Here is a 182,056-nt window from a genome sequence, read left to right as displayed (position 1 = left end):
TGACCGGCGCGATCGAGCTGCCGAAGGACAAGGAAATGGTGATGCCTGGCGACAACGTGTCGATCACGGTCAAGCTGATCGCTCCGATCGCCATGGAAGAAGGCCTGCGCTTCGCCATCCGCGAAGGCGGCCGTACCGTCGGCGCCGGCGTCGTGGCCAAGATCATCGAGTAAGGATCGGGACCCATCATGGCTACCAACAAGCAGAAGATCCGCATCCGCCTCAAGGCCTTCGATTACAAGCTGATCGACCAATCGGCTGCCGAGATCGTCGACACCGCCAAGCGCACCGGCGCCATCGTCAAGGGCCCGGTGCCCCTGCCGACGCGCTTCAAGCGTTTCGACATCCTGCGTTCGCCGCACGTCAACAAGTCGAGCCGTGACCAGTTCGAGATCCGCACGCACCAGCGCCTGATGGACATCGTCGATCCCACGGACAAGACGGTGGACGCGCTGATGAAGCTCGACCTGCCGGCCGGCGTGGACGTCGAGATCAAGCTGCAGTAAGTTTTTCGGCAGCTTCGTGAAAAGAGCCCGCGTGCCTTCAGGCCGCGGGCTTTTGCGTTCTTTGGGTTGACGCCAGCGGCCTCTAAGCTTCTCGCCCTTTGCTGTCAGGGAGAGAAGTCAAATGACTCGTCGATGGTGGTCGGGCCCAGCGTTGCTGGCCTGTGCGGTATTGCTGGCCTCGTGCGGAGGTGGAGGCGGTGGCGGAGGGGGTGGCGCTGTGCTGCCCGTCACGGGTGGAGGCGGAGGGTCGTCAGGCACCGCGGCCCCGGCGACGGCAACCCTTTCCGGGCGCATTACCTTCGACTCGGTGCCCAGTTTCAATGGCGCGTTGAACTATGCAGCCACCGTGGCCAAGCCTGTTCGGGGTGCGCCGCTCGACGTCGTGGATGCCACGGGCACTGTCAAGGCGTCGACCGTGACCGATGCCGACGGGCGCTACTCGGTCGCGATTCCGGCCGCGACGTCGCTCGCGGTGCGCGTCATGGCCCGGCTGCAGCACAGTGGGACCGATGGCAGTTGGGATGTCGCGGTTCGGGACAATACCCAATCTGGCGGCCTTTACGGCATGCAAAGCGGATACTTCGCGGCCACCGGTAGCGCCCAGGCAAAAGACCTTCACGCCCCCTCGGGTTGGGCCGGCTCGTCGTATGGAAGCGAGCGGGTGGCGGCGCCCTTCGCGCTGCTCGATGCAATCTACACGGCGCAAGCCAAGATCCTCGGCGTTGCGCCGGGTGCATCGTTTCCCATCCTGAATGTCTATTGGAGCCCCAGCAACAGGCCTGCATCGGGCTCCGTGACCCTCGGGCAGATCGGCACCTCGCATTTCAGCGACTACACCGCCAGTGGCGGGACGCGCGCCATCTTCGTCCTGGGCAGCGAGAACGTGGACACGGACGAGTACGACAGCTCGGTGGTCGTCCATGAGTGGGGGCATTACTACCAATCGGCCTTCTCCAGGGACGACTCTCCTGGCGGTACGCACAGCTTTGGTGACCTTCTCGATCGGCGGCTCGCCTTTTCGGAAGGGTGGGGCAACGCCTGGTCCGGCATCGCGCTGGACCGCAGTACCTATTCGGATTCGGCGGGGCAGCGGCAAGCGCAGGGTTTTGCCTTTGCCCTGGATGCCGGGGCGGCCAGTTCGCCCGGCTGGTTCAACGAAATGTCCGTGCAGTCCATTCTTTGGAAGTTGCATGCCGCGGTCGGTCTTGCGCCGATTCACCAAGCCATGACGCAGGGATTGAAAAGCACGACGGCGGTGACGTCGGTCCATGCGTTCGCGACCGCGTTCTATGCGGGGGCCACGCCCGGTCAGACCGCGTCGCTGAACGGCCTGCTTGCCGCGCAGGGTGTGGTCCCGCCAGTGGATGCCTTTGGCGCCAACGAAACCAATGATGGTGGATTGGGCGCCTTTGCTTTGCCCCTGTACACCGCCGTCGGTTTGGCGACGCCTCAGCAGGCATGCGTCACCAACCGGGCCGACCCCGGGGCGGATGGCAACAAGCTCGGCAGCTATGCCTTCCTCGTTCTTCCAGTGGCACAGGCGCGCAGCTACACGATCAGCATCCAGGGGCCGGCGGCTTCGGACCCCGACTTCGTCGTCTACCAGCGCGGAAAAGTGGGAGAGGCCGTCAACGCGAATTCCGGTACGGAGTCGGGGACGGTCGGTCTGGCCGCCGGCCAGGCTGTGCTGGCCATCAATGATTACAACAACGCTTCCTCAAACACCTGTTTCACGGTGACGATCAACTGAAAGGGAAGAGCATGCACAACACATTCAAGGCCTGCGGCTGTGCGGCCACCCTTCTCGCTCTTGCGTTGGGCGTCCACGCCGGCGGGACCTCCGCGCCGACGGTATCTGGGAATCGGTTGGTCACGGCCCCCGTCAAGATGAACGGCTCTGGCGTGATCTTGCAGTACAGCGTGGCTGCGGCATCTCAAGTAGGCGAGACGGTTCCGCTTCTGCTCGTGTTCTCCGGTGTGGGCAGCCAAGGGGCGATCGTGAAGCTGCAGCCCGAGCCCGGGTTGACACTGGATTTGCCGTCTCCCGAGTGGTCACTGCCCGCCGGGCGTTCCTCTTGGACCGTTCACGTGACGCCTCAGGCCACTGGGACGGCCTATCTCAACGTATTCATCACCCAGGGTGGAGCCGCCACGGCAGCCTCGATTCCCATCCAGATTGGCACCCCGTCGAAGAGTCTGCCCCCGTCCAGTCTGCTCAAGGAGGCCCCGGGCGGCGAGAAGATGATCTTGATGCCGGTGAAGTAGCGCCCTGCTGTCCGTGGATGGACCGCATTGCGCGACATCTTGCTTCGTGCTACAGTGCGCAGTTCGCTCCGTGCCGGTTCCTAAGGGTGCCGGGCGGCGTGAACATTCATCAACCCTTCTCTCGTATCCGCCTGCATTTCGCGGGCGTTCAACGTTGTCGCCAATTGCAGTGGCAGCGGCGGGAGTTTTGGAGAAAAACCATGAGTCAAAGCAACTCCCTCGGGTTGCTGGGCCGCAAGGTGGGCATGATGCGCCTCTTCACGGACGACGGCGATGCAGTGCCCGTCACCGTGGTGGACGTGTCCAACAACCGCGTGACCCAGGTCAAGACCCAAGAGAACGACGGCTACGTCGCTCTGCAGGTGACGTTCGGTGCCCGTCGTGCCTCGCGCGTGACGAAGCCCCAAGCCGGCCATCTGGCCAAGGCTGGCGTCGAAGCCGGTGAAATCATCCGCGAATTCCGCGTGACGGCCGAAGCTGCTGCGCAGCACCAGGCCGGTGGCGTGATTGCCGCCAACGCCGTGTTCGCAGCAGGCCAGAAGGTCGATGTGCAAGGCACCTCGATCGGCAAGGGCTTCGCCGGCACCATCAAGCGCCACAACTTCGCGTCGCAGCGTGCGTCGCACGGTAACAGCCGCTCCCACAACGTCCCGGGCTCCATCTCGATGGCCCAGGATCCGGGTCGCGTGTTCCCGGGCAAGAAGATGACCGGCCACATGGGCGACGAGACCGTCACCACCCAGAACCTGGACATCGTGCGCATCGACGAAGCCCGTCAGCTGCTGCTGATCAAGGGTGCCATCCCCGGTGCCAAGGGCGGCTTCGTGACCGTGCGTCCCGCCGTCAAGGCCAAGCCCCAGGCAGAAGGAGCGAAGTAATGGAACTCGAACTCCTGAATGAGCAGGGCCAGGCTGCGTCGAAGTACGACGCGCCCGAGACCGTGTTCGGTCGTGCCTACAACGAAGATCTGATCCATCAGATCGTCGTCGCCTACCAGGCCAACGCGCGTCAGGGCACCCGCGCCCAGAAGGACCGCGAGCAGGTCAAGCACTCCACCAAGAAGCCGTTCAAGCAAAAGGGCACGGGCCGCGCCCGCGCCGGTATGACCTCGTCGCCGCTGTGGCGTGGGGGCGGCCGGATCTTCCCGAACCTGCCTGACGAAAACTTCTCGCAGAAGATCAACAAGAAGATGTACCGCGCCGGCATGGCGTCCATCTTCTCGCAGCTGGCCCGCGAAGGCCGCCTGGCCGTGGTCGAGTCCCTCAAGGTCGACTCGCCCAAGACCAAGCAGCTGGCTGCCAAGTTCAAGGCGATGAACCTCGAGTCCGTGCTCGTGATCGCCGAAGAAGTCGACGAGAACCTGTACCTCGCCTCGCGCAACCTGGCCAACGTGCTGGTGGTCGAGCCGCGCTACGCCGATCCCGTGTCGCTCGTGCACTACAAGAAGGTGCTGGTGACCAAGGCGGCCGTCGACAAGCTCAAGGAGATGTTCGCATGAGCCGCATGAATCCCACCCCCGCGGAGCGCGAGTTCGACGAAGGCCGCCTGATGGCTGTGCTGGTCGCACCGATCGTCTCCGAGAAGGCCACGATGGTCGGCGAGAAGTCGAACGCCATCACCTTCAAGGTTCTCCAGGACGCCACCAAGCCCGAGATCAAGGCCGCTGTCGAGCTGATGTTCAAGGTCGAGGTCAAGGGCGTGTCTGTCGCCAACATCAAGGGCAAGACCAAGCGCTTCGGCCGCTCGGTGGGCCGCCGCGACAACGTTCGCAAGGCCTACGTGACGCTCAAGCCCGGTCAGGAGCTCAACCTGGTTTCGGAGGCTGCGTAATCATGGCCGTCATCAAGCTCAAGCCGACTTCCCCGGGCCAACGCGGCGCGGTCAAGATCTCGCGCGACCACCTGCACAAGGGTGAAGGCTACGCCCCCCTGCTGGAGCCTCAGTTCCAGAAGGCCGGCCGCAACAACAACGGCCACATCACCACCCGTCACAAGGGCGGTGGCCATCGTCACCACTACCGTGTGGTCGACTTCAAGCGCAACAAGGACGGCATTCCGGCCAAGGTCGAACGCGTCGAGTACGACCCGAACCGCTCCGCCCACATCGCGCTGGTGTGCTACGCCGACGGCGAGCGCCGCTACATCATCGCCCCGCGCGGTGTGGAAGCCGGTGCAACCCTGGTGAGCGGCTCGGAAGCCCCGATCCGCGCCGGCAACACCCTGCCGATCCGCAACATCCCCGTCGGTTCGACGATCCACTGCATCGAGCTGCAGCCGGGCAAGGGTGCGCAGATCGCACGTTCCGCTGGTGCTTCGGCCACGCTGCTGGCCCGCGAAGGCATTTACGCCCAGGTGCGTATGCGTTCGGGCGAAGTGCGCCGGATCCACATCGAGTGCCGCGCCACCATCGGTGAAGTGGCCAACGAAGAACACAGCCTGCGCCAGTACGGCAAGGCTGGTGCGACCCGCCATCGTGGTATTCGCCCGACCGTCCGCGGTGTGGTGATGAACCCGGTCGACCACCCGCACGGTGGTGGTGAAGGCAAGACCGGCGAAGGCCGCCATCCGGTCGACCCGTGGGGCAACCTCACCAAGGGTTACCGTACCCGCAACAACAAGCGCACGCAGGTCTTCATCGTGTCGCGTCGCAAGAAGTAAGGGGCAGCCATGACTCGCTCTCTCAAAAAAGGTCCCTTCGTCGACCACCACCTGATCGCCAAGGTCGAGAAGGCCATCGCGACCAAGGACAAGAAGCCGATCAAGACCTGGTCGCGCCGCTCGATGGTGCTGCCCGAGTTCATCGGCCTGACCATTGCCGTGCACAACGGCAAGCAGCATGTGCCCGTCTACGTGACCGACCAGATGGTCGGCCACAAGCTGGGCGAGTTCGCACTGACCCGTACGTTCAAGGGTCACCCGGCGGACAAGAAAGCCAAGAAGTAAGGAGCAGAGAACATGTCTGAAACACGTGCAGTTCTCCGCGGCGTGCGCCTGTCTGTGGACAAGGGCCGTCTCGTTGCCGACCTGATCCGCGGCAAGAAGGTCGATCAAGCGCTGAACATTCTGGAATTCACCCAGAAGAAGGCCGCCGTGATCGTCAAGAAGGTGCTCGAGTCGGCCATCGCCAACGCCGAGCACAACGACGGAGCCGACATCGACGAGCTCCGCGTCAAGACGATCTACGTCGAGCAGGGCGCCACGCTCAAGCGCTTCACCGCGCGCGCCAAGGGCCGCGGCAACCGCATCAGCAAGCCCACGTGCCATGTGTACGTGACCGTCGGCAACTAAGGTCTGGAAGAAACATGGGACAGAAAATCCACCCGACCGGCTTCCGCCTTGCGGTCAGCCGCAACTGGGCCAGCCGCTGGTACGCCAACAACCGCGACTTCGCGGGCATGCTGGCCGAGGACATCAAGGTTCGCGAGTACCTGAAGAAGAAGCTCAAGAACGCGTCCGTTTCGCGCGTGCTGATCGAGCGCCCCGCCAAGAACGCCCGCATCACCATCTTCTCGGCACGTCCGGGCGTGGTGATCGGCAAGAAGGGCGAGGACATCGAGAACCTGAAGCGCGACCTGGGCAAGCAGCTGGGCGTGCCGGTGGCCGTGAACATCGAGGAAGTGCGCAAGCCTGAAGTCGATGCCCAGCTGATCGCCGACAGCATCACGCAGCAGCTCGAGAAGCGCATCATGTTCCGTCGCGCCATGAAGCGCGCGATGCAGAACGCCATGCGTCTGGGCGCCCAGGGCATCAAGATCATGTCCGCCGGCCGCCTGAACGGCATCGAAATCGCCCGTACCGAGTGGTACCGCGAAGGCCGTGTGCCGCTGCACACCCTGCGCGCCGACATCGACTACGGCACCTCCGAAGCCAAGACCACCTACGGTGTGATCGGCGTGAAGGTCTGGGTCTACAAGGGCGACACCCTGGGCCGCAACGACGCGCCTTCGCTGGACAGCACGCCGCGCCCCGAGGGCGAAGAGCGCCGCGGTCCGCGTGGTCCGCGTCGTGACGGCCGCCCGGGCGGCAACGACCGCCGCGGTGGCCCGCGTGCCGGTGCCCGTGGTCCGATCGGTGGCAACACCGCCCCGGCCGACGGCAGCGACAAGCCCGCCGAAGCCGTGGACCCCAACAAGCCCGCCGTTAAGCGCGTCCGCAAAGCCGCGCCCGCTGCAGCAGCGGACGGCGCCAAGGCCGAATAAACCCGGCCCTGAGAAAGACGGAGAAATCTAATGCTGCAACCTGCACGCAGAAAGTTCCGCAAGGAACAAAAGGGCCGCAACACCGGCGTCGCCACCCGGGGCAACTCGGTGGCTTTCGGTGACTTCGGCCTGAAGTCTGTCGATCGCGGCCGCCTGACGGCGCGCCAGATCGAAGCCGCTCGCCGTGCCATCTCGCGCCATGTGAAGCGCGGTGGCCGTATCTGGATCCGCGTGTTCCCCGACAAGCCGATCTCGACCAAGCCCGCTGAAGTCCGGATGGGTAACGGCAAGGGCAACCCCGAGTACTACGTGGCCGAGATCCAGCCGGGCAAGGTCATCTACGAGATCGTCGGCGTGCCCGAAGAACTCGCTCGTGAAGCGTTCCGCCTGGCTGCAGCCAAGCTGCCGCTGCGCACGACCTTCGTTGCTCGCCAGCTTGGCGCCTGATAGGAGAACTCTCATGGCAACCAAGAAGAATGCAGCCAAGGTGTCCAAGGCCGCTACCCTGCGCGAGAAGGACGTCGCCGGCCTCCAGGCCGAAGTCAAGGATCTGCAGAAGGCCCATTTCGGTCTGCGCATGCAGAAGGCCACGCAACAGCTCGCCAACGTGGCCAGCCTGCGCGTGACCCGCCGCGACATCGCCCGTGCCAAGACCATCCTGGCGCAGAAGCAGGCTGCCTCCAGCCTCAACTCCGCCAAGTAAGGACTGTGAACATGACGGAAGCCAAGCAATCCCTCAAGCGCACCCTGGTCGGCAAGGTCGTCAGCGACAAGCGCGAAAAGACCGTCACGGTGCTCGTCGAGCGCCGCGTCAAGCACCCGATCTACAACAAGATCATGATCAAGTCGAGCAAGTACCACGCGCACGACGAAGACGGCCAGTTCCATCTGGGCGACGTGATCGAGATCACCGAGTCGCGTCCGATCTCCAAGTCCAAGAACTGGATCGCCACGCGTCTGGTCGAGAAGGCCGCCGCGGTCTGATCCCCACCACCCTCGCGGTGCAAGCAAAACGGCCCACAATGTGGGCCGTTTTTGTTTTTCATCAATCCCCAGAGGAGCTTCCATGATCAAGGTTGGCGACACGATTCCTGCGGTCACGCTGTACGAGTATTCGGAGGTCGAGGGCGAGGGCTGCAGCATCGGCCCCAACCCCGTCGATGTGGCCAAGGCCAGCGCCGGCAAGACCATCGCGCTCTTCGCGCTGCCCGGGGCCTTCACGCCCACCTGCTCGGCCAAGCACGTGCCGGGCTATGTGGAAGGCGCCGATGCCTTCAAGGCGGCGGGCGTGGACGAGATCTGGTGCCTGAGCGTGAACGACGCCTTCGTGATGGGCGCCTGGGCGCGCGACCAGAAGACCAACGGCAAGGTGCGCATGCTGGCCGACGGCAGTGCCGACTTCGCCAAAGCCACGGGCCTGACGCTGGACCTCGCCGCACGCGGCATGGGCCTGCGCAGCAATCGTTATTCGATGCTGGTCAAGGACGGCAAGGTGGCGTCGCTCAACGTCGAGGGTCCCGGCAAGTTCGAGGTGAGCGACGCGGGTACGCTGCTGGCCCAGGCCAAGGGCTGATCGCCTCGCCGCCTCGCGCGGCATCAGAGGGCCGGACGACTCGTCCGGCCCTCTTTTTTTGGGAGCGGGCATCGCGGCCTCCAGGCCTTGAGGCGTCTGAACCAGACGGACGGTGCGGGCACAGACGGGCGCCGCTGTGCCGCGCCGTCGACCCTGGGTTCAGAGATCGGCCTTGAGGTAATGCGCCCCGGCGATGGGGTTGTGGTAGTAGGGCGGGATGTCCTGGAAGCCGAGGTCCATGTAGAGCGCCCGCGCCGATTCCATGTCATCCAGCGTGTCCAGCAGCACGCAGGAATAGCCCGCCTGGCGTGCCGCGTCCAGCGTGGCCTCCGCCAACTGCCGGCCCAGCCCCAGGCCACGATAGGCAGGACGCACGTACAGCCGCTTCATCTCCGCGGCGTTGGGATAGTCCGCCGTGTCCAGCGGACGCAAGGCGCAGCATCCCGCCAGCTGGGCGTCCTCGCCGGCGGCCTCAGGGTTCCCGCCGACCCATGCCAGGAGCAACGCGCCGCGTGGCGCGGCATAGTCGCCCGGCAGCGCGGCCAGCTCCTCGTCGAACCCTTGGAAGCACAGGTCGATCGTCAGCGACGCGGCGTATTCCCGAAGCAGTTCCGTGGCCGCGGCAAGCTGCACGTCGTCGCGAGGCTCGCTCAAGTGGATGGTGCGCATGCCGGCTTCGTCCATGCTGCATCAACCTTGCAGCGTTGACACCCAGGCGGCCACCGCTGCGCAAAGGGAGAACAACACGAGTCCCAGGGTGCGCCGTGGCAGGTCGTCGCGGCTTTGCGGCACGGCCGTCGCGGCCTGTATGGTCCGGTCGCCCGTCACCATCGCGGGCACCAGGCGTTCGCGCTTGACGACGGCATGGAACGCCACGGCCAGCACATGCAGCACGACCAAGGCGATGACCAGCCACTGCCCGGCGTCCTTGTGCCAATCGGTGGCCCAGCTGGACCAGGCTCCAGGCACAACCGCAGCGAGCGGGCCGGTGAAGCTGATGGCGTCATCGGCCATGAGGCCGGTGGCCACCTGCAGAAGCAGCACCGACAGCATGCCCAGCACCGACAGTGCACCGAGCGGGTTATGGCCCAGCTGCGAATGGCCGTCTGCCCTGCCTCGCAGGTAGGCCATCACCGTGCCCGGTCCCCGCAGGAAGCTGCCGAAGCGGGACCAGTAGCCACCGGCGAAGCCCCACACGAGCCGGAAGAGCAGCAGCGCCAGCGTCGTGTAGCCCAGCCGGAAGTGCCACTCCATCGCACCGGTCTTGGCCGTGACCACCAGCCCGATCACGCAGCCGGCCAGGGCCCAGTGAAACAGTCGCGTGGGCAGGTCCCAGACACGCACGCGCGCGGTCGGGACGGAGGATGCAGCGTTGGATGCCATGGGACGAGGGAAGCGGCGGCGGGGGCCGCACGAGCCAAAAATGCCCCGCAGATTAACAAAAGCAGTACGAATGCCCGATAGGCCGCCGGCTCGCCCGACCCTGCCCGGGCGTCGGAAGGGCCGGCCCTAAACTCGCGCGGGCGTCCCCGTCGGTGTGGCGGGTCCACTTTCTACAAGGAATCCCTCGATGTTCCGTTCCCTCGTTTCTGCCGCCGCGGTGGCGATCATTGCCACGAATGCCGTGGCCCAGCCGACCTTCGCGACGCCGCAGGACGCCATCAAGTACCGCCAGGCCACGCTGAAGGAAATGCAGCAGAACTTCAAACGCGTCGCCGACATGGCCAGCGGCCGGGCCGACTTCGATGCCAAGGTGGCCGAGGCCAGCGCGGCCCGCGCCGCCGAGCTGATCAAGCAGCCCTGGGCAGGCTTCGGTCCCGGCACCGAAGGCGGCAAGGCCAGCCCCGCCATCTGGAAGGAGCAGGACAAGTTCAAGGCCGCCGCCGGCAAGGCCGAAGGCGAAGTGGCCAAGCTGGCCGCCGCTGCCAAGACGGGCAATCTGGACGCGATCAAGGCCGCCATCGGCCCGGCAGGCGCCTCGTGCAAGGCCTGCCACGATTCCTTCCGCGAGTGAGCGCGGCGGCCCGGCCTGGGCCCGTCCCGCCGTCTGCCGCCCTCGTGTGACGCGACTTCGTGCAGGCAGCAAAAAGACGTCCCGCGGGACGCCTTTTTCTTTGAGTGCGGGCGCTGGTTCAGGCCTGCGCCAGCAGCTTCTCGATCAGCTGATGCAGCTCGGCGAAGTCGGGCTCGCCCACATAGCGCTTGACGATCTCGCCGCGCTTGTTGACCAGGTAGGTGGTGGGCGTGAGCTTGACGTCGCCCCAGGCCTGCGCGATGGCGCCGGTGTTGTCGATGGCGACCTTGAAGGGCAGGTTGCGCGTCTGCGCAAAGTTCACCACGTAGCTCGGCGGGTCGTAGTCCATGGCGACGGCGACGGTGTCGTAGCCCTGGCCCTTGTACTTCTCGTAGGTGGCGATCACGCGCGGCATCTCGGCCACGCAGGTGGTGCAGCTCGTGGCCCAGAAGTTGACCAGCGTCACCTTGCCCTTGAAATCGGCCGTCGACTTGGTGGAGCCGTCCAGCAGCACGAACTTGGAGCTGGGCGCCGGGCTGGTGCCGGCCTGGAGGTAGACCGTGGTGCCCACCGCCGCCACGGCCGCCAGCGCGAGCGCATACAGTGCTTTTTTCATGGTCAGGCTGCTCCTCGCATCGACAAGGCCCGGGAGCGGGTCACGGACCGCGCGCGGGAATGGACAGGGAGAGCGGTTTTCATGGAGGCATCCTTCGATGAGGCGTCGGAATTCTAGTTCCGTGTACATGGCTGTGCTGGCATTGCTGGCCGCCTGCAATCCGGTGTTCAACTGGCGTGACGTGCCGGTGGGCGACGGCCTGCTGGTGCTGCTGCCCTGCAAGCCCGACCGTGCCCAGCGCGAGGTCGACCTGGCGGGCCAGGCGGTGAGTCTGGACATGGCCGGTTGCACCGCGGGCGACGCCACCTTCGCCGTGGCGCGCATGGAGGGCGGCAACTCGCCCGCCGAGGCCCGGCGCCGCCTGGAGGCCTGGCGCATGGCTGCCCGCGCGCCGTGGCGCGCACGCGGCCAGGTGCAGGAGTCGCCGGCGCGCGTGCCACGCGCGGCCGAGATGCCGCCGGCCATCGACCTCGTCGCCGAGGGGGAGACCGGCGCTGCCGGCCCGCAGCAGGCCCGCATGCGCTGGTTCGCCCAGGTGGATGCCGTCGGCCGCTACACGCTCTATCAGGCCACCGTGCTCGGCCATCCTCCGGACGCGCAGGCGCTGGAGACCTTCTGGGAAGGCCTGCGCCTGCGCTGACGCTCCGTCCTTTCCGTGCCAGGGCCGCCGTGCAACCGCCATGCCAGTGCACCGGGCCCTCGGCCCATAATCGATGCCCTCGCCGCCTGCCGCCTGCATGAACAGCATCCTCATCGTCGCCCACGCGCCCCTGGCTCACGCCTTGCGCCAGTGCGCCCTGCATGTCTTCCCCGATTGCGAAGGCGCACTGGCCGCGCTCGACGTCCAACCCAATGTGTCGCCCGAGGAGTCGCTGGGCGCGGCACGCATCCTGCTGGAGCAGCAGTTCCATCGTGGGGGTTCGCGCTCGCAGGTGCTGGTGCTGGCCGACGTGTTCGGCGCCACGCCCTGCAACGTGGCGCAGCAGCTGGTGGATGGCGTGCGCTCGCGGCTGGTGGCGGGGGTGAACCTGCCCATGCTGCTGCGGGCCGTGACCTATCGCCACGAGCCGCTCGACGCGCAGGTGCAGCGGGCCATCGCTGGCGGCACGGCCGGCGTCATGCAGGTGGCCGTGGCCGCCCCCCTCAATCAGGTGAGACGTAAATACAGTGATCAAGACATCCGTGACCATCAGCAATAAGCTGGGCCTTCATGCGCGCGCCTCCGCCAAGCTCACCAAGCTGGCGGGCAGCTTTCCCTGCGAGGTGTGGATTGCGCGCGGCGAGCGCCGTGTCAATGCCAAGAGCATCATGGGCGTGATGATGCTGGCCGCGGGGCTGGGGGCCACGGTGGAGCTGGAGACGGAGGGGGCGCAGGAGCAGGAGGCGATGAACGCCATCGTCGCCCTGATGAACGACAAGTTCGGCGAGGGCGAATGAACGTGAGGCCCCCAGGCTTATCACGCCGCTGCGCGGCGTGTAACGCCACCCCCCGAGGGGGCTGGCCGCACTTGGGGCGGCCCGGCGTGCGGCCATGACGATCTCCATCCACGGTCTCAACGTCGCCCGGGGCATCGCCATCGGGCGGGCGGTGCTGGTGGTGTCGAGCCGGCTGGACGTGGCGCACTACTTCATCCAGCCGCAGGAGGTGGCGTCCGAGATCGACCGCGTGCGCGCCGCGCGCGACGCGGTGGCCGAAGAGCTGGAGCGCCTGCGCGCCAGCGTCTCGCAGATGAAGCGTGACGAGGCGCCGCACGAACTGGCGGGCCTGCTCGAAGTGCACCTCATGCTGCTGCAGGACGAAGCCCTCTCCGACGGCGTGCGCCACTGGATCGTCGACCGGCTCTACAACGCCGAATGGGCGCTGACCAGCCAGCTCGAGGTGGTGGCGCGCCAGTTCGACGAGATGGAGGACGAGTACCTGCGCGAGCGCAAGGCCGACCTCGAGCAGGTGGTCGAGCGCATCCTGCGCCAGATGAAGGGCACGGCCGCCGTGCTGGCGCCACCGCCCCCGCCGCCGCGCAAGACGCCGATCGCCGGCGACGACGAGGCCGACGGCTTCGACGCCCCCCTGGTGCTCATCGCGCACGACCTGTCGCCCGCCGACATGGTGCAGTTCAAGAAGAGCGTGTTCGCCGGCTTCGTCACCGACGTGGGCGGCCGCACCTCGCACACGGCCATCGTGGCGCGCAGCATGGACATCCCGGCCGTGGTGGGCGCGCGCGTGGCCAGCCAACTGGTGCGCCAGGACGACTGGGTCATCATCGACGGCGACGCCGGCGTGGTGATCGTCGACCCCTCGCCCATCATCCTGGCCGAGTACGGCTTCAAGCAGCGCCAGGGCGAGCTGGAGCGCGAGCGCCTGTGGCGCCTGCGTCACCGCCCGGCCGTCACGCTCGACGGCGAGCGTGTCGAACTGCTGGCCAACATCGAAATGCCCGAAGACGCCGCCGCCGCCGTCAAGGCCGGCGCGCAGGGCGTGGGCCTCTTCCGCAGCGAGTTCCTCTTCATGGGCCGCGAGGCGCGCCACCTCACCCGCCTGCCGGACGAGGAAGAGCAGTACGAGGCCTACCGCCGCGCGGTCGAGGGCATGCAGGGCATGCCGGTCACCATCCGCACCGTCGACATCGGCGCCGACAAGCCGCTGGACGGCAAGTCGGCGCGGCAGGAATACCTCAATCCGGCGCTGGGCCTGCGTGCCATCCGCTGGAGCCTGTCGGAGCCGGCGATGTTCCTGGCGCAGCTGCGCGCCATCCTGCGTGCCGCGGCCCACGGACCAGTGAACCTGCTGATTCCCATGCTGGCCCATGCCAGCGAGATCCGGCAGACGCTCGTCTTCATCGACAAGGCCCGCGCCGAGTTGAAGGCCCGCGGCGACGAGGCCGGCCCGGTGCGCCTGGGCGCCATGATCGAGGTGCCGGCCGCCGCGCTGTCGCTGTCGATCTTCCTCAAGCACTTCGACTTCCTGTCCATCGGCACCAACGACCTGATCCAGTACACGCTGGCCATCGACCGGGCCGACGAAAGCGTGGCGCATCTGTACGACGCGAGCCATCCGGCCGTGCTGCGGCTGGTGGCGCAGACCATTGCCGAGGCGCGCCGCCTGGGCAAGGGCGTGAGCGTGTGCGGCGAGATGGCGGGCGACGTGCAGTTCACCCGGCTGCTGCTGGGCCTGGGACTGCGCAGCTTCTCGATGCATCCCTCGCAGATCCTGACCGTCAAGCAGGAGGTGCTGCGCGCCGACGCCGGCAAGCTCGCCGACTGGGCACGCCAGGTGGTCGACAGCGACGATCCGGCCGAACTGCTGGGCCGCTGAAGAAAAGAAACGAAACACGGCGCGACGGCCGTGAAAAGACCGGGCGCGGACCGCCCGGCACCATGAAGGCTCTTTCAACAACTTCCTCGAAAGACCTCTCATGACCAACGTCCGCGCTGCCTTCCTCGCCGTCTCTGCCCTCGCCCTGCTGGGCACGGCGGCCCATGCCGAAACCTACGAGGGCGTGACCGCGCCCGTCTCCGCGATGAGCCGCGACGGCGTGCGCGCCGAAGCGCGCGCCGCGGCCGCCGCGCCCGACCAGAACGTGACCCGCGGCTCGCGCGGCCCCGAGACCGTGGCCGTGTCCCAACCGCGCGCCCGCGTGGTGGCCGAGGCCATCCGCACTGCGGCGGCGCCGGACCAGAACGTGAGCTCGGGCTCGCGCGTGAACAGCACCGTGATCTCCACGCTGCCCAACCCGGTCGACGTGCGCGCCCAGTCGGCCGCCGGCTCGCGCCTCTGAGCGCCCTGCCGCACCTGTCCGAGCCACTCCAGGAGCCCTCCTCATGAAGTTCCGTCCTCGCATCGCCCGTGGCCTTCTGGGCCTCTTCGGCGGCACGCTGCTGCTGGGTTCGCTCACCGCCTGCGCCGGCCGCCACGGCTGGCACGAGGCCGGGGCCGACAGCGGCGCCATGCGCGCCCACATGGTCGAGCGCATCGGCCGCAAGCTGGACCTGGACACCGACCAGCGCCAGCGTCTCGACACCCTCGCGGCCAAGCTGCAGAGCCAGCGCCAGGCCATGCGCGGCGACACCACCGATGCGCGTGCACCGTGGCGCGCCCTGTTCGCCGGTCCCACCTTCGACCAGGCCGCCGCGACGCGCCTGGTCGAGGAGAAGACCGCCGCCGTGCGCAGCGGCAGCCCGGAGGTGATCGCCGCGCTGGCCGACTTCTACGACCACCTGCGCCCCGCGCAGCAGCAGCAGGTGCGCGACTTCATCGAGCAGCGCGGTGGCCGCTGGTCGCGCCATGGCTGAGGTCCTGCTGGGCCGGCAGGCAGACTGGCCGGCAGCGGACGCCGGCCCTGGCCATACCTCGGGCGAACACCCGGGCCCGGCTCCGCGCGCCGAAGCCCGCGCTATGGGCGAGGCCGAATCGATGACGGGTCGCCGCGATCCTTCCCATCGGGCCGTCCCCACGGCGGATGCCGGCGCCGCCCAAGGCGGTGTGCGTCTGCTGCTTCGTGCCGAGGGCGCCGCGCTGCTGCTGTTCGCCGTGCTGGCCTATGCCCATTTGGCGCCCGGCCAGTGGGGCCGATTCGCCGCGCTTCTGCTGCTGCCCGACCTGGCGATGCTGGGCTACCTGGCCGGCCCGGCCATCGGTGCGCGCGCCTACAACGCGGCCCACAGCGTGGTCGGCCCGGTGCTGCTGGCAGCGGCCGGCTTCGCGCTGCCTGCGCAGGCGGCCATGCTCTGGCCGCTGTCGGCGATCTGGCTGGCGCACATCGGCCTCGACCGCCTGCTCGGCTACGGCCTCAAGTACACCCGCGGCTTCGGCCACACGCACCTGGGTCGCCTCGGCCCGCGCGATCCATGGTGATGGCCACCCGCACAGCGCACGCGACGGCGTTGCGCGCCACGCCCCTCGGCACAATCCCGTGATGTCCACCGACGCGCCCCGCATCCTGCTGATCGACGACGACGTGCACCTCGGGCCGCCGCTGGCGAGCTACTTCGCCCGCTTTGGCTGCACGCTCGACTGCGCGCTGCGGCCCAGCGAAGGGCTGGCCAAGCTGCGTGCCCACAGCTACGACGCCGCCATCCTCGACGTCATGCTGCCCGAGATGGACGGCTTCGCCCTGTGCCGGCAGATCCGCGCGGACAGCGACATCCCCATCGTCATGCTCACCGCCCGCGGCGACGTGATGGACCGTGTGGTCGGCCTGGAACTGGGCGCCGACGACTACCTGCCCAAGCCCTTCGAGCCGCGCGAGCTGGTGGCGCGTGTGCAGACCATCCTGCGCCGGCAGCGCGTGCGCCCCGCCGCAGCACCCGCGTCTGCGCAGCGCCATGATTTCGATGGCCTGGCCATCGACCTCGACCGCCGCGAGGTTCTGCGCCACGGCGAGCGGCTGGAGCTGACCGGCACAGAATTCGAGCTGCTGGCCCTTCTCGCCTCCGAGCCCGGCAAGGTCTTCAGCCGCGACGACATCCTCAACCGGCTGCGCGGCCACGAGGCCGACCTCTTCACCCGCGCGGTGGACATCGTCGTCAGCCGCCTGCGCCGCAAGCTGGAGCCGCTGGACTGCATCAAGACGCTGCGCAACGCTGGCTACACCCTGGCCGTCGGCCGTGTGGTCGAGGAGGCGGGTTCGACCCCGGCCCGCTACCCCGTCCGCCCTGAGCCTGGCGAAGGGCAGAACGGCGCGCAAGCCACCGCTGACCGGCCGCCCGGCGCTGGCTCATGATCGCCCACCGTCACGCGCCGGCCGATCCCGCCTGCGACGGCTTCGTGCCGCGCTTCCAGCGCCGCCGCCGCTGGCGCCAGCGCTGGAGCCATTCGCTGCGCCTGCGGCTGGTCACGCTCTTCGTGGTGCTGGCGCTGGCCATGACCGTCGTCTTCCTGGGCGGCTTCCGCGCGGCCTTCGGCAGCACGGGCTGGCGCGCCGTGGCCCAGCCGCTGCTCAGCGACTACATGGGGCGCGTGGTCGACGAGATCGGCAGCCCGCCCAGCATCGAGAAGGCGCGCGAGCTGGCCGCGCGGCTGCCCATCTCGCTGCGCATCAGCGGGCCGGTGGTCAACTGGGCGTCCGACCCCGACGACGAACGTCATCGCCGGCGCGACTGGCTCACCCCGCGCGTGCCCACCGCGCCCGGCGAAGACCCCTGGTACGTGCGCCGCACCGCCGACGGGCACCGCATCACCTTCGGCTGGAGCCCGCGGCTGATGCAGCAGGCCAACGACGGCTTCGACGGGGTGATGGTGGCGCTGGTCGTCGGCCTCATCCTGCTGGCCTATGGCTTGGTCCACAAGCTGCTGCGGCCGCTGGAGGACATCCGCGCCGGTGCCGAGCGCTTCGGTCGTGGCGACTTCTCGCGGCCCATTCCGCTGCGCCGCCGCGACGAGCTGGGCGAACTGGCGCAGCACATCAACACCGTGGCCGAGGACATCAAGCGCATGCTCGATGCCAAGCGCGCCCTGCTGCTGGCGGTGAGCCACGAGCTGCGCTCGCCGCTGACACGGGCCCGGCTCAATGCCGAACTGCTGCCCGAGACGCCCGACGGTGCGGCCGAACGCGCCGCGCTGCTGCGCGATCTCAACGAGATGCGCGACCTCATCAGCGACCTGCTCGAAGGCGAGCGCCTGTCCAGCCCGCATGCGGCCCTGCAGCGTGAGCCCGTCGACCTGCCGACCCTGGCCCGCGAGGTCATGCAGGAGCTGGTCGCGCGCGGCCTGCCCTTGGCCGAGGCCGTGCAGGTGGACGCCGCCTCCGACCTGCCGGCGCTGTCGCTGGACCGGGCGCGCGTCCGGCTGATGCTGCGCAACCTGCTGGCCAATGCGCTGCATCACGGCGCCGGGCCGCAGCCGCCGCGCCTGTCGCTTCACCGCGCGCCCACTGCGCCGGATGAGCCCGACGGTGTCTGCATCGAGGTGCGCGACTTCGGCCCCGGTGTGCCCGAGGACCAGCTCGAACGCCTGGCCGAGCCCTTCTACCGCCCCGACAGCGCGCGCGCGCGGGGCGCGGGCGGCGGGGGCGTGGGCCTGGGCATGTACCTGTGCCGGCTGGTGGCGCAGGCCCACGGTGGCCGGCTCGACCTGCGGCTGGCGAAGCCAGGACTGGCGGTGACGGCGCTGCTGCGCTGAGCCGCTGATGCGCTGACGGGAGCGCCAGCGCACCCGCCAGTGCGCCGCCTGCGTCCCGTCGTCGGCCGTGCGTGTTCCGCCGTGTGCCGCGTCGCGCATCGGCGCGTGGTGCGCAGGCCTGCCGGTGCTGTCGCCTGCGCAACCAGCCGCCGCACGGCCCCTGGCTAGCATGCCCGCGACCGCCCCCTCGGACCCGAAGACATCGCACCAGGAGACAACCGAATGACCGCCACCCCCGCTGCCACCGCCAACCGCCAGTTCCGCCTCGCCCGCCGCCCCCAGGGCGCCGCCACGCGCGAGGACTTCGACTTCGTCGCCGACGGCCCCATCCCCACGCTGGAGGAAGGCGGCGTGCTGGTGCGCACCGAACTGCTCTCGCTCGACCCCGCCATGCGCGGCTGGATGAACGAAGGCCGCAGCTACATCCCGCCCGTGGGCATCGGCGAGGTGATGCGCGCCGGCGGCATCGGCCGCGTCGTGGCCTCGCGCAACCCCGGCTTCGCCGAGGGGGACGCCGTGTCGGGCCTGCTCGGCATCCAGGACTTCGCCGCCTTCGGCCACGCGCAGATCCAGCGCGGCGACGTCCGCCGCATCGACCTCGCTGCCGGCACGCCCGGCCAGTGGCTCAACGTGCTGGGCATGCCCGGCATGACGGCCTACTTCGGCCTGCTGGACGTGGGCCTGGCCAAGGCCGGCGACACGGTCGTCGTCTCGGGTGCCGCCGGTGCCGTGGGCCAGACCGTCGGCCAGCTGGCGAAGATCAAGGGTTGCCGCACCGTCGGCATCGCCGGCGGCCCCGCCAAGTGCGACTGGGTGGTGAAGGAGTTGGGCTTCGACGCCTGCATCGACTACAAGGCCAGCCCGCAGGCGGTGCGCGAAGGCCTCAAGCAGCATGCGCCGCGCGGGGTGGACGTGTACTTCGACAACGTCGGCGGCGACATCCTCGACACCGTGCTCGCCAAGCTGGCACCCAAGGCTCGCATCGTCATCTGCGGCGCCATCAGCCAGTACAACAACGCCAACAGCGCGCCCACCGCCGGCCCGCGCAACTACCTCAGCCTGCTGGTCAACCGCGCCCGCATGGAAGGCATGGTGGTGTTCGACTATGCCGATCGCTACCCCCAGGCCATCGCCGAGCTGTCGGGCTACCTGAAGGACGGCCGCATGAAGAGCCGCGAGGACGTGGTCGACGGGCTGGAGCACTTCCCGGAAGCGCTGGCCAAGCTCTTCTCGGGCGGCAACTTCGGCAAGCTGGTGCTCAAGGTGGCCTGACACCGGCGGGCCGTGCGTCCGCGTTACGCTGCAGGCCCCTTCCGTCCTTGCCCCAGGAGCACCTTTTGCCCATGAAGCCTGCGTCGCCCATCGCCGCCGTCCTGCTTGCCGCCTGCGCCGCCACCGCCCATGCGGCTCTGCAGGAGGACTTCCGCTGCCTGAGCTCCTCCGGGCCCCGGCCGATCTCGCTGGAGTTCCGGCAGGTCGTCGACACCAACGTCGAGTGGAGCGGTGGCTACGTGCTCTACAAGGGCTCGAAGAAGGCCATCCCCATCGTCGTCGCCAGCAGCCGCACCACCGACCGGCCCGAAGGCCGGCCCTGGGCCTTCGAGGACCGCTGGGTCGAGGTGTTCGACGGCAGGATCAACGGCGTCTACACCGTGCGCCGCCAGGGCGCCAACATCACCGACTTCACCTACACCTCGGCCAAGGACGGGCGGGTGTTCTCCTTCTCGCAGGACATCGCGCACACCGGGACGCAGTCCTGCAACTGGTGAGCGCCCCCTTCCTGCATCGGGGCGACCTGGCACAAGGCGAAGGGGCCTTTGCCGTTGTACCGTGTTCGCGTCAGAGGGCGGCTGCGGCCGATGAGGGAATCATGAGGACCTACAACGTGTACACGCATCCGACGCACGGCCTGGAGGCCGTGAAGGTCGGCTTCTCCTGGCCGGCCTTCTTCTTCGGCCTCTTCTGGATGCTGTTCAAGAAGCTCTGGCGGCGCGCCGGCCTGTGGTTCGCGGTCTATCTCGTCCTGGCGCTGATCGAGAACGTCATCGACCGCGCCCCCGAGAGCGGTACCCAGGCACTGGTCTACCTGCTGCTCAGCGCGGGGTACTTCGTGCTGTGGCTGCTGCCCGCCTTCAAGGGCAATGCCTGGCGCGACGCCGACCTGGTGCGCCGTGGCTACGACAGGCTGGCGACGCTGGAGGCCGACACGGCGGATGCGGCCGTGGCGCATGCGGCCCGGCCGGTGTGAACGAAGTGCCTCGCCGCGGCGTCCCCGGATGAAGGGCCACCGGCCCGATCACGGCGGACCCCGTGATGGGCCGCGTCAGCTGCCGCGCAGTCGCGTGGCCGTCAGCTTGTCTGAAGAGAATCGACGGCGCACCGGACGAATGAGGGGTGGTCGCGCGGGCCATGCCAGACCGCCGGCCGTACTGAAATCACTTCGACATCCTGTCCGCGACCATGAACGCCCTCCAAGTCGCCCTCCTGGCCCTCATCCAGGGGGCCGCCGAATTGCTCCCGGTTTCCAGCTCCGCGCACGTGATCGCTGCGGAGAAATTGATGGGGCTGGACCCGACCACGCCCGAGATGACGATGCTGCTCGTCATGCTCCACACCGGCACGATGTTCGCCGTCATCGCCTACTTCTGGCGCAGCTGGAAGAAGGCCTACTTCGGTTCATGGGCCTCCTTCAGGCAGAACGCGACGGCCGTGGTGCTGGCCACGATCTGCACGGGCGTCGTCGGCCTCGGGCTGCAGTTCGCCATCAAGCACTGGGTGCTGGCCTCCGATCCGCAGTTCGAGATCGAACACCTGTTCGGCAATTCGCGCCTCATGGCCGCCGCGCTGGCCGCGGCGGGCGTGCTGATCATCGCGGCGTCCTTCATCCCCGAACGGGCCGGCCGGCGCGTCGGCGGCCCCTCGGCGATGCTGATCGGCGCCGTGCAGGGGCTGTGCCTGCCCTTCCGCGGCTTCTCCCGCTCGGGCGCCACCATCTCCACCGCCATGGCGGTCGGCATCGAGCGCCGCAAGGCCGAGGAATTCAGCTTCGCCCTGGCCGTCGTGCTGACGCCTGCCGTCATCGTCAAGGAGGCGCACCGGCTGCTCACGGCCTCGGGCACCGGCCATGCGATGGCCGTCCAGGACCTCGGGCGCGTGCTGGCGCCCAGCGCCTTCGGCATGGTGCTCAGCTTCCTCGCCGGCCTGGCGGCACTGCGCTGGCTGTCGTCCTGGCTGGAGTCGGGGCGCTGGTACCTCTTCGGTGCCTATTGCCTCGTGGCCTCGGCCTTCGTGCTGTGGTTGGGGTGAGCTGAAAGCACAGGGCGCGGCGGACGGGTCAGGGGCTCAGCCCTGACCCTGGCTCGTCGGCCGCCACGCCCGCTCGAAAGGGAGGCGCCACGCATGCGGCGCGATCAGCTGGTGCACCGGCTTCGGGCCCCATGAGCCGGGCTGGTAGAGCCGCACCGGCGGCGGCGCCTCCAGCAGCGGCTGCGACACCTCCCACAGCCGCTCGATGCCCTCGGCCGTGGTGAACAGCGTGCGGTCGCCCCGCATGGCGTCGAGGATCAGCCGCTCATACGCTTCGAGCACCTCGTGCACGTAGCCGGTGTCGTTCATGGCGAACTGCAGGCTCAGCTTGTCCAGCCGCATGCCCGGGCCGGGGCGCTTGCCGTAGAACGACAGCGACATCTTCGATGCGTCCGCCAGGTCGAAGGTCAGGTGGTCCGGCCCCTGCGAGCCCACGCCGCTGCCGGCCGGGAACATGCTCTTGGGCGGCTCGCGGAAGGCGATGGAGATCACCCGCTGCCCCTCGGCCAGCCGCTTGCCGGTGCGCAGGTAGAAGGGCACGCCGGCCCAGCGCCAGTTGTCGATGTGGCACTTGAGGGCGACGAAGGTCTCGGTGTCGGAGTCCGGGTCCACGCCTTCCTCCTGCCGGTAGCCGGCGTACTGGCCGCGCACCACGTCCTGGGGCGGGATCGGCAGCATGCTGCGGAAGACCTTGTTCTTCTCCTCGCTGATGGGTGCCGGCTCCAGCGAGGTGGGCGGCTCCATGGCGACGAAGCCCAGGATCTGGAACAGGTGCGTGACCACCATGTCCTTGTAGGCGCCGGTCTGCTCGTAGAAGGCGCTGCGCTTGCCCAGGCCCAGCGTCTCGGGCACGTCGATCTGCACGTGGTTGATGAAGGTGCGGTTCCAGATCGGCTCGAACAGGCCGTTGGCGAAGCGGAAGGCCAGGATGTTCTGCGCCGCTTCCTTGCCCAGGAAGTGGTCGATGCGGAAGATCTGCTCTTCCTCGAACACCTCGTGCAGCCTGGCATTCAGGTCGCGCGCGCTGGCCAGGTCGGTGCCGAAGGGCTTTTCCATGACGATGCGTGCGCGCTCGACCAGGCCGGCCTCGCCCAGCGTGCGCACCACCGGCAGTGCGGCCTTGGGCGGCACGCTGAGGTAATGCAGGCGGCGGGATTCGGTGCCCAGTTCGGCCTCGGCCCGGGCCACGGCCTCGGCCAGCGCCGGCGCACCGGCGGACAGCGGCACGTAGTCCAGCGTGGCGGCGAAGGCCTCCCAGGCGGCCTGGTCCACCTTGCGGCTGCCGAACTCGTCCAGCGCGGCGCGGGCGAAGCGGCGGAAGCCCTCGGCGTCCTTGTCGTCCAGCGAGCAACCGACGATCCGCCAGGCGGGAATGAATCCGGCACTGCACAGGTGGAACAGGCCGGGCAGCAGCTTGCGCCGCGCCAGGTCGCCGGTGGCGCCCACCAGCACCACCACCTGGGGAAAGCGTGGGCCCACGCCGGGTTGGATCTTGGCCATGAACGATGTCCTCTCTTCTGGAATGTGCGGGTGTGACAGCGGGTGTGGGGGATGGATTGTTCTCGCCCAGGCATGTCGGGAGCCCGTGCCTGGCGTCGAATGCCCATAGCGAATTCGGTGCCAGCGGAGCCTCTCGCGCGGGCCCGGCGCACATCCGCCCCGAGATGTCCACGTCTGGCGCGACATTCTTCACGGATTGCGCCTGCGCGGCGCGCCCGGGTTCAGCGTGCGCGCGCGCCCATCACCGCGGCCGACACGATCATCGCCGCCGCCAGCGCGATGCCGCCTGTCAGCGGCCGGCCGGTGACCAGCAGCAACAGCGTGGTCGAGAGCAGCGGCGTCAGGTAGCTCAGGATGCCGATCTGCCGGGCGTCACCCGTCTTGAGCGCCCGGTCCCAGAAGAAGAAGGCTGCGCCCAGCGGACCCAGCCCGCACAGCGCCACCAGCGCCCAGTCGCGCGCCGACAGGCTGGTTGCCGGCTCCAGCAACGCATGGCAGGCCAGGGCCAGCAGCCCCGAGACCAGCCCGAAGGCGCCGATGGCCGAGGTGGGAAAGGCCGGCACTCGCTTCGTCCACAGCGAGTAGCTGGCCCAGATGAAGGCCGAGCCCAGCGCCGGTACGAAGCCCCAGGCGAAGCCGCTGGCGCCGCCCGGGCCGCGCGCACCCAGGATCGCCACCGCCGCGCCGGTAAAGCCCAGCAGCGCCGCCACCACATGCAAGGGCCTGAGCGCCGTGCCGGGCAGCAGCACCGGCGCCAGCACCACCATGCCCAGCGGCCAGAGGTAGTTGACCAGGTTGGCCTCCACCGGCGGCGCATGGCGCAGCGCGATGAACAGCAGGAAGTGGAAGCCGAAGAGCCCGTAGACGCCCAGCGCCAGCGTGCGCGGCGGCACCGCCCAGGCCCGCCGGTCGCGCAGCACCAGCGGCCAGCTCGGCAGGCTGCCGATGATCAAGGCGGCGCCGGTGAGCAGGAAGGGCGGCACATGCGCGAGTGCGGTGCCCAGCGAGGCCAGTGAGGCCCACAGCGCGATGGCGGACAGGGCATGCAGGGTGGAGGCGGAGAAAAGGCGCATCCGCCGAGCTTAGGCGGGCGCATCGTCGCGCGCCGCCGGTCTCTCGTCGCGCGACTGCGATCTGGCAAGGAGGGGGGGCCGCCTCGGGCGGTGGGCCGCTCGGGGACGAAGGCGGCGCCAGCGATCACACCTTGTCAGGCACGCTCGGGCAGCATGCGGCGAAGGGTGTTGTCGCGCAGCACATGGTGGTGCACCAGGGCCGCGGCCGTGTGGGCGCCCACCAGTGCATAGCCCACGCTGGCGCCGGCCTCGTGCACTTCCTTGATCAGGTGGGCCAGGTTGGGCGCCGGCGGCAGCGGAGAAGGCAGCGGCAGGCCGAAGAAGGCCACCGGCGTGCCCTTGGCCGCCAACGAGAGCCAGCCCAGCAGCGGCATCGCCAGCATCAGCCCGTAGAGCGCGAACTTCATCCATCGCGCCAGCTGCTCCTGCCAGGCGGCCGGTGCCGGCACGATGGCGGGGCGGGGTTGCCGGGCCACCAGCGCGAGGCGCAGGCAGGCCAGCGGCAGCACCAGCAGGCCCAGGCTGTAGTGCAGCCCGCGCAGCAGGAGGTAGGTGTCGCTGCCGCGCGGGAAGTTGTCCGAGCCCAGCATGCAGCCGTAGACGGCGACGATGAGCAGCGCCATGCCCCAGTGCAGGGCGATGGCGGAGGGTGTGTAGCGTGACTGGGAGCGTGTGGCGGTGGTCATGGCGGGCGCATCGTGGAATGAGGCCCTGATGGGCCGGGCAGCCGGTGCGACCCGCGGAGGGCGAGGCGCATCGGCCGGAACGGGCGCGATGGTCTCGCCGGGGCATTTAGGCAGTCTTAAGACGGCGCGCGGCGCTTGGTGTGCGTCAAAGGCAGGCCGCCGCAGGCGCCAGCGCGTCCGACCGGGAGGACGGTGCCCTTCAGGTACGCCAGCCGCCTTCGCGCCGCAGCGCCGCCGTGAGCGCCGACGGCGAGCGGTAGCCCGTGCGGCGCGCCGTCTCGGCCACCGCCAGGCCCTGGGCGCGCAGGTGGCGCGCCTGCGCCAGGCGCAGGGCGCGCAGCCAGGCCAGCGGGCTCAGCCCCTGCTCATCGCGGCAGCGCTGGGCGAACTGGCTCGGGCTGAGGCAGGCGCGCGCGGCCAGGTCCTCCACGCCCAGGGGCCCCTGCCAGTGGGCCGCGGCCCAGGCCGACAGCGCCGCCCAGTCGATGGGCCGGCCGCGCGGCGGCTGACGGCCGGTGGCTCTCAGCGATAGGCCGTTGCCTGGGGCCGGAGACATCCGGCCTGCTGCCCCTGCCTCGCCCGCGGCCTCCGCCGTCACCCACGCCGAGCTGGCCCGCGGGGGCTGGCCGGCCCAGGCCTCGCACAGCAGCAAGGGGGCCTGGGCCAGCGCCAGCCGGGGCGGCTGCGGCTGGGCCAGGCACAGGCCCAGGTAGTGGGCCAGCGCCGCCGCCTGCGGCCCCTGCGCGGCGCAGCCCGCATGCGGCGTCCAGCTTGCATCGCGCGTGTCCAGCACCAGGCAGCGGCTGGCGCCCGCCTCGGCCTCGAAGTCATGCCGGTCGCCGGGCGCCACGACGAAGCCCTGGCCGGCGGCCAGGCGCCGTCCCCGGCCTTCCACCTCCAGCGCCAGCACGCCCTGCAGCGCCACCAGCACCTGGAAGTGGTCATGCGCATGGCTGCCGCGCGACGGCCCGTAGTCGCGCAGCGAGAGGGCGGCGGGCGCCGGCCCGTGGCCGATCGCGGGGCGCCGGGTCATGCTGGATCAGGGAGCGACGCTGCGCAGCACCTGCGGTGCCACGCGGGCCACGCGAATGAGCGTCTGCGCGGCACCCGAGGGCTGGGAGCGGCCCTGCTCCCAGTTCTGCAGCGTGCGCACCGACACGCCCAGCAACTGCGCGAACTGCGTCTGCGACAGGCCGACGCGGGCGCGCGCATCGGCGGCGTCGGGCACCTCCACGCGCGTGACGCGTGCGGCGCGGCCGGCCTTCATGTCCTGCACGGCCTCCAACAGGTCGTTCTGGAAGGCCTGCATCTCGGCGTCAACTTTCCGTTGCGGCATCGTCGATTTCCTTTCGCAGCCGCACCAGGAATTCGGTGGGCAGGTTGTCGAAGCGGGCCTTGGTGTAGCCGACCAGCAGCCACACCTGCCCTTCGTCCAGCAGGGTGTAGGTGATGACGCGGGTGCCGCCGCGCCGCCCTGTCCCGGGCCGTGACCAGCGCACCTTGCGCAGCCCGCCCGAGCCCACGATCAGATCGCCCGCCAGCGGATTGCGGGCGATCCAGTCAATGAACGCTTCACGCTCGCCGCCGCGCCAGACCGCTTCCATCGTGCGGACGAAGGCCCGCGTTTCGCTGACCGTGAACATCGGTCGATCATACGCGAATAGCGTATAGAGGCTCTTCGCTGCTCAGCCGCGCTCGGCGGCCCAGCGCTCCCGCAGCTCCCGCTTGAGCACCTTGCCGATGGCGCTGCGCGGCAGCTCGTCGATGAAGCGCAGGCCGGCCAGGCGCTGGGTCTTGCCCAACTGCTCGTTGGCCCATTCGCGGATCGTCTCGGGCGCGGTGGTGTCGCCGGGCCGGTGGACCACGTAGGCCACGGGCGTCTCGCCCCACTGCTCCGAGGGAATGCCGATCACCGAGCAATCGGCCACCGCCGGGTGGCGGCGCAGCACGGCCTCCAGGTCGCTGGGGTAGAGGTTGAAGCCGCCGCTGATGACCATGTCCTTCTTGCGATCGAACAGCGTGAGGAAGCCGTCGGCGTCGAAGCGGCCCACGTCGCCGGTGCGGATGAAGCGCTTGCCGTCGGGCGCGAACCACTCGGCCTCGCGCGTCTTGGCGGGCTGCTTGTGGTAGCCGACCATCATGCCGGCCGAATGGCCCACCACCTCGCCGGCCTCGCCCGCGGGCACCTCGCGGCCCTCGTCGTCGATCAGGCGGATGTCGCTGCCCGGCGCCGCGCAGCCGACGGTGTGCAGCTTGTCGGGGTGGGCATGCGCCTCCAGGATGCAGGTGCCGCCGCCTTCGGTCATGCCGTAGAACTCGATCAGCCCGCCCGGCCAGCGCGCCAGCACGTCGGCCTTGAGCTCGGCGCGGAAGGGCGCGCTGGTGCAGAACTTGGCCTGGAAGCGCGACAGGTCGTGGCGGTCGAAGTCCGGGTGCGCCATCAGCCGCTGGTACTGCACCGGCACCAGCATGGTGTGCGTCACGCCTTCGCGCTCGGCGAGCTGCAGGTACTGGCCGGCGTCGAACTTGGGCATCAGCCACACGCAGCCGCCAAAGGCCAGCGTGGGGAAGAACACCACCAGCGTGGTGTTGGAGTACAGCGGGGTGGACAGCAGCGTGACCGACTCGGGGCCGTAGCCATAGACCGCACCGCGCTGGATGTGGGCCCAGCGCATGCCGTGGCCCTGCACGATGCCCTTGGGCTCGCCGGTGGTGCCCGAGGAATAGATGATGTTGAAGGGCGTGGCGGGCTGCACCTCGGCCGGCTGCGGCGTGGCGCCTTCGGGCGCCAGCCAATCGGATAGCGGCCGGGCACCGGCCACCTCGCCCTGCAACGCGATGCGCGGCGCGGCGGGTTCGCCCGCACCACCCATGGCCGCGTCGCCGACGGCGTCGACGAACACCAGGCGGGCATCGGCATCGCGCACCATGCGCGCCAGGCTGTCGGGCGCGCTGCCAGGGGCGAGCGGCGCCACCGCCACACCCGCGCGCAGGGCGCCGAGGAAGACGCAGGCGTAGTCCACCGAGGCATTGGCGCAGACGGCGATGGCATCGCCCACGCCCAGCCCGTCGCGCTGCAGGGCGGCGGCGACGCGGTCCATGCGGGCGTCGAGCGCGGCGTAGTCGAGCTGGCCGTGCGCATCGGCCAGGGCCGGGCGGCCGGGCCGTTCGCGGGCATGCGCGCGGATGAGGTCGGACACGGTGCCGAAGGCGTGGTCGGCCACGAATTGCTGGGTGGTCATGAAGCGGTCTCCTGAGTGCTGCGGCCGGCTGCGGCCGTTCTATCAGCCAGCATAGCGGCGCAGCCTTGCGCGGGCTGTCGCCTGCTTGCCCGCCAGACTGCGCGTCAGCTCCCCAGGGGCCGCAGCAGCAAGGCTACGTCGTCCTCGGTGAACAGCAGCCGGTCGCCGCTGGCGCCGCCTTCGAGCAGGCCCCGCGACAGCGCCGCCTTGCGCGCCTGCATGGCCACGATGCGTTCCTCGATGGTGCCTTCGGCGACCAGCTTGTAGACCATCACCTGCCGCTGCTGGCCGATGCGGTGGGCACGGGCGGTGGCCTGCGCCTCGACGGCGGGGTTCCACCACGGGTCGTAGTGGATGACGGTGTCGGCCTCGGGCAGGTTCAGGCCCGCGCCGCCGGCCTTCAGGCTGATGAGGAACAGCGGCACATCGCCGCGGGTGAAGCGGGCGATGGCCGCCTCGCGGTCGGTGGTCTGGCCGGTGAGCGTGGTCCAGCGCAGGCCGCGCTCGCGCAGGGCCGCCTCGATCAGCGTCAGCATGCTGGTGAACTGCGAGAACAGCAGCACGCGCCGGCCTTCCTCCAGCATCTCGGGCAGCACGTCCATCAGCCATTCGAGCTTGGCCGACTGGCGCACCTGCTGCGCCGCCGGCAGCGACTTGACCAGGCGCGGGTCGCAGCACACCTGCCGCAGCTTGAGCAGCGCATCGAGCACCTGGATCTGCGAACGCGCCAGCCCGCGCTCGGCCAGCGACTCGCGCACCTGGCGCTCGGTGGCCAGGCGGATGGTTTCGTACAGGTCGGCCTGCGGGCCTTCGAGTGTGACGGCGCTCAGGGTCTCGATCTTGTCGGGCAGCTCCTTGGCCACGTTCTGCTTGGTCCGCCGCAGCAGGAAGGGCGTGACGCGCTTGCGCAGCTGTTCGAGGCAGGCGCTGTCGCCATGCCGCTCGATGGGCGTGCGGAACACCTCGCGAAAGCGCGCCTGGCTGCCCAGGAAGCCGGGCATGAGGAAGTGGAACAGGCTCCAGAGTTCGCCCAGGTGGTTCTCCAGCGGCGTGCCCGACAGGGCCACGCGTTGGCGCGCCTCCAGGCTGGCGGCGACCTGGGCCACCTGCGAATCGGCGTTCTTGATCTGCTGCGCCTCGTCCAGCACCACCACATGCCAGGCCTGCTTCTGCCAGAAGACACGGTCGCGCGGCAGCAGCGAATAGGGCGCGATGACCAGGTCGGTGCCACCGAAGCCGCCGCGGCCATGGCGCTGCGGCCCGTGCCACACGGCCGTGCGCAGCGCGGGCGCGAAGCGCGCGGCTTCGCGCCGCCAGTTGCCCAGAAGGCTGAGTGGGGCGAGCACGAGGCAGGGCCGGTCCAGCCGGCCGTCTTCCTTTTCGCGCAGCAGGTGGGCCAGGGTCTGCAGCGTCTTGCCCAGGCCCATGTCGTCGGCCAGGATGCCGCCGAGCCGATGGCGACGCAGGAACTGCAGCCAGTCCAGGCCCTGCTGCTGGTACGGACGCAGGGCTGCCTGCAGGCCGGCCGGTGCCGGCACCGTGGGCAGCGCGGCGTCGCCGCCCAGTTGGCGCAGCAGTTCGCGCAGGCGGTCCGCGCCTTCCCACACCGCGCCGTCGCCCAGCGTGGCGCCGATGCGCAGGGCCTCCACCTGCGTCAGGCGCAGCGTCGCGGCGGCCTCCCAGTCCGGCGCGGGGCGCTCGGCCACCAGGTCCAGCAGGGCCTGCAGCCAGGGCCGCAGCGGTGCGGAAGGCAGGCGCAGCCAGCGGCCGTCGGGCTGCTCGCGCCACAGCCAGTCGGGCAGTTGGGGGCCGTCGGCGCCATGCTCGATCTGCGCCAGCAGGCCCGGCAGCCAGGGCAGCACGTTGTGGCGCTCGCCGTCGATGTCGATGCCCAGCGACAGGTCGAACCAGGGCGAGGCGGCTTGCGCGTCCACGGCCTCGCCGGCGGGTGGCGCGTCTTCCGGCGTGCCGGGCACGATGCGCAGCTCCAGCGCATGCGGCGGCTCCGCCAGGCCGCGCAGGGCGGGGTCGGGCTCGACGCGGAAGCCGGCATGGGTGAGCGCGGCCCAGCCGCTCACGGCCCAGTCCAGCCAGCGCGCGGCCGAGGCGCCATGCCAGCGGCCCAGCGCGTCCGCCGACAGGTCCAGCGCCTGCAGGCGCTGGCGCGCCCACTGCTCGGCGCCCAGGTCGCGCTGCAGCAGCACGCGGCGGCCGTCGTGCTCGGCCAGCACCTGGGCCGGGTGCTCGGGCCAGTGGCCGCGCAGGCCGCCGTAGTCGAAGTCGAGCAGCGCGACGAGCAGGCCGCGCGCCGCGCGCTCGGCTGGCGGCACCGGCCGCAGCCGCAGGCAGGGCTGGGGCTGGCCGTGCGGCCAGGGCTCGGGATGGTCGGCGCGCGCGGGCAGCGGCAGGCCCAGCCGGCGCGGCAGCAGGTCGGCCTCGGCATCGTCGAAGGCGGATTGCGGCAGCGGGCCCAGGGTGAGCAGTTGCGTCAGCTGCGCGGCCGACAGGCCGGGCGCCTCGACCGGGCCGCATTCGCCGCTGGCGCGGTCCAGGTAGAGCGGCGGCAGCACGGCGTACAGCGTGCGGCCTTCCCCCGGCTCGGCCAGCACCGCCTGCAGGGCCCAGGCCGGCGCATCGCCCAGCGTGGCCGGCGCCCAGTGCCAGCCGATGGCGCGCGGCGTGCCCCAGCGCAGTGGCGCGCCCTGCGGCCGGCCTTCGGCATCGGCCAGGAAGAGCTTGCCGGTGCGGGCCGCGGCCTGCAGCGCGGCGGGTGCCTCGGCGCCCTGCAGCAGGCCGCTGGCGGTGTGCAGGTAGAAGGCTCCGCCGAGCCGGCCGATGTGGGCCAGGCAGTCGCGGTCGGCCTCGGAGAGCCCGCCGCCGGGCAGGCCCAGCCGCACCATCGCATCGGCATCGGGCGAGCGCAGCCGGCCCCAGCCGCCGCGCTTGAGCGGCCGGGCGAGCCGCCAGGCCAGCAGCGGCCGTGCCGGCTCGCGCGGGCTGCGGCGGCTTTCCTGCAGCAGGTAGAGGGGGGGATCGCTCTCGGGCGCGGCGGGCGGTGGCGCCAGCTCGTCGAACAGGCCCAGAGAGGGCGGCAGTCCCGCGGGTGCGGCCGGCGCGGGGGGCCGCGGCGGGGAGGGCGGCTCGGCGCCGCGCACGGTGCCGCTCTGGTAGGCGGCCTTGAGCGTCAGGGCCACCGCATGCCGGCAGCGGCTGCCGGCGGCGCAACTGCAGTCGCTGCCGAAGCTGGCGATGCGGCCGTCCGCGTCCAGCTCCAGCAGCACGCTGCATTCGTGCAGCTGCCGGTCCTCGCCCTGCACCTCGCCCTCGATGCGCCATTCGCTGCGGCTGGCCGGTGCGAGCGAATGGCTGACGACCTGCTGGCGCCGGTAGGCGTCCAGGCCCCGTTGGTAGGCGGCGGCGGGCAGGTGCTGGGCGAGGGTGGCGGGGGCGATCAGGAAGGCAGCGCGCATGGGGGCCCGGAGTGTGCCCCAGATGCGTGGCGGCGCCGCTCAGGGCATGGGCATGCCACCGCGCGGCATGGCGCCTTCACCGAAGCCCATGCCCATGCCCGGTCCCGGGCGTGGCGCGCCGCAGCCTGCCTCCGCGTCGGGGCGCGGCATCGGCGGGCCGCCGGCGGGGCGCATCGTGCACTGGGCATGGGCCTGCGGTGGCGGGGGTGGCGGCAGCATGATGCAGCCGGAAAGTCCGGCGACGAGCAGGGCGGCCCCTGCGGCGGCGAGTGGTCGGAATGAAGCCATGTCTTGCGTCCCTTCTGGGTGTGTCGAGGAAGACATCAGTGTTGGCGCCGACCTGGGAGGCATTGCGCAGCGGGGTGGCAAAGTGCACATTCCGCCGCAGACCGACGCGCGCCCGCCACACTCGCGGGCACGGGACGCGCGGCCGCTCAGCCGCGGGGTGCGGCCGGCGCTGGAGGCGGCTCGAAGGAGAAGCCCACGCCGTAGACCGAACGGATCCACTCGTGCTCGGGCGCCGCCTGCGACAGCTTGCGCCGCAGGTTCTTCACATGGCTGTCGATGGCGCGCTCGGTGACGTCGACATCGTCTTCATAGGCCAACTCCAGCAGCCGTGCGCGCGAGAAGATGCGCCCCGGCTGCCGGGCCAGCACGCGCAGCAGCGAGAACTCGCGCCGCGTGAGGTTGAGCGGCTGCCCGCCCAGGGAGGCATGCCAGCAGCTCTCGTCCAGCTCCATGCCATGCGCGGCGGCGGCCACCTCCTGCGGTGCGCGCGTGCGGCGCAGCACCGCGGCCACGCGCGCCACCACCTCGCGCGGGGAGAAGGGCTTGCACACGTAGTCGTCGGCACCGTGGGCCAGGCCCAGCAGGCGGTCGACCTCTTCTGTGCGGGCCGTGAGCATGATCACCGGGTGCTGCGTGTGCACCCGCGCCTGCTGCAGCACGGACAGGCCGTCCAGGCCCGGCAGCATCACGTCCAGCAGCGTGAGGTCGGGCGGGGTCTCCAGCATGTGGCGCAGCGCCTCGCGGCCGTCGGCCACATGGTCGGTCTGGTGGCCCTCGCGGCGCAGGTAGTCGCGCAGCACGTCGGCGATGTCGGCTTCGTCTTCGACGATGAGGATGCGGGTCATGAGGGTTCGGTATCGGAGATGGGAAGGAAGAGGGTGATGCGCAGGCCGCCGAGCGGCGATGCCCCGGCCTCGATGTCGCCGCCGTGGGCGTCGACGATGGCGCGGCAGATGGCCAGGCCCAGGCCCGAGCCGCCCAGCGCGCGGTTGCGCGAGGTCTCGGCGCGGAACAGGCGATCGAACAGGCGCGGCAACTCGTCCTCGGTCACCCCGGGGGCGCTGTCGTCCAGCTGCACGACCAGGGCCGGGCCGCCGTCCACCCGGTCGATGCGCGCCTCGATGGCCAGGCGGCCGCCCGCGTCGGTGTAGAGCAGCGTGTTCTCCAGCAGGTTGATCCACACCTGGCTGAGCTTGCGGGCCTCGCCCAGCACGCGGGGCGCCCGCTCCTCTGCCAGGCGGCCCACGCTGTCGGCCTCGACCGCGATGCCGGCCTGCGCAAAGCGGTCGCGCGTGGCGGCCAGCGCCTCCTGCAGCAGCGTGAGCGGGTAGGTGGGCGCGTGTTCGCGCAGCGTGGTGCCATGGCTGTCCATGCTGTGCCGCAGGTCGTCCACCAGTTGGGTCAGGCGCATCACCTGCCGATGCAGGCGCAGGGCCGTGCGGTCGTCGAAGCTGCGCACGCCGTCCTGGATGGCCTCGATCTCGGCCCGCATGGCCGCCAGGGGGGTGCGCAGCTCGTGCGCCACGTCGGCCAGCCAGGCGCGCCGGCCGGCTTCGGCCTTGTCCAGGCGGTCGGCCATGGTGTTGAAGGTGCGGCCGAGCAGGGCCAGTTCGTCCTGCCCCTGCACACGCACGCGCGTGCCCAGCCGGCCGCGGGCCACGGCCCGGGCCGCGTGGGTGAGGTCGTCGATGGGCGCCAGCCAGCGCCGGCCGACCAGGCCTGCGATCAGGAGCGCGGCCACGAGGCCCACCGCGCCGGCCAGCGCGATGAAGCCCGAATGCCGTGCCAGGAAGGCGCGGTCGGCTTCGTGCTCCAGGCCCTGCATGGGCGCCAGCAGCAGCTGGCCGATGATGACCGTGCCGCTGCGGATGGGCAGGTGCGCCGCCGTGGCCGGGTCCACCTTGGCGCCCACCACCAGCTTGCCGGCCGTGTCGACCACCGCCAGCCGCTTGAAGATCAGGTCGGGCGGGCCACCCTCGCCGCGGGGAAAGGGAAAGAACCAGGGCGGCGCGGTGCGCCCGCCCGGCTCCAGGGGCGAGGGCGGCTCGCGGTCCTCGCCGAAGGGCAGGGTCCAGCCGCCACCGCGCGAGGACCGGTCCCAGAAGCTGGGCGGGCGTTCGCGTGGCGCCAGCGAGGCCGGGTCCACCTCGCCGCGCTGGAGCCGGTTCCACGCCTCCTCGTTGCCGCGCAGGCGCGACCAGTTGCCATTGGCCACGTAGTGCTGCTGCAGCCGCTCGGCCAGCCAGCTCAGCCGGCGGATCTCGATCTCGGCCACGTACGGCCCCAGGCCGCTGCGCAGCGAGAGCATCGATGAAACGGCAAAGGCCACCAGCAGCGTGAGCAGCAGGGTGGCCAGGGCCAGGAAGAGTTTGCGCGTGAGCGTCAGGCGGGGCATTGGGCTGCCGCCGGCCGCGCCGGCGGCCGGAAGGGCCAGGGCAGCTCGCCGGGCGGGGGGGCGTGCTGGACGATGGGGCCGAGGGTAAACAAATCCTGGTGGCTCGGGTGCGGGGCGGCGGTGCACGGGCTCCAGCTGAGCCATGCGCCGCTGAACACGCCGACGAGGGCGGTGACCGGGCCAAGGGCGCGGTAGCCGCGGCCGGTTTGCTTCGAGGGGGACATCAGGCGTGCTCCTTCATGGATGGCACGAGGGGCAGTCGGAGCGTGGCCCCCATCGCGCCCCAGGCCGAAGGGGCGGCATAGAGGCGGCCGCGGTGGGCATCGATGGCCTGGGCGCATTCGGCCAGCGGCCGCAGTGCGGCGTCGCGCTCCGGATGCACGGCCTGCGAGAAGCCGTGCACGCGCCGGGCCAGCGTGGGCGGTTGCCGGTCTGCCGGCTCGTCCACCACCGAGACGGCGGCGGTGGTGCCTTCGGCGCGTGCGTGCACACGCAGCACGCCGCCAGCGGGCGCCAGCAGTTCGGCGGCCAGCGCCAGCAGGCGGCCCAGTGCCTGCGCCAGGCCGCCCGGCGCCATGGCGACCCACAGGGCATGGGCGGGCAACTGCCAGTCGACGGACACGCCCGGCGCCAGGCGCGGCCCGGCCGCCATGGCGGCCAGCACGGCGCGCAGGTCGGCCGTCGTGTCGGCCGCCTGCACGTTGGCAGGGAGGCTCGCGGGCGCGGTGCGCCAGGCGGTGGCGTCGGTGCGGGCTCCAGCTCTCACGGCGGCCTCCCGGTCAGAAGTTGTGGCGGATACCGAAGTCGTACCCCGTGGACGACTTGGGCAGCCCGCTGTAGCCCACGCCCACCGAGCCATAGCCGGTGGTGGCCGCCGCCGACAGGCTGCCGGTGTAGGCGCTGTCGTTGCGGTTGCTGATGCGGGCCACGGTGGCGTAGAGCGCCGTGCGCTTGGACAGGTTGTGCACGTAGCCCAGCGCCAGCTTGCGCGAGCGCGGTGCCTCGCCGTAGAGCGGCGCGAGCGCGCCTTCGTCGTAGCGCACCTGGCCGTAGGAGGCGCGGATCAGGCCCGCGCCCACCGGCATGCTGGCGCCGATCAGGTAGCCGTCGTAGTTGTTGCTGAGCGAGGTCTGCAGCGTGTCGGAGCGGTCGCGCACGTTGGAGAGCTCGCCGAAGAGCTTGACCGGCCCGAAGTCGTAGGTGGCGCCCAGGTTGCTGCGGCGCACGGTGCGGGTGAGGCTGCCGCTGTCGGTCACGGTGGTCTGTCCGGTGGCCAGGGCGATGTCGAGCGGGCCGTTGGCATAGCCGAAGCGCGCGCCGGTGTAGCGGCCCGCGTCGCTGGTGCCGGTGAGGCTGGTGCTGGTGTCCACGTTCTCGTGCGCCGCGTACTGCACGTTGCCGTAGAAGCCGCCCAGCGTGGCCGGCAGGAAGTAGCTCACCATGTTGCTGGCGCGCAGGTAGTTGGTTGCCAGGCCGGTGTCGGCCGAGCTCACCGCGCCGATGATGTTCGCGCCCGAGCCGTTGCCGCCGAAGGGGTCGAAGATCGTGTCGTTCAGCGAGTTGGCGGTGCGGTCGCGGCCGAGGCGGATCTCACCGAAGCGGCCCGACAGGCTCACCGTCGAGCGGCGCGTGAACGACAGGCTGCCGGCGCCATCGTCGGTGGACAGCGGCGCCTCCAGCCAGAAGCTGGCGGCCAGGCCGCCGCCCAGGTCCTCGACGCCCCTCAGGCCCAGGCTGCTGTTGCCGTAGCCCGAGTTGCCCAGGCTGGTGCGGCTCTGGCGCGTGGTGAGGCCGGTGGTGGCATCGGTGGCCGTGGCCGACTGGTAGGTCACGCCCGTGTCGATGGTGCCGAAGAGGGTGACAGACGATTGCGCCGATGCGGCCCCGGCGAGCGCGCCGCAGGCCAGGGCGACGAGGGTGTTCTTCATTCTTGCTCCGTTCCTTTCGAGCCACGGCCGGCCGTCGGCCGGAACCATGGGCGCCGGCAGCAGGCCGGCGCGAGCGAATGGTCGTGGGCAAAGTCGGAGGAATCTTGGCCGGCCTATCGACGCGACTGATAAGTGCCACGCAAGAATCGAATTCACAGCCCGCCCGGGCCTCCGTACGCTTCGCGCCGCTGCGCTCGTTCATGCGCAATGCATCAGCACGTGGAGACAACCCGATGAAGGCAGACATGACAGGCCTGCGCACGCCCCCGGCGTGGCGCATGGCGCGAATCCCCTCGCTGGCAGGCCTGCTCCTGCTGGCCAGTTGCGGCGGTGGGGGCGGCTCGACGGTGGGCTTCGCGCCCGCACCGGTGGCCCCGGCGCCCAGCCCGCCTGCGACCTCCGCCCCGTCGCCTGCGCCCGCGGCGCCGGCCCTGGTCACCGAGGCCGTGCTCACCAACTTCATCGCCGACGATCCGCTGGCCGGCGACAACGGGTTGCCGACCTCGCCGGCGCAGACGGTGTCGTACGGGCCCATCGCGATCGGCGTCGACGTCGACGGCAATGCCATCCAGGCCGTCGACGAGATCGACCTGCAGTACTTCGACGGCCAGTACTACCTGTACGGCCCGTCGTTCAGCTGCGGCGCCTTCAACTATGCGCCGGGCGTCAACACCGGCCCGCTGATTCCCACGCAGCCCAATTCCACGTATCGCTATTGCGGCCTGACGGTCTACACGTCCACCGACCTGATGAACTGGAAGCTCGTGGGCGGCCACCAGTACATCCAGGATCCGCTGACCGGCGAGCACTACTACGTGAAGAAGCCCCGCGTGGTGTATTCGCCCAAGACGCGGCTCTACAACATGTGGTTCCTCAACGGGCAGGCCGGCCTCACGCAGTCGGGCCGCACGGGCAAGCGCTACGTGGCGCAGTCGTCCACGCCCTACGGCCCCTGGGGCACGCCCTTCGAGCCCACCATCGCCTCGGGCGATGCCGGACCGGTCGACTTCGCCCTGGCCACCGGGCCGGACGGCAAGTCGTACATGGCGACCTCGCATGGCGTGCTCAACACCATGCTGCTCAACGACGAGAAGACGGGCACGCTGGACCACACCGACATCACCGTGGCCGGCAATGTCATCGGCGGCGGCATCGGCCTGGCCTACCGCAACGGCTGGTGGTATCTCACGGGCACCAACAGCTGCGGCAACTGCCTGGCCTCCCGGCTGTACTACCTGCGCGCCCGCGATCCACACGGCCCCTGGCTGAGCCCCGCGGACGATTCCGCCACCGCGCCGCTGCAGCCGGTGCTGCTGTCCTCGGACTCGGGCTATGCGCAGATGAAGGCGCCCTTCGTGCTGCCCGACGTGCGCGGCGGCATGAACATCCTCCTGCCGGGCACGCATTACCGTTCCAGCCCCACCGGGGCGCCGGGTGCGGGCGTGAACCAGCCGGGCGACAACAACCTGGCGCTGTCGGGCTGGTACACCGTGCCGCTGCAGTTCGATGCGGATGGCCGCATCCAGCCGCTCGGCACGGCGCCGACGCAGCGCTTCGCGCTCGCCAAGGCGGTGCCCAGCACACCGGCACGGGCCTGGCAGGCCAACCTGGGCATCGACAGCGGCAAGTCGGTGTCGCAGTCGTGGGACGTCCCGGCGGGCGAGACGCTGGCGGCGGTGCTGCCATCGGTGTTCCAGCGCACGCCCGACAAGTCGGCCTCGGCCGCCGCCTCGGCCACCATCCAGGAACCCAACGTGAACGCACCGCTGGTGGCGCGGCTGCAGTTGCCCGATGGCCGCAGCCACAGCTGGCAGATCGACCCGCGCACAGTGGCCTGGGCGCCGGAGAAGGTGCCGCTCAACCTGCCGGAGCCCTTCAAGGGCGGCGGCCGCGTGACGCTGACGCTGAGCAGCAGCGCCACCAACGGCGGCTACGGCGTGGCGGTGGGCAGCCGCGGTGCGCTCGTCAACGGCCAGTACAGCGCCATCAAGGCGGGTCAGCCGACGGTGCTGGCGCAGGCGGAGATGCTGGTGTCGACCTCGGCCACGGCCGCGCCCGCGCCGCGCATCACGGCGCAGCCGCAGTCGATCCGTGTGTCGGCGGGCACCGCGGTGGGCTTCGTGGTGCAGGCCGAGGGCGTGGGCCTGGGCTACCAGTGGCAGCGCAACGGCCAGGTGATCGTCTCGCCCAACGGCTACAACGAATCGACCACGGCGGCGATGCGCCTGCCGCCGGTGAGCACGGCCGATGCCGGCACCTACACCGTGACCGTCTTCAACCAGGCGGGCAGCGCGACCTCGGTGCCGGTCACGCTCGACGTCACGCCTTGAGCCGGCGGGCCGCGCGCACGCTGGGCACGGCCGGCCGCGCGGCCAGGAACTTGCGGATGCGCTGCGTGCTGGCGCGCAGCAGCTCGCAGCCTTCGGGCAGCTTGTCGACGTTGGCCGCCAGGTAGTCGAAGGTGCTGGCCACGAAGGCCTGCACCGGCGGCATGGGCTCGCGGTCGGGCGGCAGCGCGAAGGCGATGATGCGCGACACCTCGGGCCGCGCGAGTGGCCGGCTCACCACCGAGCGCAAGGCTGGGCTTGGGCAGGACAGCGAGGGCAGCAGCGACACGCCCAGCCCCGCCTCGACCAGGCCGGTGAGCGTGGCGGACTGTTCCACCTCCATCGGCTCCTGCGTCAGTGCCAGGCCGCTGATCACCGCGTCCATGTACGAGCGGAACAGGGCGCCGCGCCGCAGCAGGATCAGGCGCTCGCCCGCGAGCTGCGAGGCCTCGATCACCGCCTGTGCGGCCAGCGGATGCTGGCGCGGCAGCACCACGCGGAAGCGGTCGCGCAGAAAGGGCAGCAGCGCCGGCGTGGCCACCGGTCCGCGCTGGCTCAGGATGGCCAGGTCGCCCTCGCCACGGTCCAGGCGCTGGCGCAGCACCGGGTCGGCATGGTCATGGAAGTCGATGCTCACGCCCGGGTGCTGGGCCGTGAACTCGCGCACCAGCGCCGGCAGCAGCCGGTGCGCCATCGAGGGCACCGTCAGCAGCTCGATGCGGCCGCGCCGCAGGTGCGCCCATTCGCTGCCGCGCAGCATCAGGCGCTCGTAGGCCTCCAGCACGCGGCGGGCCTCGACCAGGAACTCCTCGCCCGCCGGCGTGAGCCGCACCGCCCGCGTGGTGCGCTCGATCAGGCGCACGCCCACCGTGGATTCGAGCTTGGCGATGGCCTGGCTCAGCGCCGGCTGGCCCAGGTGCACCGCCTCGGCGGCCAGGCTGAAGGAGCCGGTGTCGGCCAGGGCCGCGAAGGCACGCAGGTGCCGGGGGTTGGGATGGATCACAGGAATCAATAAATGGCCACGCAGATTCGATTGGATGCATGCGCGATGCGCACCTAGTATGGCGTGCAACCGCCATGAAGACCATCTTTCTCCTCTTCGATTCGCTCAACCGCCGCAGCCTGGAGTGCTACGGCGGCACCGCCATCAAGACGCCCAACTTCCGCCGCCTGGCCGAGCGCTGCGTCACCTTCGACAACCACTACGTGGGCAGCCTGCCCTGCATGCCGGCGCGGCGCGACATGCACACCGGCCGGCTGAACTTCCTGCACCGGGGCTGGGGCCCGCTGGAGCCCTTCGACAACTCCTTCGCGGCGCTGATGCACAAGCAGGGCGTGTACTCGCACCTGGTGTCGGACCACTACCACTACTGGGGCGATGGGGGCGCCACGTACCACAACCGCTACGACACCTACGAGTTCATCCGCGGCCAGGAGCGCGACCCGTGGAAGGCCATGGTGCAGCCGCCCTGGGAGCGCTTCCGCGAGATGTATCACCCCAAGCAGTTCACGCAGGAGCGGCGTCACAAGCATTCGGCGCACATGATCAACCGCGAGTCGATCCGCGCGTACGGCGACTTCCCGTCGGTGCGCTGCTTCGACGCCGGCTTCGAGTTCCTCGACGGCAACCGCGAGGCGGCCGACTGGCTGCTGCACCTGGAAACCTTCGACCCGCACGAGCCCTTCCACGCGCCGGAAGAATTCCGCAAGGACTATCCCACCGCCTACAAGGGGCCGATCTTCGACTTCCCGCCCTACAAGCGCGTGAGCGAGACCATCGAGGAATGCGACGAGCTGCGCGCCAACTACGCGGCCATCGTGGCGCTGTGCGACCACGAGCTCGGCCGCCTGCTCGACTACATGGACGCCCACCACATGTGGGAGGACACGGCCCTGGTCGTGACCACCGACCACGGCTTCCTGCTGGGCGAGCACTCCTGGTGGTCGAAGAACGTGATGCCCTGCTACGACGAGGTGGCGCACATCCCGCTGTTCGTCCACCACCCGGACTTCCGCGGCCAGGCCGGCACGCGCCGGCAGGGGCTCACGCAGACGGTCGACCTCATGCCGACCCTGCTGGAGATGCACGGCATGGCGCCGCCGCCGGAGGTGACCGGCGTCTCGCTGATGCCGCTGCTGGCGCGCGAATGCACGGTGCGCACGGCCGCGATCTACGGCGTGTTCGGCAGCGCGGTCAACGTCACCGACGGGCGCCACACCCTCTTCCTCTATCCGCCCGAGATGCACCGCGCCGGCCTGAACCAGTACACGCTGATGCCGATGCACATGAAGGAGATGTTCGCGGTGGAGGAACTGGCCGAGGCGCAGCTGGCGCCGCCATTGCCCTTCACCAAGGGCGCGCCGGTGCTGCGCGTACCGGCCACGCCCAAGTCGCCCAACTACCGGCTGCACGGGCCGGCCGCGCAGAACGACACGGTGACGGTGATGTTCGACCTGGCCACCGATCCGGGCCAGGAGCACCCGATCACCGACGCGCACATCCATGACCGCCTCTGCGGCGAGATCGTGCGCCTGATGAAGCAGAACGATGCGCCCGCCGAGTATTTCGAGCGGCTGGGCCTGCACGCCTGAACGACAACACGACCCCACGACGGAGACAAGCCATGAAGACCCGACGATTCCTTGCCGCCCTGACGGCCCTGCTGGCGCTGGGCGCGTCCAGCCTCCAGGCGCACGCCGCCTGGCCCGAGAAGCCGATCCGCCTGGTGGTGCCCTGGCCCGCGGGCGGCTCGTCCGATGCCGCGGCACGCCTGGTGGCGCGCCACCTCGGCGACCGGCTCAAGCAGCCGGTCATCGTGGACAACAAGGCGGGCGCCTCGGGCAACATCGGCACGGCCGACGTGGCCAAGGCCGCGCCGGACGGCTACACGCTGCTGCTGTCCTCGGGGCCCTTCTCGGTCAACCCCAGCCTGTACCGCACGCTGCCCTTCGACACGGTGAAGGACTTCGCGCCGGTGGCGCAGATCGCCAACACGCCGACCGTGCTGGTGGTGCATCCGTCCACGCCGGCGCAGACCATGCAGGACTTCATCAAGCTGGCGCAGGACCCGGCCAAGCCCCTGGCCGTGGCCACGCCCGGCAACGGCTCGGCCCAGCACCTGGCGCTGGAGCTGCTGAAGAAGAAGGCCGGCCTCAGCATCAACCACATCCCCTACAAGGGCGGTGCCGTGGCCCTGAACGACCTGCTGGGCGCCCAGGTGCCCGCGATGATGTCCGGCTTCCCGGAGGCGGCGCCGCACATCAAGGCCGGCAAGCTGCGCGCGCTGGCCGTGACCACGGCGAGCCGTTCGAGCTTCCTGCCGCAGGTGCCGACGCTGGTCGAGATGAAGCTGGCCGACGCCGGTACCGCCGGCTGGAACGGCATCCACGTGCCGGCGAAGACGCCGCCCGAGCTGGTGGCCCGCCTGCACGACGAGATCAACGCGGTGCTGGACATGCCCGAGGTGAAGGAGCAGCTGGGCGCACTCGGCTTCGAGGTGCGGCGCACCTCGCAGAAGGAGTTCGCCGCCTTCGTCACCGACCAGATGGCGCGCTGGGCCGAGGCGGTGCAGCTGTCCGGCGCGCGGCTGGACTGAACATCCACGCAGCCATGAGCCGGCGATTGTTCCGCGGCGATTCGCTGGCTCTGCGCTGCGGTCCGTACACGGCCGTGATCGTTCCGGCCGCCGGGGGGCGCGTCGCGTCGCTGACCTGGGGCGATGGCCCGGGCGCGCTGCCGCTGCTGGTGGAATGGAGCGGCAACGCGTTCGACGAGCACCAGTGGCCGAAGGCAGGCGCCTTCCCGATGCTGCCTTTTGCCAACCGGCTGCCGTCCGACGGCTTCCTGTTCGAGGGGGCGCGACATCGTCCGCAGCCGGGCCCGGCGGGCTTCGCGCTGCATGGCGTCGCCCATCGGCGGCCCTGGCAGGTGGACGAGGCGTCGGGCCGCCATGCGCGGCTTCGGCAGGTGCACGAGGCCGGCGAGGAGAGCTGGCCCTGGCCCTGGACGGCGCAGCAGGACATCCTGCTGGACGACCAGGGCCTGCAGGTGACGCTGCGCCTGCGCAACGACGGCGACCGGCCCATGCCGGCGGGCCTGGGGTGGCATCCCTACCATCCCTGGCCGGCGGACGGAGCGTCGGCGCCCCTGCACATTTCTGCCGGCGCCCGGCATGCACTGGATGCCCATGGCCGTGCAGAGCTGGACACCGGCGCACCCGTGTTCGGCGTGCAGCCGGACGAAACGGCCGTGTTCTCGGCGTGGGATGGACAGATGCGCATTCCCGTCACCGGGGCGCGCACGATCGTGGCGCGCGGCGAAGGGGCCGTGGCCCTGGTGATGCACCGGCCCGCCTCGGGCGACTACGTGTGTGCAGAACCCGTCACCGCCCTGCCTGGCAGGCTGGGCGAGTCGGGCACCACGCTGCTTCCCGGCGAGGTGCGTACGCTGACCTGGCGCTGCGGCTGCGAGGCGTTGCCGCCGGCGGGCTGAGCGTCGGCTCCAGGCGGCGCCTGCCGCAGCCGCTCAGACGCCGAGCAGGTGCGGCAGCACCGCCAGCAGGGCGCTGATGGTGAAGAAGGACAGGGCCGTGGTGGCCAGCAGCGAGGCGGCCGCCAGCGAATCCTGGCCATGCGGCTGCGCCAGGATCGGATAGATGCTCAGCATGGGCGCGGCCGCCGACAGCACCAGCGCCAGGCGCAGCGCCGGCTCCATGGGCGGCATGCCCAGCGCCTCGGCCGCCAGCAGCACGGCCAGCATCAGGGCCGGATGCAGCAGCAGCTTGCCGGCCGCGATGCGCAGCACCTGGCGGCGCATGCCCGCGAGGCCCAGGCCCACCAGCGAACCGCCGATCACGAACAGCGACAGCGCCGTGCTGGCCTGCGCGAACAGGCCGATGGTGCGCAGCAGCGGCGCCGGCAGGCGCAGCCCCGTCAGCGCCACGGCCACACCCGCGGCCATGGCCCAGATCATGGGATTGCGCGCCAGGCTGTGCGCGGCCCGCCGCAGCGTCAGGCGCCAGTCGCCGCGCCCGTCGGCGGCATCGGCCAGCGCCATGGCCAGCGGCACCAGCAGCAGGTTCTCCACGATCATGTTCAGGCCCAGCACCAGGCCCGCCGTCTGCGCGATCACCATCGACAGGATGGGGTAGCCCACGAAGCCGCTGTTGGGGCAGCTCATGCCCATGGCCATGAGCGCCGGCACCGGGCTGCCGGCCGGCGCCTGCCGGGCGGCCCACCAGCGGCCCACGAAGAGCGTGAGCAGAGAGCCCAGTGCGTACAGCAGCATGTAGCGCAGGTTGAGCACATCGCCCGCAGGCCGCTGCACCAGCGCGCTGAACAGCAGGGCCGGCAGCGCCAGCCGGATGACGAAGAGGCCCAGCACGCGCATGTCGCCCCGCGCGAACAGGCCGCCGCGGGTGACCAGCCAGCCGGCGGCGATGGCGAGGTAGATGGGGACGGTGATGGAGAGGATGGCAAGCATGGCGGGTCCGGCGAGCCCGGCACTGTAGCGAGGGCCCCGGGTGCGCGCGGGCCGCCACCCGAAAGCCCCGCGAGAGGGTGCCTTCAATGTGCAAAAAATCAGTACATGAATTGCTGAAATCTGATGCCAAGGTGAACTTCGCGGGTGCTATCTTTTCCTGCATCAAGACAGAGGACCCCGCATGCTCTCCCCCACGACAACCGCTCTGCGCATTGGTTTTGCCCGCCTGGCCCTGGGCCTCGCGGCCGCCCTCGCGGCGCTGGCGCCTGCCCATGCGCAGGCACCGGCCAAGCCGCTCAAGCCCGTCACCATCGCCCTGGGCACGCAGGTGGTCAACGTCACCTATCCCTGGCTCACGCTGCCCATCGCGCTGGGCTACTGGAAGGAGGAGGGCTACGACGTCAAGGTGGTCACGGTGGGCGGCTCGCTGCAGGGCATCCAGCAGATGGTGGCCGGCGGCGTGGAGTTCGCGCAGGTCAACTCCACCGGCCTGATCCAGGCCAACACCGACAACAACGTCGCCGTGCGCGGCCTCATGGGCACCGGCGTCATCGACTGGGGCATCGGCGTGACGCAGGACGGCCCCATCAAGAGCGTGACCGACCTCAAGGGCAAGAAGATCGGCATCTTCAGCCTGGGCACCGGCGGCGTGCCCCTGCTCAAGGGCTACCTGCGCTCCAACGGCATCGACCCCGACAAGGACGTGCAGATCATCGCCACCGGCGCCGGTGCGCCCGCGCTCGAAGCGCTCAAGAGCGACCGGGTGCAGGCCCTGATGTTCTGGGGTTCGGCGCTCACCGGCTTCCAGAACGCCGGCACGCCATTGCGGGTGCTGTACGCGCCGGCCTGGCGTGCCCTGCCCGACTTCACCTTCGCCACCATGCAGAAGACCATCGACGCCGACCCGGCGATGGTGGAAGCCATCTCGCGTGGCGCCGCCAAGGCCACGCTCTTCGCCTGGACCAACCCGGACTGCGCCCGCCGCATCCACTGGAAGAACTTCCCCTCCACCAAGCCCACGGGCGCCGACGAGGCCACGCTCGCCAAGTGGGACCTGGCCCTGCTCAATACGCAGCTGGACACCATGAAGGCCGCCCACACCATGAACGGCGGCAAGCTGATCGGCGCCATGGACCCGGCCGCCTACGGCCGCATGCAGGACTTCATGCAGGGCGAGGGACTGATCAAGCGCACGGTGCCGGTCGAGTCGATGCTCTACCTCAAGCCCGGCTTCGTGGAGGCGATCAACCGCTTCGACCACCAGGCCGTGATCGACGCCGCCAAGGCCTGCAAGGCTGGCTGACATGACGCCTGAACAGTTCATCGCCGGCCTGCCCAAGGCCGAGCTGCACATGCACATCGAAGGCTCCATCGAGCCGGCGCTGATGCTGGCCCTGGCCCGCCGCAACGGCGTGGCCATCCGCTGGCAGACCGAGGCCGAGCTGCGCGACGCCTACCGCTTCACCCGGCTGCAGGACTTCCTGGACCTGTACTACGACGGCTGCCGCGTGCTGCTGCAGGTGGCCGACTTCCACGAGGTGACGCGCGACTACCTGCGCCGCGCCCATGCCGATGGCGTGCGGCATGCCGAGATGTTCCTGGGGCCGCAGGGCCACACCACGCGCGGCGTGCCGCTGGCGGTGGTGATGCAGGGCGTGCTCTCGGCCATGGAAGCGGCCGAGGCCGAGGACGGCATCACCAGCGGCCTGATCCTGGTTGCCCAGCGCCACCGCAGCGAAGAGGAAGCGATGGCGCTGCTGGCCGAGGCCGAGCCCTGGTACGGCCGCATCCTGGGTTTCGGCCTGGGCGGTGCGGAGCTGGGCCATCCGCCCTCGAAGTTCGAGCGCTTCTTCGCCCGCTGCCGCGAACTGGGCTTCAAGGTGACGGCCCATGCCGGCGAGGAGGGCCCGGCCGCCTATGTGCGCGAGGCGGTCGAGCTGCTGCACGTGGACCGGCTGGACCACGGCAATGCCTCCCTGGAGGACCCGGCGCTGGTGCAGGAACTGGCGCGCCGCCGCATTCCGCTCACGGTGTGCCCGCTGTCCAACCTCAAGCTGCAGGTGGTGACGGACATGGCGGCGCATCCGCTCAAGAAGCTGATGGACGCCGGCCTGTGCGTCACGGTCAATTCCGACGACCCGTCCTACTTCGGCGGCTACGTCAACGACAACTACCTCGCCTGCCAGCAGGCGCTGGGCCTGACGCAGGCGGAGCTGGCGCAACTGGCCCGCCAGAGCTTCGAGGCCGCCTTCATGCCCGAGGCGCAGCGCGCCCAGGCGCTGGCCGCCATCGACGCCTGGGTGGCGCTGGCCGATACCGACGTCACGGCCGCCGCGACCTCCCTTCTTCCCGAGGCCTCGGCATGAGCGCGACCCTGGCGCCCGAGGCGCCGCCGGCCTTCCGCTTCGGCGGCCTGCACAAGACCTTCCGCTCCAAGGACGGCGGCGACGTGGTCGCGCTGCACGACGTGCATTTCAGCGTGCGGCGCGGCGAGTTCGTCACCGTGGTCGGCCCCAGCGGCTGCGGCAAGAGCACGCTGCTGCGCATCCTGGCCGGCCTGGAGCGCGCCAGCCGCGGCCAGGTGGAGCTGGGTGGCCGTCCGCATGCGGGCCCCAGCCGCGACGTGGGCGTGGTGTTCCAGTCGCCGGTGCTGCTGCCCTGGCGCAACATCCTCGACAACGTGCTGGTGCCGGCCGAGATCCAGGGCCGCGACCGCGCCGCCGCGCGCGAACGGGCCCGGTACTACCTGCAGCTGGTGGGCCTGTCCGGCTTCGAGACCAAGTACCCCAGCGAGCTGTCGGGCGGCATGCAGCAGCGCGTGGGCATCGCCCGGGCGTTGGTCAACGACCCGCTGCTGCTGCTCATGGACGAGCCCTTCGGTGCGCTCGACGCCATGACGCGCGAGACCATGAACACCGAACTGCTCAAGCTGCGCGAGCGCACCGGCGCCACCATCATGCTGGTGACGCACAGCATCCCCGAGGCGGTCTTCCTGGGCGACCGGGTGATCGTCATGTCGCCACGCCCCGGCCGCGTGACGCAGGTGGTGGAGGTGGACCTGCCCTCGCCGCGCACCCTGGACCTGATCAACACCGAGCGCTTCGGCACCTACGTGTCGGGCATCCGCGCGAACCTGCATGCCAGCGGAGGGCTGGACTGATGGCCGACACCCTGACCTCTTCCGTGCCGCCCGTCGCCGCCGTGGCCGAGGCCGCCGAACCGGCACCCGCGCGCCCGGCCGGTCTGACGCCGATGCGCCGGCGCGTGCTCATCGTCGCCGTGTTCGTGGCGGTGGTGGCCGCCTGGCAACTGGCGGTGACGGCACTCGACGTGTCGCACCTGATCTTCCCGGGGCCGCTGGCCGTGGTGCAGGCGCTCTACAACGGCATCGCCTCGGGCGACATCCCGACGCACCTGTGGGTCACGCTCTACGAGATCCTGGCCGGCTTCGCGGCCGGGGCGCTGGCGGGCTTCGTGCTCGGCGCGCTGATCGGCCAGAGCGCACTGCTGGAGGCGGTGCTCTATCCCTACGTGGTGGCCTTCCAGACCGTGCCGAAGGTGGCGGTGGCGCCGCTGTTCGTGCTGTGGTTCGGCTTCGGCACCACGTCCAAGGTGATCATCACCGCCACCATCGTGTTCTTCCCGGTGCTGGCCAACACCATCGTCGGCCTGCGCTCGGCGCCGCGCGAGCAGATCGACCTGATGCGCGCCTTCACCGCCTCGGGCTGGCACGTGTTCCGCATGGTGCGGCTGCCGCATGCGCTGCCCTACGTGTTCGCGGGGCTGGACATCGGCATCGTGCTGTCGGTCATCGGCGCCATCGTGGGCGAGTTCGTCGGGGCGCAGGCGGGGTTGGGCTACCTGATCCTGCAGCGCAACTTCTCGATGGATGCGGCGGGCATGTTCGCCATCCTCATCGTGCTCTCGCTCATCGGCATCGTGCTGCATGCCGCCGTGCGCTGGATCGCGCGGCGCGTGATCTTCTGGGCCGACGCCTTCACCGATCTCTCGCGCGGCAGCTAGACGGCATTCACGTCGCGCGCTGTCCCCAAACCCAAGGAGCCCTCCATGACCGAATCGAACGACCACGCAGTGGTCGCGCCCCGCCGTGCCTCGGCGCAGGAAATGCCCGTCCTCGACCTGGGCGAATGGATCGCCGGCGGCCCCATCGCGCCGCTGGTGGCGCAGTTCCGCGAGGCCTGCGCGCACACCGGCTTCTTCTACGTGAAGAACCATGGCGTGCCGCAATCCGTCATCGACGCGGTGTTCGACGCCACGCGCCGCTACATGTCGCTGCCCATGGAGGAGCGGCTCAGGGACAAGATCGACGAGCGCTTCCGCCGCGGCTTCATGCCCATCGGCGTGACGCAGCATCCGGGCCACAAGCCCGACCTGAAGGAAAGCTACGAACTGGGCCTGGACCTGCCGCTCACCGATGCCGACGTGCAGGCCGGGCGCCCGCTGCATGGCCCCAACCGCTGGCCGGCCGACAAGCCCTGGCTGGAAGAGGCCGCGATGGCCTACTTCGACCACACCATCGCGCTGGGCAAGCGCCTGCTGCGCGTGTTTGCACTGGCCCTGGGCCAGCCGGAGGAGTTCTTCCTGCAATACGCCCGCAAGCCCATGGTGCAGGCGCGGCTCTTCCACTATCCGCCGCAGGAATCGCCGACGCAGCTGGAACTGGGCGCCGCCGCGCACACGGACTACGGCATGCTGACCCTGCTGGTGCAGGACCCGATCGGCGGCCTGGAACTGCGCACCAAGGCCGGCGAATGGGTGGCCGCGCCTTACATTGAGGGCACGCTGGTGGTGAACCTGGGCGACCTGGTGAAGGTGTGGACCAACGACCGCTATGTGTCCAACCTGCACCGCGTGGCCAACCGCACCGGCCGCGAACGCTATTCGATCCCGACCTTCTTCAACCTCGACTACGACACGCCCGTGGCCTGCCTGCCCGGCTTCGTGGAGCCGGGCGAGGCGCCGCGGCATGCGCCCATCAAGTCGGGCGAGTACCTCGTGAGCCGCTTCGCCTCGGTGCAGAAGTACAAGACCCCAGCGGAGCTGGCGGCCGAGGAAGCGGCCGGCTGAGGGCGCGGCGCCGCGTGCCGGCGCCCGGCCCGGGTCAGCGACCGGGCCGCACGGCGGCCGCGGCGGATTCGGGTTCCAGCTGCTCCAGCTCGGCCGTCAACTCGTTGATGAAGGTGGTCACCGGCAGCGGCAGGTTGCGGCCCCGGTGCACGCACAGCGAAAAGCGCTGCGGCTTGGCCCGCGGGTCTTTCAGCAGCACATAGCGGCCGCGGCCGGCCAGGTGCTGCGTGTCCTGCAGCGGCGGCGTGAGGATGGACAGCGCCATGCCCTCGGCCGACACGTTGCGCAGCAGTTCGTAGGAATTGGTCTCCAGCACGAGCCTGGGCCGGATCTTGGCCTTGGCCAGCATCTCGTCGTACTGCTGCTTGGTCCACATGGTGGCGTCGGGCAGGGCCAGGCCGTGTTCGGCGCAGTCCGACAGGCGCAGCGTCTCCCGTCCGTGCAGCGGGTGGTCGGCGCTCACGTACACGTACAGCGGCAGCAGGCGCTGGTAGGCGATGGTCGCGTCCTGGTGGGTGACGTTGCCGAAGGTCAGGCACAGGTCCAGCCGGTCGTCTACCAGCATCTCGATCAGCTGCGGGCTGTTGTAGACCTGCACATTGAAGGTGAAGCCCGGAAAGCGCCGCGTGAAGCGGGCCATGAAGCCGGGCATGAAGTCGCGGATCAGCGATTCCGGAATGCCGAGGTTGACGTGGCCTCGGCGCAGGCCCTGGATGGCTTCGATCTCGGAGCGCAGGCGCCGCGATTCGCTGTCCACGCTCTTGGCATAGCGCATCAGCAGCTCGCCCGCGGCCGTGAGCTTGAGCGTGGAACGGCCCCGGCTGCGCTCCAGCAAGGGCGCGCCGAGCGTCTCTTCGAGCAGGCCGATCTGGCGACTGATGGCCGAGGGCGCGACGAAGAGGATCTCGGAGGCGGCGCGGATGGAACCGCAGCGCACCGCCTCGACGAAGTAGCGCAGCGCGGTGGTGGAGATCATGCGCGCGCTTCGGTTGCCGGCAGGGCCGTGCGCGCGGCCGCGGCAGCCGGGCTCATGCGAAGAAGCGACGCAGGCGGATCAGGCCGCAGGCGCGGCTTCGGCGCCCGCCAGCACATGGCCGGCCTGCTGGTCGGCGTGGTAGCTGCTGCGCACCATGGCGCCCACGGCGGCATGGCTGAAGCCCATCTTGTAGGCCTCTTCCTCGAACATCCTGAAGGTGTCCGGGTGCACGTAGCGACGCACGGGCAGGTGGCTGTTGCTGGGCGCGAGGTACTGGCCGATGGTCAGCATGTCGATGTCGTGCGCGCGCATGTCGCGCATGGTCTGCAGGATCTCTTCGTCGGTCTCGCCCAGCCCGACCATGATGCCGCTCTTGGTCGGCACGTTGGGGTGCAGCGCCTTGAACTTCTTGAGCAGGTTCAGGCTGAACTGGTAGTCGGAGCCCGGCCGCGCTTCCTTGTACAGGCGCGGGATGGTCTCCAGGTTGTGGTTCATCACATCCGGCGGTGCGGCCTTGAGGATCTCCAGCGCGCGGTCGTCGCGGCCGCGGAAGTCGGGCACGAGGATCTCGATCTGCGTCGTGGGCGAGAGCTCGCGCGTCTTCTGGATGCATTCCACGAAATGGCCGCTGCCGCCGTCGCGCAGGTCGTCGCGGTCCACGCTGGTGATCACCACGTACTTCAGGCGCAGCTTGGCGATGGTCTTGGCCAGGTTGAGCGGCTCGTCCTTGTCCAGCGGATCGGGACGGCCGTGGCCCACGTCGCAGAAGGGGCAGCGGCGGGTGCACTTGTCGCCCATGATCATGAAGGTGGCCGTGCCCTTGCCGAAGCATTCGCCGATGTTGGGGCAGGAGGCCTCTTCGCAGACCGTGTGCAGGTTGGATTCGCGCAGGATCTGCTTGATCTCGTAGAAGCGCGTGGTCGGGCTGCCGGCCTTGACGCGGATCCACTCGGGCTTCTTGAGCACCTCGCCCGTCTGCTCGACCTTGACGGGAATGCGCGAGAGCTTGGCGGCGGCCTTCTGCTTGGCCAGCGGGTTGTAGGTGTCGGCGCTCTGGGCGTCGCGGACGACTTCGGAGGAGCTCATTGGGAGGCTTTCTGGGAGGGGCCGGGCGGTGTCAGGGCAGGAGGTAGGCCTGCAGCTTCCGGCTCAGTACCTGGGCGGCATCGTCCCAGGCCACGGGGACGCCGATTGTAGAAAGGTCGACCGTGCGCAGCCCTGCGTAGCCGCAAGGGTTGATGCGCGAATAGGGTTCCAGGTCCATGGCCACGTTCAGTGCCACGCCGTGGTACGTGCAGTGCCGGCTGACCTTCAGGCCCAGCGCGGCGATCTTGCCCAGGCCGCGGAAGGGGTCGCCACCGGGCATGGGGCCGGTCAGCGCCGCGTGCGAGAAGGGATCGTCCAGCCGCACGTAGATGCCCGGCGCCGTGGGCACGCGGTGGCCCGTCACGCCGAAGTGGGCCAGCGTGGCGATCACCGATTCCTCGATGCGGTAGACGTACTCCTTGATGAAGTAGCCGGCGCGCCGGAGGTCGAGCAGCGGATAGGCCACCACCTGGCCCGGGCCGTGGTAGGTGACCTGGCCGCCGCGGTCGGTCTGGATGACAGGAATGTCGCCCGGCAGCAGCAGGTGGTCCTGCCGGCCGGCCAGGCCCTGGGTGAAGACCGGGTCGTGCTCGCACAGCCAGAGGCGGTCGGCCGTCTCTGGCGTGCGCTCGGCGGTGAAGCGCTGCATGGCGGCGAAGGTGGGGGCGTAGTCGACCCGGCCCAGCCACTCGGGCTGGGGTGGGGCAGGGCGCACGGCTTCCGCGGCCTGGGCCTCGCCGCCGGTGGCGCTCACAGCACGACCTTGACCATCGGGTGCGAGGACAGCGTGCGGTACAGCTCGTCCAGCTGCTCGCGGCTGGTGGCGGTGATGGTGATGGTCACGCCCAGGTAGTTGCCGGCGCGGCTGTCGCGCAGCTCGATGGTGCCGGCGTCGAAGTCGGGGTCGAACTGCTTGGCGATGTGCGTCACGGCGCCGACGAAGCCGTCCACCTTCGCGCCCATCACCTTGATGGGGAAGCGCGAGGGGTATTCGATCAGCGAATCCTTGCGCGGGTCGGTCGAGCCGGGGGTGTCGGGGGTGTCGGTCATGGCTGGGGCTCCTGTTTGGCGTCCTGGTAGGCCGCATACAAGGCTTGGTAGATGGGGCCGGGCACGCCCTTTCCAATCGGGCGGCCGTCGAGGCGGGTGACGGGCACGATCTCCTTCGTGGCCGAGGAGATCAGCAGTTCGTCGGCGGCGAAGACTTCGCCGCGGGTGATGTCGCGCAGCGCGAAGGGAATGCCGCGCGATTCGCACAGCCGCTGCAGCAGGCCGTAGCGGATGCCGCGCAGCACGCGGTGGTCGGGCACGGGGCCGGCGACGGCGCCGTCCCTGATCACCCAGACGTTGCTGGACGAGGCCTCGCTCAGCAGTTCGCCGCGGAACATCAGCGTCTCGGCCGCGCCGGCTTCGACGCTGATCTGGCGGGCCAGCACGGCGCCCAGCAGGCTGGTGCTCTTGATGTGGGCCTTCTGCCAGCGGAATTCCTCGGCCGTGACGCAGGCCACGCCCTCGGCGCGGGCCTTGTCGGCCACCGGCTTGAGCGGGTTGAGCATCACGAAGACCGTGGGAATGAGGCCGGCAGGCATCGCATGGTCGCGGATGGCGACGCCGCGGGTGATCTGGATGTAGAGCGACTGGGAGGGCGAGCGCTCCGAGGCCTCGATCAGCCGCTCCGCGATGGTGCGCCAGCCGCCGCGGTCGTGCGGGTTGGGAATGCGCAGCTCGTCGAGCGAGCGCTCCAGGCGGGCCATGTGCTCGTCGAAGCAGAACAGGCGGCCCTCGTACACGGGCACGACCTCGTAGATGCCGTCGCCGAAGATGAAGCCGCGGTCCAGGACGCTCACCTTGGCGTCGCGCAGCGGCAGGTATTCGCCATCGAGATGGCACAGGGATTCGGGCAGGGGCGTGGCAGCAGGCATGGGTCGATTATCGAAGGCGCACCACTCTGGGCTGGCCTCTACGTGTTTTTGCTACCTATAATGAGTGGCTTTGTAGATTTCTCCACTTGACCGTTTGGACCGACGGCTGCCATTCGAATGACAACCAAGGCCCCGATCCGCACGGTCGACACCGAGCCCGCGGAAGCTGACGAAGACAGCTTCACCCTGCTGACTGCCGAAGAGGCCCAGCGGCTTCGCGAGCGCCATCCCGAACTCTCCCCCTGGTGGGTGGTCGGGGCCCAGATCGCCTCGGGGTTGATCGTGGCAGCGGTGGCCTGGGGCTGGACGCAACGGCCGGTGGCGGCGGTGTCCGCGTTCTACGGAGCCATGGCGGTCGCTGTGCCCGCCGCGCTGTTCGCCCGTGCCATGGGTCGCATGCGTGGTGGCGTGTCGCAGTCGGCGGCCATGCTGGGTTTTATGGTGTGGGAACTGATCAAGATCGCGCTGACCGTGGCTCTGCTGGCTGCGGCGCCGTGGCTGATCGAGGGAATTCACTGGCTGGCTCTGCTGGCTGGTGCGGTGGTCGCGCTCAAGATGTACTGGCTCGCGCTGGTCATGCGGCCCCGCAAATCGAACCGTATTTGACTGTTTTAGAGAAAAGACCCTGAAAGATGGCCGCCGAAGGACACGCCCCGACCGCGAGTGAGTACATCGTCCACCACCTGCAGCACTGGCAGGTGGACTGGAGCCTCAAGCCCGTGGTCCAGAAGGCCATCGTGGACTTCGGTGTCATCAACCTCGACTCCGTGCTCTATGCGCTGGCAATCGGCGCGCTGGGCTGCTTCGTGCTGTGGCTCGCCGCGCGCAAGGCCACGGCCGGCGTCCCGGGCCGCTTCCAGGCCGCGGTCGAGATGCTGGTCGAGATGGTCGACAACCAGGCCAAGGCCAACATCCACAACGCCAAGAGCCGCAAGTTCATCGCCCCGCTGGCGCTGACCGTGTTCGTGTGGATCTTCCTGCTCAACGCCATGGACATGCTGCCGGTCGACCTGCTGCCGGCGATCTGGTCCAAGGCTTACGCCGCCATGGGTCACGACCCGCACCATGCCTACATGCGTGTGGTGCCCACCGCCGACCTGTCCACCACGCTGGGCCTGTCGACCTCGGTGCTGCTGCTGTGCCTGATCTACAGCGTCAAGATCAAGGGTCTGGGCGGCTGGGGCCATGAGCTGATCTCGGCCCCCTTCGGTGCCCACCCCCTGCTGTGGCCGATCAACCTGCTGATGCAGATCATCGAATACCTGGCCAAGACCATCTCGCATGGCATGCGGCTGTTCGGCAACATGTATGCGGGCGAACTGGTCTTCATGCTGATCGCCCTGATGGGTGGCGCCATGGCGGCCTCGCTGTCGGGTGTGCTGCTGCCCATCGGGCACATCATTGCCGGCACCATCTGGGCGATCTTCCACATCCTGGTGATCACGCTGCAGGCCTTCATCTTCATGATGCTGACGCTCATCTACCTGGGCCAGGCGCACGAATCCCACTGAGGGGCCGCCTCGGCCCTCACGCTCCCGGTTTTCCTCTCGTTTCGTTTTTCCCCTCTCTTGCCTTTCATCTAAGGAGTCATCATGGCAAACGTTCTCGGTCTCGTCGCTCTGGCTTGTGGTCTGATCGTCGGTCTCGGCGCTATCGGCGCGTCCATCGGCATCGCCCTCATGGGTGGCAAGTTCCTCGAGTCCTCGGCTCGTCAGCCTGAACTCATGAACGACCTGCAGACGAAGATGTTCATTCTGGCCGGCCTGATCGACGCCGCCTTCCTGATCGGCGTGGCCATCGCCCTGCTGTTCGCCTTCGCCAACCCCTTCGTCGTCGCCGGCGCCTGATCCTTTTCGTCCACACCGTCTGTAGAAAGGTGTTGTCGTGAGCATCAACGCAACCCTGTTCGTTCAGGCCGTCGTCTTTTTGCTGCTCGTGCTGTTCACGATGAAGTTCGTGTGGCCGCCGATCGCAAAGGCGCTGGATGAACGGGCTCAAAAGATCGCTGCGGGCCTGGCGGCCGCCGAGAAGGCCAAGGCCGAACTCGCTTCCGCCAACCAACGCGTCGAGCAGGAGCTGCAGGCTTCGCGCACCGAGACCAGCAATCGCCTGGCCGATGCCGAGCGCCGCGCCCAGCAGATCATCGAAGAGGCCAAGGCCCGCGCCACCGAGGAGGCCAACAAGATCGTGGCCGCCGCGCGCGACGAGGCCGAGCAGCAGTCCGTGCGTGCCCGTGAAGTCCTGCGCGAGCAGGTCGCCACGCTGGCCGTCAAGGGCGCCGAGCAGATCCTGCGCAAGGAAGTCGATGCCAACGTGCATGCCGACCTGCTCAATCGCCTGAAGACCGAGCTGTAAGGACGAATCGATGGCCGAACTCGCCACCATTGCCCGTCCTTACGCCGAGGCGCTGTACAAGGCATCTGCCGGCAACGTGCAGGCCACGGCCGAATGGCTGGAGCCGCTGGCCCAGGTGGCCGGCAGCGCGCCGCTGCAGCAATTCGCAGCCAGCCCCAAGGTGTCCTCGCAGCAGGTGTTCGACCTGATCGCCGGGATGGTGCCGGGCGGCCTGCCGCAGCAGGGCCAGAACTTCCTGCACGCCGTGATCGACAACGGCCGCCTGGCTGCGCTGCCGGAAGTGGCGACGCAGTTCCGCGCCCTGCAGAACGCCGCCAGCGGCGCTGCCGATGCCGTGCTCTTCAGCGCCTTCCCGATCGAAGGCCCGGCCCTGGGCGAAGTCCAGGCCGCACTGGAGCGCCGCTTCGGCCGCAAGCTGACCACCCGCGTGGAGCTGGACCCGTCGCTCATCGGCGGCATCCGCGCCGTGGTCGGCGACGAAGTGCTCGACACCTCGGTCAAGGCCCGTCTCGAACAAATGAAGGCGGCGCTCACCGCCTGACCCGGCTGGTGGCGCGCGTCCTTACACCCGATTGAAAGAAGGAAAGAGTCATGCAACTCAATCCCGCAGAGATTTCCGAACTGATCAAGAGCCGCATCGAAGGGCTGGGCGTCAGCGCCGACATCCGTAACGAAGGCTCCGTGGTCTCGGTGACCGACGGCATCGTGCGCGTTCACGGCCTGTCCGACGCGATGCAGGGCGAAATGCTGGAGTTCCCGCCCACGCCCGGTGGCCAGCCCACCTACGGCCTGGCGCTGAACCTCGAGCGCGACTCCGTCGGCGCCGTGATCCTGGGCGAGTACGAGCACATCTCCGAAGGCGACACCGTCAAGTGCACGGGCCGCATCCTGGAAGTGCCCGTCGGCCCCGAGCTGATCGGCCGCGTGGTCAACGCCCTGGGCCAGCCCATCGACGGCAAGGGCCCCATCAACGCCAAGCTGACCGACGTGATCGAGAAGGTCGCGCCCGGCGTGATCGCCCGTCAGTCCGTGGACCAGCCGATGCAGACCGGCCTGAAGTCCATCGACGCGATGGTGCCCGTCGGCCGCGGCCAGCGCGAGCTGATCATCGGCGACCGCCAAACCGGCAAGACCGCCGTGGCCATCGACGCGATCATCAACCAGAAGGGTCAGAACATGACCTGCGTCTACGTTGCGATCGGCCAGAAGGCTTCGTCGATCAAGAACGTGGTGCGCGCGCTGGAGCAGGCCGGTGCGATGGAATACACCATCGTCGTCGCCGCCTCGTCGTCGGAATCGGCGGCCATGCAGTACGTGTCGGCCTACTCGGGCTGCACGATGGGCGAGTACTTCCGCGACCGCGGCCAGGACGCCCTGATCGTCTATGACGACCTGTCGAAGCAGGCCGTGGCCTATCGCCAAGTCTCGCTGCTGCTGCGCCGCCCGCCGGGCCGCGAAGCCTACCCCGGCGACGTGTTCTACCTGCACAGCCGTCTGCTCGAGCGTGCCGCCCGCGTGAGCGCCGACTACGTCGAAGCCTTCACCAAGGGTGAAGTCAAGGGCAAGACCGGCTCGCTGACCGCCCTGCCGATCATCGAGACGCAGGCTGGCGACGTGTCCGCCTTCGTGCCGACGAACGTGATCTCGATCACCGACGGCCAGATCTTCCTGGAAACCAACCTGTTCAACGCCGGTATCCGTCCCGCCATCAACGCGGGTATCTCGGTGTCGCGCGTGGGTTCGGCGGCGCAGACCAAGGTCATCAAGGGCCTGTCCGGCGGTATCCGTACCGACCTGGCGCAGTACCGCGAGCTGGCCGCCTTCGCGCAGTTCGCCTCGGACCTGGACGCCTCGACCAAGAAGCAGCTGGACCGCGGTGCCCGCGTGACCGAACTGCTCAAGCAGGCCCAGTACAGCCCGCTGCCCGTCTCGCTGATGGCGGCGTCGCTGTTCGCAGCCAACAAGGGCTTCATGGACGACATCGAGGTCAAGAAGGTGCTGCCCTTCGAGCACGGCCTGCACCAGTTCCTGAAGACCAGCCACGCTGCCCTGATCGACAAGATCGAGCAGACCCGGGCCCTGGACAAGGACGCGGAAGCCGAGCTGACGGCCGCGATCACCTCGTTCAAGAAGTCCTTCGCCTGATCCGAGAGGCATAGAGCGCTATGGCAGCCGGCAAGGAAATCCGCGGCAAGATCAAATCGGTGGAGAACACCAAGAAGATCACCAAGGCCATGGAAATGGTGGCCGCGTCCAAGATGCGCAAGGCGCAGGAACGGATGCGCTCCGCGCGTCCGTACAGCGAAAAGATCCGCGCCATTGCGTCCAACCTCAGCCAGGCCAACCCGGAATACACCCACGCCTTCATGAAGACCAGCGACGCCAAGGTCGCCGGCATGATCGTGGTGACGACGGACAAGGGCCTGTGCGGCGGCATGAACACCAACGTGCTTCGTGCCGTCACCAGCAAGCTGCGCGAACTGCAGGCGGCCGGTGTGTCCACCGAGGCGGTGGCCATCGGCAACAAGGGCCTGGGCTTCCTGACGCGCGTGGGCGCCAAGGTGGTCTCGCAGGCCGTGCAGCTGGGCGACACGCCCCATCTCGAGAAGCTGATCGGCCCCGTCAAGGTGCTGCTGGACGCTTATGCCGAAGGCCGCCTCTCCGCCGTGTACCTGAGCTACACCAAGTTCGTGAACACGATGCGCCAGGAGTCGGTGGTCGAGCAGCTGCTGCCGCTGAAGGCCGAGAGCCTCAAGGGCGGCGATGGCAGCGCCCCGCAGCATGCCTGGGACTACATCTACGAGCCCGACGCGCAGACCGTCATCGACGACCTGCTGGTGCGCTACGTGGAGTCGCTGGTCTACCAGGCCGTGGCCGAGAACATGGCGTCCGAGCAGTCGGCGCGCATGGTGGCCATGAAGGCCGCCACGGACAACGCGGGCAACCTGATCAACGAGCTGAAGCTGGTCTACAACAAGACCCGCCAGGCCGGCATCACCAAGGAACTGTCGGAAATCGTGTCCGGTGCGGCCGCGGCCACCGGCAACTGATTCCGCCCGATCCGGCATTCAGCAGATTCAAGACAAATTACTGGAGCACAACATGGCTCAGGCTCAAGGAACAATCGTTCAATGTATCGGCGCCGTGGTCGACGTGGAGTTTCCCCGTGACCAGATGCCCAAGGTGTACGACGCCCTCAAGTTCGAAGGCGGCGGACTGACCCTGGAAGTGCAGCAGCAGCTGGGTGACGGCGTGGTGCGCACCATCGCGCTGGGCAGCTCCGACGGCCTGCGCCGCGGCATCACGGTGGTCAACACCGGCGCGCCCATCACGGTGCCCGTCGGCAAGGCCACGCTCGGCCGCATCATGGACGTGCTGGGCAACCCCATCGACGAACGCGGCCCCGTCTCGCAGGAGCTGACGGCCTCGATCCACCGCAAGGCCCCGGCCTACGACGAACTGTCGCCCTCCACCGAGCTGCTCGAAACGGGCATTAAGGTGATCGACCTGGTCTGCCCGTTCGCCAAGGGCGGCAAGGTGGGTCTGTTCGGCGGCGCCGGCGTCGGCAAGACCGTGAACATGATGGAGCTCATCAACAACATCGCCAAGGCCCACAGCGGTCTGTCGGTGTTCGCTGGTGTGGGCGAGCGTACCCGCGAGGGCAACGACTTCTATCACGAGATGTCCGACTCCAAGGTCGTGGTTCAGGAGAACCTGTCCGAGTCGAAGGTGGCCATGGTCTACGGCCAGATGAACGAGCCCCCGGGCAACCGTCTGCGCGTGGCCCTGACCGGCCTGACCATCGCCGAGTCCTTCCGCGACGAAGGCCGCGACGTGCTGTTCTTCGTGGACAACATCTACCGCTACACCCTGGCCGGCACCGAAGTGTCCGCCCTGCTGGGCCGCATGCCTTCCGCCGTGGGCTACCAGCCGACGCTGGCCGAGGAAATGGGCCGCCTGCAGGAGCGCATCACGTCGACCAAGGTCGGCTCGATCACCTCGATCCAGGCCGTGTACGTGCCGGCCGATGACTTGACCGACCCGTCGCCCGCCACGACCTTCGCCCACTTGGACTCCACCGTGGTGCTGTCGCGCGACATCGCGTCGCTCGGCATCTACCCCGCCGTGGACCCGCTGGACTCGACCTCGCGCCAGCTGGACCCGAACGTGGTCGGCGAAGAGCACTATGGTGTGGCCCGCGCCGTGCAGGGCACGCTGCAGCGCTACAAGGAACTGCGCGACATCATCGCCATCCTGGGCATGGACGAACTGGCCCCCGAGGACAAGCTGGCCGTGGCCCGCGCCCGGAAGATCCAGCGCTTCCTGTCGCAGCCCTTCCACGTGGCCGAAGTGTTCACCGGCGCGCCCGGCAAGTACGTGCCGCTGTCGGAAACCATCCGTGGCTTCAAGATGATCGCCAACGGCGAGTGCGACCACCTGCCCGAGCAGGCCTTCTACATGGTCGGCACCATCGACGAGGCCTTCGAGAAGGCCAAGAAGCTCGGCTGATCGGCGCGTCACCCATGGCAAACACCATTCACGTCGACGTCGTCAGCGCCGAGGAGTCCATCTTCTCGGGCGAGGCGAAGTTCGTCGCGCTGCCCGGCGAAGCCGGTGAGCTCGGCATCTTCCCGCGCCACACGCCGCTGATCACGCGCATCCGTCCCGGTGCCGTGCGCATCGAGACGGCCGACGGTGGCGAGGAGTTCGTGTTCGTGGCCGGTGGCATCCTCGAAGTGCAGCCCGACTGCGTGACCGTCCTCTCCGACACCGCCATCCGCGGCAAGGACCTGGACGACGAGAAGGCCAACGCTGCCAAGAGCGCCGCCGAGGAAGCCCTCAAGAACGCCAAGAGCGAGATCGACATCGCCATGGCCCAGTCGGAGCTGGCCGTGATGGCCGCTCAGCTGGCCGCGCTGCGCAAGTACCGCCAGAAGAAGTGAGGGCCCTGCGGCACCAACGCCGCGCCCTTGCCTCCCAAGAAAAGCCAGTCAGTTCGCTGACTGGCTTTTTTCTTTGTGCTCGCCGCGGGAGGGGACAAAAGGGAGTGGCAAAAACCGCTTTTGCCTTTTTGTGGCCGAAGTTTGGTCTTGTCCGTGCAAAGTCGGCCGCCTAGCATCCGTGCCACTTTGCCATCCGTTCAAGGATGGCCACAAAGAACACGGAGACAACGCCGCATGGCGCCCTGGAACGGCCTTTCTGCCGCTGAGCTGGATCTGCTGTCGACCCTTTTCTGGTCGGCCGGCGGCTCGCGTCACGGCATGGCCGATCGCCTGGGCTTCTCTCGCAGCCGGGCCAATGCGCTGATCGCCGGCCTGATCGAGCAGGGGCTGCTCGCCGAGGCCGGCCCGCGCGCCTCCACCGGCGGACGCCGTCCCGAGCAACTGCAGTTGCATGCCGAACTGGGCGTGCTGCTGGCCGTGGACATCGGCGCCACCAGCCTGGATGTCGCGGTGATGCAGCCCGACCTCACGGTGCTGGCGCGGCATGCCGAGGTTATCGACGTGCGCGAGGGCCCGGGCGTGGTGCTGGCCCGCGTGCGCCAGCGACTGCGCGAGCTGCTGCAGGCCCGCGGCATTCCGGCGCGGCGCGTGCTGGGCATCGGCATGGGCGTGCCGGGGCCGGTCAACTTCGAGGCCGGCCAGCTGGTCAACCCGCCGCTGATGCCGGGCTGGGACAGCTTCTCCATCCGCGACTACCTGCGCGAGGACTATGCGGCGCCCGTCTTCGTCGACAACGACGTCAACCTGATGGCGCTGGGCGAGCTGTGGCGGCTGCAGCGCGGGCTCTCCAACTTTTTGGTGATCAAGGTGGGCACCGGCATCGGCTGCGGCATCGTGTGCCATGGCGAGGTCTACCGCGGTGCGGCCGGCTCGGCCGGCGACGTGGGCCACATCTGCGTGGACCAGCAGGGGCCGCGCTGTCACTGCGGCAACGTCGGCTGCGTCGAGGCGATGGCGGCCGGCCCGGCCATCGTGCGCATGGCGCAGGCGGCGGCGGAGCGGGGCGAATCACCGGCGCTCGCAGCGGTGCTACGCACCCAGGGCCGCATCGAAGCCATCGACGTGGGCCACGCCAGCCGCGCGGGCGACGTGGCCGCCAACGCCATCATCCAGCGCGCCGGCAGCCTGATCGGCCAGATGCTGGCCTCGGTGGTGAACTTCTTCAATCCCTCGCATGTGTTCATCGGCGGCGGCATCACGCAGATCGGCCCGCTGTTCCTGGCGGCTGTGCGGCAGAGCGTCTACCAGCGCTCGCTGGCCCTGTCGACGCGGCACCTGGAGATCCAGTACACGCCCCTGGGCACCGACGCCGGCGTGACCGGTGCCGGCGTGCTGGCCATGCACGAGACGCTGCGCGCTCGCGGCGTGGCACCGTGAACAGGAGCCCGCCATGCCGACCATGACCACCGCCCCCGACACGACCGGCGTCGCCGTCGAATTCGATGCCATCACCAAGGCCTTCGGCCCGGTGCAGGTGCTGCATGGCGTGAGCTTTTCGCTGCCGCCGGGCAAGGTGGTCGGCCTGCTGGGCGAGAACGGCGCCGGCAAGTCCACGCTGATGAAGATCCTGGCCGGCTACGAGAGCCCCAGCGGCGGCGTGCTGCGCATCAACGGCCAGCCGCAGACCTTCCGAAGCTCTCGCGATGCCGAGGCGCTGGGCATCGTGCTGATCCACCAGGAATTCAACCTGGCCGAAGACCTCAGCGTGGCCGACAACATCTTCCTGGGGCACGAGAAGCGCAAGGGGCTCTTTCTCGATGAGCGCGCCATGCAGGCCGAGGCGGCCGCGGCGCTGGCCCAGGTGGGGCTGCCGGTCGATCCGGCCACCAAGGTGCGGCGCCTCATCGTGGCCGAGAAGCAGCTGGTCGAGATCGCCAAGGCCATCGCGCGGCGCGCCCGGCTGCTCGTCATGGACGAGCCCACAGCCACGCTCACGCCGGGCGAGACGGAGCGCCTGTTCCGCCTCATCGCGCAGCTGCGGGCCGACGGCGTGACCATCGTCTACATCTCGCACAAGCTCGACGAGGTGGCGCGCGTGACCGACGAGGTGGTCGTGATGCGCGACGGGCGCTTCGTCACGCGCGCGGCCACGGCCGAAGTCACGCGCCACCAGATGGCCAACCTGATGGTCGGCCGCGAGCTCGCCGACCTCTATCCGCCGCGCGAGCCGGTGCGGGCCGGTCGCGCACCCGCGCTGCGCGTGCAGGGCTTCGACGTGCCCGGCTGGGCGCAGCAGGCCAGCTTCGAGGTGCGGCCGGGCGAGATCCTCGGCCTCGCCGGCCTGGTGGGGGCCGGCCGCACCGAACTCTTCGAAGGCCTGCTGGGCCTGCGCGCCGGGCGCGGCCAGGTCGAGTTGGCGGGCCGCGCGGTGCAGCTGCGCTCGCCGCGCGATGCCGCGCGCCACGGCCTCACCTACCTCAGCGAAGACCGCAAGGGCAAGGGCCTGCACGTGGCCTTCGGGCTGCGGCAGAACCTCACGCTGATGGCACTGGACCAGTACGCCCGGCCCTGGCTGCGGCCCGAGGCCGAGCGTGCCGCGCTCGACACGGCGGTGAAGGACTACGGCATCCGCACCGGCTCGCTGGACGTGCGGGCGTCCTCGCTCTCCGGCGGCAACCAGCAGAAGCTGGCGCTGGCCAAGGTGCTGCAGCCCCGGCCGAAGGTGGTGGTGCTCGACGAGCCCACGCGGGGCGTGGACGTGGGCGCCAAGCGCGACATCTACTTCCTCGTGCAGCGCCTGGCGCGCGAGGGCCTGGCGGTCATCGTCATCTCGTCGGAGCTGATGGAACTCATCGGCCTCGCGCACCGCGTGGCCGTCATGCGTGCGGGCCGCATCGTCGCCACGCTGCCGGCCGACGGCCTCACCGAAGAACAGCTCATCGCCCATGCCACGGGAACAGCCCATGCCGACGCCTGACACCTCTTCCTCCACCGCCGCGGCCGAAGGCGCACAGCATCGCGCCGCCGCCAGGCCGGGCTGGGCCGAGCGCCTGCATGGCCTGGGCCCCATCATCGGGCTGGTGCTGCTGTGCGTCGCCGGCGCCGCGCTCAACAGCGACTTCGCCACCGTGGACAACGCCATGAACGTGCTCACGCGCACGGCCTTCATCGGCATCATCGCGGTGGGCATGTGCTTCGTGATCATCTCGGGCGGCATCGACCTGTCGGTGGGTTCGATGGCGGCGCTGATCGCGGGCAGCGTGATCATGTTCATCAACTGGGCCGGGCCGGCCACCGGCTCGCCGTTGATGGCCGTGGTGCTCGGGGCCGCGCTGGCGGTGGTGCTGGGCGCGATGTTCGGGCTGGCGCACGGGCTGCTCATCACCAAGGGCCGCATCGAGCCCTTCATCGTCACGCTCGGCACGCTCGGCATCTTCCGCGCCTACCTCACCTACTTCGCCGACGGAGGCGCGCTCACGCTCGACAACGAGCTGTCGGACCTGTACGCGCCGGTCTACTACGCCAGCCTGCTGGGCATTCCGGTGCCGGTGTGGGTGTTCGTGGCGGTGGCGGCGGTGGGCGGCGTGATCCTCAACCGCACGGCCTATGGCCGCTACGTGCAGGCCATCGGCTCCAACGAGCAGGTGGCGCGCTATGCGGCGGTGGACGTGGACCGCGTGAAGATCCTCACCTACATGCTGCTGGGCGTGTGCGTGGGCATCGCCACGCTGCTGTACGTGCCCCGGCTGGGCTCGGCCTCGCCGACCACGGGCCTGCTGTGGGAGCTGGAGGCCATCGCCGCCGTGATCGTCGGCGGCACCGCGCTCAAGGGCGGCGCGGGCAGCATCGCCGGCACGGTGGTGGGCGCCATCCTGCTGTCGGTCATCAGCAACATCCTCAACCTCACCAGCATCATCAGCGTGTACCTCAACGCGGCGGTGCAGGGCTTCGTGATCATCGTGGTGGCCTTCCTGCAGCGGGGCCGGCGATGAACGTCTTCCTCCAACCGTTCGGGCAGCGCGCCTCTCTCCCACTGTTCGGGCTGAGCTTGTCGAAGCCGGGTGCCGGCACTTCGACAAGCTCAGTGCGAACGGGCGAGTCTCATGCGCGCGCCCGCACCCTGGCGAGGCTGCCTTCCTTCCCACAACCGTTGAGGCTGCCTTCTTTCCCACAACCGTTCGGGCTGAGCCTGTCGAAGCCCTGCGCAGGCACTTCGACAGGCGCAGTGCGAACGGGCGTTTCGTGCCAGTGACCTTCCATCCAACCCAGGAGACAACCCCATGACCTTCATCACCCGCCGCCTCGCGCTCACCGCCGTGGCCGCCGCCGCCTTCGCCAGCGTGCCCGCGCTGGCCGCCGAGAAAGTGAACCTCGGCGTGTCCATCCCGGCCGCCACCCACAGCTTCATGGGCGGCATCAACTACTGGGCCAACCAGGCCAAGAAGGACCTGGAGAAGCAGTACAAGGACCTGAAGATCACCATCAAGACGGCTGCCAACGCGCCCGAGCAGGCCAACCAGCTGCAGGACCTGAGCACCGTCACCAAGATCAACGCGCTGGTCGTCTTCCCCTTCGAGTCGGCTGCGCTGACCAAGCCGGTGGCGCAGGTCAAGGCCAAGGGCGCCTACGTCACGGTGGTGGACCGCGGCCTGACGGACACCAGCGCGCAGGACGCCTACGTGGCCGGCGACAACACCGCCTTCGGCAAGATCCCCGCCGAGTACATCGCCAAGAAGCTGAACGGCAAGGGCAACGTGGTGGCGCTGCGCGGCATCGCGACCACGCTGGACAACGAGCGCATGGACGCCTTCAGCGCCGTGCTCAAGAACCATCCCGACATCAAGCTGCTGGACGCCAAGTACGCCAACTGGAACCGCGACGACGCCTTCAAGGTGACGCAGGACTACCTGACGCGCTTCAAGGAGATCGACGCCATCTGGGCCGCCGACGACGACATGGCCGTGGGCGTGCTCAAGGCCATCGAGCAAGCCAAGCGCACGGACATCAAGATCGTCTTCGGCGGCGCCGGGGCCAAGGGCATGGTCAAGACCATCCTCGACAACAAGGACCCGCGCATCCAGGCCGACGTGAGCTATTCGCCCAAGTTCATCTACGACGCGATCAAGCTCACGGCCGAGGCGCGCCTGAAGGGCGAGAAGCTGCCGGCGACGACCATCATTCCGTCGGTGCTGATCACCAAGGACAACGCCAAGGACTTCTACCACCCCGACTCGCCGTTCTGACGGAGAGTCACCCCCCAAGCCGCTTCGCGGCTCCCCCCTCTCTTGCGCCTTCGGCTTGGAGGGGGGCGCACCCAGCGGCCTGGCGAAGCCAGTTCCGCGGGTGCTCTGGCAGGGCCTGCTCCGCGGCCATTCGATCCTTGTGCGGGCGCCGGTCTCAAGCGCCTGGCGCCACGGACTTTGAGACGAAAGAAAGAATGCGTATGCCGCGCCCCATCACCCTCTTCACCGGCCAGTGGGCCGACCTGCCCCTGGCCGAGCTGGCGCCGCTGGCGCGGCGCATGGGCTATGACGGCCTGGAGCTGGCCTGCTGGGGCGACCACTTCGACGTGCAGCAGGCCCTGGCCTCCGAGACCTATGTGCGCGACAAGTGGGCGCTGCTGCGCGAGCATGGCCTGACCTGCCTGGCCATCGGCAACCACCTGGTGGGCCAGGCGGTGTGCGACCTCATCGACGAGCGGCACCGCGCCATCCTGCCGGCCCATGTGTGGGGCGACGGCGAGCCGGAAGGCGTGCGCCAGCGCGCTGCCCGTGAGCTGGCCGACACGGCGCGCGCCGCGGCGAAGTTCGGCGTCAGGACCGTCACCGGCTTCACCGGCTCGTCGATCTGGCATGCCACCTATGCCTTCCCGCCCACGACGCAGGCCTACTGGGACGCGGGCTTCGCGGACTTCGGCCGGCGCTTCGGGCCCATCCTGGACACCTTCGAGCAGCAGGACGTGAACTTCGCGCTCGAAGTGCATCCCACCGAGATCGCCTTCGACATCGCCTCGGCCGAGCGGGCCATCGCGGCCGTGGGCGGCCACCGGCGCTTCGGCTTCAACTACGACCCCAGCCACCTGGCCTACCAGGGCGTGGACTATGTGCGCTTCATCCGCGGCTTTGCCGACCGCATCTACAACGCCCACATGAAGGACGTGTGGTGGGGCAAGGGCGACGGCACCGTGGGCGTCTTCGGCGGCCACACCCGCTTCGGCGATGCGCGCCGCTTCTGGGACTTCCGCAGCGTGGGCCGGGGCATGGTGGACTTCGAAGCCATCATCGTGGCGCTCAACGACATCGGCTATGCCGGACCGCTCTCGGTGGAGTGGGAGGACAGCCGCATGGACCGGGTGCATGGCGCCACCGAAAGCGCCGCCTTCTGCCGCCGTCTGGACTTCCCGCCCGCGGCCGGCGCCTTCGACGCCGCCTTCGACAAGGCCGCCCAGGGCGGCATGGCGGGCACATGAGCGAACACAGCGAAGCAGGGCCGGTGCGCGTGGACGCGCCCCAGGCCACCCGCAAGCTGCGCTACGCCATGGTCGGCGGCGGCCAGGGCGCCTTCATCGGCGCCGTGCACCGCCAGGCCCTGGCGCTGGACGGCCAGGCCGAGCTGGTGGCCGGCGCCCTGTCCTCCACGCCCGAACGTGCGCGCGCCTCGGGCCGCGAGCTTGGTCTGGCCGATGCGCGCAACCATGCCGACTGGCAGTCGCTGCTCGATGACGAGCTGCGCCGCAGTGCCGACGAGCGCATCGACTTCGTCAGCATCGTCACGCCCAACCATCTGCATCACGAGGTCGCCCGTGCCTTCGCCGAGGCCGGCATCCATGTGGTGTGCGACAAGCCGCTGGTCCACACCAGCGAGCAGGCGCAGGACCTGGTGAAGACCGTGACGGGCAGCGGCAGCGTCTTCGGCGTGACCTACAACTACAGCGGCTATCCGATGGTGCGCGAGGCCCGCGACATGGTGGCGGCCGGCGCCATCGGCGAGGTGCGCAAGGTGGTGGTCGACTACCACCAGGGCTGGCTGGCCACGCGCCTGGAAGGCGGCGACAACAAGCAGGCCGGCTGGCGCACCGACCCCGCGCGCAGCGGCGCGGCTGGCGCGCTGGGCGACATCGGCTCGCATGCCGAGAACCTGGTGGCCACCGTCACCGGTCTGGAACTCGAAAGCCTGTGCGCCGACCTGTCGGCGCTGGTGCCCGGCCGCCGGCTCGACGACGACGCCAGCCTGCTGCTCCGTTTCAAGGGCGGCGCGCGCGGCGTGCTCGTGGCCTCGCAGATCGCCGTGGGCTGCGAGAACGATCTGCGCCTGCGCGTCTTTGGCACCACGGGGTCGCTGGACTGGCGGCAGGAGCAGCCCGAACTGCTGGTGCATGCGCCGCTGGACGGCCCGCGCCGGCTGCTGACGCGCGGCTCGCCCTGGCTGGGTGCCTCTGCGCGCCTGGCCACGCGGCTGCCGGCCGGCCATCCGGAAGGCTTCATCGAGGCCTTCGCCAATGTCTACCTGGGCGTGATCGCGCACATCCGCGCGCTGCAGCAGGGCGTGGCGCCCGATCCGCTGCGGGCCGACTACCCGACGCTGGCCGATGGCGCGCGGGGCGTGCGCTTCATCGAGAAGGCGGTGGAGAGCGCGGCGAGCGCGCAGAAGTGGACGGCGTTCTAGGCGGGCTTTGCTCCTGACTGTCTGGCTCCCTCTCCCCTCGCGGGAGAGGGCGGGGGAGAGGGGGGACGGCGCGCGCGAGGCGCAAGGTCGCTGGGCGGCGGGCGCCCCCTCTCCCCAACCCCTCTCCCGCGAGGGGAGAGGGGCTCAAGACGGCACCAGGTAGGCTGTTCGATCGTCGTCGGGTCGGCGCTGAAATCTGGATCTGCACCAGCACTAGCACCAGCACCAGCTCCAGCTCCAGCTCCAGCTCCAGCTCCAGCTCCAGCTTCGACCTTCGACCTTCGACCTTCGACCTTCGACCTTCGACCTAGTACGCGCGCGATATTCGCAGCGGCGGCGTGCGCCACTACAACCGCGGCAGGCGGACGCCCCATCCGCCGAGGAGCCGCCATGTCCGCATTCCGTCCCTTCCGCACCGCCCGCATCCCCATCGCCCTCGCGCTGTTCGCCGAGGCCGCCGCCGTGGTCGCGGGCCCGGCCTTCCCGCGCCGCAAGGACGGCCTGTGGGAGATGCGCGTCGAGACCTCGGCCAAGGGCCAGCCGATGACCCTGCAGCAATGCGCCGATGCCGCCACCGATCGCCTGCTGCAGGAGCAGGGCGCCAGCCGGCAGGCCGAGTCGCGCAAGCCCACGAACTGCCAGGAGGACATGCGCAGCGAGGTGGGCCGCGTGCTGACGCACAAGGAGGTCTGCAAGCTGCCCGACGCCACGATGACCCGGCTGACCGTGATCACCGGCGACATGAACAGCAGCTACCGCGTCAGCTCGCACACCACATACGCACCGCCACGCCCGAAGCAGGACGAAGGCGATGTGGTGATGGAGGCGCAATGGAAGGGCGCCTGCCCCGCTGGCATGCGGTCCGGCGACATGGTGCTGCCTGGCGGCATGAAGATGAACGTGGTGGAGATGCAGCGCATGGCCGCGCCCATGGGCGCCGCTGCGGCCGCGGGCCGTGCGCCGAGCCAGGCCGAGATCCAGCGCATGATGGGCCAGATGCAGCAGTCCATGTCGCCCGAGGACATGCGCCGCATGGCCGCCGAGATGCAGAAGGCGATGCCGGCCGGGGGCGGCAAGTAGCGGCTTGGCGTCATCACAGCCGTTCGCGCTGAGCTTGTCGAAGCGCTGCGCAGGGCTTCGACAAGCTCAGCCCGAACGGGGATGGGCGATCAGCTCATCAACCCACCAGCTCATCAGCCCATCAGCCCATCAGCCCATCAGCCCATCAGCCCATCAGCCCATCAGCCCGTCAGGCTCACATGCGCCGCCACCACCTTCCAGCCCTCGGGCAGGCGCACCCAGGTCTGGCTCTGGCGGCCGATGCGGGTGCTGCCGGTGCGGCGGAACTCCACGTTGGCGACGGCGAAGTCGCGGCCGAAGGTGGTGACCGAGCGGGCGGTGATCTCGCGCTCCAGGTTGTTGGCGGGCCGGCCCTGGCGGAAGGCCTGGATCGCCGCATAGCCGTACAGGTTCTCGGTGGCGCCGTAGCGCAGCGTGTGCTCGGACTCCCAGAACAGCCGGTCGAGCACCGGCACGTCGTTGGTCGTCAGGGCGCGCTCGTACGCGTCGAACACGGCGTTCACCTCGGCCAGCACGTCCGGCAGGTTGATCTCGTTCATCGAAACAGTCATGGGGTCGTCTTTTACTTTCCGCCCCAGTGCACGAAGCGCCGCTCCGCCACCAGGAAGATGAGGTTCATCACGTAGCCCAGCAGGCCCGCCGCGAAGATCGAAGCGTACATGTCGGGCATGTCGAAAATGGTCTGGGCATTCATGATGCGCTGGCCCAGGCCGTCGGTGGAGCCGATGAACATCTCGGCCACGATCACGATCACCAGCGCGATCGACACGCCCGAGCGCATGCCCACGAAGACCTGCGGCATGGATTCGAGCAGCGTCACGTCGGTCAGCACGCGCCAGCGCGGCGCGCCCATCACGCGGGCTGCCAGCTGCCGCTGCTTGCGCGCGCTCATCACGCCGTAGGCCACGTTGAACAGGATGGCCAGCGCCGCACCGAAGGCGGCCACCGCGATCTTGGTCTTCTCGCCCACGCCGAACAACACCAGGAAGAGCGGGAACATGGCCGAGGCCGGCGTGGAGCGGAAGAAGTCGATGGCGAACTCGATGCCCTCGTAGATCTTCTCGTTGGCCCCCAGCACCACGCCCAGTGGCACGGCCACCGCCAGCGCGATGACGAAGGAGACCAGCGTGCGCACGATGGTCTTCTCGAAGTCGCCCCACAGCGTGCCGCCGGAGAGCCCTTTCCAGAAGGCCTGCAGCGCCTCGCCGGGCGAGGGCAGCAGCACCGGGTCCACCGCCTTGGTGGCATGGGCGAAGGCCCACAGGGCGACGATCAGGGCCATGCCCCACAGCGGGCGCAGGCGCGCAGAGAGCGGCGTCTTCATTTGCGCACCTCGCGTTGGAAGATCTCCAGCGCCCGCGTCTTCACGTCGATGAACTCGGGCGAGACGGTGGTGGCCGCCGTGCGCGGGCGCGGCACGTCGAAGGGCAGGTTGTCGGCCACCTGCGTGGGCCGCTTGGTCAGCAGCAGCATATGGTCGGCCAGCAGCACGGCCTCGTCCAGGTCGTGGGAGACGAGCAGCGTCGTCACCTTGCGCCCCACCAGCACCTTCTGCAGCCGCTCGCGCAGGAACATCACCATCTCGTAGTCCAGCGCCGAGAAGGGCTCATCGAGGAAGAGCACCTCCGGCTCCACCACCAGCGCCCGCATGATCGACACCAGCTGCTGCTGGCCGCCGGACATCTGGTACGGGTAGCGCGACAGGTCGAGCTTGACGTCGAACTCGGCCATCAGCCGGTCCATGCGCGCCTCCCGCTCGCCCTTGGACAGGCCCAGGTACTGCAGCGGATAGCGGATGTTGTCGATGGCCCGCATCCACGGGAACACCGCCTCGCGGTAGTTCTGGAAGACGTAGCCGATGCGCGTCTCGCGCGCCGTCTTGCCCTCGAACAGGATCTGGCCGCCGTCGTGCGGCAGGATGCCCGCGATCATGTTGATCAGCGTGCTCTTGCCGCAGCCGTTGGGGCCGAAGACCGAGGTGATCCTGCCGTGCGGGATGTCGAGGTCGAAGTTCTCGTACACCGCCGCGTCGCCGAAGCGCTTGGTCAGGCCGCGGATGGTGATGTGCGTGCCGGGCGCGTACCAGCGGTGGCCGGCGGCCGCCTCGGCGGCGGTGGCATGGGCGGGTGCGGTGCGCGGCGGGGAGACGTCCATGGCCCGCATCACAGCGCCTTGACCACGGCCTTGCCGTCGATCCTGTCCTTGATCACACCCAGCTCGGTGCCGATGTCCAGGAATTTCTGGAAGTCGGCCACGTCGGCCGGCGACAGATCGCCCGTCATCACGATGCGCGGCAGCGGCACGGTGGCGGCCAGCTCCGGCGGCACCTTCATGCCCTGGACCAGGTAGCCGCGGGTGCTGGAGTCGGCCTGTGCGGCCTTCACGCCGCGCGCCCAGACGGCGGCGAAGCGCGTGGCGACGTCGGGCCGCTCGGCGATGAACTTGTCGGACAGCACGGCGCCGGCGGCGAAGGCCGAGGCCTCCTTGCGGCCCAGCAGGTAGGTGGCGATCACGCCCGTCTCCACCCGCCGGCCCACGCCCTGCGCCACCATGATGGTGGCCGAGGGCTCCAGCGTGTAGCCGCCGTCGAAGTTGCCCGACTGCAGCGCGCCCACGTGCACGCCGATCTGCTGCTCCTGGATGGTGAAGTCCTTGCCTTCCACCAGGCCCACCTTCTTGAGCACCGCGCGCGCCGCGCCGATGTTGGCGGGGCCGGGGGCCGAGAAGAGCTTGAAGCCGTTCCTGAAGTCCTTGAGCGACTTGGCCGGGCTCGACGCCTTGACCACGAACTGCTCGATCACGTGCTGGCTGTTCTGGCCGTTGAGCGAGATGTACTTGAGCGTGCCGGGCCGGCGCGATTCCATGTTGGCGCCCTCCAGCGTCACCAGGTTGGCGGCGCCGTCGATGTTGGCCGAGACCAGGGCCTGCACCGTGAGCGGGTGGCTGGTCATCGGCACCTCCTCGACCTCCAGACTGGCCTCCTTGAACCAGCCGCGGTTCTGGGCGATGTAGAAGGGCAGCGCGGCGCTGGAGGGGAAGACGCCGAACTTGATCTTGTCGGCCGCGTGGGCGACGCCCGCGAAGGGCAGGGCCAGTGCCAATGCGGCGGTGGCGCGTGCGGCAAGCCGCAGGAAGTCAGTGCGAAGCATGGGCGGTTTCTCCGGGAGGGGTGTTCAGGGAAAGGACGGGATAGGGTTCGGTGTCGAAGAAGGACTCGCCCGCGCGGTAGACGCGCCCGGGCGACATGTCGGGCGGGGCGCCGACCTCGACGGCGCCCTCGAAGGTCAGCTCCAGCTGCACGCCGCTGGGGTCGTACACGAAGAGCTGCCACAGCGTGGTGCCGGGCACCAGGAACTCGCGCCAGGCCAGTCCCGCGGCCTTGAAGCGCGCGATGTAGGCGTGGTAGCCGCTGCAGGCCAGCGAGATGTGGTCGATGGCGGCCGTGCCCTGCGGTACGCGGGCCTGGCCGCCCAGCGCCGGGCCGCCGGCATAGATGTGGACGATGGCCTGCCCGCCCGGCTGGCCGCAGGCGAGCCAGGCGCCGGGATAGCCGAAGTCGGGCCGGGGCACTTCGCGCAGGCCGATCACGCCGATCCAGAAGGCGCGCGTGGCGGCCAGGTCGGCGGTCTTGATGGCCAGGTGGAAGAGGCCGTGGGTGAGGGCGTTGTCCATGGGTCGGTGCTGGGGAAGGCCGAGCAGGAATCAGGCCGTGGGCCTTGGCCCCATGGCAGTCGGATCACCCGTTCGCCCTGAGCTTGGCCTGTCCTGGGCTTGTCGGAGGGGCGAAGGGCTTGCGCCAGGCTTCGACAAGCTCAGCCCGAACGGACTTGGATTCACGGACTGCCCTTGGGCCTTGGCCGAGGCTTCCTCCGGTACGCCCAGCGCCACGTCGCGGAACAGCGCCGCCAGCTCGGCCTGGAAGGGCGGCTCGGTCTTCCAGCGCGTGCCGGCCACCGGGTCGGCGCCTTCGAGCATGGTGTCGGTGGCGCGCACCGACAGGTCCATGACGAAGCGCAGGCGTTCGGTGCGCCCGGCCACGATGCGGTCGAGCCAGACGCGCGGCGTGCGCTGGCCGCGGGCCCAGGCGTCTTCCACGATCAGCGCGGCGGCGCAGGCGTCTTCCATGGCCTGCGTCGCGCCCTGGCCCAGCGTGGGCGCCATGCCGTGGGCGCTGTCGCCCAGGTACAGCACATCCACCTCGGGCTCGGCGAAGCGCACGTCGGCCTCCTGCATGCGGGCCCAGTGCGCGTCGTGCAACTGGGCGCACATGGCGTCCAGCAGCCAGCGCACGGCCGGGCTGGCCTCGCCCTGCGCGGGCTGGTAGGTGGCGCGCATCACGGCCTCGGTCTTCCAGGCGTCCTGCACCGGCGCGCCGGGGGCCACCGGGTAGGTGGCGGCGATGTAGACATGGTCCGGCGGGACGCGGAAGGCCAGCAAGCGGTGGCAGCCGCTGAACCACTGGCCGTAGTCGTCCACCAGGCCCGCGCTGGTGTCGGGCACCAGCACGCGCAGGATGGCGACGCCGATGTGCCGCGGCTCGGGCGCGCCGGAGAAGGTCTCGCGCACGCGGGAGTAGCGGCCGTCGGTGCCCACCAGCAGGTCGATGCCGTCGATCTCGTGCGTGGCGCCGTCCTGCGTGAAGCGCACGCGGGTCTTGCCGGGCGCCGTCTCGCTGGCGCCCACCGATTCGAGCGTGCAGCCATAGCGGATGGCCGGGCCCGCGCCCTGGCGCAGCACGCGGTACAGCTCCGACCAGCGGATGCGGATGCCGGGGTTGTCCGCCACCTGTGCGAGCGGCAGCGCCATCAGCGGCGTGCCGTCGGTCAGGGCGATGTCCCAGCGGGTCCAGGGCAGGCTGGCGGCTTCCACCTCGGCAGCCAGTTCGGCGTCGAGCCGGCGCAGCGCTTTGATGGCGTTGGGCCCCACGTTCAGGCCGGTGCCGGCCTCGGCATGGTCGTCGGGGCCGACGCGTTCGAGGCAGTGCAGTTCCACGCCGGGCAGGCGGGCCAGGCGGCGGGCGAGGATGGCACCGGCCACGCCGGCGCCCACGATCACGATCTTCATGAGGGCAGTTCTTCCTTGTCGAGGGCGGGCGGCCAGCACCAGGCCGGCGCGCCATCGCGTTCCCACATCGCGCCGACGGCGCACAGCAGCGCGTCGCCGCCGCGCGGGGCCACCAGCTGCAGGCCCACCGGCAGGCCGTCTTCCGTCGGGCCGGCGGGCACGGCCAGCGCGGGCAGGCCGGCGCCGTTGGCGAAGGCTGTGAACACGGCATGGCCGCGGCCGTCCACCGGCTGGCCGGCGATGGTGGCGGGATGGGATTGGTCGGCCGGCCAGGGCAGGGCCGCGCTGGCCGGGGTGAGCAACAGGTCGTGCTGCGCGAACAGGCCCTGCAAGGCCTGCGCCAGCGCGCGCTGAAGCGCCTGGGCCTGGAACAGCTCGACCGCGCTGTGGCTGCGACCCTGCGCGAGCAGGGCGGCCATGGCGGGCGTGAGCGCGTCCTCGCAGCCGTCGATGCGCTCGTGCAGCACGGCCGCCAGGCCGGTGCTGGCGATGACCGGCCAGGCCTGTCGGTTGAAGGCCTCGACCTCGGGCAGCGAGGGCTGCACGGCTACCGTGTGGCCCATGGCCTGCAGACGCTCGGCGGCGGCATCGCTGCGCGCCAGGATGGCCGCATCGACCGGGCTGTCGCCGATGGCGCGCCAGTACGCGATGCGCAGCAGGCCGGGGGTGTCGTGCCGCGGCGTCAGCCGGGGTGCGAGCAGGCGCAGCGCCCGCCGAAGGTCGCCCATGCTGCGGGCGATGGGGCCGGCTTCTTCCAGCCCCGGCAGCAGCGCCGGCAGGCCGTCCGCACGCGGCACCAGGCCGCGGCCCGGCTTGAAGCCATAGAGCCCGGTGAAGCCGCAGGGCCGGCGGATCGAGCCGCCGCCGTCGGTGCCCAGCGCCAGCGGCCCGATGCCGGCCGCCACCGCCGCCACCGCGCCGCCGCTGCTGCCACCCGGCGTGAGCGCCGGCGCCCACGGGTTGCCGGTGGGGCCGAAGAGCGGGTTGTCGGTGTAGCCCTGCAGCGTGAACTCGGGCACGTTGGTCTTGCCGAGGATCACCACGCCGCCCGCGCGCAGCCGCGCGACCGGGCTTTCGTCCTGCACCGGCCAGTGGTCGGCGAAGAGCCGGCTGCCCCAGCGGCAGGGCAGGCCGGCCACGGGAAGGTTGTCCTTGACGGTGAGCGGCACGCCATCGAGCGGCGACAGCGGCGCGCCCCGTCGCCAGCGGGCCTCGCTGGCCTGGGCCGCCGCCAGGGCCGCGGTGTCATCGCGCACCACCAGGGCGTTGAGCACGGGATGGACCGCGTCCGCCCGCTCCAGCACGGACAGCAGCGCCTCCACCGGCGACAGCGTGCGCCGCGCGTAGGCCTGCGACAGGGCCTCGGCGCTCATCTGCCAGGCGGGCGTCCCGGTCATGGCGTATCAGCCCACGTCCGCGATCACGGCCACCAGGCCGCCGCCGTCGGGGCCCTGGTGTTCCGCGCCGCCGGAGACGAAGAGCCGCCCGTCGCCCAGCACGCCGGCCACCAACCCGCCCACGGCGCCGCGGATGTGGCGCTGGGCGTTGATGTCGGTGTCGTCCAGCATGGTGTGGCGAGCGCCCCGCACCTGGCCGCGGCGGTCGGGCTCGCACTTGACGAAGACGGCGGCCACGCGCGTCGCCTGCGCGGCCGGCAGCTGCGGCGTGGCCGTGAGGCCCAGCGGGCGCAGCGCCTCGCCGACGGCGGCGATGTCCAGCGCGTCGCGCATCGGTGCGCAGCCCATGCGCAGCGGACCCTGCCAGCGGGCGCTGTGGCCCAGCACGATCACCTCGTTGGCGCTGACCTCCACGCCGGAGGAGACGCTGGCGCGGGCCGAGAAGCGGGCGAAGTCGCGCAGCAGCGCATCCTCCAGCGCCGGGTCGTCCGGCAGCTCGCCCAGTGCGATGGCCGCGCCGAAGGCGCCCGCCGCACGGGCGAAGGCCATGGAGCGCCCCGGGTCGGCCGTGAGCACGGTGTGGCCGGCTGCGGCGGCCGCCTGGGCCCGGGCCGAGGTCACGCAGGGGCACTTCAGTTGAACGAAGGCCACGTCTTCGGGCCGGTCGATGCCGGCCTGGTCCATGGCGGCGCGCACGGCGTGGGCCACGGCGCGGACGTGCGTCCAGCGGCCGATGTCCTGCGGCGCTGTCGGCGGGCTGAAGGCGGTGCCGATGGCGAGGGCGTCGGGAGCTGCCGCTTCACGGCGAGCCGGCGCGTGGGTGTCGGCGGCCGTGCCGGGAGCGATGCGGGTCCCGCGCTCGACAACGTGGCTGCCGACGCTGCACCCCGCATCGGCTGGCACCATCCGGCGTGAGAAGACCACGTAATGCGGACTCAGCACGCCTTCGGTGCCGCCGGAAAGCACGCAGGGCAGTTCGCGCCAGATCGCCTCGGCCGGCCGCCCGGTGCGCTCGGCCAGCAATTGCATCAGCGACTGGGTGAAGTAGCCGCGGGTGAAGTCGTTCACGCCGCCGTTGCCCTCGGTCTTGCCGATGACGGCGACCACCTCGTCCGCTGCCACGGTGCCGGCGTCGAAGAGCGCGGCCAGGGCCGACAGGTCGCCGGGATGGGCCATGCCCAGGCGGTGCACGGCCAGCTGCGGGCGCAGGTCGACGGGGGTGGAAAGGGGAGCGGAAGTCATGATGCGCTGCACAAGATGCCCGCAGTATGGGCAGCGGCTGCGCCAACTTCCAGCGCATTGTTTCGCTCGGAGCGAGCGCAAATTGTGTGCAGTCGATTCGGCCGCTGGCAGCCGCCAGGGCGGCGGATCAGGCGCTCGGCGTGATCGGCAACGCGCGCCACTGCGCCAGCGCCGCCTGCAGCCCGTCCTCCAGCAGCCCGCCGTAGCGCAGCGTCGGCCGCATGCCGGCGAAGCCGGCGCCGCCGAGCATGCAGTCGGGTGCGGCACCGCCTGGATGCGCACCGCCCAGGTCGTCCAGCGCCCGCTGCACCAGCGCCGAGAAGGCCGCCGGGTTCTGGCTGCCGGCCAGCCCGGTGGTGTCCAGCGTGGTGATGCCGTGCAGCAGCGGCCAGGCGCGGGTGTGGCGGGCCGCCAGCTCATGCAGCATCGGCCCCCAGGCCTTGCCGGCCGTGACGATGTGGAAGGGCCGCCCGCGGGCCAGCGCCTGCAGCATGCTCGATTCGGCCATGCCCAGCACCGGCACGCGGCTGGCCGAACGCAGCGTCGCCAGGCCGGGGTCGCCGTAGCAGGACAGCAGCACGGCATCGGCCCAGCCGTCGTCCACCGCCGGCCAGGCGCGGGCGGCGGCCTGGGCGCCGGCGGCAAAGCTCTCGCGGGTGGCGATCACCGGCGGTCCGTCGTCGCAGGTGAAGCCGCGCAGTTCCACCTGGCCGGCCGTCAGCCGCCGCAGCTCGTGCAGCACCGCGTCGGTCATGGCGGCCGTGCGGTTGGGGTTGAGCACCAGAAGCCGGGGGCGGGGCGGCAGGGCGGGAGCGGTCTGGGTCATGGCAGTGCCCGGTGGATGTGACAGCGGTGCCGGTCGGTGAAAGCAGCGCCCGTGCCCGCCGGGTCAGGCGGCCGACGGGGCCAGCGCGGCCTGGCTCTGGGCCCAGGCCTCGGCGATGGTCTGTTCGGCATCCCCCTCGGCCTCGGGCGCGGCCCGCGGCTTGAGCCGGGTCTCGATCAGCGACAGGTGCACCTGCATGGCCTTGAGTGCGCCGGCCGCATCGCCGCGGCGCAGGGCGAGGCTGATGGCTTCGTGCTCCTCGCAGCCGCAGCCCGATGCGCTGGCCGGCTCGAAGAAGGCCACCAGCATGGCGGTGCGGCTGACCAGCTCCTGCAACTGCCGCACCACGAAGGGGCTGCCGGTGAATTCGGCCAGCAGCAGGTGGTATTCGCCCGACAGGCGGATCGAGGCCGCGCGGTCGCCGGCATGCAGGGCGGCATGCTCGCGCCGCTCGTGTTCGGCCAGCGCCTCCATTTGTGCGGGCGCGAGCGTGCCGGCCAGGCTGCCGACGATGCCGCCTTCGATGATGCGGCGCGCGTCGTAGATCTCGCGGGCCTGTGCCAGCGTGGGGTTGCTGACGAAGCAGCCGCGGTTGGGCACCAGGTCCAGCAGGCGCTCGTGGCCCAGGCGGTGCAGCACCTTGCGCACCCGCTCGCGCGAGACGCCGAAGACCTGCGCCAGCCGCGTTTCCACCAGCTGGGTGCCGGGCGCGAGCCGCCCGGCCAGCAGGGTCTGCGCCAGGGTGCGGTGGATGGCCTCTTCCGTCGGATGCATCCGGACGACTTTAGCGCAGGCCCTCGGGGCGCCCATCCGCGCGATCCCTGTCGGCGGAAGCCGTCATCCGGCGGGGGTGGCCGCGGCGTCCGGCCGCGGCGCGTGGGCCAGCCAGTGGCGGGCGATCTGCTCGCGCGTGGCGATCCAGGCGCCACCGCGGCGGCGCAGGTGGTCGAGGATCAGCGCCAGCGCCTTCATGCGCGCCGGCCGGCCGATCATGCGCAGGTGCAGGCCCACCGACATCATGCGCGGCCGCGTGGCGCCTTCCTCGTGCAGCCAGTCGAAGGCGTCGCACACGTACTCGGCGAACTGCGCGGCGGTGGCGAAGCGCTGCGTGTGCTGGAACTGCATGTCGTTGGTGTCGAAGGCATAGGGCAGCACCAGGTGCGGCCGGCCGGCCACCGGCACGAAGAAGGGCAGGTCGTCGTTGTAGGCGTCGCTGTCGTAGAGGAAGCCGCGTTCGGCCAGCAGCGCCCGGGTGTTCGGCGTGCAGGCCGAGCGCGTGTGCCAGCCCACGGGCCGCCGACCGCACGCGGCCTCGATGGCGGCCAGGCAGGCGTCCATGGCCGCGGCCTCCTGCGCGGGCGCCAGGCCGGCGTGACTCTCCCAGCGCCAGCCGTGGGCCGAGACCTCGTGCCCGCGGGCCACCGCGTCCTGCGCCAGCCAGGGGCTGCGCTCCACCGCCCGGCCGCAGGCGCTGACGGTCATCGGCGCGCGGTGGCGGTCGAACAGCTCGGCGATGCGCCACCAGGCGGCGCGGGTGCCGTACTCGAAGTGGCTGTCGATGCACGGGTCCCAGCCGGTGCGCGGGTCGATCACCTCGTACACCGACTCGTTGCGCGCATCGCCATCGGCCACCGAGAACTCGGCGCCCTCCTCGAAGTTCAGCACGAAGGAGACCGCCACCCGTGCCTCGCCGGGCCAGGCCACGGCGGGCGGGCGGTTGGCGTAGCCGATGAAGTCGCGGGAGTTGTTAGTCAGTGATGAGGTCATGGAGCGTGGTGCTCGGAGCGTTCGAAGGGCCGCGGAGCAGGCCATGCGGAGGCGCCCGCGGAACCGGCTTTGCCGGGCCGCGGGGGAGGTCTTGCAGACCGCGCTGCGCCAGTGGCGCATCTCCTCGCCAGTCAGAGAAGGTCCACCGGACCTTCTCTGTACGGGCTCGGCCCCTTGAGGGGGAGGCGGCTACACGAAGTGAGCAAGCAACGGGGTGGTTCTCTAGTCTGCTTTGATGTTGCGTTCCTTGATCACCTTGGCCCAGCGCACGAACTCGGCGTTGAGGTAGTCGTTGGCCTGCGGCAGCGTGGTCGTGATGACCTGGCCGCCGGTGTCCTCGATGCGGGTGCGGAAGTCGGGCAGCGCGGCGACCTTGCGCAACTCGGCGTTGACCTGCTCCAGCACCGGCTTGGGCGTCTTGGCCGGCGCCAGCAGCATGTACCAGGAGACGAATTCGTAACCCGGGATGCCGGCTTCGGCCACCGTCGGCACGTTGGGCAGCTTGGGCGCGCGCTTGGCGCCGGTCACGGCCACGGCGTTGAGCTTGCCGCTCGTCACCATCGGCAGCGAGGACGTGATGATGTCCACCGACAGCGGCACGCGGTCGGCCATCACGTCCTGCAGCGCGGGGGCGGCGCCCTTGTAGGGCACGTGGGTCATGCGCACGCCCGCCATCGACTCGATGAGCGCCGCGCCCACGTGACTGGTGGAGCCCACGCCGGAGGACGCGTACTGCACCTCCTCGGGCTTGGCGCGGGCCATGGCCAGCAGGTCCTTGAGCGATTTGTCCTTGAGCGCGGGGCCGGTCACGATGACGCTGGGCACCTCGGCCACCACGCCCACGGGCACGAAGTCGGCGCGCGTGTCGTAGGGCAGCTTGCTGTACATGAAGGGGTTGACCGCATGGCCGATGGTCACCATCAGGAAGGTGCTGCCATCGGCCGGCGACTTGGCCGTCACGTCGGTGCCGATGATCCCGCCCGCGCCGGGCTTGTTGTCGATGACGATGGGCTGGCGGTTGCCCGTGATCTCGGCCAGCTTCTGGCCCACCAGGCGGGCGTACACGTCGGCCGCGCCGCCGGGCGGGAAGGGCACGACGATCTTCACGGGGCGGTCGGGCCAAGCGGCGGCGTCGGCGGCACTGGCGGGCGCCGAGGTGCCCAGGGCGGCTGCGGCCAGCAGGCCGCCGAGCAGGGCCGTGGCCAGGGTGCGGCGGGTGGATCGGGCCGGCAGGGGTTCGGCGGAAGGGTAGACAACAGGACGGTGCATGGCGGCTCCAGCGAAAGGGTTGGGCGGGTGCCGCGCTTCGCCTTGGGAAGTGCCTGCACCTGAATTGTGCACTTCAAGAAATTGATTGTGCACAATTGAAGTCGCTAGCGGCTTTCGTGCCAATGGGCTTCCCGGCTGCACGCTTCGACGTGTCTCGTGCAAAGGAGATGGGCTGACTCCCTCCCCCGCTGGGGGAGGGCGGGGGTGGGGGCCAACGCCCCAAAGACCCTGCCGTTCGGCGCTGGCCACCATCCCAGCCTTCCCCCAGAGGGGGAAGGAGCTGAGCCAGCGGGGACGTCGACCGGCGGGCCGCAGTGCAGCCCCTCAGCGCCTCCGCACCTTAGTGCGGCAGCGCCGCCAGCGCGCTGACCAGCGCCTCCTGAAAGGACAGCGCCGCGATCGGCAGCATCCGCCCCTCGCGTGTCGCCAGCACGAGCTGGCTGCTGGTGAGCGAGCGGTCCATCAGCGGGATCGACACCAGCTCCCCGGTTCGCACCTCGCGCAGCGTGCCGATCTGGAACTGGAAGCTGATCGCCCCGGTCTGCCGCGTGAACTCCTTGAGCGTCTGCACCGCGCTGGCCTCCAGCGCCACCTTCAGCTGCAGCCGCGAGCGGGCCATCACCGCGTCGAGCAGCCGCCGGCTGCCGAAGGAACGGTCGCCCAGCGCCACGGTGTAGTCCTGGCAGTCGGCCAGGCGCAGGCTCTCGCGGCCCGCCAGCGCATGGTCGGGGCGCAGCATGGCGCACAGCGGCTGGTCCAGCGCGCTGATGACGCGCAGCGCCTCCGAAGGCTGCGGGTCGTGCACCAGCACCATCTCCACGTCGTCGGCCATCAGCTGCTGCACCAGCTGCGCCGTCACGCCAGACACCACCTGGAACTGCACGCCCGGATGCGCCTGCTGGTAGTGCGCGATGGTGCGCGGCATCAGGTCGCTGGCCACCGATTCGGCGCAGCCGATGCGCACCGTGCCGCGCACCAGGCCGCGCAGCTGCTCGATCTGCGAGGCCGCCGAGCGCAGGTCGCCCAGCGTGCGACGCACGGCGGTCAGCAGCACCTCGCCGGCCGCCGTCAGCCGCACGCCGCGCGGCAGGCGCTCGAACAGGGGCGTGCCGATCTCGGCCTCGATCTCCAGGATCTTGCGGTTGAGCGCGGTCGAGGCCACGTGCAGCTTTTCGGCCGCCTTGCGGATCGAGCCGGCGCGGGCGACGGCATCCAGATAGACGAAGGAGCGCGGCGGGTGGAGCATGGCCGGGACATTGTGCAGGGGGCTGTCGCAGCGGGCTCTGCCGAGCCGCATGCCGGGGCGCTGCATCGCCCAGGCCCGGCGCAGGCGTAGGCACCCGCCCACAGGGCGAAGCGCCCCCCGCGGCATGCGCCCGCGCGCCCCGCTGCCTAACATCGGCGGGCCATGCCCATGGAGACACCGCCCGAGACCGAATCGCTCCCGCCACCGCGCGCCGCGTCGCGCCCCGGCGATCTGGTCGTCGCCCGCCCCGAAGGCCTGTACTGCCCGCCCGGCGACTTCTACATCGACCCCTGGCGCCCGGTGGACCGGGCCGTCATCACGCACGGCCATTCCGACCATGCGCGCTGGGGCCACAACCACTACCTGGCGCATGAGCAGGGCGAGGGCATCCTGCGCGCCCGGCTGGGTGCCGACATCACACTGCAGACCCTGCCCTATGGCCAGGCCATCGAGCACCACGGCGTGCGCATCTCGCTGCATCCGGCCGGCCATGTGCTGGGCTCGGCGCAGGTGCGGCTGGAGCATGGCGGCCAGGTCTGGGTGGCGTCCGGCGATTACAAGACCGAGCCCGACGGCACCTGCACGCCCTTCGAGCCGGTGCGCTGCGACTGCTTCATCACCGAATCCACCTTCGGCCTGCCCATCTACCGCTGGCCGACGCAGCCCGAGCTGTTCGCGCAGATCGACGACTGGTGGCGGCGCAATGCCGAGGAGGGCCGTGCCAGCGTGCTGCTGGGCTATGCCTTCGGCAAGGCCCAGCGCATGCTGCATGGCGTCGATGCCTCCATCGGGCCGATCGTGGTGCATGGCGCGGTGGAGCCGCTCAATGCCGTCTACCGCGCCGCGGGCGTGCCCTTGCCGCCCACCCTGCGCGTGACCGACCCCGGCGTCGATGCCGCGATGCTGCGCCGTGCCCTGGTGGTGGCGCCGCCCTCGGCCCAGGGTACGCCGTGGATGCGCCGCTTCGGCGCCAATGCGTCCGACGCCTTCGCCAGCGGCTGGATGCTGCTGCGCGGCACCCGCCGCCGCCGCGGCGTGGACCGTGGCTTCGTCATGAGCGACCACGCCGACTGGCCGGGGCTGCACAACGCCATCGCGGCCACAGGCGCCGAGCGCGTGATGGTCACGCACGGCAGCGTCGCGGTGATGGTGCGCTGGCTGCGCGAGAACGGGCTGGATGCGCAGGCCTTCGCCACCGAGTACGGCGACGAGGACATCGCCGACGCGCCCGAGGCCGCGGACAAGCCGGCGGCGCAGGCACCACCGCCCGTCGATTCGCCGCAGGCCGCGCTGGGCCCGGACGCCGCCGAGGCGCCTGCCACGCACGACGAACAGGGCGACCAAGCCCAGGGCCCCGCCGCGCCATGAAAGCCTTCGCCGCCCTCTACCGCGAGCTGGACGCCAGCACCTCCAACCTGGCCAAGCAGGCCGCCCTGCAGCGCTACCTGCGCGCCGCGCCGCCGCGCGATGCGGCCTGGGCGGTGTACTTCCTCGCCGGCGGCAAGCCGCGCCAGCTGGTGCCCGTCAAGCTGCTGCGCCTGCTGGCGCAGGAGGCGGCCGGCCTGCCCGAATGGCTGTTCGTCGAAAGCTACGAGGCGGTGGGCGACCTGGCCGAGACCATCGCGCTGCTGCTGCCGCCTTCCGACGGCACCCACGAACTGGGCCTGGCCGACTGGGTGGAGCAGCACCTGCTGCCCCTGCGCGGCGCGCCGGCCGACCGCCTGCCCGATACGCTGCGCGCCCAATGGCGGCTGCTGGCGCCGGAGGAGCGGCTCGTCTACTTCAAGCTCATCACGGGCGCCTTCCGCGTCGGCGTCTCCAAGCTGCAGGTCACGCAGGCCCTTGCGGCCGTGGGCGGGCTGGACCCCAAGCGCGTCGCCCAGCGGCTCATGGGCTACACCCACATCGGCGCGCGGCCCGGCGAGGCCGACTATGCGGCCCTGATCGCGCCCGAGGCCGCCGAGGGCCATGGCGCGCCCGCCAGCGGGGGCCAGCCCTATCCCTTCTTCCTGGCCCATCCCTTCAACGAGCCGTTGGAACGCTTCGACGAGCTGCTGGGCCCGCCCTCGGGCTGGCAGGTGGAATGGAAGTGGGACGGCATCCGCGCCCAGATCGTCTGCCGCGGTGGCCAGGCCTGGATCTGGTCGCGGGGCGAGGAACTGGTCAGCGAGCGCTTTCCGGAGCTGGCCGTGCTGGGCGACGTGTTGCCCGAGGGCACGGTGCTGGATGGCGAGATCGTGGTGTGGCGGGACGCACCGGCCGAGGCTGTAACCAGTGCCCGCGTTGACGACGCGGACGCCGAGGCGCCCACGGCCGGCGCAGCCCCCGGCGCTCGCGCCGCCCGGGCCGCCGCGGCCGGCGTCGCCCACACACCCGCCCGCACGGCTGGCCGCGTGCAGCCCTTCGCCGAACTGCAGAAGCGCATCGGCCGCAAGACCCTCGGCCCCAAGCTGCTGCGTGAACTGCCCGTGGTGCTGCTGGCCTACGACCTGCTCGAAGAGGCCGGCCAGGACCTGCGCCCGCTGACCCAGCACGAGCGCCGCGCGCGCCTCGATGCGCTATTGGCGGATGTGAACCACCCCGTGCTGCGTCCCAGCCCCGTGCTCACCGGCGACAGCTGGGCCGACCTGGCGCGCCAGCGCGAGGCCTCGCGCAGCCTGGGCGTGGAGGGCTTCATGCTCAAGCGCCGCGACGCGCAGTACGGCGTCGGCCGCACCAAGGACGTCGGCCTGTGGTGGAAATGGAAGATCGACCCGCTCACGGTCGACGCCGTGCTCATCTACGCCCAGCGCGGCCACGGCCGCCGCGCCAGCCTCTACAGCGACTACACCTTCGCCGTGTGGGACGGCCCGCCGGAGCAGGAGGGCCGCCAGCTGGTGCCCTTCGCCAAGGCCTACTCGGGCCTCACCGACGCCGAGATGGCGAAGGTCGACGCCGTCATCCGCAAGACCACCATCGAGAGCTTCGGGCCGGTGCGCAGCGTGCGGCCCACGCTGGTTTTCGAACTCGGCTTCGAAGGCATCGCCCGCAGCCCCCGCCACAAGAGCGGCATCGCCACCCGCTTCCCGCGCATGCTGCGCTGGCGGCAGGATAAGCCGGTGGAGGAGGCCGACACGCTGCAGACGCTGCAGGCTTTGTTGCCGGCGTGATGGTCTGATAACCTCCCTGGAGGCGGTATTTTTCGCCAACACAAAAAATCAGGGTGGAATGGGTTTTCGACACGGGCAAGGATGCCCTCAACCAGGCCAAGCACGGTGTCTCGCTCGCCAGGGCATGCGATCTCGACTGGGACCATGCGCTGGTGGCGCCCGACTTGCGGCGCGACTATGGCGAGCCGCGTCAGGTCGCACTGGCGCCCATGGCCGGCCGGCTCTGGGTGGTGGTGTTCACCGACCGGGCAGACGTGCGCCGGGTGATCAGCCTTCGCAAGGCCAACCTGCGGGAATTCCGACGTTATGAACAAGAAGCGCCCTGAACTCACAGCCCCGACGGCCGTCGAGGACGACGCCCTCACTGCGGCGGCCCTGGCCGATCCGGACAACCTGCCGTTGGACGATGCGCAACTGGCCGCCTTGCGGCCCGCTCGTGGCCGGCCGCGGCTGGCCCAGCCCAAGGTGGCGCTTACCATGCGCGTGGATGCCGACGTGCTCGAAGCCCTCAAGCGCAGCGGGCCGGGCTGGCAGACGCGGGTGAACAGCCTGCTGCGCAACGCCCTGGCCTTGAGTGCCGCCCATCACTGACGACGCGCTCCTTCAGCCCGGCCCGTTCTGCGGCCGGTTGTTCTCGATCCACACCCGCGTCGGCCCGCCCACGCGCGACAGGCGCATGTGGTACTCGTAGCGGCCGGGGTGGTACAGGCCGGTGAGGTACTGCACCGGCCGGCCTGCGGCATCGCACACCACGCGCGCGATGCGCAGCAGCGGCTCGCCGGCCTGCATGCGCAGGGCCTGGGCCACCTGCAGGTCGGCCAGGGCGGCGCCCATGGTCTGCTCGGCCGAATCGACCTGCACGCCATGCTGCTCCAGCGCCACCAGCATGGGCATGTCCTGCAGCGTGTGCCGCTGCACCGCCGTGGCCAGGTCGGCCGGCAGGAAGACTTCGGAGTACAGAAAAGGCTGCGTCTTGAACTTGCGGATGCGCACCACCCGCAACACCGGCGCGCCGGCCGCGAGGCCCAGCGCCTCGGCCGCGTGCGAAGGGGCTTCCACCACGCCATGGTCCAGCACCTGCACTCGCGTGCGCTCGCCCAGGCTGACGATGCTGTCGAGCAGGCCGGCGCGCAGGGGCAGGTGGCGCGGCGGCTCGCCCGTGCCGGTGGGCAGGGTGCCCTTGCCGCGCATGCGCATCACCAGCCCTTCTTCCTGCAGGCGGGCCAGCGCCGTGCGCACGGTCACGCGGGCGACGCCGAATTCCCGGGCCAGCTGGCGTTCGCCCGGCAGCGGCAGGCCCCGTTCGTAGTGGCCGGATTTCAGGCGCTCGCGCAGCAGCAGCCGCACCTGCTGGAAGCGCGGCAGGAGGGAGGGTTCGGCAGCGGCAGGCATGCGGCCGAATGTAGGAGGGCCGTTGGCGCCGGGCAAGGCGGACCCTGGCGTCGGTCGTCCGTGTCCGCGGTGCACCGCCGGCCGGCCCAGCGCGGACGGATCAATCGACGGTGGCGCCCGAGGCCTTGATGATCTTCGCCCAGTCCTGCACGTCCTGCGCCACGAACTGGCCGAACTGCGGCGGCGTCATGTGGACGGCGGTGGCCGCCTCGGTCTGCATGCGCTCCTGGTAGGCCGGCGAATCGATGGCGGCCTTGACGGCGGCGTAGAGCTTGTCCGTTACGTCCTGCGGCATGCGCGCCGGGCCGAACAGGCCGAACCAGGCCTGCGACTCGAAGCCCTTGACGGTGCGGCCGATGGGCGGCACGCCCGGGAACTGCGGCAGCGGCTCGCGCGTGCTCACACCCAGCAGCTGGATGGCGCCGCCCTTCGCATGCGGCAGCACGTTGACGGCGCTGGCGAACATCAGGTCCACCGTGCCGGCCAGCACGTCGGCCAGTGCCGGGTTGGTGCCTTTGTAGGGCACGTTGACGATGTCGGTGCCCGTCATCATCTTGAACTGCTCGCTCGCCAGGTGCAGCGACGAGCCCTGCGCGCCGATGGCGAAGTTGAGCTTGCCGGGGTTCTTCTTCGCGTATGCGATGAGCCCCGCCATGTCGCTGAAGGGCAGGCCCTTGCGGGCGATCAGCACGCTGGGCACGCGCGCCACCATGGTGATGGGGGTGAAGTCCTTCACCGGGTCGAAGCCCAGGTTCTTGTAGAGCGTGGCGTTGATGGTGTGGCCGGTGAAGCTCATCAGCAGCACGCTGCCGTCCGGCGGTGCCTTGGCCACATAGGCGGCGGCGATGTTGCCGCCGGCGCCCGCCCGGTTCTCGACCACCACCGGCCGGCCCAGGCTCTCGCTCATCATGCGGCCGATGATGCGGGCCAGGGTGTCGGTGGTGCCGCCGGCCGGGCTGCCCACGATGACGGTGAGGGGCCTGCCTTCCTGCGCGAGCGCAAGGCCGGGCAGGACGGCGGTGGCGGCCAGCAGCGCGGCCAGCGCGGCGCGGCGTGTGCGCGGGAATGTCATCGGGCTGTCTCCTTGTGATTGGGGGGCATGCTAGGCAGCGGGGCCGGGGCGTTCAATGGGACCAACTGGTCCTATCGATGGAGCCACTGACTGCCGCGCAGAGACGGGCCGCGTTCGGCGTCGGCGTCGTCTGCCGGCACCGGGACGCCGCCGGGTCCAGGCCGAGGCGCATGGGCTTTGCCCCGGGCTTCCATCACGGCCTCTCGGCCTGCACCCCGGCGTGACGGCCTTTGCTGTAATCGCGCGATGCCTCGCCGGCCTGCCCGATCGCCCGCCGCCCTCTCGACCGATGTGCCCACGCGGCCCGTCGAAGCCGCCGTCCAGCGCTGGTTCGACGGCCGCGGCTGGCAGCCCTTCGCCTTCCAGCGCGAGGTGTGGACCGCCATCGCGGCCGGCCGTTCCGGCCTGCTCCATGCGACCACCGGCGCGGGCAAGACCTATGCGGTGTGGCTGGGCGCGCTGCAGGCGCTGGCCGGCGAGCCGCCCGCCGCGGAAAGCGGCGGCAAGCCATCCGCGCCACCCCCGCTCACGGTGCTGTGGATCACCCCGATGCGGGCGCTGGCTGCCGACTCGCTGCGCGCCCTGTCCGAAACGCTGGCCGTGGTCGCGCCCCACTGGGCGGCCGCCGCGCGCAGCGGCGACACCTCGTCGTCCGAGCGCAGTGCGCAGAACCAGCGCCTGCCCACGGTGCTGGTCACCACGCCCGAGAGCCTGTCGCTGATGCTGGCCCGGGCCGATGCGCAGGAGCGCCTGCGCCACCTGCGCCTGGTGGTGGTGGACGAATGGCACGAGCTGCTGGGCAACAAGCGCGGCGTGCAGGTGCAGCTGGCGCTGGCCCGCCTGCGCGGCTGGAACGCCGGGCTGATGGCCTGGGCCATGTCGGCCACGCTGGGCAACCTGCACGAGGCCATGGGCGCGCTGCTGCGGCCGGGGGAGGCCGGGGTGCTGGTGCAGGGGCAGGTGCCCAAGACGCTGGTGGTCGACACCCTGCTGCCCGGCCGCACCGACCGCTTTCCCTGGGGCGGCCACCTGGGCCTGGCCATGCTGCCGCAGGTGGTGCAGGAGATCGACGTCAGCCCGAGCACGCTGGTCTTCACCAACACCCGCTCGCAGTCCGAGATCTGGTACCAGGCCCTGCTGGAGGCCCGGCCCGACTGGGCGGGGCTGATCGCGCTGCACCACGGCTCGCTCGACCGCGCAGTGCGCGAGTGGGTGGAACTGGGCCTCAAGAGTGGTCAGCTCAAGGCGGTGGTCTGCACCTCCAGTCTGGATCTGGGCGTGGACTTTCTGCCGGTGGAGCGCGTGCTGCAGATCGGCTCGCCCAAGGGTGTGGCGCGGCTGCTGCAGCGCGCCGGCCGCTCGGGCCATGCGCCGGGCCGGCCCTCTCGCGTGAGCATCGTGCCCACCCACAGCCTGGAGCTGGTCGAGGGCGCCGCCGCGCGCGACGCCATCGCGGCCGGCCACATCGAGTCGCGCCACACGCCGCGCGAGCCGCTGGACGTGCTGGTGCAGCACCTGGTGACGGTGGCGCTGGGCGGCGGCTTCACGCCCGAGGCGCTCTACGACGAGGTGCGGCGCACGGCCGCCTATGCGCACCTGTCGCCAGCCAGCTGGCAGTGGTGCCTGGACTTCGTGCGCCAGGGCGGCGCGTCGCTGGCCGCCTACCCCGACTACCACCGCGTGGTGCCCGATGCCGAAGGCGTGTGGCGCGTGCCCGACGCGCGGCTGGCCCGGCGGCACCGCAGCAACATCGGCACCATCGTCAGCGACGCCAGCATGAGCGTGCAGTTCGTCGGCGGCGCGCGCATCGGCACGGTGGAAGAAAGCTTCGTCGCCCGCATGAAGCCGGGCGACTGCTTCCTCTTCGGCGGCCGCATGCTGGAGCTGGTGCGCATCCGCGAGATGACCGCCTGGGTGCGCCGCGCCAGCGGCCAGCGCCCGGCCGTGCCGCGCTGGAACGGCGGGCGCATGCCGCTGTCGACCACGCTGGCCGATGCCACGGTGCAGCAGCTGGCGCTGGCCGCCGAGGGCCGCTACGACTCGCCCGAGCTGCAGGCCGTGCGCCCGCTGCTGGAGATCCAGCAGGCCTGGTCGCGCCTGCCCACGCCCGAGACGCTGGTGGCGGAGGCGCTGCGCACGCGCGAGGGCTGGCACCTCTTCCTCTACCCCTTCGCCGGCCGGCATGTGCACCTGGGGCTGGCCAGCCTGCTGGCCTGGCGGGTGGCGCAGCATGCGCCGCGCACCTTCTCCATCGCGGTCAACGACTACGGCTTCGAGCTGCTGTGCGCCACCGAGGTCGACTGGCCGCAGCTGCTGCCCGAGGTGCTGCGTGCCGGCCACGACGCGTCCGCGCAGGAGGCCCTGGCCGCGCACGACGACGAGGGCGCGCTGCTGCACGAGGTACTGGCCAGCCTCAATGCCAGCGAACTGGCGCAGCGGCGCTTCCGCGAGATCGCGCGGGTGTCGGGCCTGATCTTCCAGGGCTACCCGGGCGAAAAGCGCAGCAGCCGGCAGCTGCAGGCCTCGTCCTCGCTGTTCTGGGAGGTGCTGCGCAAGTACGACCCGGCCAACCGCCTATTGGCCCAGGCCGAGACCGAGCTGCTGGCGCAGGAGCTCGACATCGCCCGCCTGCGCGAAAGCCTGGTGCGCATGGCCGGCCAGCGGCTGGAGCTGGTGCAGCCCAAGCGGCCTACGCCCTTCGCCTTTCCGCTGATGGTGGAGCGCTTCCGCGAGAAGCTCAGCAACGAGAGCGTGGCCGACCGCATCGCTCGCATGGTGGCGCAGCTGGAAGAGGCCGCCGGCGGCGACATTCCCGTGGGCGACGCGCAGGACGTGCGGCGCACCCTGGCCTTCGGGCAGGAGCAGCCGCCGGACAAGCCGGTGAAGGGCAGCGAGGACGCGGCCCCGACGCCGCGTCGCGCCCGCCGGCCGCGCAAGCCGTCGAAGCCGCTGCCGCCGCTGTAGTGCGGTGCGCGCTGCGCCCTGGGGCGGGGCGGGCGGGCCGCAGCGGGGCACCGCCTCGCCGACGGCGAGCAGGCCGGGCACGCGGCGCGCCTGCCATGCCCCAGGGCATCAAGCCGGCCAGTCGGTCAGGACTTCGTGACCGTTCAGCTTTCCGGATGGTTGCCAAACGTAAACTCCTGCCTCCTCCCGCCTCCCCCATGTCCTTCCTGCCCGTCTCCGACGCCCCTGCCGCCCATGAAGTGCTCTGGGCCGGCGAGCGCCTCCACCTGCTGCCCGAGCGCGCCCTGTGGTGGCCGGCGGCCCGGACCCTGTTCATCGCCGACCTGCACATCGGCAAGGCCGCCACCTTCCGGGCACTGGGCCAGCCGGTGCCCGGCGGCACCACGCACGAGAACCTGGCGCGGCTCGACGCGCTGATCCATCGGCAGGGTGCGCGCGAGGTGGTCTTCCTGGGGGACTTCCTGCACGCGCCGCAGGCCCGCACGCCGCAGGTGCTGCAGGCGCTGGCCGCCTGGCGTGCGCGTCATCCCCAGCTGGGCATGACGCTGGTGCGCGGCAACCACGACGACCGGGCCGGCGATCCGCCGGCCGAACTGCGCATCGCGCTGGCCGACGAACCCTTTGCGCTCGGTCCCTTCGCCTGCTGCCACCATCCGCAGACCCAGCCGGGCCGCTTCGTGCTGGCGGGCCACCTGCATCCGGCCTGCGCGCTGCAGGGCGCGGGCCGCGACAGCCTGCGCCTGCCCTGCTTCGTCAGCGAGCCGGGCCTGGCCATCCTGCCGGCCTTCGGCGAATTCACCGGCGGCCTGCTGCTGCCGCGGATGCCTCAGCGCCGGCTGCATGCGGTGGGTGGCGGGCGCGTGTGGCTGTTGCCGCCCGCGGCCGGCGACCGCGACGAAGGGGCGCCATGGCCTCGGTGAACCTGCGCGAGGAAGCGGCGCTGATGCTCACCCGCTCGTCCATCGTGGCCGAGCTGGACATCCACGACGCGCGGATCATCGTCGACGCCATGCGCCCCATGGCCGTCAAGGCCGGCACGGTCATCATGACCGAGGGGCAGACCGACGACGTCGACTACATGGCGCTGGTGCTCGAAGGCCAGGTCCGGGCCGAAGGCTCGGGCGTGGGCGATGGCGACGAGGTGGTGATCTCGGTCATCGACGCCGGCCAGCTCTTCGGCGAGATGGGCCTGATCGACGGCTCGCCGCGCTCGGCCACCTGCACGGCCCTCACCGACCTCAAGCTGGCGGTGCTCACCCGCCGCGCGCTGCGGGGCCTGGTGGAAGTGCAGCCCGCCGTGGCCGCGCGGCTGATGCTCTCCATCTCTCGCGCGCTGGCCGAGCGCCTGCGCGAGAGCAACCGCCGCCTGCGCACCCTGTCGCAGATCAGCCGCGCCATGCAGGCCGAGCTGGGCGCGGTGCACGCCGTGAACAAGCGCCTGCTGGCGGCGCAGGCGCGCAAGGCCGGCTGAGACTTCCGGCGGGCCGGCGGGCCGGCGCGTGGCGTGGCGTGGCGTCATGACCGGACGATTCCCCAGCCAAGGGCGCATCCCCATGCGGGCCGTTCACCCACGACCGTTCAGGCTGAGCCTGTCGAAGCCCGCCGCCCCACGCCGGGGCAAACAGTCTGACTGACTTTCATCGCAAGCGGCCCCGACGCTTCTCGCCATGCCCTGCGGCAGTGCACCCGACGCACCGTTCCCGCCCATGGTGCAATCAAAATGGAGTGAATACTCCATTAAGTGAAGAAAACACTTACTCCAGGGCTGGCACGCCGTATGCTGACGTGGGTCAAACATCCCACGGAGTCGACGCACGATGAGCAGCACGCCCTATCCCCGCAACGCCTGGTACCCGCTCGGCTGGGCCCGCGACATCGGCCAGTCGCTGGCCAAGCGGCGCGTCCTGGGCGAAGACCTGGTGGTCTTCCGCACCAGCACCGGCGAGGTGGCCGCGCTGGACGACGCCTGCCCGCACCGCCTCGCGCCGCTGTCGCTGGGCCGGTTGCGCGGCGATTCGGTGGAATGCGGCTACCACGGCCTGGCCTTCGACTGCAGCGGCCGCTGCACGCAGGCGCCCGGCATGCAGCGTGCGCCGGCCAATGCGCAGGTGCGCAGCTATCCCACCGCCACGTCCATGGGCATGGTCTGGGTGTGGATGGGCGACGCGGCCCTGGCCGATGCCACGCAGGTCTTCCATCTGCCCGAGTACGACGACCCGGCCTACAGCGTGATCGAGGGCGACGCACTGCCCGTGGCCGCCAACTACCTGAGCCTGGCCGACAACCTGTGCGACCCTACGCATGTGGTCTACGTGCATCCCACCACGCTGGGCAGCACCGGCCGTGAAGAGACGCGCGTGCAGCACCAGCGCGAGGGCCGCAAGGTGGTCACCTGGCGCTGGGTCATCGACGGGCCGCTCATCCCCATCTTCCAGGGCCTGAAGGACTTCGGCGGCAACGTGGACCGCTGGCACTACTACCACTACCACGCGCCCAGCATCGCCGTCATCGACTTCGGCTCCGCCGCCACCGGCACCGGCGCACCCGAGGGCGTGCGCGGTGACTGCATCCAGATGTTCGCCTGCCACTTCATCACGCCGGTGGACGCGCGCAGCTGCGTGCAGCACTGGCTGCTGCTGAAGAACTCGCCCGCCGACGCCGCCACCGACGAGCGCCTGCGCGCCGGCCTGCGCGTGGCCTTCAACGAGGACAAGGCCGTGCTCGAAGCGATCCAGCGCAACGAGGACAAGCCGCGCGCCTGGCAACGCGTGCAACTCGGCCTGGATGCCTCGGCCATCAAGATGCGCCGCATCGTGCAGGAAATGGTCGAGGCCGAATCGGCCTGAGCGCGACCAACCTCCGCGGCATCGCCGGGTGCCGCGCCCGCTTTCCGTTCTTCCGTCTCCGTCCACCACCCACCCACGAGGACCCGCGATGATCCCCAAGCCCTGGCGCCATGCCCTGACCGTCGGCCTGCTGGCCGTCGTTGCCACCGCGCTGCCCGCCGCCGCGCAGGAGCCGATCCGCATCGGCGAGATCAACAGTTACAAGGCCCTGCCGCAGAACCTGGTGCCCTACCGCAACGGCTGGCTGCTGGCGCAGGAAGAGATCAACGCCGCCGGCGGCGTGCTCGGCGGCCGCAAGCTGGAGACGCTGTTCCGCGACGACCACGCCAACCCCGGCGATGCCGTGCGCATGGCCGAGGAGCTGATCGCCCGCGAGAAGATCGACATCCTCTCCGGCGTCACGCTGTCGCACGTCGGCGTGGCGCTGGCCGACTTTGCGCGGCAGAAGAAGATGTTCTTCCTCGCCTCCGGCCCCTTGAGCGACAAGGTGGTGTGGGAGAACGGCAACCGCTACACCTACCGGCTGCGCTCCGGCACCTATGCCCTCGCCACGTCGGTGGTGGCCGAGGCCGCCAAGCTCGGCAAGAAGCGCTGGGCGCTCATCTATCCCAACTACGAGTATGGCCAGGCCGCGACGGCTGCCTTCAAGGAGCAGCTCAAGAAGCTGCAGCCCGACGTGGAGTTCGTGGCCGAGCAGGCGCCGCCGCTGGGCAAGATCGACGCCGGCGCCGTGGTGCAGGCCATCGCCGACGCGAAGCCCGATGCCATCTTCAACGTGATGTTCGGCAGCGACCTCACCAAGCTGGCGCGCGAGGGCAAGACCCGCGGCCTGTTCCAGGGCCGCGAGGTGGTGAGCCTGCTGACCGGCGAGCCCGAGTACCTGGACCCGCTCAAGGACGATGCACCCGAAGGCTGGATCGTCACCGGCTATCCGTACACCGCCATCGACACGCCCGAGCACCGCGCCTTCTACGCGGCCTACCAGAAGAAGTACGGCGACTATCCGCGCCTGAATGCGGTGGTGGGCTATGCCACGGTGAAGGCCCTGGCGGCCGGCATCCAGAAGGCCGGCGGCACCGACACCGAGAAGCTCATCGCCGCCTTCAAGGGCCTGAACTTCTCCACGCCCTTCGGGCCGGCCACCTTCCGCCCGCAGGACAACCAGTCCACCATGGGCATCTACGTGGGCCGCACGACGGTGAAGGACGGCAAGGGCGTGATGCCCGCGGGAACGTACATCGACGGCAGCAAGCTGGCACCGCCGGATGATGTGATCAGAAAGCTGCGGAACTGAGGAGCGTCCCATGCCAACTCAGTTGTGCATCGCGCAGTGCGCCACCCGCGCCGCATGAAACCGGCGCAGCGGTAACGATCAAATGGCCGCGGAGCAGGCCATGCGCGGGCACCCGAGGAACTGGCTTTGCCAGGCCTCGGGGTGCGCCTCCCTCCCGAGCCGAAGGCGACAGAGAGGGGGGAGCCGCGAAGCGGCATGGGGGGTGTTCACGCCTGGATACTGCGCAGAACGACCTCGCAGATGTGCGCCCGCCAGCCGCTGCGGCGCGGGCGGCTCATCAAATCCACGCCCATCCAGGCCGAGCAGGTGTACTGGTTGGAGATGTAGAAGAAGCCGAGCGACATGATGCTCATGAGCACATGCTCGGCCTTCACGTCGCGGCGGAACACGCCCTGGGCCTGGCCGGCCGACAGGATCTCGGCCACCGTCTCCACCAGCGGGAAGGACGTGCGGCCCACCTGCTGCGACTGGCGGATGTGCCGGCCGCGCAGCAGGTTCTCGTTCATGATCACCCGCACCAGGTCGGGGTTGGCCACGTAGTGGTCCCAGGCATGCTCGATCAGCTGGCGCATGCCCGCCACCGGGTCGGGCGGCAGCACGAAGTCGCGCTGCGCGCCGATCATCTCGGCATAGAGCTTCTCCAGCACCGCCTGGTAGAGCCGCTCCTTGTTGCCGTAGTAGTAGTAAAGCATGCGGTCCACCGTGCCGGCCTGCTTGCTGATGCGCTCGATGCGCGCGCCGGCAAAGCCATGCTCCGCGAACTCGGCAATGGCGGCGGCCAGGATGCGGTGCTCGATCTGTTCTTCGGGCTCGCGCGGGCGCGTGCGCCGCGTCGGGCCGCCGGGGGCCGGGGCGGGCAGCGGCGCCGCGGGTGGCGGCGCTGCCGCCGCATCGGCCGGCGCGGCGGCAGCGGAAGTCCGGCGCGTCTTCTTGGCGGGCGGGAGGGTGTTCTTGGCAGGCACGGCGCCGGGCGGTGTCGGGAGACGGGAAAGAGGCGGATTCTCGCGCAGGCCGACGGGCCGGCCCGTTGCGCCCGCTTGGACTGCGGCGGTCCTGCGCCGCTGGGGCGTGGCCGAGGACGGCCCGCTCACGACAAGGACGCAGGCGCCACCTGCAGCCACGGCCACCTGGCGCGGTACGAGGCAGCCTTGCGCTCATACAGCGCGGCGTGAGGCACCCGCGGGTTCATCGCCAGCGTGCCCGCGTACAGGCCTTCCAGCCCGTAAGGCGCATACAGCCGGCCGGGCGCAATGCCCACGCAGGTCGCGGGAATCAGGAAGCGGTCGATGCCGTCGCGGCTGCTGTGCAGGCGCGGACAGGGCTCGCCGAAATGCGCTTCGTACCAGAGATGCACGCGGGCCTGGTTGCAGGCCTCCAGCGTGATGCCCTGGTCGGCGAACAGGGCGTCCACGCGTTGCTGCACGGCCTGCTCTCCGGCTTCGGAGAGATCGGCGGGGTCGAAGTAGAAGAGGTCGTAATCCTTGATGTCCGCCGCCGGCGGGCGCCCCGACTGCTGGTTCCAGACGGTCTGGAACAGGCAACCGGCCACCAGCCAGCCGTCGGGCAGCGCCAGCGCGTCCCAGCGGGCCAGGATGCAGGCGTTGTGCGGATTGCGCAGCACGTCGGCGAGGAAGCGCGCTTCCAAGGCCGCGTCCGTCGCGGGCCTCTCCTTCATGCGGCGTGCCAGCGCCCCAGCAGCACCGCCGCGGCGCGCACGCGCTGCGTGTCGCGGCCCCAGCGGCGGCCTTGGGGCAGGTGGCGCAGCCAGCGCATGCGGCGGGCCGCCTCGGCCACGCGCTCGCGCACGCCGGGCTCGGCCGCGGCCATGGCCGCCTGCCAGTGCGCTGCGGCAGCCTGCGGGCCGGCGGCGAGGATCAGCGCGCCGGTGGAATGCAGGTAGCTCAGCCAGTCGCGGGCCTGGCACTGGTCGGTGGGCAGCGTGGCGCCGGGGTCGTCCTCGAAGTCGATGAAGCCGATCTCGCCGTCGGGGCACAGCACCATGTTGCGGGCAAAGGCCTGGCTCAGGTACTGGCCGCGGGCATGCACCCGGGCGATGGCCTCCAGGCCCTGCGCCCAGGCGGCCAGCAGCACGGCCGGGCCCTGGGTGGCGGCCTGCTCCAGGCGTTCCATCAGCATGGCGGCACTGCGGCCGCTGCCGGCCAGGTCGCTGATCAACAGGCCCTCGGGCTGCTCGGCCAGCACCTGCGGCACGCGCAGGCCGCTGGCGGCCAGGCTGCGCAGGCGCGCGGCTTCGATGGCGATGGCCGCCGCGCCGCCCGGGTTGGGCACGGGCGTCAGCACCTCCAGCCGCAGCGTGCGGGCGATCAGCGACAGCAGCCGGTAGCGCAGCGGGCCATGGCGCGGGCCGGCCTTCTTGAGCCAGACGCGCCGGTCGTCCAGCCGGTGGTCGGCCACGCTGCGCGCCTGCTTCGGCAGCATCTCGCGCAGGAAGGCATGCGGGTCGCGCCGGGGCGGGGCCTCGCCGCCGGCGGCGTCGTCGCGGCGGGGGGAGGAGGACGAGGAACGTCGGAAAGAGGGGCGGAGCGCTGCCATGAAAACGGAAATCGGCCGGGCCGGCCGCAGGGCCGCCAGGGGCGCTCGCCGGCGGGCGGCCCGGTGTGCTGCATCATAGGGGGCATTCCCGGACACCCTTTTCCCATGACTTCCGACACCTCCCCGCCGGCCGAAGTCGGCACCGCTGCCGCCCTGCCGCCCCTGACGCCCGAAGATTTCGACGCCCTGGACGACGCGCTCGACGCGATGCGCGAGCACGACGAGGACGTCCCCCAGTGGGAGTTCTGTGACGGCTTCATGGCCGCGCTGGTCTGCACCCGCCGCGTGGTCGAGCCCAGCGAATACTGGCCCGCGCTCTTCGGCCCCGGCTTCTCGCCCGCCCAGCACATGGAGTTCGTCTGGCGCTGGAAGCGCCGCTGGCACGAGATGCAGACGGCCCTCGACGCGGCCGATGTGCAGTCGCTGGACGACGATCGCTGCTTCCAGCCCGAGTGTCTGGATCTGCGCGGCGCCATCGCCGCCCTGCCGCCCGAGGAGCGCGCCGAAGCGCCCGAGGGCGAGCTGCCTTCCTTCGCCCAGGTCTGGGCCCTGGGTTTCCTGGCCGCGGTGGAGCACTGGTCCGAGGACTGGGCAGCGCCGCGCGACAAGGAAGTGGCCGAGATGCTCGCCGACGGCCTGGACTGCATCGAGACCCTGGCCCAGGACGACACCCACCCGCCCGCGCTGTCGATGTACGCCGAAGACGGCCCGCCCACCGTCAGCCAGCAGCGGCTGGACGACTTCGGCGAAGCCATCTGGGCCGTGTACGACCTGCGCCAGCTGTGGCGCAGCCTGGGCCCGCGGGTGCAGGCCGTGCGCCGCGCCGACGAGCCCGGCCGCAACGACCCCTGTCCCTGCGGCAGCGGCAAGAAGTACAAGAAGTGCCACGGGGCCTGAACCCGCAGGGCGAAGGCCTGACAGCCGCGTGACACCGCAGCAAGCGGCAGGGACATTGACAGCCGTCGTTTGACAGCCCGCGCCCGAGGCGCAGGATGCGGCCATGGACCTCGAACTTGCCGGCAAACATGTCTTGATCACGGGGGGCAGCAAGGGCATCGGCCTGGCCTGCGCCCGGGGCTTTCTGCAGGAGGGCGCCCGCGTCAGCCTGGTGGCCCGCCACGAGGCGGGGCTGGTCGATGCGGCGCTTGCGCTGGCCGACGCCCGGGCCGACGCGGCCCGCATGGTCGCCACCTTCGCGGCCGACCTGAGCGACCCGCAGGCCGCCATCGCGGTGCTGGAGCGCATCGAGCAGTCGCACGGGCCGGTGGACGTGCTGGTCAACTCGGCCGGCGCAGCCCGCCGCACGCCCGCCGACGAACTGGACGCCGCGCGCTGGCAGGCGGCCATGCAGGCCAAGTACTTCACCTATATCCACATGATGGACCCGCTCATCAAGCGCATGGCGGCGCGCGGCCACGGCGCCATCGTCAACGTGGTGGGCGCGGGCGGCAAGGTGGCCAGCCCCATCCACCTGGCCGGCGGCGCGGCCAATGCGGCGCTGATGCTCGCCAGCGTGGGCCTGGCCAATGCCTATGCCGGCAAGGGCGTGCGGGTGAACGTGGTCAACCCCGGCCTCACGGCCACCGAGCGGCTGCATGAGGGCCTGGCCGCGCAGGCGGCGCAGCAGGGCATCACGCCCGAGGAGGCGCTGGCCCAGTCGACCGCCAAGTTGCCGCTGGGCCGCATCGCCGAGGCGCGCGAGGTGGCGGACGCCGTACTCTTTCTGGCCTCGGCGCGCGCCAGCTACGTCACCGGTGCCGTGCTGGCGATGGATGGCGCGGTCACGCCCATGGTGGTGTAGGCGCCGCACGGCGGCCGGCGGCTTCTTCCTCCTACAGGCCGTGCCCTGCAAGCCGGCCTAGGCTGGCGCTCCCCTGAACGGAGAGCCTTGCCATGCCCGCATCCAGCCCGCGCGTCCTGTGGAAGGGCGCCATCAGCTTCGGTCTCGTCCACATCCCGGTGGCGCTGTACTCGGCCACGCAGGACGGCAGCATCGACTTCGACTGGCTGGACAAGCGCTCCATGGACCATGTGGGCTACAAGCGCATCAACAAGAAGACGGGCAAGGAGATCGCCCGCGAGAACATCGTTCGCGGCGTCGAATGGGAGGACGGCCAGTACGTGGTGCTGACCGACAAGGAGATCGCCGATGCCTATCCGCGCACGCTGCAGACCATCGAGATCGAGCGCTTCGTGCCGGCCGACGGCATCCCCTTCATCCACCTCGACAGGCCGTACTACACGGCGCCCATCCAGCGCGGCGCCAAGGTCTATGCGCTGCTGCGCGAGGCGCTGGTGCGCAGCGGCCGCATCGGCGTGGCGCGCGTCGTGATCCAGACCAAGGAGCACCTGGCGGCGCTGGTGCCCGCGGGGCCGGGGCTGGTGCTCAACCTGCTGCGCTGGGGCGCGGACATCCGCTCCTGGGAAGGCCTGCCGCTGCCCGATGCCGATGCGCGCAAGGCCGGCGTCAACGACCGCGAGCTGAAGATGGCCGAGCAGCTCATCGACGACATGTCGGGCGAGTGGAACCCCGAGGAGTACGAGGACCGCTTTCGCGACCGCATCATGGCCCTGGTCGAGCGCAAGGCCGAGGCCGGCCAGGCGCAGGACGTCGCCAAGCTGGAGCCTCAGGAGCAGGCAAGCTCCGGCGCCAAGATCCTGGATCTGACCGAGCTGCTTCAGCGCAGCCTGCGGGGCGGCAAGGGCCGAGCGGCGGCCAAGGGCGACGACGACGAAGCGGCGGACGAGGGCGATGAGGACGACGGCAATACGCGCACCAAGGCCGCTGCAGGCAAGCGCGCTGCCGCCAAGGCACCCGCCAAGCGAGCCGCCGCCAAGTCCGCGCCCGCCCGCAAGACGGCACCGCGCCGCAAGGCGGCATGAGCGTCGCCCGCAAGACGGTCCGCAAGTCGGCCCGCACTCCGACACGCAGGACTTCTGCCTCCAGGGCTGGCGATGCGTCGCCTGCAGACACGGACGCTGCCCAGGCCCTGGCCGACTACCACCGCAAACGCGACTTCCAGCGCACCCCCGAGCCCCGCCACGGCGGCGCGCCGGGCGTCGAGGCCCTGGCCTTCGTGGTGCAGAAGCACGATGCCACGCGGCTGCATTACGACTTCCGGCTGGAGCTGGACGGCACCCTCAAGAGCTGGGCCGTGCCCAAGGGCCCCTGCCTCGATCCCACGGTCAAGCGCATGGCGGTGGAGGTGGAGGACCACCCCATCGCCTACGGCGACTTCGAGGGCCGCATCCCCGAGGGCCAATACGGCGCCGGCACGGTGATCGTGTGGGACCGCGGCACCTGGGCGCCCGAAGGCGACGCCCGCGCCGGCCTGCGCGCCGGCAAGCTCAGCTTCACGCTGCAGGGCCACAAACTGCAAGGCCGCTGGACGCTGGTGCGCATGCACGGCAGGGACGAGAAGAAGCCCAGCTGGCTGCTGATCAAGGACGAGGACGCCGCGGCCCGGCCGCTGGCCGACTACGACGTGACCGAGGCCGAGCCGGACAGCGTGCGCCACATCGGCCAACCCGAGGCCGACCCCGCCGACGAGCCGGCACAACCCGAACCCCCGGCCGCCAGCAAGCCGGCAGTGCGCGGCCGGAGCAAAGCCGCCACCCAACGCGCCGACGCCACGGCCAGGAAGGGAAGGCCGAAGGACGCCGAAGAGGCGCACCTGCCCGGCGTGGCCGCCGCATTGCCCGACACCTTCGCCCCCCAGCTCGCCGTGCTGGCCGACGGCCCGCCGCCCGAGCCTGCGCAATGGGCCTGGGAGCTCAAGTTCGACGGCTACCGCCTGCTCACCCGCATCGACGGCCGCGGGCGCGTGCGCTGCTTCACCCGCAACGGCCACGACTGGACCGATCGCCTGCCCGAGCTGGCCCGCGCGCTGGCGCAGCTGCCGGTGCGCAATGCCTGGCTCGACGGCGAGATCGGCGTGCTGGGCGCCAACGACGCGCCGGACTTCCAGGCGCTGCAGAACGCCTTCGACCTGCAGGCCACGGCGCCCATCGTCTACTGGCTGTTCGACGCGCCCTTCGTGGGTGGCCGGGACCTTCGCGATGAGCCGCTGTCGCTGCGGCGCGAGGCCCTGCGTGCCATCTTCGACGCCGGTGAGCTGCCGCCGTCGTTGCGCTTCAGCGAGGCCTTCGATGCCGCGCCGCGCGACCTGCTGGCCTCCGCGGCCGGGCTGGGCTTCGAGGGCATCGTCGGCAAGCGGATGGACAGCCCCTACCTCAGCGGCCGTTCGCCGGCGTGGATCAAGCTCAAGCACCAGTTGCGGCAGGAGTTCGTCATCGGCGGCTACACCGCACCGCGCGGCAGCCGCAGCGGCTTCGGCGCGCTGCTGCTGGGCGTGTATGACGAGCAAGGCGACCTGAAGCACGCCGGCAATGTCGGCACCGGCTTCGACCAGCGCCGCCTGGCCGAGATGCATGCCCAGCTGCAGGCGCTGGATCAAGAGGACTGCCCCTTCACCCCCCGGCCGGCGGGCGAGAAGGCGCAATGGGTGCGGCCCGAGCTGGTCGCGGAAGTGGCCTTCGGCCAGTGGACGCGCGAAGGCAAGGTGCGACAGGCCGTGTTCCAGGGCCTGCGCAGCGACAAGCCCGCGCGGCAGATCGTTCGGGAGCACGCCATGGATTCATCGACTGCCGCCGGGAAGGCCCCGCGGGCCGCGGGCAAGGCGGACGCACCTTCGTCGCCGAAGGAGGCCGCGTCCCCCAGGCCGAAAGCGCGCGCGGCTGCGGCGAAGTCCACCTCCGCCAACGGCCGTCGCAAGCCGGCCGCGGTCGCCAGCGAGAGCCGCGAAAGCGACCTGCCGGCCGACCTGCGCATCACCCATGCCGACCGCGTGATCGACCGCGCCAGCGGCGCCACCAAGGGCGAGGTCATCGCCTATTACGCCCAGGTCGCGCCGCTGATGCTGCCGCACCTGCGTGGCCGGCCGGTGTCGCTGGTGCGCGCGCCGGATGGCGTGGGTGGCGAGCTGTTCTTCCAGAAGCATGTGCAGAACGCACCGCTGCCCGGCGTGCGCCTGCTCGATCCCGCGCTGGACCCGGGCCATGAGCCGCTGCTGCAGATCGACAGCGCCAAGGGCCTGCTCTCGGCCGCCCAGATGAACACGCTCGAATTCCACACCTGGAACGGCCATTCGCGCGGGCTGGACAAGCCCGACCGCATGACCTTCGACCTGGACCCGGGCGAGGGCGTGTCCTGGGCCCATGTGCAGGAAGGGGCGCTGCTCATGCGCACGCTGCTGGAAGAGCTGGGGCTGCAGGCCCAGCTCAAGACCAGCGGCGGCAAGGGCCTGCACGTGGTCGTGCCGATCCGCCGCCAGCATGGCTGGGACACGGTCAAGGACTTCTCGCGCGCCGTGGTGCAGCACCTGGCCCGCACGCTGCCCGAGCGCTTCGTGGCCAAGAGCGGGCCGAAGAACCGCGTGGGCCGGATCTTTGTCGACTACCTGCGCAACGGCTTCGGCGCCACGACGGTGAGCGCCTGGTCGGTGCGGTCGCGGCCGGGGCTGGGCGTGTCGGTGCCGGTGGCGTGGGACGAGCTGCCCATCCTCACCAGCGGTGCGCACTGGACGCTGGCCAGCATCGGCGAGCGGCTTTCGACCGGCAACGCTCCCTGGGATGCGTCGCCCGTGCCCAGCCAGGGCCTGGCCCGCGCAATGCAGGTGCTGGGCTTCAGCCCCTGACTTCCTCGGTGATCACCTCGAAGCGGTTCAGCTGGTGCTGGCCGAACACCATGGTGATCGGCACATCGGCGGCATCGCGACCCCGGGCGATCACCACGCGGCCGATGCGCGGCACGTTGTGGCGGGCGTCGAAGGTGTGCCAGCGGCCGCCCAGGTAGACCTCGAACCAGGCGCTGAAGTCCATGGGATAGGGCACCGGCGGCACGCCGATGTCGCCCAGGTAGCCCGTGACGTAGCGGGCCGGAATGTTCATGCAGCGGCACAGCGCCACCGCCAGGTGCGCATAGTCGCGGCACACGCCCACACCCTGGCGCCAGCCGCCCAGGGCTGTGCGGCCGGCGTCGGCGCAGCCGTAGTCGAAGCGGATGTGGTGGTGCACCCAGTCGCAGATGGCCTGCACCCGGGCCCAGCCCAGCGGCGTCTGGCCGAACTGGCCCCAGGCGAAGGCCAGCAGCTCGCTGTCCACCTCGCAATAGCGGCTGGGCAGCAGGAAGGCCAGCGTCTGGGGCGGCAGCTCGTCCACCGGATGCTGCACGGCGCCCCAGTCCTGCTGGTCGGGCCAACCCGGGTCGTGGATGGTGGCCTGGCCGTGCAGGCGCAGCCGGTGCTGGCCGGCCGGCACCCGCACGCGGGCGCAGCGGTTGCCGAAGCCGTCGACGTAGTGGTCGGTCCAGAAGGGGGGATCGACCACCGGATGCTCGGGCGCGACGAGGTCGTGCGCGCGGTCCGGGTGCACCTGCAGCAGGTAGACCACGGCCGTGGGCCCGGCCAGGGCCAGTTCGATGTCGTAGCCGATGCGGATGAGCATGGGAGAGGAGGGCGGCCTTCGTCCGAGGTGGACTGTCGCGGCGCGGGTGCGTGAGCGTAGGCGGCCTTGCACCGTTCGTGCCACAGGCCTTCGCGCCCCGCCGTGTAGGCGTGCGCCGCGCGTCGGCCATGTCCTACCTTGTCGGGCTCGGCACTCCCACATCTGCCGGCGTGGCGTCACTACGCGTCCGGCGGAACCGCGGGCCTACGCTTTGTCACATTCGCGGCCCACCTGTCAGGGGCATGCCTCGCACGAAGCGGCCTGCGTCCCCACCCAACTTCCTTCTCGAAGCAGGATTCCCATGGAACTGACCTCTGCCCTTGTCAGCGCACTCAACAGCGCCTGGCTGGACGAATTCCTGGTCTGGGGCGTCGCCGGCATGACCGCCGTGATCGCCCTGGTCGCCCTGGTCAACGCCGTCGACGTGTTCCTCGACAACGAAGCCGGCTGAGCGGCCCCACCCCCTTCTCCACGCACCCGATGCCCACCAAGAGCAAGTCCCCCGCCCCGCGCCGCGGCCGTACGGCCGAGACCACGAACGCCAAGATCGAGCAACTGGCCGGCTCCACCGCCGAGCTGCCGCTGCCGCACCTGAGCACCAACCAGGGGACGCGGATCGCCGACAACCACAACTCGCTCAAGGCGGGCGTGCGCGGCCCGACGCTGCTGGAAGACTTCATCCTGCGCGAGAAGATCACGCACTTCGACCACGAGCGCATTCCCGAGCGGGTGGTGCATGCGCGTGGCAGTGCGGCGCACGGCTACTTCCAGGTCTACAAGTCGATGTCGCAGTTCACGCGCGCCGGCCTGCTGAACGACCCGTCGCTGAAGACGCCCGTGTTCGTGCGCTTCTCCACCGTGGCCGGCGGCTCCAGCTCGGCCGATACGGTGCGCGACGTGCGCGGCTTCTCGGTCAAGTTCTACACGCAGGAAGGCATCTGGGACCTGGTGGGCAACAACATCCCGGTGTTCTTCATCCAGGACGCGATGAAGTTCCCCGACCTGGTCCATGCCGTCAAGCAGGAGCCGCACCACGGCATGCCGCAGGCGGCCAGCGCGCACGACACCTTCTGGGACTTCGCCTCGCTGATGCCCGAGACCACCCACATGCTGATGTGGGCCATGAGCGACCGCGCCATCCCCCGCAGCCTGCGCATGATGCAGGGCTTCGGCGTGCACACCTTCCGCCTGGTCAACAGCCGGGGCGATGCGCACTTCGTCAAGTTCCACTGGAAGCCCAAGCTGGGCAGCCATGCCCTGGTCTGGGACGAGGCGCAGAAGATCGCGGGCAAGGACCCGGACTTCCACCGCCGCGACCTGTGGGAAGCCATCGAGAACGGCGACTTCCCGGAGTGGGAGCTGGGCATGCAGCTGATCCCGCAGGACAAGGAGCATTCGCTGGGCTTCGACCTGCTGGACCCGACCAAGCTGATCCCCGAAGAGATGGTGCCCGTCACGCCCGTGGGCAAGATGGTGCTCAACCGCAACCCCGACAACTTCTTCGCCGAGACCGAGCAGGTCGCGTTCCACCCCGGCCACGTGGTGCCGGGCATCGACTTCAGCAACGACCCGCTGCTGCAGGGCCGGCTGTTCAGCTACACCGACACGCAGCTGTCGCGTCTGGGTGGCCCCAATTTCCACGAGTTGCCGATCAACCGCGGCGTCTGCCCCTTCCACAACTTCCAGCGCGACGGCATGCACCGCCAGACCATCTCGCGCGGGCAAGTGGCGTACGAGCCGAACTCGCTGGGCAATGGCGCGGAGTTCCGCGTCGATGGCGACAGCGAAGGCTTCCAGACCTACCCCGAGACGGTCGAGTCGCCCAAGGTGCGCCGCCGCAGCGAGAGCTTCGACGACCACTTCACGCAGGCGCGCCTGTTCTTCAACAGCCAGACGGCCGTGGAGAAGGAGCACATCATCGCGGCCTTCCGCTTCGAACTGTCGAAGGTGGACGTGCCCGCCGTGCGCCAGCGCATGGTGGACAACCTGGCCCATGTGGACGAAAAGCTGGCCCGCCGCGTGGCCGAGCCCCTGGGCATCGAGTCGCCCGACGCCAAGGCCGCGGCCGGCCAGGCCGGCTACCGCGAGGCGCGCATCAACCTGCCGATCGAGGAATCGCCTGCGCTGAGCATGATCGGCACCGGCGACGGCAGCATCAAGACGCGCAAGATCGCGATCCTGGTGAGCGACGGCGTCGATTCGGCGTCGCTCAAGCCGATCCGCGAAGCGCTGGAGTCGGCCGGTGCGATGTGCAAGGTCGTGGGTCCGCGTCTGGGCAGCGTGACGAGCGCATCGAAGCGGCAGGTCGAGGTGGATGCCACCTTCACCAACATGCCGTCGGTGATGTTCGATGCGGTGCTGGTGCCCGCGGGCGCCGAGAACGCCAAGACGCTGATGGCCAATGGCGAGGCCCAGCACTTCGTGCTGGAGGCCTTCAAGCATCTCAAGTCCATCTGCGTGGTGGGCGAGGGGGCGCAGCTGCTGGCCTCGGTCGGTGTGGAAGAGGGCGAGACTGACGCGCCGGCCGGCGTGGTGGTGGCAGCGACGCCGGCTCAGCAGTTGGGTGAGAACGAAGAGGCACAGGGCATCGCGCAGACATTCGTGGCCGCGATCGCCAAGCACCGGCACTGGGATCGTGCAGGGGTCGAGGCTGTGCCGGCCTGAGCCTGTTCTTCGCTGGTCTTTCGCTGAAAAGAGCCGACGCGGTGATGCCGTGTCGGCTCTTTTGCTTTTGGCGGTATGAGGGATCGTGATCCGCGGTCCTTTGGCGAAAGCTGGCAGTTTGTAGCTCGTAGCTCGTAGCTCGTAGCTCGTAGCTCGTAGCTCGTAGCTCGTAGCTCGTGGTCCGTGGTCCGTGGTCCGTGGTCCGTGGTCCGTGGTAGTGGGTAGTGGGTAGTGGCGAGTGGCGAGTGGCGAGTGGCGAGTGGGCGATGGTCCGGCCCTGGCGCCGGTGAGGGCGTGTCGGCGCTTCAAGTGGGGCGGTCGGCGCTGCGCGCCGACTTCCCTGCGGTGCTCGGACGGACGGGCCGCGGCATAACTCGCGACGTTCACTGCGTTCACTCTGCTCGGACAAATGCCGCGAGTCAGTTCACGAAGCAGGCCTGTCCTCCGGCAGGCCTGCAGCCCGTCCGCCCTGCGCTCCTCGGCGCCCCACAGGCGCGCCGCCACGCCCTCACCGGCGCCAGGGCCTGCGTTGCGGATGATCGGCCGGCATGACTGCTGCGCGTAGCCCCTCTCCCCTCGTGGGAGAGGGGTTGGGGAGAGGGGGCGGTCACACCACCGCTGCTCGTCTTGGATGCCACCGTTCCCCCTCTCCCCCGCCCTCTCCCGCAAGGGGAGAGGGAGCAAGACCGGGTACCCCGGAACACCCACGCCAGCTTCCACGCGCCGGTGTCGGGCTCAGGGTGCGTGGGCGATTTCGGGGTCGGCGAGGCGCGCAGGATGGACGGGCTGCAGGCCTGCCGAAGGACAGGCCTGCTTCGTGAACTGACTCGCGGCGTTTGTTTGAGCGCAGCGCGAAGCGCCTAGCGAGTTATGCCGCGGCCCGTCTGTCCGAGCACCGCAGCGGAGTCGGCCCGCAGGGCCGACCGACCCCGTATGAGCCCGCGCACCCTGAGCCCGACACCGGCGCGCACCCCGAACGCTGGTGCCTGCACGAGTCCCGACGGAAGCAGCACCAGCCAGAAGCAACGGAAACAGCCGCCGCCTCAATCCAAATACGACTGCACCTTCACCGGCAGCACCGGCGCCTCCCACCGGTAGTCGGCTGCCAGCACATCGCGCCCCGCGACCTGGCCCTTCCACTGCAGGGCCAGCAGGTCGGCCATCGTCCACCCCAGCCAGTCCGCGCGGAAGGGACGTTCGGCCACCGATGCCGCATCGGCTGGCACCTGGTTGCGCCATACGATGGCCGGAATGCGGTACCCCGAGGCCGTGCTCGGGCTGTGGCCCACATGGTCGCTGCCGTGGCCCACCTCCTGGCCGTGGTCCGAGACGTAGACCCAGGCCCGGTATTCGGCCAGGCGCCCCACGGTGCGCGTGAGCTGCAGCGTCTCGGCCACCACGAAGTCGTGGTACAGCAGGGCGTTGTCGTAGTCCTGCCGGAAGCGCCGCACCCACGCCGGGCGGCCCTTGGCGATCAGGTCCGACTCGACGGCGTCCACCGTGTCGTCGAAGGGGTTCTCCTGCGTGCCCGGAAAGCGCAGCCGGTAATGCGGATGCGCGCCCAGCAGGTGCACCACGATCAGCTTGCGCTCGGCCGGGTCGGCCAGGGCCTCCTGCACGCAGTCGAGCAGTTCGCCATCGAGCGAGGCGCTGGCGCGGCCCGGCACGCGGTTGACGATCTCGACCTCGTCGGCGAGGCGCGCATGCTGCTGCTCGATGGCCACGTCGTCGTGGTTGCTCATCCACCAGACCTTGTAGCCGGCCGCACGCGCCAGCGGCAGCAGGTGCTGCGCGTCGGCGGCCGTGGGCTGGCCGAATCGCATCATGTTGGCCATGGCGGGCAGCGTGCTCGCGTCCACCGACCAGGCATGGCGCAGCACCGTCATCTGCTGCGGTTCGCGCCCCTGCGCGGCCGCCAGGCGCGGCGTGGTGTTGCGGCCGTAGCCGTACAGGCCCAGGTTGTCGCGGTTGATGCTGTCGGTGATGACCAGCACCACCGTCGACGGGCCTGCGCGCGTCACCTGTGGCGCCGCCGCGTGGGCGTGCTGCAGGGCGGCGTCGCGCATGCGCTGCTGGTCGGCCCAGGTGGTGCGCAGGTCGCCCGCATCGTCGACCCACTGCGTCCAGAAGACCACCGGATGCAGCCGCCGCCAGGGCTTGCTGGCATGCGCCAGGGCACCGAAGGCGAAGGCCACCACGAGCAGGGCCAGCCAGGCGCGGTGGGGCGCGACCTCGATCTCGACCGGCGTGCCTGCCGCACCGCCATCGATGGCATCGCGTGGCGCTCCTGCGGCCATGGCGATGCGGCGGCGACGCCCGTAGGCCGTGAGCCGCCATACGGCATAACCGGCCGCCCCCAGCACCGCGCACCACAGCGCGGCGGTGCGCCAGTGCATCTGCAGGTACTCGCCGCTTTCCCGCGCATTGGTGTTGGCCAGCGCGCCCAGCACCACCGCGCCGTCGGGCGCGGACTGGTAGGTGTCCAGCAGATAGGCCCGCACCACGCCGTCGGCCGCGAAGGCCATCACCGCCGCCAGCACCGCCACCCGCCGCGCGCGGTGCACCGCCAGGCTGCGCACCGGCCAGGCCATCCAGGCCAGCGCGGGCAGCAGCAGCACCAGCATCTGCGCCACCCGCCGACCGTCGTGGCCCAGCACCACGAAGCCGGTGGCGATGGCGACCAGGGCCAGCAACGGCCAAGCCTTGGCGCGGCGCGGTGCGCCAGGCGTCGGGACGTCGGTCGGCGCCATGTCGGCGTCCTGGCGGCGGTGGCTCAAACGGAGGGCTCCTGCAGGCGAATGCGGGTGCTCAGCGGCCGGTCATGTTCTCGGGAATCACCCACTGGTCGAACTGCTCGCCCGTCAGGTGCCCCGAGGCGATGGCCGCCTCGCGCAGGCTGGTGCCTTCCTTGTGCGCCTTCTTGGCGATGTAGGCCGCCTTGTCGTAGCCGATGTGCGTGTTCAGCGCCGTCACCAGCATCAGCGAGCGGCTCACCAGCTCGGCGATGCGGTCGCGGTTGGGCTCGATGCCGACGGCGCAGTGGTCGTTGAAGCTCACGATGCCGTCGGCCAGCAGGCGCACGCTCTGCAGAAAGTTGTGGGCCACCATGGGGCGGAACACGTTCAGCTCGAAGTTGCCCGACATGCCGCCGATGTTGATGGCCACGTCGTTGCCCATCACCTGCGCGGCCAGCATGGTCACGGCCTCGCTCTGCGTCGGGTTGACCTTGCCGGGCATGATCGACGAGCCCGGCTCGTTCTCGGGAATGCTCAGCTCGCCGATGCCGCTGCGCGGGCCGCTCGCCAGCCAGCGCACGTCGTTGGCGATCTTGTTCATGCTGGCAGCCAGGGTCTTGAGCGCGCCGTGCGCATGCACGAAGGCGTCGCAGGCAGCCATCACCTCGAACTTGCTCGGCGCGGTGACGAAGGGCAGGCCGGTCAGGCGGGCCAGCTCGGCGGCCACGCCCTCGGCATAGCCCTTGGGCGCGTTCAGGCCGGTGCCCACCGCGGTGCCGCCCAGGGCCAGCTCGCACAGGTGGGGCAGGGCGGCGCGCACGTGGCGCTCGTTCTGGTCCAGTTGGGCGACCCAGCCCGAGACCTCCTGGCCCAGCGTCAGGGGCGTGGCGTCCTGCAGGTGGGTGCGGCCGATCTTCACGATGTCCATGAAGTCCTCGGACTTCTTCGCCAGCGTGGCGCGCAGCTTGCCGATGGCCGGCAGCAGCTTGTGCGTGAGCGCCTGCACGGCCGCCACGTGCATGGCGGTGGGAAAGACGTCGTTGCTCGACTGGCTGCGGTTGACGTCGTCGTTGGGATGCACCAGGCGGCCTTCGCCGCGCTGGCCGCCGAGCAGCTCGCTCGCGCGGTTGGCCAGCACCTCGTTGACGTTCATGTTGCTCTGCGTGCCCGAGCCGGTCTGCCACACCACGAGCGGGAATTCGTGGGGATGCTTGCCGGCCAGCACTTCGTCGGCGGCGGCGACGATGGCGTCGGTCTTCTTGGCGTCCTGCAGGCCCAGCTGCTGGTTGACGACGGCCGAGGCCCGCTTCACCAGGGCCAGCGCCTGGATGATCTCCAGCGGCTGGCGCTCGCCCGAGATGTCGAAGTTCTGCAGCGAGCGCTGCGTCTGCGCGCCCCACAGATGGTCGGCAGGGACCTCGATGGGACCGAAGGTGTCTTTCTCGATGCGGGTGCTGGTGCTCATGGCGCGAGTGTCGGAGGGTGGAGGGAAAAGTCCGCCAGTATCCCCCGCGATGAGAGAAATTCTCAACGGCGTGGGTTTGGCCCGGCGTCTCGCGCCCGCCCCGCCCACAGCAGCCCGGCCAGCGCCACGCCGAATACCGCGGCCAGCTTGCCCAGCCAGGGCAGCACGTCCGCCAGCGGCGCGCCCATCTGGTTGAGCCGCAGCGACGCCTGGATGCCCGCCGTGCTCGGCAGCCAGCCGCCCAGCCACTGCAGCGGCACCGGCAGCGCCTCGCTCGGCCAGGAGAAGCCAGAGAGGAAGGCCAGCGGCAGCGAGCTGAACAGGATCACCTGCAGCGCGCGTTCGCGGTCGCGCAGCCAGCAGCCCAGCAGCAGGCCCAGCGCGCAGACCGTGGGCACGTAGAAGGCGAGCAGCAGCGCGGCCGCCGGCGGGTTGCCGCCGCGCGGATAGTCCTGCAGCAGGAAGATCCAGCCGAAGAAGAACAGCCCCGTCAGCAGCCCGAAGCCCGACAGCGCCACGAGCCGCCCCAGCCAGGCGGCAGGCCGGGCGCGCAGCCGGTCGGCCTCGGCCCAGGTGCCGGCCAGCATGGCGCAGCCCATCAGCAGCGTCTGGTGCAGGATCAGCAGCGCCACCGCCGGCACCACATAGCTGCCGTAGCCCTCGGTCGGGTTGAACAGTGGCACCAGCTGCGTGTTCAGCGGGCTGCGGCTGGCCTGGGCCTGCGGCGCGCTCTGGCCGGCGGCCTGCAGGCGGCGGATCTCGATGCCGGCCGACACCGTGCCCACCGCTTCCGAGAAGCCATAGAGCACCGACTTGTTGAGCAGCGCGTACGCGCCGTTGCCCTCGATGGTCACGCCCACCGCCGCGCCGCGCACCACGTCGCGCTTGAGGTCGCGCGGCAGCAGGGCGTAGCCCTCGATCTCGCCGCGCCACAGCGCCTGCCGCGCGGCCTGCTCGTCGCCGGTCACCAGCCGCACGTCGATGCGCGGGCTGGCCTGCGCAAAGCGGACGATCTGGCGCGAGAGGTTGCTGCCGTCCTGGTCCACCACCGCGACGGGCACGCGCGTGACCGCCTCGGTGCCGTAGGGCCAGGGATAGAAGAAGCCGTAGATCACCGGCGCGAGCAGCAGGATCAGCAGCACGCCGGGGTCGCGCAGCACGGCCAGGGCCGTGGCGCGCCAGGCGGGGAGGAAGTGGCGGCAGTCGTTCATGCGGGCGCGTGCTCAGGAACCGCTGCGGGCACAGGGGCGCTGTCGCCCCCTCTCCCCATCCCTCTCCCGCAAGGGGAGAGGGGGCTGCAGTGGCGCGCGGCGGCCAGGCGCGTGGGCAGGGTGCAGGCGGTCATCGCTTGCCCCAGCTCTCGGGCGCCTTCGCCGCGCGGTCGATCAGGCCGGCGCTGACGGTCAGCAGAACCAGCGCTGCCACCGCCATCCACAGCGGCGTGGCCATCGAATAGGCCAGCGGCGCGCCCATCTGCAACTGCTCGATCTGCACGCGGGCGTAGTGCGTGTACGGCAGCGCCAGCGCCCACGCGCGGGCCGCGGCGGGCATGGCCACCAAGGGAAAGCCCACGCCACCGAAGGCGAAGGCCGGCGCGGTGATGAAGCCCGTGCCCGAGAGCGCCGTGCGCAGCGAGCGGGTCAGCGCCGCCAGGAAGGCCCCCATCGCCACCGACAGGCCCAGGAACAGCACCAGCGCCACGGCCACCCACACCAGCGAGCCGGCCGGGTGCCAGCCCCGCCCGAGCGTGAGGCCCAGCAGCGCCAGCAGCCCGACCATCGACAACGACGCCCACGGCAGCAGCAGCTTGCCGGCCAGCGCCGCGGCCGCCTCGCCCCAGTTCGTGCCGGATGCGGTACCCGCGCCCGGCACCAGCCATTCGCCCAGGCTGCGGTCGCGCAGCTCGCGGCCCAGGGTCCAGGCGCCGGCCGTCATGGCAAAGATGTGCAGCAGCGCCGGGATCAGCGCCGCGCCCAGGAACTGCTCGTAGTTGCTCGATGTATTGAACAGCGCCACCGTGTTGGCCCGCACCGGGTCCAGGTGCGCCCGCGCCGCCGGGGCCGACTCTCCGCGCTTGGCGCGTGCCGTCAGCTCGATGCCGGCCGACACCGTGCCCACGGCCGTGCGCACGTCGCGCTGGATCAGGCTGGAGTGCGTGCCGCGCTGCGCGTTGTGCAGCAGCACCACCTGGCCGGCGCGGCCCTGCTTGAGGTCGCGCGAGAGTTCGCGCGGCAGCCACACCGCCGCATGCACGCGGCCGGCCACCAGGGCGCGGTCCATCTCGGCGACGTCGGCATAGCGCTCGGCCACCTGCAGGCCCGGCGAGGCTTCCAGGAAGCGCTCGATCTGGCGCGAGATGGCCGAATGGTCTTCATCGAGCACGCCGATGGGCAGCCGGTTCGGCAGCCCGGCCGAGAAGATCCACCACATCAGCGCGGCGGCCAGGGCCGGCACCCAGCTCACCATCGCCAGCTCCCAGGGCTGGCTGGCCAGGCGCCGGGCCTCGCGGCGCAGGCTGGGGGCGAAGGGGTTCATCGGCTCAGGCACCGTGTGCGGACGTGGCAACGTCGGGCAGGCGGCGCAGACGCATGGCGGCCACGTCTCAGTCGACCAGCACGCTCATGCCCGGCCGCGCCCCGGCGATGGGCTGCAGCGGCTTGGCACGGACCTCGAAGGTGCGCACGTCGAAGCCCGCGCCCGCCCGCGTGGCGCGCCAGGTCGCGAAGTCGGGCAGCGGGGCGCTGTACGTCACCTTGAAACGGGTCACTGCCGCCTGCGGGCCCAGCGCCGGCAGGCGGGCGTCGAATTCCTGGCCGACCGCGAAGCGCGACAGCCGGTCCTCGCGCACGTTCAGCACCACCCACTGGTCGGCCAGGTCGACCACGGTGACGGCGGCCACGCCCTGCGGCACCAGCTCGCCGGCGCGGGCCAGCACCTTGGCCACCTCGCCGGCGACCGGGCTGCGCAGCTCGGTCTCGGCCTTGGCGGCCTGGGCCTCGGCCACCACGCCGGCCACCTGCCGGGCCTGGGCCTCGGCGGCCGCCTTGTCCTCGCCGCGGGCGCCCTGGCGGGCCAGGTCGTACTGCGCGCGGGCGGCGATGGCGGCATCGCGCGAGGCCTTCCAGTTGGCCTCGGCCTCGTCGCGCTTCTGCGCCGCCACCAGGCCCTCGCGCGCCAGGCCGTCCACGCGGTCGAAGGACTTGCGGGCCAGCTCGGCGGCCGTCTCGGCGCGCTGCCATTGCATGCGGGCCATCTCGATCTCCTGCGGGCGAGCGCCGTTCTCGGCCTTCTTCGCCACCGCCTGCGCGGCCTGCTGGGCGGCCGTGGCCTGGGCCAGCTTGGCATCGACCTCGGGCGAGGCCATGCGCAGGATCGGCGCGCCCGCCTCGATGCGGTCGCCCTCGCGCACCATGACCTCGGCGATGCGGCCGGGAATCTTGGCGGCGATGTCGGTCTCCTTCGCCTCCATCTGGCCCTGGAACACCTCGGGCGCCGGCCGGCTGGCGCGCCAGAACCCCCAGCCGATCAGGCCGACGACGATGAGGCCGGCCACGATGGCCAGCAGGGGCAGGGTCTTGCGACGTGGGGTCATGGTCATTCGATCCGGATGTCTGCGCGGGCGATGTACTCGTTGAAGCGCTCGGAGATGCCGGCGCTCTGCAGCAGGCGGGCCAGGGCCTGCACGTAGTCGTTGGCGGCCTGGGCGCGTTCGGTCTGCACCTTGGCCAGGTTGGTCTCGGCGTCGATCAGGTCCTGCGTGGTGCTGGTGCCTTCGCGCAGGCCGGCGCTGCGCAGGCGCACCACCTCCTGCGCCAGGTCGATGCCGGCCTGCATCGACGTGAACTGCCGGCGCGCGTTCTCCAGCGCGCGCCAGTTGCGCTCCACCAGCAGCGAGATGTCGCTGCGTGCCTGCGCGTCGGTGCGCTCGGCCTGCTCCACCTGCTTGAGGCTGGCGGCGGCCAGCTGGTCGCGGTCGATGCTGTCGTACAGCGTCCAGTACACGCCCACGCCGGCCACCCAGCCGGCCTCGTCGCGGCGCTTGAGGTCGTGCGTGCCGAAGGCCAGCACCTGCGGGCGGCGCAGGGCCTCCTCGCCCGCATGCAGCTCCTCGGCCTGCAGCTTCTTGGCCGCGACCTTGGCCAGGCCCGGATGGTGCAGCTGCGCCGCATCGAGGAAGTAACCCAGCGGCTCGACCGGCTGGCTGAGCACGAAGAGCGGCGTGCGCGGCAGCACCGGCTGGTCGGCCCGCACGGTGCGGGCCAGCGCGACGGCGGCCAGCTCGGCATCGTCCTTCGCCTTCTCGGCATTGCGGCGCGCCTCTTCGTAGGCGCTGCGGGCCTGCAGCCGTTCCACGCGCGAGATGACGCCGGCCGCCAGCATCTTCTGCGCCGCTTCGTCGTGGCCGGCGATGGTGTGCTCGGCCTGGGCGCGCAGATCGGCGGCGCGCTGCGCGAGCTGGGCGCCGAAGTAGCGCTCGACCAGCGTCTGGTCCACCTCGCCGCCGGTCTGGTCGGCATCGGCGCGGGCCTCGCGGGTCTGGGCGCCGGCAAAGCCGCGCACCGCGTCGGTGGCGCCGCCGGTGTAGAGCGGCCAGATGGCGGAGACCGAGGAGGTGAAGCCATGGCCGTCGCGCTGCAGCGTGTAGCTGTCGGGCAGCCGCACCGGCAGGCGGGCCAGGCTGCTCTGCAGGCTGGCGGGCAGCAACTGGCCGACCTGCGTGAGGCCCGAGTCGAAGGAGGACAGATCGACGTTCAGCCGCGCGTCATAGGCATAGCCCACGCCCGTCACGCTGACCACCGGCCCGCCCAGGTTGCGCAGCGCATCGGCGCGCAGCGACTTGGACTCGACACCGGCGCGCGCGGCGGCCAGCTTGTCCGAGCGCTCCAGCATGCGCTGGCGCGCGGCCTCGAAGCTCAGCGCCAGGCCGTCGGGCTGCGGCGTCTGTGCATGCGCCGCCGAGGCAGCCAGGCCCGCGGCCAGCGCGAAGGCCGCAAGCGGGAAAGGGCGTCGCAGGTGGGTCATGGCGTGAAGGTCATTTCTGGCGGGCGACGAAAGCATCCAGCTCCTGCTGGAGGATGAGCGGAAAGGCCGCCTGCACCGCTCCCGTGGCCAGCGGCCCGGCCTGCTGCAGCAGCGCGGACGCGCGCTCGGGCTGGGCCAGCACCGCATCGACCAGCGTGCGCAGCCAGCGCCGCGCCACGCTGCGCAGGGTGCGCACCAGCGCCTCCTGCATGTCGATGGCCTGCTCGGGTGCCAGGCCCAGCGCGGCCAGCTGCTCGGCGATGCGGGCCAGGGCCGGGCTCAGGTGCTGCACGCCGCCATCGGGCAGGCGGCGGGCCAGGCCGGCGCGCAGGGCGCGGTCGAGCAGCGCGGGCGTCATGCGGCCCTGCCACTTCGCCTTGACCTGTTCGGCCGGCACCACCAGCGGTGCCTCGGCCGCGAAGAGGTTGTCCGAGATGGACTGCGCCACCGCCGCCAGGCTGCGCCAGGAACTGGCCGGCGCCTGCTCGAACACGCGGCGGATGGCCTCGATGCCGAAGCCCTGCTCGCGCAGCGCGCGGATCAGTTCGAGCCGCTGCGCATGCTCCTCGCCATAGAGCCCCAGCCGCCCGCGCAGCCGCGGCGGCGGCAGCAGGCCGGCCGTGGTGTAGGCGCGGATGTTGCGCACCGTCACGCCCGAGCCCGAAGCCAGGGCTTCGATGGTCAGTGCGTCGGTGGCGGTCGGGTCGGTGGGCATGGGGCGGGCGTGACGTGTCGTTTTCTATGTTACATTCCTCATGTCAAATAACAAAGCCGCAACGCCGCCGGTCCGCAAGACCCCGCCAGCGCCTGATGTACGTACAGCCCCGGCGTGCAGATCAGCCGACGCGGCCGGCCAGCACGCGCAGCCGCGCCGCATCCAGGATCTCCACCGTGCCGCGCCCCGGCCGCACGATGCCCTGGTGCGCCAGGCCCTGCAGCACCTGGTTCACCGTCTGGCGCGAGAGGGCCAGCATCGACGCCAACTGCTCCTGCGACAGCCGGACCACGCGGCGCGTCTGGTGCGTCCATTCGCCGTAGCCCTGCGACATGGCCAGCAGGCGCGCGGCGATGCGGTTCTCGGCCGGCAGCAGGGCCATGTCCTCCAGCGCCTGGAAGGCTGCGCGCAGCTTGCTGGTGGCCAGCAGGCCGATCCACTGCCACAGCGCGGGCTGCGCCTGCAGCACGGCCAGCAGCGCCGCCTGCGGCACATGCAGCGTGACGGCCGCGCCCTGCGCATGGGCGTCGTGGGTGCGCGGCAGGCCGTCGAGCAGGCCGATCTCGCCGATCCACTGCGACGGCTCGGCAATGGCCAGCAGGGCTTCCCGGCCATCGGCCGCCAGGCCGGTGATGCGCACCGCGCCCTCGGCGACGCCATAGAGGCCGTCGGGCGGGTCGCCGCGCCGGAACAGGCAGGCGCCGTCCGCATGGCGGCGCGCCACGGCCAGGCCCAGCAGCGCCTGCTGCAGCGGCGCGGGCGCGGCCTTGAACCAGCTGCCGCTGGCGGCGATGCGGGGCCAGGTGTCGTCGTTCATGGGTCGGAAGGGCGTCGGGCGCCTTGTGTCCGGCAGCCGACAGTGGCGCGCGGGGGGCCCGCCCTAGCATCGTCGCATTGCGCCACGGAGACAACGATGAAGACACTGACCGAGCAACTGGCCACCTATGCGGGCTACCACCGGGACCCACGCAACATCGCCACGCATTTCGTCGGCATTCCCATGATCGTCCTGGCGGTCGTCGTGCTGCTGTCGCGGCCCGGCTTCATGCTGGCCGGGCTGTCGCTCACGCCCGCGGCCATCGCCAGCCTGCTGGCGATGGCCTACTACCTGCGGCTGGACCTGCGCTTCGGCGCCGTCATGGCCGCGCTGCTGGCCCTGGCGCTGTGGTTCGGCGACTGGGCCGCGGCGCTGCCCACGGCGCAATGGCTGGCCGTCGGCATCGGCGGCTTCGTGGTCGGCTGGGCCTTCCAGTTCGTCGGCCATTGGTACGAGGGCCGCAAGCCGGCCTTCGTCGACGACCTGGTGGGCCTGCTGATCGGGCCGCTGTTCGTGGTGGCCGAGGCGGCCTTCATGCTCGGCCTGTGCCAGCCGCTGCGCCAGGCGGTCGAGCAGCGCGCCGGCCCGGTGCGCCACCGCGTGGCGGCCTGAGCGGCCCTGTCCCGCCCCTACGCCGTTCGCCCTAGACCTTCCTGCAAATTGGCCCCGCGCGGGCCCGTTCCTAGACTGCCCCGACGACGTCCGACGGGCAGGTCGCATCCTGCGCCTGCGGGGCCCGCCGCCCGGGCGTGCCCCACGGCCGGACGCCTGGGGGTCGAATGGAACGCAAGATGCACAAGCCGGCCGGGGGCGCCGGCCGCCACCGCGCCGGGTGGGGCGCCTGGGCCGTGGCCGCGGCACTGGCCTGGCCCGCCGCCGGCGCCTGGGCACAGGCCGCAGCGCCCGATGCCGAAGCCGCCGCGCGCCAGCAGGAGCAGGCCCGGCTGGCCGATTCGGACACGCTGCTGGCCCTCACGCAGGAGGGCGCCGTCCTGTATTCGCAGGACAAGGTCAAGCTCAGTGCCTACCAGTACTGCAGCCAGGCCGTGTCGCTGGCCGAGGCGGGCGACTTCCGCCAGAGCGTGCGCGCCGCCAGCAAGGCGCTGCACCTGGCCGGCGCCACCCAGGACCCGGCCCTGCTCGCCGCCGCCAAGCGCGACCTGGCCATCGTCTACAGCTATGCCGGCCAGCTGGAGAAGGCCGAGCAGTTCGCGCGCGAGGCGCTGCAGCTGCCCACGCGCGAGCCGCAGCTCATCCGCGGTCCGGCCCTCAAGGTGCTGGGCGACGTGGACGCCCGCCGCGGCGACCTGGCCGGCGCCATCCGCAGCTACGACGAGGCCCTGGCCGCCAGCTCGCCGCGCTATGCGCCGCTGGTGCAGGCCTCGCTGGCCAATGCGCTGATCGACAGCGGCAAGCCCGCCGACCTGGCGCGCGCGCGGCAGCTGGTGGACAGCCTGCCCCCGCAGCGCGACGCCTCGCTGGCCGCGCAGGTGGAGCGCACCCGCGCCAACCTGCTGCTGGCCGAAGGCCGGCCCGCCGAGGCCCTGGCCGTCTTCCAGCAGCTGACGACGCGCCGCGCCGGCACCGACGCCGGCTACTTCCAGCTCTGGGCCTGGGACGGCGTGGCCCGCAGCGAACTGGCACTGGGCCGCAAGGCCGAGGCCGCGCAGGCGCTGGACCGCGCCCTGGCCGGCGTGGACAAGGTGCGCGCGCGCTTCCGCAGCGACGAATTCAAGATGGGGGTGTTCTCCGACCTGCAGCAGCTCTTCGAGCGCGCCGTGGGCCTGTATGCCGACATGGGCGAGCCGCGCCGCGCCTTCGAGGTGAGCGAGCACAGCCGCTCGCGCGCCCTGCTCGACGCCGTGCGCGGCCGTGCCCAGTTGGCGACGCAGGCCACCGCCGTGGTCGACCTGGCCAGCCTGCAGGCCACGCTGGCGCCCGACGAGCGCCTGGTGCAGTACCACGCGCTGCCCGACCGGCTGCAGGTGTGGGTGGTGAGCAGCACCGAGGTGCGCAGCCAGAGCCTGCCGATCCGCCGCGACGAGCTGGTGGAGCTGGTCGACACCTTCCGCAACTCGGTGGTGCGCGGGCGCCGCACGGCCATCGGCAATGCCGACAAGATGGGCGCGGCGCTGATCGGCCCGCTCAGCCTGCAGCCCGGCCAGCGCATCGTGGTGGTGCCGCACGGACCGCTGCACTACCTGCCCTTCCAGGCCCTGCGGGTCAACGGCCGCTACCTGATCGAGACCAACCCGGTGTCGGTCTCGCCCTCCATGAGCATCGCGGTGCAGCTGGCGCGCCGCACGCCGCGGGTGGAAGGGCGGCTCACCGCCTTCGGCAACCCGCGCATCGAGGACAAGTACGACCTGCCCGGCTCCGAGGCCGAGGTCAAGCGGCTGGAGCAGCTCTTTCCGCGCCACAACGTCTTCATGGGCGCGCAGGCCACCAAGACCCAGTTCCGCCAGGCGGCCGGCGGCGCGCCGCTGGTGCACGTGGCCGCGCATGCCGAGGCCGACCAGGTCGACCCGCTCTATTCGCGCATCCTGCTGGCCAACGAGAACGGGCGCCAGAACTTCCTGGAGGCGCACGAGATCCTGGAGCTGCCCATGCAGGGCACGGCGCTGGTCACGCTCTCGGCCTGCGAATCGGGCCTGGGCCGCATCGCCTCGGGCGACGAGGTGCTGGGCTTCACGCGCTCCTTCCTGTCGGCCGGCAGCAGCAGCCTGATCGCCTCGCTGTGGCCGGTGTCGGACGACGCCACCGCGGTGCTCATGAGCACGCTCTACGGCGAGCTCGCCAAGGGCCGCGACCTGCAGCAGGCCATGCAGGCCGGCCAGCTGGCGGTGCTGCGCGATCCCAAGATGGCCCATCCCTTCTTCTGGGCCCCGTTCAACCTGATCGGCAACTGGCGCCTGACCGTCCAATGAAGCCCGCCATGACCTCATCCCCCGCGATCCGTGCAACGGCACTGGCCGCTGCGTTGACGGCCATGGCGCCCGCGCTGGCGCAGCAGCAGCTGGTGCCCGTGCAGCCGCCGTGCACCAGTTGCGCCGCGCCCGGTGCGCAGGCCCTGCCCGCGGCGCCCGCCGCGCCGGCCGTCTCCTTCCGCCTGAACGACCTGCGCCTCACGGGCGCCGAGGCCCTGTCGGCCGAGGAGCTGAGGGAGATCACCGGCCCCTACATCGGCCGCGACGTCACGCTGGCCGACCTGGAGAAGCTGGCCCAGGCCATCACCGACCGCTACCACGCCCGCGGCTACTTCCTGGCCCAGGCGGTGGTGCCGGTGCAGACGGTGCAGAACGGCGTGGTGGAGATCAGCATCGCCGAAGGCCGCATCGGCAAGGTGGACGTGCAGGTGGCGCCCGAGGCGCCCACCAGCGAGGCGCGGGTGCGCGGCTTCCTGGCCGCGCTGCAGCCCGGTGCGGCGGTGAGCGCGCCGGCCTACGAGCGCGCCATGCTGCTGCTGTCCGACCAGCCCGGCATCGCCGTCGGCTCGGGCCTGCAGGAAGGCAGCCAGCCCGGCACCACCGACCTGACGGTCGAGGTGAACCCCGGCTCGCGCCTTGCCTTCAGCGCGGATGCGGACAACCACGGCACCCAGGAATCGGGCCGCTACCGCGTGGGGGGCTCGCTGCGCTGGAACAGCCCGCTGGGCATCGGCGACAACCTGGACCTGCGGGCCATGGTGTCGAACAACGACGCGCTGCAGCTGGGCCGCATCGCCTACGAACTGCCGCTGGGCACCAGCGGCCTGCGCCTGGGCGCGGGGCTGGCGCGCATCAACTACCAGCTCGACGGCGAGTTCGCGGTGCTGGGCGCGCAGGGCAAGGCCGACGTGGCCGACATTTCGCTCTTCTACCCGGTGATCCGCCAGCGGCGGCAGAACCTCTTCGTGCGGCTATCGGTGGACACCAAGCGGCTGACGGACGAATACACCACGCTGGCCTTCGAGGGGCGCAAGCGGGTGCACGGCCTGGGCCTGGGCTGGACCTGGGAGCTGCGCGACGACTGGCTGGGCGGCGGCTACTGGGCCAGCTCGGGCACGGCCTACCGCGGCAGCCTGTCGATCCGCGAGCCCAGCCTGCTGGCGGCCGACCAGGCCCTGGGCGGGCCGCGCACCGAGGGCAGCTTCTCCAAGCTCACCTTCCAGGTCTCGCGCCTGCAGTCGGTGCTGCCGGAGCATTCGCTCTACCTGGCCCTGGGGGGTCAGTGGGCCAGCAAGAACCTCGACGCCTCCGAGAAGCTGAGCCTGGGCGGCGCGCGTGCCGTGCGGGCCTATCCCTCGGGCGAGGTGCTGGTGGACCAGGGCCTGATCGGCACCGTCGAATGGCGCTGGTCGGCCACCTCGGAGCTGACGCCCTACGTGTTCTACGACGCGGCCCGCGGCCGGCCGCAGAAGACCCCGGGCCTGTTCGACACCACGCCCCAAAGCCGCAGCCTGCGCGGCGCCGGCATCGGCCTGCAGTGGGTGCGCGCCGGCAACTTCTCGATCAATGCCTCGCTGGCCTGGCGCGCCGGCACGCCTGCGGCCGTCACCGACGGCGGCGGTCGCAATCCGCGGCTGTACGTGCAGCTGCAGAAATCCTTCTGACCGGCCGCGGCACCCGGCGCTTTCACTCACGAGGCCTCGCGATGAGCACCCGTCCCCCTTCCTCTTCCGCCGCCGCGGCACGCCACTGGCGCCTGCGGCCCCTGGCGCTGTCGCTCCTGTGCATGGGCGCCGGCTCGGCCATCGCCCAGCTCGCACCGCTGACGCTGCCGGTGATCGCGCCGGGCGCCGGTTCGCTGCGCGGCGTCGCCATCACGGCGCAGAACCCGGCCGCCGGCACGATGACGCTGACGCAGAGCCAGGCCCGCGCCATCGCGCAATGGACGAGCTTTTCCATCGGCTCGGCCGCGGCCGTCAACATCGTGCAGCCCACGGCGGCCTCGGTGCTGCTCAACCGCGTGACCGGCGGCAATCCGTCGGAGATCGCCGGCCAGCTCAGCGCCAACGGGCGCGTGTTCCTGGTCAATCCCTCGGGCGTTCTGTTCTCGGGCACGGCGCAGGTCAACGTGGGCGGGCTGGTGGCCACCACGCTGGACATCCCGGATGCCAGCTTCATGCCCAGCGGGCGCGAGAACACGCCGCTGGGCCCGGGCGAGGTGCTGGTCTTCGAGCGCGCGGACGACAACGCCGCCACCGTGGTCAACCGCGGCCAGATCGTGGCGACCGCCGGCGGCACCGTGCTGCTGATCGGCGCCGGCGCCACCAATGCGGCCGGCGGCACGATCAATGCGCCGGGCGGCACGGCCGGCCTGGTGTCGGGCCGCAAGGTGTCGCTGGACTTCGCGGGCGACGGCCTGACCAATGTGGTCATCAATGCCGACGCGCTGGCCACCAACGCCTCGGCCGCCAATGCCGGCGTGCTGCAGGCCGACGGCGGCCGGGCGCTGATGCTGGGCAGCTCGACCACCACCGGCCAGCTGGTGGTGAGCAACACGGGCGTGGTGCAGGCCCGCAGCCTCGAATCGCGCAACGGCGAGATCGTGCTGGGTGCCGGCCGCACCAATGCGCTGGAGGTCACGGGCGGCACGGTCGATGCAAGCGGCATCGAGGCCGGCCGCAAGGGCGGCAGCATCACGCTGGCCGGCGGCCAGGTGGTGCTGGCCGACGTTCCCCCGCCCGCCGTGCCTTCCGTCGCGGCCGAGGCCCCGGCCGCGCGGCTGGACGCGCGCGGCGCCGCGGGCGGCGGCACCGTCACCCTCGCGGGCACCTACGTGGGCGTGGCGCCCACGGCCACCATCGATGCGAGCGCCACCGGCAGCGGGCCGGGCGGCAGCATCGTGATCGGCTCGGCCCAGGCGGTGACGCTGCCGGGCGAGGCGGCGCCCTCGCCCGAGGTCCCGCGCACCACCGTGCAGCTGGCCGGCACGCTGCGGGCCCGTGGCGCGGGCAACGGTGCCGGCGGCAGCATCTCGGTCAGCGCCGACGGCATGGTGGCCAGCCCGGCCGGCGTGGATGCCGGGGGCGGCAGCGACGGCGGCGCCAACGGCCGGCTGACGCTGGCGGTGGGCGATGCGGTGCAGGTGCTGGCCGGCGACGTGGCCTACGACTCGGCCCTGTCGGCCACGGAAGGTGGCCGGGTGGGCGCCGCATCGCTGGGCCGGGCGCTCAGCAGCGGCACCGATGTCACCCTGTCCAGCGCCGCCACCGGCGATGGCCGCGGCGTGGTCTTCCAGCAGGGCGACACGCCGGCCAGCGCCGCGCAGGTCATCAAGACGGGCGGCCCGACCACCACGCTGCGCATCGACTCGGCCGGCAGCATCGACATGGGGCCGGGCAGCGCGATCACCGCCACCGAAGGGGCGCTGAACGTGGACTTCAATGCCGACTCGACCGGCGCGGCCCTGGCCACCGCGGGCACGATCCGGCCCTTTCCCGACTACGACACCGCCTGGGCGGGCGCGATCCGCCTGGACGGCGCGCGCATCGACGCCAATGGCGGCAACGTGCGCTTCTTCGGCCAGGGCGATGCGGCCAATGGCCGCGCCGTGGGCGGCGGCTATTCGGACGGCGGCACCGCCAGCGACCGCTGGCGCGCGGGCGTCTACATCGGCAACAGCCAGGTGCTGACCAGCGGCAGCGGCCAGCTCAGCCTGGCCGGCCAGGGGCGCAGCTGGGCCACCAGCGGCTCCTACACCGCCAGCGAGGGCGTGCTGGTGACGGCCGGCAGCACGGTGCAGGCCGGCACGGGCGGCCTGGCCGTCACGGGCACCAGCGGCGTGGGCGCGAGCGGCGTGCGGGTGGACGGGGCATCCACGCTCACCTCGGGCGGTGCGGCGGCGCTCACCGGCGTGGCCAGCAGCTGGACCGACGCGCAGCCGGGCGGCAGCATCGGCAACACGGCGGGCGTGCTGCTCAGCGGCGCGGCCGTGCAGGCCCAGGGCAACGTGACGCTGCAGGGCACCGGCGCCAACCTCGACGGCATGCGGGGCGACAACGAATTCACCGGCTTCCTCAGCACCGCCCAGGCATCGCAAGGGGTGCAGATGGTGTCCAGCCAGGTGACGGCAGGCACGGGTGCGCGCATCGACGTGACGGGCACCGCCGGCAGCGGCGGCTTCTCGGCCGTGCGCGACGGCACCACGGGCGCGATCTCCATCGTCGAAGGCGCCTCGGCGCGGGCCATCGACATCGGCGGCGCGGTGGGCGGCGGCCTGCGGGCCGAAGGCGGCACCGTCAACCTGCAGGGCGGCAGCGGCGCCGTGCGCCTGGGCACCGACGCCACCACGGTCGCGCTGGCCGGGCCGCGGCTCGATGCGCTGGTCGATGTCTCCAGCACCACGGGCACGGGCGGCAGCATCGTCATCGAGGCCAACAACGTGCTGCTGCAGAACCCGCAGGCCGATCCCGGCGCCACCTTCATGGACGCGAGCGGCGCGGGGCAGGGCGGCAGCATCGTGGTCAAGGGCACCAACGCCGTCGCCATGGCCAACGACGCGGTGCTGCGCGCCGACGCCAACGCGGCCACGGGCAACGGCGGGCAGATCCAGCTGCTGGGCGGCCGCACGCTGCGGGCCCACGGCAGCCTGTCGGCGCAGGGCGGCGCGTCGGGCGGCAACGGCGGCAGCATCGAGACCTCGGGCGCCGGCTTCGACCTCACCGGCATCCGCGTGAATGCCGGGGCCGGTGCCGGCAATGCGGGCACGTGGACGGTCGACCCCTTCGACATCACCATCGTCAACGGCAATGCCAGCGGCAGCCTGCCGGCCAACCCTTACGACGCGGTGGCCACCTCAACCATCCAGGACGGCGACATCAACAACGCGCTGCTGCGCTCCAACGTGACCATCGGGACGGGCACGGGCGGTGCCGCCGACCAGGGCGACATCTTCCTGGACGCGGCGCAGATCGCCTACGCGGGCACCGGCGCGCGCACCTTCACGCTCAACGCCAACCGCAGCGTGCGCTCGAATGCGGGCGCGAGCATCGCCTCGTACGGCACGGGCGGGCCGCTGAACGTGGTGTTCAATGCCGCGGCGACGACGGGCAGCGCGGCCGTGGGCGGCGGCCAGGTGAGCTGGGACGGCCAGATCTACACCAACGGCGGCAACGTCGTCATGAACGGCGCCTGGGCCAACGACTCCAACGGCGCCACCAGCATCAGCCTGGGCGGCACGGCCGTGGTCGACACCCGCGGCGGCAATGCGCTCACCTCGCCGGGCGTCTACACGGGCGGCAGCGACGCGCAGGCCGGCGGCAGCGTGCAGCTGACGGGGCGCACCGACACCACCTCGACCGGCAACTTCGTGACCGCGGCCGTCAACCTGGCGGGGGCGCGCATCGCGACGTCGACCGGCAACGTCGACCTCCTCGGCACCAGCACGCTGGGCACCGGCGTGCAGCTCACCGCCAACACGGCCACCGCGGGCATCCACACCACCAGCGGCAATGTGCGCATCACGGGCGTGGGCAGCTATGCGGCCAACAGCGGCAATGCGCCCGGGCATGGCGTGGCCATCGGCGCCCAGTTCGGCGGCGCGGGCTCGCTGCCGATGGTGGAGACCGGCAGCGGCAGCATCGACATCACCGGCCTGCGGCTGGCGGGGGGCGCGGCCACCGGCGGCGACGGCGTGTGGCTGGGCAACCAGGCGCAGGTCGGCAGCACCGGCGGCGGCAGCGTCACGGTGACCGGAGAGTCGCGCAACGACGGCGGCGCCGGCATCCGCATCGTCGATGCCGGCGGCATCAGCGTGCCCTCGCCCGCGGGGCGCATCCAGTCCACCGGCCAGGTGGTGCTGCGCGCCGGCGCCGCGGGCACGGCCGATGCGCTGGTGCTGGGCAATGGCAGCCAGGTCAGCGCCGGCACGGTGCTCAACCTGCGGCCGGGCGCCGTGACCCTCACGGGCACCCCCGACAGCTATGCCGCCACCGGCACCGAGCGCGGCACCGACGCCATCGCGCTGGGCGGCACCAGCGCCAACGGCTTTGCGGTCTCCGCCGCCGAATGGGCGCGGCTGTCCGCGCCGACGGTGGTGGTGGGCAGCAACGCACAGGCTGGCGCCATCACCGTGGCCGGTGCGCTCGGCGCCGCGGGCAACCTCACGCTGCAGGCCGACAACGCAGGCAGCATCGCACTGCAGGCGCCGCTGACCGTCGGCGGCACGCTGGGCCTGCTGGCCACGGGCGACATCACGCAGACGGCGGCGGGGGGCATCAGCGCGCCCACGCTGCTGGCGCGCTCGACCCGCGGCAACGTGCTGCTGGACCAGGCCGCCAACGACGTGGCGGCCAGCACGCTGGGCGGCAGTGCCGCGGGCAGCTTCCGCTACGTGGACGTGAACACGCTGCGCGTCGGCAGCGTCACGGCCTCCGGCTTCGACGCGGCGGCCAATGCCGTGCAGGCCGAGACCAGCGGCACCCTGAGCGGCAGCGACGTGCTGGTGCGGGCCACCACGGGCGACCTGCTGCTGGACACCTCGGTCGCCAGCACGGCGGGCACCGACCTCGTGGCCGGCAACACCTTCCAGAACGTCGGCGGCGGCGGCATCAGCGGCCCGTGGCGCATCTGGGCGGCCACCTGGGTGGGCGAGACGCGCGGTGGCCTGGCCGGCACCTCGCCCATTCCCAACCTGTACGGCTGCACCTATGCGGGCGCCTGCGTGCCGGCCTTCCCGACCTCGGGCAACCGCTTCATCTACACGGCGCGGCCCACCGCCACCATCACCATCGCCGACGCGAGCCGGCAGCAGGGCCAGGCCAACCCGGCCTTCGGCTACGGCATCGCCGGGCTGATCCTGGGCGACACGGGCGCCGGCATCACCGGCACGGTGGGCACCAACGCCAATGCCGGCAGCCCGGTGGGCGTGTATGCCATCAACGGCAGCTTCGTCTCGGCGGAGGGCTACCTGCTGAACGTGGTGCCGGGCCGGTTGAGCGTGACGCCGGCCCCGGTGCCGCCCCCGCCCCCGCCGCCCCCACCTTCGCCCGCGCCGGCGCCGGCGGTGTTCAGTCCGCCGAAGGTGGCGCCGGCCGACGTCATCCGCGAGGACGTCAACACCTACACCTTCGACCGCAACATCGGCGGCCCGCCCATCTGCTACGCCACCGGCCCGCTGGGCGGCAGCCGCACGGCGCAGCAGGGCGACGACGTGCTGGCCCGCGAATGGACGCGGGTGCGGTCACGGCCGCAGCTGACGAGCTGCGTGGACACGGAGCGGAAGAACGGGTGTTCGGACTTCTGAGGGCATCGGCCGGCTCTGGCTTTCGGGGTCATCGGCCGGTTCTGGCTGACGGGGTACTAACCCGGCAGAGGGTGCCGGCATGCGCGCTCCCGGTGCACGCTCGCGCTGACCGGCTTGCCCCGCCAGATGCGTGCTCGCTCTCCACCGACGTGCTTTGGGCACTGCACGGCGCCGCGAATGGCACCTCCGCACGCACACCGGCACCCTCCGCCTGGACGCTGCGCGCGAACCCCCAGGTGGTGACGCCGCGTCTGCATGGACTCCCTCTCCCCTCGCGGGAGAGGGTTGGGGAGAGGGGGGCGACGGCATCAACGACCGGCAAGCCCGTGGTGAGGCACCCCCTCTCCCCCAGCCCCTCTCCCGCGAGGGGAGAGGGGAGTCAAGGTTCCCGGTCCCGAGGCCGTCCAGCGCGGCGCTGGGCAAGTACCAAGGGTCCCGGGCGGTCGAACCCGGCCGTTCGGGCGCAACGTCCAGGCGGAGGGTGCCGGTGTGCGTGCGGAGGTGCCATTCGCGGCGCCGTGCAGTGCCCAAAGCACGTCGGTGGAGAGCGGGCACCCGTGCAGTGAGGCAAGCCGGTCGGCGCGAGCGTGCACCGGGAGCGCGCATGCCGGCGCCCTCTGCCGGGTTAGTACCCCAACCGCCCAACCGCCCAACCGCCCAACCGCCCAACCGCCCAACCGCCCAACCGCCCAACCGCCCAGACCAAACCGACCGACGAACCCCGCGCCCCCCACAAGCGCCCCGGCGTACTAGGCCCTTCGGACGAGTCCCGCCCCCCGCCTATTCCGTCCGATGGATTTGCCGCGCCCGGCGCCCCCGGGACACTGCACCTCGCTTGCCGCATCGAGGTTCCGAGCGCCCCGCCCGCGTCCCGGCCCGGGATGAAGAAAGAAGCCCGGGCGGTGCAGCCCTGTCGTTTGGAAGGAGCGTGCGCGCGATGAGTTGGCGATCGAAAGTGGTCTGGAGCGAAGGCATGCTGCTGCAGCCGCAGCACCTGCAACAGGCCGAGCGCCACGCAGACCATGCGCGCCACCTGCTGCTGCGCGGCACGGCGCCCTGCGGCTGGGGCTTCGCGGCCCTCGACATCGACGCCGCGGCACTCTCCCTCGGCAAGCTCGCGCTCACCCGCGCCGTGGGCGTCTTCGCCGACGGCACGCCCTTCGACATGCCGGCCGTCGACCCCCTGCCCGAGCCCATCGACGTGCCGCCTTCGCTGCGCGACGAGGCCATCGTGCTGGCCCTGCCCGTGCGCCGCGCGGGCGCCCGCGAATCCAATGCCGAGAGCGGCGACGAGGACGACCTGGTGCGCCACCGCGTGCTCGAGTCCGAGGTGCCCGACGCCAACACCGCCGGCGAGCGCACCGCGCTGCTGCAACTGGGCGCCCTGCACACCCGCCTGATGCGCGCCGGCGAGGCCACCGATGCGTGGACCACGCTCTCGGTCGCCCGCGTCGTCGAGCGCCGCACCGACAACCAGCTCTCGCTGCACCGCGGCTGGGTGCCGCCCCTGCTGGACGTGGCGGCCCATGCCGTCATCCGCGGCTGGGTGGACGAGCTGCTGGGCCTGCTGCGCCAGCGCGCCGATGCCCTGGCCGGTCGCATGACCCAGGGCGGCACCGGCGGCGTGGCCGAGATCGCCGACTTCATGCTGCTGCAGACCGTCAACCGCCACGAGCCGGTGTTCGCGCACTTCGCCCGCGGGCCGCTGCTGCATCCGCTGCGCTTCTACGAGCAGGCGCTGGAACTGGCCGGCGACCTGGGCACCTTCCGCGACAGCCGCCGCGCGCTGCGCCTGCCCCCCTATGTGCACGACGACCTGGAGGCCAGCTTCCGCCCGCTGATGGACGACCTGCGCCGCAGCCTGTCGATGGTGCTGGAGCAGTCGGCCATCCGCATCGAGCTGCACGACCGCAAGCACGGCGTGCGCGTGGCGCTGATTCCCGACGTGGAGCTGCAGCGCAGCGCCACCTTCGTGCTGGCCGTGCAGTCGCAACTGCCCGGCGATGCGCTGCGGGCGCGCTTTCCCACGCAGGTCAAGATCGGTCCGGTCGAGCGCATCCGCGACCTGGTCAACCTGCAGCTGCCGGGTGTGGCCCTCACGCCGCTGCCGGTCGCGCCGCGGCAGATCCCCTTCCATGCCGGCGCCAACTACTTCGAGCTGGAGACCAAGGGCAGCGACCTGTGGCGCCAGCTGGAGGCCTCGGGCGGCATGGCGATGCACATCGCGGGCGACTTCCCCGGCCTCGACCTGGCCTTCTGGGCGGTGAGATGAACCCCCCCCTCGTTTCTTGCTCGCTTCGCGTAGCCGAATCCTCCCCCAGGGGGAGCGGCACCGGCGGCCTGGCGGAGCCAGTTCCGCGGTGCCCCCCCGCCAAGCGACCCCAGCGCAATGGGCGATGCCTCGCCTTCGCGCTCTTTGGAGGCTCTCGTGAGCACGCCTGATCCCTTCGCGGCCTTCGAGTCCGAACGCACCGTCATCAAGCCCAAGCCGCGCACGCCCGGTGCGGGCGGCAATGCGCCGCCGCCGATGATGCCGCCGCCTTCCTCGCCCGGTGCCGAGCCGCTGCCCACCGAGCTGGGCGACCTGGGCCTGCTCAACCCGCTGGTGTCGGCCGCCGGCCGGCTGCTGGTGCTGATGGGCAAGCTGCGCAACCTGGTGCAGCCGCCCGACGTGGGCGCGCTGCGCGCCTCGGCCGCGCAGGCGGTGCAGCAGTTCGAGGCCGATGCGCGCCGCGCCGGCGCCAGCAACGAGACCGTGCTGGCCGCCCGCTACGTGCTGTGCACCGCGCTCGACGAGGCCGTGGCCAACACGCCCTGGGGCGTGTCGGGCGGCTGGAACAAGCAGAGCCTGCTGGTGCAGTTCCACAACGAGACCTGGGGCGGCGAGAAGGTCTTCCAGCTGCTGGCCCGCCTGGCGCAGGACGTGCCCACGCACCGCCCGCTGCTCGAACTCATCTACTGCGTGCTGGCCCTCGGCTTCGAGGGCCGCTACCGCGTGGTCGACAACGGCCGCGCCCAGCTCGACTCGGTGCGCCAGCGCCTGGCCGACCTGATCCGCAAGGACCGCCCGCCGCTGGAGCCGGCCCTGTCGCCGCACTGGCAGGGCGCCGGCGGCGGCAGCGCGCGGCTGCGCGAATCGGTGCCGCTGTGGGTGGTGGGCGCGGGCTTTCTGCTGCTGCTGGCGCTGGTGTGGTTCGGCCTGCGGCTGTGGCTGGGCAACCTGTCCGACACCACTTGGTCGCGCGTGGCGGGCCTGCGCCTGCCCAACACCCAGCTCGTGCCGCCGCCCGCGCCCGTGCCCGCCAAGTCGCCGCGGCTCGCGCGCTTCCTGGAGGCCGAGGTCAAGCAGGGCCTGGTGACCGTCACCGACGAGGCCGACCGCAGCACGGTGCGCCTGCGCGGCGATGCCTTCTTCGGCTCCGGCAGTGCCGAGCCCATGGCGCAGGCCATGCCGGTGCTGGTGCGCATCGGCCAGGCCCTGGCTGAGGTCAAGGGCGAGGTGCTGATCACCGGCCATTCCGACAGCCAGCCGATCCGCTCGCTGCGCTATCCCTCCAACTGGCACCTGTCCACCGCGCGGGCCGAGGCCGTGCGCAATGCGCTCGCCCCGTTGGTCGACCCCGCCCGCATGAAGGCCGAGGGCAAGGCCGACGCCGAACCCGTGGCGCCCAACGACACGCCCGCCAACCGGGCGCGCAACCGTCGCGTGGACATCGTGCTGCTCGCTCCGCCCGAAGGAGTGGCGAAATGAAGGCCGTCTTCCGCATCATCTTCCACCCGGTGCTGCTCACCGTGGTGGCCCTGGCCATCCTGGGCCTGCTGATCTGGTGGATCGGCCCGCTGATCAAGATCGGTGCGCTGGTGCCGCTCGAAAGCGAACTGGCGCGCGCCGTCCTCATCGGCGTCATCGTCCTGCTGGTGCTGCTGCGCCTGGCCATCCGCCGCTGGCGGGTGCGCCGTGCGAGCCGCGCGCTGACCGACGGCCTGATGAAGGCGCCGGCCGCCGCCAAGGCCGACGCCCCCGGCAACGGCGAGCAGCAGGTGCTGGCCGATCGCTTCGGCGAGGCCATCGCCACGCTCAAGAAGATGCGCCTGACGGCCGCCGGCAAGAAGCCCGGCTGGCGCGACTGGCTGTCGCTGTCGGGCGGCAGCTACCTCTACGACCTGCCCTGGTACGTCTTCATCGGCGCGCCGGGTTCGGGCAAGACCACGGCGCTGGTCAATTCGGGTCTCTCGTTCCCGCTGGCCGAGAAGTTCGGCGCCGGCGCCATCCGCGGCGTGGGCGGCACCCGCAACTGCGACTGGTGGTTCACCGACGAGGCGGTGCTGATCGACACCGCCGGCCGCTACACCACGCAGGACAGCCATGCCGCCGAGGACAAGAGCGCCTGGGACGGCTTCCTCAACCTGCTGAAGAAGGCCCGCCCGCGCCGGCCGCTCAACGGTGTGTTCCTCACCGTGAGCGTGGCCGATCTGCTGGGCCAGGGCCTGGAGGCGCGCAGCGCACTCGCCGCCTCGATGCGCGCGCGCCTGCTGGAGCTGGACGAGCGCCTGACCACCCGCCTGCCGGTGTACGTGCTGGTGACCAAGAGCGACCTGCTCTACGGCTTCACCGAGTACTTCGCCGACCTGGGCAAGGAGCAGCGGGCGCAGGTCTTCGGCTTCACGCTGGGCCCCGACGAAGGCAGCCACCTGGCCGAGCATGGCCTGCTGCAGCCCTTCCAGCGCGAGTTCTCGCTGCTGCACGAGCGCGTCAACAACGGCCTGGTCGAGCGCATGCAGCAGGAGACCGACGGCACCCGCCGCGGCGCCATCTTCGGCTTTCCGGCGCAGTTCGCCACCGTGGGGCCGCTGCTGGCCGACCTGCTGGACCAGGTCTTCACCGGCTCGCGCTTCGCGCAGCCGCCGTGGGTGCGCGGCGTGTACTTCACCAGCGGCACGCAGGAAGGCAGCCCCATCGACCGCGTGATGGGCAGCCTGGCGCGCAGCTTCGGCATCGAGCGCGCCATCCTGGCGCCGCAGAAGTCCAGCGGGCGCAGCTACTTCCTCACCACGCTGCTCAAGGACGTGGTGTTCCCCGAGCAGCGCCTGGCCGGTGCCGACGTCAAGCTGGAGCGCAAGCGCCACCTGCTGCGCCTGGCCGGCGTCTCGGCCATGGGCCTGGTCACGCTGGCCCTGCTGGCCGGCTGGGGCTGGTCGGCCTGGCGCAATGCCGAGTACCTGAAGTCGGTCGAGGCCAAGCTGGAGCCCACCCGCCAGTCGCTGGCCACGCTGCCCACGCAGGCCAGCAGCCCCATCGACATGGCGCCCGTGCTGGGCAACCTGCGCGACGTGTGGCGCACGCCGGTCAACCGCGAGGGCGACACGCCCTTCCTGATGACGCTGGGCCTCTACCAGGGCGACAAGATGGATGCCGCGGCCCTGGCCGCGCACCAGCGTGCGCTCAACGAGGCCTTCCTGCCGCAGCTGGCGCGCCGCATCGAGGACCAGCTGCGCAGCGCCCCGCGCGACAACCTGGAGTACCTGTACGAGGCGCTCAAGAGCTACCTCATGATCCACCAGCCCGAGCACTTCGACCCCGAGGCGCTCAAGGCCTGGATCACGCTGGACTGGGAGCGCACGCTGGACCGCGGCGTGCCGCCCGAGCGCCGCAAGATGCTGGAAGACCAGCTCGACCTGCTGATCGCCCAGGGCCCGCCGCGTTCGCCGCTCCCCATGGACGAGAACCTGGTGCGCAGCACCCGCGGCCTGCTGGCCAGCTATCCGCCCGAGCAGCGCATCTTCAGCCGCCTCAAGCGCCAGCGCCTGGGCAAGGACATGCCCGACTTCACCGTCGCCCAGGCCGCCGGCCCCTCCGCGCCGCTGGTGTTCGAGCGGCCCAGCGGCAAGCCGCTGACCGAGGGCGTGCCCGGCCTGTTCACCTACGACGGCTACCACCAGCGCTTCCAGAATGCGGTGGTGCTGGTCACCGGCCAGCTCGCGGCCGAAGACCCGTGGGTGCTCGGCCAGGAGAAGAGCGCCGCCGACCGCGCCCGCGACGCCGCGGCCCTGGGCCAGCTCACCGACCGCGTGCGACGCCTCTACCTGGAGGAGTACGCACGCCTGTGGCAGGCCCTGCTGGCCGACGTGCGCCTGATCCGCGCCGGCGGGCTGGAGAAGAACATCGACATCGCCCGCATCGTCTCGGGCGTGGATTCGCCGCTGGCCAACTTCCTGCGCGCGGTGGTCAAGCAGACCACGCTCACGCCGGCCAAGGACGACAAGTCCGCCGTGGGCAAGGCCGCCGAGACCGTGCGCAACACGCGCAAAGGCCTGGAGGAACTGTTCGGCGGCAGCGGCAGCGATGCCCAGCGCGCGGTGCCGGTGGGCAAGAGCATCGAGTCCATCGTGGACGACCGCTTCGAGAGCCTGCGCCGCCTGGTCACGCCCGCGGCGCCGGGCCAGCCCGCGCCCATCGACGACGCGCTTAAGCTCTTCAACGAGGTCTACGTCTACCTCACGGCGGTGGACACGGCCGTCAAGAGCCGCAGTGCGCCGCCGCCCGGCGACGTGGCCGGCAAGCTCAAGTCCGACGCCGGCCGGCTGCCCGACCCGGTGCGCTCGATGATCGAGAACCTCAGCAGCACCGGCGCCGCGCAGGCCCGCGTGGCCGAGCGCGGCAACCTGAGCCAGGACCTGCGCCCGGTCACCGAGTTCTGCCAGCGCGCCATCGCCGGCCGCTATCCCTTCGTGGAGAGCAGCAACCGCGACGTGCTGCCCGAGGACTTCGGCCAGATGTTCGGCCCCGGCGGGCTGATGGACGACTTCTTCCAGAAGAAGCTGGCGCAGCTGGTGGACACCAGCCGCCGCCCGTGGCGCTACAAGCCCATCGCCGAGCAGGGCGCCATCTCGCCGGCCGCGCTGCAGCAGTTCGAGCGCGCGGACGTCATCAAGCAGGTGTTCTTCCGCGGCGGCGGTCGCACGCCCGGCATGCGGCTGGACTTCAGGCCGGTGGAGATGGACGCGGGCATCACCAGCTTCTCGCTCGACGTGGACGGCCAGGTGGTCAAGTACGCGCACGGCCCCATCGTGCCGATGACCGTGCAATGGCCCGGCCCGCGCAACACCAACCAGGTGCGCCTGACCATCGCGCCGCCCACCTCGGGCGGCACCTCGGGCCAGGTCACCGAAGGGCCGTGGGCGCTGTTCAAGATGCTCGACCGCGGCCAGCTGGCCTCGGGCGACGGGCCCGAGAAGTTCTTCATCACCTTCCAGCTCGACGCGCGGCGCGCCCGCTTCGAGGTGACGACCAACAGCGTGCAGCATCCGATCCGGATGAAGGAGCTGCGCGAGTTCTCCTGTCCGGAGGGCCTGTGATGGCGGTGGCGCATTTCCTGGCCGAGCCGCACGCGCTGCCGGGCTGGTTCGGCAAGCTGCCGGGCATCGGCGACTTCGCCCACCGCCGCCTGCCGGCGGACTTCCGCGAGGCCTGGGACACCTGGCTGCAGGAGGGGCTGATGCAGCTGCGCCTGCGGCACGAGGACGAATGGCGCGATCGCTACCTGGAAGGCCCGCTGTGGTTCTTCGTGCTCGCACCCGGCGTGGCCGGCGAGGAGGGATGGATCGGCGTGATGATGCCGTCGGTGGACGGGGTGGGGCGCTACTTTCCCTTCACCATCGCCGGCCGCCTGCGCGAGGGCGGGCTGCAGCCGGAGGACTGGCAGGCCGTGGCCGCCTGGTGGCAGGACGCCACGCAGGCCGCGCTGCAGTCGCTGGAGCAGGACCTGGATGCGGCCGCCGTCGACGCCCTGCTGGCGGCGCTGGGCGGCCGGACGGCCCCGGCCGCTGCCGGCGGTGCCACCGCCGCTGCGCCCACGGCGGGCGAGGGGCAGGGCGCCGCCGCCGGTCCGGGTGCGGTCTCGCATGGGCAGTCGCTGTGGCTGACGCACCCGGAGGCCGGCGCCGCCGGCGCGCAGGTGCTGACCGTGGCCGGTCTGCCGCGGGGCGCCCGCTTCGACCTCCTCTTCGGCTTCGACGATCCGGCCGAAGACGCTGTGCAGGGAGCGGCGCAATGAGCGATCCCCGCCCCGACGAACCCACCCGCGTCTTCGGCGGCGGCGCGCCCGGCCCCGACGAGGCCACTCGCGTGGTCACCGGTGCAGCTGCAGGCGATGCGACCCGTGTCATCACGGGCGGCGTCGCCCCGGCCGGCGACGCCACGCGCGTCGTCACCGGCAGCATCCTCACGCCCACCCAGCCGCGCACCGGCACCGGCGCCGCACCCGCGGGCGGCGGCGATGCCGGCACCCTGCCGCCGGGCAGTGCCATCGCCGAGTTCGAGATCACCCGCCTGATCGGCCAGGGCGGCTTCGGCGTGGTCTACGAGGCCTGGGACCACACGCTCGAACGCGTGGTCGCCATCAAGGAATACCTGCCCACCTCGCTGGCCACGCGCACCGGGGACGGCACCATCCTGCCGCTGTCGGAGCGCCACCGCGAGACCTTCGACCTGGGCATGCGCTCCTTCATCAACGAGGCCCGGCTGCTGGCGCAGTTCGACCATCCCTCGCTGCTGAAGGTCTACCGCTTCTGGCAGGAGCGCGGCACCACCTACATGGTGATGCCCTTCTACCGCGGCGACACGCTGCGCCAGGCGCTGGCCGACATCCCGGCCGGCGTGGACGAAGGCTGGCTGCTGCGCGTGATGGACGGCGTGAGCCAGGCCCTGGCCGTGATGCATGCGGCCAACTGCTTCCACCGCGACATCGCGCCCGACAACATCCTGCTGCTCGAAGGCTCGGGCCGGCCGGTGGTGCTGGACTTCGGCGCCGCGCGCCGCGTGATCAGCGACAAGACGCAGGCCATCACCGTCATCCTCAAGCCCGGCTACGCCCCCGTGGAGCAGTACGCCGAGATGCCCGACATGAAGCAGGGCCCGTGGACCGACGTCTACGCCCTGGCGGCCGTGATGCACGTGGCCATCTGCGGCCGGGCGCCGCCGCCCTCGGTGGCGCGCATCCTGAGCGACAGCTACGTGCCGCTGGCCGGCAACGAACAGCTGCTGCAGCGCTACAGCCCGGCCGTGCTGGCCGCGGTGGACGCCGGCCTGGCGGTGCGGCCCGAGGGCCGGCCGCAGTCCATGGCCGAGTTCCGCCAGCAACTGGGCCTGGAAGAGACGACCACCATCGCCGCCACCCGCAGCGCACCGGCCGGCGGCGCGGCGCCTGCCGTGGCGCGCACGCCCGTCGCCGGCCGCACGCAGCCGCCCCGGCCGGCGCCCGCACCGGCGCCAGTGGACGGCGCCCCGGCCCGCTCGAAGCTGGTCCCCGTGATCGGCGGCGTGGCGGCCCTGGCCGTCGCCGCCGGTGCGGCGCTGTGGTGGAGCGGCCGCGGCGATGGCGCCTCGGCGCCGCCGCCCGCCACCGTGGCCCAGGCCCCGGTGGCCGATGCGCCGGCCGCCGCGCCCGCGCCCGCGCCGCCCGAGCCGCCGCCACGCGTCGCGCCGAAGACGCCGCTCGAATCGCTGCAGGCGCTGTCGGTGGGCGCGACGCCGGGCTTCGACGTCACGGCCAGCGCCCGCAAGGCCGAGGTCACCATCGGCAAGGACAAGCTGGCCTTCGACGTGCGCAGCAACCGCGACGGCTTCGTCTACGTCTTCCTGCTGGCCAGCGGGGGCGAGCTGTTCCAGCTCTTCCCCAACCTGCTGGACCGCCACAACCGCATCACGGCCAACACCACGCTGGCCCTGCCGCGCGCCTCCTGGCCCATGGAGGCGGGCGGCCCGCCCGGCACCAACCACTTCGCCGTGGTGGTGAGCGAGCGCGAACGCGACTTCAGCGATGCCGGCATGAAGAACGAAGGCGTCTTCCCGCAGTTCCCGGCCGCCGGCCTGGTCGCGATGGAAGCCGCCAACCCCGGCCCTGCCGCCACCGTGCTGCTGGGCCGGCCCGTCTGTCCGCAAAGCGCCGGCTGTGCCGACGCCTACGGCGTGGGGAGCTTCAAGATCGTCGAGAAGTGATCGTCTTCATGGTCTTCCACGCGCGTGAACCGAAGGAGTGATCCATGCAAGCCCTGGCCCCGATTCCCCCGTCCCATGAGGCGCGCGCGCCTGGCGGCGGCCCCCGTGCCGCATCCCTGGCCGGCACCGCCGCGCTGACGCTGGCGGCGCTGCTGGCGGCCGGCTGTGCCACGCCGCCCCCTCCGCCGCCGCCCCCGCCCGCGCCGGTGGCGGCCCCGCAGCCGCCCATCGTGCTGGCCCCGCCGGCACCGCCGCCCGTGGCCGTGCCGGCCCCGCCGCCGCGCACCGGCGGCAGCGTGGCCGGCCAGGCGCGCACCTTCTCGACCCAGCTGGCCACCTACACCGCCACGCCCTTCGACGTGGTGCCCGGCTGGCAGCGCGACGACTTCGTCGACAGCTGGTCGGCCTTCCTCGACAGCTGCAAGGTGCTGGTGCGCCGCGGCCAGCAGTGGCAGCAGGTGTGTGCGCGCGCACGCCAGGTGGACGGCGCCAGCAACCCGGCCATCCGCAGCTTCTACGAAAGCGAGTTCGCGGCCTACCAGATCCGCGACGACGACCGCCGGCCCGATGGCGTGGTCACCGGCTACTTCGAGCCCGAGATCGAGGGCAACCGCAGCTACGCGCCGCCCTTCATCTACCCCGTCTATGCGCAGCCGGAGGACATGCTCTTCCTCGACACGCGCCGCCTGCCCACCGGCAACGGCACCGTGGCCGCGCGGCTGAACGGCCGCAACGTGGTGGTGCAGACGGGCCTGTCGACCCGCGACATGGGCGCGCCGGGCCTGTATGCGCTGGATCTGTCGCAGATCACGCGCGACACGGTGGACCGCAAGGCCCGCCTGCGCGCCGACGGCCGCCAGCTGGTGCCCTACTACACGCGCGCCGAGATCGAGCGCCTGGGCGTGCCCAATGCCAAGGTGCTGGCCTTCGTGCGCAGCGCCACCGAGCTGTACGAGATGCAGGTGCAGGGCTCGGGCCGCATCCGCCTGCCCGACGGCCAGACCGTGCGCGTGGGCTATGCCGAGCAGAACGGCCAGCCCTTCCGCCCCACGCTGGCCAAGGCGGCCAACGGCAAGGCCAAGACGGCCGTGCGCACCCGCGGTTCGGCCGTCGAGCTGGAGGTGGACGACGACGACGCCGACGAGACCGACACCAGCACCGTGCGCACCCGCGGCTTCGCGCTGGCGCTGCCGGCGCGCAGCGGCCCCGTGGCCGTGCCTGGCCAGCGCACGCCGGCGGCGGCGGCCACGGGCACGGGCATCCAGGACCCGAGCTACGTCTTCTTCAAGGAAGTGCCCACCAGCGCCGACGGCCCGGTGGGGGCGCTGGGCGTGCCGCTGCAGCCGGGGCGCTCCATCGCGGTCGATCCGCGCAGCGCGCCGCTGGGCTTTCCGGTCTTCGTCTCCACGCGCCAGCCGGGCACCGGCACGCCCATGCAGCGCCTGACCATCGCGCAGGACACGGGCGGCGCCATCCGCGGCGCGGTGCGGGCCGACTACTTCTTCGGCAACGGCCGCCAGGCCGCCAGCCAGGCCCGCCGCATGAAGGAGCGCGGCCAGCTCTGGCTGCTGCTGCCGCGCGGCCTGACGGTGGCGGCGGCGACGACGGGCGGCGGTTCGGTGCGCACGCGGGGGGCCAGTCTGGCCAACTGCGTCGTCCCCGACGACGACACTTGCTCCGACGACCAGTAGGTCATGCAGAACACCCTCTCGTCCGAGGACAGCGCGGAACTGGTGCGCCTGTGGCGCCGCCGGCAGACGCTGGCGCCGCACGAGATGGGGCGCATGTACGGCATCGTCGGCACCGCCCTGGGCGACTGCCATCCGCCTGAGCTCAAGGCCCTGGGCGAAGGCCGGCAGGAGCTGGTGGCGCAGTTCATCTACCTCAAGGTGCTGCGGCTCGACGCCGACCCGGAGGAGGGCGAAGAGGAGGGCGCCGCCAGCGTCCCCGACCGCGCCGCGCACAGCGCGCCTTCGACCGCCTTCGCCCTGTGCGCCTACTTCCGCCGCTACCTGATCGACTGCACCCGGGCCACGAGCTTCCGCCGCAAGCTCTCGCTGGGCGAGGAGGTGAGCGACGAGCAGCTCGACGCGCACCTGCGCGGCCACCGCGGCGCCGCGGGCGATGCCGCCGGCTGCCTGGCCGAGCATGGCCTGAGCATGGCCGGCGTGGCCGAGGCCGCGCGCCGCTTCATCGCCGGCCTGGGCGAGCCCGAGCGCCTGCTGCTGTGCGAAGGCTTCGGCCGCGAGGCGCCGCTGTCGGGCGTGGCCGCGCGCCATGCCATCGCCTCCTACCACTACCGCGCCGGGCGGCTCGGCCTGGTGCACCGGCGCGAATCGCTGCCGGCGGACTACGGCCGCACGCTGCTGGGCGGCTGGATCGCGCAGACGCTGGGCATCGCCATCGAGCCCGGCAACATGGACGCGATCCGGGCGGTTTTCGAAATCCTGGGGGCTGAGGCGTCCTCCTCCTGACGACATAGACCATCAGGACGGATGCCATGCGCCCCCTCGACCTCTGGCCCCCGCTGGCCCACATCCGCAGCACGCTGGAAGGCCCGCCGGCGCGCCGCCCCGCCGCGGGCCCGGCGCGCGAGGACGCGGGCATGGACGCCGGCGCGCCCGCCCCGGCCGACCTGCTGCTGCCGCTGACCGAGCTGGCCCGCCGCCGCGAGGCCCTGGCCGCCCGCGGCTTCGGCGCGCGCTGGGCGCCCGGGCGGTTGCTGTCGGTGCTGTGCGAGGGCCGCATGCTGGGCGTGCTGCTCGACCGCCTGCTGCCCGACGGCCGCTGGCAGGGCTGGCTGGCCGCCGGCGAGGCCGACTGGGCCGGCGCCTGGGACGTGCTGCTGGAGCCGCAGGACGAGCCCTTCGAGCCGCTGTTCGGCGTGGTGCAGGCCTGGAACCCCGTCACGCTGGTGCCCGCGCCGCAGCTGTGCGCGCGCGTGCTGGGCGAGCTGTCGGCCACGCGGCTGGCGGCCATCCGCGCCGTGGCCGACGAATGGGCGGCGCAGCGCGTGGGCGCCCCCGCGGGCGCCGTGCCCGCCACCCCGCCCGCGCCGGGGCAGATCGCCCTGCGCGGCGTGGCCGGCTGCTTCACGGTGCTCACCGGCACGCCGCTGGCGGCCGAGGGCGATCCGCGGGCCGACTACCAGGTTCTCTACCAGCAGGCCGCGCGGCGGCTGGCGCAGTCGGCGGCGCCGTCCGCGCTGGCCGGGCGCACGCAGGCGCGTTCCGCGGCGTCGCCGGCGGGCGGCCGCGCGCGCAACGGCGGGGGCGAGGACGACGCCGGCCCGCTCGGGCGCTTCCTGCGCCGCCTGGGCGGGGGCGGCGGCGGCTTCCGCGGCACCTGGGGCCCGGCGCTGGCCGTGCTGGCGCTGGTGCTCGTGGTGCAGAACGCCGGCCTGCTGCCCGCCCTGCACGGCAGCGACGACGACGCCGTGCGCCTGCGCGATGCGCCGCCCACGGCCCCCGCCGCGCCGCAGGCCGACGCGCTGGTGCGCTGGAAGCCCGGCACCGACATGGCCGAGGCCACGCGCCTGCTGCAGACGGCCGGCGCGCAGGTTGTCGGCGGGCCGGATGGGCAGGGCCGCTGGTCGCTGCGCCTGCTGCAGCCGCAGGACGGCCTGGCGGTGCTGCGTTCCTCGCCGCTGGTGGACGCGGTCGAGCTGCCCTGAAAGCCATCCCCATGCGCCGTCTCGCCCTGCTGCTCCTGCTCGCATTGGCGGCCCTGCCCGCCGCGGCCGTGCAGCGCGCGCTGCTGGTGGGCGTCTCGGAGCTGCCCTTCCAGCCCCAGAACCTGTGGCTGCAGGCGCCGCGCAACGACGTGCTGCTGATGCGCGAGGTGCTGCAGCAGCAGGGCTTCGCGCCGGCCGACATCGCCACGCTGGCCGACGGCGTGCCCGGCGCGCAGCCGCCCGACAGCCGCGCCATCGGCCAGGCGCTGCAGCAGCTGCTGGCCCGCTCGGGGCAGGGCGACTTCGTGCTCCTCTACTTCTCGGGGCATGGCACGCGGCTGCGCGACACGGCCAAGCGCTACCAGGAGCCCGACGGCCTGGCCGAGAACTTCCTGGCGCGCGATGTGCGGGGAACCATCGGTGGTGGCCGCGCTCTGAACGGCGGCGTGCGCGACGTTGACGTGGACGGCTGGATCCAGGCCTTCCTCTCGCGTGGCGTCTTCGTGTGGGCGGTGTTCGACACCTGTTCGGCCGCCTCCATGACCCGCAGCACCCGTGCCATCGACAGCTCCGACCCCGGCCCGCCGGACGACGAGGTGCGCTGGCGCGGCGTGCGACCCGAACAGCTGACCGGCGGCGATGGCGCCGCGGTCCCCCCTCTGCCCGCCGCGCCGGCTACCGCCGCCGTGCCGCGTGCCCGATACGTGGCCTTCTTCGCTTCGGAGAGCCACCAGGTCACGCCCGAGCTGCGCCTGCCGCGCGGCGATCGGCAGGCCCGTCCGCACGGACTGCTCACCTGGGCCCTGGTCCAGGGACTGCAGCGCCGACCCGCCACCTGGCGCGAACTCTTCAACGACGCGCTGGCGGCCTATCCGCCGGTCATCGACGAGCTGGAGCAGCGCTTTCCGCAGCGCGAGTTGCCCTCGCCGGTGGCCGAGGGCAGCCTGGACCTGCCCCTCTTCGACAACAGCACCCGCCCGCGCAGCACCCAGCCGGCCTGGCCCGCACAGCGCGCCGGCGCCAGCCTGTCGCTGGACGCCGGCCTGCTCGACGGGCTGGAGGCGCAGCAGCCGGTGACGGTCACGGCCGTGCTGCCCGACGGCAGCGCCCGCAGCGCCACGGCCCGCCTGCAGGAGGCCACGCTCGCCCAATCGCGCCTGGCGGTGCCCGACACCCTGCAGGACGCCGCCGGCGGCGCACTCTGGAGCGTCGCGCCGGTGGAGCCGCCGCCCTCGCTGGTGCTGCGCGTGCGCGCCGACCGCGCCCTGCCCGCCGGCATCAACCTGGACTATCCGGCCGCCATCGAATCGGTGGACGGCGAGGCCGACCTGCTGTGGGCACCGGCCGGCCGCGCGGGCCAGCGGCTGTCCCCGCTCTCCGCCGACGCGGCGCGCTGGACGGGGGCCGTGCCCGCGCCGCCGCTGCTGACCAGCGACGCCGCCGTGCGCCGGCGGCTGGAGCTCATGGCCCAGCTCAAGTGGTTCGAGCGGCTGCAGCAGCTGGCCGACGGCCGCCGCGTGGACGGGCTGGACCTGGCCATCGAGACCTGGGAAGGCGAGCGCCTGGTGGCCAGCCGGCCCCTGCCGGTGGACAGCGTGGTCGCGCCGGCCGAGGGCCAGCGCCTGCGCCTGCTGGTGCGCAATGCCAGCGGCCATTCGCTGGACCTGGCCGTGCTGGCCCTGGACGCCCAGGGCGGCCTGTGGTCCGTCTACCCGGGCGAGGCCGGCGAGGCCAACCGCTTCGAGCGCGGCCAGCCGCAGTCGCCCGCCATGAAGCGCTTCGACCTGCCCGCGGGCGCTGCCGGCCGGCTGCTGGTGGTGGCCAGCCCCGCGCTGCCGCAGAGCGCGCCGCGCCTCTTCGGCCTCTCGGGCGCCGCCCCGCTGGCGGACCTGCGCGTGCGCGGCCAGGCGCGGCCCGACCGCGAGCGGCAGGTGCTGGCCGTGGCCGTGCGCTGGGGCGCGGCCCGGGCGCCCTGACCGTGTCCATCTCCCATCCAAGACGACGAGGAACACCATGTCATTCAACCAGGACCAGCAGATCGACGCCGACGAGGCGCTGCGCATGCTCGAACTCTCGCTCAACCGCAGCGACAACATCGACGTGGTGATGACCATCGAGAGCAAGGGCAACCTGATCGAGGGCGAATCCACGCGGCCCTTCGCCGATGGCAAGAAGCGCATGGCGGTGCTGGGCTACTTCAGCGCCGTGCGGGCCGATGCGGCGCCGGGCGGCACCAAGTCCAAGCTGAGCATGAACGCCATGCTGATCGTGCGGCGCTGCGACGCGGCCACGGCGTCCATCGCCAACCTGATCAAGTCGCAGGCCAGCGATGCCAAGGTCGTGCTGTCCTGCTTCAAGGCGTCCGGCGACTCCTCGAAGGAGCAGGAGTCGACGCTGGAGATCGCGCTCAGCGACGCCCGGCTGGCCAACTATGTGCTGGTGACCGGCGGCAGCGTGGGCTTTCCGTGCGAGATCCTGGCCTTCGCCTACCGCAAGCTGAGCATCGCCTCCGCCCCGCAGCTCGACGACGGGCGCCGCGGCGCCATCCGCATGGCCGAACTGGGCTGAGAACGCGTGAACGTCCCCGATCCCCGTCCACCAAGGAGCCCCGAATGAGCACCCCCGAAGAACTGCTGGCCGCCCACGACCCCGCCGGCGCCCTGGCCGCCCTCACCGCGCAGGTGCGCGTCAGGCCGGCCGACATGAAGCTGCGCGTCTTCCTGGCCCAGCTGCTGTGCGTGCTGGGCCAGTGGGAGCGGGCGCTGAACCAGCTCAGCGTCGCGGCCGAGATGGACGCGGCCGCCATTCCCATGAAGCAGATGTACGGCGAGGCCATCCGCTGCGAAGGCCTGCGCGCCGAGGTCTTCGCCGGCAAGCGCACACCCATGATCTTCGGCCAGCCCGACGAATGGCTGGCGCTGCTGGTGGAATCGCTGCTGCGCATCGGCGCGGGCGACGCCGCGGCCGGCGAGCAGCTGCGCGAGCGCGCCTTCGACGCGGCCCCCGCCACCTCGGGCACGCTCGACGGCCAGCCCTTCGAATGGCTGGCCGACGGCGACATGCGCCTGGGCCCGGTGCTGGAGGCCTTCGTCAACGGCCGCTACTACTGGGTGCCCTTCTCGCGCCTGGCGGCCGTCAAGATCGAGGCGCCCGAGGACCTGCGCGATGCCGTGTGGATGCCCGCGCACCTGACCTTCGCCAACGGCGGCGAGGCGCTGGCCCTGATCCCCACGCGCTACGACGGCAGCCAGGCCAGCAGCGACGGCGCGCTGCAACTTGCGCGCAAGACCGAATGGCAGGAGCGCGCGCCCGAGGTGTGGACGGGCCTGGGCCAGCGCAGCTTCAGCAGCGACGCGGGCGAGCATGCGCTGATGGACGTGCGCGAGATCGTGTTCGACGTCGTGATGGACGCCGGCGCGGCCGAGACCGGTCAGGGCGACGCCCAGGACGCCACCCAGGACAGCGCCGCCGGTGGCTGAGCCGCGCGACATCGCGAGCGCGCAGGAACGCCTGCAGCCCTCGCTGCTCGACCGGCTGGTGGACCTGGAGCCCGGCCGCGAGCGCGAGGGCGACGACCAGCGCACGCTCACGCGCCAGGCACTGCGCGCCGCGGTGCTGCGCGACCTGGCGTGGCTCTTCAACGCCACGGGCGGGCTGCGGGGCCTGGACGAGCGCCGCCATCCGCAGGCGGCGCGCTCGGTGCTGAACTACGGATTGCCTATGCTGTCCGGCCAGTTCACCTCGTCGATCCAGCGTGTCAGCATGGAACAGGCGCTCAAGAACGCGATCCTGCAGTTCGAGCCCCGCATCCTGCCCCGTACCCTGGAAGTTGAACTCGTCATGGAAGGCTCGGCCCTGGACTCCCACAACCGCGTCGGTCTGCAGATCCGCGGCATGCTGTGGGCGCAGCCGGTGCCGCTGGAGTTCCTGATGCGAAGCCGCATCGACCTGGAAGAAGGGCGCGTCGACATCGAGCAGGCCACGCCACCGCGCTGAGGGCACACCATGGACCCCCGGCTGCTGAACCTGTACGAGCAGGAGCTGCGCTACTTCCGCGAGAGCACGTCGGAGTTCGCACGCACCTTTCCCAAGATCGCGCACCGCCTCGGCCTCGAAGGCCAGGAAGTGGCCGACCCCTATGTGGAGCGGCTGATCGAGGCCACGGCCTTCCTGGCCGCGCGCGTCAACCTCAAGCTCGACGCCGACTACCCGCGCTTCACCGGCCACCTGCTGGACATCGTCCATCCGCACTTCCTGGCGCCCACGCCGGCCATGACGGTGTGCGCCTTCGACGTCGACCTGGAAGACGCCAACCTGGCCCGCGGGCCGGTGCTGCCGCGTGGCAGCGGCCTGCGCGCGCGGGCCGCCAGCGGCCAGAACACGCACTGCGAATTCCGCACGGGGCAGGACCTGCGCGTGTGGCCCGTCGCGCTCACGCAGGCGCAGTACTTCAGCTATGCGCCCGACCTGCCGCTGGCGCGGCATCCACGCGCGCGCGACATCCGCGGCGGCCTGCGCTTCACGCTGCAGGCCACGGCCGGGCTGAACTTCGCCCAGATCCCCATGGACGCGCTGCTGCTGCACTTCGCCGGCGCGGACGACGTGGCCTGGCAGCTGCACGAATGCGTGCTCAACCGGCCGGTGGCCGTGTGGCTGCGGCCGCTGGGCACGCCCGCGGGCGGCGCCACGGCAGCCGGCCTGCGCGAGCTGCCCGGCAGCACGGTGCAGGACAGCGGCTTCGCCGAAGACGAGGCGCTGCTGCCGGTCACCCACACCGGCTTCTCGGGCTTCCGACTGGTGCAGGAGTACTTCGCCTGCCCCGATCGCTTCCGCTTCGCGCGGCTCACCGGGCTGGCGCCGCTGCTGGCCACGATGCCGGTGGCCGAGGTGGAGGTGGTGATCCTGTTCTCGCGCGGCGACGCGGCGCTGGAGAAGCTGGTCGGCCCCGACAACGTGCGGCTGAACTGCGTGCCGGCCATCAACCTCTTTCCCAAGCGGCTGGACCGCGTGCAGGTGGGCGAGGGCGTGAGCCAGTTCCACCTGCTGCCCGACCGCACCCGGCCGCAGGACTTCGAGGTGCATTCGGTGACCGAGGTCATCGGCCACAGCGGCACGGTGCAGGGCGAGGGCGTGCAGGAGCAGCGCTTCCTGCCCTTCTATGCGGCCTTCCACGGCAGCCGCCATGTGCACCCGGCCTACTACACCACCACGCGCGAGCCGCGCCTGCTGTCGGCGCGCCAGCGCAGCGAGGGCCACCGCAGCAGCCACATCGGCTCGGAGGTCTACCTGCAGATCGTCGATCCGCAGGAGGCGCCCTTCCCGACGCAGCTGCGGCAGCTGGCGGTGTCGGCGCTGGTCACCAACCGCGACCTGCCGCTGCTGCTGCCGCAGGGCCGCGACAACGACTTCGAATGCATGGACGCCTTCCCGGTGCAGCGCGTGCGCATGCTGCGGGCCCCGTCGCGGCCGGTCTCGCCGGTGGTGCAGGAGGGCCTGGGCTGGAAGGTGATCGACCACCTGGCGCTCAACTACCTGTCGCTGGCCGACAGCTCGCCCCAGCAGGGTGCGGCGGCGCTGCGCGAGATGCTGCAGCTCTATGCCGCGCATGCCGACGAGTCGCGCCAGGCGCAGGTGCGCGGGCTGCTGTCGGTGCGCACGCGCGCGCTGGTGCGCCGCCTGCCGCTGCCCGGGCCGATCGCCTTCGGACGCGGCCTGGAGGTGGCGCTGGAGGTGGAGCCCACGGCCTTCCACGGTGGCAGCGTGTTCCTGTTCGGCGCCGTCATGTCGCGCTGGCTGGCGCGGCATGTGGAGGTCAACCATTTCGTCGAGACCGTGCTGCATGCCGCCGGCCGCGGCGAGCTGATGCGCTGGAGGCCGCAGTGCGGGACCCGGGCGATCCTGTGAGCACGGGCGGCGCGCCCGCGGCAGCCCCGGTCGTGGCCACGCCCGTGCCGGCCCCCGTGCGGGCGGGCGCGGCGCAGCTGCTGGCCGCGCGTGCCGAACAGGCCTGGGCCTACGACTACTTCGCGCTGATGCGCCGTCTCGAAGCTTCCGACCTGTCGGCCCCGCGCTGGGGCCATGCGCTGCGGCCCTCGGCCGAGCCGGTGCGCGTGGGCCAGGAGCCCTCGCTGGCCTTCGCGCCCGCGGGGCTCAGCCGCTTCGAGCTGCCGCAGGGCGATGGCCGGCCGCCCCTGATCCGCCAGCACTTCTTCGCCTATGTGGGCCCCAACGGCCCGCTGCCGGTGCACCTGTCGGACTTCATCCGCGAGCGGGCGCTCAACCATGGCGACCGCACCTGGCTGGCCTTTCTCGACACCTTTCTGCACCGCTTCGCGCTGCAGTTCTACCGGGCCTGGTCGCAGGCCCGGCCCGCACCCGGCATGGACCGGCCGGGCGAGGATCCCTTCCGCCACCGCGTGGGCGCGCTGGTGGGCATCGGCGGTGCCGCGCGGCAGCAGCGCGACGACCTGCCGGACGACGCGCGCCTGCATTTCTCGGGCTGGCTCGCGCGCCGCGTGCACAGCGCCGAGGGCGTGGAGCGTGTGCTGTCGGGCTTCTTCGAGGTGCCCGTGCAGCTGGAGCGCTGGGTGGGCCACTGGATGACCCTGCCGGGGGACGAGCTGACGCGCCTGGGCGCGAGCAACCCCAACACCGCCTCGCGGACGCTGGGCCTGGGCGCCGTGCTGGGCCGGCGCGTGTGGGACCGGCAGCACAAGGTCTGCCTGCACCTGGGCCCGCTCACGCTGGCGCAGTACCTGCGCTTCCTGCCCGATGGCAGTGCGCGCGGCCCGCTGGTGCGCTGGGTGCAGCAGCTGCTGGGTGGCGAGCTGGACTGGGATGCACGCCTGCTGCTGCAGCGTGCCGAGGTGCCGCCCACCCGGCTGGGCGGCGGCGCCCGACTGGGCTGGACCAGCTGGATCGGCAACCGGCCGCGCGCGAACCATGCCGTGGACGTGCGCATCGCCGGACCGTCGCACCTGTCCTCCATCGTCGCTGCGCCCGCGGCGGCCCCTGCCCACATGGCCTTGTGAAAACAGCGGCCGCCGTTCGTTCTGTCTCTACTGGAGAAACCCATGAGTGAAATCAGCCGCACCGCCCTCTTCGGCAAGCTGAATCCCCTGGCCTACAAGGCCATCGAAGGCGCGACGGTCTTCTGCAAGATGCGCGGCAATCCTTATGTGGAGCTGGAGCACTGGTTCGCCCAGCTGCTGCAGAACCAGGAGAGCGACCTGCACCGCATCGTGCAGCACTACGGGCTGGACATCTCGCTGCTGGCCAAGGACGTGACGGCCGCGCTGGACCGCCTGCCGCGCGGCGCCACCGCCATCAGCGACTTCTCGCCGCACATCGAGAACGCCATCGAGCGCGCCTGGACCTATGCCACGCTGCAGTTCGGCGAGGCGCAGGTGCGCACCGGCTACATCGTGGTGGGCATGCTCAAGACGCAGAGCCTGCGCAACCCGCTGCTGCAGCTGTCCAAGCAGTTCGAGAAGATCAAGGTCGAGGACCTGGCCGCCAACTTCGCCAAGATCTGCGACGCCTCCGCCGAGGGCCGGATGCGCGCGCAGGACGGTACAGGCATGGGAAGCGGCACGCCGGGCGAGGACAGCGGCGCCATCGCGCCCGCTGCCATGGGCAAGGGCGATGCACTCAAGAAGTTCACCACCGACCTCACCGAGCAGGCGCGCAGCGGCAAGATGGACCCCATCGTCGGCCGCGACGACGAGATCCGCCAGGTGGTCGACATCCTGATGCGCCGGCGGCAGAACAACCCCATCCTGGTGGGCGAGGCGGGCGTGGGCAAGACGGCCGTGGTCGAGGGCTTTGCCCAGCGCATCGCCCGCGGCGACGTGCCGCCGGCCCTCAAGGACGTGAAGCTGCTGGCCCTGGACGTGGGCCTGCTGCAGGCCGGCGCCAGCATGAAGGGCGAGTTCGAGCAGCGCCTGCGTTCGGTGATCGAGGAAGTGCAGGCCAGCGAGCAGCCCATCATCCTGTTCGTCGACGAAACCCACACGCTGGTGGGCGCGGGCGGCGCGGCCGGCACCGGCGATGCGGCCAACCTGCTCAAGCCGGCGCTGGCACGCGGCACGCTGCGCACCGTGGGCGCCACCACCTGGGCCGAGTACAAGAAGTACATCGAGAAGGACCCGGCGCTGACCCGCCGCTTCCAGAACGTGCAGGTGGACGAGCCCGACGAGCGCAAGGCCATCCTGATGATGCGCGGCGTGGCCAGCACCATGGAGAAGCACCACCAGGTGCAGATCCTGGACGAGGCGCTGGAAGCCGCCGTCAAGCTGAGCCACCGCTACATCCCGGCGCGCCAGCTGCCCGACAAGAGCGTGAGCCTTCTGGACACCGCCTGCGCCCGCGTGGCCGTGAGCCTGCATGCCACGCCGGCCGAGGTGGATGACAGCCGCAAGCGCATCGAGTCGCTGGAGACCGAGCTGCAGATCATCGGCCGCGAGAAGGCCATCGGCATCGAGGTGGCCGAGCGCGAGCAGGCCGTCAATGCCGAACTGGCCGCCGAGCGCGACCGCCTGGGCGACCTCGAAGGCCGCTGGGGGCAGGAGAAGGCGCTGGTGGATGAGCTGCTGGCCCTGCGCGCCAGGCTGCGCAGCGGCGGCCAGCCCGTCGACGTTCCTCCCCCTCCCCCCCTGGGGGAGGGCAGGGGTGGGGGCCCGGCGGCCTCCGCCGAGGGCGCGCCCCCACCCCAACCCTCCCCCAGCGGGGGAGGGAGCGAAGACCGCTCTCCTGCTGAGGCAGTGAGCGACGACCGCGAGGCCATGCTGGTGCGCCTGCGCGCGCTGCAGGCCGAACTCGCCACGCTGCAGGGCGAGTCGCCGCTGATCCTGCCCACCGTGGACTACCAGGCCGTGGCCGCCGTGGTGGGCGACTGGACGGGTATCCCCGTCGGCCGCATGCAGCGCAACGAGATCGACACCGTGCTCAAGCTGCCGACCCTGCTGGGCCAGCGCGTGATCGGCCAGGACCATGCGATGGAGATGATCGCCAAGCGCATCCAGACCAGCCGTGCCGGCCTGGACAACCCCAGCAAGCCCATCGGCGTGTTCATGCTGGCCGGCACCTCGGGCGTGGGCAAGACCGAGACCGCCCTGGCCCTGGCCGAGGCGCTGTACGGCGGCGAGCAGAACCTCATCGTCATCAACATGAGCGAGTACCAGGAGGCGCACACCGTCAGCTCGCTCAAGGGCGCGCCCCCCGGCTACGTGGGCTACGGCGAAGGCGGCGTGCTGACCGAGGCGGTGCGCCGCAAGCCCTACAGCGTGGTGCTGCTCGACGAGGTGGAGAAGGCGCACAGCGACGTGCACGAGCTCTTCTTCCAGGTCTTCGACAAGGGCTTCATGGAAGACGGCGAAGGCCGCACCATCGACTTCAAGAACACGCTGATCCTGCTGACCACCAACGCCGGCACCGACCTGATCGCCAGCATGTGCCGCGACCCCGAGCTGATGCCCGACCCCGAGTCGATGGCCAAGGCCCTGCGCGAGCCGCTGCTCAAGGTCTTCCCGCCCGCGCTGCTGGGCCGGCTGGTGACCATTCCCTACTACCCGCTGTCGGACGAGATGCTGGGCAGCATCGTGCGGCTGCAGCTGGGCCGCATCAAGAAGCGCGTCGAGGCCCGCTACAAGATCCCGTTCGAGGTGGGCGACGACGTGGTCAAGCTCGTGGTCAGCCGCTGCACCGAGAGCGAATCGGGCGGCCGGATGATCGACGCCATCCTCACCAACACCATGCTGCCGGACATCAGCCGCGAGTTCCTCAACCGCATGCTGGCGGGCGAGCCGATCACCGGTGTCCGGGTGCTGGTGGAGAACAACAACTTCGCATACCGGTTCGACTGAAACCGGCCCTTCCACCGACCACACCTGGAGTTCGAGAGGCGACCATGCCCTATACCGTCAATGATCTCTACACCACCCGCCACGGCGAACTGATCGAGAACCTGAAGGACGGCGACTTCCCCAGCTCGACCGACTGGGTGGGTGTCATCTCGGACTCCCGCGCGGTCGTCACGGCCCGGGGCTACAACACCGACAAGTACGCCGCCTGCGAGAGCCTGCGCAGCCGGGTCAAGGCCGGTGCCAAGAAGAGCGTCAAACCCGTGGCCACCATGATGACGGCCGCCGGCGTGACCAGCCTGCCCTCGGCGGGCAGCAAGGCCATTCCCGCGGGCGTGTCCAAGCGCGTCGCGGCCCTGGAAATGCTGCGCCATCTCTGGATGGTCAAGAAGTCGGGCAGCCACAAGCTGTGGGTGCTTTCCCTGCCCGAGGCCTACAAGGACTGGCCGGCCGAAGCCCTCAAGGGGAAGGACTACGACGCACTGGGCCATATCGTCAATGACGAGAGTTCGCACTTCAGCGCGGAAGACCGCAAGCACCTGGGCCAGTCGTCGCAGAACGGCCTGCGCTGGATCCAGAAGGCCATGGTGGTGTGCACCTCGCCCGACAAGAAGAAGCACATGGCGATCCTGCGGCGCTGGTTCGCCGATGCCAATACCAAGGACGAGGATCTCAAGGCGGTCGCGGCCACGCTGAACGAGGGCCTCAAGGGCATGGCGGCGTCCATCCGCTCCAACTTCCTGCTGATCGCCGACATGCCGAAGGACCGCGGCAGCGACTCTTCCCGGCGCACCAATGCCTTCGTGTTCTCCAACGAGGCGATCGACGTGATCTATGTCGAGGGGGCCTTCTTTGGAAAGAACGACACCTTCCAGGGCCTGAAGAACTGGACGCGCATCGTGGTCCACGAGCTGAGCCACCGCGTGGCCAAGACCGCGGACCACCGCTACCGCCACCATGCCAAGGGACTCAAGCCGGATGCGGCCGATCCCAACTTCACCGGCGCCAAGGCACAGGCCAACGCCGACAGCTGGGCCATGTTCTGCATGGACTGCGCAGGCGAGATGACCAAGGGCGATTACACCAAGGTGCAGGTCTCGGAATGAGCGCTGTCGCCATCGATCCCACAAGCGAGGTGAAACCATGATGTTCGAAGCTTCCGGTGACCGCATCGGTCCTCCCGAGGTCCCTCCCGTCGAACGCGAAGGCGTGCGCTATGCACAGGCCGCCGATGGCCGCGCGCTCGGCCATGCGCAGCAGTGCGGCGTGCTCGAGGCCACCGATGCACGCACGGGCGCGGCCCTGTGGTCGCTCGTCGTCTACGGCAACCAGGCCGATCCGGCGCTGGAAGCCGACGTGCAATGGGTGTACTTCCAGTCCATGGCCTTCGACGGGGCGGGACGGCTGCGCATCGAGAACGAGGACGGCCAGGCCTTTCTGGTGGACGTGGACACGCGTACGGTGAAGGCCGCGCCGTGACACGCATCGGGCTGACGGGTGTCCTGATGGCGGCCAGCCTCCTGGCCGCCTGCGACGACCGTCGGCCGGCCGAAGGCGCTGCGGCGTCCCGGCCCTCCGCCGCTGCCGCTCCCGCCTCCGTGCCGGTCCCGGCGCCCGCGCCGTCGCCGGCCCCGGCGGATGCCGCCCTCGTGGCGCCCTCGGGCCAGGGCGACCGCATCGCCCCGCCGGTGGTGCCGCCCGTGTCGCGCAACGGCGTGCGCTATGCACAGGCGGCCGATGGGCGCAGCCTGGGCTGGTCCCAGGTCGGCGGTGTGCTGGAAGCGCTCGACGAGGCATCCGGCAAGCGGCTGTGGTCGCTGCCGGTGTATCGCCAGGCCGCCGATTCCCAACGCGAGGCCGACGTCCAATGGGTGTTCTTCCGCAGCATGCGCCTGCAGCCGGACGGCACCTTGCTGATCGAGAACGAGGACGGCGAGCAGTATCAGGTCGACGTGGAGCAGCGCAGCAGCACGCGCCGGCGCACGCCATGAATCGCCGCGCACCTCCTGCCGCCTTCGCGCGACGGCCGCCGCAGGGCATGAAGGCCGCGGTCGCTGCCGCCGCGGCGCAGGCCACGGCGGGACCACCGACCCTGGAGGTCGACCCGGCGCAGGCGCTGCATCTGGCCATCGGCCTGCATCGCGAGGGCCGCCTGGACGCGGCCGAGCGCATCTACCGGGCCCTGGCCGGCAGCGGCGAGGGCGACGCCAATGTCCTGCACTTCCTCGGCATGCTGCTGCACCAGCGGGGCCGCTCCGACGAAGCACTGGCCCTGATGCGGCGCTCCATTGCCGCAGACCCGACGGTGGCCGACTGGCACAGCAACCTGGGCAACGTGTTGCTGGAACGGGCCCGCCTGGACGAGGCGGCCGAGGCCTATGAAGAGGCGCTGCGGCTGGCGCCCGAGCGGCCCGCGTTCCACAACAACCTGGGCGTGCTGAGGCGGGAGCAGGGCCGCTTCCCCGAGGCGCAGCAGGCCTATCGCCGTGCGATCGAGCTGGCACCCGAGCACTCCGATGCCTATGCGAACTGCGGCAACCTGCTGCTGGCGATGGGCCAGCCCGAGCAGGCCCTGGCCATGTTCTTCGAGGCGCTCGTGCGCGCGCCGCATCATGCGAAGACCAAGCGCCTGCTGGGCATGGCCTATTTCAATCTGGGCCGGCTGGAGGAAGCCGTGGCGGTGTACCGCGCGTGGCTGGTCGAAGAGCCCGGCAATGCCGAGGCGGCCCACCATCTGGCGGCCTGCTCCGGCGAACAGGTGCCCGAGCGCGCGGCCGACGGCTATGTGGAGCAGGTGTTCGACGGCTTTGCCGGAAGCTTCGATGCCAAGCTGGCGATGCTGCACTACCGCGCACCGTCGCTGGTCGCCGGGCAACTGGCGGCCTGTGTGGGCGCCCCGCGCGCCGCCCTGGACATCCTCGATGCCGGCTGCGGCACGGGCCTGTGCGGCCCATTGCTGGCGCCGTTCGCGCGCACGCTCGAAGGCGTGGATCTTTCGGCCGGCATGCTGGCCCGGGCCGAGCCGCGACAGGTCTATCACCGTCTGGTCAAGGCCGAGCTCACCGCCTTTCTGCAGCAGAGCGAGGCGGCCAGCCGCGACGTGATCGTCTCGGCCGACACCCTGTGCTACTTCGGCCGCCTGGCGCCCGTGTTCGAGGCCGCCCGGGTCGCGCTGCGTCCTGGCGGCTGGCTCATCTTCACGCTGGAGGCCGTCGACCCGGATCTGCACGGGCCGCTGCCCGGTGACCCGTCCGACGGCTTCATCCTCAACCCCCACGGCCGCTACAGCCACGACGGCGCAGCGGTGCGTGCCGACCTGGAGGCCGCCGGCCTGGAGCCCGTGGCCTTCGATTCCGTGCATCTGCGCAACGAGAACGCCCGGCCCGTGCAGGGCTGGCTCGTCGCCGCCCGCCGTCGTTGACCCACCCGACATCGCCACCATGGCCACACAGGAATTCCGCATCGAAAGCGAATCGCCCGTCAACGGCGAGCTCATGTTCTGGGGCATCGTCGGGCACGAGGGCCTGAGCCGCCCGGCCGCCTATGAGCTGTCGGTGCTCTCCAAGGCCAACGACCTGGACGCGCGCGATGTGCTGGGCCATGCCTTCGACGTGGTGGTGGAGTTCCTGGACCCGGGGGGCAACACGCACGAGCGGCATTGCCAGGGGCACGCGGTGCGCTTTGCGCGCCTGGGCGCAGTGGGGCGCTACTTCGAGTACCGCATCACCCTGCGCTCCTGGTTCTGGCTGCTGACCAAGCGCATCAACGCGCGCATCCACCAGGACCGCAGCGTGCTGGAGGTGATGGACGCCACCTTCGAGGACAGCGCCATCAAGCGCTTCAAGAAGACCAAGCCCAGCGGCGTGGTGGGCGAGCACAAGCCGCGCACCTACTGCGTGCAGTTCGAGGAGAGCGACTACGACTTCGTCTCGCGCCTGCTGGAGGACGAGGGCATCTACTACTGGTTCGACGCGCACGACGCGCCGGGCACCATGCTGCTGGCCGACGGCGCCGGCACGGCCCACGACAAGCTGCCCGTGGTGCACGAGCTGCCGATGGCCACCGGTGGTGGCGAGGAGCGCTTCGACGAGATCCTGCGCTGGTGCGATGCGCAGTCGCTCGGCAGCGGCCGCTATGCCTCGCGCGACAGCGACTTCAAGAAGATCCGCACCGTGCTCAAGTCCGACGCCGACGCCTCGGGCGAGCATGAATTGAGCGACCTGGAGGTGTTCGAGTTTCCGGGCGGCTACTTCGAGAACGGCGCGCTCAACCTCAAGCTGGGCGCGCGCATCGACCAGATGGTGTCCGAGCGGCGGCAGCACTGGGCGCTGACGGCCTGGCCCGACGTGGCCGTGGGGCGCTGCTTCGACTTCAGCGGCGACCCGGACGGCACGCGCGACGGCGCCTACCTGATCGCGGGTTGCACGCTGGTGCTGATGCACCCGGGCTACGAGGGCATCGATGCGCCGCCGCGCGAGGAGGCGGCGGGGCGCCTGCTGATGGCGCTGCTGGCCGACGACGCCGTCAACGCCCAGGTGCTGGACGCACTGGGCCGGCTGGTGGCCGAGGAGCCGCTGCTGCACACCGGCCGGCGTGGGGCGGGCCTGTTCCTGCTCACGGCCCTGCCCGCGGAGACCACCTTCAAGCCGCCGCGGCTCACGCCGCGCGTGCGCATGCCCGGGCCGCAGTCGGCCATCGTGGTGGGCGCGCAGGGCAAGGAGCACGACGTGGACGCCTTCGGCCGCGTCAAGGTGCACTTCCACTGGGACCGCTACGACGAGAGCAACGAGAAGTCCACCTGCTGGATCCGCGTGTCGCAGCCCTGGGCCGGCAAGGGCTGGGGCGGCTACTTCGCGCCCCGCATCGGGCAGGAGGTGGTGGTCGACTTCCTCAATGGCGACCCGGACCGGCCGCTGATCATGGGCCGCGTCTACAACGACGACCAGCCCATCCCCTATCCCAGCGCCACGCAGAGCGGCTTCAAGACGCGCTCCACGCCCGGCGGCGGCCCCTCGAACTACAACGAGATCATGTTCGAGGACAAGAAGGGCGCCGAGCTGGTGGGCATCCATGCCGAGCGCAACATGTCGACCTCGGTGGAGGTGGACGACTCGGTGAGCGTGGGCCGCGACCAGAGCGAGACGGTGGACCGCGACCGCACGTCGAAGGTCGGCCGCAACGAGACCACGGTGGTGGTCGAGAAGCAGGAGAACACCGTCGGCCAGCGTCAGGTCAACACCATCGGCGGCGGCGGGCAGCTCACGCAGGTGGCGGGCTTCCAGGAGAACATCTACCACGCCGGCCAGAAGACCTCGGTCAAGGGCATGCAGGGCCTGATCGTCACGGCCAACCAGGACGTGGCCATCGGCGGCTTCCAGAAGACGGCCATCGGCGCCAACATGGACGTGGGCATCGCCGGCTTCCACACGGTGTCGGTGGGCTCGGACACGGCCTTCATCACCAACGGCAACACCAAGATCCAGTCCGGCGGCGACCACAACGACGTGACCAATGGCAAGCACGCCATCATGGCCAACGAGGTCAAGATCATCAGCAACTCGAACGTGACGACGATGGCGGTGGCCAACATCGACGCGACCTCGGTGGGCTCCAACACCACGGTGCTGGGCGCCAACTCCAGCGGCTACATCGGCACCAACAGCGAGGCCAACATCGGCATCGCGCGCTCCACCTTCATGGGCATGAGCATGGAGAACGCGCTGGCGATGAGCATCTCGAACTTCGCGGGCATCCAGATGGAGAACGTGCTCGCGGTGAAGCTCGCGAACAGCGCCGGGCCCAACCTCACCACCGAGGCCCTTTGGGTGGACATCTCCCCCATGAAGATCCTGCAGGCGGGCGCGCCGAGCGCGGCAGCCGCCGCGGCCGCGTCGCAGGCCGGCGCCATCGTGGCGGCCGTGATGGGGGTTGGCGCGGTCATCCGCGGTGCGTTCGACGTGGCCGCCACGATCAAGCAGTACGTGGATGCGGCGAAGGCGCTGGAGGACGCCGCCAAGGAGGCGAAGGCCCAGGGCCTCACCGATCTGTCCGGCCGCCTGGACCGCATGGCGACGACAGCCCGGTTGCGCGCGGTCGAAGGCGGCGCAGCCGCCGTCAACCCCGGCGCGCTGGCCGTGGTCGTGGCGGGCGAGAGCGTCAACTCCGACGTGGGCATGGCCAAGACCGTGTGGGACACGGTGACCGGCGCCGAGGAGGCCGGCCCCGCCAGTGCAGGCCTGGACGGCCCGGCCAAGCCGGGCGTGCCGCCCATGCCCGACCTGCCGGCCATGCCCGAGATGCCCAAGCCCTATCAGCCGCCCGGGGGGCAGTGAGCACCGATGCAGGTCCACAAGCCCATGTCCCTGGGGCTGTCCACACGGCCCATCGAATACCGCCGCCGCTACGGCCTGTGCGTCACGGCCAGCCTGCACATCCCCTTCGCCCAGGCCGAAGGCGGCACCCTGTGGGGCGAGCAGTCGATGTGGACCTTCCTGGCCGAGGAGATGGCCGTGCCCCTGATCGACGAGGGCATCGCCAAGCTCACGCCCGAGTTCCTGGTGCATGGGCGCGCCCATGCCGATCCCGCGCGCCCTGGCGCCTGCGCGGTGCGGGCGCAGGTGGGCCCGCTGCAGAAGACGCTGCTGGTCTTCGGCGAGCGGCACTGGCACGGCGATCGGCCCAGCGCCCCGCAGCCCTTCGAGTCCCTGCCGCTGGACTGGGCCCATGCCTACGGCGGCGCCGACTTCGCGCTCAACCCTGCGGGCCGTGGCCGCACGGCCGTGGACGGCGTGCACTGGCTGCCCAACATCGAGTCGCCCGCGGCGCGGCTGCAGCGGCCCGACCAGGCCGTGCCGCCGGCCGGCTTCGGCGCGCTCGAACCCCTGCACCCGTGGCGCGCCGCGCACCGCGGCACCTACGACGAGACCTACCTGCGCGAGCATGCACCCGGCTTCGCGCCCGACCTGGACTGGCGCCACTTCAACATGGCGCCGCCGGACCAGTGGTTCGAGCAGCCGCTGCGTGGCGACGAGGCCTTCGCCTTCGACAACCTGCATCCCACCCGGCCCCGCGTGGAGGGCCGGCTGCCCGGGCTGCGGGCGCGCGTCTTCGCCGACTACGCACTGGCGGGGGGCGAGACCCGGCTGCGCGAGGTGCCGCTGCGGCTGACCACGCTGTGGTTCTTTCCGCATGCGGAGCGGGCCATCGCCCTGTTCCAGGGGCTGGCCGAGATCGCCACCGACGATGGCAGCGACATCCGCTGTCTGCTGGGTGCCGTGGAGCGCGTCGGCGCACCGCGGGACGATGCCCACTATGCCGCCGTGCTGGACAAGCGGACCGACCCGGCCATGGGGGCCCTGCAGGCGCTCAACGACGCGGACCTGCTGCCCGAGGGCCTGGACGACCTGGACCCCGACGCCGAGCTGCGCCGGCAGGCCTTCGCGGGCGACCAGCTGCAGGCCGAAGCCCAGCGCCGCCGCGCGGAGTCCGAAGTCACCCTGGCGAGGGCGCAGGCCCGCGCCCTCGGCAAGGACCCGGACGCGCTGGGGCTGCGGATGCCGCCGGTGGACCGTGCGCCGACGCGGCCGGCCGAGCTGGTGGCCTACCTGGAGCGTCAGCAGAAGGAGGCGCAGCGTCAGCACTGGGCCATGCTCGACGACGTGTTGACGCAGGCCGAGAAGGCGCTGGAGATGGCCGCCCGCCAGAAGCTGGACCTGCCCGCGCTGGCGCATCGCGGGCCGCCGCGCTTCAATGCCGAGGCGCGCCTGGCCGAGATGGCGGCCCTGGCCCAGGGCCGGGCCTTCGACCGGTCACGCATGCATGCGGGCCTGGTGCGGCAGGAGGCGGCCGAGCGCATGGGCTACCTGCAGTCGGCCCATGCCCAGCTGCCTGCCGCGCCCATGGCGCCTGCGCCCGCCCGCGCGCTGCGCGCCGAGATCGAGCGCGCCGTGGCGGTCGGCCTGCGTCAGTTCGCGCGGATGGACCTGACGGGCGCCGACCTGTCGGGCCTGGACCTGCGTGGCTGCGACTTCTCCGGCGCGTGGCTGGAGAGTGCCAACCTCTCGCAGGCCAACATCTCCGGCGCCGACTTCACGGCCGCCGTGCTGGCGCATGCGGACCTGCGGGGCGTGGTCGCCGTCGGCACCCGGCTGATGGGCGCCAACCTGGGCCGGGCGCGGCTGTCCGGCGCGGTCTTCGACGAGGCCCAGCTCGAGCAGGCCACGCTGATGCACTGCGGGTTCGGCGACACGCAATGGCGCCGCGCCACCCTGACGGGTGCGATGCTGTTCGAGAGCCAGTGGGGCCGGGTGGACTGGACCGGTGCGGTGGCGCCGGGCCAGACCTTCCACAAGCTTGATCTGCAGGGCCTGGTGCTGGCCGAGGCCGACCTCACGGCCGCGACCTTCATCGAATGCGCGCTCGATGGCGTGGATCTGCGCGGCGCCCGCCTGTCGCAGGCCACCTTCATGGGATGCCGGCTGGCCGGGGCCCGCCTGGGCGGCGCGCTGCTCGATGGCGCGGTCTTCGCGCAGCAGTGCGATGCCGCCGGCGCCGATTTCAGCCAGGCGCGGCTGGTCGGTGCCAACCTGGGCAGCATGGGCCTGGCGGGCGCGCGCTTCGCGCAGTCGCGGCTGGACGGGGCCTTCCTGTGCGAGGCCGACTGCACCGGTGCCGACCTGCGCCTGGCGAGCGCGCAGGGCGCCCTGCTGCGGCGCACGCGGCTGCGGGGTGCGCAGATGGCCGGCATCAACCTCAAGGACGCCGTGCTCCAGCATGCCGACCTGCGCGGTGCCGATCTGCGCCGCAGCAACCTCTTTGCCGCCGACCTGTCGCGCGTGCGGCTGGACGGCGACGTGCGGCTGGAGGGCGCACTGCTCACCCGTGCACGCACCTGGCCGCGGCTGACGCCGCAGCAGCAGGAGGCGGCATGACCCGGTGCGCCTTCCTTTGCCACTGCACCTGGCCGAGCCGGGGCCGCACGCAGCCGCCTCGGCGGACGCGGAAGGGGGGGCGGCCGCTGTGACACTGTCCCTGCACACCCTGTCCGCGGCCGTGGCCGTCGGCGAACTGATCGAGGCACTGGATCTGCGCAAGGGCGCCTACGGCCGGGCCGACCTGGGCGGCGGCATCTTCAGCCGGTGCCAGTTCGGCGAGGCCGACCTGCGCGAGGCGGACCTGCGCGAATGCGTCTTCGACCAGTGCGACCTGCGCGGCGTGCTGATGGCGGGCGCGCTGCTGCGCAAGGCGGTGTTCAACCGCTGCCGGATGGACCATGCGGACCTGCGGTCCGCGATGCTGCACGGCGCGGTGCTCACCGAGTGCCAGGCCCCGCATGCCCAGCTGGGCCAGGCCCAGCTGTCGATGGCCCTGGTGAGCAAGACGCGCCTGGACCACGCGGTGCTGCGCGGGGCCGACCTGGACGCCGCCACCTTCAGCGAGACCAGTCTGCTGGACGTGGCCGCCGAAGAGGCGGTGTGGCGGCAGACGACGCTCTACCAGTGCGGCATGCAGCACATGAGCTGGCGCGGCGCCCGCCTGGAGCGCGTGGCCTTCGTCGGGGCGGTGCTGTCCGGCATGGACTTCCGCGGACTGGCGCTGCAGGGCTGCCAGTTCCTGAAGGCCGATCTGCGTGGCGCGGACTTCAGCGAAGCCCTGATCGCCGGCTGCAACTTCCAGCAGGCCAGGCTGGACCAGGCCCGCTTCGCGCGCGTGCGGGGCAGCCATGCGCTCTTCTGCCAGGCCGAAGGCAGCCAGGTGGATTTCCGCGAGGCGCAGCTGCGACAGGCACTGTTCACCGGCGCGCAGCTGCCGGGCGCCTGCTTTGCCGGCGCCGACCTGTTCCAGGTGCACCTGGCCGGTGCCGCGCTCGCCGGTGCCGACCTTCGGGGCGCCGAGCTGGCCCATGCCGACCTGCGTCATGCGGACCTGACCCAGGCCGACCTGCGTGGCGCCGGCCTGATACGCACGGTGCTGCATGGTGCCCGCACCGAGGGCGCGCAGATGAGCGACCGTGCACGCGCGCTCGAGACCGATCCCGATCTGGCCCAGGCCGAACAATGGCAGCCCGTCGCGGGCTGAATCCCAGGAGCAACCCCATGTCCCCGAGCCCCCGCGCGGCAGCGCGTCCCTCTTCCCCCAGCCCTTCCACCGCGACGGCCTCTCGCGCGGCCAAGGCCATCGATGCCGAATGGTGCGTGGGCGTGGTCACGGCATCCGGCGCCGAAGGGCTGGCGGTGGTCAGCGGAGGCCTGCAGGCCCAGGCCCGGCGCGCGGTGGGCTGCCTGCTGGCGCCGCGGCCCGGCGACACGGTGGCCTGCCTGCGCGTGGCGCCCGCGCAGTGGTGGGTCATGAACGTGCTGCAGCGCGACGAATCGGACGCGCCCCATCTGCTCAGCCTGCCCGGGGACGCCCTGCTGCAGGCGGAGGGCGGCACGCTGTCGTTGCAGGCCGAAGCGCTGGACCTGCGCGCCGGCCGCAGCCTGGCCATCACCGCGCCGCAGGCCCAGGTGGCGGTGGACGATGCCGACGTGGTCGGACGCCAACTGCGCGTGAGCGCCGGCGTGCTCAAGCTGGTGGGCTCGGTGCTGTCGACGGTGATGGAGCGTGTGCAGCACCACAGCCGCCACTACCTGCGCCGCACCGAGGGACTGGACCAGGTGCATGCCACGCACCTGAACTGCGAGGCCGAGCAGACCCTGCGGTTGTCGGGCGAGCACGCGCTGGTCAATGGCGAGAAGCTGGTGAAGGCGCGGGGCGCGCAGATCCACTTCGGCTGACGCCTTTCATCCCCTTCGAGGAGCGCCGCATGTTCGCCAACTGCCAGGTCATGGGAACCGACATGGGCTTCCCCGACGTCTGCCTCACACCGGCGGTGCCCTCGCCGATCCCGGTGCCGTATCCCAACATCGCCATGGGGCCGATGGCCATTCCCAACTGCCCGACCATCCTCATCATGGGCGGACCGGCGCACAACCTGGGCACCACCATTCCCATGACCAATGGCGACAACGCGGGCGTGCTGCTGGGCGTGGCCTCGGGCACGGTGATGGGGCCGAGCCGGCACCTCACCGGCGCGTTCACCGTGCTGCTGCAAGGCATGCCGGCCTCCCGGCTGACCAGCATGTCGCTGCAGAACAGCACCAACTGCCCGGGCGTGCGCGTGGTGCCGAGCCAGCCGGTGGTGCTGCTGCTCGCGCCCTGAGAGCCTCAGCGCGCCGGCGGCGGCGTCCACTCGCGCGCGATGTCCTGCGGCGTCTTGGCCGGCGGGAAGTAGAGCGACTCGCGCCGGTCCCAGTCGAGGCGCACCACGCTGTGGGCGAACTGCCGCAGCTCGTTGGACGCCGCCGTCGTCGATGCCTCGCGCTCGCGCCCATCGGTCAGCACCTCGCGCACCTGGCCCGCCTCGAAGCGCACGCGCATCACCAGCGGCCGCGCCGTGCCGTAGAGGCACCGCAGCCCGCTGTACACGTCCTGGATCTGTTCGCCGGAGCGCAGCCGCACGTCGTACTCGAGCAGGTTGCTCTTGGTGCGGTTGCCGGGGCCGTAGCGGCAGCGCGCCACCACTTCGTCGATCTCGCCGAGCCAGGCACGGGCCTGCTGCGGGGCCTGGGGCAGCAGGCCGGGCGCCCACACCGGGTTCATGCGGCCGATCTCGGCGTCGATGGCCTTCTGCAGCAGGTCGGCCAGCACGGGGTTCGGCGTGGCGCCGGGTTGCTCACGGTCGCCGCCACCGCCCTGGCAGGCGCCGAGCAAGGCGGACAGGAGGGTCAGGAGGCCCATGGTTCGACTCCTTGAGAGCAATGGCGGCATGCGCCGATTAGACGATCCGGGCGGTGCGTTTTCCAAAGCCCTGCGCACGGGCGACGGCATACCTCTTCCGGCGAGATTGCCAAGGCGTCGGGCCCTATGAATACTGGCCCGCACATCGGCGAGCGGCGGCCTCGCCGCCTTCGCGCGCAGCGGGAGCCCCATTCATGATCGAAATCGTCGTCGTCGGCCGTCAAGGCGCCCCGATGGGGCGGCCCATGGCCGCCCGCTTCGGCCCCCAGGGCGGCACCATCGGCCGTGCGGACACCAACACGCTGGTGCTGGACGACCCGGACCGCACCGTCTCGCGCGTGCATGCGCAGGTGCTGTGCCGCGGCGACCAGTACGTGATCGTGGACCGCGGCAGCAATCCGATGCAGTGCAACGGCGTGCCGCTGGGTGCGGGCAACGAGGCCGCGCTCATGGGCGGCGAGCGGCTGGTGATCGGCAGCTTCGAACTGGCCGTGCAGCAGCTGGCGGCGGCCCCGTCGCCGAAGGCTGTGGCGATGGACCTGCCCACCGACTTCGGCGCGCCGGCGTCGCCGAAGCCGGCCTTGCCCGACGACGATCCCTTTGCCGATCTGCTGGCGGGGCTTGCGCCGGCTGCAGCGCCGGCCCGTCCGCCGGCGGCGCCTGCGCCCTCGGCCGCGGCAGGACGCGAGCTGCCAGCAGCCTTCGCCGATCCATTGGGCGCAGCGCCCCGTGCGGCGCCCGCATCTGCCGGCGATCCGTTCGGCGGTCTGCTGGGCGGCCTGCCGGCCGCATCGGCGCCGCTCGACGACTTCTCGGACCTGGGCCTGCCCGCGGCCTCCAATCCCACGGCCAACGCGCAGCGCATCGACGATCTGTTCGGCCTCGGTCCCGCACCGTCGGGTGCCGATCCGCTGGCCCTGTCCCCATTGGCCGATCCGCTGTTGCAGCCCAACACCGCCGCAGCCGCGTCCGACCCCCTGGCGGCCCTGCAGCAGCGACCCGCGGCAAGCCAGGCGCCACGCAGTGACCACGCGCCCATCGGGCAGTTCGGCTTCACGCCGCCGCGGGCGAGCGCGCCCGCGCCTGCCGCGCGCCCGGCCGACGGTGGCGCCACCTTCGACGACACGGCCGGCGAGCCGATCCGCATCGGCCGCGCCTCGGCACCGCGGCCGCCCGCACCGGTGGCCGCACCGTCGCCGCCTGCGCCGGGCGCGGCGGCGCCGACACTGCCCGCCGCGGGTACATCGGCGGCGCTGCCCGACCCCTTTGCGGACCTGCTGGGCGACGAGCCTTTCGGTCCGTCGGCGGCCGCTGGCGGCGGCTTCGACGATCTGCTGGCGCCTGCCCCAGCGCCTGCGCCGGCCCCAGCGGTGGCGCCGGCGGTCGCTGCGCCCGCCCCGGTCGCCATGCCGCAGCCCGCGCCTGCGATGCCGGCCGCGCCGGGGCCTGCCATGGGGGGGGGGCCGCCGTCGCCCGCCATGCCGGCGGCCGGCGTCGTCGACGCAGGCACCGGCACAGACTCGGGCGAACTGCTGGCCGCTTTCCTGCGGGGCCTGGGCGGCATGCACCAGCCGCCCGCGCAGCTCACTCCCGCGCTGATGGAGCGCATCGGCGTCATGCTGCGCAGCGCCACCGAAGGCACGCTGCAGCTGCTGCTGACGCGCCAGGAGCTCAAGCGCGAGGTGCGTGCCGAGGTCACGATGATCGCGGCGCAGGCCAACAACCCCCTCAAGTTCTCGCCCACCGTCGAGGTCGCCCTCGGTCATCTGCTGGGTCCGCAGCTGCGCGGCTTCATGCCCGCCGAGGCCGCCATGCGCGACGCCTACGACGACCTGCGCGCGCATCAGTTCGGCGTCATGGTCGGCCTGCGCGCGGCGCTGGCCGCGCTCATCGCCCGCTTCGGCCCCGAAGAGCTCGAGAAGAAGATCGCCGCCCGCTCGGCGCTGGACAGCCTGTTCGCGGCCAACCGCAAGGCCAAGCTGTGGGACCAGTTCACCGCGCTGTACGGCGCCATCGCCACCGAGGCCGAGGACGACTTCCACAGCCTCTTCGGCAAGGCCTTCCTGGAGGCCTACGAAGCGCAGATGGCCCGGCTGAAGCAGCCGCCCGGCAGCGGCACGACCTGAGACACCGAGAGGCAGGAGGCCCCAACGATGACAACTGCGACGAGGAGCGCGCGTGGAAATTGAGATCGTCACCCTGACCCGCCAGGGCGGGCGTGACTACAACGAGGACGTCTACGGCCACTGGTACGACGATCGCCATGTGCTGTGCCTGGTGGCCGATGGCGCGGGTGGCCATGGCGGGGGCGACGTGGCGGCCGCGACGGCCCGGGCCAGTCTGCTGGGTGGCTTCGCGCTCGAACCCGGCCTGGCGCCCGGCCTGCTGCGCCAGCTCGTCGCGCAGGCCAACCAGGCCATCGTCGCGCGCCAGGCCGAGGGCGGCAAGCTGGCCGCCATGCGCACGACGCTGGTGATGGCGGCCATCGACCTGGAGGAACATGCCATGGTGTGGGCGCACAGCGGCGACAGCCGGGCCTACCTGTTCCGCGGCGGCGCCGTCGTGGCGCGCACCGTGGACCACAGCCTGGTGCAGCAGATGGTGGCCGGCGGGATGCTCGACGACGAGGGCGCACGCCTGCATCCGCAGCGCAACGTGCTGCTGTCGGCGCTGGGCTCCGCCACCGAGCTGCCGCAGGTGGACATCTCGGACCGGATGCGCCTGGAGCCCGGCGATGCGCTGCTGCTGTGCTCGGACGGCGTGTGGGAGGTGGTGGGCGACGAAGGCCTGGCCGCCTGCCTGCATGCCTCGCGCACGCCGCGGCAGTGGGTGGACCAGATCGACGCGCAGGTGGTGGGGCGGGCCAAGCCGGGGCAGGACAACTACACGGCCATCGCCCTGTGGGTGATGCCCGACGGCCACGACGACGCCACGCGGCTGATGCCGGCCTGAGCGGCCGTGCCGCGCGCCTGCGCCCGTCGCCGTGCCGCGGTGGCCCAGGCGCGAGGGGCCAACAAAAAACGCCGGCATCTGCCGGCGTTCTTTTTGAGGCGGCCGCCGCGCGGGGCTCAGCCGAAGGCCTTGTTCTCGGCGATGTTCCAGCCGGCGGTCTTGACACCCTTGCCGCCACCCTTCTGCGTCTGGGGGTCGTACTCGAACTTCACCTTGGCGAAGTTCAGGGAGACGTTCTCGGTCAGGCGGTCCTCGCCGCCGCTGCCGCCGGTGGAGACGCTGGCGATGATCACTTCTTCCATCGTGATCTTGATGTATTCCAGCGGGTTGTCGCCGGCCTTGCGCACCACCAGCGTCATCTTGTCGTAGTGCGTGCCCTTGCAGCAGGCCAGGATCAGGGCGTGCGAGGCGGAGTCCACGTACTTGGTGATGCTGATGTCCTGCATGTTGACCTTGCCCGCGCCACCGCCACCGCCCTGGTGCATGGTGCCCGACTGGGACATGCCCCAGCTCCAGGCCAGGATGTCGATCTCCTCCTTGTGGTTGGCGTCCCTCGATTCGCCCTTGACGGGTTCGCCTTCGATCTTGAGGAACATGTCTACTGCCATGATGTGCACCTTTCAGTTGGGGTGGGTGTGATGGGGGCCTTCCTGCACAACCGCGGGAAAGCTGTCTGGAGAACGAGGGGCGGTGCGTCTTTTCAAAAAAGATGGCGCACCGCGGGCTGGCTCAGGCGCCGCCCTTGGCCGAGGGAAGCTTCGACACCAGCCGCAGCGACACCGTCAGGCCTTCGAGCTGGTAGTGCGGGCGCAGGAAGAACTTGGACGTGTAGTAGCCGGGATTGCCCTCGACCTCTTCCACGATCACTTCCGCCGCGGCCAGCGGCTTGCGGGCCTTGGTTTCTTCGGAGGACGTGGTCGGGTCGCCGTCGACATAGTTGGTGATCCACTTGTTCAGCCAGCGCTCCATGTCGGCCTTCTCGCGGAAGCCGCCGATCTTGTCGCGCACGATGCACTTGAGGTAGTGCGCGAAGCGGTTGCAGGCGAACAGGTAGGGCAGGCGGGCCGCCAGGTTGGCGTTGGCCGAGGCGTCCGGATCGTCGTACTCGGCCGGCTTGTGCAGCGACTGCGCGCCGATGAAGGCCGCGAAGTCCGAGTTCTTGCGGTGGATCATCGACAGCAGGCCGGCCTTGGACAGCTCGGCCTCGCGGCGGTCGCTGATGGCGATCTCGGTGGGGCACTTCTGGTCCACGCCGCCGTCGTCGCTCGGGAAGGTGTGCAGCGGCAGGTTCTCCACCGCGCCGCCCGACTCGATGCCGCGGATGCGCGAGCCCCAGCCGTATTCCTTGTACGAGCGGTTGATGTTGGTGGCCATCGCATAGGCGGCGTTGGCCCAGGCGTACTTGTTGTGGTCGGCGCCGGCGGTGTCTTCCTCGAAGTCGAATTCCTCGACCGGGTTGCTGTTGGCGCCGTAGGGCGTGCGCGCCAGGAAGCGCGGCATGCACAGGCCCAGGTAGCGCGAGTCGTCGGATTCGCGCAGCGTGCGCCAGCCGGCGTACTCGGGCGTGCTGAAGATCTTGGTCAGGTCGCGCGGGTTGGCCAGCTCCTGCCAGCTGCCCATCTGCATCAGGCTGGGGTTGGCACCGGTGATGAAGGGCGCATGCGCGGCGGCCGCGATCTTGGCCATCTCGCCCAGCAGCTCGACGTCGGGCGGCGTGTGGTCGAAGTGGTAGTCGCCCACGATGGCGCCGAAGGGCTCGCCGCCGAACTGGCCGTACTCTTCTTCGTAGACCTTCTTGAACATCGGGCTCTGGTCCCAGGCCGCGCCCTTGAACTTCTTCAGCGTCTTGGCCAGCTCCTGCTTGGAGACGTCCATCACCCGGATCTTCAGGTTCTCGTCGGTCTCGGTGTTGTTGACCATGTAGTGCAGGCCGCGCCATGCACTCTCGAGCTTCTGGTAGTCGGGGTGGTGGATGATCTTGTTGACCTGCTCGGTCAGCTTGGCGTCGATGGCGGCGATCATGGCCTGGATCGACTGCGTGACGTCCTTGCCGATCAGCGCCGTGTTCGACAGCGCCTGCTGCGCCAGCGTGAGCACGGCGGTCTCGACCGCGCTCTTGGCCTCGTCGCTGCGGGGCTTGAATTCCTTCTGCAGCAGCGATGCGAAATCGCTGCCGGCGTACTCGACCTCTTTCAGCGCATTCTGCTGAAGTGCTTCTGCCATGGGGTTCTCCTCGATCCGGGACGGGTGGGTGTCAGGCGGCGCTGTCTTCGGCCGGCTTCTTGGCGGCGGCCAGCGACTGCAGCAGGGCCGGGTCTTCCAGCACCTTGGCCAGCAGTTCCTCGGCGCCGCCCTTGCCGTCCATGTAGGTCACCAGGTTGGACAGCTGGTTGCGCGCTTCGAGCAGCTTGTTGAGCGAGTCGACCTTGCGCGCGATGGCGCCGGGCGAGAAGTCGTCCATGTTCTCGAAGGTCAGCTCCACCTTGAGTTCGCCCTCGCCGGTGAGCGTGTTCTCGACCGCGAAGGCGGTGCGCGGCTTCATGGCCTTCATGCGGGCGTCGAAGTTGTCGACGTCGAACTCCAGGAACTTGCGCTCGGCCACCGGCGCCAGCGGGTCGGCGGGCTTGCCCGACAGGTCGGCCAGCACGCCCATCACGAAGGGCAGCTGCACCTTCTTCTCGGCGCCGTACAACTCGACGTCGTACTCGATCTGCACGCGCGGCGCGCGGTTGCGGGCAATGAATTTCTGACTGCTCTTGGAAGACATGCGGAAGCTCCTTGAAGGAGTGGGGGGTGAAGCGTGTGGCGGGGCCGGCGGCGACTCAGTCGTCGTCGCTCGGGGCACGTGCGCCGGTCACGTGCTCGATCGTGCTCATGGCGTCGGGCGCCAGGTTGGCGATGATGTCCAGGAAGCTCACGCCGATGAGCTTCTTGGCGCGCTCGATGAGCAGCGGCGCGGGGTTGCCGGGCTCGGTGCGCTGCAGGTAGGCGATGACCTTGTCGAGCATCAGCAGGGCATCGGCGCGCGACTGGATCTCGCCGCGGATGGGGGCGGGCGCGGCGCCGCGGCCACCGCCTTCGCCCGCCTCTGCGCCGGGGTGGGCCTCGCCAGCGGCGGCATCGCCCTCGGCGGCCTCGGCGGCGTCGGGGGCCAGGTTCTGTGCGGTCTGGGCCAGCATGTGGCCGACGGCGCGCAGGCGCGACATGTCCACGGCCTCGCCGAGGCCGCTGCGGTCGTTGAGCACCTGGCGCAACCCGTTGACGGCGGGCGCGATGCCGGCCAGCCGTCCGGCCACCTCGGGCTGCGACTGGACGATCTCTTCGAGCCCGCCCTGCACCTGCGGGGCGGAATAGCCCGCGTCGCCGCTGGCAGGCTCCAGCAGGCCGCGCCCGATCGCGATGTCGCGCACCCGGATGCGACCCACGCTGCGCGCCGTGCCCACCCAGGCGTCGTATACGTCGCGCACCACCAATGCATCGTCGGCCAGCGGCGCGAGCGCATTCAGGCGCATGGTGGGATCGTTGTCGTCATCCGCATCCAGCATCGGATGGATGTGGTCCCACTGGCTGTCGAGCAGGCCGGCAAGCAGGCGCATGCCGGCCAGGAAGCCCTCCAGGCCCTGCAGCCGGGTGCTGGCACGCAGCAGGTGCATGGCCACGCGCACGTCCTTGGTCCGGCGCAGCAGGGCCTGTGCCGCCTCGGCCACCTGCGGCCATTCGGGCTCGACGGCGGGGATGATGGTGTCGCCGAACTGCTGCTCGGGTTTGCCCTGGGCCGAGGTCTCCAGCGCGATGAAGTCGGGGTCGTACTCGAGGTCGTCGCCGCAGGGCGATGCCTCGCCGATGGGCTCCAGCAGTGCGTCGACGATGTCCGGGGTCAGCATGTTGCCTGTCAAAAAGTGCTGGGGATAATCGAAGATGCCCACCCCAGGGTCAATGCAACGAAGGAAATAGCATGCAGGCGCCATCCCCCCAACGTTCGTCCTATGGCCGCCTTGCGCGGCGCTCGCTGGGGCGTGGTCTTCTTGCCACCGCGGTGCTCGGCCCGCTGCTGCTGGCCGGCTGTGCGGCGCCCCCGCCTCCGCCGCCCAAGCCCATCGTCACGCCGGTGGTGCTGAACCTCAAGGGCGGTGCCGATGCCAACCCCGATGCTCGCGGCCGGGCTTCGCCGGTGACCGTGCGCGTGTATGCGCTGAAGGCCTCGCAGTCCTTCGATGCGGCCGACTTCTTCACGCTCTTCGACAAGGACCAGGCCACGCTGGGTGGCGACCTGGTGCAGAAGGAGGAACTGCTGCTGCGCCCCGGAGACAGCCGCCGCATCGAGATGACGCTGCCGGCCGATGCCAAGGCGCTCGCCTTCATGGCCGCCTACCGTGACCTGGAGCGGGCCCGCTGGCGCGAGGTGCGGCCGGTGGAGCCGGGCAAGCCGGTGAAGCTCGACGTGACCTTCGGCGCGCGGCAGATCCGCATCGAGCCCTCGGCTCCCTGAAGGAACGCGCGGGCACCGCCGCGCGTTCAGCGGATGGATGCCGGCGGCTCGTGCAGGCCGGCCATCCGGCCCAGCAGGCCGGCCGTGAATGCCGCGTCGGGCCGCGATGCGGTGAAGAACAGGCCCTGCCAGTTCGGCAGCGGCGAGGGCGGCGGTCCGTCGGTCAGCATGTCCAGCCACTGACACAGGCCGGCACGCAGGCCGCGGACCTGCTCGACGAACTCGTGCATGTCGCGCCGCATCGGCATGGGTGGCGCGTCGAGCAGCATGCCCAGGCGCAGGGCATGCAGGCGATCCATGAGGGGCTCGAACACCGGTGCGAGGAGGTCCTCGGGCCGCGCGCCGCGGCCGGTGCCGGGGTGGCGCATGCCCCAGGGCTGCCGGAAGGCCTCGGGCGGCAGCAGCGCCTCGAAGCTGGCATAGCCGGGCAGTGCCTGCATCTGCGTGACGACCAGGTGCACGGGCAGGGCCAGGCCCAGCGCGCCGCAGGCCTGGTGCGCGAGATGGCTGAGGCGGGCCAGGCGCCCGGTGCGCGCGGTGCCGTCGCGCAGCAGGTCCGCGGCGGCGATGCACAGCACCAGGCCATGCAGGGGCTGTGCGGGATGCCGATGAGCCAGGGTGCGCAGGGCATGGGGCCACAGGCCGAGGCGGCGCGCGCCACCATCCAGGCCTTCGTCGGCCGGCAGCGTGAGGCCGAGCAGCAGGATGCCGCCGGCCTGGCGTGCCTCCCAGAAGTGGGAGGGCAGGGCCCCGCCAGCGGGCGTGGCCAGCAGCGAGGAGGGCTCGGCCTGCGCATCGCCGATGCTCAGCAGCCGGCAGGCGGCGCGGCCGCCCGGCAGGGCCATCTGCAGTGCGCGGAGTTCATCGCGGCCCGGCCGCTCGCGCGGCGGCTGGTGGCGGATCCAGCGTGCCAGGCGACGCCGGCGGCGCCAGCGTTGCCGGCCTTCCCGATGCCACCATCGCCCGAGCAGCAGCAGCGCGACCAGCGTCAGCAGGCCCAGGGCCAGGCAGGCCGGCATGGTCAGCCCTCCACGAAGGGCAGGACCACGCAGGCGAGGGCCAGGGCCACCATGGCGGCGGCCAGGGCCGCGATCCGCCAGGCCTGTGGATCGTGCGCGCGGGGCGCCATCGCCAGGGGCGGGCCCGGCACCGAGGCCCATGCGCCCCAGGCCGAGGGGCGGATCGGCGCCAGCGGCAGCTGGGCCGCATGCAGGGCCTTCAGCCGTGCCAGCACGCCGGCGCCCTGGCCCCGCTCGAAGTGGTACTGGCCATGGAAGCCCAGGGCCAGTGCGTACCAGTAGACCTCGCGCACCTGCGCGTCGTGCGGCCCCAGCACGGCGAGGTGATGGAAGAACTCGGTGCCGGCCGTGGTGGAGTTGAAGAGCACCAGCTGCAGCGTGTCGGCCGGTGCCCCCGGCAAGCGGGCCAGCACCTCGTCGAGCCAGGCCACGACGGCGAAGGCGGCCGACTCCACCTGGGCCAGGGAGTGGCCCGCGTCCAGTGCCTGCATGCGCGCGCGCATCAGCCGCTCACGGGCGAGCCGGCTGGCCTGCCCAGGCTCGCGCATGGCCGCATCCTGCGCCTGCAGGGCGAGCCCGAGCGAGAAGAGCGGCGCATAGAAGTCGAACAGGCGCGGCATGGGCCCTCTTGCACAACCGTGGGTCCGGATCGCATGTGCGGGCCATCTTGGCGAGGCGATCGCCGGGCCACCATAGGGCGACGGAGCTATGCCTTTCGGGCAGGGGCGGCGCCTTGCTGGCGGGGGGCTTAGGCGCTACCCTGCCGGTTTTCGCGCCTGCGAGGGCGGGCAGCGGCGGCGCAGGGCATCGTGGGGCGCAGGCCTGGGCGAATGCGGCGCGCGCACATCTCCATCGAGCACGCCATGAGAATCCTGATCGCCGAAGACCACCGTCTGGTCATCGAGGCCATGAAGGCCAAGCTGGCCGAACTTCAAGAAGGCGTCACGTTCGTGGTGGCCACCACGGCGGCCGAGCTGTTCTCGCTGGCCACCGACGACATCGACCTGGCGCTGATCGACCTGAACATCCCCGGCGCCGAGCAGTACGGCCACATCGACGAGCTGCGGCGCCGCCATCCGGCCGTGCCGGTGATCGTGGTCTCGGGCTACGAGGACCCGGCCATGATGCGCGCGGTGCTCGACCGAGGCGCGCTCGGCTTCATTCCCAAGGCCTATTCGCCCGACGTGATGCTGTCGGCCGTGCGGCTGGTGCTGGCCGGTGGCGTGTACGTGCCGCCCATGATGCTGTCCGCCCTGCCGGGCGGGCTGGCGCCGCATGCCGGCACCGAGCCGCTCGTGCGTGCGGCGCCGGCCCCCGCGGCCGCGCCCACGCTGGAGCACCTGCGCAACGTGCTGACCGAGCGGCAGGTCGAGGTGCTGCAGCTGCTGTCGCAGGGCAAGCCCAACAAGCTGATCGGCCGCAGCCTGGGCATCAGCGAAGGCACGGTGAAGATCCACCTGGCGGCCATCTTCCGCGCGCTGAACGTGCGCAACCGCACCGAGGCGGTGGTGGCGGCGCAGTCCCTCACCGAGGCGTGAGGGCCCGGCGCCCGGGCCGGGCGCTACAGTCGCAGCCCCGACACCGACCCTGCCTGCCGCCGTGACTGCCCCCTTCTTCGACCGTACCTCGCTCGACGCCGTCATCGTGGACCTCGACGGCACGATGGTGGACACCCTGGGCGACTTCGCTGCCGCGCTGGGCGGCATGCTGCAGGACCTGTCGCTGCCGGCCATCGAGGCCGGCGTCATCGGCACGCTGGTGGGCAAGGGCTCCGAGCACCTGATCCGCGCCGTGTTGCAGCAGGTGGGCGCGCCGTCGCCCGAGGCCCTGTTCGAGCAGGCCTGGACGCGCTACCAGCACCATTACCTCGCCATCAACGGCCAGCACTCGACGGTCTACCCGGGTGTGATCGAGGGCCTGGCGGCGCTGCGCGCGCAGGGCCTGCGCCTGGCCTGCCTCACCAACAAACCGCTGGCCTTCGCGCGCCCGCTGCTGGCGGCCAAGGGGCTGGACGGCTTCTTCGACCATGTCTTCGGCGGCGACAGCTTCGCGCGCAAGAAGCCCGACCCGCTGCCGCTGCTGGGCACCTGCGAGGCCTTGGGCAGCGCGCCGGGCCGCACGCTGGCCATCGGCGATTCCAGCAACGACGCGCAGGCCGCCCGCGCCGCCGGTTGCCGCGTGGTGCTGGTGAGCTACGGCTACAACCACGGCCGCCCCGTGCGCGAGGTGCCGGCCGATGCGTACCTGGATTCGCTGGCCGACCTGCGCTTGGGCACCGGCGCCGCAGCCCGCTGACGGGCCCTGCTCGCAGGCCCTGGGCTACACTCGCGCCCTCTCATGTTCATTCATCACGTCATCCAGACGGGGCAAGGCTGCCGGGGAGCCTGGCCCTGGCGCAAGCCAAAGACGTTGACCGCCTGATCGCGCGGCCCTCGCGGCTGCGCACGCCTGGCCCGGCCGATGCCTCCATCGCCGGGCACTCCCAGATCGAATGAACCGCCGCATGGGCCCCAGGAGCGCCCGCCGGCCAGGAGAAACCCCGTGATCACCGAACTCGAGTTCAAGAGCCTCAGCAGCCAGGGCTTCAACCGCATCCCGCTGATGACCGAGGCCTTCGCGGACCTCGAAACCCCGCTCTCCCTCTACCTCAAGCTGGCCCATGGCCACGGCGCCGCCGGCGGCGGACGCCACAGCTTCCTGCTCGAATCCGTCGTCGGCGGCGAGCGCTTCGGCCGCTACAGCTTCATCGGCCTGCCCGCGCGCACGCTGCTGCGCGCCAGCGGCTTCGGCGACGAAGCCCGCACCGAGGTCGTGACCGACGGCCAGGTGGTGGAGACCGCCAGCGGCAACCCGCTGGACTTCATCGCGGCCTACCAGAAGCGCTTCAAGGTGGCACTGCGGCCCGGCCTGCCGCGCTTCTGCGGCGGCCTGGCCGGCTACTTCGGCTACGACGCGGTGCGCTACATCGAGAAGAAGCTCGAGAAGAGCTGCCCGCCCGACACCATCGGCTGCCCCGACATCCTGCTGCTGCAGTGCGAGGAGCTGGCCGTCATCGACAACCTGTCGGGCAAGCTCTACCTGATCGTCTATGCCGATCCGTCGCAGCCCGAGGCCTATGCGCGCGGCAAGCGCCGGCTGCGCGAGCTCAAGGAGCTGCTGCGCTATTCGGTGGCCGCGCCGCAGGTCAAGCCCACGCAGGCGCATCCGGCCGAGCGGCCCTTCGCCAAGGCCGACTACCTGGCGGCGGTGGAGCGCGCCAAGGAGCTGATCGCCGCCGGCGACTTCATGCAGGTGCAGGTGGGCCAGCGCATCAGCAAGCGCTACACCGAATCGCCGCTGTCGCTGTACCGCGCGCTGCGTTCGCTCAACCCCAGCCCGTACATGTACTTCTACGACTTCGGCGACTTCCATGTCGTCGGTGCCTCGCCGGAGATCCTCGTTCGCCAGGAGCACGGGGGCGAGGGAGACCAGAAGATCACCATCCGCCCCCTGGCCGGCACCCGGCCGCGCGGCGCCTCGATGGAACTGGACAAGGCGGCCGAGGTCGAGCTGGTCAACGATCCCAAGGAACGCGCCGAGCACGTCATGCTGATCGACCTGGCGCGCAACGACATCGGCCGCATCGCCAAGACCGGCAGCGTCAAGGTGACCGAGGCCTTCGCGGTCGAGCGCTACAGCCACGTGATGCACATCGTGAGCAACGTCGAGGGCACGCTGCTGGATGGCATGGGCGCCATCGACGTGTTCAAGGCCACCTTCCCGGCCGGCACGCTGACCGGCGCGCCCAAGGTGCATGCCATGGAACTGATCGACCAGCTGGAGCCCACCAAGCGCGGCCTGTACGGCGGCGCCTGCGGCTACATCAGCTATGCCGGCGACATGGACCTGGCCATCGCCATCCGCACCGGCGTCATCAAGGACCAGGTGCTGCATGTGCAGGCCGCGGCCGGCGTGGTGGCCGACTCGGTGCCCGAGCTGGAATGGAAGGAAACCGAGGCCAAGGCCCGTGCGCTGCTGCGTGCGGCGGAACTGGTGGAAGAAGGCCTGGAGTGAGCACCATGAAGCTGCTGATGATCGACAACTACGACTCCTTCACCTACAACCTGGTGCAGTACTTTGGCGAGCTGGGGGCCGAGGTGGAGACGGTGCGCAACGACGAGATCACGCTGGAGGGCATCGGCGAGCGCATCGCCGCCGGTGTGAGCCGGCTGGTGATCTCGCCCGGGCCCTGCTCGCCGGCCGAGGCGGGCGTCTCGGTGCCGGCCATCCAGGCCTTTGCCGGTAAGCTGCCCATCCTGGGCGTGTGCCTGGGCCACCAGAGCATCGGCGCGGCCTTCGGCGGCAGGATCGTGCGGGCGCGCCAGCTGATGCACGGCAAGGTCAGCGAGATCACGACCACGCGCGAAGGCGTGTTCGCCGGCCTGCCCGAGCGCTTCACCGTCAATCGCTACCACTCGCTGGCCATCGAGGCCGACAGCTGCCCTGCGGTGCTGGCCGTCACGGCGCGCACCGACGACGGCGAGATCATGGGCGTGCGCCACACCGAGCTGCCGCAGGCGGTGCGGATGGAAGGCGTGCAGTTCCATCCCGAGTCGATCCTGACCGAGCATGGCCATGCCATGCTGAAGAACTTCCTGGAGCCCGCCTGATGACCCGCACCGCCCCCATCGACCTGCGCAGCGACACCGTCACCCGACCCACGGCGGCGATGCGCCAGGCCATGGTGGCGGCGCCCGTGGGCGACGACGTCTTCGCCGACGACCCGACGGTCAACGCGCTGCAGGCCCGCATCGCGGAGATGCTGGGCTTCGAGGCCGCGCTGTTCGTGCCCACCGGAACCCAGAGCAACCTGTGCGCGCTGCTGGCGCATTGCCAGCGTGGCGACGAGTACATCGTGGGCCAGATGCAGCACTGCTACCGCTGGGAAGGCGGCGGCGCTGCGGTGTTCGGCAGCATCCAGCCGCAGCCGCTGGAGCACCAGGCCGACGGCACGCTGGCGCTGGCCGACATCGAGGCCGCCATCAAGCCCGACGACGCGCACTTCGCGCGCACCCGGCTGCTGGCGCTGGAAAACACGCTGGGCGGCCGGCTGCTGCCCTTCGAGTATGTGCAGCAGGCCACCGCGCTCGCGCAATCGCGCGGCCTGTCGCGCCATCTGGATGGTGCGCGCCTCTTCAATGCGGCAGTCGCGCAGGCCCAGGCGACGGGCGGCGACGCACGCACCGAGGCCAAGCGCATCGCGCAGTGCTTCGACAGCGTCTCGGTGTGCTTTAGCAAGGGCCTGGGCGCGCCGGTGGGCTCGGCGCTGTGCGGCTCGCGCGAGTTCATCGCCCGCGCCCATCGCGTGCGCAAGATGGCCGGCGGCGGCATGCGCCAGGCCGGCATGCTGGCCGCGGCGGCCCTGCATGCGCTGGACCACCACATCGAGCGCCTGGCCGACGACCATGCGCTGGCGAAGCGCTTCGCCGATGGCCTCGCCAGCATCGCGGGCCTGAAGGTCGAGGCGCCGCACACCAACCTGGTGTTCGTCGACCTCGAAGGGCCGGCGCGCGAGCGCGGCGCCGGGCTCATGGACTTCCTGAAGTCGCGCGGCGTGCTGGCGACGGGTCTCTACCGGCTGCGTTTCGCGACGCACCTGGACGTGGATGCCGAGGGCGTAGACCAGGCCGTCGCGGCCATCAAGGACTACTTCCATGCCTGACCTGCCGCACCTGCTGGCCTTCGTGCTGGCCGGCCTGCTGCTGAACCTCACGCCGGGCGTGGACGTGTTCTACATCGTGGGCCATGCGCTGCGCCAGGGTTGGCGCGCCGGCGTCGTTGCGGCACTGGGCATCACAGCCGGCTGCTGCGTGCACATCGTCGCGGCGGCCGTGGGCGTGAGCGCCATCGTGGCCACCTCGGCCGCCGCCTTCACGGTGCTCAAGTGGGTGGGCGCCGCTTACTTGGTTTGGATCGGCGTGCAGATGCTGCGCCGGCCGGGCGCCCTGCAGGCCGGACTGGCCGCGCAGCAAAGCCCGCAGGCCGAGCCGCTGGCGCGCATCTTCCGCGGCGGCTTCCTGACCAACGTGCTCAACCCGAAGGTGGCGCTCTTCTTCCTGGCCTTCGTGCCGCAGTTCGTCGATCCGGCGGCGGCGCATCCGGGCGGGGTGTTCCTGTTGCTGGGCCTGCTCTTCAACTTCAATGCGCTGTGGGTGTGCATCGGCTGGGCGGCGCTCGCGGCTTGGCTGGCGCGCCGCCTGGACCGTGCCGGCACCGTGCTGCGCTGGGCCGAGCGGGCCGCGGGCCTCATGGTGCTGGGCTTCGGCCTCAAGCTTGCCTTCAGCGACGCGCCTTCGCGCTGAACCTTCACCTTTTCCTTCTTCCTTCCGACTTCGAGAAAGCAGACACCGCCATGCCCATCACGCTCCAGGAAGCCTTGCAGCGCACCATCGAACATCGGGAGATCTTCCACGACGAGATGCTCCACATCATGCGCCTCATCATGCGCGGCGAGGCCTCGCCCGTGATGACGGCGGCGCTCATCACCGGCCTGCGCGTCAAGAAGGAAACCATCGGCGAGATCACCGCCGCCGCGCAGGTGATGCGCGAGGTGGCGCTGCATGTGCCGGTGAAGAACCGTACGCACCTGGTCGACATCGTGGGCACGGGCGGCGATGGCTCGCACACCTTCAACATCTCGACCTGTTCCATGTTCGTGGCCGCGGCCGCGGGCGCCAAGGTGAGCAAGCATGGCGGGCGCAGCGTGAGCAGCAAGTCCGGCAGCGCCGACGTGCTGGAGTCGCTGGGCGTCAACATCAACCTGGGCGCCGAGCAGATCGCGCGCAGCATCGAGACGGTGGGCATCGGCTTCATGTTCGCGCCCAACCACCACCCGGCGATGAAGAACGTGGCGCCGGTGCGCCGCGAGCTGGGCATCAAGACCATCTTCAACATCCTGGGGCCGCTGACCAATCCGGCTGGCGCCACCAACATCCTGATGGGCGTGTTCCACCCGGACCTGGTGGGCATCCAGGTGCGGGCGCTGCAGCGCCTGGGCGCCGAGCATGCGCTGGTGGTCTACGGCCGCGACGGCCTGGACGAGATCTCGCTGGGTGCCGCCACCATGGTGGGCGAACTCCGGAATGGCGAGATCCGCGAGTACGAGGTGCATCCCGAGGACTTCGGCCTGCGCATGGCCAGTCTTCGCTCCCTGCGTGTGCAGACGCCGGAGGAATCGAAGTCGGTGCTGATGGGCGTGCTTGAAGGCGTGCATGGCGCGGCGCGCGACATCGTGCTGCTCAATGCCGGTGCAGCGCTCTATGCCGCCAACGTCGCCGACTCCATCGGCGCCGGCATCGAGCGCGCCCGCGAGGCCATCGACAGCGGCGCTGCCAAGGCTCGCCTGGCGCAGATGGTCCAGTTCACCACATCCGCTGCCGCGGCCTGATCCGACTCACCGAGAGAACGCCCCATGTCCGACATCCTCAACAAGATCGTGGCCGTCAAGCACGAGGAAGTGGCCGCCGCCCGCAAGCGTGTGCCGCTGGAGGCCATCCGCGCCGACGCCGAAAGCCGCGTGCTGACGCGCGACTTCGTGGGCGCGCTGCGCCGCCGCATCGCCGCCGGCCAGGCAGGCGTCATCGCCGAGATCAAGAAGGCCAGCCCCAGCAAGGGCGTGATCCGCGAGGGCGAGTTCATTCCCGCCGACCTGGCCCAGAGCTATGCCCTGGGCGATGGCGAGATGGCGGCCGCCTGCCTGTCGGTGCTGACCGACCGCCAGTTCTTCCAGGGCAGCCCCGACTACCTGCGCCAGGCCCGCGCCTCCTGCGACCTGCCGGTGCTGCGCAAGGACTTCATGGTCGACGCCTGGCAGATCTACGAGTCGCGCGCGATGGGCGCCGACTGCATCCTGCTGATCGCCGCCTGCCTGGACGATGCGCAGATGCGCGACTTCGAGGCCATCGCGCTGGGCCTGGACATGGCGGTGCTGGTCGAGGTGCACGACGCCGCCGAGATGGAACGCGCGCTGAAGCTGCGCACGCCGCTGGTGGGCGTCAACAACCGCAACCTGCGCAGCTTCGAGGTGTCGATCCAGACCACGCTGGACCTCAAGGCCATGGTGCCGGCGGAACGGCTGCTGGTCACCGAATCGGGCATCGCCACGCGCGAGGACGTGCAGCAGCTGCGCGAAGGCGGCGTGAATGCCTTCCTGGTCGGCGAGCGCTTCATGCGTGCGCCGGAGCCGGGCGAGGCGCTGGCCGAGCTGTTCGCCGCATGATCCGGGACGGCATGGCTCAGCCTGGCGCGGCCACGCAACTGCAGTCCGCCGACCCGGCCCATTGGGCCGTGGCCGAGGGCTGGCGGCCGCTGGTCGATCGGTTTTTCGCCAGCGACAAGGGGCAGGGCCTGCTTGCCTTCCTGCAGCAGCGGCTGGATGCCGGCGCGGTGATCTTTCCGCCGCAGCCGCTGCGGGCGCTGGAACTCACGCCGCCCGAGGCCGTGCGCGTGGTCATCCTGGGTCAGGACCCGTACCACGGCCGCGGCCAGGCCGAGGGCCTGGCCTTTTCGGTGGCGCCCGGCGTGCGGCTGCCACCCTCGCTGCGCAACATCTTCCAGGAGCTGCAGCGCGACCTGGGCACGCCGCCGCCGAAGTTTCCGAATCCCGGCGGCAGCCTGGTGCGCTGGGCGCAGCAGGGCGTGCTGCTGCTCAACACCTGCCTCACGGTGGAAGAGGGCCAGCCCGCCAGCCATGCCGGCCGAGGCTGGGAGGTGCTGACGGATGCGGTGATCCGCCATGTCGCCGACGGCGAGCGGCCGGTGGTGTTCATGCTCTGGGGATCGCATGCCCAGAGCAAGCGCAGCTTCATCGACGCCAGGCGGCACAAGCTGCTGATGGCCAACCATCCCTCGCCGCTGTCGGCCCTGCGGCCACCGGTGCCCTTCATCGGCTGCGGGCATTTCGGCCAGGCACGGGCCTGGCGCGATGCGCAGCGTGCCGCGGCTCCTGGCGAGGGTGCTGCACCGGCCCCGGACGCCTGACCTCCGGCCGGCGATCAGGCGCTGCGCAGTTGCGGCGCCCGCTTCGCCACTGTTTCGGTCGGCAGCGGCGCGCCGGCCACGTAGTCGGCCTGGATGTCGATGGTGGTGCGGCGGCCCACGTCGTCGATGTGCCGCGCCAGCCAGTCCTGGGCGGCGTGGCGGCCCCGTTCGAACAGCTGCTCGATCATGGCGATGTCGGTGGACAGCTTGCTCGACGAGGGCAGCGGGTCGTCCAGGGCGCTGTCGATGTCGATGCGGTGCAGGCGCAGCTGGCGGAACTGCCGGCCTTCCTGCAGCCGGCCGTCGGCCAGCAGCTGCTGCATGAAGTCGATGCTGCGCATCTGCGAGATCAGGCTCGCGTTGAAGGCCAGTTCGTCGACGCGCTGGGCGATCTCATGGGGCGTGCGGGGCGTGTCGGCGCGGTGCAGCGGATTGAGCTGGACGAGGACGATGTCGGCGCTGTCGCAGTTCTCGATCAGCGGCAGCAGGGCCGGATTGGCCGAATAGCCGCCGTCCCAGTAGGGCTCGCCGTCGATCTCCACCGCCTGGAACATCGTCGGCAGGCAGGCGGAGGCCATTACCGCGGACAGCGTCAGCTGCGCGCCATGGAAGATCTGCGCCCGTCCGGTTCGCACCTGCGTGGCGGAGACGTAGACGCGGGGGCTGTCGAGCGTCGCCAGCGCGTCGAAGTCGATCTCCTGGTCCAGCAGCGTGCGCAGCGGGTTGATGCCCAGAGGATTGAACTGGTACGGCGATGCCCACGGATCGGTCGTCAGGGAGGGGAAGGCAGGCGCCTGGCCGAACAACATGCGCATGAACTGGGAGGCCAGCGCGCCCGGCGCACCGACACCGGCCACGCGCCGCCAGACGCGCTCGAGCGTCTCGCGGGCGGCTTGGCGGGCTGCGGTCCTGGCGGGGTCGCCCGCGTCGCCAGCCTTCGCAAAGCCATGCGCCAGGGCCACGGCGTTGACGGCGCCCGCGCTGGCGCCGCTGATGCCATCCAGGGCGAGGCGCCCATCCTCGAGCAGGGCATCCAGCACGCCCCAGGTGAAGGCGCCATGCGAGCCCCCGCCTTGCAGCGCGAGATTGACCTTGGGGCGGCGGCCAGGAAGGGGAAGGGCGGAAGCACTCATGCGCGGATTGTGCAGTGCAGCAAAAACCCTGGGCGGCGCATTCTTCCGCGGCTTCTGTCGTCCGAAGTGCCGCACGGACGAAAAATTTTTTCGGGCCAACTCGCCATCCTGGATGGATGGTGCTATAGTCTGTGGTTCGCCGGAGAGGTGGCCGAGTGGTTAATGGCAGCAGACTGTAAATCTGCCGGTTTATACCTACGCTGGTTCGAATCCAGCCCTCTCCACCAGCGAATGATGAAAGTTGCCGAGCGATTTTCGTGCGAGGCCCCGGTGTCGATGTCGGCATCGAAGTGTCACGATGCGGGAGTAGTTCAATGGTAGAACCCCAGCCTTCCAAGCTGATGACGCGGGTTCGATTCCCGTCTCCCGCTCCATGCGGCTTCATCAAACGTTGAGCGACGGTTTTCAAGTTGCCCTTGTGGCTCAGTGGTAGAGCACTCCCTTGGTAAGGGAGAGGTCGCGGGTCCGATTCCCGCCAAGGGCACCATCGATTGCAGGGATGGTGCGGCAGCCGGCTGCACAAGTCCATGTACATGTGGTCTAAGTTGTATTCGGAGTCCAGACAATGGCAAAAGGCAAGTTTGAACGCACCAAGCCGCACGTGAACGTGGGCACCATCGGTCACGTGGACCATGGCAAGACGACGCTGACGGCGGCCATCGCCACGGTGCTGTCGGCCAAGTTCGGCGGCGAAGCCAAGAAGTACGACGAAATCGACGCGGCGCCCGAAGAAAAGGCCCGTGGCATCACGATCAACACCGCCCACGTCGAGTACGAGACGGCCAACCGCCACTACGCGCACGTTG

169 protein-coding genes and 3 tRNA genes are annotated in these 182,056 nt (G+C 71.0%); 113 read left to right on the top strand and 59 right to left on the bottom strand.

From position 1 onward, the window contains the following. The 15 genes from L0984_RS27525 to L0984_RS27455 all read left to right on the top strand — a co-directional run. On the top strand, nt 1-173 hold a 173-nt coding region (locus tag L0984_RS27525), incomplete at its 5' end, for an elongation factor Tu (protein WP_234197590.1). A 15-nt stretch (nt 174-188) separates the two neighbouring features. Next, nucleotides 189-506, top strand: coding sequence for a 30S ribosomal protein S10 (gene rpsJ, locus L0984_RS27520; RefSeq protein ID WP_017759508.1), 318 nt, complete (start codon nt 189-191; stop codon nt 504-506). A gap of 328 nt (nt 507-834) precedes the next feature. Then, complete coding sequence (locus L0984_RS27515; RefSeq protein ID WP_234197583.1) at nt 835-2,256, top strand: hypothetical protein; 1,422 nt, start codon at nt 835-837, stop codon at nt 2,254-2,256. Between the two features lie 11 nt (nt 2,257-2,267). After that, complete coding sequence (locus L0984_RS27510; protein WP_234197582.1) at nt 2,268-2,771, top strand: hypothetical protein; 504 nt, start codon at nt 2,268-2,270, stop codon at nt 2,769-2,771. 200 nt (nt 2,772-2,971) lie between these two features. Further along, nucleotides 2,972-3,649 (top strand): 50S ribosomal protein L3, encoded by a 678-nt coding sequence (gene rplC / locus L0984_RS27505; RefSeq protein WP_043118345.1) that lies wholly within the window; start codon nt 2,972-2,974, stop codon nt 3,647-3,649. Next, nucleotides 3,649-4,269 (top strand): 50S ribosomal protein L4, encoded by a 621-nt coding sequence (gene rplD, locus L0984_RS27500; protein ID WP_017759512.1) that lies wholly within the window; start codon nt 3,649-3,651, stop codon nt 4,267-4,269. The genes rplC and rplD overlap by 1 nt, the downstream gene beginning before the upstream one ends. A gap of 5 nt (nt 4,270-4,274) precedes the next feature. Continuing rightward, entirely contained in the window at nt 4,275-4,601 is a 327-nt protein-coding gene (rplW, locus tag L0984_RS27495; RefSeq protein WP_193758146.1) for a 50S ribosomal protein L23, read from the top strand. A gap of 2 nt (nt 4,602-4,603) precedes the next feature. Then, on the top strand, nt 4,604-5,428 hold the full coding sequence (gene rplB, locus L0984_RS27490) for a 50S ribosomal protein L2 (RefSeq protein WP_058643272.1): 825 nt from the start codon (nt 4,604-4,606) through the stop codon (nt 5,426-5,428). 9 nt (nt 5,429-5,437) lie between these two features. After that, the gene (gene rpsS / locus L0984_RS27485) at nt 5,438-5,713 is read left to right on the top strand and encodes a 30S ribosomal protein S19 (RefSeq protein ID WP_017758381.1); all 276 of its coding nucleotides are present in this window, start codon (nt 5,438-5,440) and stop codon (nt 5,711-5,713) included. Nucleotides 5,714-5,725: 12 nt separating this feature from the next. Beyond that, a complete protein-coding gene (gene rplV / locus L0984_RS27480; protein WP_017758382.1) occupies nt 5,726-6,058 on the top strand; it encodes a 50S ribosomal protein L22 in 333 nt (110 codons plus the stop codon). A gap of 14 nt (nt 6,059-6,072) precedes the next feature. Next, complete coding sequence (gene rpsC / locus L0984_RS27475; protein ID WP_017758383.1) at nt 6,073-6,969, top strand: 30S ribosomal protein S3; 897 nt, start codon at nt 6,073-6,075, stop codon at nt 6,967-6,969. A 30-nt stretch (nt 6,970-6,999) separates the two neighbouring features. Next, on the top strand, nt 7,000-7,416 hold the full coding sequence (rplP, locus tag L0984_RS27470; RefSeq protein WP_017758384.1) for a 50S ribosomal protein L16: 417 nt from the start codon (nt 7,000-7,002) through the stop codon (nt 7,414-7,416). 40 nt (nt 7,417-7,456) lie between these two features. Continuing rightward, a complete protein-coding gene (gene rpmC, locus L0984_RS27465) occupies nt 7,457-7,672 on the top strand; it encodes a 50S ribosomal protein L29 (protein ID WP_234197589.1) in 216 nt (71 codons plus the stop codon). An 11-nt stretch (nt 7,673-7,683) separates the two neighbouring features. Beyond that, a complete protein-coding gene (gene rpsQ / locus L0984_RS27460) occupies nt 7,684-7,953 on the top strand; it encodes a 30S ribosomal protein S17 (protein WP_017758386.1) in 270 nt (89 codons plus the stop codon). A gap of 82 nt (nt 7,954-8,035) precedes the next feature. Then, nucleotides 8,036-8,542, top strand: coding sequence for a peroxiredoxin (locus L0984_RS27455; RefSeq protein WP_234197580.1), 507 nt, complete (start codon nt 8,036-8,038; stop codon nt 8,540-8,542). Between the two features lie 159 nt (nt 8,543-8,701). Here L0984_RS27455 and L0984_RS27450 read toward each other — a convergent pair whose 3' ends face one another. Together L0984_RS27450 and L0984_RS27445 are read right to left on the bottom strand one after the other, a co-directional pair. Next, complete coding sequence (locus L0984_RS27450) at nt 8,702-9,226, bottom strand: GNAT family N-acetyltransferase (RefSeq protein ID WP_370646211.1); 525 nt, start codon at nt 9,224-9,226, stop codon at nt 8,702-8,704. Between the two features lie 6 nt (nt 9,227-9,232). Then, nucleotides 9,233-9,925, bottom strand: a complete 693-nt coding sequence (locus L0984_RS27445; RefSeq protein ID WP_234197579.1) for a cytochrome b/b6 domain-containing protein — start codon at nt 9,923-9,925, stop codon at nt 9,233-9,235. Nucleotides 9,926-10,112: 187 nt separating this feature from the next. Between L0984_RS27445 and L0984_RS27440 the strand changes: the two genes are divergently transcribed. After that, complete coding sequence (locus tag L0984_RS27440; protein WP_234197578.1) at nt 10,113-10,556, top strand: c-type cytochrome; 444 nt, start codon at nt 10,113-10,115, stop codon at nt 10,554-10,556. Nucleotides 10,557-10,674: 118 nt separating this feature from the next. Here the strand turns inward: L0984_RS27440 and L0984_RS27435 are convergent, their stop codons facing one another. Further along, a complete protein-coding gene (locus L0984_RS27435; RefSeq protein WP_234197577.1) occupies nt 10,675-11,172 on the bottom strand; it encodes a TlpA family protein disulfide reductase in 498 nt (165 codons plus the stop codon). A 127-nt stretch (nt 11,173-11,299) separates the two neighbouring features. On the opposite strand from L0984_RS27435, the gene L0984_RS27430 reads away from it, so the two are divergent. The 13 genes from L0984_RS27430 (at nt 11,300) to L0984_RS27370 (ending at nt 21,595) form a co-directional block, all read left to right on the top strand. Further along, nucleotides 11,300-11,812, top strand: coding sequence for a hypothetical protein (locus tag L0984_RS27430; RefSeq protein ID WP_234197576.1), 513 nt, complete (start codon nt 11,300-11,302; stop codon nt 11,810-11,812). Nucleotides 11,813-11,909: 97 nt separating this feature from the next. Next, the gene (locus L0984_RS27425) at nt 11,910-12,371 is read left to right on the top strand and encodes a PTS sugar transporter subunit IIA (protein WP_234197575.1); all 462 of its coding nucleotides are present in this window, start codon (nt 11,910-11,912) and stop codon (nt 12,369-12,371) included. After that, complete coding sequence (locus L0984_RS27420) at nt 12,340-12,609, top strand: HPr family phosphocarrier protein (protein WP_234197574.1); 270 nt, start codon at nt 12,340-12,342, stop codon at nt 12,607-12,609. The genes L0984_RS27425 and L0984_RS27420 overlap by 32 nt, the downstream gene beginning before the upstream one ends. A gap of 94 nt (nt 12,610-12,703) precedes the next feature. Next, entirely contained in the window at nt 12,704-14,485 is a 1,782-nt protein-coding gene (gene ptsP, locus L0984_RS27415) for a phosphoenolpyruvate--protein phosphotransferase (RefSeq protein WP_234197573.1), read from the top strand. 100 nt (nt 14,486-14,585) lie between these two features. Beyond that, nucleotides 14,586-14,948 carry a DUF4148 domain-containing protein gene (locus tag L0984_RS27410; protein ID WP_234197572.1) on the top strand — a complete coding sequence of 121 codons (363 nt, stop codon included), beginning with the start codon at nt 14,586-14,588 and terminating at the stop codon, nt 14,946-14,948. 43 nt (nt 14,949-14,991) lie between these two features. After that, complete coding sequence (locus L0984_RS27405; RefSeq protein WP_234197571.1) at nt 14,992-15,462, top strand: Spy/CpxP family protein refolding chaperone; 471 nt, start codon at nt 14,992-14,994, stop codon at nt 15,460-15,462. After that, complete coding sequence (locus L0984_RS27400) at nt 15,455-16,024, top strand: DUF4260 family protein (RefSeq protein ID WP_234197570.1); 570 nt, start codon at nt 15,455-15,457, stop codon at nt 16,022-16,024. The genes L0984_RS27405 and L0984_RS27400 overlap by 8 nt, the downstream gene beginning before the upstream one ends. 61 nt (nt 16,025-16,085) lie before the next feature. Then, entirely contained in the window at nt 16,086-16,892 is an 807-nt protein-coding gene (locus tag L0984_RS27395; protein WP_234197569.1) for a response regulator transcription factor, read from the top strand. Continuing rightward, the gene (locus L0984_RS27390; RefSeq protein ID WP_234197568.1) at nt 16,889-18,289 is read left to right on the top strand and encodes a sensor histidine kinase; all 1,401 of its coding nucleotides are present in this window, start codon (nt 16,889-16,891) and stop codon (nt 18,287-18,289) included. Before L0984_RS27395 ends, L0984_RS27390 begins: the two co-directional genes overlap by 4 nt. 222 nt (nt 18,290-18,511) lie before the next feature. Beyond that, nucleotides 18,512-19,561: an NADP-dependent oxidoreductase gene (locus L0984_RS27385; RefSeq protein WP_234197567.1), complete on the top strand. Its 1,050-nt coding sequence runs from the start codon at nt 18,512-18,514 to the stop codon at nt 19,559-19,561. Nucleotides 19,562-19,632: 71 nt separating this feature from the next. Next, on the top strand, nt 19,633-20,058 hold the full coding sequence (locus L0984_RS27380) for a hypothetical protein (RefSeq protein WP_234197566.1): 426 nt from the start codon (nt 19,633-19,635) through the stop codon (nt 20,056-20,058). Between the two features lie 101 nt (nt 20,059-20,159). After that, nucleotides 20,160-20,537, top strand: a complete 378-nt coding sequence (locus tag L0984_RS27375) for a DUF2628 domain-containing protein (RefSeq protein WP_234197565.1) — start codon at nt 20,160-20,162, stop codon at nt 20,535-20,537. 212 nt (nt 20,538-20,749) lie between these two features. Continuing rightward, entirely contained in the window at nt 20,750-21,595 is an 846-nt protein-coding gene (locus L0984_RS27370; protein ID WP_234197564.1) for an undecaprenyl-diphosphate phosphatase, read from the top strand. 36 nt (nt 21,596-21,631) lie between these two features. Here the strand turns inward: L0984_RS27370 and zwf are convergent, their stop codons facing one another. From zwf to L0984_RS27300, 14 genes are all read right to left on the bottom strand, one after another. Next, on the bottom strand, nt 21,632-23,095 hold the full coding sequence (gene zwf, locus L0984_RS27365; RefSeq protein ID WP_234197563.1) for a glucose-6-phosphate dehydrogenase: 1,464 nt from the start codon (nt 23,093-23,095) through the stop codon (nt 21,632-21,634). Between the two features lie 221 nt (nt 23,096-23,316). After that, on the bottom strand, nt 23,317-24,168 hold the full coding sequence (locus L0984_RS27360; protein WP_234197562.1) for a DMT family transporter: 852 nt from the start codon (nt 24,166-24,168) through the stop codon (nt 23,317-23,319). Between the two features lie 134 nt (nt 24,169-24,302). After that, nucleotides 24,303-24,854 carry a cytochrome b gene (locus L0984_RS27355; RefSeq protein WP_234197561.1) on the bottom strand — a complete coding sequence of 184 codons (552 nt, stop codon included), beginning with the start codon at nt 24,852-24,854 and terminating at the stop codon, nt 24,303-24,305. Nucleotides 24,855-25,053: 199 nt separating this feature from the next. After that, complete coding sequence (locus L0984_RS27350) at nt 25,054-25,887, bottom strand: AraC family transcriptional regulator (protein WP_234197560.1); 834 nt, start codon at nt 25,885-25,887, stop codon at nt 25,054-25,056. A gap of 6 nt (nt 25,888-25,893) precedes the next feature. Further along, entirely contained in the window at nt 25,894-26,190 is a 297-nt protein-coding gene (locus tag L0984_RS27345; protein ID WP_234197559.1) for a helix-turn-helix domain-containing protein, read from the bottom strand. After that, nucleotides 26,171-26,497 carry a transcriptional regulator gene (locus L0984_RS27340; RefSeq protein ID WP_234197558.1) on the bottom strand — a complete coding sequence of 109 codons (327 nt, stop codon included), beginning with the start codon at nt 26,495-26,497 and terminating at the stop codon, nt 26,171-26,173. The genes L0984_RS27345 and L0984_RS27340 overlap by 20 nt, the downstream gene beginning before the upstream one ends. Before the next feature lie 42 nt (nt 26,498-26,539). Further along, nucleotides 26,540-28,096 (bottom strand): class I adenylate-forming enzyme family protein, encoded by a 1,557-nt coding sequence (locus L0984_RS27335; protein ID WP_234197556.1) that lies wholly within the window; start codon nt 28,094-28,096, stop codon nt 26,540-26,542. Between the two features lie 104 nt (nt 28,097-28,200). Then, nucleotides 28,201-31,566: a DEAD/DEAH box helicase gene (locus L0984_RS27330; RefSeq protein WP_234197555.1), complete on the bottom strand. Its 3,366-nt coding sequence runs from the start codon at nt 31,564-31,566 to the stop codon at nt 28,201-28,203. 39 nt (nt 31,567-31,605) lie between these two features. Continuing rightward, nucleotides 31,606-31,854, bottom strand: coding sequence for a hypothetical protein (locus L0984_RS27325; protein ID WP_234197554.1), 249 nt, complete (start codon nt 31,852-31,854; stop codon nt 31,606-31,608). Between the two features lie 146 nt (nt 31,855-32,000). Then, nucleotides 32,001-32,699: a response regulator gene (locus L0984_RS27320; protein ID WP_234197553.1), complete on the bottom strand. Its 699-nt coding sequence runs from the start codon at nt 32,697-32,699 to the stop codon at nt 32,001-32,003. Then, nucleotides 32,696-34,249, bottom strand: coding sequence for an ATP-binding protein (locus L0984_RS27315; protein WP_234197552.1), 1,554 nt, complete (start codon nt 34,247-34,249; stop codon nt 32,696-32,698). Before L0984_RS27315 ends, L0984_RS27320 begins: the two co-directional genes overlap by 4 nt. Further along, nucleotides 34,237-34,473: a hypothetical protein gene (locus L0984_RS27310; protein WP_234197551.1), complete on the bottom strand. Its 237-nt coding sequence runs from the start codon at nt 34,471-34,473 to the stop codon at nt 34,237-34,239. The genes L0984_RS27315 and L0984_RS27310 overlap by 13 nt, the downstream gene beginning before the upstream one ends. Continuing rightward, on the bottom strand, nt 34,473-35,015 hold the full coding sequence (locus tag L0984_RS27305; protein ID WP_234197550.1) for a hypothetical protein: 543 nt from the start codon (nt 35,013-35,015) through the stop codon (nt 34,473-34,475). Before L0984_RS27305 ends, L0984_RS27310 begins: the two co-directional genes overlap by 1 nt. A 13-nt stretch (nt 35,016-35,028) precedes the next feature. Next, complete coding sequence (locus L0984_RS27300) at nt 35,029-36,177, bottom strand: porin (protein WP_234197549.1); 1,149 nt, start codon at nt 36,175-36,177, stop codon at nt 35,029-35,031. Between the two features lie 233 nt (nt 36,178-36,410). On the opposite strand from L0984_RS27300, the gene L0984_RS27295 reads away from it, so the two are divergent. Next, nucleotides 36,411-38,507 carry a family 43 glycosylhydrolase gene (locus L0984_RS27295; protein WP_234197548.1) on the top strand — a complete coding sequence of 699 codons (2,097 nt, stop codon included), beginning with the start codon at nt 36,411-36,413 and terminating at the stop codon, nt 38,505-38,507. Here L0984_RS27295 and L0984_RS27290 read toward each other — a convergent pair. Beyond that, entirely contained in the window at nt 38,497-39,507 is a 1,011-nt protein-coding gene (locus L0984_RS27290) for a LysR family transcriptional regulator (RefSeq protein ID WP_234197547.1), read from the bottom strand. The two genes, L0984_RS27295 and L0984_RS27290, sit on opposite strands and share 11 nt — an antisense overlap. Nucleotides 39,508-39,581: 74 nt before the next feature. Here L0984_RS27290 and L0984_RS27285 point away from each other — a divergent pair, with 74 nt between their 5' ends. Genes L0984_RS27285 through L0984_RS27275 form a run of 3 tightly spaced genes read left to right on the top strand, consistent with a single transcriptional unit; the run spans nt 39,582 to nt 42,996 of the window. Next, the gene (locus L0984_RS27285; protein WP_234197546.1) at nt 39,582-41,096 is read left to right on the top strand and encodes a sulfatase; all 1,515 of its coding nucleotides are present in this window, start codon (nt 39,582-39,584) and stop codon (nt 41,094-41,096) included. A gap of 32 nt (nt 41,097-41,128) precedes the next feature. Next, entirely contained in the window at nt 41,129-42,100 is a 972-nt protein-coding gene (locus L0984_RS27280; protein ID WP_234197545.1) for a tripartite tricarboxylate transporter substrate binding protein, read from the top strand. Between the two features lie 14 nt (nt 42,101-42,114). Then, the gene (locus L0984_RS27275) at nt 42,115-42,996 is read left to right on the top strand and encodes an aldose epimerase family protein (protein WP_234197544.1); all 882 of its coding nucleotides are present in this window, start codon (nt 42,115-42,117) and stop codon (nt 42,994-42,996) included. Nucleotides 42,997-43,029: 33 nt separating this feature from the next. Here the strand turns inward: L0984_RS27275 and L0984_RS27270 are convergent, their stop codons facing one another. Further along, the gene (locus L0984_RS27270) at nt 43,030-43,986 is read right to left on the bottom strand and encodes an AEC family transporter (RefSeq protein WP_234197543.1); all 957 of its coding nucleotides are present in this window, start codon (nt 43,984-43,986) and stop codon (nt 43,030-43,032) included. A gap of 181 nt (nt 43,987-44,167) precedes the next feature. On the opposite strand from L0984_RS27270, the gene L0984_RS27265 reads away from it, so the two are divergent. Genes L0984_RS27265 through L0984_RS27245 form a run of 5 tightly spaced genes read left to right on the top strand, consistent with a single transcriptional unit; the run spans nt 44,168 to nt 49,074 of the window. After that, entirely contained in the window at nt 44,168-45,289 is a 1,122-nt protein-coding gene (locus tag L0984_RS27265) for an ABC transporter substrate-binding protein (protein WP_234197542.1), read from the top strand. A gap of 1 nt (nt 45,290) precedes the next feature. Next, nucleotides 45,291-46,352 carry an adenosine deaminase gene (locus L0984_RS27260; RefSeq protein WP_234197541.1) on the top strand — a complete coding sequence of 354 codons (1,062 nt, stop codon included), beginning with the start codon at nt 45,291-45,293 and terminating at the stop codon, nt 46,350-46,352. Beyond that, a complete protein-coding gene (locus tag L0984_RS27255; RefSeq protein WP_234197539.1) occupies nt 46,349-47,146 on the top strand; it encodes an ABC transporter ATP-binding protein in 798 nt (265 codons plus the stop codon). Before L0984_RS27260 ends, L0984_RS27255 begins: the two co-directional genes overlap by 4 nt. Further along, complete coding sequence (locus L0984_RS27250; RefSeq protein ID WP_234197537.1) at nt 47,146-48,009, top strand: ABC transporter permease; 864 nt, start codon at nt 47,146-47,148, stop codon at nt 48,007-48,009. The genes L0984_RS27255 and L0984_RS27250 overlap by 1 nt, the downstream gene beginning before the upstream one ends. Before the next feature lie 45 nt (nt 48,010-48,054). Then, entirely contained in the window at nt 48,055-49,074 is a 1,020-nt protein-coding gene (locus tag L0984_RS27245; RefSeq protein ID WP_234197536.1) for an isopenicillin N synthase family dioxygenase, read from the top strand. Nucleotides 49,075-49,108: 34 nt separating this feature from the next. Here L0984_RS27245 and L0984_RS27240 read toward each other — a convergent pair whose 3' ends face one another. From L0984_RS27240 to L0984_RS27220, 5 genes are all read right to left on the bottom strand, one after another. Continuing rightward, nucleotides 49,109-50,050, bottom strand: a complete 942-nt coding sequence (locus tag L0984_RS27240) for a LysR family transcriptional regulator (protein ID WP_114801989.1) — start codon at nt 50,048-50,050, stop codon at nt 49,109-49,111. Nucleotides 50,051-50,128: 78 nt separating this feature from the next. Next, a complete protein-coding gene (lipA, locus tag L0984_RS27235) occupies nt 50,129-51,136 on the bottom strand; it encodes a lipoyl synthase (RefSeq protein WP_234197534.1) in 1,008 nt (335 codons plus the stop codon). Between the two features lie 31 nt (nt 51,137-51,167). Then, nucleotides 51,168-51,851: a lipoyl(octanoyl) transferase LipB gene (gene lipB, locus L0984_RS27230; protein ID WP_370646212.1), complete on the bottom strand. Its 684-nt coding sequence runs from the start codon at nt 51,849-51,851 to the stop codon at nt 51,168-51,170. A 35-nt stretch (nt 51,852-51,886) separates the two neighbouring features. Next, complete coding sequence (locus tag L0984_RS27225; protein WP_234197532.1) at nt 51,887-52,186, bottom strand: YbeD family protein; 300 nt, start codon at nt 52,184-52,186, stop codon at nt 51,887-51,889. Continuing rightward, entirely contained in the window at nt 52,183-53,058 is an 876-nt protein-coding gene (locus tag L0984_RS27220; protein WP_234197531.1) for a D-amino acid aminotransferase, read from the bottom strand. Before L0984_RS27220 ends, L0984_RS27225 begins: the two co-directional genes overlap by 4 nt. A 117-nt stretch (nt 53,059-53,175) precedes the next feature. Here L0984_RS27220 and L0984_RS27215 point away from each other — a divergent pair, with 117 nt between their 5' ends. From L0984_RS27215 to L0984_RS27140, 16 genes are all read left to right on the top strand, one after another. Beyond that, nucleotides 53,176-53,664 carry an ATP synthase subunit I gene (locus L0984_RS27215; RefSeq protein ID WP_234197528.1) on the top strand — a complete coding sequence of 163 codons (489 nt, stop codon included), beginning with the start codon at nt 53,176-53,178 and terminating at the stop codon, nt 53,662-53,664. 26 nt (nt 53,665-53,690) lie between these two features. Beyond that, entirely contained in the window at nt 53,691-54,569 is an 879-nt protein-coding gene (atpB, locus tag L0984_RS27210) for a F0F1 ATP synthase subunit A (RefSeq protein ID WP_234197526.1), read from the top strand. Between the two features lie 81 nt (nt 54,570-54,650). Next, entirely contained in the window at nt 54,651-54,905 is a 255-nt protein-coding gene (gene atpE / locus L0984_RS27205; protein ID WP_038200332.1) for a F0F1 ATP synthase subunit C, read from the top strand. Between the two features lie 37 nt (nt 54,906-54,942). Then, nucleotides 54,943-55,413: a F0F1 ATP synthase subunit B gene (locus tag L0984_RS27200; protein WP_017762128.1), complete on the top strand. Its 471-nt coding sequence runs from the start codon at nt 54,943-54,945 to the stop codon at nt 55,411-55,413. Nucleotides 55,414-55,423: 10 nt separating this feature from the next. Continuing rightward, on the top strand, nt 55,424-55,954 hold the full coding sequence (locus tag L0984_RS27195; RefSeq protein WP_234197525.1) for a F0F1 ATP synthase subunit delta: 531 nt from the start codon (nt 55,424-55,426) through the stop codon (nt 55,952-55,954). Between the two features lie 50 nt (nt 55,955-56,004). Then, a complete protein-coding gene (gene atpA / locus L0984_RS27190; protein WP_017762130.1) occupies nt 56,005-57,558 on the top strand; it encodes a F0F1 ATP synthase subunit alpha in 1,554 nt (517 codons plus the stop codon). Nucleotides 57,559-57,578: 20 nt separating this feature from the next. Continuing rightward, entirely contained in the window at nt 57,579-58,463 is an 885-nt protein-coding gene (gene atpG, locus L0984_RS27185) for a F0F1 ATP synthase subunit gamma (RefSeq protein ID WP_234197524.1), read from the top strand. A gap of 52 nt (nt 58,464-58,515) precedes the next feature. Continuing rightward, a complete protein-coding gene (gene atpD / locus L0984_RS27180) occupies nt 58,516-59,922 on the top strand; it encodes a F0F1 ATP synthase subunit beta (protein WP_043117619.1) in 1,407 nt (468 codons plus the stop codon). A 14-nt stretch (nt 59,923-59,936) separates the two neighbouring features. After that, nucleotides 59,937-60,356: a F0F1 ATP synthase subunit epsilon gene (locus L0984_RS27175; protein WP_017760644.1), complete on the top strand. Its 420-nt coding sequence runs from the start codon at nt 59,937-59,939 to the stop codon at nt 60,354-60,356. A gap of 267 nt (nt 60,357-60,623) precedes the next feature. After that, nucleotides 60,624-61,793 (top strand): ROK family protein, encoded by a 1,170-nt coding sequence (locus L0984_RS27170; RefSeq protein ID WP_234197586.1) that lies wholly within the window; start codon nt 60,624-60,626, stop codon nt 61,791-61,793. A gap of 22 nt (nt 61,794-61,815) precedes the next feature. After that, nucleotides 61,816-63,333, top strand: a complete 1,518-nt coding sequence (locus L0984_RS27165; RefSeq protein ID WP_234197585.1) for a sugar ABC transporter ATP-binding protein — start codon at nt 61,816-61,818, stop codon at nt 63,331-63,333. Further along, complete coding sequence (locus L0984_RS27160) at nt 63,320-64,348, top strand: ABC transporter permease (RefSeq protein WP_234197523.1); 1,029 nt, start codon at nt 63,320-63,322, stop codon at nt 64,346-64,348. Before L0984_RS27165 ends, L0984_RS27160 begins: the two co-directional genes overlap by 14 nt. 288 nt (nt 64,349-64,636) lie before the next feature. Further along, nucleotides 64,637-65,599 (top strand): substrate-binding domain-containing protein, encoded by a 963-nt coding sequence (locus tag L0984_RS27155; protein WP_234197522.1) that lies wholly within the window; start codon nt 64,637-64,639, stop codon nt 65,597-65,599. Between the two features lie 194 nt (nt 65,600-65,793). Next, the gene (locus L0984_RS27150; protein ID WP_234197521.1) at nt 65,794-66,825 is read left to right on the top strand and encodes a sugar phosphate isomerase/epimerase family protein; all 1,032 of its coding nucleotides are present in this window, start codon (nt 65,794-65,796) and stop codon (nt 66,823-66,825) included. Further along, nucleotides 66,822-68,021, top strand: a complete 1,200-nt coding sequence (locus L0984_RS27145; protein WP_234197520.1) for a Gfo/Idh/MocA family protein — start codon at nt 66,822-66,824, stop codon at nt 68,019-68,021. Before L0984_RS27150 ends, L0984_RS27145 begins: the two co-directional genes overlap by 4 nt. A gap of 390 nt (nt 68,022-68,411) precedes the next feature. Next, entirely contained in the window at nt 68,412-69,101 is a 690-nt protein-coding gene (locus tag L0984_RS27140; protein WP_234197519.1) for a DUF3617 domain-containing protein, read from the top strand. Between the two features lie 161 nt (nt 69,102-69,262). On the opposite strand, the gene hpxZ is transcribed toward L0984_RS27140, so the two are convergent. The 13 genes from hpxZ to L0984_RS27075 form a co-directional block, all read right to left on the bottom strand. After that, nucleotides 69,263-69,652: an oxalurate catabolism protein HpxZ gene (gene hpxZ / locus L0984_RS27135; RefSeq protein ID WP_234197517.1), complete on the bottom strand. Its 390-nt coding sequence runs from the start codon at nt 69,650-69,652 to the stop codon at nt 69,263-69,265. A gap of 11 nt (nt 69,653-69,663) precedes the next feature. Further along, nucleotides 69,664-70,425 (bottom strand): ABC transporter permease, encoded by a 762-nt coding sequence (locus L0984_RS27130; protein WP_234197515.1) that lies wholly within the window; start codon nt 70,423-70,425, stop codon nt 69,664-69,666. Next, nucleotides 70,422-71,255: an ABC transporter ATP-binding protein gene (locus L0984_RS27125; RefSeq protein WP_234197514.1), complete on the bottom strand. Its 834-nt coding sequence runs from the start codon at nt 71,253-71,255 to the stop codon at nt 70,422-70,424. Before L0984_RS27125 ends, L0984_RS27130 begins: the two co-directional genes overlap by 4 nt. A gap of 8 nt (nt 71,256-71,263) precedes the next feature. Further along, complete coding sequence (locus tag L0984_RS27120; RefSeq protein ID WP_234197512.1) at nt 71,264-72,250, bottom strand: ABC transporter substrate-binding protein; 987 nt, start codon at nt 72,248-72,250, stop codon at nt 71,264-71,266. Continuing rightward, nucleotides 72,237-72,773 (bottom strand): VOC family protein, encoded by a 537-nt coding sequence (locus tag L0984_RS27115; RefSeq protein WP_234197511.1) that lies wholly within the window; start codon nt 72,771-72,773, stop codon nt 72,237-72,239. The genes L0984_RS27120 and L0984_RS27115 overlap by 14 nt, the downstream gene beginning before the upstream one ends. A 30-nt stretch (nt 72,774-72,803) precedes the next feature. Further along, complete coding sequence (locus L0984_RS27110; RefSeq protein ID WP_234197510.1) at nt 72,804-74,165, bottom strand: FAD-dependent monooxygenase; 1,362 nt, start codon at nt 74,163-74,165, stop codon at nt 72,804-72,806. Further along, nucleotides 74,162-75,562 carry an amidase gene (locus L0984_RS27105; RefSeq protein ID WP_234197509.1) on the bottom strand — a complete coding sequence of 467 codons (1,401 nt, stop codon included), beginning with the start codon at nt 75,560-75,562 and terminating at the stop codon, nt 74,162-74,164. The genes L0984_RS27110 and L0984_RS27105 overlap by 4 nt, the downstream gene beginning before the upstream one ends. Nucleotides 75,563-75,568: 6 nt before the next feature. Then, nucleotides 75,569-76,804, bottom strand: coding sequence for a ring-opening amidohydrolase (locus L0984_RS27100; protein ID WP_234197508.1), 1,236 nt, complete (start codon nt 76,802-76,804; stop codon nt 75,569-75,571). A gap of 127 nt (nt 76,805-76,931) precedes the next feature. Next, nucleotides 76,932-77,630, bottom strand: a complete 699-nt coding sequence (locus tag L0984_RS27095; RefSeq protein ID WP_234197507.1) for an aspartate/glutamate racemase family protein — start codon at nt 77,628-77,630, stop codon at nt 76,932-76,934. Nucleotides 77,631-77,693: 63 nt separating this feature from the next. Continuing rightward, nucleotides 77,694-78,404, bottom strand: a complete 711-nt coding sequence (locus L0984_RS27090; RefSeq protein ID WP_234197506.1) for a GntR family transcriptional regulator — start codon at nt 78,402-78,404, stop codon at nt 77,694-77,696. A gap of 63 nt (nt 78,405-78,467) precedes the next feature. After that, complete coding sequence (locus L0984_RS27085; RefSeq protein WP_234197505.1) at nt 78,468-79,397, bottom strand: polysaccharide deacetylase family protein; 930 nt, start codon at nt 79,395-79,397, stop codon at nt 78,468-78,470. Nucleotides 79,398-79,619: 222 nt separating this feature from the next. Then, on the bottom strand, nt 79,620-80,666 hold the full coding sequence (locus L0984_RS27080; RefSeq protein WP_234197504.1) for a tripartite tricarboxylate transporter substrate binding protein: 1,047 nt from the start codon (nt 80,664-80,666) through the stop codon (nt 79,620-79,622). A 340-nt stretch (nt 80,667-81,006) separates the two neighbouring features. After that, nucleotides 81,007-81,912: a LysR family transcriptional regulator gene (locus L0984_RS27075; RefSeq protein WP_234197503.1), complete on the bottom strand. Its 906-nt coding sequence runs from the start codon at nt 81,910-81,912 to the stop codon at nt 81,007-81,009. A gap of 168 nt (nt 81,913-82,080) precedes the next feature. On the opposite strand from L0984_RS27075, the gene L0984_RS27070 reads away from it, so the two are divergent. From L0984_RS27070 to L0984_RS27055, 4 genes are read left to right on the top strand one after another with little or no spacing between them, the layout of a single operon-like run. Beyond that, complete coding sequence (locus tag L0984_RS27070) at nt 82,081-83,280, top strand: ligase-associated DNA damage response exonuclease (protein ID WP_234197502.1); 1,200 nt, start codon at nt 82,081-82,083, stop codon at nt 83,278-83,280. After that, a complete protein-coding gene (locus tag L0984_RS27065) occupies nt 83,277-85,061 on the top strand; it encodes an ATP-dependent DNA ligase (RefSeq protein WP_234197501.1) in 1,785 nt (594 codons plus the stop codon). The genes L0984_RS27070 and L0984_RS27065 overlap by 4 nt, the downstream gene beginning before the upstream one ends. Before the next feature lie 53 nt (nt 85,062-85,114). Beyond that, nucleotides 85,115-85,387, top strand: coding sequence for a BrnT family toxin (locus L0984_RS27060; RefSeq protein ID WP_076511184.1), 273 nt, complete (start codon nt 85,115-85,117; stop codon nt 85,385-85,387). Then, nucleotides 85,368-85,652 (top strand): BrnA antitoxin family protein, encoded by a 285-nt coding sequence (locus tag L0984_RS27055; RefSeq protein WP_234197500.1) that lies wholly within the window; start codon nt 85,368-85,370, stop codon nt 85,650-85,652. The genes L0984_RS27060 and L0984_RS27055 overlap by 20 nt, the downstream gene beginning before the upstream one ends. A gap of 12 nt (nt 85,653-85,664) precedes the next feature. Here L0984_RS27055 and L0984_RS27050 read toward each other — a convergent pair whose 3' ends face one another. Together L0984_RS27050 and L0984_RS27045 are read right to left on the bottom strand one after the other, a co-directional pair. After that, nucleotides 85,665-86,453, bottom strand: coding sequence for a GntR family transcriptional regulator (locus L0984_RS27050; RefSeq protein ID WP_234197499.1), 789 nt, complete (start codon nt 86,451-86,453; stop codon nt 85,665-85,667). Nucleotides 86,454-86,553: 100 nt separating this feature from the next. After that, nucleotides 86,554-87,525, bottom strand: a complete 972-nt coding sequence (locus L0984_RS27045) for a Bug family tripartite tricarboxylate transporter substrate binding protein (RefSeq protein ID WP_234197498.1) — start codon at nt 87,523-87,525, stop codon at nt 86,554-86,556. 246 nt (nt 87,526-87,771) lie between these two features. On the opposite strand from L0984_RS27045, the gene L0984_RS27040 reads away from it, so the two are divergent. The 5 genes from L0984_RS27040 to L0984_RS27020 all read left to right on the top strand — a co-directional run bounded on the left by L0984_RS27040 (nt 87,772) and on the right by L0984_RS27020 (nt 94,629). Next, nucleotides 87,772-90,489 (top strand): ligase-associated DNA damage response DEXH box helicase, encoded by a 2,718-nt coding sequence (locus tag L0984_RS27040; protein ID WP_234197497.1) that lies wholly within the window; start codon nt 87,772-87,774, stop codon nt 90,487-90,489. 197 nt (nt 90,490-90,686) lie between these two features. Next, complete coding sequence (pdeM, locus tag L0984_RS27035; RefSeq protein WP_234197495.1) at nt 90,687-91,409, top strand: ligase-associated DNA damage response endonuclease PdeM; 723 nt, start codon at nt 90,687-90,689, stop codon at nt 91,407-91,409. Next, nucleotides 91,397-91,960, top strand: a complete 564-nt coding sequence (locus L0984_RS27030) for a Crp/Fnr family transcriptional regulator (RefSeq protein ID WP_114802017.1) — start codon at nt 91,397-91,399, stop codon at nt 91,958-91,960. The genes pdeM and L0984_RS27030 overlap by 13 nt, the downstream gene beginning before the upstream one ends. A 346-nt stretch (nt 91,961-92,306) precedes the next feature. Further along, complete coding sequence (locus tag L0984_RS27025; RefSeq protein WP_234197493.1) at nt 92,307-93,335, top strand: aromatic ring-hydroxylating dioxygenase subunit alpha; 1,029 nt, start codon at nt 92,307-92,309, stop codon at nt 93,333-93,335. An 88-nt stretch (nt 93,336-93,423) separates the two neighbouring features. Continuing rightward, on the top strand, nt 93,424-94,629 hold the full coding sequence (locus tag L0984_RS27020) for an ABC transporter substrate-binding protein (protein ID WP_234197492.1): 1,206 nt from the start codon (nt 93,424-93,426) through the stop codon (nt 94,627-94,629). 206 nt (nt 94,630-94,835) lie between these two features. Here L0984_RS27020 and L0984_RS27015 read toward each other — a convergent pair whose 3' ends face one another. The 3 genes from L0984_RS27015 to L0984_RS27005 form a co-directional block, all read right to left on the bottom strand. Beyond that, nucleotides 94,836-95,591, bottom strand: coding sequence for a TetR/AcrR family transcriptional regulator (locus L0984_RS27015; protein ID WP_234197491.1), 756 nt, complete (start codon nt 95,589-95,591; stop codon nt 94,836-94,838). 125 nt (nt 95,592-95,716) lie between these two features. Continuing rightward, nucleotides 95,717-96,304: a nucleotidyltransferase family protein gene (locus tag L0984_RS27010; protein WP_234197489.1), complete on the bottom strand. Its 588-nt coding sequence runs from the start codon at nt 96,302-96,304 to the stop codon at nt 95,717-95,719. After that, nucleotides 96,301-97,182 (bottom strand): hypothetical protein, encoded by an 882-nt coding sequence (locus tag L0984_RS27005; protein WP_234197488.1) that lies wholly within the window; start codon nt 97,180-97,182, stop codon nt 96,301-96,303. Before L0984_RS27005 ends, L0984_RS27010 begins: the two co-directional genes overlap by 4 nt. A 105-nt stretch (nt 97,183-97,287) precedes the next feature. Here L0984_RS27005 and L0984_RS27000 point away from each other — a divergent pair, with 105 nt between their 5' ends. From L0984_RS27000 to ligD, 4 genes are all read left to right on the top strand, one after another. Next, entirely contained in the window at nt 97,288-98,079 is a 792-nt protein-coding gene (locus L0984_RS27000) for a YecA/YgfB family protein (RefSeq protein WP_234197487.1), read from the top strand. Nucleotides 98,080-98,182: 103 nt separating this feature from the next. Continuing rightward, on the top strand, nt 98,183-98,983 hold the full coding sequence (locus L0984_RS26995; RefSeq protein ID WP_234197486.1) for an SDR family oxidoreductase: 801 nt from the start codon (nt 98,183-98,185) through the stop codon (nt 98,981-98,983). A 92-nt stretch (nt 98,984-99,075) separates the two neighbouring features. Then, nucleotides 99,076-100,065 carry a non-homologous end joining protein Ku gene (gene ku, locus L0984_RS26990; protein ID WP_234197485.1) on the top strand — a complete coding sequence of 330 codons (990 nt, stop codon included), beginning with the start codon at nt 99,076-99,078 and terminating at the stop codon, nt 100,063-100,065. Next, nucleotides 100,062-102,878, top strand: a complete 2,817-nt coding sequence (gene ligD, locus L0984_RS26985) for a DNA ligase D (protein ID WP_234197484.1) — start codon at nt 100,062-100,064, stop codon at nt 102,876-102,878. The genes ku and ligD overlap by 4 nt, the downstream gene beginning before the upstream one ends. Here the strand turns inward: ligD and L0984_RS26980 are convergent. Continuing rightward, the gene (locus tag L0984_RS26980; RefSeq protein ID WP_234197483.1) at nt 102,868-103,686 is read right to left on the bottom strand and encodes a transglutaminase-like domain-containing protein; all 819 of its coding nucleotides are present in this window, start codon (nt 103,684-103,686) and stop codon (nt 102,868-102,870) included. The genes ligD and L0984_RS26980 overlap by 11 nt on opposite strands. Before the next feature lie 301 nt (nt 103,687-103,987). Between L0984_RS26980 and L0984_RS26975 the strand changes: the two genes are divergently transcribed. After that, complete coding sequence (locus L0984_RS26975) at nt 103,988-104,137, top strand: hypothetical protein (RefSeq protein WP_017761439.1); 150 nt, start codon at nt 103,988-103,990, stop codon at nt 104,135-104,137. A gap of 29 nt (nt 104,138-104,166) precedes the next feature. Beyond that, the gene (gene katE / locus L0984_RS26970; RefSeq protein WP_234197482.1) at nt 104,167-106,350 is read left to right on the top strand and encodes a catalase HPII; all 2,184 of its coding nucleotides are present in this window, start codon (nt 104,167-104,169) and stop codon (nt 106,348-106,350) included. 1,043 nt (nt 106,351-107,393) lie between these two features. Here katE and L0984_RS26965 read toward each other — a convergent pair. The 8 genes from L0984_RS26965 to L0984_RS26930 form a co-directional block, all read right to left on the bottom strand. Continuing rightward, on the bottom strand, nt 107,394-109,127 hold the full coding sequence (locus L0984_RS26965) for a sulfatase-like hydrolase/transferase (RefSeq protein WP_370646207.1): 1,734 nt from the start codon (nt 109,125-109,127) through the stop codon (nt 107,394-107,396). A gap of 31 nt (nt 109,128-109,158) precedes the next feature. After that, the gene (gene fumC / locus L0984_RS26960; protein WP_234197481.1) at nt 109,159-110,550 is read right to left on the bottom strand and encodes a class II fumarate hydratase; all 1,392 of its coding nucleotides are present in this window, start codon (nt 110,548-110,550) and stop codon (nt 109,159-109,161) included. A 62-nt stretch (nt 110,551-110,612) separates the two neighbouring features. Continuing rightward, nucleotides 110,613-111,761, bottom strand: coding sequence for an ABC transporter permease (locus L0984_RS26955; RefSeq protein ID WP_234197479.1), 1,149 nt, complete (start codon nt 111,759-111,761; stop codon nt 110,613-110,615). Nucleotides 111,762-111,891: 130 nt separating this feature from the next. After that, entirely contained in the window at nt 111,892-113,085 is a 1,194-nt protein-coding gene (locus L0984_RS26950) for an ABC transporter permease (protein WP_234197478.1), read from the bottom strand. 67 nt (nt 113,086-113,152) lie between these two features. Beyond that, complete coding sequence (locus L0984_RS26945; protein WP_234197477.1) at nt 113,153-114,142, bottom strand: HlyD family secretion protein; 990 nt, start codon at nt 114,140-114,142, stop codon at nt 113,153-113,155. A 2-nt stretch (nt 114,143-114,144) separates the two neighbouring features. Continuing rightward, nucleotides 114,145-115,572, bottom strand: a complete 1,428-nt coding sequence (locus tag L0984_RS26940; RefSeq protein ID WP_234197476.1) for a TolC family protein — start codon at nt 115,570-115,572, stop codon at nt 114,145-114,147. Between the two features lie 10 nt (nt 115,573-115,582). Beyond that, nucleotides 115,583-116,287 carry a MerR family transcriptional regulator gene (locus tag L0984_RS26935; protein WP_234197475.1) on the bottom strand — a complete coding sequence of 235 codons (705 nt, stop codon included), beginning with the start codon at nt 116,285-116,287 and terminating at the stop codon, nt 115,583-115,585. Between the two features lie 121 nt (nt 116,288-116,408). Further along, on the bottom strand, nt 116,409-117,104 hold the full coding sequence (locus L0984_RS26930; protein ID WP_234197474.1) for a Crp/Fnr family transcriptional regulator: 696 nt from the start codon (nt 117,102-117,104) through the stop codon (nt 116,409-116,411). Nucleotides 117,105-117,200: 96 nt separating this feature from the next. Between L0984_RS26930 and L0984_RS26925 the strand changes: the two genes are divergently transcribed. The 28 genes from L0984_RS26925 to L0984_RS26790 all read left to right on the top strand — a co-directional run bounded on the left by L0984_RS26925 (nt 117,201) and on the right by L0984_RS26790 (nt 162,061). Continuing rightward, entirely contained in the window at nt 117,201-117,716 is a 516-nt protein-coding gene (locus L0984_RS26925) for an Mpo1 family 2-hydroxy fatty acid dioxygenase (RefSeq protein ID WP_234197473.1), read from the top strand. A 179-nt stretch (nt 117,717-117,895) separates the two neighbouring features. Next, complete coding sequence (locus L0984_RS26920) at nt 117,896-120,031, top strand: CHAT domain-containing protein (protein WP_234197472.1); 2,136 nt, start codon at nt 117,896-117,898, stop codon at nt 120,029-120,031. A gap of 8 nt (nt 120,032-120,039) precedes the next feature. Then, nucleotides 120,040-121,695 carry a ShlB/FhaC/HecB family hemolysin secretion/activation protein gene (locus tag L0984_RS26915; protein WP_234197471.1) on the top strand — a complete coding sequence of 552 codons (1,656 nt, stop codon included), beginning with the start codon at nt 120,040-120,042 and terminating at the stop codon, nt 121,693-121,695. 41 nt (nt 121,696-121,736) lie between these two features. Beyond that, on the top strand, nt 121,737-127,331 hold the full coding sequence (locus L0984_RS26910) for a two-partner secretion domain-containing protein (RefSeq protein WP_234197470.1): 5,595 nt from the start codon (nt 121,737-121,739) through the stop codon (nt 127,329-127,331). Between the two features lie 937 nt (nt 127,332-128,268). Further along, complete coding sequence (gene tssK, locus L0984_RS26905) at nt 128,269-129,603, top strand: type VI secretion system baseplate subunit TssK (protein ID WP_234197469.1); 1,335 nt, start codon at nt 128,269-128,271, stop codon at nt 129,601-129,603. 156 nt (nt 129,604-129,759) lie between these two features. Then, a complete protein-coding gene (locus tag L0984_RS26900; protein ID WP_234197468.1) occupies nt 129,760-131,082 on the top strand; it encodes a DotU family type VI secretion system protein in 1,323 nt (440 codons plus the stop codon). Then, nucleotides 131,079-134,687 (top strand): type VI secretion system membrane subunit TssM, encoded by a 3,609-nt coding sequence (gene tssM / locus L0984_RS26895; RefSeq protein ID WP_234197467.1) that lies wholly within the window; start codon nt 131,079-131,081, stop codon nt 134,685-134,687. The genes L0984_RS26900 and tssM overlap by 4 nt, the downstream gene beginning before the upstream one ends. Then, nucleotides 134,687-135,385 (top strand): type VI secretion system-associated protein TagF, encoded by a 699-nt coding sequence (tagF, locus tag L0984_RS26890; protein ID WP_234197466.1) that lies wholly within the window; start codon nt 134,687-134,689, stop codon nt 135,383-135,385. The genes tssM and tagF overlap by 1 nt, the downstream gene beginning before the upstream one ends. Continuing rightward, nucleotides 135,382-137,328, top strand: a complete 1,947-nt coding sequence (locus tag L0984_RS26885) for a serine/threonine-protein kinase (RefSeq protein ID WP_234197464.1) — start codon at nt 135,382-135,384, stop codon at nt 137,326-137,328. The genes tagF and L0984_RS26885 overlap by 4 nt, the downstream gene beginning before the upstream one ends. Nucleotides 137,329-137,372: 44 nt before the next feature. Further along, nucleotides 137,373-139,019: a murein transglycosylase A gene (gene mltA / locus L0984_RS26880; RefSeq protein WP_234197463.1), complete on the top strand. Its 1,647-nt coding sequence runs from the start codon at nt 137,373-137,375 to the stop codon at nt 139,017-139,019. Between the two features lie 3 nt (nt 139,020-139,022). Further along, a complete protein-coding gene (locus L0984_RS26875; protein WP_234197461.1) occupies nt 139,023-139,802 on the top strand; it encodes a hypothetical protein in 780 nt (259 codons plus the stop codon). A 26-nt stretch (nt 139,803-139,828) separates the two neighbouring features. Further along, nucleotides 139,829-141,001 (top strand): hypothetical protein, encoded by a 1,173-nt coding sequence (locus L0984_RS26870; protein WP_234197460.1) that lies wholly within the window; start codon nt 139,829-139,831, stop codon nt 140,999-141,001. 11 nt (nt 141,002-141,012) lie between these two features. Continuing rightward, a complete protein-coding gene (locus tag L0984_RS26865; RefSeq protein ID WP_234197459.1) occupies nt 141,013-142,977 on the top strand; it encodes a caspase family protein in 1,965 nt (654 codons plus the stop codon). A 37-nt stretch (nt 142,978-143,014) separates the two neighbouring features. Then, a complete protein-coding gene (locus tag L0984_RS26860) occupies nt 143,015-143,569 on the top strand; it encodes a type VI secretion system tube protein Hcp (RefSeq protein WP_234197458.1) in 555 nt (184 codons plus the stop codon). A gap of 44 nt (nt 143,570-143,613) precedes the next feature. Further along, the gene (locus L0984_RS26855) at nt 143,614-144,480 is read left to right on the top strand and encodes a type VI secretion system accessory protein TagJ (protein ID WP_234197457.1); all 867 of its coding nucleotides are present in this window, start codon (nt 143,614-143,616) and stop codon (nt 144,478-144,480) included. Next, on the top strand, nt 144,473-144,997 hold the full coding sequence (gene tssE / locus L0984_RS26850) for a type VI secretion system baseplate subunit TssE (RefSeq protein WP_234197456.1): 525 nt from the start codon (nt 144,473-144,475) through the stop codon (nt 144,995-144,997). The genes L0984_RS26855 and tssE overlap by 8 nt, the downstream gene beginning before the upstream one ends. 9 nt (nt 144,998-145,006) lie before the next feature. Then, nucleotides 145,007-146,905: a type VI secretion system baseplate subunit TssF gene (tssF, locus tag L0984_RS26845; protein WP_234197455.1), complete on the top strand. Its 1,899-nt coding sequence runs from the start codon at nt 145,007-145,009 to the stop codon at nt 146,903-146,905. Further along, nucleotides 146,902-148,032: a type VI secretion system baseplate subunit TssG gene (tssG, locus tag L0984_RS26840; RefSeq protein WP_234197454.1), complete on the top strand. Its 1,131-nt coding sequence runs from the start codon at nt 146,902-146,904 to the stop codon at nt 148,030-148,032. The genes tssF and tssG overlap by 4 nt, the downstream gene beginning before the upstream one ends. A 42-nt stretch (nt 148,033-148,074) precedes the next feature. Next, nucleotides 148,075-150,864, top strand: coding sequence for a type VI secretion system ATPase TssH (tssH, locus tag L0984_RS26835; RefSeq protein WP_234197452.1), 2,790 nt, complete (start codon nt 148,075-148,077; stop codon nt 150,862-150,864). A 44-nt stretch (nt 150,865-150,908) separates the two neighbouring features. Continuing rightward, nucleotides 150,909-151,967, top strand: a complete 1,059-nt coding sequence (locus L0984_RS26830; protein ID WP_234197451.1) for a M35 family metallo-endopeptidase — start codon at nt 150,909-150,911, stop codon at nt 151,965-151,967. A 37-nt stretch (nt 151,968-152,004) separates the two neighbouring features. Next, a complete protein-coding gene (locus L0984_RS26825; RefSeq protein ID WP_234197447.1) occupies nt 152,005-152,340 on the top strand; it encodes a hypothetical protein in 336 nt (111 codons plus the stop codon). Next, a complete protein-coding gene (locus L0984_RS26820; protein ID WP_234197446.1) occupies nt 152,337-152,852 on the top strand; it encodes a hypothetical protein in 516 nt (171 codons plus the stop codon). The genes L0984_RS26825 and L0984_RS26820 overlap by 4 nt, the downstream gene beginning before the upstream one ends. Continuing rightward, complete coding sequence (locus tag L0984_RS26815; protein ID WP_234197444.1) at nt 152,849-154,282, top strand: tetratricopeptide repeat protein; 1,434 nt, start codon at nt 152,849-152,851, stop codon at nt 154,280-154,282. The genes L0984_RS26820 and L0984_RS26815 overlap by 4 nt, the downstream gene beginning before the upstream one ends. Before the next feature lie 19 nt (nt 154,283-154,301). Next, on the top strand, nt 154,302-157,193 hold the full coding sequence (locus L0984_RS26810; RefSeq protein ID WP_234197443.1) for a type VI secretion system Vgr family protein: 2,892 nt from the start codon (nt 154,302-154,304) through the stop codon (nt 157,191-157,193). Between the two features lie 24 nt (nt 157,194-157,217). Further along, on the top strand, nt 157,218-159,791 hold the full coding sequence (locus L0984_RS26805; protein WP_234197441.1) for a DUF2169 family type VI secretion system accessory protein: 2,574 nt from the start codon (nt 157,218-157,220) through the stop codon (nt 159,789-159,791). Between the two features lie 88 nt (nt 159,792-159,879). After that, nucleotides 159,880-160,938, top strand: coding sequence for a pentapeptide repeat-containing protein (locus L0984_RS26800; RefSeq protein WP_234197440.1), 1,059 nt, complete (start codon nt 159,880-159,882; stop codon nt 160,936-160,938). A 17-nt stretch (nt 160,939-160,955) separates the two neighbouring features. Continuing rightward, nucleotides 160,956-161,636 (top strand): DUF3540 domain-containing protein, encoded by a 681-nt coding sequence (locus tag L0984_RS26795; RefSeq protein WP_234197438.1) that lies wholly within the window; start codon nt 160,956-160,958, stop codon nt 161,634-161,636. 29 nt (nt 161,637-161,665) lie between these two features. Next, nucleotides 161,666-162,061, top strand: coding sequence for a DUF4150 domain-containing protein (locus L0984_RS26790; RefSeq protein ID WP_114802058.1), 396 nt, complete (start codon nt 161,666-161,668; stop codon nt 162,059-162,061). 5 nt (nt 162,062-162,066) lie between these two features. Here L0984_RS26790 and L0984_RS26785 read toward each other — a convergent pair whose 3' ends face one another. Continuing rightward, entirely contained in the window at nt 162,067-162,639 is a 573-nt protein-coding gene (locus L0984_RS26785) for a hypothetical protein (protein WP_234197436.1), read from the bottom strand. 194 nt (nt 162,640-162,833) lie between these two features. On the opposite strand from L0984_RS26785, the gene tagH reads away from it, so the two are divergent. Both tagH and L0984_RS26775 read left to right on the top strand, forming a co-directional pair. Further along, nucleotides 162,834-164,765 carry a type VI secretion system-associated FHA domain protein TagH gene (gene tagH / locus L0984_RS26780; protein WP_234197435.1) on the top strand — a complete coding sequence of 644 codons (1,932 nt, stop codon included), beginning with the start codon at nt 162,834-162,836 and terminating at the stop codon, nt 164,763-164,765. Between the two features lie 52 nt (nt 164,766-164,817). Beyond that, nucleotides 164,818-165,591, top strand: a complete 774-nt coding sequence (locus L0984_RS26775; RefSeq protein WP_234197433.1) for a PP2C family protein-serine/threonine phosphatase — start codon at nt 164,818-164,820, stop codon at nt 165,589-165,591. A gap of 116 nt (nt 165,592-165,707) precedes the next feature. On the opposite strand, the gene L0984_RS26770 is transcribed toward L0984_RS26775, so the two are convergent. The 4 genes from L0984_RS26770 to tssA all read right to left on the bottom strand — a co-directional run bounded on the left by L0984_RS26770 (nt 165,708) and on the right by tssA (nt 169,475). After that, complete coding sequence (locus L0984_RS26770; protein WP_043114613.1) at nt 165,708-166,199, bottom strand: Hcp family type VI secretion system effector; 492 nt, start codon at nt 166,197-166,199, stop codon at nt 165,708-165,710. 121 nt (nt 166,200-166,320) lie between these two features. Further along, nucleotides 166,321-167,814 (bottom strand): type VI secretion system contractile sheath large subunit, encoded by a 1,494-nt coding sequence (tssC, locus tag L0984_RS26765; protein WP_234197432.1) that lies wholly within the window; start codon nt 167,812-167,814, stop codon nt 166,321-166,323. A 31-nt stretch (nt 167,815-167,845) separates the two neighbouring features. Further along, nucleotides 167,846-168,358 (bottom strand): type VI secretion system contractile sheath small subunit, encoded by a 513-nt coding sequence (tssB, locus tag L0984_RS26760; RefSeq protein ID WP_017759093.1) that lies wholly within the window; start codon nt 168,356-168,358, stop codon nt 167,846-167,848. A 55-nt stretch (nt 168,359-168,413) separates the two neighbouring features. Continuing rightward, nucleotides 168,414-169,475: a type VI secretion system protein TssA gene (gene tssA, locus L0984_RS26755; protein WP_234197430.1), complete on the bottom strand. Its 1,062-nt coding sequence runs from the start codon at nt 169,473-169,475 to the stop codon at nt 168,414-168,416. 71 nt (nt 169,476-169,546) lie between these two features. On the opposite strand from tssA, the gene tssJ reads away from it, so the two are divergent. Next, nucleotides 169,547-170,080 carry a type VI secretion system lipoprotein TssJ gene (tssJ, locus tag L0984_RS26750; protein WP_114802060.1) on the top strand — a complete coding sequence of 178 codons (534 nt, stop codon included), beginning with the start codon at nt 169,547-169,549 and terminating at the stop codon, nt 170,078-170,080. Between the two features lie 26 nt (nt 170,081-170,106). Here tssJ and L0984_RS26745 read toward each other — a convergent pair whose 3' ends face one another. Together L0984_RS26745 and L0984_RS26740 are read right to left on the bottom strand one after the other, a co-directional pair. Next, the gene (locus tag L0984_RS26745) at nt 170,107-171,099 is read right to left on the bottom strand and encodes a type VI secretion system protein (RefSeq protein WP_234197429.1); all 993 of its coding nucleotides are present in this window, start codon (nt 171,097-171,099) and stop codon (nt 170,107-170,109) included. A gap of 2 nt (nt 171,100-171,101) precedes the next feature. Then, nucleotides 171,102-171,719, bottom strand: a complete 618-nt coding sequence (locus L0984_RS26740; protein ID WP_234197428.1) for a DotU family type IV/VI secretion system protein — start codon at nt 171,717-171,719, stop codon at nt 171,102-171,104. A 243-nt stretch (nt 171,720-171,962) separates the two neighbouring features. Between L0984_RS26740 and L0984_RS26735 the strand changes: the two genes are divergently transcribed. The 9 genes from L0984_RS26735 to L0984_RS26695 all read left to right on the top strand — a co-directional run bounded on the left by L0984_RS26735 (nt 171,963) and on the right by L0984_RS26695 (nt 180,117). Further along, nucleotides 171,963-172,637 carry a LuxR C-terminal-related transcriptional regulator gene (locus L0984_RS26735; protein ID WP_234197427.1) on the top strand — a complete coding sequence of 225 codons (675 nt, stop codon included), beginning with the start codon at nt 171,963-171,965 and terminating at the stop codon, nt 172,635-172,637. A 61-nt stretch (nt 172,638-172,698) separates the two neighbouring features. Beyond that, nucleotides 172,699-173,394: a phosphoglycolate phosphatase gene (gph, locus tag L0984_RS26730; protein ID WP_234197426.1), complete on the top strand. Its 696-nt coding sequence runs from the start codon at nt 172,699-172,701 to the stop codon at nt 173,392-173,394. A 246-nt stretch (nt 173,395-173,640) separates the two neighbouring features. After that, nucleotides 173,641-175,152: an anthranilate synthase component I family protein gene (locus tag L0984_RS26725; protein ID WP_234197425.1), complete on the top strand. Its 1,512-nt coding sequence runs from the start codon at nt 173,641-173,643 to the stop codon at nt 175,150-175,152. A gap of 5 nt (nt 175,153-175,157) precedes the next feature. After that, nucleotides 175,158-175,748, top strand: a complete 591-nt coding sequence (locus tag L0984_RS26720) for an anthranilate synthase component II (RefSeq protein ID WP_017760478.1) — start codon at nt 175,158-175,160, stop codon at nt 175,746-175,748. Continuing rightward, entirely contained in the window at nt 175,748-176,800 is a 1,053-nt protein-coding gene (gene ltaE / locus L0984_RS26715) for a low-specificity L-threonine aldolase (protein WP_234197424.1), read from the top strand. Before L0984_RS26720 ends, ltaE begins: the two co-directional genes overlap by 1 nt. After that, nucleotides 176,793-177,440 carry a LysE family translocator gene (locus tag L0984_RS26710; RefSeq protein WP_234197423.1) on the top strand — a complete coding sequence of 216 codons (648 nt, stop codon included), beginning with the start codon at nt 176,793-176,795 and terminating at the stop codon, nt 177,438-177,440. Before ltaE ends, L0984_RS26710 begins: the two co-directional genes overlap by 8 nt. A gap of 50 nt (nt 177,441-177,490) precedes the next feature. Continuing rightward, nucleotides 177,491-178,525 carry an anthranilate phosphoribosyltransferase gene (gene trpD / locus L0984_RS26705; RefSeq protein ID WP_234197422.1) on the top strand — a complete coding sequence of 345 codons (1,035 nt, stop codon included), beginning with the start codon at nt 177,491-177,493 and terminating at the stop codon, nt 178,523-178,525. A gap of 24 nt (nt 178,526-178,549) precedes the next feature. After that, nucleotides 178,550-179,356 carry an indole-3-glycerol phosphate synthase TrpC gene (trpC, locus tag L0984_RS26700; RefSeq protein ID WP_234197421.1) on the top strand — a complete coding sequence of 269 codons (807 nt, stop codon included), beginning with the start codon at nt 178,550-178,552 and terminating at the stop codon, nt 179,354-179,356. Nucleotides 179,357-179,367: 11 nt separating this feature from the next. Continuing rightward, entirely contained in the window at nt 179,368-180,117 is a 750-nt protein-coding gene (locus tag L0984_RS26695) for a uracil-DNA glycosylase (RefSeq protein WP_234197419.1), read from the top strand. Between the two features lie 14 nt (nt 180,118-180,131). Here the strand turns inward: L0984_RS26695 and L0984_RS26690 are convergent, their stop codons facing one another. Beyond that, complete coding sequence (locus tag L0984_RS26690) at nt 180,132-181,250, bottom strand: patatin-like phospholipase family protein (protein WP_234197418.1); 1,119 nt, start codon at nt 181,248-181,250, stop codon at nt 180,132-180,134. 141 nt (nt 181,251-181,391) lie between these two features. Here L0984_RS26690 and L0984_RS26685 point away from each other — a divergent pair. From L0984_RS26685 to L0984_RS26670, 4 genes are all read left to right on the top strand, one after another. After that, a tRNA-Tyr gene (locus L0984_RS26685) sits at nt 181,392-181,477 on the top strand. A gap of 73 nt (nt 181,478-181,550) precedes the next feature. Next, nucleotides 181,551-181,624, top strand: a tRNA-Gly gene (locus tag L0984_RS26680). 38 nt (nt 181,625-181,662) lie between these two features. Beyond that, a tRNA-Thr gene (locus tag L0984_RS26675) sits at nt 181,663-181,737 on the top strand. A 78-nt stretch (nt 181,738-181,815) separates the two neighbouring features. Continuing rightward, nucleotides 181,816-182,056: GTP-binding protein (locus L0984_RS26670; protein ID WP_234197416.1), on the top strand; the 241-nt coding region annotated here is incomplete at its 3' end.

This window comes from Pseudacidovorax sp. NFM-22 (genome assembly GCF_021401245.1).
In the GTDB taxonomy this organism is placed as follows: domain Bacteria; phylum Pseudomonadota; class Gammaproteobacteria; order Burkholderiales; family Burkholderiaceae_C; genus Xenophilus.
The sequence above is the reverse complement of the archived record's forward strand: the minus strand, read 5'-3'. Positions and strand labels throughout refer to the sequence as shown.

Excerpts from the sequence above, each read along its gene's own strand:
- L0984_RS27245 (WP_234197536.1), top strand. The coding sequence starts at position 48,055 with ATGACCGAATCGAACGACCACGCAGTGGTCGCGCCCCGCCGTGCCTCG.
- L0984_RS26690 (WP_234197418.1), bottom strand. The coding sequence starts at position 181,250 with ATGAGTGCTTCCGCCCTTCCCCTTCCTGGCCGCCGCCCCAAGGTCAAT.
- L0984_RS26870 (WP_234197460.1), top strand. The coding sequence starts at position 139,829 with ATGCGCCCCCTCGACCTCTGGCCCCCGCTGGCCCACATCCGCAGCACG.
- L0984_RS26875 (WP_234197461.1), top strand. The coding sequence starts at position 139,023 with ATGCAGAACACCCTCTCGTCCGAGGACAGCGCGGAACTGGTGCGCCTG.
- L0984_RS27160 (WP_234197523.1), top strand. The coding sequence starts at position 63,320 with ATGCCGACGCCTGACACCTCTTCCTCCACCGCCGCGGCCGAAGGCGCA.
- tssH (WP_234197452.1), top strand. The coding sequence starts at position 148,075 with ATGAGTGAAATCAGCCGCACCGCCCTCTTCGGCAAGCTGAATCCCCTG.
- L0984_RS27105 (WP_234197509.1), bottom strand. The coding sequence starts at position 75,562 with ATGACCGGGACGCCCGCCTGGCAGATGAGCGCCGAGGCCCTGTCGCAG.
- rplV (WP_017758382.1), top strand. The coding sequence starts at position 5,726 with ATGTCTGAAACACGTGCAGTTCTCCGCGGCGTGCGCCTGTCTGTGGAC.
- L0984_RS27040 (WP_234197497.1), top strand. The coding sequence starts at position 87,772 with ATGCCTCGCCGGCCTGCCCGATCGCCCGCCGCCCTCTCGACCGATGTG.
- L0984_RS27090 (WP_234197506.1), bottom strand. The coding sequence starts at position 78,404 with ATGCATCCGACGGAAGAGGCCATCCACCGCACCCTGGCGCAGACCCTG.
- tssB (WP_017759093.1), bottom strand. The coding sequence starts at position 168,358 with ATGTCTTCCAAGAGCAGTCAGAAATTCATTGCCCGCAACCGCGCGCCG.
- L0984_RS26950 (WP_234197478.1), bottom strand. The coding sequence starts at position 113,085 with ATGAACCCCTTCGCCCCCAGCCTGCGCCGCGAGGCCCGGCGCCTGGCC.
- L0984_RS27130 (WP_234197515.1), bottom strand. The coding sequence starts at position 70,425 with ATGAAGACGCCGCTCTCTGCGCGCCTGCGCCCGCTGTGGGGCATGGCC.
- L0984_RS27350 (WP_234197560.1), bottom strand. The coding sequence starts at position 25,887 with ATGACCCGGCGCCCCGCGATCGGCCACGGGCCGGCGCCCGCCGCCCTC.
- L0984_RS27125 (WP_234197514.1), bottom strand. The coding sequence starts at position 71,255 with ATGGACGTCTCCCCGCCGCGCACCGCACCCGCCCATGCCACCGCCGCC.
- L0984_RS26830 (WP_234197451.1), top strand. The coding sequence starts at position 150,909 with ATGCCCTATACCGTCAATGATCTCTACACCACCCGCCACGGCGAACTG.
- L0984_RS27385 (WP_234197567.1), top strand. The coding sequence starts at position 18,512 with ATGACCGCCACCCCCGCTGCCACCGCCAACCGCCAGTTCCGCCTCGCC.
- L0984_RS26995 (WP_234197486.1), top strand. The coding sequence starts at position 98,183 with ATGGACCTCGAACTTGCCGGCAAACATGTCTTGATCACGGGGGGCAGC.
- rplD (WP_017759512.1), top strand. The coding sequence starts at position 3,649 with ATGGAACTCGAACTCCTGAATGAGCAGGGCCAGGCTGCGTCGAAGTAC.
- tssF (WP_234197455.1), top strand. The coding sequence starts at position 145,007 with ATGGACCCCCGGCTGCTGAACCTGTACGAGCAGGAGCTGCGCTACTTC.
- ligD (WP_234197484.1), top strand. The coding sequence starts at position 100,062 with ATGAGCGTCGCCCGCAAGACGGTCCGCAAGTCGGCCCGCACTCCGACA.
- L0984_RS26975 (WP_017761439.1), top strand. The coding sequence starts at position 103,988 with ATGGAACTGACCTCTGCCCTTGTCAGCGCACTCAACAGCGCCTGGCTG.
- L0984_RS27110 (WP_234197510.1), bottom strand. The coding sequence starts at position 74,165 with ATGAAGATCGTGATCGTGGGCGCCGGCGTGGCCGGTGCCATCCTCGCC.
- L0984_RS27100 (WP_234197508.1), bottom strand. The coding sequence starts at position 76,804 with ATGACTTCCGCTCCCCTTTCCACCCCCGTCGACCTGCGCCCGCAGCTG.
- L0984_RS27220 (WP_234197531.1), bottom strand. The coding sequence starts at position 53,058 with ATGCCTGCTGCCACGCCCCTGCCCGAATCCCTGTGCCATCTCGATGGC.
- L0984_RS27215 (WP_234197528.1), top strand. The coding sequence starts at position 53,176 with ATGACAACCAAGGCCCCGATCCGCACGGTCGACACCGAGCCCGCGGAA.
- L0984_RS27390 (WP_234197568.1), top strand. The coding sequence starts at position 16,889 with ATGATCGCCCACCGTCACGCGCCGGCCGATCCCGCCTGCGACGGCTTC.
- ptsP (WP_234197573.1), top strand. The coding sequence starts at position 12,704 with ATGACGATCTCCATCCACGGTCTCAACGTCGCCCGGGGCATCGCCATC.
- L0984_RS27380 (WP_234197566.1), top strand. The coding sequence starts at position 19,633 with ATGAAGCCTGCGTCGCCCATCGCCGCCGTCCTGCTTGCCGCCTGCGCC.
- katE (WP_234197482.1), top strand. The coding sequence starts at position 104,167 with ATGCCCACCAAGAGCAAGTCCCCCGCCCCGCGCCGCGGCCGTACGGCC.
- L0984_RS27085 (WP_234197505.1), bottom strand. The coding sequence starts at position 79,397 with ATGACCTCATCACTGACTAACAACTCCCGCGACTTCATCGGCTACGCC.
- tssM (WP_234197467.1), top strand. The coding sequence starts at position 131,079 with ATGAAGGCCGTCTTCCGCATCATCTTCCACCCGGTGCTGCTCACCGTG.
- rpsJ (WP_017759508.1), top strand. The coding sequence starts at position 189 with ATGGCTACCAACAAGCAGAAGATCCGCATCCGCCTCAAGGCCTTCGAT.
- L0984_RS27195 (WP_234197525.1), top strand. The coding sequence starts at position 55,424 with ATGGCCGAACTCGCCACCATTGCCCGTCCTTACGCCGAGGCGCTGTAC.
- L0984_RS27140 (WP_234197519.1), top strand. The coding sequence starts at position 68,412 with ATGTCCGCATTCCGTCCCTTCCGCACCGCCCGCATCCCCATCGCCCTC.
- L0984_RS27075 (WP_234197503.1), bottom strand. The coding sequence starts at position 81,912 with ATGCTCCACCCGCCGCGCTCCTTCGTCTATCTGGATGCCGTCGCCCGC.
- mltA (WP_234197463.1), top strand. The coding sequence starts at position 137,373 with ATGCAAGCCCTGGCCCCGATTCCCCCGTCCCATGAGGCGCGCGCGCCT.
- L0984_RS26915 (WP_234197471.1), top strand. The coding sequence starts at position 120,040 with ATGACCTCATCCCCCGCGATCCGTGCAACGGCACTGGCCGCTGCGTTG.
- atpB (WP_234197526.1), top strand. The coding sequence starts at position 53,691 with ATGGCCGCCGAAGGACACGCCCCGACCGCGAGTGAGTACATCGTCCAC.
- hpxZ (WP_234197517.1), bottom strand. The coding sequence starts at position 69,652 with ATGACTGTTTCGATGAACGAGATCAACCTGCCGGACGTGCTGGCCGAG.
- L0984_RS27395 (WP_234197569.1), top strand. The coding sequence starts at position 16,086 with ATGTCCACCGACGCGCCCCGCATCCTGCTGATCGACGACGACGTGCAC.
- ku (WP_234197485.1), top strand. The coding sequence starts at position 99,076 with ATGCCCGCATCCAGCCCGCGCGTCCTGTGGAAGGGCGCCATCAGCTTC.
- L0984_RS27455 (WP_234197580.1), top strand. The coding sequence starts at position 8,036 with ATGATCAAGGTTGGCGACACGATTCCTGCGGTCACGCTGTACGAGTAT.
- L0984_RS27005 (WP_234197488.1), bottom strand. The coding sequence starts at position 97,182 with ATGGCAGCGCTCCGCCCCTCTTTCCGACGTTCCTCGTCCTCCTCCCCC.
- trpC (WP_234197421.1), top strand. The coding sequence starts at position 178,550 with ATGTCCGACATCCTCAACAAGATCGTGGCCGTCAAGCACGAGGAAGTG.
- L0984_RS27370 (WP_234197564.1), top strand. The coding sequence starts at position 20,750 with ATGAACGCCCTCCAAGTCGCCCTCCTGGCCCTCATCCAGGGGGCCGCC.
- L0984_RS26810 (WP_234197443.1), top strand. The coding sequence starts at position 154,302 with ATGGCCACACAGGAATTCCGCATCGAAAGCGAATCGCCCGTCAACGGC.
- lipA (WP_234197534.1), bottom strand. The coding sequence starts at position 51,136 with ATGAGCTCCTCCGAAGTCGTCCGCGACGCCCAGAGCGCCGACACCTAC.
- L0984_RS27410 (WP_234197572.1), top strand. The coding sequence starts at position 14,586 with ATGACCAACGTCCGCGCTGCCTTCCTCGCCGTCTCTGCCCTCGCCCTG.
- L0984_RS26785 (WP_234197436.1), bottom strand. The coding sequence starts at position 162,639 with ATGGGCCTCCTGACCCTCCTGTCCGCCTTGCTCGGCGCCTGCCAGGGC.
- tagH (WP_234197435.1), top strand. The coding sequence starts at position 162,834 with ATGATCGAAATCGTCGTCGTCGGCCGTCAAGGCGCCCCGATGGGGCGG.
- L0984_RS27225 (WP_234197532.1), bottom strand. The coding sequence starts at position 52,186 with ATGACCGACACCCCCGACACCCCCGGCTCGACCGACCCGCGCAAGGAT.
- L0984_RS27430 (WP_234197576.1), top strand. The coding sequence starts at position 11,300 with ATGGCTGTGCTGGCATTGCTGGCCGCCTGCAATCCGGTGTTCAACTGG.
- L0984_RS27055 (WP_234197500.1), top strand. The coding sequence starts at position 85,368 with ATGAACAAGAAGCGCCCTGAACTCACAGCCCCGACGGCCGTCGAGGAC.
- L0984_RS27270 (WP_234197543.1), bottom strand. The coding sequence starts at position 43,986 with ATGCTTGCCATCCTCTCCATCACCGTCCCCATCTACCTCGCCATCGCC.
- L0984_RS27115 (WP_234197511.1), bottom strand. The coding sequence starts at position 72,773 with ATGGACAACGCCCTCACCCACGGCCTCTTCCACCTGGCCATCAAGACC.
- L0984_RS27400 (WP_234197570.1), top strand. The coding sequence starts at position 15,455 with ATGGCTGAGGTCCTGCTGGGCCGGCAGGCAGACTGGCCGGCAGCGGAC.
- L0984_RS26955 (WP_234197479.1), bottom strand. The coding sequence starts at position 111,761 with ATGAACGACTGCCGCCACTTCCTCCCCGCCTGGCGCGCCACGGCCCTG.
- rplW (WP_193758146.1), top strand. The coding sequence starts at position 4,275 with ATGAATCCCACCCCCGCGGAGCGCGAGTTCGACGAAGGCCGCCTGATG.
- L0984_RS27240 (WP_114801989.1), bottom strand. The coding sequence starts at position 50,050 with ATGATCTCCACCACCGCGCTGCGCTACTTCGTCGAGGCGGTGCGCTGC.
- L0984_RS27340 (WP_234197558.1), bottom strand. The coding sequence starts at position 26,497 with ATGTTCACGGTCAGCGAAACGCGGGCCTTCGTCCGCACGATGGAAGCG.
- ltaE (WP_234197424.1), top strand. The coding sequence starts at position 175,748 with ATGACCCGCACCGCCCCCATCGACCTGCGCAGCGACACCGTCACCCGA.
- tssC (WP_234197432.1), bottom strand. The coding sequence starts at position 167,814 with ATGGCAGAAGCACTTCAGCAGAATGCGCTGAAAGAGGTCGAGTACGCC.
- L0984_RS26885 (WP_234197464.1), top strand. The coding sequence starts at position 135,382 with ATGAGCGATCCCCGCCCCGACGAACCCACCCGCGTCTTCGGCGGCGGC.
- L0984_RS27285 (WP_234197546.1), top strand. The coding sequence starts at position 39,582 with ATGAAGACCATCTTTCTCCTCTTCGATTCGCTCAACCGCCGCAGCCTG.
- L0984_RS27175 (WP_017760644.1), top strand. The coding sequence starts at position 59,937 with ATGGCAAACACCATTCACGTCGACGTCGTCAGCGCCGAGGAGTCCATC.
- L0984_RS27325 (WP_234197554.1), bottom strand. The coding sequence starts at position 31,854 with ATGGCTTCATTCCGACCACTCGCCGCCGCAGGGGCCGCCCTGCTCGTC.
- L0984_RS26740 (WP_234197428.1), bottom strand. The coding sequence starts at position 171,719 with ATGCCGCGCCTGTTCGACTTCTATGCGCCGCTCTTCTCGCTCGGGCTC.
- tagF (WP_234197466.1), top strand. The coding sequence starts at position 134,687 with ATGGCGGTGGCGCATTTCCTGGCCGAGCCGCACGCGCTGCCGGGCTGG.
- L0984_RS26790 (WP_114802058.1), top strand. The coding sequence starts at position 161,666 with ATGTTCGCCAACTGCCAGGTCATGGGAACCGACATGGGCTTCCCCGAC.
- L0984_RS26935 (WP_234197475.1), bottom strand. The coding sequence starts at position 116,287 with ATGCCCACCGACCCGACCGCCACCGACGCACTGACCATCGAAGCCCTG.
- rpsS (WP_017758381.1), top strand. The coding sequence starts at position 5,438 with ATGACTCGCTCTCTCAAAAAAGGTCCCTTCGTCGACCACCACCTGATC.
- L0984_RS27045 (WP_234197498.1), bottom strand. The coding sequence starts at position 87,525 with ATGACATTCCCGCGCACACGCCGCGCCGCGCTGGCCGCGCTGCTGGCC.
- L0984_RS27065 (WP_234197501.1), top strand. The coding sequence starts at position 83,277 with ATGAAAGCCTTCGCCGCCCTCTACCGCGAGCTGGACGCCAGCACCTCC.
- L0984_RS26735 (WP_234197427.1), top strand. The coding sequence starts at position 171,963 with ATGAGAATCCTGATCGCCGAAGACCACCGTCTGGTCATCGAGGCCATG.
- L0984_RS27080 (WP_234197504.1), bottom strand. The coding sequence starts at position 80,666 with ATGCACCGTCCTGTTGTCTACCCTTCCGCCGAACCCCTGCCGGCCCGA.
- L0984_RS27450 (WP_370646211.1), bottom strand. The coding sequence starts at position 9,226 with ATGGACGAAGCCGGCATGCGCACCATCCACTTGAGCGAGCCTCGCGAC.
- L0984_RS26825 (WP_234197447.1), top strand. The coding sequence starts at position 152,005 with ATGATGTTCGAAGCTTCCGGTGACCGCATCGGTCCTCCCGAGGTCCCT.
- L0984_RS27280 (WP_234197545.1), top strand. The coding sequence starts at position 41,129 with ATGAAGACCCGACGATTCCTTGCCGCCCTGACGGCCCTGCTGGCGCTG.
- L0984_RS27300 (WP_234197549.1), bottom strand. The coding sequence starts at position 36,177 with ATGAAGAACACCCTCGTCGCCCTGGCCTGCGGCGCGCTCGCCGGGGCC.
- L0984_RS26795 (WP_234197438.1), top strand. The coding sequence starts at position 160,956 with ATGTCCCCGAGCCCCCGCGCGGCAGCGCGTCCCTCTTCCCCCAGCCCT.
- L0984_RS26945 (WP_234197477.1), bottom strand. The coding sequence starts at position 114,142 with ATGACCCCACGTCGCAAGACCCTGCCCCTGCTGGCCATCGTGGCCGGC.
- L0984_RS27355 (WP_234197561.1), bottom strand. The coding sequence starts at position 24,854 with ATGACCACCGCCACACGCTCCCAGTCACGCTACACACCCTCCGCCATC.
- L0984_RS27050 (WP_234197499.1), bottom strand. The coding sequence starts at position 86,453 with ATGCCTGCCGCTGCCGAACCCTCCCTCCTGCCGCGCTTCCAGCAGGTG.
- L0984_RS27360 (WP_234197562.1), bottom strand. The coding sequence starts at position 24,168 with ATGCGCCTTTTCTCCGCCTCCACCCTGCATGCCCTGTCCGCCATCGCG.
- L0984_RS26920 (WP_234197472.1), top strand. The coding sequence starts at position 117,896 with ATGCACAAGCCGGCCGGGGGCGCCGGCCGCCACCGCGCCGGGTGGGGC.
- tssK (WP_234197469.1), top strand. The coding sequence starts at position 128,269 with ATGAGTTGGCGATCGAAAGTGGTCTGGAGCGAAGGCATGCTGCTGCAG.
- L0984_RS27425 (WP_234197575.1), top strand. The coding sequence starts at position 11,910 with ATGAACAGCATCCTCATCGTCGCCCACGCGCCCCTGGCTCACGCCTTG.
- pdeM (WP_234197495.1), top strand. The coding sequence starts at position 90,687 with ATGTCCTTCCTGCCCGTCTCCGACGCCCCTGCCGCCCATGAAGTGCTC.
- L0984_RS26855 (WP_234197457.1), top strand. The coding sequence starts at position 143,614 with ATGAGCACCCCCGAAGAACTGCTGGCCGCCCACGACCCCGCCGGCGCC.
- L0984_RS27295 (WP_234197548.1), top strand. The coding sequence starts at position 36,411 with ATGAAGGCAGACATGACAGGCCTGCGCACGCCCCCGGCGTGGCGCATG.
- L0984_RS27095 (WP_234197507.1), bottom strand. The coding sequence starts at position 77,630 with ATGACCCAGACCGCTCCCGCCCTGCCGCCCCGCCCCCGGCTTCTGGTG.
- L0984_RS27150 (WP_234197521.1), top strand. The coding sequence starts at position 65,794 with ATGCGTATGCCGCGCCCCATCACCCTCTTCACCGGCCAGTGGGCCGAC.
- fumC (WP_234197481.1), bottom strand. The coding sequence starts at position 110,550 with ATGAGCACCAGCACCCGCATCGAGAAAGACACCTTCGGTCCCATCGAG.
- atpA (WP_017762130.1), top strand. The coding sequence starts at position 56,005 with ATGCAACTCAATCCCGCAGAGATTTCCGAACTGATCAAGAGCCGCATC.
- tssJ (WP_114802060.1), top strand. The coding sequence starts at position 169,547 with ATGCAGGCGCCATCCCCCCAACGTTCGTCCTATGGCCGCCTTGCGCGG.
- rpsQ (WP_017758386.1), top strand. The coding sequence starts at position 7,684 with ATGACGGAAGCCAAGCAATCCCTCAAGCGCACCCTGGTCGGCAAGGTC.
- L0984_RS27120 (WP_234197512.1), bottom strand. The coding sequence starts at position 72,250 with ATGCTTCGCACTGACTTCCTGCGGCTTGCCGCACGCGCCACCGCCGCA.
- L0984_RS26910 (WP_234197470.1), top strand. The coding sequence starts at position 121,737 with ATGAGCACCCGTCCCCCTTCCTCTTCCGCCGCCGCGGCACGCCACTGG.
- L0984_RS27250 (WP_234197537.1), top strand. The coding sequence starts at position 47,146 with ATGGCCGACACCCTGACCTCTTCCGTGCCGCCCGTCGCCGCCGTGGCC.
- zwf (WP_234197563.1), bottom strand. The coding sequence starts at position 23,095 with ATGGCCAAGATCCAACCCGGCGTGGGCCCACGCTTTCCCCAGGTGGTG.
- L0984_RS26925 (WP_234197473.1), top strand. The coding sequence starts at position 117,201 with ATGAAGACACTGACCGAGCAACTGGCCACCTATGCGGGCTACCACCGG.
- atpE (WP_038200332.1), top strand. The coding sequence starts at position 54,651 with ATGGCAAACGTTCTCGGTCTCGTCGCTCTGGCTTGTGGTCTGATCGTC.
- rplP (WP_017758384.1), top strand. The coding sequence starts at position 7,000 with ATGCTGCAACCTGCACGCAGAAAGTTCCGCAAGGAACAAAAGGGCCGC.
- L0984_RS27255 (WP_234197539.1), top strand. The coding sequence starts at position 46,349 with ATGAGCGCGACCCTGGCGCCCGAGGCGCCGCCGGCCTTCCGCTTCGGC.
- L0984_RS26745 (WP_234197429.1), bottom strand. The coding sequence starts at position 171,099 with ATGCCGGCCTGCCTGGCCCTGGGCCTGCTGACGCTGGTCGCGCTGCTG.
- L0984_RS26720 (WP_017760478.1), top strand. The coding sequence starts at position 175,158 with ATGAAGCTGCTGATGATCGACAACTACGACTCCTTCACCTACAACCTG.
- L0984_RS27440 (WP_234197578.1), top strand. The coding sequence starts at position 10,113 with ATGTTCCGTTCCCTCGTTTCTGCCGCCGCGGTGGCGATCATTGCCACG.
- L0984_RS27070 (WP_234197502.1), top strand. The coding sequence starts at position 82,081 with ATGGAGACACCGCCCGAGACCGAATCGCTCCCGCCACCGCGCGCCGCG.
- L0984_RS27345 (WP_234197559.1), bottom strand. The coding sequence starts at position 26,190 with ATGCCGCAACGGAAAGTTGACGCCGAGATGCAGGCCTTCCAGAACGAC.
- L0984_RS27275 (WP_234197544.1), top strand. The coding sequence starts at position 42,115 with ATGAGCCGGCGATTGTTCCGCGGCGATTCGCTGGCTCTGCGCTGCGGT.
- L0984_RS27260 (WP_234197541.1), top strand. The coding sequence starts at position 45,291 with ATGACGCCTGAACAGTTCATCGCCGGCCTGCCCAAGGCCGAGCTGCAC.
- L0984_RS26940 (WP_234197476.1), bottom strand. The coding sequence starts at position 115,572 with ATGACCCACCTGCGACGCCCTTTCCCGCTTGCGGCCTTCGCGCTGGCC.
- L0984_RS27000 (WP_234197487.1), top strand. The coding sequence starts at position 97,288 with ATGACTTCCGACACCTCCCCGCCGGCCGAAGTCGGCACCGCTGCCGCC.
- L0984_RS27405 (WP_234197571.1), top strand. The coding sequence starts at position 14,992 with ATGAAGTTCCGTCCTCGCATCGCCCGTGGCCTTCTGGGCCTCTTCGGC.
- rplC (WP_043118345.1), top strand. The coding sequence starts at position 2,972 with ATGAGTCAAAGCAACTCCCTCGGGTTGCTGGGCCGCAAGGTGGGCATG.
- L0984_RS26805 (WP_234197441.1), top strand. The coding sequence starts at position 157,218 with ATGTCCCTGGGGCTGTCCACACGGCCCATCGAATACCGCCGCCGCTAC.
- trpD (WP_234197422.1), top strand. The coding sequence starts at position 177,491 with ATGCCCATCACGCTCCAGGAAGCCTTGCAGCGCACCATCGAACATCGG.
- L0984_RS27025 (WP_234197493.1), top strand. The coding sequence starts at position 92,307 with ATGAGCAGCACGCCCTATCCCCGCAACGCCTGGTACCCGCTCGGCTGG.
- L0984_RS27155 (WP_234197522.1), top strand. The coding sequence starts at position 64,637 with ATGACCTTCATCACCCGCCGCCTCGCGCTCACCGCCGTGGCCGCCGCC.
- L0984_RS27265 (WP_234197542.1), top strand. The coding sequence starts at position 44,168 with ATGCTCTCCCCCACGACAACCGCTCTGCGCATTGGTTTTGCCCGCCTG.
- L0984_RS26695 (WP_234197419.1), top strand. The coding sequence starts at position 179,368 with ATGGCTCAGCCTGGCGCGGCCACGCAACTGCAGTCCGCCGACCCGGCC.
- L0984_RS26860 (WP_234197458.1), top strand. The coding sequence starts at position 143,015 with ATGTCATTCAACCAGGACCAGCAGATCGACGCCGACGAGGCGCTGCGC.
- L0984_RS27145 (WP_234197520.1), top strand. The coding sequence starts at position 66,822 with ATGAGCGAACACAGCGAAGCAGGGCCGGTGCGCGTGGACGCGCCCCAG.
- L0984_RS27010 (WP_234197489.1), bottom strand. The coding sequence starts at position 96,304 with ATGAAGGAGAGGCCCGCGACGGACGCGGCCTTGGAAGCGCGCTTCCTC.
- atpG (WP_234197524.1), top strand. The coding sequence starts at position 57,579 with ATGGCAGCCGGCAAGGAAATCCGCGGCAAGATCAAATCGGTGGAGAAC.
- L0984_RS27315 (WP_234197552.1), bottom strand. The coding sequence starts at position 34,249 with ATGCCCCGCCTGACGCTCACGCGCAAACTCTTCCTGGCCCTGGCCACC.
- L0984_RS26865 (WP_234197459.1), top strand. The coding sequence starts at position 141,013 with ATGCGCCGTCTCGCCCTGCTGCTCCTGCTCGCATTGGCGGCCCTGCCC.
- L0984_RS27330 (WP_234197555.1), bottom strand. The coding sequence starts at position 31,566 with ATGCGCGCTGCCTTCCTGATCGCCCCCGCCACCCTCGCCCAGCACCTG.
- L0984_RS27510 (WP_234197582.1), top strand. The coding sequence starts at position 2,268 with ATGCACAACACATTCAAGGCCTGCGGCTGTGCGGCCACCCTTCTCGCT.
- L0984_RS27020 (WP_234197492.1), top strand. The coding sequence starts at position 93,424 with ATGATCCCCAAGCCCTGGCGCCATGCCCTGACCGTCGGCCTGCTGGCC.
- L0984_RS26980 (WP_234197483.1), bottom strand. The coding sequence starts at position 103,686 with ATGCTCATCCGCATCGGCTACGACATCGAACTGGCCCTGGCCGGGCCC.
- rpsC (WP_017758383.1), top strand. The coding sequence starts at position 6,073 with ATGGGACAGAAAATCCACCCGACCGGCTTCCGCCTTGCGGTCAGCCGC.
- L0984_RS26815 (WP_234197444.1), top strand. The coding sequence starts at position 152,849 with ATGAATCGCCGCGCACCTCCTGCCGCCTTCGCGCGACGGCCGCCGCAG.
- L0984_RS26770 (WP_043114613.1), bottom strand. The coding sequence starts at position 166,199 with ATGGCAGTAGACATGTTCCTCAAGATCGAAGGCGAACCCGTCAAGGGC.
- rplB (WP_058643272.1), top strand. The coding sequence starts at position 4,604 with ATGGCCGTCATCAAGCTCAAGCCGACTTCCCCGGGCCAACGCGGCGCG.
- L0984_RS26710 (WP_234197423.1), top strand. The coding sequence starts at position 176,793 with ATGCCTGACCTGCCGCACCTGCTGGCCTTCGTGCTGGCCGGCCTGCTG.
- L0984_RS27310 (WP_234197551.1), bottom strand. The coding sequence starts at position 34,473 with ATGTCCCCCTCGAAGCAAACCGGCCGCGGCTACCGCGCCCTTGGCCCG.
- L0984_RS26930 (WP_234197474.1), bottom strand. The coding sequence starts at position 117,104 with ATGAACGACGACACCTGGCCCCGCATCGCCGCCAGCGGCAGCTGGTTC.
- L0984_RS27445 (WP_234197579.1), bottom strand. The coding sequence starts at position 9,925 with ATGGCATCCAACGCTGCATCCTCCGTCCCGACCGCGCGCGTGCGTGTC.
- L0984_RS27435 (WP_234197577.1), bottom strand. The coding sequence starts at position 11,172 with ATGAAAAAAGCACTGTATGCGCTCGCGCTGGCGGCCGTGGCGGCGGTG.
- L0984_RS27165 (WP_234197585.1), top strand. The coding sequence starts at position 61,816 with ATGACCACCGCCCCCGACACGACCGGCGTCGCCGTCGAATTCGATGCC.
- L0984_RS27335 (WP_234197556.1), bottom strand. The coding sequence starts at position 28,096 with ATGACCACCCAGCAATTCGTGGCCGACCACGCCTTCGGCACCGTGTCC.
- L0984_RS27320 (WP_234197553.1), bottom strand. The coding sequence starts at position 32,699 with ATGACCCGCATCCTCATCGTCGAAGACGAAGCCGACATCGCCGACGTG.
- L0984_RS27030 (WP_114802017.1), top strand. The coding sequence starts at position 91,397 with ATGGCCTCGGTGAACCTGCGCGAGGAAGCGGCGCTGATGCTCACCCGC.
- tssA (WP_234197430.1), bottom strand. The coding sequence starts at position 169,475 with ATGCTGACCCCGGACATCGTCGACGCACTGCTGGAGCCCATCGGCGAG.
- L0984_RS27375 (WP_234197565.1), top strand. The coding sequence starts at position 20,160 with ATGAGGACCTACAACGTGTACACGCATCCGACGCACGGCCTGGAGGCC.
- atpD (WP_043117619.1), top strand. The coding sequence starts at position 58,516 with ATGGCTCAGGCTCAAGGAACAATCGTTCAATGTATCGGCGCCGTGGTC.